We start from the raw sequence: 225,577 nt of genomic DNA, 5'->3' as shown, positions 1-225,577 counted from the left end.
CGGCCAGCTCGCCAGCACAATTGTCCGACGCAAGGTCTGCTGGGCGGCGGACGCTTACTGTCCAGGGCCAGGCCAGAAGGTTTTAGAAAATGCGGTTCAGTTGGAAGAGTTGTTCAGCTGCTGAAGCTCAAGTTGCTTGGCAGCACTGGCTTCGAGGTTTGCACGCTCTTCATCCAGATACCGATAAATGCTTTGGAAGTTGGCGATTTTCTGTCTGATTTCTGCCATCTTCTTTTCAATTAGCTTAGCGCCGTCAGCACAATCGATCAGCTTGTTCCGCTGTGCATCCAGAATCTCGCCTATTTCCCCGAGGGAAAACCCCATGCCTTGCGCGCGCTGGATAAAGTCCAGATCCTGCAGAGTTTGCGCTGTGTAAACGCGATAGTTGTTAGTACGCCGCAGCGGTGAGATCAGGCCGATTTGCTCGTAGTAACGCAGCGTATGGCGGCTGGCGCCGCTGCGGGCCTCGAGTTCGCCGATTTTCATGAAAACATCGCTTGACTATAGAGTAGGGTCGATAGTTTACGCTTGATTTCTTACCTTACCAAGGAGCAGGGAAATGAGCGTGGAGTGCTTTGTCACGGGGGGAACCGGCTTTATCGGTCAACATTTGGTGGCGCACCTGAGTACCAAAGGTCACACCATTCGGGTGTTGATGCGTCGCCCAGAGCGACTAGCTGCACTGCGGGAGCAAGTCGACAATTTGGGAGGGGACGCAACCCGGGTATTTGCCGTAGCTGGCGATCTGGAGCGGGACAACCTCGGGCTGAGTCTTGCTGACCGAGAAGTGCTAAAGCACGCCAGAGTCGTATTCCACCTGGGCGTCCACTTCGCTTGGGGGCTTTCATTGGAGCATTCACGTGCGGTGAATGTAGAAGGGGCAAAGCGCGTGGCGCTGTTGGCGGCTGAGCAAAAAAGCCGGTTAGTGATGATCGGCGGCTACATGCTGAAAAATCATGAACATCTGCAACGCATCGGAATTGATCCTCGTTATCCGGAGCTGACGGATTGGTCTGCCGTCTACCGGCATGTCGGTGGTTACGAGGGGAGCAAGCTGGAGGCGCATTTTGCGACCCTAGAGGTCATGTCGGCCAAGGGCGGGGAGATTACCGTTGTCCACCCCGCGACGGTTTGTGGCCACAGCCGCACGGGGCATATCCTTGACGGTCAGCCGCTGGTGGAGCTGATACGCAACCTTGTGCAGGGAAAGCTGACTGCAGTGCCCGGTACCGCCGAGCACTGGCTGCCACTGGTTACCGTGGATTACCTGGTTGAGCTGGTGGTGGTTTGTGCTTTTGATCCTGCCATGGTGGGCCAGGAACTGCTGGCGCTTGATGACCAAACTCCCAACTTGCGAGAACTCCTGGTACAGGTGGCACAACCCGTTGGCTTAAAGTCTCCCAAGCATTACATTTCGCTCCGATTGCTGAAGTTGCTACTGAGTATTCCTCGCGTCGCGCGGTTTTTGAATACAAACGCCGAAGCCTTGGACTTTATCCAGACCACTCGTTTTGACACAGCGGCGGTCGAGCAATTTGCCAACAGGCATGGAATAGCCAAACCGGATATACGTCAGTCTTTGCAGCACACTGCAACGTTCGTCAACTCATATTGCATAGCCAAGGGCAAGGCTCGCTGACTTCTCCCCAGGGGGCGACAAAACCCTTAGCCCCGATTAAATGGACTTTCCAGAGGCAAGTAATGCGGATTCATCAACTTAGAAGTGCAACCATCGTGCTTGAGATCGGCCCTTGTCGAGTCATTGTCGATCCTATGCTGGGAGAGCAGGGTGCATATCCGCCTCTAAAGGTCTTCAGCAACAGGCAGCGCAATCCAACGGTGCCGTTACCAGCGACTGCAAATGTGCTGCTCGAGTCGATCACGCACTGTTTGATAACGCACTGCCAGAAAGGCCACTTCGATCATCTGGATCGGGCCGCAATAAAATGGTTGCGTGAGAAACAAATCCCAGTGATCTGTACGCCGCATGACGCCAGGTACTTGATCCGGCGCGGATTGAACGTCGCATCATTGCCAGACAATCATCACTGTCCGCAGCCATTTCTCGGCGGCAAGATCAGGACTGTTACATGCACCCATGGGCGGGGGCTTGTCGGTCGACTCATGGAACATGGTGTCGGGTATTTCATCGAGATTGTGGGAGAGCCCACCCTATACCTGGCCGGCGATACGGTACTCACCGACCAGGTTCGACGGTTTGTGGCTCTCCATCAGCCTGCGGTTTCGGTCGTTCCTGCCGGTGGTGCGTGTCTGGATGTCGGTAGCGAAATAATCATGGGGGTTGAAGAAGTCATCGAGTTCACACGGTCGGTTGCTGGCAGGGTCATTGCAAACCATTTGGAGGCCCTTAATCATTGTCCGGTGTCCCGCGAAGAGCTAGCAATGGCGGCAGAGCGCGCGGAAGTCGCTAAGCGATTGCTCATCCCATGTGACGGTGAGGTATTGAATATCCGAACTGTAAGGAGCGGGAGTAGGTATCTGGAAAATGGTCAGTTCTGCTGAAATAGTTGGCATTCGGGTTCAAAAAGGCTTCGGATGGCAGTTACCTGGACTCAGGTGATTTGCCGGTGACTGCAATCGACCGGCTGCAGCCATTGAGATCTATTCGTTGTCGCTTTATGTTATTCGTTTTCATGGAGGAATCTGACTGATGGCACGCGTGGGCTTGATACTGACACCCGGTTTTGCGGACTGGGAATACGCTTTCATTGCAGGAACCGCATCCCCGTTTTACGGGATCGACGTCAGGTTTTTTGCCTCTGCTACGGGGCAGTTCCGCTCGCAGGGTGGATTGGCTGTAACGGTGGATAGCAACTTGCAACAATGCCTCGACTGGAAGCCGGACGTTGTTGTCGTCATCGGTGGAATGATCTGGGAGCGTGCAGAGGCACCGGATATTCGGGACTTTCTGCTTGCCAGTCGTTCAAGTGGAGCGACAATTGCCGGTATCTGTGGGGGAACGCTGGCACTTGCGAGGGCCGGGCTTCTCGACTCGGTTTCTCATACTTCGAACACCGCTGACTTCTTACAACAGAATGCCGTAGGTTATGAAGGCGCCGCGCTTTATCGAAGCAGTCAAGTAGCTGTGGTTGCCGACCGCATCATAACTGCTCCAGGCTTTGCACCCGTTAGCTTTACCAGCGCAGTGTTCGAAGCTGCCGGACTCTCTTCAGAGATCGTTTCGCAGTTCAGGTCATTATTGGCAGCGGAACACGGGTAACCGCTTCGCACTACAAAAATAGCCGATCAAGTGATGCGTTCGAGTGTCCGTTTCTGGCCAGGAAGCGGTCGCTGGAATCCATCCCGAGGGAGCTCTAACACTTCTGCGTGCGCCGAAGGATCCTTACTTTGCTATCTCGCTAAATAATTGCTGAGTGCTTAGTAAGATATCCATGGGCTCACTCCGGCAACCCAGCCAGCCTTAGTCCATCAGCAAACCGCGCAAAATCCTCGGAGCGTTGGATTGGCAGCCACTCCTTCAAGTTGGAAACGCGCAAGGACGGATCCAGCTCGTGCAAACGCTGCATCGCCTGCTTCGCTTTGTCCATACGTCCGCTGAGCGCATGACTGGCCGCGATCAGGGCAACCGATGCCAGGAGGCAGGGCAGGTTCCTCAGCGCCTTTTCCGCCCAGTCAGAAGCGGGATCGAAGCGCCCGGCGAAGAAGTGCGCGAGCGCCATCCCGACCTGCATTCGGCTAACCGTGATCGGCGCAGCCGCTCTGCTGGCATTTCTCGGCCAACAAGTGTTGGCCAAAGGGCAGGGGTTGTTCGACTTCACCCTATTCAAATCGAGCGATTTTTCCTTCGCCTTTATCGTCAGTCCTGATGATCATGGTTGCGATGTGGATGCTGTCCGGTTCGACCAGCGAAAGCGGCGCGGACGACATGATGGCAGCCATCCTGTTGCGCGGCCTGGGGCTTGGCTTCCTGTTTCTATCAATCACGCTGATCGCTTTCAGCCACCTCAACAGCCGAAACCTCGCGAGTGGAATAGGCCTTTTCAATACTGGTCGCCAACTAGGTGGCCTTATTGGAGTCGCAGGGCTCCAGACCCTGATCGACCATAACGTCGTCACCAATGCGGTGGTCCTCGGCGCCAACGTCACCCCTGGCGGCGCCGCAGTCATCGAGCGGATGACGACCACGACAGCCATGCTGAGCGCGAAAGGAATGGATGCAGTGGCCGCTGGCCGGGCAGCGACGAGCCTTCTGGCAAGTCAGTCCACGGTGATTGCCTTCGACACAGCGTTCATCGCCGTGGCCCTGCTTTTTGTAATCGCTGCCCCCATTCTGGTCGGCCTCAAGATCGGATTCGCGCGATACGAGAAAGTGCGCGCTTCGCGATCTGTTGCGTGAGACAGCTCACCTGCAAGCGATGGCGATGGGGGAGAGCACTCGGACCACCCCGGCTGTCAGGCGGCGGCGCCAGGAACATTTGTTCCCATGCCCGACGGCAGGAACGGTCGAATTTCGTCGATTTCCGCGGCGCTAAGGCGCAACGCCGAGGCTGCAATCAGTCCATCTACTTGTGCAGGGCGGCGGGCTCCGACAATGGCGCCCGTCACTACCGGTTGGCGAAGTACCCAGGCGATAGCGACCGCCGCAGCACTCACCCCGTGCCTTTCTCCAATGCGTGCCATGACGTCAACCAATGTCAGGTTCGCACTCAAACGGGGCTCCTGGAAATCAGCACTTCGAGCCTTGCGCCAATCGTCTTCGGGCAGTTGCGAGATGCGTTCGCGCGTCATGCTGCCGGACAGTAGCCCCGATTGAAGTGTGGAATAGGCAAGGACACCCAACCCGGCCTGCTCACAGAATGGCAGGACGTCTTTCTCGATGTCCCGCATCAAGGCGGAGTACGGCGGCTGGAGCGAAACGATCTCTGTCACCGCCTGCGCCCGCTTGAGTTGAGCCACATCGAAATTCGATACGCCGATAGCGCGAATTTTTCCTTGATCGCGCGCGGCTGCCAAAGCCGAAAGCGCCATTTCAATACCTTCACTGCTTGCGTCGGCAGGAAAGGCAGGCCAGTGGATCTGATACAGATCGATAGTCTCGACTTGGAGCCTGCGCAAGCTTGCGTCGATCTCGGCGAGCAAGGATTGGGGGACCAGGGAGTGCGAAATCTGCTTCGTGACCGGGTCCCAGACCAGGCTGCCTTTGGTGAACACCAAGGGACGCCGCGAGACCGGCACCCGACGCAGCAATTGCCCCACTAATTGCTCCGCGTGGCCCAAGCCATAAACCGCAGCGGTGTCAATCCAGTTCACGCCGCGTTCGACGGCATATTCAAGTGCGCTCAGGCTGTCCTTGTCATCCTGCGCTCCCCAACTGTACTCCCAACCTGTGCCAGCGATTGCCCACGTCCCCAGGCCAATAGGCGAAATCAGAAAATCCGATGATCCAAGACGATTCTTTTGCATAGCGACCTCTCCACAAATGATGTGAGAAGTATCCGGGAGAGATCTGATGGCGATAAGATGGGTAATCGTATTTGAACTACTGAACGTAATTCATGAGTAATCACCCCGATCTCTCTGAACTCGATGCCTTTGCCGCCGTCGCTCGCCATCGCAGCTTTCGCAAGGCCGCCGACGAGCGTGGCGTTTCGGCTTCCGCGTTGAGTCACGCGATGCGAGCGTTGGAGGCACGCCTGGGCATCAGGCTGCTGAACCGAACCACTCGTAGCGTGACCCCGACCGAGGCCGGCCAACAGCTATTGGCGACGCTGGTCCCGACCCTGCACCAGGTTGCCGATGTGTTGGCGCAATTGACCTCGATGCAGGAAGTTCCCGCAGGCAAACTCCGCCTCAACGTGGCGCGCCCGGCGGCTCGTATTGTGTTTGCGAAAGTGCTCGCGCCCTTCGTGGCCAGGTATCCACGTATTCAGTTGGACCTGATCACCGACGATGGATTGACCGATATCGTGAACGGCGGATTTGACGCTGGAGTCCGCTTTGGTGAAAGCCTGGCTGGCGACATGATCGCAGTCCCTGTCGGCGCCCCTCAATCGTTCGTGACCGTTGCTTCGGATGCCTATCTGGCCGCAAAGGGGATCGCGCACGCCCCTCGCGACTTGCTCGAGCATGCGTGCATTGCCAGGCGTTTTCCCAGTGGCAAACTTTACGCCTGGGAGTATCAAGCAGACGGTCAACCGATACGGTTATCCGTCACAGGCCCGCTCATTCTGGAAGACGATGCGCTGATGATCCAGGCGGCGAAAGATGGCGCTGGTATTGCCTATGTCTACGAGGAGCTGGCGCGCGACGAAATCCGCAACGGGCATCTCAGAGAAATACTCCAGGAATGGAAAGCACCGCCAAGCCGATTCTTTCTTTATTACCCCAGCCGGCGCCATGTGCCACCGGCCTTGAACGCGCTGATCGAATTCATCAGAGCGGGTGACTTGCGAACCTGATTCAGAACCATCGCGACCGGCAGTCTCGATGACTGCTCCGGGTTGAATCCACAGTCGAAAGCAGCCCTTCGGGTCGAACAGCAATCGGCCAGACGCAGCCACCCGCTTCCAGGTTCAACCCGTTTTACACGTCAACCAGGCACTCCAGAACAAGCTGCTGAAGAAACGGGTAGCGCCTCCGAACCCGGCGTCATGCAACAGTTTTTGAACCGCCGCCTCGGAATGTGGTGGGTCAGCGCCTTGAAGGATTTTCCCAAGTTTGACCTTCACTTCATCCGGGCTGGCTCCATGCTGCCGCCACCGTTGCGCCCAGGCAGCAAGCAGTAACGGCTGTCTGGCATAAGCATATTGATTCCCCGCGACAATCAGCGGCGCACCCGGCTTTAGATGAGCTCGAATGGATCGTAAAATTTCCCGCTTGGTATCATCGCCATCGAGATGATGGAGTACCCCGATCAAAGTGGCTGCGTCATATGAGGCGTCTGCAGCCAGGTCTTCAACATGCCCTAGATGCATGGCCGTCCTTTCAAGCAAATTGTTTGCCTCTAACTGCTGCTTCGCTGCCTCCAGCATCGGTTCGGATGGATCAACAGCAGTGAAGCGCCAACCCGGCTCAAGTTTGGCCATAGCAATAATTTCCTGTGCAGTACCGCCAGCGCCAACCACCAGTATTTTTGTCGAGCTTGAATTGCCGAGGCTTGCCGCCAGCATGCATGCAGTCAGGTCGTGGCAGGCGTCATATCCAGCTAGTGCGATACGGCTCTGTCGTCCGTACTCATTGGCTCGAGAGGTATCAAATTTTTCAGCAGCGTTGAGAGGGGATGAATTCAAGGCGGTTCTCCATGTCCTCACATCACGCTACGCCACACACAGTCATAATAAAAATTCATTAATTTTATATACTGCATTCCCATAAGGAATGTACGGCTCAAACAATCTCTCGCCTGTTCAGACTGATTCCGCTTTGTAGCGATAGTCAGTTTCGGGACGAAAGCACGGCATTCATTTTGCCCTTCTGCTGACTCTTTCAATCCCACCTTCAAGGACCGAACCTGTGATTGCATCCCCCGCCAAACTCCTCTTCCTGCCCGGAGCCTCAGGTAACACCCGGTTTTGGTATCCGGTTGCTGAGCGCCTGGCCCACCCGGCCCAGCAGGTCCATATCGGCTGGCCCGGCTTTGGAGACACTCCGTCCTTGCCCACCGTGACCGGCATGGATGATCTGGTGACTCGCGTGCTGGCCGAGATCGACCGGCCCACAGCGCTGGTGGCGCAGTCCATGGGCGGTATAGTCGCTGTGCTTGCAGCGCTTGAACGCCCTGAGCTGATCACGCACCTGACGCTGACCGTCACCTCTGGCGGGGTGGATATGTCTGCTCTGGACGCGCATGACTGGCGCCCGGATTTTGCTGCCGTCAACCCGACACTGCCGAGGTGGTTTCTCGACGACCGCACCGACCTTACGCTCCGGTTGGTCGAGTTGCGCATGCCAGTCCTGCTCCTCTGGGGAGATTCTGATCTTATCAGCCCCGTTCGCGTCGGCCAGCGCCTTGCTCAACTGTTACCCCGCGCGGAACTACACGTTTTCCCTGGCGCCGATCACAGTCTGGGCTTTACTCACGCAGCCGAGGTGGCGAGGTTGATCGAGAGACATCTGGCCTGCTGGTGAGCGGAACACTTGTTGCCACCGCGTCGGACTGATTGTGCGGCCCCGTGCGTTTCGAGACATCTCGGATAGCGGGCAGACAACCGGAAGCATATCGCTCCTAACCTCGCCGGATACTCAGCGCAAATCGCGTAGAGATGAAAAAAAATAAAGCGTAGCTAAAAGTGTACGAACCAACATTGAGTCTATGACATGTGATTTCGCACCTCGTTGACCACCTGCTACGGGGCGTTTTCTGCCGACTTTGACAGGCAGAAAACGGCCAGGAGCAGCCTCTTTGGCGCGCCCGAGCGCGGCCGAAAACAGTCAGTTCAATCAAGAACGGGACGAAGGAAACTGCGCTCGTAGCTCAGGATGAATTTTTGCTCGGTAGCCTGCGTCACCAATTGAACGCACTCAGGATCTACTCCGGCCTCCCTACGGTACTGCTCATAATCTGCCAGGCTGGAAAAGCTGAATAGACAGTAAGCGATGTTGTTGGCGCCTTCGGCTGGTAGAAAGTAGCCGTGGTGGTTCCCTCCCATACGGTTCACCACACGAATCCAATGGCGAGAATAGCTTTCGAAAGCCGGGATCTGGTAGGGATCGATTACATACCTGACGTGGCAAGTGATCACTGGATCATTCCTTTGAAAATGGGGAAACCGCTATTCTACACATGCCATAAGCTGAGTCGTCGATGGCAGCTTTGGGTCGAATGCAGCCCTTCGCGACGGGAAGTCGGCCAGAAACAGCCATTGGAATATTCTCTCCGCCATGAGACAAAGACCGAAGCCCCTTCGAGTCATCCGCACAATCGAGGAGAGTTGCACATCATGGACGAAGCCATTACTTACCGAACCGCAACGGTAGAAGACGCATTGAGCATGTGTGAGTTGGGACAATTGCTTAACGCGGTGCACCACGCTGCCCGTCCCGATATTTATGCGGCTGCCACCCAAGATTTTTCGCGCGACTTTCCTCACTGGTCAGGCCTTTTCGAGAAACCGGGGCATGTTGTATTCATCGCGAATGTCGGTCGCCAGGCCGCGGCTTTCATTACCGCCAGCCTTTCGGCAAGCTCCGGGTCGCTGATGCAACCGCTGAATGTTGTTCGTATCGGCTCAGTGTGTGTAGCCGAGCAATTTTGGGGAAAAGGCATTGGACGCAGGCTTATTCAACTCGTTAAAAACTGGGCAATCGAAAATGACGCCCAGGACTTGAGGTTGTCTGTCTGGCCGTTCAATGCACGTGCCGCGCGTATGTACACAGAGTTCGGGTTTGAGACTCGTGCCTTCGAGATGGGAATGCGTTTGTAAAAGTGAAGTCCGCCCGGCGGATGGGTTCAGCGGCATGCCTACCCGCCACCAACTACACTTCCTCCAGCCAATCTGGGCAACCGTCCGAGGGCACACTCCAGGAGGAATCATGACACGGAAAAATGTCTCCAGCCTCGAACCAACGGGTAGTTCGTGAATGGGAAGTGGCGGGTGCGATTGACAGGTAATGGCCGCACCATGGAACTAAACCGGGTAAACCGCCCCCTGGTGCGTTATCTGGGTGGCGGTGGGTCGCTGCCCAGCCGAGCCAATGTGCGCAAGGTCATCCATGAAAACCCGGTGTATGACAAAGCGCCCTACAACGCGGCGCAGTCTACCGGTGGTGCGCGCAACAGCATCGAGGGATGGGCGGGCGAAGAACGCATTCATAACAACGTCCATGTGTGGGTCGGTGGTGACATGGGATTGTCGTCCTCGCCGAACGATCCAGTGTTCTTTCTACATCATTGCAATGTCGACCGGCTCTGGGCTGCATGGCAAGCGAAGCATCCTGCCGCCGCATACGTACCGGCGGGAAATGCCTCGGACACGCTCAAGTTCCATCGGATTGATGACCCGATGTACAGCCCTTTCCCGGAAAAGGTGACACCTCGAGATGTGCTGAATTACAGCCAGTATTACAAGTACGACACCTTGGGTGACCTGCTTTAGACGGCATCAAACGGGGGCGCCTGCAGTGATACTGAACGCCTGCTCTTCCAGACGGGTTTGTATCAACGCAGCCAGTTGTCGGGTGGCAGGCGCCAGGTGTTCTGCTCCACGATAAAGCACATAGCCGAGGGTTGGCAGCGTGGGTAGACCCGCAATGACGGCGAGATGTCCTGGCAGTCCAATGCGGGTTCGCAACGTGACGCCAAAACCGGCAGCAACGGCCGCCCAGATTCCGCCAACGCTGGGGCTGGTCAGCGCGATTCGCCAGGGAATCTGCGCCTCATCCAGTGCCTGGGTTGCCGCGCTGCGCAACACGCAAGGGGCGTCGAACATGATCAATGGCAGGGGAGAATCTACAGAGCAGTTGAGCGATGGCGTGTCACGAGGTCCGATCCAGTGCATCTGCGTTTCACCCAGGCGCGTGGCATAAGGGGACTTGTGCCCTGTGTCCCAAGTCAGGGCCAGGTCCAGGCCACCGCTGTCGATCAACGCAAGCAGTTCGGTATTACGCGCGATCCTGACTTCGAGGCTCACCCTGGGGTACATCTTGACGTAGCGTCGCAGAATGTCGCTGAGGAAGTGTTCGCCAAAGTCTTCCTGCAGCCCCAGACGTACCGTTGCGGCGGTCTGGCTTTCGTGCAGGGTCTGGAAAATGCTGTCGTTCATTTCAAGCAGTCGGCGGGCATGGCTGAGCAGGGACTCACCCACTGGCGTCAACACCAGCCCTCGACCGGATTTGGACAGCACTGGCGCGCCTATCTGTTCCTCAAGCTTCTTGAGTTGTGCGCTCACGGCAGACGTCGAGCGATTGAGCCGATCCGCCGCTTTGGCAAAGCTGTTGAATTCCACACCGGTCACGAAAGTACGCAGCACATCAAGATCGAAGGTCGGACGGCGCATCGAATCATCCACTCATTCAGGACTATGGTCGCTATTAAATCGGATATTCGGAATTATCGCGACTTGATAGTTTTCTCCTGTCAGTGGGTTTTTCAGGAGTAGACCGTTATGCCATTTGCACGTATTTCATTGCACCGGGGAAAGTCGGCCGAGTATTTACAGGCCCTCTCACAGGGGCTGCACGACGCGTTGGTAGAAAGCTTCGAAGTGCCGATGGCCGACCGGTTCCAGGTCATTCACCAACATGAAGTGGGCGAACTGGTATTTGATCCCGGCTATCTGGGTGGTCCGCGCAGCCATGACTTTGTGCTGATCGCGATTACTGCCGGTCGCCCTCGAGACACCGAGACGAAACAGCGTTTCTATCGCACCTTGGTCGGGAGACTGAGTCGAGCGCCAGGCATCGACCCTGAGGACGTCATGGTGGTGATTACCACTACCGCGGCAGATGAATGGTCGTTTGGTGGCGGGCGGGGCAACTAGTTTTTCTATCAGCGATTTCGAAAATGCCAAGATCAAAAGATCGCAGCCAGCGGCAGCTCCCCCAGATACCGTGAGCGACACCGACCCCGTAGGAGCCAGGCTTGCCGGCGAAGGCGTTTTTCTCGGCGCTGCATTATGTGAGGCAGTCTTCGCTGGCAAGCCAGCTCCTACACTTGCTCGGTGAGACGGTGTCTACGCGGTCGGGGACTGTTCGGGGGCGTCGTGCTGATCCGTATTTTTCTTGGCTATCTGCATCTGTAATGGGATCAGCCTCCGGCTCACAATGACAGCACGGTCAGCAGCTGCGGTAGCCACTGCACCGCAACCTCATAACGTAGGAGGCCCAATGGGCAAGATGGCATTTTTCCTGGGTGGATTTCTGGTGTTGACCATTTTGATTGGTGCGCTCGCCACGATTTCTCCCGTTTAATCTTCCTGCGATCAGCAAAAAACACAACGCCTCCACACAGGGAGGCGTTGCGGGTTTTCAGCAGTACCGCTCATGTTACTTAAGATCAAACCGATCCAGATTCATCACCTTGTCCCAAGCCGCAACGAAGTCTTTCACAAACTTCTCCTTCGCATCGTCGCATGCATAGACCTCAGCCAATGCCCTCAACTGCGCATTCGAACCAAACACCAGATCGACACGCGTACCCGTCCATTTAAGGTCGCCGGTTTTCCGGTCGCGCCCTTCAAACTCTTCATTGGCCTCCGACACGGGTTTCCATTCCACGCTCATATCGAGCAGGTTTTTGAAGAAGTCGTTGGTCAGCGCTTCTGGCTGTTTGGTGAAGACGCCGTGTTGGGTTTGTCTGACGTTGGTGTTCAACACGCGCAGGCCACCGATGAGCGCGGTCATTTCTGGCGCGGTGAGTGTCAGCAGTTGCGCCTTGTCGATCAGTAAGGCCTCGGGCGGTACGCTGTAGCGGGATTTGAGGTAGTTACGGAAGCCATCGGCGGCGGGTTCGAGGAACCCGAAGGATTCGACGTCCGTTTGTTCTTGCGAGGCGTCCATCCGTCCCGGTGTGAAAGGCACCGTCACGGTATGGCCGGCATTTTTCGCTGCTTGTTCGACACCGGCACAACCGGCCAGCACGATCAGGTCTGCCAGCGAGATTTTCTTGCCGCCGCTGTTGAACTCGTTCTGGATGCTCTCGAGTTTCGCCAGTACGCTCGCCAGCTGCTCAGGCTGGTTGGCCTGCCAGAATTTCTGCGGGGCGAGGCGCAGGCGTCCGCCGTTGGCGCCGCCGCGTTTGTCGGAGCCGCGGAAGGTGGAAGCCGCCGCCCAAGCCGTTGATACAAGCTGCGAGACGGTCAGCCCCGAGGCCAGGAGTTTGCCTTTGAGTGCGGCGACGTCGCTGTCGTTGACCAGGGCATGGTCAACCTCTGGAATCGGGTCCTGCCACAGCAGTTCTTCGTTGGGCATTTCCGGGCCGAGGTAGCGGGAGAGGGGGCCCATGTCGCGGTGGAGCAACTTGAACCAGGCGCGTGCGAATGCGTCGGCCAACTGATCGGGGTTCGCAAGGAAGCGCCGCGAGATCGGTTCATAGATCGGATCGAATCGCAGGGCCAGGTCCGTGGTCAGCATCATCGGGTTACGCCGCTTCGACGGGTCGTGAGCATCCGGAATGATGCCAGCGCCGGCACCGTCTTTGGCTGTCCACTGGCTCGCACCCGCCGGGCTCTTGGTCAGTTCCCACTCGAAGCCGAACAGGTTCTCCAGGTAGTTGTTGCTCCATTTTGTAGGCGTGGTGGTCCAGGTCACTTCCAGGCCGCTGGTGATGGTGTCGCCGCCCTTGCCGCTGCCGAAGGTGCTCTTCCAGCCCAGGCCCTGAGCTTCGAGGCCAGCGGCTTCGGGCTCGGCACCGACGTTGTCGGCAGGGCCGGCGCCGTGGGTCTTGCCGAAGGCGTGGCCGCCGGCGATCAGTGCCACGGTTTCTTCGTCATTCATCGCCATGCGCCCGAAGGTCTCGCGGATGTCCACCGCCGCAGCGACCGGATCCGGGTTACCTTCCGGGCCTTCCGGGTTGACGTAGATCAGGCCCATTTGCACCGCAGCGAGCGGGTTTTCCAGGTTGCGTCCTCCCTCGGTGCGGCTGTCCTCATTTTCCCCCGGCTCAGCAACGAGTGGGCCTTCGCCGGGTTCTTGCATCGGTTCTTTTTTGTCTTTGTCGTAGCGGGTGTCACCGCCCAGCCACTTGTTTTCCGAGCCCCAGTAGACGGCCTCATCCGGTTCCCAGACGTCTGGTCGACCGCCGGAAAAACCGAAGGTCTTGAAGTCCATGGACTCCAGCGCGACGTTGCCGGTGAGCACGATCAGGTCGGCCCAGGAGATGTTGCGGCCATACTTCTGCTTGATCGGCCAAAGCAGTCGGCGTGCCTTGTCGAGGCTGACGTTGTCCGGCCAACTGTTGAGCGGCGCGAAACGTTGCTGGCCGGAACCAGCCCCTCCACGACCGTCACCGGTGCGGTAGGTACCGGCGCTGTGCCAGGCCATGCGAATAAACAGTGGCCCATAGTGGCCGAAGTCTGCCGGCCACCAGTCTTGCGAATCGGTCATCAGTGCGCGCAAGTCTTGCTTGAGCGCCTGAAAGTCCAGGCTCTTGAATGCTTCGACGTAGTTGAAGTCTTCGCCCATGGGGTCGGACAAGGACGAGTGCTGTTGCAGGATCTTCAGATTCAGTTGGTTCGGCCACCAATCGCGGTTCGTCGTGCCACCGCCAGCGGCGGCGTGATTGAACGGGCATTTCGATTCATTTGCCATGTGTGCGCTACCTTTGGTCGTATTCATCCGGCTATCCGGCCCGGGGTGGGCGCGCAATAGCGACGAGCGAAATCAATGACATAGGCTGCAGCCGTTCGATCAACCGATCGTCGTGGTCACACGGGAAATCTGGAGAACAGCAATCGAGTTGCCAGCACGGTGGCCCACGGCAAGCCTAGTACGCTTCTGACTCATTCGTATCTTTTATCAAGTCTCAATCGGCCGGCTGACGCCAGCGCTGCATTAAGGTTAGACGCCTATAAAGCAGTCAGCTAATAGGGGGAGTATTGGGGGGTGATAGGCATTTTCTTTTATCTGAACCGTCAAGATGGAGCCGATCAAAAGATCGCAGCCTTCGGCAGCTCCTACAGAGCATGTGTCGTTTACATGATCGTTTCCAACACAAAACCTGTGGGAGCGTGGCTTGCCCGCGAAGACGGCAGCACAGAAGCAGCAAATCTCGGATCAGCCCGAATTCATGTCTGCTCCACCGTTCTTCACTGAACGGTTTCGTATGATGAACCCTTTCCACCGACGCCCACCCAAGGACCCTTACCCGATGTCTTTAAGCAAACGCGATCAGGCCCACATCGAACGTCGCCTGGTCGCCACCCTGACCGAGGCGTGTGAAACCGCCAAAGCGGAAATAGTCGGGTTCTGCTGGCTGACCCACGAAATCGATTACGCGATCTTTCCTTCCAGCCTGCGGGTGATCTGGGTCTTCGATACGCAGGCCAATAAAGACCAGGCACTGGCGAGCGGGCAGGGCGAGCGCATGGTCGAACTGACGGCCGTGGCGTTAAGTGAAGCGGACGTTCTCGTCAGCCCGGTAGCGGCCCATGTGCAGTTCGATTCTGAAGAACAATGTCAGCGCGCCAATGCCGGCAACTGGCAGCAACGCCTGGCGCCCAAGCGCTCGACGCGGGGTTGAAGAGTGGCCAAGGATATCGAAAATCCGTGTGTTTCCATTTGCCAGCTGAGTGGCGAGCTGTGTGTCAGTTGTGGCCGCACCAAGGACGACATCAGAAAATGGAAGCGCATGAAGCGTCCGGAAAAAATGGCGGCGGTGCAACGGGCGAATTTGCGGTTGAAGGGGCTGCAGAAAAGATGAAGCGCTTGGAATTCTAGGACTGCGCGCACACCGCCCGAACGCAATCACGCAGCCATCGATGTGCAGAGTCGGCATCCATTCGTGGGTGCCAGAGCATCGAAATGGTGATCGGCGGCAGGTCGAACGGAAGGTCAAAACTGTGCAGGCCGGCACGCAGGTTTCGGGTGTGTTGCGCGGGCACGGTGGCGATCAGGTCCGAGGCGCGAGCCAGCGCCAGCGCGGCCGAGAAACCGCCGACGATGGTGGTGATCTCGCGCTCCAGTCCCAGCACTTCCAAGGCTTCATCCATCGGTCCCTTATCGAGCCCGCGACGTGAGACCAGGATGTGCCTGCCAGCGGCATAACGAGAGGCGCTGACCTCACCCTGGCTCAGCGGATGTCCCGTGCGCACGACGCCGATAAAGCGATCCTCGAACAACGCACGGGTGCGCACTTCCGGGCTCGTTGTGCCGCCGACCACGCCGGTTTCCAGGTCGACGGAACCGTCGCGAAGCGCAGCGCTGTCCTTGTTCAGCTTCTGCATAAAGTGCAAGCGTACGCCGGGTGCTTGTTCGTTGACGCGGGCAATCAGCGCCGGGCCGAAGTTTTCGACGAAACCGTCGCTGGTGCGCAGCGTGAATGTACGCACCAGTTGCTTGAGGTCGAGCTGTTCGGCGGGGCGTAAAACGGCTTCGGCGTCTTGCACCAATCGACTGACGTGTTCGCGCAGTTCGAGCGCCCGGGGCGTCGGCACCAGCCCGCGTCCGGCCCGAACCAGCAGCGGGTCGCCCGTGGTTTCGCGCAATCGCGCCAGCGCCCGGCTCATGGCCGAAGGGCTCAGGCGCAGTCGTTGGGCGGCGCGTGCGACGCTACCTTCGGCGAGCAGCACATCCAGGGTAATCAGCAAATTCAGGTCGGGAGTCGTCATGCCTCAACGTTAGCACAGCGTGGGGATGACATGGCGTCAAACGCACCTATCAAGTGCAAGTCATGCGTCTTCCGCCTTGTCACGCACGGGCATACGCTGCTGATCTACCTTTCAAAACGTGGCCAGACAATGAAGCTCATCACCCAATCAGGCTCGGTTCGCTGGGCGCTCGCGAGCCTTTCTCTGTCGATGTTGATGCCCTCACTCGACACCAGCATCGCCAACGCGGGTTTGCCGACGCTGGCCCAGGCGTTCGATGCGTCCTTTCAGCAAGTGCAGTGGATTGTTCTGGCGTATCTGCTGGCGATCACCACGCTGATTGTCAGCGTCGGACGACTCGGTGACCTCGTCGGCCGTCGACGCTTGCTGCTGACGGGCATCGGCATTTTTACCCTGTCATCGCTGGCGTGTGGTGTCGCGCCGTCGCTTTGGTGGCTGGTTGGCGCCCGAGCGGTGCAGGGGCTCGGGGCGGCGATCATGCTGGCGCTGACCGTGGCGTTTGTCGGTGAGACGGTGCCGAAAGCGCAGACCGGCAGCGCCATGGGATTGCTCGGCACGATGTCGGCGGTCGGTACCACGCTGGGGCCGTCGTTGGGTGGGATGTTGATTTCCGGCTTTGGTTGGCAGGCGATTTTTCTGCTCAACGTGCCGCTGGGTGTTCTGAATATTTGGCTCGCGTATCGCTATTTGCCGGCGGATGCACAGCGGTCGAAAGCGGAGCGGGTGGGTTTCGACAAGGCAGGCACGTTGCTGCTGGCGTTGACGCTCGGGGCGTATGCGCTAGCGATGACGATCGGGCGCGGTGAGCTGGGGCCTCTCAACATTGCGCTGCTGCTGACGGCTGTTTTCGGCGTTGGGGTTTTCATAGTCGTGGAGGCCAGAGTCGCATCGCCGTTGATTAAATTGGCGCTGTTCCGGGAGCCGGGATTGAGCGCAAGCCTGGCCATGAGCACGCTCGTTTCGACGGTGATGATGGCGACGCTGGTGGTCGGGCCGTTTTATCTTTCGGGTGCGCTTGGCCTCGGCACGGTGCTTGTCGGGCTTGCCTTGTCGGTCGGCCCGCTGGTGGCTGCGCTGACGGGTGTGCCGGCCGGTCGTCTGGTGGACCGTTTTGGTACTCGGCGCATGACCCTTGTCGGGCTTGCTGCAATGGCGCTCGGCACGGGTGCTTTATCGATGATGCCGGCGGGTTTCGGCATCCTCGGTTACCTCGCGCCCATCGCGGTGATCACTGCCAGTTATGCGTTATTCCAGGCGGCCAATAACACCGCGATCATGACCGACATCCACCCGGACCAGCGCGGTGTGATTGCCGGCCTGCTCAGCCTGTCGCGCAATCTTGGCCTGATCACCGGCGCCTCGGCCATGGGCGCTGTGTTTGCCTTAGCCTCGGCGACGACAGACATCAGCACAGCATCTCCCGCAGCCATCGCCAACGGTATGCGAATAACGTTTGCTGTCGCTGCGCTGTTAATCGTTCTGGCCCTCGCTATTGCGCTGACGCTGCGAGTTTTACACTGCTGCACTGTGTGCAGTAATGAACTGCAGTAAAGCTGTATTGTTCACCTGAAATCGAATGCCGATACTTCCCGCACATCGCGCAGATGGGCTGCGCTGAAGTGAAGGAGTCAGGCAATGGTTTCTGTCGTTCGTATCGCACACACCGGCGCACCTGAGGTGATGACCATCGAGCAAGTGCCGGCGCGTGAGCCGGGGCCGGGTGAAGTCTGGCTGGAGCAGGAGGCGATTGGCGTCAACTTCCTCGATGTAAGTCAGCGCAAGGGTGTCGTACCGCTGCCATTGCCGTCGGGTCTTGGCCTTGAAGGGGCGGGCCGGGTTGCCGCCATCGGCGCGGGGGTGAGCAACGTCAAGGTGGGTGATCGGGTGGCCTACGCAACAGGGCCTATTGGCGCTTACGTCAGCGCGCGCCTGTTTCCGGCCGAGCGGCTGGTGCCGATTCCCGACGCGTTGACGGCTGAAGAGGCCGCCGCGGTATTGTTCAAAGGCATTACCGCGCAGTACCTGCTGAAGACGACTTATCCAGTCGGCCCCGGCACCACCCTGGTGCTGTATGGCGTAGCGGGCGGCCTCGGGCAGATCATGGCGACGTGGGCCAAACACCTGGGGGCTTTTGTCATCGGCATTGTGTCCCGGGCCGAGAGTGTCGAGACAGCCAAGGCGCTGGGTTGCGATGCGGTGCTGGTGTTCAACGCCCAGACACTGGCCGCGGACGTCGCGCAGATCACCCACGGCAAGAAAGCCGATGTGGTCTACGATCCCATCGGGCGGGTGTCGTTCGAAGCGTCGCTGGACTGCTTGCGGCCGCGTGGGTTGATGGTGTCTTTCGGGGCATCCTCCGGCGCGCCGGCAGCGGTCGAAGTGGCCACGCTCAATGCCAAGGGCTCGTTGTTCCTGACCCGTCCTTCACTCGCCGCGCACACCACGGATATCGCCGAATACCGGCAACGGGCCGAGGATGTACTGACCGCGGTCGAGGCGGGCATAATCAAGCCCGGCATCTGGGGCCGCTATGCATTGGCCGATGTGGCCAAGGCTCATGCCGATCTGGAAGGCGGCCAATCTCGCGGAGCGATCGTCCTCAAGCCCTGATCGTCTGTTACCTGAAAAAAGAGTGTTTTGTGAACCCACTGGACAGCCGCCATATCGATGAAATTGCAGCGCTTCTCGCGGTCGCCTCGGCGCATTCGTTCGTCGCCGCCGGACGGTTACTGCAACGCCATCCGACGGTGATTTCAAAGCGCCTGGCGGCCATGGAAAAGCGCTTGGGCGTGCGGCTGATGGAGCGTACGACGCGACAAGTGCGGTTGACCGATGCCGGCAACCGCCTCGTTGAACGTCTGCGCTCTGCCACTGGGTTGATCATCGAGGCCGAACAGGAAGCGTCACTCGGCGCGGCGCAGGTTCGTGGCGTTTTGCGCCTGGCTTTTCCTGCTGCGATGGGGCGCCTGTGGCTGGCGTCGATGTTGCCGGAATTTCTGGCGGCTCATCCGCTGGTCTCGGTCGAGGTGGATTACAGCGATCGCGTCGTCGACATTATTGGGGAAGGATTCGATGCGGCGATTCGTATCGGCGAATTGAACGACAACCGTTTGGTCGCGAAGAAACTCAGCGATCATCGCCGCATTCTCTGCGCTTCACCGAGTTACATAGAACAGCATGGTTTACCGGCCAGTCCGAAAGAACTGACCGAGCACAACTGCCTGGGCTTTACCGGCCTAGCGGCGTTTCCTGAATGGCGCTTGTCGAAGGGTGATCGGCAGGAGAGGGTCATCACCAAGGGAACCTTGACGTCGAACGACGGTGAAGCGTTGCTCGCTGCGGCCAAGGCCGGCGTTGGTATTTTGGGCGCTGGCGAGTGGTTGATGAGCCGGGACATCGCCAACGGCCAGATGGTGCGCGTTCTGCCCGAATGGGACCTGGATGCCCGGGGCGGGATTTATCTGGTGCGAGCATCCGCCGCGTTCACACCGGCGACGCTCATGGCCTTCAAGGGATGGCTGGAGGCCAGATTTGCGCAAGGGCCGCCTTGGCAAATGCCCGTCAGTTAAGCGCAATCCATGTGGGAGCGGCGGTGCGACGATTCGACTTGCTCGCGAAAGCGGTGTGTCAGGCGACATCAATGTTGACTGTGCCGCCGTCTTCGCGAGCAAGTCGAATCGTCGCACCGCCGCTCCCACAGGTATCGCATCTTAACTGACTGCCATTACTCCCTTACATCAAGGTATTTTGCGGCATCCCCAGCAGGCCGGTCAGGGTGTTGATAATCGCTTGTTGCCGCGCACGGTCTGTCTGGTGCACGGCTTCTGCGGCGGCGACATCGGCGTCACAGTGGGGGCAGGTCACCTCGTGCGCATGGATGTACTGCAAGCAACCGCGACACAGCGCCAGTTGCGGTGGAATACGTCCTTCGTCCGGCGATTTCTGGCCCTGGTTTGCCCAGGCCAGTTTGATCACCTGGCCGCTGTCGCTGACGCTGCTGACCTTCTCGCCGGTGTCGATGCGTTCGGTGATCAGGTCAAAACGTCCGACGGCAAAGGAGGTCTTTGCCGCGTCTTCGAGTTTGACGATGCGCTCGCGCAGCCCGCGTTTTTGCAGGTCCAGCGCGCGGTAATGGCAGTAGGGGTTGTTGCCGGGTTTGCCGAGCAGGGAGTGCGACGTCCAGGTGCAGCCGCCACGGCAGACATCGTTGTAGTAACAGCTTCGGCAGTAACCCCACAGGTCCTCGACGCCGCGCAGTCGGCCAAAGTGCATGCCTTCGCTGTAGTGCCAGATATCGTGCAGGCTCATGGTGCGTACGTTGCCACCCGAAAACCCCACCGTTGCCAATGACGGGCAACCCTTGACGGTGCCGTCGGCCTCCAGCGCCAGCACGGTCTGGCCGGCGGCGCAGCCGCTCCAGTGCACGCGGTCGTCGCCGAAGCCACGCCACATGTGTTCATAAGGACCGTAGTAACCAATGTTGTTGCCCACGTTCATCAGCAGGCCGCGATCGACGCCTTCGCGATACAGACGCGCCAGCAACGGCATCACTTCCAGCAGTTGCCAGGGCTGCAATAACAGCTCCGGGTGGTCTACGGCATTGCCCATGGCGACCGTCAGCTGGATCTGCCAGTGAGTGGCGCCGAGGCCGATGATCAGGTCCATCAACTCAGGCAAGTCGGGCAACGTGGCCGCGCCGATTTGGGTGTTGACGCTCACCGCAAGCCCGGACTGTTTGGCCCGTCGCAAGGTGTCTACCGCCTTGTCGAACGAGCCCGGAACATTGCGCACCGCGTCATGCAGCGGGGCCAATCCATCCAGTGAAACACCGACGCCATTGAGCCCGGCATCCACTGCTGCCTGCATTTTCGCCGGTGTCAGGTTGCGTCCACCGGTTTGTATGGCGCAGTACATGCCGTGATCGTGGATGGCCTGGATCAGTTGGGTCCAGTCCTTGCGCAAATAGGCTTCACCGCCAATCAGGGTGATTTCGCGAGTGCCGAGGGCGGCCAGGGAATCGATGACGTCCAGGCATTCCCGGGTGTTCAATTCGTCGGGACGTCGATGGCCGGCGCGGGAGCCGCAATGCAGGCATTTGAGATCGCAGGCCAGGGTGATCTCCCAGACCACATGCACCGGCACGTAGCGTTTGAGGTCGGTTTCACTGAGGTAGCGGGCAGGGCGACTGTCTGACATGGAAAATCCTTGCGCACTAGGCGTGCGCGGCACGAATCCATCGAAGTGTTCGCGCCTTCCTTGGGTCAGTGGCGCGACCGGATTTACCTTTTTGTTGATAGCGCTCAGGCTCTGGACGCGAACCCTGTGGGAGCGGGCTTGCTCGCGAAAGCGGTGTGTCAGGCGACATCAATATTGACTGTGCTGCCGCCTTCGCGAGCAAGTCGAATCGTCGCACCGCCGCTCCCACATGGATTGTGCTGCCTGACCGGCATTGCCGGGTGCGGGTTAGCGAGCCTCCAGCCGGGCGATTTCAACGTTTAACTGGTCCAGCGCGTTACGCAGCGCACCGCTGTGGGCCAGTTGCTGTTCACCCTGGCTGACCACGGCTTTCAGTTGCGCCAGGTCACCGCTGGTTTGCGCTTGCTGTACTGCGACGGCGTAGAGCGGCACCGCATGGTGCGGATGCTCTGGGCGCACAATAACGGGAGCCTGGCTGACAGCGGCGTGTTTCACGTAATGCCAATGGCCCTGTTCCTGGTACTTGTAGTCGGCATAACCGCTCGCCCAATCGCCGCCTAAAATGCCCTTCAAACCGAAGGTCTGGGCGATCTGGCTGAGAGGGCCGCTCGGGCTGCCAGCGAGGGTGAGGATGATGTGGTTCTCCGCCGTCGGCACCAGCTTGGCTTCGGAGTACTCACCCCATACACGTGCACGGAAGTTGAGCGGTGGGTAGGTGCTTTGGAAAATACTCGCAATCCCGCTGACTTTTTTCTTGGCGGTATCCACCAGCAGATCCAGGGTTAAAACCGGTGCGCCGAGCAGGTGATTGCTGACGTTTAGGCGGGTATGAAAAAGTCCGATTGACATGGTGCTACTCCCTTATTTGTATTCAAGACAAGTCGGGCATATTTCGTGGTCGAGTCAGCGGCGCTCCTGCCGGCTGATTTCTTCCTTGGCCGTTTCAAGCGCACTCTGCAGTTGGGGTTGCTGATCCAGTTGCTGCTGGGCCAGGCGCGACAGGTTTTTCATCTGGGCCAGGTCACCGCTGGCCATTGCACTTTGAATGGGTGCGGCGTACAGCGGCATGATTGGCGGATACGATGACTCCGGCGGAATCACCGGGCCGGGTTCCAACGGCAGCGGGGAAACGTGGGACGGCACGGCCTCAATGAGATGGGCGGGAGCATTGTTGACCTCGACCCACTGCTGACCATTCAAGTACGAATAGTTGGCGACGCCTTCTTTCCAGTCGGTGCCCACCACCAGTTGCAACTTGAAATTCACGATGGAGTTCGAGCCCAAGCCGCCGTGATTGCCTTGGGCGGTGATCAGGATTTTGCTGACGCCGGGTGACATGACGGTGAGGTAGGTGTATTCGCCCCATACATCGGAATGCACATCCAGCGGCGGGTTGGTCGCCTGAGTGATTGCAGCGGTGCCGTTTACAGTTTCATCAGGGGTAAAGACCAGAAGATTGAGTGCCAGACTTTGTGCACCCGGCATCGAAGTACCAATTCGGTAGCCGAGCGGGAACAAACCGACAGGTTGCTGATTAGAACCAGACATGGTTATTGCCTCCATTGCAATAAGGGGAGCGGAACAGCTGTTAGTGCTGTTCCAGGCGTGCGACTTCCTTGGCCAATTGCTCGTAAGCGTTACTTAGCTCTTTGTTTTCGGGTGTGGATGCATCGCGTTGTTTCAACAGCGTCTTCATTTGCGGCAGGTCGCCGGTCTTGATCGCGCTTTGGATGGCCACCCCATAGGGGGGCATGCTATGGCGAGTTGAACTGCTCATAACGATTCCTTTCGTGGTGTTTACGGGTACTGCTGTCATCAGCAGTTTGTGCAGTTAAGCAGGCGCGGATAAATATGCAATGGACAATGGAAGAGTAATTTTTAATATTATTTTATTAATCGCGATGGGTTAGGTGGCGATATGTTCAATATTAAGATTGGCGATGAAGGAAGACCGGTTCGGTTACTTTTTCATAAGCGTTAAGTTCCTTATCGCCATTGTTCGTATTTGATTAATCAAGCCAAGTAGCGCCGAAACCAGGCCAGTGTTCGGTCCCAGGCAAGCCTGGCGGCGGCATCATCGTATCGAGGTGTGGAGTCGTTATGGAAACCGTGGTTAACGCCTGGATAGATATAGGCTTCATACGTCTTGCCGGCCGCTTTCAACGCTTGCTCGTAGGCGGGCCATCCTTCATTGATGCGCGTATCCAGTTCGCCATAGTGGAGCAGCAGCGGAGCTTTGATTCTGGGGACATCTTCGGTCTTTGGCTGACGGCCATAAAAGGGCACGGCGGCCCCTAGCTCTGGATAGGCCACGGCCGCGGCATTGGCGACTCCACCGCCATAACAGAAGCCGGTGATGCCGACTTTTCCGCTGGTGGCGTCATGTTTCATCAGCCACTCGATGGCGGCGAAAAAGTCATTCATGAGTTTTTCCGGGTCGACGGTCTGCTGCAATTCCCGGCCTTTGTCATCGTTGCCGGGATAGCCGCCCACCGACGTCAGACCGTCTGGGGCGAGTGCGATGAACCCCGCTTTGGCGAGACGCCGGGCGACATCCTCGATGTACGGGTTGAGCCCACGGTTTTCATGCACGACCACCACCGCCGGCACCTTGCCAGTGGCTTTCGCAGGGCGCACCCAATAACCACGAACCTGCCCGTGACCCTTGGGCGAGGGGTAGGTGATGTACTCGGCGATGATGTCCGGGTCGGTAAATTGCACCTGTTCGGCCAGCGCATAATTCGGGCTCAGGGCGGCGAGGAGGGCCGAGGCCGTCAAGCCGCCCAGGGTGAACAGTGCTGCACGATCAAGAAACTCTCGACGGTTGATTTTGCCATGGGCGTAGTAGTCGTAGAGTTCGAGCAGTTCAGGGGCAAAGTCTTTCGCCGTGAGACGGTCCATCTGCGTGCTTCCTGTTGGTTGATTCGGATTGCGCCACTTCATAAAAAGCTGAGGGGCAGCGCCTAATGCCATTCAGTTAAGCATGCGAAACCTGTGGGAGCGGGCTTGCTCGCGAAAGCGGTGTGTCAGGCGACATTAATGTCGACTGACACGCCCTCTTCGCGAGCAAGCCCGCTCCCACATGGATTGCAGAACTGACTGGCATTAACGCTCAGCTTCCCGTCTGTTTATTCAACGCCTCTTCAGCCGCTGCGATTTCCGCCTGACGCTTGATGATCATCTCGCCCACGGGCGGGCCCTGGAAGCGTCGGGCTTCAAAGGCGAACCAGATGATTGCCGTCAGAATCAGGAAACCGAGGGTGATGTACAGCGCCCAATCGTTCGGTGGCTGGATGCCGATGACAAAGATCAGCACCATCGAAAGGATCGAGAGGATGGCGAACAACGAGTACAACCCGCGCCCCATGTTCCACGGTCCCATGGTCGGCCACTTCGCAGTCCCGTAGGTAAACAGGCCCAGCACGATGGGAATGATGAAAGAGAAGAACAGGAAGATCACCGTGCAGGAGACCACAATCGTGTAAACCGGCGTTTCGCCGATCGATACCAGGGACGATCCCCACACGAACAACACCGCGAGGGTGGCACCGGTCCAGATCGCCGCCACCGGGCTGCGATGGGTCGGTGAAACCGAGGCCAACGCTTTCGAGAAGGGCAGGCCGCCGTCACGGGAAAACGCGAAGATCATGCGTGAAACTGAGGTCACGGTCGCCAGCCCGCAGAGAACCTGCGAGATAAAAATGGCCACGTAAAGCGCCATTTTGATCGCCGGGTTCACCTGAGTGTCCATCGCCCAGAAGAACACATTCCAACCCTGCTTCGCCGCTTCGTCCATGCTCGGCAGCATCAGCACAAACGAGCAGAGCATCACCCAGCCAAACAGCAACGACCAGGCCACCGAGCTGACCATCCCCAGCGGCACCGACCAGGCTGCCTGGCGGGTTTCTTCGGAGGTATGCGCGGAGGCGTCATAGCCGGTGATGGTGTAGATCGGCAAGAGCAGGCCGAGCATGAAAATCCAGCCGTTCGAAACCTGTGGCCAGACGTTGCCGCCAGCCTCGCCGGAATAGTTGCCGAAGGTCATCAACCGGACGAACTCAAAGCTGGGTGCGGCGATCAGGCAGACGATGGTCAGCGCGATTGCGGTGGCGAAGATCAGGTAGCCCGAGAAGTCGGTGAGCCTTGCCGTCAGGCCGATGCCGAAGTGGTTACACAAGGCCTGGAGGCCGGTCAGGATCGCCAGGAAAGTGATCCGTGTGGTGATGGTGTCTTCCATTCCCAGGGCCGGTCCGAAGGCACCGAAAAAGAAGTAGTAAGTACCGACGTTGATCGCGCCGAGCACCGTGATCAGCCCCAGCAGATTGAACCAGGCCGTCAGCCAGCCGGTGAAGCGGTTACCGAGAATCGAGCCCCAGTGATAGAGGCCGCCGGCCGTTGGGTAGGCCGAGGAAATCTGTGCCATGGCCATGGCGAAAACCCCGGAGATCAGGCAGCCGAGTGGCCAGCCGATACCGATTGCCGCACCGCCCGCACCCGAGGTGCCCTGTGCGAGCGAGTTGATGCCACCCGAGAGGATGCAAATGATCGAAAAGGAAATGGCAAAGTTGGAGAAAACGCCCATGCGTCGCGAGAGTTGCTGGGCATAGCCCATGCTGTGCAACACCTTGAGGTCGTCATCTTGTGGCGCGGTGGCGCCGGGTTGGTTTACTGGACTCATCATGTGTGCCCTTGTCAGGTTTTGATCCACATCCATCCGCGTGGTGCGTGCCGAATGGGTTTGTCTTCAACCCCCTGTCGTACTGCTCCTGCCTCTAACGGTTGAAACCCATCCAGGTTCGTCGGCCATGCACAGACGATTGCTCTAGAGACGACCGTGGAAAGCCGCGTCGAAAATTTCTGCCGCGCCAGTTCGTGTCAATGGCAGCGGGTTGCCGCCGGCGCAGGGATCGACAATCGCCATGTCCGCGATCAGATCGGCCTGCTTGTCATCCACCCCCAGTTCAAACAGCGTATGGGGCACGCCGATGTCTTTGCGCAGCTTGAGGACGAAGGCCAGAAAGCTGTCGAAGCCCGGGGAGGGCAGGCGCAAATAAGCCGCCAGACGGGTGATGCGTTCTTCGATGGCCGGGCGATTGAACTTCAGCACGTAGGGCATGAAAGTGGCATTGGTCATGCCGTGGTGGGTGTCGTACAGGGCGCCCACCGGATGCGCGAGTGCGTGCATGCCACCCAACCCTTTCTGGAAAGCGGTGGCGCCCATTGCGGCAGCCGCCAGCATTTGCGCGCGAGCGTCGAGATCGGAGGGGGTGTGTACCGCTCGTACCAAGGCATTGGCCACCAGGCGCATGCCTTCTACCGCAATGCCTTCGGCCATCGGATGAAAGCCGGGAGCGCAGTACGATTCCAGGCAATGGGCAAACGCATCCATGCCGGTGCCAGCGGTGACTTTCGCCGGCATGCCGACGGTGAGGGCCGGGTCGCTGATGACTACGCGCGGCATCATTTTCGGGTGAAAAATGATGCGTTTGGTGTGCGTGCGCTCGTCGATGATCACCGCCGCACGGCCGACTTCGGAACCGGTCCCCGCGGTGGTCGGCACCGCAATGACCGGGGCAATGCTGCTTTCGTCGGCGCGTGTCCAGTAGTCGCCGATGTCTTCGAAATCCCAAACCGGTCGGGTCTGGCCGCTCATGAACGCGATGAGCTTGCCCATATCCAGGCCACTGCCACCGCCGAAGGCGACCACTCCATCATGTTTTCCTGCACGCCAGGCATCGAGCCCACCCGCCAGATTGGCTTCAATCGGATTGGGCTTGAGGTCGCAAAACAGCGCTACACCAAGGCCGGCAGCGCGCAAGGATTCCAGCGCCGCCGCGGTGATCGGGGCACGCGCCAGGCCGCTGTCGGTGACCAGCAGCGGTCGCTGGATCCCTTGGCTGCGGCAGACCTCGGCCAGTTCGGCGATGCGGCCGACGCCAAAGCGGATGCTCGTGGGGTAGTTCCAGTTTGCGGTCAGGCTCATGGCTCAGATCTCGTGGCGCAGATGGAAGGATTTCGCCCGGGTCAGGTGTTCATAGCCAAGGCGCGACAGCGTTACGCCGCGCCCGCTGTTTTTCACCCCGGTCCAGGCCAGGGCCGGGTCCAGATAATCGCAGCGGTTCATGAACACGGTGCCGGTGGCGATCTCGTCACCGATGCGTTCGGCGGCGGCGAGGTCTTGCGTCCAGATAGAAGCGCTGAGCCCGAACTCACTGTCGTTCATCAACGCGATGGCTTCGTCGTCGCTGGTCACCGGCATGATGCCGACCACCGGGCCAAAGCTTTCTTCGCGCATCACCGACATTTGGTGGGTGACGTCCACCAGTACCTGCGGCGCGAGGTAGGCGCTGCCCGGTGCATCGGCGGGAAAGTCCTTTGGATCGATCAACGCCCTGGCCCCTTGTGCCAGCGCATCGGCGATCTGCCCGCGAACGAATTCAGCGGCGCTCGGAGTGATCAGCGGGCCGAGGGTGGTGGCTTCGTCCAGTGGGTTGCCCAGCACGTATTGGCGGGTCAAGTTGACGAAGCGCTCGACAAAGGCCGGGTAGATTTTTTCATCGACATAGATACGTTCGACGGCGCAGCAACTCTGCCCGGAGTTGAAGAAGCTGCCGTCCACCAGGTTTTCCACCGCATGCTCAAGGTTGGCGTCTGCCCGGACGTAGGCGGGGTCTTTGCCGCCGAGCTCCAGGCCCACGCCGAGGAAACCTCCGACGGCCGCGTGTTCCATGGCCTCGCCGCCGCCGACAGAACCGGTGAAGTTCACCTGCTGCACCCGTCCAGAGGTAATGATCGCCGCGGCATAGACATGACTGAGCAGCAGGTTCTGGAACAATCCTTCGGGTAGATGGGCGCGGCGAAACGCTTCGGCGAAACGCTCGCCCACCAGCAGCGTTTGCGTGGCGTGTTTGAGGATCACGCTGTTGCCGGCCATCAGCGCCGGGATGATCGTATTCACCGCCGTCAGGTAGGGGTAATTCCACGGCGCGACGACCAGCACCGTCCCCAGCGGTTCACGTTTGATACAGCGCCGAAAACCGGCGACAGGCGCAGGTTCAATCGCTGCCAACGCTTCAGGCGCAATAGCGATCATGTGCCGCGCACGTTCTTCAAAACCGCGCAGCTCGCCGGCACCGAAGCGTACCGGGCGACCCATTTGCCAGGCCAGTTCCGGCACGATCTCGGCCTTCATCGCCAGCATCTCGTCCACGGCAGCGCTGCACAACGCGGCGCGTTCGCTCAGTGGTCGGCGTTTCCATTGCGCCTGGGCGGTTTCGGCGGCGATCAGGGCTTGCTCGATCTCCGCCGCATCGGCACGGCGGCGTTCGGCGTAAACCCGGCCATCGACCGGTGAGATGAGTTGAACGATCTCAGTCATGGTGTGTGCTCAATAGCGCTCGAAGCCGCGCTGCAGTTCCCAGTCGGTGATGCGCCGGTCGTACTCTTTCTGCTCCCACTCGGCGGTGTGCACGTAGTGGTCGATCACTTCATCACCGAACGCCTCGCGCAACATGCTCGACGCCTTGAGCGCGGCGCAGGCTTCGCGCAGGGTTTTCGACACTTCAGGCAAGTGCTCGTCGACGTAAGCATCACCCTCGAAGGGCGGTGTGAGGCTGAGCTTCTCGTCGATACCGGCCAGCCCGGCAGCGATCAAGGCAGCGAAGGCCAGATAGGGGTTGAGGTCGGCGCCACCGATACGGCATTCGATGCGGATGGCCTTGCTGCCTTCCGCGCACAAACGAAAGCCCGCGGTGCGATTGTCCCGACTCCAGACGGCCCGCGTCGGCGCGAAGGTGCCGGCCTGAAAGCGCTTGTACGAGTTGATGTAGGGCGCAAGAAAACAGGTGATGTCGTTGGCGTATTTGAGCTGCCCGGCCACCCACGAGCGCATCAGTTTCGACATGCCGAACTCGGCCTTGGGATCGAAGAAAAGTGATTTTTTGCCATTCTTGTCCCACAGCGAATTGTGGACATGGCTGCTGGAACCGGCGGCGTCATAGCGCCACTTGGCCATGAACGTGATCGCCTTGCCCTGCAGTTGCGCGATCTCTTTGCAGGCGTGTTTGATGATCACGTGATGGTCAGCCATGGTCAGGGCGTCGGCATAACGGATGTTGATCTCTTCCTGCCCCGGCCCCCATTCACCTTTGGAGTTTTCCACCGGAATGCCGGAGGCCTGCAGGTGTTTACGAATCGCCCGCAGTACCGGCTCCTCGCGGGTGGTCTGCAGGATGTTGTAATCCTCGATGTAATGGCCGGCCGTTTTCGGCTTGTGGTAGTTGCGCTCGTGGATCGCCTGGTAACTCTCGTCGAACAGATAGAACTCCAGCTCCGAGGCGAACATGCCGGTATAGCCGCGTTCGCGCAGGCGCTCGATCTGCTTTTTCAGGATCGCCCGCGGGCTGTGCGGCAGATCCCTTCTGTGGTGATGATCGAGCACGTCGCAGAGCACCAGCGCCGTGCATTCCAGCCAAGGCACGCGACGCAAGGTGGCCATGTCGGGTTTCAGGACAAAGTCGCCATAGCCTTTGCTCCAACTGGCCGCGGCATAACCCGGCACCGGTTCCATGTCGATGTCGTCGGCCAGAAGGTAATTGCAGCAGTGGGTTTCTTCATGACCGCTGTCGATGAAAAACTCGACCTGGAATCGCTTGCCGACCAGTCGTCCTTGCATGTCGACCATGCAGACCAACACGGTATCGATTTCGCCTGCGGCAGCGGCGCGCTTGAGTGCATCAAAGCTGAGGAGGGGCTCGGTCATCACGTCAATCCTGCGTGAAAAGTTTGGGCCTGTCTGAAATAGCTGTTGCAGACGCTCTCCAGAACAAACCAAAACCTGCAGAATCGAGCATCGTGAGCAATGAGCTGCTGAAAGCTTAGCCTACTGTTGCTATGCGCAAGTTTCGGCCTGAAATGAGCGGCGATTATCTGGTCTGAACCATGGCCCGGGTTGCGACTCCGAGCCATGGCTAACAGCAGTCGCCTCGGTTAATTACCGCCCACCACCCTATGGCTGAACGGCGCCACATACGCTTGCAGCGTTACCAGCTCGCCAGCTTCTGACGCTGCTTTCCAGGCGTTGAATACTATTCAGGCTTCGAGGCCGCTCCCGAGGCGTGCGCTCCTTTCGACCATTGCCACGATGGTTGCGAAAAGTTCGCCCTGTGCCTGCACTGGCGTGATCTCTCCGGTTGCGGCGGCATGGGACAGCGCCTCAGCTGCACCGAGCATCGCCCGAAGACTCGCTGGCGCGATTTCACCCGTTCCGGCGAAGGGGAGGAGGGCGTTGCGGCACTTGTCCATGAAGATCGCTTCGTACTCGCGCTTGATCTTTTCCAGCTCGGGCGAGCTGGTCAACGCGGCGATCACGCCGGGTATCTCGCGGCCCTGAAGAAGGACGCAATCAACATAAGACGAGGCGATGACCATTGCCTTGCTACCCAGCGTCGGTTCACTGGTTTGAAGCGCGGCGTCCATGAGTGCGGTCTGACGCGCGTCGAACTCCTGATAAAGCGCCGCCAGCAACCCGGGGCGGGTGGTGAAATGGTCGTAAACCACCGGTTTGGTAACCCCCGCCTGTTCGGCGAGCCGGCCCAGGGTCAACGCCTCCGTGCCTTCCTCTCGAACCAGCTGCCAGGCGACATCCAGCAACTGGCGCTGGCGGTCTTCCCGCGACATCCGGCGACGCGGTTGCGGGCTGGAATCCTGCTCAGGTGTTTCAGTGCTTGACATGTTTATATACCAAAAGTAGCTTACTGATCGTAACTTACCAAGAGTATATAAGGCTCGCTTCTAGCCCTCAATCCCTCATTCCGTAGCAGGAGGTTTCGACATGCACGCACTCATCGTTGTGGCTCACCATGATCCTCAGTCGCTCACCCATAGCCTCGCGAGGCAAATCGCCGAAGGTGTGTCCGCGGCTGATTCCGACAACTCTTTTGAAATCGCGGACCTTTGGGCGCAAGGGTTCGATCCGAGGTTCGGCGCGGCCGATCTCGCCGTCCATCACCGGGAAGCCCCACCCCCTGCCGATGTTGCCGCCGAGCAGGCGAGAATCGATCGCGCCGATGCGCTGGTGTTGGTGTATCCGGTTTATTGGTGGTCGATGCCGGCGCTGCTAAAAGGCTGGATCGATCGTGTGTTCGCCAATGGCTGGGCGTTCGATTTCAGTGCGGATGCCAAGTTGGAGAAGAAGCTTCGCCATCTGCGCGTTCACCTTGTGGGTGTGGGTGGCGCTGACGCGGGAACCTATGCGCGCCATGGTTATGCTGACGCCATGAAGACGCAGATCGACCATGGGATCTTCGATTATTGCGGTGCCAGCGTTGTGACTTCCGAGCTGCTGCTCGACTCGGAAATCCAGGCGCCGACGGTTCATCTGGAGGCTGCGCGGGTGATCGGTCGTGAACTTTTCGGTGCATCCAGATGCAGCGACGCGGCTGAGGATGTTCACCATTGTCGACCGGTCAGCGCCGATGCTTTTTGAAAGACAAAAAAAGAGCCTCGAAGCTCTTTGATGGGGAGGAAGTAGAGCCGGAGGCTCAAGATGCGCATGAAACAAGTGGTGAGCTTATTGGGGTTCAGTTCACTCACCACCTACGCAACGGCCTACACCTCCAACCGCTACGTATCAACATCGTAAGAAGCCGGGGGCTGGCACTCAAGTACCATTAGTCTAATCCCCCCGGCCAGCCTGCCTGGTGTTGGATCAACATCAAAAGATCGCAGCCTTCGGCAGCTCCTACAAAATTTGTGTTCGCCCGATATTTCACGGGTGTACGCGAGTCCGTAGGAGCTGCCGAAGGCTGCGATCTTTTGATCTTTTGATCTACCCCTGTCTGAACACCAACGCCTTCAACCCGCATTCAACATCGGCATCCGGAAACTCCGGCGGATTCTCCAACCGCTGCTCAAACCGCAGGCTCGGCGCTTCGCGGGTGACGCCGTCGATGAGAAAGTCCGCACCGAAAGCCGGATCGTTCATGCAGGCCAGCACCGTGCCCTGAGGGCTGAGCAACTCGGGCAGGCGGCGCAGCACGCGCTGATAATCCTTGGTCAACAGAAAGCTGCCTTTCTGAAAGGACGGCGGGTCGATGATCACCAGATCATAAGGGCCGCTATTGATGACTTTGCCCCAGGATTTGAACAGGTCATGGCCGAGAAAACTCACCTTGCTCAGGTCATGCCCGTTGAGCCGATGATTGTCGCGGCCACGGCTCAGGGCTGCGCGGGACATGTCCAGATTGACCACATGCGCAGCGCCTCCCGCGATGGCGGCCACGGAAAACCCACAGGTATAGGCGAACAGGTTCAATACCCGTTTGCCATCCGAGTTGGCCCGCACCCAATCGCGGCCATAGCGCATGTCGAGAAACAGACCGGTGTTCTGTTTGCGACCCAGGTCCACTCGATAATGCAGGCCGCCCTCGGTGATCGTCATCTCGTCGATCGGCTCCCCGAGCAGCCATTCGGTGGTGCTTTCCTGCAGGTATCGATGTTGCAGCAGCAAGGTATGCGCGCCGGATGTCGTCCCTGCAGGCGACTGCGTGATCGCCATCAGCCGCTGCTTCAAATCGTCCAGTTGCGACGCTTCCGGCTCCTTGAACACGCAGACCAGCACCACGCCCTGCAGCCAGTCGACAGTCAATTGCTCCAGCCCCGGCCAGCAGCGGCCACGGCCGTGGAACAGCCGACGGGTTTCTGCGGGCGCAGCCGCAAGCGCAGTCAGCAAATGGTCGTGGAGGACGGAGAGGGCATCTGGGTTCATCGGGCAAAGTCGGCCATGTAAAGGGGGCGGCATTTTAACCACAATTTGCGCTGACAAACGCCCGTGTTTGTCGGCCTGGACGGAGAATGTCCAAGTCGGGTGTATCAAAAATGAATTTCCACGAAGTCCGCTGCTCATACCTGTAGGTAGCGGATTTGAGCCCGCGCAAATCATTTACGTAATCAGGGAGTGGCACAGTCATGGGTCCAGTATCAGCGGCGGGCGCGCACTTGTCTGACGGTTTGATTCTTGTGGTTGAGGATGACCCGTTGATCCTGGAGTTTCTTTGCGAAATTCTTCAGGAGGAAGGCTTTGCGGTTGAACCACAGGTCAGCGCGGACGCCGCGTCGCAGTTTCTGGAGCAGCATGCGCCGGAAGTAGGACTATTGCTGACGGACATCACCATGCCGGGCAAGCTCAATGGCGCAGACCTGGCGAATCAGTTCGGCGACCGTTGGCCGGACAAACCGATCATGATCATGTCTGGCTTCGAAACCCCGAAAAGTTCTGGGGTCAAGCACCCGGTTACGTTCATCAAGAAACCTTGGGCGGTGGGCCAATTGCTCGATTGTGTGCAAAACGCCTTGCAGTCGAATCGAACCCTGTAGGAGCTGTCGCGGGTGATGTACATTGCTTGAAAATACTCGCCTGGTTCTTGCGAAAGGAAGTCCGCCCTTTGTCCGTTCAAGCATCCGTGTTCAACACGTCATACCGCGCCTTCCTGTTCGATATGGACGGAACCGTCCTCAACTCCATCGCTGCCGCCGAGCGGATCTGGACCACCTGGGCCCTACGTCACGGGATCGATGTCGATATCTTCCTGCCGACCATCCACGGCGTTCGCGCCATCGACACCATCACCCGTTTAGCCTTGCCCGGGGTAGACGCTGAAGCTGAGGCAGCGTGGATCACCGAGGCGGAAGTCGAGGATGTGGAAGGAATTGTCGAGGTGACCGGCGCGGCGAGTTTCCTCAAGTCGCTGCCCGCCAACCAATGGGCGATCGTCACCTCCGCGCCACGGGTGCTGGCCCTGCGCCGAATGGCGGCGGCAGGCATTCCCGAACCTGGGGTGATGGTCACCGCCGAAGACGTCAGCGCCGGCAAACCCGACCCAGCGGGGTATCGTCTGGCTGCCAGTCGGTTAGGGGTCGAACCCACCGATTGCCTGATTTTCGAAGATGCCGCCGTGGGGATTCGCGCAGGTGAAGCGGCGGGTGCCCACGTCATGGTCATCACCGCGACCCATGTTCATCCGCTCCAGACTCCGCACGCCACTTTGGCCAGTTATGACTCGGTCGAGGCACGAGTGGATCTCCACAGCCAAATCAGCCTGTACACACTTTAATGTGGGGGCGGGCTTGCTCGCGAAGGCGGTTCATCATTCAACATTGATGTCGACTGATACACCGCCTTCGCGAGCAAGCCCGCTCCCACAGTAGATTGTGGTGGGTTCAGTAAATCCCCGGAATCAAGCGCCAGCTACCGGCGCAGTAAGCCTCGAATTCACTGCCAAACTGCGCGCGTAACAGCGCTTCTTCGGAGCGAATGCGGGCAATCAGCGGGATCAACGTCAGCACTACCAGTAGCAATCCGACCCCGGAACGAAAGGCCAGCGCCCAGCCCACGCCATTGATCAGCAGCCCCAGATAGCTAGGGTTGCGCAGTTTCCGATATATCCCGTCGGTGACCAGACGGTGCCCCGGCTGAATCGCCACCAGTCCGCTGAAGCGTTTGCCCAGTATAAACACCGGCCACATCCGCAGTGCGCCGCCGCCGATGAACAGCAGCGCTCCCAGCCATCGCACGCCCTCGCCACCGAAGGTCCAGAAGTCGATCCGGTCGGTGTAGGCTGGCAGATACCCACTCAACAACCCGAGCACCCCGAAAACTGGCAGCACCCAGCGATTGGCCCGGTCTTCGCGCTCGCCGGAACTCAGGTTGCCTTCGCTAAACAAAGACACAATCGCCATCACCAAGGTTGCCAGTGCAATGACCACCAGCGGCGGGTGTGAGAAAAAGACCGCCAGCCCGCCCAGCCCGAACACCGCGAGCGCGAGGTAGGCAAGGGTACTAACGAGGGTAAAAAACGCGAGTTTGGCCGAGATTTTCATGACTGACATCGCAAGGGACATAAAACCAGTGTAGATACCGTACGCCGTTCCCGGTGTAGGAGCTGGCTTGCCAGCGAAGGCGGCCTCACGGCATGCAACGGCCCATGAAAACGCCTTCGCCGGCAAGCCGGCTTCCTACACGGGGCATCGTGTTATGGCCAGAACGGTAGCCGGAGGGTGGGTGAACTAAGCTTGGATAAGGATAAGTCTATCCGTTCATTTTTGGCTCATTGAAAGATCTCAGTGAGCCGGTGCTGCCACAAGGAGCACACGATGCTTCACATCAGAACGCCCCTGATTTTGCACCCGGGTCTGTCGACCCCGGCCCGGCGAATCTGGCTCAAGTTGGAAAACCTGCAACCCAGCGGCTCGTTCAAACTGCGCGGCATGGGTCTGCTGTGCAGCCAGGCAGCGGAGCAGGGCAAGCGCAAAGTGGTTTGTCCTTCCGGTGGTAACGCCGGGTTGGCCACCGCTGTGGCTGCCGCCAGCCTTGGGCTGAAAGCCTGCATCGTGGTGCCGAACACCACCCCGGAAACCACCCGCGCCAGGATCAGGAAAACCGGTGCCGAGGTGATCGTCCATGGCAAAGTCTGGGACGAAGCCAATCAACGGGCGAAAGAGCTCGCAAAGGGCGCGGACACCGAATACGTCCCAGCCTTCGATCATCCGGTGTTGTGGGAAGGGCACAGCACGATGGTCGATGAAATTATCGAGGACTGTCCTCAGGTCGATGTATTGGTGACGTCGGTGGGCGGCGGCGGTTTGCTGGCGGGCCTGCTCACTGGACTGATCCGTCATCAGCGCATGGATTGTCGGATCGTTGCTTGCGAAACCCGGGGCGCGGCGTCTTTCGCGGCCGCCGTCAGTGCCGGCCACCCGGTCAGGTTGCCGCGCATCGATACCGTCGCCACATCACTTGGCGCGGCACAAGTGGCGGCCTGGCCGGTGCAGCATATCCTCGACTTTGCGCACGAATGCGTGGTGCTCAGCGATGATGAGGCGATCATGGGCGTGGTTCGTTACGCCAACGACCTGCGTCAATTGGTCGAACCGGCGTGCGGGGTTTCATTGGCGGTGGCGTACCTGGACCATCCGGCGATTGCCAAGGCCCACGATGTGGTCATTGTGGTGTGCGGCGGCGTCAGCATCAGCGCACAGTTGGTAGCCGGCTGGGCGTGCCTGTCCGTCGGGGCACAAGCAACATAGGGCCCGAACACAATCCCGGTGTTGCGAGCCCCACTGCTGTTTTGCAGGTTTCAGCGACGGACTGGACCTTATTGAGCGAGGATCGCTTTGGCCAGGTCCTCGTCGCTTGCCTTGAGGTCGGGATGATTTTGTCGAATCTCCTTCAATACCGACTCCAGATAAACGCCGCGAATCGTACCGCCACTCGCCACGAAGCTAGAGGCGTCATCCCGTGCGGGAACCACGATTTTGTCATCCTTGAACGTCGAGTACAGCGATGCGGAGACCCCAGCCGAAGTGGCGACATCTTTTGCCTCCACATCGGCCATGGCCGAACCCACGGGCAAACAAAGCACTAGCGAAGATATAAGCAACAGATGGCGCATGACGGCGTCCTCCGAAAGCGTAAAGGAAGTAACACATAATTTAGGATGCTTGACGCTGCTCAGGAGTTCCCTGCTGTTTCGATATATGCATGGGCAGCCGCTCAGGACCGCAGGGTCGCGGTAAATACGAAGCCAGTGGGAGAGCTTACTTGCGATAGCGGTGTGTCACCCATTATCGACTGGCAGTCCGTATTCGCGAGCAAGCCCCCACATTGCGCCAGCTGCTACACAGGTCGCGTTGCGCGAAGTGCCGGTTATCAGCGTTTACGATGCTGCCAGCCGCGAGGGCTATTCTTGGCAATGCGCCCATCGTCATGGGAGACCTCTGATGATCAACGTACGCACTGCCCGCATGCTCGCCGATTACAGGCGCTGGGCCGATCAGCGACTCTTCGACAGCCTCATGGCGCTGCCACCGGAAGAGCTCAACCGCAAACGGGTGTCGGTGTTCAACAACATCATTGGCACCTTGAACCATATCTACGTGGTGGACTGCATCTGGCAAGCCCACCTGGAGGGCCGAGGGCACGACTTCAAAACCTCCCATGACCTGCTCCATACCGAGCTCCCTGAGCTGCGATTGGTGCAACAGGAGATCGACCAATGGTTCTGTGGATGGAGCTCGGCCCAGACCGACGATTCGCTGGATAAACCCATCGAATTCACCTCCGTCTCGGGGGAAAGCGGGGTCATGAGCGCTGGTGCGATGCTGCTGCATGTGGTCAACCACGCCAGTTATCACCGAGGCTGGGTGGTCCAGATGTACGTCGAGATTCCGGCCCTGCCGCCGATCACTGATTTGCCGGTGTTTCTGCGCGAGGTTCCGGGGTACTGAACCGAGTTTCCAGGCCCAAGCAAATCTAATGTGGGAGCGGCGGTGCGGCGATCCGACTTGCTCGCGAATGCGGACTGCCAGTCGACAATGATGTTGCCTGACACACCGCTTTCGCGAGCAAGTCGGATCGCCGCACCGCCGCTCCCACATGGGATCTTCTTTGTGGTGGAGATGGAGTCAGGCCTGAGGAATCAGGCTCTGCCGGCAATCGAGGACCAAGAGCGCGCCACCCAGTTCACTGCTGCCGACTTCCAGCGTAAACCCATGCAGGCTGACAATCGCCGCGACGATCGACAGGCCCAGCCCGAATCCGCTTTGCGGGTTACCGCCTTCGGCGATAGAAGCGCTGAAACACCGCCTCACGTTCGGCCAAGGCTATGCCGGGGCCGGAGTCGAGTACTTCGATTCGTGTATGCCCAGCGTCATTCACCCCACGCAAAATCACCTCGCCACCCGGCGGCGTGAACTTGATCGAGTTGCTCAGCAAGTTCGCCACGGCCTCGAACAGCAACGCCCGGTCGCCGTTGAGTTGGGGCAGTGATTCGGGCAATTGCAGTTCAAAGGTCAGTTCGCCTTCCTCGGCCAGCGGCAGATAAAAGTCATGCAGCTCTTGCAGCAACGGCACCGGGTCCAGTTGCACGAAACCCGAACGGCGCTGGCGATCCTCCAGCTCGGAAATCCTCAACAGTCCACGAAAACGCGCCATCAAGGTATCGGCCTCGCCGAGCACCGAATCCAGTTGCACGGCCAGCGTCGAACCGTCGTCGGCCTGCTGCTGAATCCGGTACAGCTGCGCCCGCAGGCGCGTCAGCGGTGTACGCAGGTCATGGGCGATGTTGTCGCACACGCCCTTGACCTCGTTCATCAAGCGCTCGATGCGTTCAAGCATGGCGTTGACGATGGCGGCGAGCATGTCTAGCTCGTCACGGCGGTTGGACAGCGGCAGGCGTCGGGTCAAGTCGCCGGCGACGATGGCTTCGGCGCTGGCCTGGATCGCCCGGATCCGCCGCAGCGGGCGTCGTCTCAATAAATGCCAGCCGGCGACGCCGGGCAGAATGGTCAGCGACACGCCCCACAGCAGCGCATGCAGAATGATTCGGGTCACGGCAAACAGCGAACCGTTGTCCCGCACCAGTACCAGCCAGCGCCCGTCCAGGGTCCGGGTCGCCGAGGCATCGCAACTGTCGGCGGGCAGGGTCGGGTCGTCGGCGTCGACGCAGTCGCTGAGGATGTGAATCTTGCCGTCCAGCGGCAGGCCTTGGGGGATCTGGCGCAAGGGGCCGATGAGGTAGCGCTGCTGGTCATCGAACAGGCCATAGGCATCGATGCCGCGAATGTCGAAGGTCACACTGGCGGCGAGGGCGTCCTCCAGTTGCTCGCCCGAAAAGCGTGAAAACAGATGCTGGCGTTGCATCAGCGAATGCTTGGCCAGGGTGTCCAGGTAGCTGGACACCTCGTAATACATGACCCCCATGAGAATCCCGCTCCAGGCCACGAACAGCGAACTGTAGAGCGCCAGCAAGCGGCTGCTGGAGGAACGCCAGCCTTTAGAGGGGTTCAGCAATGACATAACCCGAGCCTCGCACCGTCCGAATCAGTGGGACTTTGCCTGGCGGGTCGATCTTTTTGCGCAGACGGCCGATGTGCACGTCGATCAGGTTGGTGCCGGGGTCGAAGTGATAACCCCAGACCTCTTCGAAAATCATCATCCGCGACAGAATCTGCCCGGTGTTGCGCATCAGAAATTCCAGCAACTTGTACTCGGTGGGCAACAGCGTCAGCACCTGGCTGTCGCGGCTGGCCTCGTGGCTGATCAGGTTCAGCTCCAGATCGGCCACGCGCAATGTGGTGGCCTGGGCGGTCACGGTGTTTTGCCGGCGCAGCAAGACTTCGACCCGGGCGGCCATTTCATCGGTGGCGAACGGTTTGGTCAGGTAATCGTCGCCGCCGGCACGCAGGCCTCGAACCCGTTCATCGACGTCGGAGAGGGCGCTGATCATCAGGATCGGCGTGGCCACGCCCATGGTGCGCAGGGTGGTGACAATCGCCAGACCATCGAGCTCCGGCAGCATGCGGTCGAGGGTGATCAGGTCGTAGTCGCCGCTGACTGCACGCTCCAGGCCTTCGCGGCCATTGTCGACCCAATCCACGTCGAGGCCGTGACTACTCAGTTCGGCGACGATTTCCCGGGCGGTCACGGCGTCGTCTTCGATGGTCAAGATACGGGTCATAGGGCTTGCCTGATTAGGTGTTCAAGACGTTGCGCGACATTTTGCCCAGAAATGATCGATGGTTTTCTAAATAAAACTTCATGCAGGCGCCGTTTTAAGCAATGCATAAAACCCGCCGATATTGCCGATTCCTTGCAAACTGCACGAATGCGAAAAACGCATGGTTTTCAACTTATTGAAACAGGAAGATTTATTGAAATATCGGGACTGGCACGTTGACTGCAATTGCTCGTTTAACGAGTTGTATAACCTGCCTGGAGCATTACAACAATGAACAGATCCTCTGAGGGTTTTTATCCTGCCGCAGATGAGTTCAGCACGCTATCGGGCGTGTCCTGGGCCGCTATCTTCGCCGGGGCCGCGGCGGCTGCAGCGTTGTCGCTGATTCTCGTGCTGCTTGGTTTTGGTCTGGGTTTTTCGGCGATTTCGCCGTGGGCCCATGAAGGCGTCAGCGCCAAAGCCTTGGGTGTCTCGACGATTGTCTGGCTGGCCTTTACCCAAATTATGGCGTCCGGGCTCGGTGGTTACATCGCCGGTCGCCTGCGGGTGAGGTGGGCCTATATGCACGGCGATGAGGTCTATTTCCGCGACACGGCCCATGGCTTCCTGGCCTGGTGCGTGGCGACGCTGGTGACCGCGACCCTGGTGGTCGGTTCCGTCGGCAACATTCTCAGCGGCGGCGTACAGGCCGGGGCGACAGTGGCCGGCGGTGCCGCCAGCGCCATGACCCAGGTTGCCGGCAGCGCGGTCGGCAATACCGACAGTAATCCGTACGGCTACTTCATCGACAGCCTGTTTCGCGGTGATCAGCCGGTCGCCGTCAGTGATGATGCCGTCAATGGCACCGTCACCCGGATTTTCGCGCGCAGCCTGCGTAACGACGGTCAATTGGCGCCCGAGGATCGGACCTACCTGGCGCAATTGGTCGCCCAGCGGACCAACCTCACTCAAGCGGACGCCGAACGCCGTATCGATGAAGTCTATGCCCGCACCCAAAAAGCCGTCGCCGATGCCAAACTGGCGGCGCAACAAGCGGCTGACACCGCAGCCAAAGTCGCAGCCTGGACGGCGTTATGGATGTTCATCGCGCTGTTGGCCGGTGCGTTTTTCGCCAGCCTCGCCGCCACCTTCGGCGGTCGTCGTCGGGATGCCGTGGAGTATCTGGAAGCTGACGCGTACATGACCACCACTACAACCACGCTGCCACCTGTTCGCTAATCCAGGAGAGCTACCATGCGCTCATTACTGCTGTTCTTTCTCGGTATACCCATCCCGATCATCATTTTGATTGCCCTGTTTACATGACCCCTTTGGGGCACTTGCCTGCGCCGCTTCTACCCCAGGTAGAAGCGGCGTTTTGCTTATAGGGCCCGCAAGCGATGATGTTGCCTGTCATGCCGTCTTCGTGAAGAGGCTCGATCCAACATTATTCGCGGAGTTCAGAGGTTTTGTGCCCGCCCCATGACACCTGTGCGAGCCTGCTCGCGATGACTTGGGGACTGCCGCCGCATCTCTCAATCGATCGGCGTACCGACAAACACCTCCAGCCCCTCGGCATACTCTGTGAATGCGCTGATCCGCGCAAACTGCGCAGCCTGCACCTGATCCGGCACCACCAGGTTGGTAAAGCTCCAGGCGACCGCCAGGGTAATCCCGTCTTGCGCAATCGAACCATCGGTTTTCAGCGGCTGTTTTTCCAACTCCCGCTCCAGCGCCGAATACGCCGCGGCCAATTGCCCTTCTACCCGTTCCACCCACGGCGCGTACTGAATCTCCGCTGGCCGCAGGTTGCGTTCGTAGTAAAGCTGAACCGACTTTTCGCACGCCGCCAACGCCAGACCGATCAGACGCAGCGAGCGCAAGCGTTGCTCCAGATTGTTGGGTATCAGGCTTTTACCCGGTGCGGCCAGAGCCTCCAGATAGTCGATGATCAGCGTCGAATCCATCAACACCTCGCCATCATCCAGCACCAGGGTCGGCGCCTTCACCACGGGGTTGATCTGCTGGAACTGCTCGAAGTTTCTGAATACCGAAACCGACTCATGCTCCAGCGGTATGCCCAGACACTTGGCGGAAATGGCGACGCGCCGCACGTAGGGCGAATCCAGCATGCCGATCAGTTTCATTGAGCCTCTCCTTAAGACAGTCCATCGGGGATGGACAACCTTAGCTGAGGTTCAGCGACCTGCAAACGGCCTCGCGTTAATCCTCAAAGGCTAATCTTCGAAGGCTAATCTTCGAAGCCTACCTGCTCATGAATCTCATCGACCTTCAATTCCAGTCGATAAGCCACGGCAATAAACAACGCCTGGCACAGGCACAAGGTCGCACTCAACGAACGGAAGGCAAACGAACTGCCTTCGTTGACCAGCAGCACGGTGTTGGCGCGCTTGGCCAAAGGTGAAAGGTTGCTGTCGGTGATGATCAGGGTTTTCGCCTGATTGTGCTGGGCAATACGCAGGCAGTGCTGGGTTTCCTTGCCGTAGGGCGTGAAGCTGATGGCGATCACCAGGTCATTGGCGCGCACGCTGCGCATCTGCTCGCGGTAACTGCCGCCCAGACCCGACACCAGATGAATGCGCTTGTTGGTGTGTTGCAGGTTGTAGACCAGATAATCGGTCACCGCGAACGAGCGGCGCACCCCGACCACGTAGATGTTGTCGGCATTCACCACCAGGTCCACGGCGAAGCACAACGTCAAACGGGTGCTGGTTGATGCTTATATTCAAGACATCATCAAGGGGCTGATTATTGTGGTGGCGGTGGTTATCGACCAGTACCGCAACAAGCGCAAACTCAAGCGCTGAAGCCGGACAAAATGCAAAAAAGCGCCACGCCTGACCCGCGTGGCGCAGCCGTTTGTCTTCTATATACAGCCGCTCGACTGAATTTCTTGCTATAAACGCACTCCGATAAGCGGCTCAAAGCCTGCCGTAGCGCACTTTCAGGGCTTTGTCGGACAGATTTGCTGTCTTTTCAGTTGCTGAGGCCTCAAGTGGGCCTTAGACTGCCGCCCCTCGTAAATTGAGTGCCGGGTGGCGCTTGGAATAAACGGCGCCTTTCCAATGACCGCTTCAGGTTCAACGGATCGCTCCCTAATTCGCCTTAATGCACGTTTTTTTATAGAGATATCAATGACAAAGGACAAGTTGCTGGCCATGCCGGCGGATGACTACATGAATGCCGAGCAACATGCTTTTTTCTCTGAGCTGTTGCAGAACATGAAAGTCGAAACCCATGAGCGCATCGAACAGAATCGCATCGCCATCGAGAGCCTGGACACCCCGGCCGATCCGGCTGACGCGGCTTCCGTCGAAGAAGAGCGCACCTGGCTGGTGAATGCGATCGATCGCGACCAGCGCATGCTGCCTCAATTGGAACAGGCCCTGGAACGCATCAAGGAAGACAGCTTTGGCTGGTGCGATGACAGCGGCGAGGCCATCGGCCTGAAACGCCTGCTGATCAGCCCGACCACCAAGTACTGCATCGAAGCTCAAGAGCGTCACGAACAGATCGACAAGCACCAGCGTCAGGCCTGATTCAGTAGCGCCCCCATCGCGGGCAAGCCTCGCTCCTACGGATGTCTGTAGGAGCGAGGCTTGCCCGCGAAGCTTTTTGTCGCCCGAAAAATCCCGCGCACTTCTGTTGATCTGCTGCACCCCCCCCACTACTAATGGACCATAGATAATGGCTTTGTAGTGGCGTTTAATGCGATCACAACAATTAGAAGACGCGTGGGGTGACGAAGATGACGAGGGACGGATCTCTGGTTGGGGCAATGCCTGCACCAGTACTTTTGCCGAAAAACCTTTGGTTGACGCCGACCTTGCAGAGCATCGCCCTGATGCTGTTGCTGTGCGCCATGGCATTGGCTGGCTGGTCGCTTTACCTTGGCCTGCCATTGGCCATGCTGATTATCTGGCTGCCGCGCCTGCGCTCGCGCACTTTCCCTGAGGCGACCGCTGCGGACAGCACCAGCGCTATCGCCGGGTTGACTCGCGATCTTTCCTACACCACCAGTCACAACGCCTTGTCGGCCGCCGGCGTAGCCTTTTCGGTCAAGCAACTGGCGGACAAACTGCAATCGCAGCTCAACGCCGCGGCGCAGATTGTCAGCAGCGCCGAAGTGATGATCGCCACCGAACACGCTACGTCGAAGCTCAGTCGAGAAGCCTTGAGCGCGGCCAGTGAAGCTCATCAGAGCAGCGCGGCAGGGCGTACGGAGTTAGTCGAGTCCATTGCGCGCATGCATCAACTCAGTCAGCGTGCCAGCAGTAGCCGCGAGCTGATCGAAGCCCTGAGCCTGCGCAGCGACGATATCCAGCGGGTCACGCTGGTGATCCAGTCCATCGCCAGCCAGACCAATTTGTTGGCGCTGAACGCGGCTATCGAAGCCGCGCGGGCCGGCGAGCACGGTCGCGGCTTTGCGGTGGTGGCCGATGAGGTTCGCGGGCTGGCCGCGCGCACGGCGACGGCGACCGGTGAAGTCGGGGAGATGGTCGCCGACATTCAACAACGCACCGCGCAAGTGGTGGAACAGATTCGTCAACTGGCCAGCGATCTGAATACTGGCGTCGCGCAAGTCGAGCACACGGGGCAGCACTTGGAAAACATCGCGCGCCTGGCGGCCGGCGTCGAAAGCCAGGTCGGAGAAATCGCTCTGGGTGCGGACACCAATCGCGAACAGCTCGACAGTCTGTTCCATGCCATCGAACAGATGCGCAGCGATTTGGCGATCAGCGACCAGCAGACCCAGCGGCTCGCCCAGGCTGCGGTACAAATGGAAGGGCAGGCCGAAACCATCAGTGAACGCCTTGCTGCAGTCGGACTGGATGACTATCACCAACGGATTTACGACCTGGCCCGCGAAGGTGCGAGTCAGATTGCGGCGCGTTTTGAAGCGGATATCGATCAGGGCCGGATCAGCCTCGATGACTTGTTTGATCGCAATTACCAGGCGATTCCCAACACCTGTCCGGCCAAATACCAGACCCGCTTCGACCGCTACACCGATCAGGTCTTGCCGGTGATTCAGGAACCGTTGCTACCGCGCCATGAAGGTCTGGTGTTCGCCATCGCCTGCACGCAGCAGGGTTATGTACCGACCCACAACACCGTGTTCAGCCAGCCGCTGACCGGTGATGTGCAGGTCGATACCCTGCAAAACCGCACCAAGCGCAAATTCGCCGACCGCACCGGGATCCGCTGTGGCAGCCATCAACAGGCCGTGCTGTTGCAGACTTACACCCGCGACACCGGTGAACTGATGCACGACCTCTCGGTGCCAATCATGCTCAAGGGCCGGCATTGGGGTGGTTTGCGCTTGGGTTACAAACCAGAACGTCCTCGCTGAGAGACTAGTAGATCTGGTGCATGCGCAGCTTCATTGCAGAGAAGGGAGTCGCGCTTCAGGCGTTCGATAGCGATATTCAAAAGCAGGGATGAGCATAGACTGCAAATCCGATGATCAGGCTTTCAATGCCCCGTCATCGACGGCAAGCTTCAGGTTTTTCGCGGCTTCCTGAGCGGCGACGGCCGCGACATCCGCGGTCTTGAACCAGCGATCCTTTTCGACCTGGTGATACGTCACAGCGGTCAACGGCGGTTTGGCGCGCATGATAATGACTGCCTGGAATTCGCCTTCGACCTCTCTGGCTTCGCCCCGGATAAAAAATTCACCGATATCAAATTCCGTCACGTAGCAGTCTTCCTTTGGAAATAGTTGTTGTGTTGAACGCCGTCCGCCCTGGGTACGGGTTTCATTGTTCGGGCAGTATGGCAGTAGTTGCCTGCCGGCGGCTGAGTTAAGTCGCCGGCATGACGAAACGTCTATAGAAGTGAATGCGGCAGGTGCCTCAGCCGCGCGCCTCGAGTGAACGGGCAAGGGCGCAGGCTTCGTTATGATTGCCGCGGAAACCTCTTACACGTCCGGTGGATATTTCCCTGATGTGGAAAAAGGCGTTGCCGGCCAATACCACCTGAAAACGCGGGAGCAGACGCTCTTCAGGCAGGAAGTCCTGCTGGCGGAGCCCCATCGAATGCAGGGGTAACGAGCCGTTTGTGTACGGTGTGTGAGGCTGGGCAAAGTGAGTCAGTGTGCACATATGAAGTCCTTTTCGTGGTTTTGCCGACGTGTGTACGTTGTTATGGGTAGTCTCGGTGAGCATGGCTGCTCTAGAATTGCCATCAATGGTTGGCGATTGACGCTCATCTAAAGCAATTTTTTACTGGCGATATGTCGGAAAAGTGCTTTTTTTAAAGAGATTTTTCCCTAAAGTTGGTAATCCGGTTTTATCTGGCCGTCAGAAGGGCGTTTTCCTTCAACATCTGACGACCGCCAGGCAAGACGACGTGAGGGATGTTCCAGTAATCTTCTCGAACCTCGCGATGAATGGGGCCTCTGCTCATTCCAGGATTCGACCCGGGTCATTTGGCTACACCTCGGCATTGCCGCTTTTTTCTGCTGTGCGCGTTTCCGGTGCATGGCGTCATTTTCAGATGTGGGGATGTTTCCTTGGCAGTAAGTAATCTCGATATGCATGCTTTGTTCGTACTGGGTGATTTGCGCGCAAAGCTGGTTAAACAGTTTCAGTCACGTTTCGTCTACATCACCGAACAGAACGCTGAAGGCATTTACATTGCCGAGCTCGACACTGAATCAGCACTGGTGGTGGATGACAAACCAGGGCTTAAACTCAAGGTCGGCGATCATTTCAGCGCCTCCGTATTACCCAGCCGCGAAGGCGGCAAGCTGGACATCAAGTTCCGCGAAATCAAACTGACGGTATACGGGCTGGGGGATTACGCGTTCGTGACCACCGCAGACGGCCACGGCATTGTGTTCAAGGAAGGTCATAGCGTGGTGATGGTGTTCGCGGCCCACCAACAATTGCAGGAAGGCCTGACCAAAACCCTGAAAGCCGTGACCGCCAAGGCTGCCAAGTGGCGCAAGGGCGAACTGGTGACCTTCAAGGCCAGCGAGTAATGACCCTGACCCGCGCCGATTTCCACGAGCAGAACCAGGCCAGTGCCCACGCCGAGGCGCAGCGTCTGTTGGCTCAAAAGGCTGTTCTACAGGGAACCTGGCTGAGTTGGGTGGCGTCACAGATCTACCTGTTGCGTCCGGCGGCGTACGCCAGCATGGTCAGAAGAGAGCTTGCACGCTTGCAGGAACCTTCCGAAAATTAATCCTCGCCCCTCGAAAGCAGGAACCTCAACTACAGTCAGATGACTGAGTATTCAGAGGCTTGCGGTCTTCTTTGTCAGGCCATCCTGCTATTGCTGTGAACAGCACGAGGTGCAAAAGCATGAAGGGATTTCGACGGTTACTGGCCGCTACCCTGGCCACGTTCGGTTTGTTGGCTTCACCCGTTCCGGCGTTCGCTGCCCAGGCGCCGATCCACTTCGCCGACCTGAACTGGGAAAGCGGCAGCCTGATCACCGATATCCTGCGGATCATTGTCGAGAAGGGCTATGGCTTGCCGACCGACACTTTGCCGGGGACAACCATTACCCTGGAGACCGCACTGGCCAACAATGACATCCAGGTCATTGGCGAAGAATGGGCCGGTCGCAGCCCGGTCTGGGTCAAGGCTGAGGCCGAGGGCAAAGTCGCGGCCCTGGGCGATACGGTTAAGGGCGCCACCGAGGGCTGGTGGGTGCCGGAGTACGTGATCAAGGGCGACCCGGCCAAGGGCATTAAGCCGATGGCGCCGGGTCTGCGCAGTATCAGTGATCTGCCACGCTACAAAGACGTGTTCAAAGACCCGGAAACCCCGGGCAAGGGGCGTTTTCTCAACAGCCCGATCGGCTGGACGTCGGAAGTGGTCAACAAACAGAAGCTCAAGGCGTATGGTCTGGACGACAGCTATGTGAACTTTCGCAGTGGTTCGGGGGCGGCGCTGGACGCAGAGATCAGTTCGTCGATTCGTCGCGGTAAGCCGGTGCTGTTCTATTACTGGTCGCCGACGCCGTTGCTCGGTCGTTTCAAGCTGATTCAGCTGCAAGAACCGCCGTTCGACGCCGAAGCCTGGAAAACCCTGACAGACGCCGACAACCCCAATCCGAAACCGACACGTTCGTTGCCCTCGAAGCTGTCCATCGGCGTGTCCACGCCATTCCAGAAACAGTACCCGCAGATTGCCGAGTTCTTCTCCAAGGTCGATTTACCGATCGAAGCGTTGAACAAGGCCCTGGCTGACATGAGCGAAAAACACACCCCGCCACGTCAAGCGGCGGAGGCGTTCATGAAGGCGCACCCGGACGTGTGGCAGGCCTGGGTGCCCAAGGATGTGGCGGACAAAGTCTCTGCGGCCCTGAAATAAAACCGATTTATGTACACCCGGGAATTCTCGGGTGTACATAACCGCATTTGCAGCCAAGCTACCGTCGATAGCGAATACCCTTACAAATACGCGTAAGGAAGTTCATCCTGCTGCAACATTTCACGCTGGATGTCTGAATATGAGCCTTTTGGTCGCGCAATGGATTGCTGCAATCTTTTTGTTGATCAGCCTGGTACATCTGTACTGGGCGGCGGGTGGCAAGTGGGGCTGCGAGGCGGCGGTGCCACGCGTGCCCGTGGAGGGTGGCGAGGCATCAAGTCCCGCGTTCAAGCCGTCGGGCTTTGCCACGTTGCTGGTGGCGGTGGGTTTACTGCTGATCGCGATGCTGGTGTGCCTGCGGGTCGGGTTGTATCTGCCCACGGTGCATCACTGGTCTCTGCAATGGGTGATCAGCGCGATCGCGATGCTGATGTTCGCCCGGGCGATCGGTGATTCGAATTTGGTGGGGTTTTTCAAACAGGAGAAGGGTTCGAGGTTTGCCCGGCTGGATACGTGGGCGTATTCGCCGTTGTGTGTGGTGTTGGGGGCCGGGTTGTTGGCAGTGGCCTGGATTTAGGGTGACACGACTGTCGCCTTCGCGAGCAAGCCCGCTCCCACATTGGATCTGTGTCGTGTAGAGAATATGCGTACACAACAAATCTAATGTGGGAGCGGGCTTGCTCGCGAAGAGGCCCTATCAATCAACACAAAACCCGCGGATTTAACTCCCCGTTTCCGTCCGCCGACTACTCACCTCAGCCGGCACATCATCCCCCGCCATGCGCTTGCGAAACAGCGCCGCCCGAGCCAGCAGCAGCGTGGTCACGGGCACGGTGATCGACAGCAGAACCGGAATCAACCAGGCATGCAGCACCGGCGCCGAGTTAAGCGCCGAAAAGTAAATGATCGACGCCAGTGCCACGCACCATGCGCCCAAGGTCGAGGCCAGCGCCGGCGGGTGCATGCGCTGGAAATAATCCTTCATCCGCAGCAGCCCGACCGCACCGATCAGCGCAAACAGACTGCCGAGCACCAGCAGAATCGCCACTGCAATTTCCACCCACAAAGACAGTTCAGTGCTCATTCGATCACCTCGCCACGCAGCAGGAATTTGGCCAGGGCAAACGAGCCGACGAAGCCGAACAGAGCGATCAGCAGCGCCGCCTCGAAGTAAGTGTCACTGGCATAACGAATGCCCGGCGCGAGCATCATCAGCATGGCGATGATGTACAGGTAATCCAGGGCCAGAACCCGATCCTGAGCCGACGGGCCCTTGAACAGTCGGATCAGGGTCAGAATCATCGCCACCGAAAAGAGGAACAGGCTCAGCAGGATCGCGTTCGATAGCAATGCGCTCATTCGAAGATCTCCATCAAGGGGCGCTCGTAGGTCGTCTTGAAGTGCCGGATGAATTGGCTTTCGTCATCCAGATCGAAAACGTGCAGCAACAGAATGCTGCGATCCAGCGCCAGCTCCGACCAGACCGTGCCGGGGACCACCGTGCAGATCATCGACAACGCCGCCAGTCCGTTGGCATCGCGCAAGTCCAGCGGCACCTTGATGAACCGCGAGCGAGGCGCACGACGGCCCGCATTGAGTACGCCCCAGGCCACGGCGAGGTTGGACACCAGTACATCGCGCCCGACCAGCAAGAACAACCGCAGGATCACCCCAGGACGACGAATGCGGATCGGCAACGGTCGCAGCTTGCGCATCATCAAGGGGGCGCAGAACCCCAGCATGGCGCCCAGCAATAGATTGCCGGGGCTCATCGACAGGTTCAAAACCAGCCACAGCAGCCATAGCGCCAACGACAACCACGGTGCAGGAAACAGACGCTTCATGGTTGCACCTCCAGCAGCGCTGTCTTGGCTTGCGGGCCTGGAATCACACGGGTGCCGAGCACCGCCATCACATATTGCTGCGGGTTATTCAACGCTTGAGCGGCGGCCTGGGTGTAGCGCAGCAGCGGTTCAGCCTTGAACGTCAACGCAATGCTCAGCCCCAGCAGAATGACAATCGGCACGCATTCCAAGCGCCGCAGCAAGGGCGACGGGCGTTCTTGCGGGGTCCAGAAACGCTGGATGCCCAAACGCGCGAAAGCGATCAGTGAGGCCAGCCCGGACAGGATCAACAGGACGAGCAAACCCCACGCGCCGTTCGATACCGGTTCGTCGCTGCCATTGCCCAGACCCAGCGGGTTGAGCAGGGCGCTGAGCAGACTGAGTTTGCCGATGAACCCGGAAAGCGGCGGCATGCCGATGATCAGCAAGGCGCAGGCGATAAAGCTCAAACCGAGGAAAGCCATGGTCCAGGGAATCACCTGGCCGACCACGGCTTTCTGGTCGTCATCGAGGTTGATGCCTTTGGGCGGCTGCAAGGATTCCAGGGGCTGTGGAAGCAACTCTCCGTCATCGAACAGCGGCATTTCGTTGGCCGAACGCGAGCGCTCGATCAACTCCGCCAGTAGGAACAGTGCGCTCAAGGCCAGGGTCGAGCTGACGAGATAGAACAGCGCCGCGCCGATCAGGTTCGGTTGGGCGAAACCGATGGCCGACAACAGAATGCCGGCCGATACCAGAATGCTCAGGCTGGCCATACGCTCCAGGCGTTGCGCGGCGAGGATCGCCACGGCGGCGCAGACGATGGTCGCCATGCCGCCGTAGATCAGCCAGTCGCCACCGAAGTACGCGGATGCCCCGGCCTGCCCGGAGAACAGCAGCGTCCACAGGCGCAACAAGGTGTAGACGCCGACCTTGGTCATGATCGCGAACATTGCCGCCACTGGCGCGCTGGCCGCGGAATAGGCCGGCACCAGCCAGAAGTTCAGCGGCCACATCCCGGCTTTGGCCAGGAACGCCACCGCCAGAATTGCCGCGCCGGCATGCAGCAAGCCGCGATCGGCTTCCGGCACCAACGGGATTTTCAGCGCCAGATCGGCCATGTTCAGTGTGCCGGTGACACCGTAGATCAGCGCCGCGCCAATCAGAAATAGCGACGAGGCCAGCAGGTTGATCGAGATGTAATGCAGCCCCGACGACACCCGCGCCCGGCCCGAACCGTGCAGCATCAGCCCGTAAGAGGCGGCCAGCAGCACTTCGAAAAACACGAACAGGTTGAACAGGTCTGCCGTCAGGAAGGCGCCGTACAGGCCCATCAACTGAATCTGGAATAGCGCGTGGAAACTCGAACCGGCGCCGTCCCAGCGGGCCATGGCGAACAGCAGGGCGCTGACGCCGATGATCCCGGTCAGCACCAGCATCAGCGCCGACAGACGATCGACCACCAGCACAATCCCGAACGGTACCTGCCAGTTGCCCGGCAGGTACACACCGATGGAGCCGGGCACGTCGGTGGTTTGGGTCCATTGCAGCAGCATCACGGCAATGCCCAGCCCCAGCAGGCTGGAGAACAGATTGATTTTGGCTTTTAACGGGCGGTGTTTCTCGCCCAGCATCAGCATCACCGCGGCGGTCAGCAGCGGTAGCAGAATCGGTGCAGCGATCAGGTGCGCCATCGGATTCATTCTTTAGGCTCCCGGCCATCCACATGGTCGGTGCCGGTCAGCCCCCGGGAGGCGAGCAGCACCACCAGGAACAGCGCGGTCATGGCGAAGCTGATGACGATCGCGGTCAGCACCAACGCTTGCGGCAACGGGTCGGTGTAGTGCAGCAAATCCTGAGGTACGCCGTCCTTGATGTTCGGCTCCTTGCCGATGAACAGGCTGCCCATGCTGAAGATGAACAGGTTGACGCCATAGGACAGCAGACACAGGCCCATGACCACCTGGAACGTCCGTGGCCGCAGCACCAGCCATACGCCGGACGCGGCCAGCACGCCAATGGCGATTGCGATGACTTCTTCCATCAGATGGCTCCTTGCGTGGCAGCCGCTTTGGCCACGGGCTTGGGTTGCGCGCTGGTTTTATGACCGCGTACCGATTGGTGGGCGAGGGCGGTCAGGATCAACAGCGTCGAACCGACCACCACGGCGTACACACCGACGTCGAAGAACAGCGCGCTGGCGATGTGAATGTCGCCCAGTAGCGGCAATGTGAAATGCCAGGTGTGGGTGGTGAGGAATGGATAGCCAGCCGCCATCGCCCCGAGCCCGGTGACCGTGGCGAACAGCAGCCCGGTGCCCATCCAGCGCAGCGGCCGCAGGCTCATTTGCGCCTCGACCCACTGGGTGCCGGCGACCATGTATTGCAGGATGAACGCCACCGACATCACCAGACCGGCGACGAAACCGCCACCGGGTTGATTGTGCCCGCGCATGAACAGGTAAACCGACACCACAAACGCAATCGGCAGCAGCAGACGGACCAGCACCGCTGGGACCATCATGAAACCGAGCGCGGTGTCGCTGGCGTGACGCGGGTTGACCAGATCGGTGACCACGTCGGGTGCCAGCAAGCGCTGTTGGGCCGGCAGCTGCAGGCTTTCTTTCGGTGGGCGGAAGCGTCGCAGCAGGGCGAACACGGCCAGGGCCACGGCCACCAGCACGGTGATTTCGCCGAGGGTGTCGAAGCCACGGAAGTCCACCAGCATCACGTTGACCACGTTGCTGCCGCCGCCTTCGGGCAGGGCGCGACTGAGGTAGAACGAGGAAATGTCGTTGGGCGTCTGGCGAGTCAGCATTGCGTAGGACAGTAATGCCATGCCGCCACCGACCGCGATCGACAGCAGCAAGTCGCGGATACGGCGGATGCGTGCCTTGCGCAGGCTGCTCGGCAACGGCGAGACCTCTTCGATCCGTCGCGGCAGCCAGCGCAGACCGAGGAGGATCAACACCGTGGTGACTACTTCGACCACCAATTGCGTCAGGGCGAGGTCTGGCGCGGAGAACCAGACGAAGGTCACGCAGGTCATCAGACCGCAGACGCTGACCATGGTCAGGGCCGCGAGCCGGTGATACTTGGCTTGCCACGCCGCGCCGAGGGCACAGGCAATCGCCAGCAGCCAGAGAATCACGAACACGATCGAGCCCTGGATTTTCGGCCGGTCGCCCCAGCTCAGGTTGCTGTGCAACATCGGGATCAACCCGGCCAGTACTGCGGCGAGCACCACCAGGAACAATTGGGTTTGCAGGCGCCGGGTGTTGATCCGCCGCTCCAGACGACGGGCCAGGCGCATCATGATCACCAGGCTGCGCTCGAACAGACGCTTGCCATTGAACCGGCCAATGATTGGCGGATAGACGAAGCGCCCGCGCTTGAGCTGATTGCGCAGCAGCAGATAGAGGATGATGCCGCAGGACATGGCGATCAGACTCATGATCATCGGCGCGTTCCAGCCGTGCCAGATCGCCAGGCTGTACTCGGGCAGCGTGCCGCCCACCACCGGCAATGCCGCCGCCGCGAGCAACGGGCCGACCACTTGAGCGGGGAAAATCCCCACCACCAGACAGGTGAACACCAGCAATTCCACCGGCGCGCGCATCCAGCGTGGCGGCTCGTGTGGGGTGTGCGGCAGGTCGGTGGCGGTCGGGCCAAAGAACACGTCGACGGTGAAGCGCAGGGAATAGGCCACGCTGAACGTCCCGGCGATGGTCGCGACGATCGGCAGGGTCATCTCGATCCAGGCCGTCGCGTTGATGAACACGGTTTCGGCGAAGAACATCTCTTTTGACAGGAAACCGTTGAGCAGCGGTACGCCCGCCATGGACGCGCTGGCGACCATGGCCAGGGTGGCGGTGAACGGGATCAGTTTGATCAGGCCGCTGAGTTTGCGAATGTCCCGGGTGCCGCTTTCGTGGTCGATGATCCCGGCGGCCATGAACAGCGAGGCCTTGAACGTGGCGTGGTTGAGAATGTGGAACACCGCGGCCACGGCGGCCAACGGACTGTTCAGACCCAACAGCAAAGTGATCAGGCCCAGGTGGCTGATGGTCGAGTAGGCCAGCAGGCCCTTGAGGTCGTTCTGAAACATCGCGCAGTAAGCGCCGAGCAACAGGGTGCAGGCCCCGGCCCCGCTGACGATGTAGAACCATTCTTCACTGCCGGACAGCGACGGCCACAGGCGTGCGAGCAGGAAGACCCCGGCCTTGACCATGGTCGCCGAGTGCAGATAAGCCGAAACCGGTGTCGGCGCCGCCATGGCGTGGGGCAGCCAGAAGTGGAAGGGGAATTGCGCACTTTTGCTCAGGGCGCCGATCAGGATCAGGGGAAGCAGAATAGGGTAGAGGGCATGTGCGCGAATCAGCTCGCCGGCGGCCAGGACGTTGTCCAGGTCATAGCTGCCGACCACATGGCCGAGCAGCATGACCCCCGCCAGCAAACACAAACCGCCGGCGCCGGTGACCATCAATGCCATATAGGCGCCACGTCGTGCATCGGCGCGGTGGTGCCAGTAGCCGATCAGCAGGAATGAGAAGAGGCTGGTCAGCTCCCAGAAAAACACGATCTGGATCAGGTTGCCGGAGATCACCAACCCCAGCATGGCGCCCATGAACGCCAGGAAAAACGCGAAGAACCGCGGCACCGGATCGTCCGGTGACATGTAATAACGGGCGTACAGAGAAACCAGCGTGCCGATGCCCAGCACCAGCATCGAGAACAGCCAGGCGAAACCGTCCATGCGTAGAACGAAGTTCAAGCCCAGGCTCGGTAGCCAGAAGAACTCTTCGCGGATCACACCGCCATGGGCGATTTGCGGGTACAAGAGGGCGACCTGGACGGTGCCGATCAAGGCAACCAAGCCAGCTAACAGCGATTCGGTGTTACGCGCGTTGTGCGGCAGCAAGGCGGCCAGACAGCTGCCGATAAAAGGCAGAAGCAGTAGAACTATCAGAGACATAGGCTTCTAATCTGCGGAAGTTTGTGAAGCATCATACGTGCCAGCTCCCGGATCACCAAACGCCAAGCTGTCGCAGAATCCTACGAGGTAAACGGAAAATTCCTGTTTTTCCTTGTTTCGAAAGGCCGGTTTCAACCGTTCCGACCCCTTCGCGAGCAAGCCCGCTCCCACATTGGATTGCCGGTGTGCACGTAATTGCGACACACCACTGATCCCATGTGGGAGCGGGCTTGCTCGCGAAGGCTATCTGTCAATCACCGCAGACTTCACGCCTATCCCTGTGTTTCTTGTTCCAACTCTTCCTCAGTCACTACCGCCTTACCCTTAGTCTTCAACTCACTGACAATCACCGCCGCTACAATCAACCCCGCGCCCACCAACGCAATCGCCGGCAACCGCTCCCCGGCAATCCGCCCGACAATCCCGGCCCACACCGGCTCCCCGGCATAGATCAACGTCGCCCGCGTCGGCGACACACTCTTCTGCGCCCAGTTCATTGCCACCTGAATCGCCGCACTCGTCGCGCCCAGCCCCAATGCGCTGCACAACAACAACCAGGAGAACCCCGGAATCACTTCCCGAGTCGGCACCACCATCAGAAATGCCAGCACCGAAGTCACTGCCAGTTGCACCACCGTCACCCGACGCACGTCGACCTGGCCGGCATAGGTGCTGATCAGAATGATCTCCGCCGCAATCGCCACGGCGCTGATCAATGTGGCGATTTCACCGGGGCTGAAATTGAACGAAGCGCCGGCAGGTCCGGACAACAGCATGAGCCCGGTAAAGGCCAGCATGATCCCGATGCTCGGCATCAAGCCCGGCCGCCGCCCCAGCACCAGCCATTGCAGCAACGGCACGAACGGCACATACAGCGCGGTAATGAACGCCGACTGACTGCTGGGAATGCTCTGCAAACCCACGGTCTGCAAGCCGTAACCGAGCATGATCGCCACGCCGATGAACGACCCTGCCTTGAGTTCGAACAGGGTCAGTTCGCGCAGATGACGCCAGGAGAACAGGGCAACGATAATCGCTGCCGCAGCAAAACGCAGACCGACGAAAAACATCGGCCCGCTGACAGTCATCGCATGCTGCACCAGCAAAAAGGTCCCGCCCCAGAACATGGTGATCAGCACCAACACGCACTCAGCTTTGCTGAACCGTGAGAAACGGGGGGAAGCAGGGGAGGAGTTCACCGACGTCATGACCTTGCGCGCTACCTGAGGGAGACGCACAATGCGCCGGAAGTTGGGCAGTATACTGCGCAACACCACTCAGTGAGCAATATAGTGCACAAAGATTCCACCCAACGGGCGTCGGTTCTCCAGCACGTCAGCCAGAACGTTCGACGTCTGCGCCACGCCGCCGACATGAGCCAGACCGCTTTGGCCGAAAAGTCCGGGGTCAGCCGCCGGATGCTGGTGGCCATCGAGGCTGGCGAGAAGAATGTCAGCCTGACCACCCTTGACCGCGTGGCCGAAGCGCTGGATGTAGCCTTCAGCGACCTGATCCAGGCCCCCGACGCCCGCGACCCGAGCCGCATCAACGAACTGGCCTGGGCCGGTACCATCCCCGGCAGTAAAGCGGTGTTGCTGGCCAAAGCCATCGCCACCCGGGAAGTGGAACTCTGGGAATGGCGACTCGAACCGGGCGAACATTACCCCTCTGAGCCGGATGCCGAAGGCTATAGCGAACAGCTTTATGTATTTGAAGGTTGCTTGACCCTGATGCTCGGCGATCAGCCGCAGAAAATTGCTGCTGGCGAGTTCTTCATGTTCGCCAGCAACCAGCCGCATTCCTATCGCAATGATGGGGAAGTGGCGGCGCGGTTTGTGCGTAATGTGGTGATCTGACTGTTTACTAATAGGGTCCATGGATGAGAGACAAGCCAATGAGCGCCATGACTGACACCCCCAGCGGACAGGCGACCGACGCCAGCTGCCACGCGGACATCCTGATCATCGGCGGCGGCCTGAGTGGCGCGATGTTGGCGGCGCAATTGTTGCGTTTGCCGGGCAAACGTCAGGTGCTGGTGATCGAACCCCGGGCCGAACTCGGTCGAGGCGAGGCCTACAGCGCGGTGGAGTTGGGCCATACGCTCAACGGCAACGCGGCGCGGATGAGCGTCGATCCCGACAACGCTGATGATTTGACTCAATGGCTGACCGAATACATCGCGGCCGGTGGCTGGCCGGAGTCGGATCAGCAGCATGTGCCGATCAGCGAATTGTTTCCGCCGCGCGGGTTGTTCGGCGTCTATGTGCAGCAGCGTCTGGCCGAAGCGCAGGCGGTGGGCGCTCGGTACGGCTCTACGGTGGAGCATGTGCGCGCGGAAGTGGTCGATGTGCAGACTGATATCGATTCGGTGCGCTTGACCTTGAATGATGGCCGGCATTTGCAAGGTGCTTATGCGGTGTTGGCCACGGGAATGTTTGCAGCCGCGCGCACGCCGCAAGCCGAATCCAGTGGCTTGAACGCAGTGGCGCTTGATCCATGGGATGTGACCGCCATGCGTCAGCTCGATCCACAGTCGACAGTGCTGATCATCGGCTCGGGCCTGACCATGGTCGATGCCGTGGTGTCGCTGGAACAGGCCGGGCATCGCGGGCCGATCGAAGTGTTTTCCCGGCATGGGCTATTGCCTCATGTGCGTCGGCAGCCGCCGGTTTGGGCGGACTTTTTGGCCGAGGATCACAGCATTCGCACACCGCGTCAGTTGATGCGCGAACTGCGTCGGCATTGCCGCGACGCCATCGCCCAGGGCATTGACTGGCAAGCGCCGCTCGACACCGTGCGGGCGCACATCGGGCGGTTGTGGAGTCAGGCGACGGATGTGCAACGTCGGCAGTTTGTGCGGCATGTGCGGCCGTGGTGGGAAAGCCATCACCATCGCTCGCCGCCGTTGAGTGCCGAGTTGGTGGCTCGGCTGCATGGGGAAGGGCGGTTGCGGATTCAGGCTGCATCGTTCAAAGGGTTGGAGCCTTCATCGGCCGGCGGGGTGAATATCCGCATCCGTCGCCGTGGCGAGGCCGAAACCTGCGTGGTGCACGGTGCTGCGCTGATTAACTCCAGTGGCATCGAGTATGACTGGCGACGGGTTGCTCGACCGTTACCGCAGCAATTATTGGTGCGCGGGCTGGTACGGCCGGGGCCATTGGCGTTGGGCATTGCCGCCGCCGATGACGGCGCGGTATTAAGCGCGGATGGACAGGTCGCCAGCCGTTTGTTCGCCATGGGCCCACCGTTGCGCGGGATGTGGTGGGAGAGTACGGCAGTGACCGACGTGGCGAGCCAGGCCAAGTCTCTTGCGGCGCGATTGGCGGATTGACCGAAAGTTGGAGGGTGTTTTTTCGGGCCTCTTCGCGAGTTCAAGCCCGCTCCCACATTTGATCTCAGGAGTACACAGATAGTGTGTTCACCGAAGATCCTCTGTGGGAGCGGGCTTGCTCGCGAAGAGGCCGGCCCATCCACCACAAGACCCACCGTCAGACCACTAAACAAGCCCTGTTTAAACGACACTTCCAGATACTCACCCAGGCTACACAGCCTTGCGCCGTTGCCTACGACTGCGCCAGAATCCGCCGGCTTGTGCGCCTTGGGGGCGGGCTCTATCGTTTCCGGGTCGCTGACGAATCAGCGATCGGGTCTCGCAGCCCGTGTATCTCTAGACGCACAACATCCTCCTTTCGTGAACAGGTATGCCTGTCCTCATGTTATGGCGGCTGTACGTGGGAGACCTTCGGGTCTGCCGGTTCTAGAGTCCCGGTCTGCGACCTGCGTATAGCTGCCACCTCCTTTCGTCTCGCAGCGAACCGTGGCAGCTCCATGACTCTAGGAGCTTCATCGATGATCAAACCTACACCCAACCCGCCGGAAACCGATCCGACGTCCCCCTACGAATCCCTCGATTCAAAAAAACTCCACGAAGCCGCCGACCGCGCCCTCGATCACTACCTCAAGCCGCCCATCCCCAAAGACACCAAGCGCAAACCCAGCACCATTTACCATGTCGGCACCGAGGTCGATAACGAAACCCTGCTGGTCAACGCCTGCGAATCCCTGGCGTCAGCGAGCATGATGCTCAGTGAGTGCGCCGGGTTGATGGACATGCCACATCGCAACATGATGTTGGGGATTCAACAGGTGGTCATGCTTGGGGAGTTGGCAGTCAACCGGGTGCTGGATAACCTCGATCCACGAGGCTAGCGAGGATGATCGTTCCCACGCTCTGCGTGGGAATGCCTCAACGGACGCTCTGCGTTCGGCTCTGGAAGGGGCGCGGAACGTCCCGGGCTGCATTCCCACGCAGAGCGTGGGAACGATCAAAACCCCGCATCACGCGGGGTTTCTTGTCAAAGTGTGGGAGCGGGCTTGCTCGCGAAAGCTGCTTAACATTCAACAGAGATGTCGACTGTTACGCCGCCTTCGCGAGCAAGCCCGCTCCCACAGGGTTTTGCGTATTAAGCCACTACCCGATAACACGGCACATATTCCGCGCCGCCCGGCAGTTTCATCCGGTGCTGGGCGACGAAGGCTTTGAGCAGTTTGTCCAGCGGCTGCATGACGGCGGCATCGCCACGGATCTGGTACGGCCCGTGTTCTTCGATCAGGCGGATGCCCTTGTCCTTGACGTTGCCGGCGACGATGCCGGAGAACGCGCGGCGCAGGTTGGCGGCCAGTTCGTGGGAGGGCAGGTTGCGGCTCAGTTGCAGGTTGGCCATGTTGGCGTGGGTCGGGTCGAACGGGCGCTGGAAGCCTTCGTCGATCTTCAGCAGCCAGTTGAAATGGAACGCGTCGTTGCGCTCGCGACGGAACTGTTTGACCTCTTTGAGGCCCTGAGTCATTTGCCGCGCCACTTCAATCGGGTCGTCGATGATGATCTCGTAGTGCTGCTGCGCGGCTTCACCGAGGGTGGCACCGACGAAGGCGTGCAACTGCTCCAGGTACGGCGCGGCACTTTTCGGCCCGGTGAGAACCACGGGGAAGGGCAGGCCTTCGTTGTCCGGGTGCATCAGGATGCCGAGCAGGTACAGGAATTCTTCGGCCGTGCCCGCGCCACCGGGGAAAATGATGATGCCGTGGCCGACGCGGACGAAGGCTTCCAGACGTTTTTCGATGTCCGGCAGGATCACCAGTTCGTTGACGATCGGGTTCGGCGCTTCGGCGGCGATAATCCCGGGTTCAGTCAAGCCGAGGTAGCGGCCGCCGTGGATGCGCTGCTTGGCGTGGGCGATGGTCGCGCCTTTCATCGGGCCTTTCATCACGCCCGGGCCGCAACCGGTGCAGATGTCCAGGCTGCGCAAACCGAGTTCGTGGCCGACTTTCTTGGTGTATTTGTATTCTTCGGTGTTGATCGAGTGGCCGCCCCAGCACACCACGATTTTCGGTTCGACGCCGGGGCGCAGGGTGCGGGCGTTGCGCAGCAAGTGGAAGACGTAGTCGCTGATGCCTTGGGAGGTGCTCAGGTCGATGCTCAAGGCGTCGAGTTCGTTTTCGGTGTAGACGATGTCGCGCAGGGCGCTGAAGAGCATTTCGCGGGTGCTGGCGATCATTTCGCCGTCGACGAAAGCGTCGGCCGGAGCGTTCAGCAGCTCCAGGCGTACGCCACGGTCTTGCTGGTGAATGCGGATTTCGAAGTCTTTGTAGGCTTCCAGAATGGTCTTGGCGTTATCGACGTGGGCGCCGGTATTGAGGATGGCCAGGGCGCACTGGCGAAACAGGGTGTAGGTGATTCCGGATGAGGCTTCGCTCAGTTGCTGTACTTCACGTTGGGACAGTGTTTCCAGGCTGCCTTTAGGGCTGACCGAGGCGTTGATTACATGTCGTTGGGTCATTCAATGATCCTTAAAACGATGTCACCCGCCAGCAATGGCGCATGGCATCCGAATAGTGTGTATCCATGATGAAGATGGCACGAACCGCGCTGTATCGCCATGTCCCCGTTTGACGATGCAAAGATGAAAAGGAGCTCCAGCATAGCTAAATCCTTACGGGAGGCGATAATGCCTCGCACTCTTTTTGTTCTCACACCCAAGGAAGCCTGCCGCGATGTTCGAAATACAGCCGATGAATGCCCAGGTCTATCGACGCCAGACGCGGCGCAGCACGGTGATCATCGCCCTGATGTTCCTGGTGCTGGCGATGGTGCTGTCCACGGCAGCGGTGGCGCTGTTCGGTGAGCCCGGCGGTGACAATCTGCGTTTTAACGTGGGCGGCGTGTTTGCCGGGTTATTGCTGATGGCGGCGCTGATACGCGGCAAGTTCCGGACCCAGGAATGGATGGCGCCAGCGGTGTACGGTTGGCAGCTCAAACGCAGCCTGATGAGCATCACCAACGTCATGCACCAGGTGACGGCGGCGGTGGAGAAGGGCGATCCGAGCGCCATGAAGCTGCTGCGTTTTTATCACTTGGGACTTAGCCAGATGCACCAGTTGGACGGCAACTCCAGCGACCATAGCCAGCTGACCCGTGAGATGGACCAGCACAAGGCGCGGATGGAAATGCTGGGCATCGAGACTGAACAGACGCAATTGAATCCGGCCTGGCTTGAGGCGGTGAAACAGATACCGCTGTAACAGACAGGCATGATTCAATAAGCGTTTTCGTGCAAATCACCTATCGTATCGTTGTCGGGTTGTAATGACTTGAGCACCAGGCACGGCTGGCGGGTGCTAAAGGGCGAACGGGAAAATTCGCCATGTCATAAGGGATTAAGGGAGCGTCATGGGGCATCCGTCCGTCAGAGATCGTATTGAAAACACCCGGTTCGCCACGCCTTGGGTATCTGGGCAGGTTGAGTCGAGGCTCAAGGTTCGATACGCCGTCTTCCTGCTCATTGCGGTGTGCCTGTCCATGACGGCCATTGTGATCGGCGAAGGCTGGAACGCGCGTCAGTATCATTTGCGCGGCAGCGAAGTGGAGATGTCCAATCTGGCGCAAACCCTGGCCTCGCAGGCGCAGGCCTCGATCAAGCAGGCCGATACGCTGCTGTTTACCTTGGTGGACCGCCTCGAAAACGACGGCATGGAATCGGAGAAACTTCCCCGACTGCAACGTTTGCTTCACGCCCAGCGCAGTGAACTGGCGCAACTCCATGGACTGTTCGTTTATGACGAAGAAGGGCGTTGGCTCGCTAACTCCAATAATGCTGTGCTGCCCGATGCCAATAACTCTGACCGTGAATATTTCATCTACCACCGTGATCATCCCGACCGCGGTCCTCATATCGGTCCGTCGATAAGAAGTCGCTCTACCGGTGAGTGGGTCATGACTGTGTCACGCCGGATCAATCACGCCGATGGCCGATTTGCCGGCGTGGTGGCGGCTTCGATCTATCTCAACCATTTCCTGGACCTGTACAACAGCATCGACATGGGCAGTAACGGGGTGGTCAATTTGATCGCCGACGACGCCAGCATTGTCGTTCGCCGCCCGTTCAACGAAGCCGATATCGGTACCAACGTCGCCAAGGGGCCGCTGTTTACCCAGCTGTTGCCCAAGGGCAATTTCGGAACAGCCATCGTCAAATCCTATGTGGACGGGGTGGAACGGGTGGTGGGGTTTCGGCGGGTCGAGGGTTATCCCCTTATCGTTTTTGCCGCGCTCGACAAGGCTGAAGTCCTGGCTGGCTGGCGGCAGGAGTCGATACTCAGTGCGGGCATCGTCTCATTGCTGCTGGGGTTTCTGGGCGTTCTCGGCTATCGCCTGATCCGCGTCATGAAGCAGCAGAATCATATTCAGAGCGAATTGCTGGAGGCTCAGGAAAAACTCATTGAGGTCAACCAGAGCCTCAAGTTGCTGGCTCTGGAGGATGCCCTGACCGGGCTTTCCAACCGGCGTCAATTCGATTTGTTCATCCTGGCGGAAATGGGCCGTGCCAGGCGTACCCATACCAGCCTTGCGTTGCTGATGATCGATGTCGATCATTTCAAGAGTTTCAATGATCACTACGGACATCTGGCGGGCGATGAGTGTTTGCGCAAGCTCAGCACCATCATCACCGACAACATCCAGCGCCCCGGCGATCTTGCTGCCCGTTTCGGTGGCGAGGAGTTTACGGTGGTGCTGCCCGGCACCGATTATGTGGGGGCGTTTCTGGTGGCGGAAAAGATCCGGCGCGCGGTTCAGCAAATGGACATCAAGCATAGCGGCAGTCCCGAAGGCATCGTCACGGTCAGTCTTGGGGTCTGTGCCTACAACCAGACGGCGCAGAGCCAGCCCGAAGATTTGATCGGTGCAGCGGACAAGGCGCTGTACGTGGCCAAGGCCAGTGGCCGGAACATGAGCGTCATCGCCAACTGAATTCAACCAGACCGGTTACTGTCCTGAACGGGTCGGGTGCCGCAACTTCCATAAACGGATCAGCCGCAGATAGATCAGCACGTTGATCGCCAGCACCACGCTGCCCAACCCCAGCTGAATCGTGGGGGTGAGCCCGGCCGGATAGATAATCGGCCACACGTAATGTTCGATAAAACCGCCGCCGTAACCGGTTTGCCCGGCCGCTTGGCGCATGAGGTTTTCCCATTCGGTCAGTGGGCACGTCAGGTGGAAAACTTCCACGATCACTCCCCACGCAGCGGCGGGCAGGTGCCACCAGACCAAATGGTGCCATTTGAGCACCAGCAGCCCGCCGAACAGCACGAACAGAATGAACAGCAAGTGAGACAGCACCAGCCCGTCGGCAGCGATTCGGTAAAGCATGTCGATTCTCTGACGCGTTATGTGAATCACTCCATGGTACTCGGGCTGGGTACTTGTGCTCTATCGATTGCTGTTTTCAAGCAGGGCCAGTACTCCTTTCAAACGCACCGCCGTGGCTTCGCTGCTGCATTGCATCGGCGCGCGCAGTTCGTCGTGGATCAACCCCTCAAGGGCCAGGGCAGTTTTCACCGGGGCAGGATTGGGCTCGATGAACAGGCTGTGAATCAGTGGCAGCAACTGGAAGAAGGTCGTTCGGCCGGCCGCTAACTGGTTGTCGCGGATCTGTTGATACAACCTCACGAACAGCTCGGGATGAACATGGGCCGAGGCGGCAATCGCGCCTTTGGCACCCAGACACAAAGCGCCGAAGATCTGATTGTCTTCACCGCACAGCACGTCGACTTTGCCGCTGGAGAGCAGCGCAAGAGTGGTGGCGGGATTGCCGCCGCAGTCCTTGATCGCGACGATCCGCTCGTGGGCGACGATCCGCAGCAGGGTCGCCTGTTCGAAGGCTATGCCGGTGCGATAGGGAATGTCGTAGAGAATGACCGGGACGCTGGAAGCATCGGCGACGGTCTTGAAAAAAGCTTCGAGGCCGGCCTGGGAAGGGCGGATGTAGTACGGCGGTGGAACCAGCAAACCCGCCAGAGGACGTTTCAGAATCTCGCTCTGCAATTGCAGCAGCTCGGCGAGATTGTTGCCGGCCAGGCCCATGACCACACGTTCTGGCGCTACCTGTTCCAGCACCGCATCGAGCACTGCCAGTTGCTCATGTTTGCCCAGCGCCGCGGCTTCCCCGGTGGTGCCACAGACCACAATGCCATCGACGCCTTTTTCCAGCAGATGACTGACCAGCCGCCGCAATCCGTCGAAGTCGATCGCGCCATTGTGAAACGGCGTAACGATGGGAACCCAGATACCTTGAAACGATGACATGCACTTTCTCCTGAAGGTTGACCGATTTCGTCACCGTCAGAAGCGTAGAAGGAAGTCAGCAAGAGGAGGGAGTGTCCGCCGCGCTCAATGTCCTGTCAGCTCATCTGACGGGACAGCGCGCCCCGGTCACATGAGCGACTGTTTCTTCGATTTAAGGGCGTGCGCAACACAACCTTGCGCCTTGGCATTCAAGCCAATGACGACAGTGTTGAGGTTGAAGGTTGCGGACATGATTGCTTACACCCTGAATGAGGTGCTCAGTTTTAAAAGTCGGCGCGATGTTTGTCAATCTCGAAAATCAGCAGCGGTTGCGGGCAAGTGCGCAAGATTGTTCAAGCCATCCACCGCGACTGCTGGCACAGTCTGGGGGTCTTTCCCTGGTTGCAGAGCGTTATGTCCAACTCACTCATGCCGCGCAGTGCATTCCTTCGCGGTGCCGCGGCCATCATGCCGTTGTCCCTGGCGACCGCGCCTTGGGGGTTGCTGGCCGGATCCATGGCCATCGAGGCCAATCTCACACCGCTGCAAGGCCAGGGGCTGTCGAGCATCGTGTTTGCCGGCGCGGCGCAATTGGTCGCCATCGGCATGCTCAAGGGCGGTGCCGGGGTCTTTTCGATTCTGTTGACCACATTGTTGCTGACCTCCCTGCATCTGCTTTACGGGATGAGCATGCGTTCGGTAATTTCCCCGTTGCCGGGTCGCTGGCGTGTGGGCCTGGGCTTTTTGCTCACCGACGAGTTGTTCGCCCTGACCAGTCAGCATGACAAACAGCAGTTCAACCGCTGGTACGCCCTGGGCGTGGGCCTGACGTTTTATATCGCGTGGAACCTCTTCACCCTGGCGGGCATTGTGCTGGGCAGCAGCATTCCGGGCCTTGAACAGCTGGGGCTGGACTTCTCCATCGCGGCGACTTTTATCGCCTTGATCACGCCGGTGGTGCGCAACGTTCCCACGGTGGTCTGCGTGGCGGTCTCGCTGTTCTGTTCGGTGCTGTTCAGCTATTGGCAATGGGGCTCGGCGCTGGTGTTGGCGGGGTTGGCGGGCATGACTGCAGGCTTTCTCTGCAACAAACTCTATGTGGGGCGCACATGATGGTCTGGGCTGTGATTATCGGGATGGGCCTGCTGGTATTCCTGAACCGCTACGTATTTCTCGAGCCTCGACTGCCGGTGCGCTTGAGCAGCAATGCCCGACAGTTCCTCGGTTTCGCGGTGCCGGGCATGCTCACCGCGATCTGCGGGCCGATTGTGTTCATGCCGGACAAACAGTTGAACCTGCAGTGGGACAACCCCTACCTGATCAGTTCGCTGGTGGCCGTGGGCCTGGTGCTTTACACCCGCAACACCTTGCTCAGCATGTTATTGAGCATGGGGTTCTTCTTTTTGCTGCGGTGGTGGCTCTGAGTCGTCCCATCCGAAACTGTTCTACGCTTAATAGAGGGCTGATCCTTTGAGGACAGGAGGTGGACATGGTCACTGAACCAAAGCGTCCGGACCCGGATGAGGACATCGATGAACCGACTGAGGAGGAACTCGAGCGGCAGAGGCGTTCGAGGCCGGACTGGAAGCATCCTGACGACGGTAAAGAGCTGTCGGACCGCGACCAGGAGCGCCCGCTGAAACCCTGATCGGCTTGTAAATACCCAAAAGCCCCGCCATGGATAGCGGGGCTTTTGGGTTTCCAATGCCTGAAATGTAATCACCTGTGTGCGGGCTTGCTCGCGAAAGCGGTGTGTCAGTCAATATCAATTCTGAATGGCACACCGCATTCGCGAGCAAGCCCGCTCCCACAGGTAAGAGGGGACAATGCGCCTGCTGCATGCAGAAGGAATGTACCGAAAAAAACAGCAAGCCGCGGGAGCGGGCGCTGGAACCAAACACTGTGTACCCTTATCCAACCCCGGCTTGCAGTGATCTGCGGGCCGGTCGAGGGATGAATGGGCGAGGGGTTTTTGCCATTAAACGTGATGACCGAAAGGTCTGGTCCAAGACAAAACATGAAGCAGTTGGTCAAGGTTCTCTCCGCGTTCGCCATCGCAGTCGGCCTGTTTGGCTGCATCGCCGCGCCCATTGAAATGACGCCGCAGACGCAACAGGGTCTGCGCACACAAGCGCCGATCCGCTTTCTGCTGACCTTCGACGACGGGCCCAGCGCGTCCGGTTTCTACAACCCGACGGTCACCGTGCTCGACAGCCTCGCGCGTAATCCGCTGCAACCCGACATTAAAGCGGTGTTCTTCGTGCAGACCCGTGCCTCCCGCGCCGGTGGCAGTGATGCGGGCCGGCAGATCATGCGGCGCGAGCATGCCGAAGGTCACCTGTTGGGTTTCCATACGGCCACGCCCCGGCACACCAACCATCGCTCTCTGGACCCGGAAGAACTGGAGCAGTCGCTCGGCAATGGCAGCGCAGACATCGCCGCGATCACTGGCGCTTCGCCGACCTTGGTGCGTCCGCCATTCTGGAACTACGACAAGCGCACCTTCGCGGCCTATCAACAGCATGGCATGCACATACTGCTGACCGACCTTAGCGCCAATGACGGCAAGATCTGGGGCTTCAACGCAAGCTTTCGTCGACGGGCCAATCTGCTGCGGCAACTGTCCGAAGTCCGCGAGCGCATCGCCCTCGGTGAGTTGCCGACGGTGGATGGGGTGATTCCGGTGGTGGTGACCTTTCACGACTTGAATCGCTATACCGCCCGGCATACCCGCGAATATCTGCAAATCCTGCTCGACAGCGCCCGTGCTACGGGAATGACCACGGCACAGAAAGCGTTTTACGACGACACGGCAGCGCTGCAGCGGGCGGCCATGGCGCGTACTGTCCATGACAGTTCAGAGGCAGTTGAGTTACCAGGGATCTGGAACTGGTTATGGGACGGGGATAGCCACTGAACGATGCCGGACGATTGATTGTTCAATGTGAGAAGTAGCTAACACTAATTGTTAGCTCGCTTGCGCGGGATCATTGAAGTTGATCTACGCTGAGTGGATCCAATCGGAAAACCGTCCACGAGGGCGTCCGCCATGGTTCCACTTGCGCAGCTTTGCCAAATTGTCGAGTCCGGTTTCAAACCGCTGTCCTGCGAATGCACCGTAAATCGCGATGAAACATTGCGGATCAAGGTCTTTAATGGCACCACCGGGCGGATTGAGTTGTTGATCACCGGAGTATCGCCTGACGAGTTGACCAGTGTCCGTGATATTTCCAACCTGATCGGCGAACTTCGCACTGAAATGCGCGCCGGGCGCCGAGCCTTCGCGGGTGTAATGGCCTAGAGCCTGTCGCGCGGCAGCAGTTCATCGATCATCTGCAAACAATGATTCAACCCCGGCGATACATCGCCCACGCGCCTGCTTAGGATGATCGGCGAGGTGGCGTTGTCTTCCAGCACCGGGGTGAAGCCAATGTCGTCGCGGTGCAGCAACTGCACTGAGGCCGGCACCAACGTCACCCCGATTCCCGCACCCACCAGACCGATCGCTGTTTGCAGCTCATTGGTCCATTGCGCCACGTTGATGTGCACGCCATAGGATTCGAATAACGCGATCACGTGGTCGGCGTAGCTGGGTCGCGGGTTGCCGGGGTAGAGCACGAAGGGTTCTTTTGCCAGGTCACGAAGGCTGATCGGTCCGGCCAGTAATGGATGGCCGGCGGGGAGGGCGGCGACCAGCCGGTCTTCAGTCAAAACAGTCTGGATGATCGCCGGGTCGTCGATGCGGATTCGCCCGAAACCAATGTCGATGCGCCCGGCCTTGAGCGCCTGCACCTGTTGCAACGTAGTCATTTCCGAGAGCCCCAACTCAAGCGCCAGCGGCTCGCCGCTGCGCAGTCGGCGAATCAGTTCCGGCAGCACGCCATAGAGGGTCGATGGCGCAAAGCCTATGCCCAGCCAGGTCTTTTCGCCCAAACCAATCCGCCGTGTGTTGTCGCACACCTTGCCCAACTGTTCGAGCAGGGCGGTGGAATGTTCATGGAAAAACCGCCCGGCGTCAGTCAGCTTCAGCGGTCGGCCGCGTTCCAGCAGAAGCACCCCGAGCTCGTCTTCCAGCTGCTGAATCTGCCGGCTCAGCGGTGGTTGGGCGATGTGCAGCAGTTCGGCGGCGCGGGTGAAGTTGAGGGTTTGAGCCAGCACCTGAAAATACCGCAGGTGACGCAGTTCCATGAGGCCTCCGGACGTTGATCGGTTAAATACCTTTAAGGTATCGAGCCAGACCAATTCTATATTGGCCGCCCGGAAAAAGCCGTACGAGAATCCGTTCCAGAACTTTAAGAACCTGACGGGTATCGACATGCGTGCAACTGCCATTGAATCGATCGAGACGATCATCGTCGATCTGCCGACCATTCGCCCGCACAAGCTGGCGATGCATACGATGCAGAACCAGACACTGGTGATCATTCTTGTGCGCTGTGCCGACGGTATTGAAGGGGTCGGTGAATCGACCACCATTGGCGGTCTGGCCTATGGCAACGAAAGCCCGGACAGCATCAAGACCAACATCGACAAACACTTCGCGCCACTACTGCTTGGCCAGGACAGCGGCAATGTGAATGCCGCGATGTTGCGCCTGGAGCGCAGTATTCGTGGCAACACCTTCGCCAAATCGGGTATCGAAAGCGCCTTGCTCGACGCCCAGGGCAAGCGCCTCGGCCTGCCGGTCAGCGAACTGCTGGGCGGCCGCGTTCGCGATGCGCTGCCGGTAGCCTGGACCCTGGCCAGCGGCGACACTGCCAAGGACATCGCCGAAGCGGAAAAAATGCTCGACTTGCGCCGCCATCGGATCTTCAAGCTGAAAATCGGCGCAGGCGAGGTCAACCGCGACCTGGCCCACGTCATTGCGATCAAAAAGGCGCTGGGCGATCGCGCCAGCGTGCGGGTCGATGTCAATCAGGCCTGGGACGAAGCGGTCGCGTTGCGCGCCTGCCGGATTCTCGGCAGCAACGGCATCGACCTGATCGAACAACCGATTTCGCGCAATAACCGCGCCGGCATGGTTCGCCTGAATGCCATGAGCCCGGCGCCGATCATGGCCGATGAATCCATCGAGTGCGTAGAGGACGCCTTCAATCTCGCGCGCGAGGGCGCAGCTTCGGTGTTCGCCCTGAAAATCGCCAAGAACGGCGGCCCACGCGCCGTGCTGCGAACCGCCGCGATTGCCGAGGCGGCCGGTATCGGCCTGTACGGCGGCACCATGCTCGAAGGCGGTATCGGCACGCTGGCCTCGGCCCATGCCTTCATCACGCTCAACACACTGAGCTGGGATACCGAGTTGTTCGGCCCGCTGCTGCTGACCGAAGACATTCTCAGCGAGCCATTGGTCTATCGCGATTTCCAACTGCACGTCCCGCAAACACCGGGGCTGGGCCTGAGCCTGGATGAAGAGCGCCTGGCGTTTTTCCGTCGGGACAAAGTTTCTATTGCTATATCCACTACCGTTCATCAAGCCTGAGGAGGGCATCATGCTGTTTCACGTAAAAATGACTGTGAATTTACCGGTCGACATGAACCCGGAACGCGCCGCTCAACTCAAGGTCGACGAAAAAGCCCTGGCCCAGCGCCTGCAAGAGCAAGGCAAGTGGCGTCATCTGTGGCGCATCGCCGGGCTGTATGCCAATTACAGCGTGTTCGATGTCGACAGCGTTCAGGAACTGCACGACTTGCTGATGCAATTGCCGCTGTACCCGTACATGGCGATCGAAGTCACCGCGATGTGCCGGCATCCTTCTTCCATTCGCGAGGATGACCGCTGAACCCAGCCTGTTCAGTTCGCTACGCTAATAATTACAAGATGAGGAACCCACTAAAATGAACGTCAAGATTTCCCACACTGCCAGTGCCCAGAAGTTTCTCGAAGACGCCAGCGGTCTGCATAACGAAGCCGGCGATCCGCGGGTCAAGGCGCTGATTTACCGGATCCTGCGGGATTCGGTGAACATCATCGAAGACCTGGCCGTGACCCCGGAAGAGTTCTGGAAAGCCGTCAACTACCTCAACGTGCTGGGTGCGCGTCAAGAGGCCGGGTTGGTGGTGGCCGGGCTCGGTCTGGAGCATTACCTCGACCTGCTGATGGACGCCGAAGACGAGCAGGCCGGCAAGGCCGGCGGCACACCGCGGACCATCGAAGGCCCGCTGTACGTGGCGGGTGCGCCAATATCGGAAGGCGAAGCGCGGCTGGATGACGGCGTCGATCCGGGTGTGGTGCTGTTCATGCAAGGCCAAGTGCGCAACACCGCCGGCGAACCGTTGGCCGGCGCGGTGGTGGATGTCTGGCATGCCAACACCGGCGGCACCTATTCGTACTTCGATACCACTCAATCGGAATTCAACCTGCGTCGTCGTATCGTCACCGATGCCGAGGGCCGTTACCGTTTTCGCAGCATCGTGCCGTCCGGCTATGGTTGCCCGCCGGACGGTCCGACCCAGCAATTGCTCGACCAACTGGGCCGTCATGGTCAGCGGCCGGCGCACATCCACTTCTTCATTTCGGCAGTGGATCATCGTCACCTGACCACCCAGATCAACCTCGATGGCGATCAGTACCTGCATGACGATTTCGCCTATGCCACCCGTGATGAACTGATCGCCAAAATCACCTTCGGTGATGATCCGCAGCGTGCGGCGGCCCATGGCGTCAGCGGGCGTTTTGCCGAAATCGATTTTGACTTCACGCTGCAGTCGTCTGCCCAGCCTGAGGAGCAGCAACGCCACGAACGGGTTCGCGCGCTCGAGGACTGATACCCTCGATCAGCCGAACCGGGCCACGAGATAACCGACCGTTTATCTCGTGGCCCTGTGGGAGCGGGCTTGCTCGCGAAGAGGCCAGAACATCCAACATCTCAGTCTACTGACGCGGTTACGATCTAGAATGGCGGCGCCACCGATAACAACAATGAGAGTGATCCGATGATGCAAGCGCAATTGTTGAGTCATCGCAGCAGAGTCTTCGACCACGCCGACCCTTACGCGGTATCAGGCTACGTCAATCAGCACGTGGGCAATCATTGCCTCCAGATGCCCAGGGCCGGCCGACCGCTGGCCAGCCTCGATCATCGCAAATTCTCCAGCCTCGACCTGTGCCGCATCAGTTACGGCGCGAGCGTGCGGGTTATGTCCCATGCGCTGGACAGCATCTATCACTTGCAAGTGCTGCTGCGCGGCAACTGCCTGTGGCGTGGTCATGGTCAGGAACACTACTTCGCGCCTGGCGAGTTACTGCTGATCAACCCCGATGACCCGGTGGACCTGACGTACTCCGACGACTGCGAAAAATTCATCCTGAAAGTCCCCACCCGGTTGTTTGAGTCAGTGTGCGAGGAGCAGCGCTGGCGGTATCCGGGGCAGGGCATACGGTTTCTGGAGAACCGTTATCAGCTCAATGAGCTGGAAGGTTTCGTCGGTCTGCTGGCGATGATTTGCCAGGAGGCGGAAGCCACCGAGCAGATTCCCCGGGTGCAGGAGCACTATGCGCAAATCATTGTCAGCAAGATGCTTGGCCTGATGAAGACCAACGTCATGCGCACCGATCCCGGCTCACCCTCGGCCACGTTCGAGGCGCTGGTCGAATACATCGCGTGCAACCTCAAGCAGGATATCGACAGCGAAGAACTGGCACGCCAGGCGCGGATGAGCCTGCGTTCGCTGTATGGGTTGTTCGAGCGCAACGCGGGCGACACGCCGAAAAACTACATTCGGCAGAAAAAGCTCGAACGCATCCATGCCAACCTGAGCGACCCGACCTGCAACGTGCGCAACGTCACGGAAGTGGCCATGGATTACGGCTTTCTGCACCTGGGCCGGTTCTCCGACAGCTACCGCAAACAGTTCGGCGAATTGCCATCGGATACCCTCAAACGCCGCCACTGAGATCAATGAGTAACCTGTGGCGAGGGAGCTTGCTCCCGCTGGACTGCGCAGCAGTCCCATTCTTTTAAAAAGAGAGTGGGGCCGCTTCGCAGCCCAGCGGGAGCAAGCTCCCTCGCCACGTTGGCAAGCATCCACCACTGACCGCTCTGCACAAAACGGATACAGGTCTGCACCCCGCGGATAGTCCGCCCCATCCCCTCGTCCTAGCATGGCCCTGCCTGAATAAAAACAATGGAGGCGGCGGCCATGACCCTGCGACCCGAATACCTTCACTCCCTGCTTGAAGAAGACCCTGAGCAGGGCATCTATCGCTGCAAGCGCGAGATGTTCACCGATCCGCGGCTGTTCGACCTCGAGATGGAACACATCTTTGAAGGCAACTGGCTGTACCTGGCGCACGAAAGCCAGATCCCCAACAACAACGATTTCTACACCACCACCATGGGGCGTCAGTCGATCTTCATCGCGCGCAACAAGGACGGTGAACTGAACGCCTTTATCAACGCATGCAGCCACCGTGGCGCGATGCTCTGCCGGCACAAGACCGGCAACAAGAGCACGTACACCTGCCCCTTCCACGGCTGGACCTTCAACAACTCCGGCAAGCTGCTCAAGGTCAAGGACCCGGCGGCGGCTGGCTACCCGGCGAGCTTCAATTGCGAAGGCTCCCACGACCTGACCAAAGTCGCGCGTTTCGAATCCTATCGCGGCTTCCTGTTCGGCAGCCTCAAGGCCGATGTCGTGCCGTTGGTAGAGCATCTGGGCGAGTCGGCGAAGATCATCGACATGATCGTCGATCAGTCCGCCGATGGCCTGGAAGTGCTGCGCGGTTCCTCCAGCTACATCTACGAAGGCAACTGGAAACTCACCGCCGAAAACGGTGCCGACGGTTATCACGTCAGCTCGGTGCACTGGAACTACGCGGCGACCCAGAACCAGCGCAAGCAGCGCGAAGCCGGCGACTGCAATCCGACCATGAGCGCCGGCACCTGGGCCAAGCAGGGCGGTGGTTTCTATTCCTTCGACAAGGGCCACATGCTGCTCTGGACCCGTTGGTCCAACCCCGAAGACCGTCCGCTGTACGAGCGTCGCGACGAGTTGGCCCGGGACTTCGGCCAGGCTCGCGCCGACTGGATGATCGAGAATTCGCGCAACCTGTGCCTGTACCCGAACGTGTACCTGATGGACCAGTTCAGTTCGCAGATTCGCATCGCCCGGCCGATCTCGGTCAATCGCACGGAAATCACCATTTATTGCATCGCCCCCAAAGGTGAAAGCGACCACGCCCGCTCGAGCCGGATTCGTCAGTACGAGGATTTCTTCAACGTCAGCGGCATGGCGACCCCGGACGATCTGGAAGAGTTTCGCTCCTGCCAGACGGGTTACCAGGGCAGCGTCACCGCGTGGAACGACATGTCCCGTGGCGCCGAGCACTGGGTCGAAGGCGCCGATGACGCGGCTAAAGAGATCGACCTGCATCCGCTGCTCAGCGGCGTGCGCACCGAAGACGAAGGTTTGTTCGTGCTGCAACACAAGTATTGGCAGCAGACCATGCTCAAGGCGTTGGCCGCTGAACAATCCGAACTGATTGCAGTGGAGGCCGTGCAATGATCCTCACTTATGACAACCTGCGCGATTTTCTCTACCGCGAAGCACGCTACCTCGATGACAACCAATGGGACGACTGGCTGGAGTTGTATGCGCCGGACGCAACATTTTGGATGCCGTCCTGGGACGACAACGACGAGCTGACCGAAGACCCGCAGCGGGAAATTTCGCTGATCTGGTATGGCAACCGCACCGGCCTGGAAGACCGCATCTTCCGCATCAAGACCGAACGCTCCAGCGCCAGCGTGCCGGACACCCGTACCTCGCACAACCTCAGCAATATCGAGCTGATCGAACAGGCCGACGGCCTGTGCAAGGTGCGCTTCAACTGGCACACCCTGAGCTTTCGCTACAAGACCGTCGACAGCTATTTCGGCAGCAGTTTCTACACCCTGGATGTACGCGGTGAAAACCCGCTGATCAAGGCCAAGAAAGTGATCCTGAAGAACGACTACGTTCGCCAGGTCATCGATGTTTACCACCTCTGAGGCGGCCGTCATGACTCATTCCATTGCGTTCAATTTTGAAGACGGCGTCACTCGTTTCATCGACGCCAATGCCGGGGAAACCGTGGCCGATGCCGCGTACCGCCAGGGCATCAATATTCCACTGGATTGCCGCGACGGCGCTTGCGGAACCTGCAAGTGCTTCGCCGAGGCTGGCCGCTACGACTTGGGTGAGGACTACATCGAAGACGCCCTCAGCGCCGACGAAGCGCAACAGGGTTTTGTCCTGACCTGCCAGATGCGCGCGCAGAGCGATTGCGTGGTGCGGGTGCCGGTTTCATCGGATGTCTGCCGTACCCGTCAGGCCAGTTACGACGCGACCATCAGCGCCGTGCGTCAGTTGTCCGACAGCACCATCGCGCTGTCGATCAAGGGCGAAGCCCTGAGCAAACTGGCGTTCCTGCCGGGGCAGTATGTGAACCTCGGGGTTCCGGGCAGCGAGCAGACCCGCGCCTACTCGTTCAGCTCGTTGCAGCGTGACGGCGAAGTCAGCTTTTTGATTCGCAACGTGCCCGGCGGCTTGATGAGCAGCTTTCTGACCGGCATGGCCAAGGCCGGCGACAGCATGAGCCTGGCCGGGCCTTTGGGCAGCTTTTATCTACGCGACATCCGCCGTCCATTGTTGCTGCTGGCCGGTGGCACCGGTCTGGCGCCGTTCACCGCGATGCTGGAAAAAATCGCCGAACAGGGCAGCGAGCATCCGCTGCATTTGATCTACGGCGTGACCAACGATTTCGACCTGGTGGAACTCGATCGACTTGAAGCTTTCGCCGCACGCATTCCGAACTTCAGCTTCAGCGCCTGCGTGGCCAATCCCGACAGCCGGCACCCGCTCAAGGGCTACGTGACCCAACACATCGAGCCACGGCATTTGAACGATGGCGACGTCGACGTCTACCTGTGCGGCCCGCCGCCGATGGTCGAAGCGGTCAGCCAGTTCATCCGCGAGCAAGGCATTGCGCCGGTGAACTTCTACTACGAAAAATTTGCCGCCAGCGCGGCTTGAGCCGTGCAGTTGCGCGAGTGCGGCCTTACATCGATACCGTCCTCGGCAACGATTCAATGTGGGAGCGGGCTTGCTCGCGAAGAGGGCGGAAAATCCAACAGAGATCTCGACTGTGAGACCGCTTTCGCGAGCAAGCCCGCTCCCACAGGTCAGTGTTTTGTCTGGTATGCCCTAACTGAACGGCATCCTTCGTCACGAGGTACACATGAACAGATTCCACGAAAAAGTCGCGCTGATTACCGGTGCCGCTCAGGGCATCGGCCGGCGCGTGGCTGAACGCATGGCCGCTGAAGGTGCACGGTTGATTCTGGTCGACCGCTCCGATCTGGTGTTCGAACTCCAGAAGGCATTGGGGCAGAGCAGCCAGGTGCTCGCGCTGACTGCCGACCTTGAGCAATACAGCGAATGCAGCCGCGTGATGCGCACCGCTTTCGAACGTTTTGATCGCCTCGATGTGCTGGTCAACAACGTCGGCGGCACGATCTGGGCCAAGCCTTTCGAGCACTATGAAGAGGCGCAGATCGAGGCCGAAGTCCGTCGTTCATTGTTCCCTACATTGTGGTGTTGCCATGCTGCGCTGCCGTTCATGCTCGAACAAGGCAGCGGCGCCATCGTCAACGTTTCGTCCATTGCGACCCGCAGCGTCAATCGAGTGCCGTACGGCGCGGCGAAGGGCGGGGTCAATGCGCTGACCGCTTGCCTGGCGTTCGAAACGGCCGGTCGTGGCGTGCGGGTCAACGCGACTGCCCCCGGTGGCACCGAGGCGCCGCCGCGGCTTATCCCGCGCAACAGTGCGGAACAAAGCGCTCAGGAAAAGCTCTGGTATCAGCAGATTGTCGACCAGACCCTCGACAGCAGTTTGATGAAGCGCTATGGCACGCTGGATGAGCAAGCAGGCGCTATTCTGTTTCTGGCCAGCGACGAAGCCTCCTACATCACCGGCATGATCATGCCGGTCGGTGGCGGCGATCTGGGCTGAGCGGTTCGCAGTAGCGTCGGTTAAAGCCTGGATACCTGTGATCTACAAGCGACGCTGAAACGCTTTGACGATTCTGAGTGTGGCGTCGCTTGTGTTCAGGTTCTGTACCGCGTCCAGCGGATACCAGATGCAATCAAAGATTTCATTCTGTGGCCGAGCCGCTGCCAGGTTTACGACCGACGCCTCGTACACATGGTGCCGGGTGCTGGCCGTTTCCCATTCCATCAGGTAGAGCATGTCATCGACCTCAAGCCCTGTTTCTTCGTAGAGCTCTCGCATGGCCGCGCCCGCAGCGGCTTCGCCAGGCTCGACTTTTCCGCCTGGCAAGGTCCAGCGACACCTGGGTTTACGCACCAGGAGAATATGCCGATCCTGCTCGCAAATGACGGTTGCACGTACTTTCATGGGTTACCTGACTGCTGCCTGTCACAAAACAGTCATAAAAATGCAATATTCAGACCGAAATACGCAGAAGTGTCTGCTTCAAGGGTTGGAGTCGACAGGGCGGCTGAAAGTGCAATGAAATGCCGGAATCCTGACGCGATGTCTGGCTGGCACTTCAATGAAGGTCGGGTGTAAGGTAATTAAGTCGATCCAGGACTATCACTGCCGAAATGGAGGTGACTATGAGCGTTCCGATGCTGACCAAAATGCACATGAACGGCTATGACGTACTCAGCGTGAACAACGGCCCTTGGCGGGTGTGCACCAAAGGTGACCGGCTTGGCGCCTTTGGCAGCAGAGAGGAAGCACGCTTGAAGCCCCGGTACACCGGGGCTTTTGATAACCGTCGGTCATGGGTCAGTAACCGCTGCCGCCCATCCCGCCCGTGGAAGGGGAATAATATTCTCTGGCTTTTTGTTGGGCACGACTCCATTGCGCGCAGGTCATGAAACTTTTGTGGTCGACCTTGCCCTGGCTGTCGAAACTGACGTTATACGGCTGCTGATGGCCGGCCTGGGTCAGCTTGTAGTCAAAGCAGGTACCAGGTTCCACCGTGCGCTGCGTTATCGATACAGGCTGGCCGCCAATCTGCTGGACTTGTCCCTTGCTCATGCCGGTCTCGACCTTGGCGACCAGCGGTTGGTCTCGATAAACGTGTGATTCCGTGTTACAGCCACCTGACGCCGTCAGCACGGCGATCAGCGCGCATAGAGGCTTGTTCATGACAGCGCTCTCTAGTGAACTTTCGTTCGAGTGATGTTCTTTGCCTTCACTTCTTCAGCATAGCCCGCCAGTCGCTCTTCATCGCCCTGGAACAACGCGCACAGCCTTAGCGTTGCCTCTGCGTCCACATCATTGCCGGCCAGGCGCAACTGCTCTGCAATGCGCAAAAGCTCTACCGCCGACCACCTCAGATCCGAGGCTACACCTTGCAGGTCGCGCCGAAGTTGCTGTTCATATTCGTTAAGCCACATGATGACCTCCTGCAATTCCCCGCTACGAAATAGTAGTCCCATTTACCTGTATGGAGCGTTATGTTCGTCTGATCGCAAGAGAGTCGAAATCATGCAACAACCTGTCTACCAACTGCTGGAAGTCGCCAACGGCAAGCCGATCAAACTCTGGATCGAGGGTGTGCCGGTTGAAAGCGAAGCCCGGCAGCAATTGATCAATACCGCGAAGATGCCGTTCATCTTCAAGCACCTGGCAGTGATGCCGGATGTGCATCTGGGCAAAGGGTCCACCATCGGCAGCGTTATCCCCACCGTGGGCGCGATCATTCCGGCGGCCGTGGGGGTGGACATCGGCTGCGGCATGATTGCCGCGCGCACTTCACTGACCGCCGCCGACTTGCCGGACAACCTGCACGGCCTGCGCAGCGCCATCGAAAAGGCCGTGCCCCATGGCCGCACGTTGAGCCATGGCCGCCGCGATGAAGGCGCCTGGAATCACGTTCCACAGCAAGCCGATCAAGCCTGGGCTGCGCTGAGTTCACGGTTCAAGGCGATCACCGACAAGTACCCGAAACTTGCCAGTACCAACAACCGCCATCACCTGGGCACCCTCGGTACCGGTAATCACTTCATCGAGGTATGCCTGGACGAGGCCAACCGCGTCTGGTTCATGCTCCACAGCGGTTCCCGCGGCGTTGGCAATGCCATCGGGACCCTGTTCATTCAATTGGCCCAGGCGGATATGCGCCAGCACATCGCCAATCTGCCGGACCGCGATCTGGCCTATTTCAAGGAAGGCAGCCGGCATTTCGACGACTACGTCGAAGCGGTGGGCTGGGCTCAGGACTTCGCCCGACAGAACCGCGCGTTGATGATGCAGGCGGTGATTCAGGCAGCGCGGCAAGTGATTCGCAAACCTTTCGAGGTCGCGCTGGAGGCTGTGAACTGCCACCACAATTACGTGCAGAAAGAGCGGCATTTCGGTGAAGACGTCCTGGTTACCCGCAAGGGCGCGGTGTCGGCGAAGAAGGGCGAACTGGGGATCATTCCCGGCTCCATGGGCGCCAAAAGCTTCATCGTTCGCGGTCTCGGTAACGAGCAATCGTTCTGCTCGTGCAGCCACGGTGCCGGTCGGACCATGAGCCGCACCAAAGCCAAAAATACCTTCACCGTGGCAGACCAGATCCGCGCGACTGCTCATGTCGAGTGCCGCAAGGATGCGGCGGTCATCGATGAGATTCCGATGGCCTACAAGGACATCGACAAAGTGATGTACGCGCAGCGTGATCTGGTGGAAGTGCTGCACACCTTGCGTCAAGTAGTGTGCGTGAAAGGGTAGGGATGGAAGGTGCTTCCACTGGTCGGGAAAATTAACGAGAGTGAACGGCTCTGTTGTCGTATTGAGGTAGTGATTTATTCGCTAGGGAGGTCTCTCAAATGACGACTACCGATGATTTCAGACACCATGCGCATGAGCTGATCGTTGACCTGGATGCGGCGACCACGGAAATGATGAAACTGATCTCGGCCCATCAGTTGAGCGGCCCGGAATGGGAGCGGGTCACGAAATGGCAGCATGAAGCGTACGAGCGATGGATGACGTACCTGAATGCGAGGTCGTATCCCGATTCCGGCTCGGGGCCCGAGCCGGGGCAGGGCGAAGCCCCTCTATAGACGGTCGCTTCGTCGGTAGCGGAATAGTCAGTAGATGACTTAAAAATAGTGTGGATATTTAATGAGTTAGGAGATTTAGTAACTGGATAGTGAATCAGAATATCTTGTTACAAGTCGCGCGATTGGGTAATATCGCCCCGCGTTCACCACCACGGTTTATGCATTTTTAAAGCCCAGGCGTCCATCAGCTGCCTGGGCTTTTTTTTGTCTGGAATTTGGAATGGCTTATGAGCGCGCTGCCGGCAGAGAGCCAGCAGCGTCGATGATGGGCGTGATGGACAAACGTTATTGATGCCTGTCGTTACCCGGCCGGGTCAGCCTTGCGACGATCGCTGCCGGATGGGTTGCCAGTGTCAAGAAGCCTCCTCTCTACCAGGACATTTTGCAGAGCCTGGCGTGCCGAAGGGCTTAGCTGATGTTCTCTCTCCTTAAGTTCGAGCAAGATGGGGTTGGACCATCCACGATAGGTTTGCTCGGAAATTCGAGTAGATGTCATCTATCTCTCCTTTGTTGAGTCGCCCGACAACACAGTGGGCGAAGTCCTGTGCGCTAAAAATCCTAGTTGAGGAAACGACTTGTCGCCAGTGAGAGGATTGCAATGAGGTGCCGGTCATCCTTCGCGACGCGGGTAGTCCACGATTCGGGCGTAAACTTAAGAGGCTACCTCATCAAAAGGAGCCGCATATGATCGCCGACCAAATGAATAGACAGGAGTCGGAGCAAAGCGCTGTTTGGGATCAATACTTCTGTGCCGCGTTGATTGCGGAAAGCAATCTGACGGCACCGGTGGTTGGAGAAGCCACCCACGAAGACAGGCAGAATCTGTTAATCCAAAGGGCCAAAGCACTCGCCGATAAGATGCTGGAAAACAGAAGATAACCCGAGCCCAGCCATTGCGCTGGGCTCTTCACTTTTTGATGTTCTTATCTTTCTTCCAAGTGAACGCTCCTTGGTCGCGGATCGTCTACAGTTGGTAATTCAAGGATAGGGAGATCGAACATGAAGTGCTTAATCTGTCAGGCTGCCTCTAACACTGTTGATGCGGCTGGAGACTGGTCAGAGATCGCCTGCTCGGCCGGATGTGGACGCTACAGAGTCTCGGCGAACCTTGTTGCAAAAATGAAGTTCAGGAACGAGTTCTTTGACATCGAACGCACAAGACGATGGCTTAAGATGTCGCGCAATGACGATCCGGTACCGTTGATATCTACCTACGATTACAACGTTTCCTTATTGCATCGCGACACTGAAGAGAGGTCGGTCATTGCGCCGCGTCGCGCCAGGCAGTCGTTGAATTCGGATTAGAATCCGTCAGTCCTGGCTGTAACACCGCGCACCCGCAGGAACTGTGAACGACACCGAACCCGGAGCCGGCTTGCCGGCGAAGGCGTGTTCATGGGCGGTGCAGGACGTGAGGCCGCTTTCGCTGGCAAGGCAGCTCCATCGACCGTGTGCAACCGCGATGTAACGGATGTACCCGACTGTAGGAGCTGGCGAAGCCTGCGATTTTTTTGTGGCTAACACCTAATCAGAAACGTTCAAACCCAGTGCTGCAAAACACTCATCAATCGACCGCCGCTGCGTCTCGGTATATAGCGCCAACTCATCAATCGTCGACCTTCCCAAGGCCTTTTCGAACGCTTGCTGGTTCGAATGCACGCCATAGTGGGTTTGCGCCGCATCCCCCAGGTTGGACTGAAAAATCCCCGCCGCACTGACCGGCAAAAAGTCTTCGTACACCAGTGGTTCAACCCGCACATAGCCGCCTTTGAGCAAATCCTCCAGCGATGCGCCTTGCAGTTCATCCGCCGCCAGGCCTTTTTCCGTTACGAAGTAGCGAAAGTACGCCAATTCCTGTTGGCGCATGGCCTCGACGGTGTCAGGGAATTCGCCGAAGTGCTGCGTCATCAGCGCGTTGTAGCGTGCGGCGTTGGCTTCATTGGGGAAGTCCTTCAGTTCATCCCGGGCAGCGTTGAGCAAACGGTCGTAAAGCGCTCGGCCTTTGGGGGTAAGCGCCGCGCCGCGTTGCTCGATTTCACCGAAGCGGGCGCTATGGCTGCCGCGGGTTTCGGCTTGATCGGTAAACGCAATCGGCTCGTCCAGTGCCTTGAAGCTGGTTTGGCGCAGCAGAATCGGGCATTGGCGGCGGGGAGGGCCTTCGATCACCGCTTTGGGGGTGATGCCATGGGCGGGCATTTGCGCCTGCACGATGTCGATGTCCAGGGTGCGTGGCGTCAGGTGGTTGATGTGCGGGCCTTTGAACGCCACCACGTCGGCAATCAGTCGATGCTGGGCGCTGAGTTGCTGGTATTGCTCGGCGGTGACGGTGGCGCTGTGATGCCAGCGAAAGGTTTCCAGGGCTTGTGAAACGAAATCCTGCGCCTCGTATTCGGTCAGACCGCCCTGGGTTTCGGCGCGTTCGATGAGGGCCAATGCGGCCGGGGTGAAGATCGAGCGCGTATCCAGCACCGACTGGGCAAAGACCCGCAGTTCGGTGTCTTCGATCAGCTCCAGGCGCAGCAGCGAGGTGAACACCCGGAACGGGCTGACTTGCAACGCCGCCTCATGCACGGCGCGGAATGCGGTGGAGTGCACCGGCACGCCGGCCGGGGTCAGATCGTAATAGCCCACCGGTTGCATGCCCATCACCGCAAACAGGCGGGCGAGGGTCGCCAGTTCAGCGGCGGTGCCGACGCGGATCGCACCGTGGCGCTCCAGGTCCAGCCGCTGGATTTCGCCGGTGCTGTTCAACTGTCGGGCGATCTGCGGATCGCTGTCCAGCACCTGGCGGTTGGTCTGTTCCACCAATTCCATCAGCGCGCCGTACAGCGGCACTTCTTCGCGGTACATGTCGGACATCGCTTTGGAGAAGCGTTGGCGGATCAGGTCAGGGCTGACGAAGTTCGGATGGCTCATGAAAAAGTTCCTGGCGCAGTGACGTAACGGATGCCGGAAAAGATCGCAGCCTTCGGCGGCGCCGACAAACGAAGTTTCTGACGAACTTCATTCTGCCAAGGACTGTTCTTGCAACGCGGGCTGTTCGGTTAACGCAGCACTTGGTCCACCAGTTCGATCCAGTGCCTGACCGGCGTTCGTCGGGCGCTGTTGAGGTGGCTCTGGCAACCGATGTTGGCGGTGGCGATGACCTCGGGCTGGCCGCTTTCCAGGGCGTTGAGTTTGTTGTCTCTCAGTTGCCGGGCCAGTTCCGGTTGGGTGATCGAGTAGGTGCCCGCCGAGCCGCAACACAAATGACTGTCGGGCACTGCCGTGAGATTGAAGCCCAACCGCGTCAGCACGGCTTCTACCGCGTCGCCGAGTTTCTGTGCGTGCTGCAACGTGCAGGGGCAGTGGAAGGCGATTCGTCGATCAGTGGCAGCACAGACCCGTTCCAAAGGTTCATCGGCCAACACTTGCACCAGGTCCAATGCCAGTTCGCTGACCCGCCGGGCCTTGGCCGCATAGACCGGGTCGCGCTCCAGCAGATGCCCGTAATCCTTGATGAACGCGCCGCAGCCGCTGGCAGTTTGCACGATGGCTTCGGCGCCGTTTTCCAGGTGCGGCCACCATGCGTCGATGTTGCGTCGGGCGCGGTCCAGGCCCATGGCTTGGGCGTCGAGGTGATAGTCCAGTGCGCCACAACAGCCGGCTTCCGGTGCCGGAATTACGCTGATCCCCAGCCGATCCAGCACCCGCGCGGTCGCGGCATTGGTGTTGGGCGATAGACCAGGTTGCACGCAACCTTCAAGCATCAGCACCCGGCGAGCATGCCGAGGGGCAGGGCGCTCGCCCGTGGCGGGGAGGTCGTGGGGCAATTTTGCCTCTATGCCCCGTGGCAGCAACGGCCTGAATGTGGTGCCGATCTGTAGCAAGGTCTTGAACAGATTAGGGTTCGGCGCCAGTGCCCGCAGGCTCTGACGCAACAACCGCTGACCGGTCGGGCGTGGCACCGCTTGATCGATCACGGCGCGGCCAATGTCCAGCAGGTTGTGATAATCCACCCCGGACGGGCAGGTGGTTTCGCAGTTGCGGCACGTCAGGCAGCGATCCAGGTGCAACTGGGCTTTGGCCGTGGCGGGGGCGCCTTCGAGCACTTGCTTGATCAGGTAGATGCGCCCGCGCGGCCCGTCCAGTTCGTCGCCCAGCAGTTGGTAGGTCGGGCAGGTGGCGTTGCAAAACCCGCAATGCACGCAGGTGCGCAGAATCTTGTCCGCTTCTTCGGCGCGGGGCAGTAGTTTGGACTGTTCGCTGAGATTGGTTTGCATTGAGAGCGCCCCCTAAAGCTCCGCGTACATCCGGCCAGGGTTGAACAGCCCTTGCGGGTCCAGTTGCGCCTTGAGTTGCCGGTGATAGCGCAGCAGCGCCGGGGCCAGCGGCTGGAATGGCGTTTCGCTGACGCCATGGCTGAAACAGGTGGCGTGGCCGCCGAGTTCAAGGGCCCGCGACTGAATGTTGTCGGCCGCGGATTTCAACCAGCGTTGTGCGCCGCCCCAGTCGATCAGTTGCTCACCGGGCAAGTCCAGAGGCCCGAGGTTGTTGGGCAATGACAAGCGCCACAGCGCCAGCCCCTCATTAAAAAATTCTAGTCGTTGTTCGTTCAGGTCGGCCCAATAACCGGAGTCCAACGGTTCGCCGCCGAGCCGTTGATGGGCGGCGGTCACCGAACCTTCGCCGCCTTCCAGCCGCAGATACAGACGTTGGCCATCGTGGCTGGCAGCGCTGATGGGCAACGGTTGCTGACCCCATTGCGCCAGATTGGCCAAGGCGTGGGCACAGTCGATGTCCAGGCTGATGCTCAAGCATTGCCGGGGTTTTGGCAGCACTTTGAGCGAGACTTCGGTCAGCACGCCGAGGCAGCCATAACTGCCCACCATCAGGCGTGACAGGTCATAACCGGCAACGTTTTTCATCACTTCTCCGCCGAAACGCAGGTGGGTGCCAAGGCCGCTGATCACCCGCGTCCCCAGGACAAAGTCCCGCACCGAACCGGACCACGGGCGACGCGGCCCGGACAGCCCCGCCGCGATCATCCCGCCGACGGTGGCGCCTTCGCCGAACGACGGCGGTTCGCAGGGCAACATTTGTCCCGCTGCATCCAGTGCGGCAAACAGTTCGCTCAGCGGCGTGCCGGCGCGAACGCTGATCACCAGCTCCGTCGGATCGTAGCTGACGATGCCGCGATGGGCGCGGGTGTCGAGTATTTCTCCGGCCACTTCGCGCCCGAGGAACACCTTGGTGTTACCGCCCTGAATGCGCAGCGGCGTGGCGTTCTCCCGCGCCTGTTTGACCTGCTCGAGCAGGGCTTCACTGGCATCGAAGTCCGGCATCAGAACCGCTCCAGCTCAGGAAACGGCAGTTGCCCGGCGTGGATGTGCATCGCGCCGAATTCCGCGCAGCGATGCAGCGTCGGGATGTTCTTGCCGGGGTTGAGCAGGCCTTTTGGGTCGAACGCGGCTTTCACTGCATGAAACAGGGTCAATTCGTCACTGTTGAACTGCGCGCACATTTGATTGATTTTCTCGCGGCCGACGCCATGTTCGCCGGTGATGCTGCCGCCCACTTTCACGCACAGTTCGAGGATCTTGCCGCCGAGGGCTTCGGCCCGTTCCAGTTCGCCGGGCTGGTTGGCGTCGAACAGGATCAGAGGGTGCATATTGCCGTCACCGGCATGGAAAACGTTGGCTACGCGCAAACCATATTCTTGCGCCAGGCTGGCGATGCCCTTGAGCACACCGGGCAATTCGCGGCGGGGGATGGTGCCGTCCATGCAGTAGTAATCCGGCGAGAGGCGGCCGATCGCCGGGAAGGCGTTCTTGCGCCCGGCCCAGAACCGCACGCGTTCGGCTTCGTCCCGGGCTTGGCGCACTTCACTGGCGCCAGCCTGTTGCAGCACTTCGCGGACCCGCTCGCAGTCGTCGTGGACATCGGCTTCGACACCGTCCAGTTCGCACAGCAGAATCGCCTCGGCGTCCACCGGGTAACCGGCGTGAATGAAATCTTCAGCGGCACGGATCGCCAGGTTGTCCATCATCTCCAGGCCTGCGGGGATGATCCCGGCGGCGATGATCTCGGCCACCGCGCGGCCGGCCTTTTCCACTGAGTCGAAACTCGCCAGCAGGACTTTGGCGACCTGGGGTTTGGGCAGCAGTTTGACTGTGACTTCGGTGATGACCCCCAGCAAGCCTTCGGAACCGGTGAACAGCGCCAGCAGGTCGAACCCCGGCGCGTCCAGCGAATCGGCACCGAGGGTCAGGTGTTCGCCTTCAAGGGTCAATACGTCGAGTTTCAGCAGGTTGTGCACGGTCAGACCGTATTTGAGGCAATGCACGCCACCGGCGTTTTCCGCGACGTTGCCGCCGATGGAGCAGGCGATTTGCGAGGACGGGTCCGGCGCGTAATACAAACCGAAGGGCGCCGCGGCCTGGGAAATCGCCAGGTTACGCACTCCCGGTTGAACCCCTGCGGTACGCGCGGCAGGGTCGATGTGCAGGATGTTGTTGAACCGCACCATCACCAGCAGCACGCCTTTGTCCAACGGCAACGCACCGCCGGACAACCCGGTGCCGGCCCCACGCGCCACCACTGGCACGTTGCGGGCATGACAGAGCCTGAGCAGCGCCTGCACCTGTTCCAGCTGTCGGGGCAGGGCGACCAGCATCGGCGTGGTGCGATAGGCCGAGAGACCGTCGCATTCGTAGGGTTTGAGTTCTTCTTCGCGCCAGAGAATGTCCAGGTCCGGCACCTCCTGCTGCAAGGCCTTGAGCAGCGCTGCTTTGTCTACGTTCGGCAGAACACCGTCGATGCGTTCGTCGTAAAGAATGTTCATCGCGCGAACCTCAATGGCGAGGGAACTTGCCCTGTGGGAGCGGGCTTGCTCGCGAAGGCAGTGTGTCAGTCGACATCAATGCTGGATGTGCCGCCGTCTTCGCGAGCAAGCCCGCTCCCACAGGGATTGTGATCAGGGCTTGTCACAGGGATTTCATCAGTTTTTACTTCCTAAAAAATCTCGGTACAACCGTGCCGTGTTGGCCGGTTGCTCAACCATCGGCATATGGCCGACACCGTCCCAGATTTCTACCCGCAGATCGGCGATGCCCTTGCTCCAGACCGGTACGCTGCTGACGTCGATCAAGCGGTCCTTGCGCCCCCACAGCAGCAGCGCCGGACACTTGATGTCGGGCAGTTTCGGCTCCATCGGCGGGCTGGCGTGGAAGTCCCTGAAGATTTCTTCCAGCTCGTCGCGCTGTTGTTCATAGCGCTGGGCGACGGCGTCCAGCACGATCCCCGGCACCCAGGGCGGTGAAGCCATGGTCATGGCGTAGAAGTACTGGAATTCTTCACGGGAATGAATCAAAAACGGGTTGTGCCCGCGAGCCAGGTGTCGCTCCATGTCGCTGGCCTCCGGGGCGGTGACGCCGGCCGGGTCGAGCAGCGCCAGCGAGATAATGCGCTCGGGGTAAGTGGCCGCCAGCCACGCCGCGATGTAGCCGCCCATGGAGTTGCCGATCACGTGCACCTTCTCGACTCCACAGATATCGAGCAACTGGATCAACCGTTTGGCCTGGACCGGAATGTCGTAGCCACCGCCGGCCTTGAAGCCGGTTTCGCCATGCCCCGCGAGGTCAGGAATAATCACCCGGTAGTCGTTGACAAAGTGTCGGGCGAAGCGCAGCCAGATGTTCTTGTCGGCGCTGTAGCCGTGCAGCATCAGCACACTGCTGGAGGCTTCGTAAGGCCCCCCTTGCCAGGTCGAGACGGTCATTTCGGCGATCGGCACGACGATCTTGTGTAACCGATACAGCCGGGCCTCCAGCGCCATGTTCAAGTCATAGAGCCAATAACCAATGGCCGGGTAGCTCAACCAGCTCCAGGCCACGAAGACGGCGATAGTGACAACCAACAAAAGCATCAGGCTATTCCTTTGCAGTGATCAGGACAGGTTGTTTATCGATCCCTCCCTTCATGTATAGACAAACATTGGACACTCGCCTCATGGCGATGCCATGTAATTCAGACCGCTAACCGGTGATGGCTATTTGCCGTTGCCCTGATAGACTTCAAACACACTTTTCAACCCGTATGTTGTCAGGCTCCGTTCAGCAGTACAGAGGCCTCTATGGAAAAAAAGGGAGGAAAGGGACTTTCATTGGCCAGGAGGCTGTATACGTCGCGAGTTCTGGGGCTGGCCCTTGGGTTATTGTGCGTCGGCGCAGGGATGTACCCACTCGACCCGGCACCCTGGGTCTGGGGGGGGATGCTGCTCAACGGGCTGCTCTGGCCGCATGTGGCCTATCAATGGGCGCGCCGGGCGAAAATTCCTTACCACGCCGAGCACCGCAACATCCTGGTGGACGCGTTTCTCGGCGGTTTCTGGGTGGCGGCCATGCAGTTCAATCCGCTGCCCAGCGCGGTAACGCTGTCGATGATGGCGATGCACAACGTGGCCATCGGCGGTTTGCGTTTTCTGTTGGTGGGCGCCGTCGCGCAGATACTCGGGATCGGCGTGGGGTTGCTGGTGTTCATGCCGGCTTTTGTCCCGCTAACCAGTCCGTTTCAGCTGTACGCCTGCTTGCCTTTGCTGTCGATTTATCTGCTGTCCCTGGGCTGGATCTGCTTCCGTCAGGCCGATACCCTCGGCCGGCACAAGCGCGAACTGCTGGCCCTGAGCCGCACCGACAGCCTTACCGGCCTGCTGAATCACGGTGCCTGGAAAGATCAGCTGGAAATCGAGTTTCAGCGTTGCCAACGCCAGCAGCAGGGCGGGGCGATTGCGCTGATCGACATCGATCATTTCAAAATCATCAACGACACCTACGGCCATGTCGCCGGGGACATTGTCCTGCGTCAGCTGAGCAAAATGCTCAAGCAGAACCTGCGCGCAGCGGACGTCGCCGGGCGCTATGGCGGCGACGAATTTTGTGTGCTGCTGCCGGACCTGCCGCTGGACCGCGCCGCCGTAGCGATGGATGCGCTGCGTGATCGTTTCGCCACGTTGGGTTACGAGCAGAACCCGGCACTGAAAGTCAGTTTGAGCATTGGCCTGGCGGCCTTCAACCCGGCCCACGACGACGCGACCCTGTGGCTCAACGACGCCGACCAGGCGCTCTACGAAGCCAAGACCACCGGCCGCAACCGCGTCATCTGCCACAGCGACGGCAAGCCGCACAAGGCGTTGCTCGATTCAGTGTAACCACCCCCTTGTAGGAGCGAGCTTCGCTCGCGAAGACGGAGTGTCAGTCGGCATCATCGTTGTCTGATACACCCCTATGGCGGCATGGGTATCTACACAACTTTCCGAGTTTGATGGTGGACATATCCGTTTCTGCGGTCACGGCCGCTGGCGGTTTCGCTTTTACAGCGAGTCACTTGTGCGCCCATGCTGGGCGCACAAGTGACCCGCCGTCAGGGCGGAACCCTAAGCGGCCGTTACCGCAGAAATGGATATGTACACCCAACCCCCAACCCCGGCAGTGAATCTGTAGCTCAAGAGATGTGAGATACCCATGGCTATCGCGGGCAAGTCGGATCGCCTCCCCGCCGCCCCACAGGGATTTGTGAGTTGCCCACGATTGCAGTCACATCACCCCTGTGGGAGCGGCGGTGCGGCGATCCGACTTGTCCGCGATGGAGCCCTGAAGGCACCGATCAATCCCGGTAAAACACCTGCACCAGGTGATACCCGAACTTGCTCTTGATCGGCCCATGCACCACCCGCAGCGGTTTTTTGAAGATTACCGCATCGATCACCCCGACCATCTGCCCGGGCCGCACTTCGCCCAGGTCGCCGCCGCGTTTGCCGGACGGGCACGTGGAGTATTTCTTGGCCAGCACATCGAAGGCTTCGCCCTTGGCGATGCGTTGTTTGAGCTGTTCGGCTTCTTCCGAGGTTTTCACCAGAATATGGCGGGCTTGGGCTTTCATTGGCAGTACCTTGCAACGGTGGTGGCTATGTTGGTGCCAGCGTGGGGCGCGCGATTATGCCTTAACTCAGTCCGCTTGGCCGATCATCGTGCGAATCTTGTGGGCCAACAGGTCAATGGAAAAGGGTTTGGCCACCATGTCCATGCCTTCCTCCAGGAAACCCTGGCGTTCGGCGGCGTTCTGCGCATAACCGGTCATGAACAGCACCTTGAGATCCGGACGGTGCTGACGGGCGATTTCCGCCAGTTGTCGACCGTTCATGCCCGGCAGACCGACATCGGTCACCAGCAGATCGACCCGCAGGTCGGATTCCAGCAAGGGCAAGGCGGCCTTGGCGTCTTCGGCTTCATGGGCGTGATAACCCAGTTCATTGAGCAGGTCGAGCACCAGCATGCGCACCGCCGGATCGTCTTCCACCAACACCACGGTCTCACCGGCAATGGCTGCCGGTGTTTCGCCGGTGGCCGGCAGCAAAGTGTGCTCTGGCAGCGCGACGTGCAACCGTGGCAAATACAGGCGAACGCAGGTGCCTTGGTCCGGCAGGCTGTGAAGGCTGACATGCCCGCCCGACTGCTGGGCGAAACCATAAATCATCGACAGTCCAAGGCCGGTGCCCTGGCCGATGGGTTTGGTGGTGAAGAACGGATCGAAGGCCTTGGCCAACACTGACGGGGTCATGCCGGCACCGTTGTCGCTGACCGCAATCATCAGGTAATCCCCGGCCCTGACCGGTTCCAGGGGGGTGATGTCGCTACCGTCGAGGTGAACATTGGCGGTTTCGATCAGCAACTCGCCGCCTTCGGGCATCGCATCCCGGGCATTGATGACGAGGTTGAGCAGGGCGTTTTCCAGTTGACTGACGTCAGTGCTGACCGGCCAGACTTCGTCGGCCAGTTGCAGCCGCAGCTCGATGTGATCGCCCTTGGTCCGCCTGAACAAATCTTCCAGAGAATGCACCAGCTGGTTGGCATTCAGCGGCTTGCGATCCAGCGACTGACGCCGGGAGAACGCCAGCAGGCGATGGGTCAGGGCGGCGGCGCGGTGGGCCGAAGACACCGCGGCGTCGGTAAAACGACCGATCTCGTCAGCGCGACCATTGGCAATGTAGCGCTGCATCAAATCAAGACTGCCGATGATCCCGGTGAGCATGTTGTTGAAGTCATGGGCGATGCCGCCCGTGAGCTGTCCGACCGCTTCCATTTTCTGTGCATGCCGCAAGGCGTCTTCGGCGCGCTCGCGTTCAAACATCTCGTTTTGCAGCCGCTGGTTGGTTTCGGCCAATTGTTGAGTGCGGGCGCTCACCCGTTCTTCAAGGGTTTCGTTGAGGTAGCGCAGGGCTTCTTCGGTCTGTTTGCGCTCAGTTTCGTCGATCACGAAGATGTAAAAACCATTCACCGCGCCGTCCGGGCCATGACGGGGCAGGTAGTTCATCAAGGCCTGACGGTTGCTGCCATCGCGGTGCGCGGCGCTGATACTGAAACTGCAGGCTTTGCCTTTCAACGCCTCGGCGATGTATTCGGCGCGCAGGGCATAGGCTTCGTCGCCCAGCACTTCACGGACGGTACGGCCGTAAAGCTCCTGGGGCGTCAGACCGTACCATTCCAGATAGGCGGCATTGTTCAGGCGAAAGCGCTCCTCGCTGTCGACGTAACTGATCAGGATTGGCATGGCGTTGATGATCAGTTGCAGCTCGGTCTGGCTCTGGCGCAAGGCCTGCTCGATGTGTTTGCGTTCGGTCAGGTCGAGTGCCGCGCCAAGGAAACGGATCGGCCGACCATGATGGTCCTTGTAGCAGCGGCCTCGGGCAAACACCCAGCGCAGTTGGCCGTCAGATTGCAGCAAGCGATACTCCTCCGCGTACTCGCTGCCATGGGTGATGCAATACTTGATGCTGCGGGCAATCATGGCGCGATCTTCCGGGTGCACGCCGTGGAGGTATTCGCTGATGGGCAACTGGCTGGCCATGGCCGGGTTGATTCCATGCAGTTGGGCGAAGTGGGCATCAGCGATGAAACGGTCTTCGCCGATGTCCCAGTCCCAGGTGCCGACGGCATCGGTGGCGGCTAGCGCCAGTTGCAGGCGCTGCTCGGTTTCTTGCTGGGCCTTGAGGCTGGCGGCGGAGCGTTGTTCGAGCTCCAGAGCGATGCGCCGGCGTTCGTTGGTTTCGATGGCGGTGACCAGAATCCCGGCAACCTCGGCGCTTTCATTGCGAATGGGGCTGTAGGTCAAGTCCAGCCAGAAGTCGGAATCCCGACCGTCGCGCTGCAAGGTGAAGCGCTGTTCGCTGTAGGTTCGCACCTGTCCCTGTAGGACGGCGCTGTAAATCGGGTCGGTGAAGTCTTTCAGTTCTGGCCAGATCAGGTGCGTCGGTTGTCCGAAAGCGTCAGGGTGTTTGCTGCCAGCGAGGAGGGCGAAGCCGTCGTTGTAGATCTGCGTGAGCTGCGGACCCCACAGCAACAGCATCGGCATCGGCGAGTGAATCACAATGTCCACGGCGGTGCGCAGGCTCTGCGGCCAGTGATCGGCGGCGCCCAGCGGGTTGTTTGTCCAGTCCAGTCGGGCAATCAGGGCCTGGGCATCGCTGGCGGTCGGTGGTGCGTTCATTACAATGTCCTGCGCGTCAGTCGGTGTGGCGGCGTCTACTATCCTTGCATGGCGGTAGACGCTGGATGACCCGTTTTGGGTCATTCTTTTCAATTGAATGCTTCGCGGGTGCTTTTTGCCATGGAAATCGATGCTCTGTTGCAGATTCTCGCCAGCCGCAATGGCTCCGATCTTTACCTGTCCACCGGCGCGCCACCCAGCGCGAAATTTGACGGTGTGCTCAAACCCCTGACCGATCAACCGTTCAAGCCGGGGGAAGTGGCAGCCATTGCTGCGTCCATCATGGACGCCGAACAGCGCCTGGAGTTCGATAGGGAACTGGAAATGAACCTGGCGCTTTCCTTGGCCGGAGTCGGGCGCTTTCGGCTCAATATTTTCAAGCAGCGTAACGATGTGTCTATCGTGGCGCGCAACATCAAACTCGACATTCCACGCTTCGAAGACCTCAAGTTGCCGCCGGTGCTGCTCGAAACCGTGATGCTCAAACAAGGGCTGATACTGTTCGTCGGCTCGACCGGCTCGGGCAAGTCGACCTCGCTGGCGGCGCTGATCGATTACCGCAACCGTCACAGCAGTGGCCATATCATCACCATCGAAGACCCGGTCGAGTTTATCCATCGGCACAAGAAATCAATCATCAACCAGCGTGAGGTCGGCGTCGATACCCGCAGTTTCCACGCCGCGCTGAAAAACACCCTGCGCCAGGCACCGGACGTGGTGCTGATCGGCGAGATCCGCGACCGCGAGACCATGGAGCACGCGCTGGCGTTTGCCGATACCGGTCATCTGGTGATTTCCACTTTGCATGCGCACAACGCCAATCAGGCGCTGGACCGCGTGATCAACTTCTTTCCCGAAGAGCGCCGGACGCAACTGCTCCATGACCTGGGCAATAACCTCAAGGCCTTTGTTTCCCAGCGTTTGGTGCGGACCCGGGATGGGCAGCGCCGGGCGGCGGTGGAAATAATACTGGGAACGCCGACCATCGGCGACCTGATCCGGCGCAATGAGCTTTCCGAACTCAAGGGGATGATGGAGAAGTCTTCAGAGGCAGGGATGCAGACGTTTGATGGGGCGCTGTTCGAGCTGTTTGCCGAGGGCGCTATTGATGAGGCAGAGGCGCTGAAACATGCGGACTCGGTGAACAACTTGCGACTGCGGTTGAAAATGCACGCCGAGGCTACGCCCGGGCCCCATACACCGCCGGGGGAATGGGGATTAGTGGACTAGCGCTGACAACGACGATCAAATGTGGGAGCGGGCTTGCTCGCGAAGACGATTTCACATTCAACATTAATGCTGGCTGATAGACCGCTTTCGCGAGCAAGCCCGCTCCCACAGTGGATCTACGTTTCAATCATTCAATTCAGAGCGGTCGCGAAACTGCTCCAGCGCCTCGGGATTGGCCAGTGCATCGGTGTTCTTCACCTTCTGGCCATGCACCACATTCCTCACCGCCAGCTCGACCACCTTGCCGCTGATGGTGCGCGGTATGTCGGTGACCGCGACAATCTTCGCTGGCACATGCCGTGGTGTGGTGTTGGCGCGGATGACCTGGCGGATCCGTTGTTGCAGTGCGTCGTCCAGTTCCACACCGTCGCGCAACTTCACGAACAGCACCACCCGCACGTCATCTTGCCATTGCTGACCGATGGCGACGCTGTCCAGCACCTGCGTGATTTTCTCCACCTGACGATAGATTTCTGCTGTGCCGATGCGTACACCGCCGGGGTTGAGTACCGCATCGGAACGCCCATGGATCAGCATGCCGCCGTGGGGCAGTTGTTCGGCGTAATCGCCTTGGGCCCAGATGCCGGGGAACAGGCTGAAATAGGACTTTCGCAGCTTCTCGCCGTCAGGGTCGTTCCACAGACCGATGGGCATCGCCGGAAAATGTCGGGTGCACACCAGTTCGCCTTTTTCTCCGATAACCGGCTGCCCTGCGTCGTTCCAGACTTCCACCGCCATGCCCAGGCTCTTGCACTGCATTTCGCCACGGCGCACCGGCAGGACCGGATTGCCGATAACAAAACACGACACGATGTCGGTGCCGCCAGACATCGAGGACAGGCACAGGTCGGACTTGAGCGCGCGGTAGACGTAATCGAAGCTTTGCGGAGACAGCGCGGAGCCGGTGGACAGCACGGTTTTGAGGCTGCTCAAGTCATGACTTTCGCACGGCTTCACACCGTTGCTTTCCAGCGAGGTGAGGAACTTGGGGCTGGTGCCGAAGACGTTGATGCGTTCGTCGTCGATCAGGTCGATCAAGCGCTCCGGACCTGGATGAAATGGCGAGCCGTCGTAAAGCACCACGGCGCTGCCGACGGCGAGGGCCGAAACCAGCCAGTTCCACATCATCCAGCCGCAGGTGGTGTAGTAGAACAAGCGGTCGCCGGGGCCGAGATCGGTGTGCAGGCCATGCTCCTTGACGTGTTGCAGCAGCACGCCGCCGGTGCTGTGAACAATGCACTTCGGCACGCCGGTGGTGCCGCTGGAATAGAGGATGTACAGCGGATGGGCGAAGGGCACGGGAACGAATTGCGGCTCGCCGCCCGGGTCGTAGAAATCGTCCCACAGCGTCACGTTGGCCTGGCTGCGGAAGTCTTCGATGCGCGCCTGGGGGCGCGCGTAAGGCACAACGATCAACTGCTGCAAGGACGGCAGTTGCCCGAGGATTTCGTTGACCTTGGTCGTCTGGTCGATGTCCTTGCCAGCGTAACGGTAACCGGCGCAGGTGATCAGCACTTTCGGCTCGATCTGGCCGAAACGGTCGATCACCCCATGGGTGCCGAAGTCGGGCGAGGAACACGACCAGATCGCGCCCAGACTGGTGGTGGCAAGCATCGCCACCAGGGTTTGCCAAGTGTTCGGCATGCACGCGGCCACTCGGTCGCCAAGGCCGACACCGGCGGCTTTCAGGCCGTTTTGAAAACCGGCGACATGGCTCGCCAGCTCGGCCCAGGTCAGTTGTTCCCGTTGGCCGTTTTCGCCGATGGCCACCACTGCCACGGCATCGTCGCGACGGCGCAACAGGTGTTCGGCGAAATTCAGCGTGGCGCCGGGGAACCACTGGGCGCTGGGCATTTGCGTGCCCTCTATCAGCACCGCGTCTGGCTGATCGTGAAAACGAATGTCGAAGAAATCGATGATGGCCTGCCAGAAAGCTGCCCGCTGATCGATGCTCCACTGGTGCAGGGCAAGGTAGTCGGCGATCTCAAGGGTATGTCGCTGATTGACGAAGCGCCGGAAGGCCTCCATGCGGGTCTTGCCGATGCGCTCGGTGCCGGGTTGCCAGAGGATGTCGGACATGGCTTGGCCTCTCTCATTCCCACGCTCTGCGTGGGAATGCCTCAATGGACGCTCCGCGTCCGCTTTGGGACGCGGAGCGTCCCGGGCTGCATTCCCACGCAGAGCGTGGGAACGATCAGTGTCTGGGGGGGCGACTGGTTACTGCGCCAACCACCCACCATCAATATTCCATGCCGCGCCACGCACCTGGCTACCGGCTTCGCTGCATAAAAACAGCACCAACTCGCCCAGTTGCGGCGGTGTCACGAATTCCAGGGACGGCTGCTTCTCGGCCAGCAAGTCGTGTTGCGCCTGCTGCGGGTCGATCCCGGTCGCGGCGCGATCATCGATCTGCTTTTGCACCAGCGGCGTCAGCACCCAGCCCGGGCAGATGGCGTTGCAGGTGACGTTCGTCGTAGCGGTTTCCAGACCGACCACCTTGGTCAGGCCGATCACGCCATGCTTGGCCGCGACGTACGCCGCCTTGCCCACCGAACCGACCTGGCCATGCACCGAAGCGATGTTGATGATCCGTCCCCAGCCCTTGGTGCGCATCCCCGGCAAACTCAAACGGGTGCTGTGAAACACCGACGACAGGTTGATCGCAATGATCGAGTCCCAGCGCTCCACCGGAAAATCTTCCACCGACGCCACGTGCTGGATGCCCGCATTGTTGACCAGGATATCCACGCCGCCGAACTCACGCTCGGCGTATTCGATCATGTCGGCGATCTGCGCCGGGTCGCTGACGTCGGCCGGGTGATGGCCGACCTTGCTGCCGTATTGCTCGACTTCGGCAATCACTTTGGACGCATCGCCGAAACCGTTGAGGATCAGGTTGGCGCCAGCCTTGGCCAGGCTCAGGGCGATCCCCAGACCGATGCCGCTGGTGGAGCCGGTGACCAGTGCGGTCTTGCCCGAAAGAGTCGTCATGAATACCTCACACAATGCCAGTGGCGTAGTAAGTACCGATCACCACAAAAACAGCGAGTGTCTTGATCAGCGTAATACAGAAAATGTCTTTGTAGGCCTCGCGGTGGGTCAAACCGGTGACCGCCAGCAAAGTAATCACTGCGCCGTTGTGCGGCAAAGTGTCCATGCCGCCACTGGCCATCGCGGCGACCCGGTGCAGCACTTCCAGCGGAATATTGGCGGCATGGGCTGCGCTGATGAACGTCTCGGACATCGCCGCCAGGGCAATGCTCATGCCGCCCGACGCCGAACCGGTGATACCGGCCAGCAGCGTCACGGTAATCGCTTCGTTGACCAGGGGATTGGGAATGCTTTTGAGCCAGCCGGACAGCACCAAAAAACCTGGCAACGACGCGATCACTGCACCGAAACCGTATTCCGACGCGGTGTTCATCGCCGCCAACAGCGCGCCGCTGACCGCACTTCTACTGCCTTCGGCCAACTTGCCACGAATCGCCTGAAAGCCGAACACCAGCACCATGACGATGCCTACCAGCAAGGCTGCCTGGACCGCCCAGATCGCTGTCAGTTTGGCGATGTCGGTGGTCACCGGTGCGGCCATGCCTGGCAACGAGAGGCTGTGAGTCTTGCCGTACCACAGCGGAATCCAGCGGGTGAACAGCAGGTTCATCAGGCCCACCATCAACAGCGGCGACAGCGCGATCCATGGGTTGGGCAGCTTGATATCCGGCGCAGTTTCCGGCTCGTTGCGCAGCGCCGAACCATAGCCTTCACCGCTGCGCTGGGCCTTGTTGCGCTGGCTCTGAAGGAACAGCATGCCGGCGCAGAACACGAAAATCGTGCCGATCACACCCAGCCACGGCGCGGCCCAGGCGGTGGTGTTGAAGAAGGTGCTGGGGATGATGTTCTGGATCTGCGGCGTGCCGGGCAGGGCGTCCATGGTGAACGAGAATGCGCCGAGGGCGATGGTCGCCGGGATCAGGCGCTTGGGGATATTGCTCTGACGGAACATCTCGGCGGCAAACGGGTAGACCGCAAACACCACCACAAACAGCGATACGCCGCCATAAGTGAGCAGGGCGCAGACCAATACGATCACCAGCATGGCCTGGCGAGTGCCAAGCAAGCGAATGGCCGCTGCGACGATGGAGCGGGAGAAGCCCGACAACTCGATCAGCTTGCCGAATACGGCCCCGAGCAGGAACACCGGGAAATACAGTTTGACGAAGCCGACCATTTTTTCCATGAACACCCCGGTGAAGACTGGGGCAACGGCGGAAGGGTCGGTGAGCAGGACGGCGCCGAGGGCGGCGATCGGGGCAAAGAGGATAACGCTGTAGCCACGGTACGCAGCCACCATCAGCAGCGTGAGAGCTGCCAAGGCAATGATCACACTCATGGTGTGTCTCCTGGATTGTTATTTTTGTAGGGTGAAGCTTTGTGGGAAGGGCTATAGCGAGTTTCGTGCCAGTTGCTTAACACATTGAAATATAAAGAGATTATTTATTTTGTACGTTGAGTTTGATTTATTTATCTCTATTTTGAGACTTCTATTAACGGGTCTGGCCCTTTCGCGAGCAAGCCCGCTCCCACAGTTTGACCGAGTCGCTCAGAGGAATGCGGTCGAATGTGGGAGCGGGCTTGCTCGCGAAGAGCGCGCAGCGCTCAGGAGGCCATGTCTAATAACGGAGATCCATGTCTCTTTATGGAGACTCCGCAATCCCCAACGCCACCATCTTCTTGTACAACGTCGACCGCCCCAGCCCCAACCGCGCCGCCGCTTCGATAACCTTTCCGCCGCATTGCGCGAGGGCGGATTCAATCAACTGCCGATCAAACCGTTCGCGAGCCTCACTGAAGGTTTCATGGGCGATTGGTTCAAGGGGCGGAGGCGTCACACGCTGCACCGGCATAAGACTGCCAATTGCCGCGCGGATATCCGCTGCATTCAGCATCAAATCATCACTGAGCAACGCTGCACGTTCCAGCACGTTGCGCAGTTCGCGAATGTTCCCCGGCCAGGCGTGTTGACCCAACAAATCCAAGGCTTCGCGGTTCAGTTCGTGCTGACTGCGCAGCTCCTCAAGGATCGCTTCACTGAGGGCCGGCAGGTCGTCGAGACGATCACGCAGGGGCGGGACCTGAATTGGCAGCACGTTGAGGCGGTAATACAAATCGGCACGAAACTCGCCGCGTTTGATCGCCGCCTCCAGATCGGTGGAGGTGGCCGCGATCACCCGCACATCACTCTGGATCACTTCGTTGGAACCCACTGGTTCGAATTCCTTTTCCTGCAACACTCGCAGCAACTTGCTTTGCAGCGGCAGCGGCATGTCGCCGATCTCATCGAGAAACAGCGTGCCGCCCTGAGCGATCTGCAACTTGCCGGTGCGGCCTTTGCGATCGGCGCCGGTGAATGCGCCGGGGGCGGTGCCAAAGAACTCGGCTTCCAGCAGCGCTTCGGGAATCGCTGCGCTGTTGATGCTGACGAAGGCTTTGTGCGCCCGAGGGGAGGCGCCGTGAATTGCCTGGGCCAGCAACTCCTTGCCGGTGCCGGTTTCGCCCAGCAACAACACCGGAGACTCGGCACTGGCGCTGCGCCGGGCGCGGCGTTTGACTTCGAGGCTGGCGGCGCTGGTGCCGATGAAATGGGCGAAGTTGTACTTGGTCTGCCGTGCCCGCAGCAGCGAGCGGGTCGATGCCAGTTCTTCCTGCATGCTCAGGTAGCGCTTGAGCATCGGCGACAGGCTGCGCAATTCATCGAACAGGGCAAAACCGATGGCGCCGATTACCGCGCCGGCATCGTCGTGAATCGGCAGGCGCATCACCACCAGCGGTTCCTTGGGGGTGTCCTGCATGTCCAGCAGAATTGGCCGCCCGGTGCGCACCACCTCGCGCAACAGGCTGCCGGGGATCACGCTTTCACAGGCCCTGCCGATCGCACCTGCGGCCGACTCCAGACCGAAACGCCGGGCATAACGCTCGTTCATCCAGACGATGTTCGCGTCGCGGTCGACAATCACCGTGCCCTCGCTCGATTGCTCGATGATCTCGAACAGCGAACGGATCGCCAGGGTGCGAACGCGCTGGTAGTCCTTGAGGCTTTCGGTGGTGTTCATCGGGCTTCATTGTCCAGGATGTGTGGTGTTGTTATGGGCGTCTTCGCGAGCAAGCCCGCTCCCACATTTGAATTGCGGTGTTAATGCGATCCAATGTGGGAGCGGGCTTGCTCGCGAAGGCCGCGACACGGTCCAACTGCATGACGCAGATTATGCCCACCCCGGATGCGCCGCCGCCAACAGCTCTTTGGTATACGGATGCTGCGGCGAGTCGAACACGGCGTGGCTGGCGCCGCTTTCCACCACTTTGCCGTCCTTGATCACGATCATGTCGTGGGCCAGGGCGCGCACCACCGCCAGGTCGTGGCTGATGAACAGATAGGTCAGGCCATGTTTTTCCTGCAGCTGACGGAGCAGGGCGACCACTTGTTTTTGCACCGTGCGATCCAGCGCCGAGGTCGGTTCGTCGAGCAGGATCAGCGCCGGTTTCAGCACCAGTGCCCGGGCGATGGCGATGCGTTGGCGTTGGCCGCCGGAAAACTCGTGCGGATAGCGATGACGACTTTGCGGGTCGAGGCCGACTTCTTCCAGCACCCGGATCACTTGCGCTTCGCATTCGTCCGGGGTGGACTGGCTGTGAACCTCAAGACCTTCACTGATGATCTGCGCCACCGACATCCGCGGGCTGAGGCTGCCGAAGGGATCCTGAAATACCACCTGCATCTTCTTGCGCCACGGTCGCAGCTGCTTTTGCGTCAAGCCATCCAGGGCCTCACCCTGAAAGCGAATGCTGCCCTGCGAGTCGAGCAAGCGCAGGATCGCCTGACCGAGGGTGGACTTGCCCGAACCGGACTCGCCGACGATGCCCAACGTCTTGCCACGCTGGACGTTCAGGCTGATGCCATCCACCGCGCGCAGGTAAGTTTTACGCTGAAACAGGCCTCCACCGATGACGAACTGCACCTGCAAATTATCCACTTCCAACACCTTTTCACGCTCGTCCCGGGACAGGGCTTCACCTTCCGGTTCGGCGTTCAGCAGTAGGCAGCTGTAAGGATGTTTCGGTTCGGTGAACAGTGTTTCGCAGGGTGCCTGCTCGACGATTTCCCCAGCGTGCATCACACACACTCGCTGAGCAATGCTGCGCACCAGATTGAGGTCGTGGCTGATCAGCAACAGTGACATTCCAAGCCGCTGTTGCAGGGACTTGAGCAGCAGCAGGATCTTGCGCTGCACCGTCACATCCAGCGCGGTGGTCGGCTCATCGGCGATCAGCAATTCCGGCTCGCAGGCCAGGGCCATGGCGATCATCACCCGTTGTCGCTGGCCGCCGGACAGTTGATGGGGGTAGGCCTTGAGCCGCTCTTCGGGTTTCTGGATGCCCACCAGTTGCAGCAACTCAAGAATCCGCGCTTGCGCCGCTTTACCGCCCAGCCCTTTATGCAGCAGCAGGGTTTCGCCGATCTGCTTTTCAATGCTGTGCAGCGGGTTGAGGGAGGTCATCGGCTCCTGAAAGATCATCGCGATCCGATTGCCGCGCAGTTCGCGCAAGACCTTGATGTCGGTGCCGATCAATTCCTGGCCTCGATAGCGAATGCTACCGGTGGTTTCAGTGCCGGTCTCGGGCAGCAGTTGCAGGATCGAGTGGGCGGTCACCGATTTGCCGGAGCCCGACTCGCCGACCAGCGCCAGGCATTCGCCGGGGCGGATGTCCAGGCACAGGTTGCGCACCACGGTCTGGCCGCTGAAGGCCACGTTGAGGTCACGGATTTCGATCAGGTTGTCAGTCATATCAACAGTCCGCCTCATGGTTGTCGATCAAGAGCATGGATCAAGATCGTGGATCAAGATCGTGGATCAAAGGCATCACGCAACGCCTCGCCAATGAATACCAATAAAGAAAGAATCAGCGCCAAGGTGAAAAACGCCGTCAGCCCCAGCCACGGCGCTTGCAGGTTCTGCTTGCCTTGACCGATCAATTCGCCCAGGGATGCACTGCCGGCGGGCATGCCGAAGCCGAGAAAATCCAGCGCCGTGAGGGTGGAAATCGCCCCGGTCAGGATGAACGGCAGATAACTCAGGGTGGCGTTCATCGCATTGGGCAGAATGTGCCGCACGATCACCTTGCGGTCGGTCAGGCCCAACGCACGGGCGGCCTTGACGTATTCCAGGTTGCGCCCGCGCAGGAATTCGGCGCGCACCACGTCCACCAGCGCCAGCCAGGAAAACAGCGCCATGATCCCCAGCAGCCACCAGAAATTCGGCTCGACGAACCCCGACAGAATGATCAGCAGGTACAGCACCGGTAGCCCCGACCAGACTTCCAGCAAGCGCTGACCGAGCAGGTCGACCCAGCCACCGTAATAGCCTTGCAGCGCACCGGCGGCGATGCCGATCAGCGCGCTGATAAACGTCAGCGCCAACGCAAACAAAATCGACACCCGCGCGCCGAAAATCACCCGGGCCAGCACGTCGCGGGCCTGATCGTCGGTGCCGAGCCAGTTGACCTTCGACGGCGGACTCGGCGCTGGTTGATTGAGGTCGTAATTGGGCGTGTCGTCGCTGAACGGGATCGGTGGGAACAATATCCAGCCGCCATCCTTGTGAATCAGCTTCTGCACGTAATCGCTGCGGTAATCGGCCTGGAACGGCAGTTGCCCGCCAAATTCCTGTTCGGTGTGGCGTTTGAATGCCGGGAAATACAGCGAGCCCTGATAACTGACCATCAGCGGTTTGTCGTTGGCGATCAACTCGCCGCCCAGGGTCAACAGGAACAGGCCGATAAACAACCATAGCGACCACCAGCCCCGACGGTTTTTCTTGAAACGCTCGAAACGGCGACGGCCCAGCGGCGAGAGCTTGAACATCAGGCGTTCCTCGCCGCGAAGTCGATACGTGGATCGACCAGGGTGTAGCAAAGGTCGCCGATGAGTTTTATCAGCAGGCCGAACAAGGTGAAGATGAACAGTGAACCGAAGACCACCGGGTAATCCCGTGAAACCGCAGCTTCGTAACTCATGCGACCCAGGCCATCGAGGGAAAAAATCACTTCGATCAGCAGCGAACCGGCGAAAAATACACTGATGAAAGCCTGCGGAATCCCCGACACTACCAGCAGCATCGCGTTACGAAACACATGGCCGTAAAGCACCCGGCGTTCGCTCAAGCCCTTGGCCCGGGCGGTGACCACATACTGGCGAGTGATTTCATTGAGGAAGGAGTTTTTGGTGAGGATGGTCAGGGCCGCGAAACCGCCGACCACCAGTGCCGTTACCGGCAGCACCAGGTGCCAGAAGTAATCGGCGATTTTGCCGACAGTCGACAGCGACTCAAAATTGTCCGAGACCAGGCCGCGCACCGGGAACCAGTTCAACGAAGTACCGCCGGCGAAGACCACGATCAGGAACATCGCGAACAGGAACGCCGGCATGGCGTAACCGATGATGATCGCGGTGCTGCTCCAGATATCGAAATGGCTGCCATGGTGCACGGCCTTGCGTATGCCCAGAGGGATCGACACCAGATAGGTGATCAACGTGGCCCAGAGCCCGAGGGAAATGGTCACCGGCATTTTTTCCAGGATCAGGTCGGTGACGGTAGCGCCGCGGAAAAAGCTCTTGCCGAAGTCGAGGCGGGCGTAGCTCTTGAGCATCAGCCACAGGCGTTCCGGGGCCGGCTTATCGAAGCCGTATTGCTTTTCGATCTCCTTGATCAACTGCGGGTCGAGCCCACGACTGGCACGCGAACTGCCCTGCACGGCGTCGCTGGAACCGCCGCCGACACTTGCGCCGCCGATGCCTTGCAGGCGCGCGATGGCTTGTTCCACCGGGCCGCCGGGCGCGGCCTGGACGATCACGAAATTGACCAGAAGAATGATCACCAGTGTCGGAATGATCAGTAGCAATCGCCGCAGTACGTAAGCCCACATCAGTGCGGCCCTCCGGGTTTGCCGCGTTTGATGAGCTCGGCAGTCATCTGTTGGTTGGTCAGCGGGGTGGAGCTCACTTCCCACCAACTCTCGATGGCTTCTTCATTGCTCGCTTGCACAGAGGGAATGCCGAAACGGTTCCACCACACGGTCGAGCTGCCTGGCGGGTAATAATTGGGAATCCAATAGAAGTTCCATTGCAGGACACGGTCCAGGGCATGGGCGTAGCGCAGCATGTCAGCCTGAGTGGTGGCGCGAACCAGGCCGTTGACCAGCGTATCGACCGCCGGGTTCTTCAGCACCATGTAGTTGTTGGAACCGGGATCGTTGGCCGCCGCCGAGCCGAAATAGTTGTACAACTCGTTGCCCGGCGAGGTGGAGACCGGGTAGCCGGTGACGATCATGTCGTAATCCCGGGACATCAGGCGGTTAATGTACTGGGAGGCGTCGATGCGGCGAATATTCAGGTCGATGCCGATTTGTTTCAAGGTGCGCTTATAAGGCAGCAGCAATCGGTCCATGCCGTTCTGGCTGATCAGGAAGGTGAAGCTCAGCGGTTGACCTTGGGCATTGACCAGTTGATCGCCATCGGGTTTCCAGCCCGCCTGTTCGAGCAGTTTCAGGGCTTGCAACTGTTTGTCGCGAATCACGCCGCTGCCGTCGGTTTTCGGTGCTTCGAAGACCTCGGTGAAGACTTCGTCGGGGATTTGCCCGCGCAGCGGTTCGAGAATCGCCCGCTCACCGGCGTCGGGCAATTGCCGGGCTGCAAGGTCGGTATTGGAAAAGTAGCTCTGCTGACGGATGTACAGCTCACGCATCATCTGCCGGTTGCTCCACTCGAAATCCCAGAGCATGGCCAGGGCCTGGCGCACTCGGCGGTCCTGGAACATCGGGTTTTGCAGGTTGAACACAAAGCCCTGAGCCGATTGCGGTGCCTCTTTGGCCAAATGGGCTTTTTGCAGGCGACCGTCGCTCAGGGCCGGGCTGTCGTAGCCGATGGAGTAGGCTGTGGCGGAGAACTCGCGGTTGTAATCGTAGGCGCCGCCACGCAGCACCTGACGGGCAACGTCGGTGTCGCCGAAGTACTCGATGCTGAAGTGATCGAAGTTGTAGAGGCCGCGACTGACCGGTAAATCCTTGCCCCACCAGTCGGCATTACGCTCGAAGGTGATGCTGCGCCCGGAGTCGACCTTGCTCACGCGGTACGGCCCGCTGCCCAGCGGCGGCTCGTAACCGCCGCCGTTGGCAAAGTCTCGGGTTTTCCACCAGTGCTCGGGAAATACCGGCAAGGTTGCGAGGTCCAGGGGCAGGGTACGGTTTTCGTTGCTCTTGAAGTCGAACCGAACGGTGGTTGGTGACTCTACTTCGATGCCTTTGACGTCGGCGAATTGCGTGCGATAGCGCAGGCTGCCCTGGGTCATCAGCAGGTTGAAAGTGTAGCGCACGTCTTCGGCGGTGATCGGCTTGCCGTCGGCGAAACGGGCCTTCGGATTCAGGTAGAAACGCAGAGACAGTCCATCGTCGGAACGCTCCATCTGTTGGGCCACCAAGCCGTAGACGGTATAGGGCTCGTCCAGCGAGCGCTGGGCCAGGGGCGAGTAGATCAAGCCGTCGATCTGCGTGACACCTGTGCCCTTGTCAATGTACGGGAGCATATGGTCGAAATGACCGATTTCCATCGCCGAGCGACGCATCGTGCCGCCCTTGGGCGCTTGCGGGTTGGTGTAGGCGAAATGGCTGAAGCCCGCGGGATACTTCGCCGGTTCACCGTACACAGTCAACGCATGTTGCGGTGCAGCGTTCACACCGACGGCGCCCAATAACAGGGCCGCGGCAGTGAACAACAAAGTGGGGAAAGCCAGTCGCATTGTCAGCCTTGGAGCCGGGTGGTCGATAACCACAATTTGTACGCTAGCGGCGCGTCCCTCGCCAGCCGTATCACGTAACGAAAGCACAACGGCCCACCAAAAGGCGGGCCGTTGTGTAAAAAGCTCAAGGGTTGATCAGTCCTGACGGCTGGTCACTTCCAGCAGGTGGTAACCGAACTGGGTCTTGACCGGGCCTTGTACCACGTTGATCGGTGCGCTGAAGACCACGGTGTCGAATTCCTTGACCATCTGGCCTGGACCGAACGAACCCAGATCACCGCCCTGGCGGCTGGACGGGCAGCTAGAGTTGGCTTTAGCGACTTCGGCGAAGTCGGCACCGGCCTCGATCTGGGCTTTGAGTTCATTGCACTTTTCTTCGCTGGAAACCAGGATGTGACGGGCAGTGGCTTTGGCCATAGGAAAATACTCCATTCAATGTTCAATAAAGTGCGGAGCCTACCGGATTCAGTGGGCTATTTCTCTCTCAAAGTTCCATCAATGTCAGTTCCGTCTATCTTGCGTGGCATCATGGCATTGCCTAAAGGCCAGCATTTCTCAAACGTTCGGCATGCTGGACATACAGGGCGATCGGGTCGATGCCTTTACGGACTTGACCGGTTGTCTGGCCGAGGCTGTCTAGGTGATCCAGCGGATAGTCTGAACGGATCACTTTCCCCAAATGGGCACTGAATCGGCCGACCATGCCGTCATTCTGCTCGGCTTCGGTGGTGAAATAGTGGGAGAAGGCCCGGAGGAACCCGTGCAGCGGATTGAGTGCATGGAGCCCCTCATCGGGAATGTTTCCCTGCAGGGTGCCGCTCCAGGAATAGTAGCGCACGCCGTTCACCAATTCGCGACCCTTGCCGCCCCAGGTTTTCGGTAAGCCTTGAGGGTACTTGTCGTTGAATGCGCCAACGCCTTCGGTGGTCAGTGCATTGAGCGCGGCGATGGCGTTCTGCGGCAGGTGCCGGTTGCCACTGAGCAACGACAGGAAGTCGGCAAACAGGGTGGCCACCGCTCCGGCGATATGCTCCGGCAGGCGCCCGGGCGTCAGCGCCTTGCGCAGGAAGTCGGCCAGTTCCGAACCATGGTTCGGCCCGCTGACCGATGTCACCGAGGCGACTGCCTCCGGCGCCAGAGCTCCGGCATACCGTGCAGCCAATGCGCCCTGACTATGACCGATCAGGTTGACTTTGCTTGCACCGGTTCCTTGCAATACCCGGTCGATCTGCGCCAGCAGTTGTTCGCCGCGGGTTTCATTGCTGTGGGTAGCTGACAGATGTGGGATGAAAACCCTCGCGCCGGCACTTCTCAGGGCCAGCTTGACGTCATGGAACAGTTCCAGATTGCCGATGCGATCGAAGCCGAAGAGCCCGTGGGCCAGCAGGATGGGATACTGAGTGGTTGCATTCCGTAGCATGTAGATTCCTTTTTCGCAGTAGGTCAGGTGTGTACTCAAGGGGCACTCTAAAGCACACCAGCCGCTCGGCGATGTATGAAAAAGCCGCTGCAACCTGATGAAAACGGAATAGAAACGGTACGAAAGTTCGGATGAACATGAGGTCTTGGTCGGAATATCGGGACATCTTTTTAACGAAGGCTGAACTCTTCTCCGTAATGACCTACTTCTGAAATGTCCTTTTACCGTGCAAGCCGACGCGATTGTCCGGCAGCGCGGATCGGCACCGCGGGTTTCAATAGGCTTCGTTCGATGCCGACCTTCAAGGCGGCATTTATTCCAAGGACTGGAGCGTATGAATTGACTACTTGTGAAGCAGATAGCCTGAATGTCGTAGAGCAATATAGGGTGGCGCCACAGCTGGACCAGGCGATTAACGCTACGCTCGATCCATCCGAAAAAAAGGTCATCGTCACCGTCGCGGCTTACCCCGACATGGTCTGTGGAGACAAGCTGGACATGCTCTGGTCAGGTATCGACTCAGAGGGTGTTGCGTATTGGCATGAGGTGTCGCGTTTTGTCAGCGAAGCTCAGGTGGGCAGGGCGATTGTCTTTGGCGTATCGGGTGTACACATCGCCGCACTGGACGGTGGGTCACTCGAGGTTTACTACATCCTCTACACTGCGCGCCTTCGTGAACCTGTGGAGTCCGGGCGTTTATACCTGAGCGTCGGTGATGCCCGGCCAGATTTGTTGCCTGTGATGGTGGACGATGCGGTGGGCGGCACGCTCGATCCGGACAGAGTCACGGAGGGCGCGCGCGTAACGATCAGGCCGTATGCCCGGATGGCGGCTGGAGATCGGGTCTTGCTGTCCTGGGCAGGTGTTACGCCACAAGCGAGCTTCAATGACACATTGAAAGTCGAAGCCTTTGCAGTCGGCGGCGAACTATCGTTTTGGGTACATCCCGACTGTATTGCACCCAATCTCGGGGCAGTCGTTACGATCAGCTATTGCGTCGAGCAGAAGGGGCAAGTGTCACGCTTCTCGGAGCCCGCACGGCTATTGATCGGCCCGCTGGAGCGAGGACCGCTTTTGCCACCTACCGTGCTGGAAGCCGATGAGGGTTGGCTGGATCTGCAAGATGCGATCGATGGTGTCACGATTGTGATCGACGATGCCCAGGCCGAAGAGGGGGAACTGGTCTATCTGAAATGTGACGGGGAGCATTTCAGTCATCGCGATGATCGTGAAGTTTCCAGGGAAATGGCCGGTCAGCCGCTGGTATTTATCGTTCCTTACAGGTTCTGGCGCGAGCATCGGGATCTGACAGTCCGGGTAGCCTATTCGGTCGAGCGTCTCGACGATGTGAGCCAGCAGTCCGAAGCCACGTTGGTGCAAGTGCACTCGTAACCTGTTTCAACGTAATCCGCCTTCCGGTATTCGATTGAAAACCGGAAGGCGGGAATGGGGCACTTTGGCTATTGAGTATGACGTTGCGTACGAAGTCGCTCGGCTGCCTGCAGCAACAATTGTTCCGTCCCGGTCCAGCCAAGGCAGCCGTCCGTTACCGACACACCGTAACGCAGCGACGGGCTCAATGGCTGGCAGCCTTCGAACAGATGGCTCTCAAGCATCATGCCGACCAGCGAGCGATCACCTTGCAGGCGTTGTTCAAGCACGTCGTTGAACACGGCTGGCTGACGCAATGGATCTTTACCGCTGTTGGCATGGCTGCAGTCGACCATGATCCGTGCCGGAATCTTGAGTCTGGTCAAATCGCTGTGCACCTGGGCGATGCTGTCGCGGTCGTAGTTCGGCCCGCGATGGCCGCCACGCAGTACCAGGTGGGTGTCGGGGTTGCCCGGCGTCTGAATGATTGCAGGGTGCCCTTGGCTATCGACGCCGAAATGGCGATGCGGATGGGCGGCCGAGCGCATGGCGTCGCTGGCGATAGCCACACCGCCATCGGTACCGTTCTTGAACCCTACCGGCATGCTCAGGCCGCTGGCCATTTCCCGGTGGATCTGTGATTCGGTGGTACGGGCGCCAATCGCGACCCAGCTCAGCAGGTCATCGAAGTAGCCGGCGGCCATCGGTTGCAGCAGCTCGGTAGCAACGGGTAAGCCCAGTTGGAGCATTTCGCGCATCAATTCACGGGACAGCGTCAAACCGCCCGCCATGTCATCGCTGCCATCCAGATGCGGGTCGTAGGCGAGGCCTTTCCAGCCGATCGTGGTGCGGGGTTTTTCGACGTAGGCGCGCATCACCAGCAGCATTTCATCGCTGACTTGCACGGACAGACGGGCCAGGTTGGCGGCGTATTCGAGGGCTGAACGGGGATCGTGAATCGAGCAGGGGCCGACGATGACCAGCAGACGGGAGTCTTCACCGTTGAGGATCGCGCGAACCGCCTGACGGTGAGCGGCGACTTGCCGGGTCAGGGCATTGCTGAGGGGTAATTGTTGTTTGAGCTGCAATGAGCTGGGCAGACGCAAAGTCAGCGTTTCATTGGCAGGGCTCAGCGTGGACAGTGGCAGAGCAGAGACGGACGAGTTCATATTCGGGCTTCCTGGGCTGGCGGCGCGTTCGTTCCCGCGCGCTCGGCCCTACTGGGGTGTTCGACAATTGGCCGGATTGGCTGCGTGTGTGTGCTTGCCACCTGTGGGTGACCGATCGGAGGCGGCAGGCTGTCCCGAGCGGAGGCTGGTAAATCGCCAGGCGGTAAAACTGTCGTAACGGTAATAAGTGGCGTAGTTCATGTTCAAAACTCCTGGATGTCTGGTGTGACGCTAAAGATGTTCAGGGCTGAAAAAACAAAACCCCCGGTCGGGGAGCCGACCGGGGGTTGAGAATTCTCTGGTGGCGACCCGTTTTAAAGTGGGCGCCGTGTGGGTATCAGGCGCGCCAGTGGCTAAACCAATACCCAAAATAAAAGCTGACCGAAGCACAAACGTCATTCGCCCGGGCAGCCACAACCGAGCGCGAGGCGCTGGCGGTATGAAGCTGTGAGAGGGCGTTGAGCATGGTCTGTCTCCGATGAATGCGCCGAGCTTACTAGAGGCCGGTACGCGGATTCAATCAGAAAATGCTATCGATGATCACGGGCTTTTCTATCGCTTGAGTACATAGAGGGTTGTGACACACTTTGCGCTGCGCCCAACAACCATAACGTCACAAGGACGAACCATGACGACACTGAGCATCGCCGCCGCTCAATCGATCTCCATCGCTGGTGATCTTGCCGCCAATATTTCCTGGCACCAGCGTTTCATGCAGGTTGCCGCGGAGCAGGGCGTGCAATTGCTGGTGTTTCCGGAGTTATCGCTGACCGGGTATGAGCGTAGCCGGGCGGCGGAGTTGGCCATAACGCCTGACGCCGGGGTGTTGCAGCCGCTGCGCGATTTCGCACGGGAAGTCGGTGTGACCAGTATCGTCGGGATGCCGATTCGTCTGTCGGACGATTCACCGGTATTGATCGGTGCTCTGGTCTTGGGCGCCGATGGTTCGCTCGGGGTTTACAGCAAACAGCATCTGCATCCGGGCGAGGAGGTGGCGTTTGCTCCTGGAACGGGCGGTTCGACATTGAAAATCGGTACCGACACCGTCGCACTGGCGGTATGCGCCGATTTTTCTCACACCAGTCACGCGGCAGCCGCGGCACGACAGGGCGCTGATCTTTACGCTGCGGGCGTGTTGATCACAGAAAACGGCTACGCTCCAGATATCGCACTATTGCAAGGTTATGCCCGAACCCATGCGATGGCGGTGCTGATGGCCAACCATGGCGGCGCAACGGGTGGCTGGGAATCGGCAGGACGCAGTGCAATCTGGGCGGCGGACGGGACGTTGATTGTGGCGGCACCGGGCACGGGGAACCTTATGGTTGTTGCTCGCCGCAATGCCGACGGCTGGAAGGGGCAAATCGTGGCTGTGGCGGAGGCTTGAATGGGGTTCGAATTACGTCCGGCAACATCTCGGGACCTGGACTTCGCTCGTAACCTGACTTGTCGAAACATGCTTCGTTACTACATTCAACATGAACTGTTATGGCTGGACGAGGCCTTCGATGTCGCTTGGGAGGGGCGCGAAAACTGGCTGATTGTGGGTGATGAAGCGCTGATGGGTTATATCAGCCTGAGCCGTGATGCCAGGGCCTTGTATATCCGCGAATTGCATTTACTTGAAGCGTACCAGGGCCAGGGCGCAGGTTCCTGGGCGATCGATCACGTATTCGCCATGGCATGCAAGGAGCGCCGCTCGGCATTGCGTCTGACCGTTTTTGAAAATAACCCGGCAAAAATGCTCTACGAGAGAAAGGGTCTGAAGGTGGTCGGCAAAGACGACTGTTTCCTGAGAATGCAGCGTGATATCAATGAACTGCTTCGCTGAAACACTCTGGTGGCAAGCCTTGCAAGAAGAATTGACACTTTTTATATGCTGCTTTCCGCTAGGTCTGCCAGTTGCTTTTTGCTAAGGTGTTCGGCAACCCAATAAGACCAAATCGCGAGGTGTCTGCTTGATTAGGGTGCTAGTAGTCGATGACCATGATCTCGTTCGTACAGGCATTACACGAATGCTGGCTGACATCGATGGCCTGCAAGTAGTCGGCCAGGCTGAGTCAGGGGAGGAATCCCTGCTTAAAGCGCGAGAGTTGAAACCCGATGTGGTGCTGATGGACGTCAAGATGCCCGGGATCGGTGGTCTTGAAGCCACGCGCAAATTATTGCGCAGTCATCCAGACATCAAAGTCGTCGCAGTCACCGTATGCGAAGAAGATCCGTTTCCTACCCGGCTGTTGCAGGCAGGTGCCGCAGGTTATCTCACCAAGGGCGCCGGATTGCCTGAAATGGTCCAGGCCATTCGCCTGGTGTTTGCCGGGCAACGCTATATCAGCCCGCAGATTGCCCAGCAACTGGCGATCAAGTCGTTCCAGCCAACCAATGATTCGCCCTTCGATGCCTTGTCGGAGCGGGAAATCCAGATTGCGTTGATGATTGTCGGCTGTCAGAAGGTGCAGATCATTTCTGACAAGCTGTGCCTGTCGCCAAAAACAGTGAATACCTACCGTTACCGAATTTTCGAGAAGCTTTCGATCAGCAGCGATGTCGAGTTGACGCTGTTGGCGGTTCGTCACGGCATGGTTGATGCCAGCCTCTGAAAATGACTGACACCTTCGATCCAAGTGCTTTTCTGTCGACGGTCAGTGGGCGGCCGGGCGTCTATCGCATGTTCGACATCGATGCGCGTCTGCTGTATGTCGGCAAAGCCAAAAATCTCAAGAAGCGTTTGGCGAGCTACTTCCGCAAAGCGGGTCTCGCCCCCAAGACCGCTGCGCTGGTAGGCCGTATCGCCCAGGTCGAAACCACTATCACGGCCAACGAAACCGAAGCCTTGCTGCTTGAGCAGACGCTGATCAAGGAATGGCGCCCGCCATACAACATTCTGCTGCGCGACGACAAATCCTACCCTTATGTCTTTCTCTCGGATGGTCAATTCCCGCGCTTGAGCATTCATCGGGGGGCGAAAAAGGCCAAGGGCAAATATTTCGGCCCTTATCCCAGCGCCGGTGCGATTCGCGAAAGCCTGAGTCTGCTGCAAAAGGCTTTTTTTGTTCGTCAGTGTGAAGACAGCTTTTACAAGAACCGCGCCCGCCCTTGTCTGCAATACCAGATCAAGCGCTGCAAGGCGCCGTGTGTGGGACTGGTGGAACCCCAGGTGTATGCCGAAGATGTACGCCACTCGGTGATGTTTCTTGAAGGACGCAGCAACGCCCTGGCGGACGAGTTGTCTGCGGCCATGGAGGAGGCGGCGGTCAACCTCGAGTTCGAGCGCGCCGCCGAACTGCGAGACCAGATCTCATTGCTGCGTCGGGTCCAGGACCAGCAGAGCATGGAAGGCGGGACGGGCGATGTCGATGTGATTGCGGCGTTCGTCAATCCAGGTGGCGCCTGCGTGCACTTGATCAGCGTGCGCGGTGGCCGGGTATTGGGAAGCAAGAACTTCTTTCCGCAGGTGGGTATTGAGGAAGACGTTTCCGAAGTCATGGCCGCGTTTCTCGGCCAATATTACATCAGCAGTCCCGAACGCGACTTGCCGAGCGAGCTGATCGTCAACGTGGTTCACGAAGACTTTCCGACCCTGATCGCAGCCATCGAAGAGCTGCGCGGTCGTGAGTTGACCATCAGCCATCGAGTACGCGGCACCCGAGCGCGCTGGCAGCAATTGGCGGTCACCAATGCCGAGCAAGCGTTGGGCGCACGTCTGGCGAACCGGCAACACGTTGCGGCACGTTTCGATGCTCTGGCTGACGTGCTGAGCCTGGATGAGCCGCCGCAACGTCTTGAGTGTTATGACATCAGTCATTCCAGCGGCGAGGCCACTGTGGCGTCCTGTGTGGTGTTCGGCCCGGAAGGCCCGATCAAATCCGACTATCGCCGCTACAACATTGAAGGCGTTACGCCGGGCGATGACTATGCCGCGATGCATCAGGCCTTGAGCCGACGCTTCAGCAAATTGAAGGACGGCGAGGGCAAGTTACCGGACATTTTGCTGGTCGACGGCGGTAAAGGTCAGCTGTCGATGGCGCGTGACGTGCTTAACGAGCTAGCCGTGCCAGACCTGATTCTCTTGGGTGTGGCCAAGGGCGCGACGCGCAAGGCCGGTTTCGAAACCCTGTACCTCAACGATGCGGCCCATGAATTCACCCTGCGCGGCGATTCCCCCGCGCTGCATTTAATTCAGCAGATCCGCGACGAAGCCCACCGTTTCGCCATTACCGGGCACCGCGCACGTCGTGGAAAAACTCGCCGCACGTCTACGCTTGAGGGCGTTGCCGGCGTCGGACCGACACGTCGACGCGATTTGTTGAAACATTTTGGTGGATTGCAGGAGCTGTCTCGTGCCAGCATCGAAGAGATCGCCAAAGCACCCGGAATCAGCAAAAAGCTCGCAGAGTTGATTTATGCAAACCTGCACAGCGAGTAGAATGCCCAACTCACCTCGTAGCCAGTTGTGCCGATGAATATCCCTAATCTGATTACCGTTCTACGCGTCCTGCTCATCCCGATCTTCATTTTGCTGTTTTACTTGCCTTACCACTGGAGCTATTTGGCGTCCGCCTCGGTCTTTGCATTTGCCGCCGCGACCGACTGGCTCGACGGGTATCTAGCCCGTCGTCTGGAACAAAGCACACCGTTCGGGGCCTTCCTCGATCCTGTTGCGGACAAGTTGATGGTCGCCGTTGCCCTGGTTCTGCTGGTGCAAGAGCATGGTAACCTGTGGCTAACGCTGCCGGCTGCCGTGATCATCGGTCGTGAAATTGTCGTTTCGGCACTGCGCGAGTGGATGGCCGAACTCGGTGCCCGTGCTCATGTGGCGGTGTCGAACCTGGGCAAATGGAAAACCGCCGCGCAAATGCTGGCGCTGGTGATCCTGCTGGCCAATCCGTCGAGTTTCAGCTTCTGGGTCCTGATGGGCTACGCCTTGCTGCTGGTGTCCGCAGGCCTGACGTTGTGGTCCATGGTCCAATACTTGCGAGCCGCCTGGCCACATCTGAAGACGGACGTGGAAAAGAAATAAAACTTTTTTGAATCAAGGGGTTGACGGAGCATCTGGATTCTATAGAATGCGCCTCACCAAGACGCGGGAATAGCTCAGTTGGTAGAGCACGACCTTGCCAAGGTCGGGGTCGCGAGTTCGAGTCTCGTTTCCCGCTCCAAACATTAAAAAATGGATCTCTGAAAAGAGATCCATTTTTTTTCGCCCAAAGAAAAGTCTTTCTTTGACTTTTGCCGCGCCCCCCTGAAAACACTCAGATCCAGCCCCAATGGGCACATTTTCCACTACATCAATCCGGTGCTCGGCAGATTGGTTTTCTCATGGCGTGTGCGATGGCGCTCACCAAGACCGCGGTCCGACACGCCAAGCCCGGAGCCAAGGATTACACCCTCCCTGACTTCAACGGCCTCGCGAAAGGCGCCAAGTGCTGGCACTTCCGCTTTTCCTGGGCGGATAAGCAACCCCGTATTTCTCTCGGTACCTATCCTGAAATTAGCTTACGAGATGCTCTCGCTCTGCGTGATGAAGCGAGGGCACTGGTCGCCAGGGGCATCGATCCGCATGTCCATCGGCAGCTGGAGCGTAATGCCAGGCGCCAGGCCTCGGAAAAACGCCTAAGAAGCGCTTGTTCAGCATTGGCCTCCCGCTTCAATTGGCCGCCGAGTCGGCTGACAGCGAGGGCGCTCAGGTTGCGATGTAGAGGCGGGCGCCTTTCCTTAACCACAAGGCCCGCAGATCCGAGTTGAAATCCCCATCAGCGCGCCACCCGCGAAGACTGATCCCGCCGACCTGCTAAAGCTCTATCTCTACGGCCATTTCCAGCGGTTTCGCTCTTCGCGTCGACTTGAAGCCGAGTGTCAGCGCAACATCGAGGTCATGTGGCTGATCAACCGACTCAAGCCAGACCTCAAGACCATCGCTGACTTTCGCAAAAACAACAAACCCGCCTTTGTTGCGACTTGCCGTGCCTTCGTCCGGTTTTGCCGCACGGCCGGCCTGATAGCAGGCGAGTTGGTGGCCATCGATGGCAGTAAGTTTCAGGCCGTCGCTTCCTCGCGGCGTCAGCGCCTGTCAGCGTAAGGCGCTATGGGTTCGACCGGCAACGGCAGGTTGCCTTGCCAGGGGTCGAAGGTGTAACGCAGGTAGAGCAAGGCCCGGCTCGGTGCGTAGCCCTCGCTGTGCTGCCAGGTGATGCCGGAGCCCAGGACCAGGTTGTCCGATAGCCTGCGTTCGAACAGGCCTTGCAGGCGGACGTTAACCCCGCTGCTACTGCTGCCGGCGTTGACCTGGCTGGCATCTTCGGCGAATACGTGGCCAGCCTGTTCGACCAGCTCGCGCAACTTGTCGGCCCCATGAACAGGGTAAAGATCGCTATCGCTGGTCTTGGCATAGGACCAGCCCACCGAGCTTTCCAGCAGCACTGACCAGTCGGCATTTCGCCAGGCATAGTTGAGCGGTACGCCGATGGAATAGTACTGCTGTGGGCTGTAGTAACCGCCCTGGCCCAGGCTGTATTCGCTCAGGTCCTTGTCGTAGCCCCAGTACATGAGGGTCAGACCGGTGCGAAGACGCTCGTCGGCGCGGTCGATCAGGCGGTAGTAATAGCCGGCCATGGCCGACCGGCGCTGGTTGTCGGCGACGTTCTTGCCCCGCAACCAGTGTGCGCCGAGGCTGGCCCAGACGCCGTCGACCCCCCCTTCGTCATGACTGAGCCCCAGGGTGACGCCATTGGCGGTGACGCCCCCCCAGGTGATTCCGGTGATCGGGTCGACCGCGCCGGCATAGGACACCAGAGAGTTGCTCAGCGGCCGTCGCGAGGCCGTAAGGGACCAGCCAAGGGACCGCCAGTCACTGCTGTAGGTGACCCCGCCGAGCCAGTTCGGAACCTTGAAGCCTTCTGGCGAATGTCCCAGATCCAGCGCCCAGCGCTCATTTTTCCAACCCATCGCCAAGCCTGTGCCGCTGGTACTTTCCGAGGTATCCGGGCAACCGCTGGTGACCAGTGCGCAGGTACCGAACTGCTCGCGGTGCAGGCCGTTGGCATCGGTGGCGAAACTGCCGACATCCAGCTCCACCCGCTCGGCCTGGAGGAAGCCCTGACCTTCGGCAATCGGCGCATCCAGGCGCAGGATGGTGGTCTGTGTGGTCAGGTCGGAAATTCCCGACGACGAGTTGTCCGTACGCCAGGCGAAGTCATGGGAGAGGTGCACAGTCGGGTTCTGCGCCTGGTACAGGGTGTCCACGTCACTGCGCAGGCTGCGCGGCAGCCACTCGTCGGCGTCCTTCGCCCGGCTGGCCAGGGTCATGGCGCGATCGTCGCGGGGGTTGGCCTGCGCGGGATCGATCAAGCTGGCGGCGGCCATGCTGCGGGCATAGTTGTCCAGCGCCTGCCGGGGCTGCTGGCGGGACATCAGCCGCGCCGCGTCTCGATACAGCAACGGATCGCTCTGTGGCGTCTCGAGCAAGCGGGCGTACAGCGCGCGCGCCTTGTCCGGCTGGTTCACCCCGGTCCAGGCATTGGCCAGGCGCCGCTGGTAGGCCGCCGGCGCGTTCGCTGGCACCGCCAGTTCTTCCAGGGCGCGCTGCGCCGACGCAAGCTGGCCGCGGGCAATCAGGGTTTCGATCAGGCCCAGCTGCGCCTCGGCGTTGTGCCGCTCGCGCTGCAGGACTTGCCGATAGTAGGCTTCGGCTTGCAGCTGATCGCCGCGCTGGTAGGCCCAGTCTGCCAGGGTCACCAGATCGTCGGTGCTCGGGGCGCGCAGCAGCAGGGCGATCGCCTGCGGCTCGTGACCGGCATCACGCAGGGCCTGGGCCCGTGCCAACAGCTGGCGGCGTTCGACCCGGCTGGACAGGTCACGCATATTGTCGTCCCACTGCGCCGCGGGAATGGCGGCCAGGGTGGCGAGAGTCTCGCTGTCGCGCCCGATCGAGGCCAGGTACAAGCCGTGGGCGTAACGGGCCTGGGCATTGCTGCCCTGGCGCCGGATCAACTGGCGGAAGCTGTCTTCGGCCGCGCTGTCCTTCCCCTGTTCATGCTGGGCATTGGCCAGGCGATAGGTCAGCCAGGGATCGTCAGGGGCCAGTGGCCGGGCCTTGAGCAGCACCCGCGAAACCGTCGGCCAGTCGGCGCGCTGGGTCGCGGCATCTGCTTCGAGGTTAAGGCGGTCGAGCTCCAGGCTTCGGCGCAAGGCCGCAAATTCGCGCTGGGTGACCGCCGGCAAGGTGTCGAGGTAGGCCTGGGCCTTTTCCGGCGCTTGCGTCTGGTACAGACGAACCAGGGCGCGCACCGCCTTGCCGTTGTCGGGCTGCAGCTTGCGCGCCTGCAGCAGCAGGGCCTCGGCCTGAATGTCTTCGCCTTCGGCCAGGGCGACATTGGCCAGGCCCACCAGCCAGTCGGCTTCGTCGGGTTTGACCTGGTGCGCCTGTTGATAGGCTTTGCGGGCCGCCGCCAGGTCTTTGCGCTCCAGGGCTTCGTCACCCTGCTGCAGCAGCATCCAGTTGCGGTTGGCCAGCTGCAGGTCTTTCCACTTGCTGATCCAGGAAGTGTCCTGTTCCTTGCCCAAGGCCTCGGTGAACGCCTTATAGGCCTGGTCATGCTTGTTCTGATGCATCAATGCGATGCCTAGGGAGCCGATCAGGCTGGCATCATCCGGGTAGCTGCGCGAAGCGCGGCGCAAGAGCTTTTCGGCGCCGACATTGTCGTTGGCCTCCAGCAGCTCCTTGCCTTTGACGCCGGCCTGCCAGGCCGGGTCGCCGAGCAACTGGCGCTGATGCTGCAGCTGCTTGGCTGCTTGGTTCTTGAAGGTCGAAAAGGGGTAATGCCGCTGGAAGTCTTCCCAGGCGCGAGCGGTTTCGCTGCTGACCGGCAGCTTGCTCAGGTAGTTGTATTCGCGCTCGGAGGCGAGGTTGCTGGCCTGGGGATCGCTGGCCAGCTGGTGCAGAATCGCCAAGGCTTCGGCATCGCGCTGTTCGGCGAACAGCAGGCCGGCGAGCATCTGGCGCAGCCCCGCGTTACCCGGGTACTGGCTATCGAGGTTTTGCAACTGCTGGATCACAGCAGGGCGCTGGCCGCTGATGCCACCCCGCACAGCCCAGTATTCCAGCGCGCTGGAGAAGTCCGGCGGCTCGCTGCTGAACAGCTCCTGGTACTGTGCGGCGGCCTCTTCGGCCCGTCCGGCAGCTGCCAGCAGGCGGGCTTGCTGCAACAGATGCTGACCGTCCTTGCTCTGCAGCTTGATCAGGGCCTGGGCCTGGTGCAGCGCCGGCGAACCCGGGGCCTGGCGGCGCAATTGCTGCAGGCGTTGCTCGACCAGCGGCTGGTTATGTTGCAGCAGGGCCTGGCGAATCCCGCCGACCAAGACCTGCGGATGTTCTGGAGCAATCGACTCCAGGCGCGCCAGCGAGTCGCGCACCAGGTCCTCGCGATACATCGCCTCGCCCAGGCGTACCTGTCCGAGCAGCCACTGTTGCTGGTCCTGGGGGGTAACCGGCTGAGCCAGCGCGGTGCCCGACAAGCAGCTCAACACCAACGTCCATTGCGACACGACTTTGCGCATGAGCACTACTTGCATGATGAAGTCCACGCCGGCAGCAGCCGGCCGTCCTTGTCGAAACGATAACGCTGTTGGTCCCAGCCTTGGCCGAACATCAGCAGTGATTGGTTGTAATAGGCGTCCGCCGGAGGCGGGTTCTGGCGTAGGCGTTCGCGTTGGGCCGCCAACGCCGCATCGCCTTCGGCTGCGCTGGCCAGCAGCGGCAACAGCGCCGCCGAGAAGCCAACCGGGCCGACGCCCTCTGCGGTGCCTTGGGCGATATCCACACGCTCCGGCGGATGGCCGAGCCGCGCCGTCAGCGCCACCATGGGTTGCATCTGCGCGAGCAACTCGGTCCTGCCCGGGGCTTGGGGATCGAGCATGCCCAGCCAGAGGTAGACGCGGATCGCGTCATAGCTGCCGATAGCGCCCTTGGCATCCGCTGCCCAGCCTTGCCCTGCCTTCCAGGCCACCCAGTCGGCGACTTGGCCCTTGGGCGAGCTTTCCAGCAGCAGGCGCCGGGCACTGTTTGCCACGTCGCCCCACACGGGAGCGACCAGGGCAAAACGCGCCAGCAGTTGTGGCGGCAGGTAGCTGGGGTTGAGCCGCCAGCCATCGGCGGATTCGAAGCCGACATCCCCCGGTAACAGCATCAGGCCCAGTCCGGGCAGCGGGCGCAGGGTTTGCGCGGCGCTGCGCCAGAGCATGTTGCGGCCAAGGGTTTCATAATCCGGTCGCTTCCAGAGGCGACCGGCCTCCAGCAGGCTGTAGGCCATCCACAGGTCGGCATCGCTGGCGTTGTTCGGATCCAGCACCTGCCAGCGACCCTCCTTGCTCAGGCCCCACTGCCAGGCGGGCAGCTGGTGGTTCAGGTCGCCGCCGGCGAGGTTGTCCCGGGTCCAGTTCAGCAGCTTGGCGAAGCTGTCACGGTCGTTGCCCAGCAGGGCAAAGAACATCCCGTAGCTCTGGCCTTCCGAGGTGGTGATCTGCTGCTGCAACGAGTGATCGATCACCCGTCCATCGGGGCTCACCATCGCCTTCTTGTAGCTCTCCCAGGCCGGCCAAGTGCACTCGGCGGCAGTCGCCAGACCCGGCAGGCTCAGGGCCAACGCCCATGCGATGGCGGCTTTCATCCCTTACTCCTCGTTCGCCAACCGACGACGCGCAGCCCAGCGCAAGGCGCGCCACAGCAGGAAGGCGGTCAGCAGCACGCTCAGGACCGCCATGCCAGCCAGCAGTACCGGATGTTCCGAGAGCTGGAACCAGAGCATCAGCCACCAGGGCAAGTAGCCGACAAAGTACTGCTCGCCGACCAGCTGGCTGTTCACGCCGCTGCTGCGGATCATCGCCACGGAACCGGACACGGCATCGATTTTCCCGTTATCGCTCAGGGTTTCGCGCAGCATCTGGTAGTCGGGGGTATCGGTGGCCAGCAGCGCGACAATGCTGCGCTGGCCATGGAAGGGCGACTGCATACCGACGATCGCTGCCATCGGGGCCTTGGCCGACACTTCGACCCGGTTGGCTCCCAGGTTGCGCTCATCGTTGATCTGCCCGGCCCGGGGCGAAGACTGACCGGCGGCGGCATTCGACGCCTGCATCAGGGAGTCGCGGGTGTGGTCGAGCCACAGGTTGAGGTCCGGCTGGTCCCGCAGGTCCGCGGGCAGGGCGCCCAGCACAAGCAGGTCGACGTCGGCTTTCCTGGCGTCATCCCAGTTGTCGCTCAGGTTCAGGGCCAGCGCCGGGAAGCCGGTTTGCGAGGAGATTTTGGCGACCGCCTCAAACAAGGTGCTGAGCTGGGTGGCGGTCGGATTGGCCGGCACCACCACCAGGGTCTCCGACAGGTCGGCCATGCGGCTGAACGGAAAGCCGCTGCGGGCGAAAGCGCGCAGGTCCGGCATGGCGATGTAATGGTGATAGCCCGACAAGTCGATGGTCGACTCATCGTCGATCAGGGCCCGAGTGTCCACCGGTAGGGAGGTCTGGCAACGGTCGCGCTGGGAGCTGCCGAAAGTGCTGGCGAAACTGAAATCGAAGCGGATGCTGTTGCGATCGCCGATTTTCAGCGCCGGTACCAAGAGGTGGTCACTGGCGTTTGCCGACTCGTTGGACAGCACCGCCAGGCGCAGTTCTTCCAGACGGCTGTTGGTGTTGCGCAGCAGCGGCAGGCTGGTGATGAACTGGTTGTTGAGGCTGATATTCAGGCGCGACTCGTCGTTGGTCGACGGCGGCGTGTAGCGGTACTTGGTCTGCAGCGGGATGCCCTGGTTCCGCCAGACGAACAGGTCGGGCGGCAAGTTGATGTCGAGGATGATCGGCCGCGGCAGAAGGCCGCTGACCTGCAACTGCTCAGGGTACTTGAGCAGTTCGGCGAAGCGCACCGGGCGATCGGTACGCATCCAGTTGGGGGCGTCGTAGGGCTTGCGCGGCTGCAACTGCTGGACGTTTTCCACCGTCACCCGCGAGCTGCGGAACAGGTCACCGCCCAAGGCCAGGGCGCGGGCGGCCACCGCCAGGTCGGCGTCATTGCGCCCCATCACCAGCAGCACTTTGCTGTAGCGGTCGTTGGGGTTGTCGATCAGCTGCACCACCGGCGCCTGCACCAGCGGAAACTTCTCCAGGTCCGCGAGGAACTGTGGCCGATGATCGTTGGTGGCGAACACCACCGAAGGGTTGAGGGTGTCCTGGTCCTGGTCCTGGTCCTGGTCCTGGCTCGTCGGCAGCTGATCGAACAGCACCGGGAACCGGGCGCCGCGCCAACCCGCCAGGCTGCCGAAGTAAGAGGCGAGGATGCCGGCGGCGCGCTGTTCGCCTACGGTCGGGGAGGCGGCGAACAGCAGGTTGATGACCGGCTTGCCATAGCCCAGTGCGTCGAAGAATGGCCTGGGGAAGAACGCCAGATCGTTTTTGGTCGCCAGTGCCTGTTCCTGCAGGGAAACCTGGCTGGCGCGGCTGACGTTAACCCACAAGGCGCTGTTGGCGGGGTCTTCGCACATGTCGGTGTAATGGCCGACGAATTCCAGACGGACGCGGTTGAAATCGGTGACCAGCCGGGGATCCAGGGCGATCTGCTGCGTGGTCTTGCGCCCCAGTTGTTCTTTCTCGATGGGCACCACGCTCATCAGGGTATCATTCAGGTAGACCCGCATATGCGAGAGCGTCGGCAGCAGCGCCGGAGACGGGGTGTATTCCAGCTTAAGCCTTGCATCGCTGGCGATACGGTCGCGCCGCAGGGTGAACTCGATCTGATCGCTGTTGTGGATCCCCAGCAACAGGCTGTCGGCCGAACGCCCCAGCTGTTCGAAGGTGCGCGTGGTGGCCCAGCTCGGGGCTTGCTGCTCCTGCGCCAGCGGGGGAGTGACAGGCGCCGGGGCGGCCTGCGCGCAGGCGACGGCCAGGAGCGCCAGGCTGGCAAATAGAGATTTGCTGAAATAGCGGCTCATGATGCGTTCACCGTTATAGAAGAAGAGGAGGGGGAAGACGCCAGGGGCATACGCGGCAGGTAACTGCCCAGCAAGGCCAGCAGGCGCAGGAACGGACCGATCACCACGCGGGCCCAGGCTGGCAGGTATTCGTAGAGCCGGTAGTAACCCTTGGCGCCCAGCTTGAGAATGTCCAGGAAACTGTGCAGCGGCCGGTCCTGGGCGAAGTCTTCGCGCCAGTTAAGCCAGGCGTCCGCCCGGGCGAAGGTGCACTGCACGAAATCGATCTTTTGTTGCTCCGTGAGCTGGGTGAAGCTGATGCCCACGAAGTTCTTGTGGCTACGGCAGACCACGCCGGGAAACAGGAACTCGCGCTGCCCACGCTGCATCAGCAGAGAAACGCGACTGCCCGCCGGCAGCGACAGCGGCACATCCACCTGGAACCCGGCGCCGCCGTCGGAGTAATCCACCAGCATGCCGGAGTAGAAGCGACCGTTATCCAGACGCACGGCCGCCGGCAGCTTGGACTGCACCCTGTGGGTCTGGCGCACCTGCCGCACTTCAGCGGCAATCGCCACTGCGGCACCGATGATCAGCAGGTTGTAGATCACCCAGAGAGTGCTCACCAGCACCGTGCCGATCTCGGTCGCGGGGCCCGTGAACAAGCGCCAGAAGGCGAAGCCCAGGCCCGCTATGTTCAGGGCCGAGAGCACCAGATAGGGCTGGGCGATTTTCCAGTCGAACTGGTTGTGCTCCATCAGGCCGCCTTTGGCCGTGACGTTGAACTTGCCTTTCCTGGGGTTGAACAGCGCCACGGTGGTGGGTCGGGCGATGTACCAGGCCAGCACCGTTTCGTAGACCTCACCCCAGAATGTCTGGCGAAAACTGCCCTGCATCCGCGAGTTGGTCAGGCTGGCATGGATCATGTGGGGCAGCACATACAACAGGATCATCAACGCCGGGGCGTAGATGATGTAGGCGTGCAGAAACAGGAAGGCCAGCGGCGCGGTGAGAAACACCAGCCGCGGCAGCCCGGCCAGGAAGTGCATCATCGCGTTGGCATAACAGACCCGCTGGAAGATCGTCAGGCCCTTGCCCAGCAAGGGGTTGTCGGTGCGGAAAATCTGCGCCATGCCGCGGGCCCAGCGAATCCTCTGACCGATGTGCGCCGACAGGCTTTCGGTCGCCAGCCCGGCAGCCTGGGGAATGCGCACGTAGGCCGAGTTCCAGCCGCGCCGGTGCAGGCGCAGCGCGGTATGGGCGTCCTCTGTCACGGTTTCGACCGCGAAGCCGCCGATCTCGTCCAGCGCGGCGCGGCGCAATACCGCACAGGAACCGCAGAAGAACGCCGCGTTCCACATATCGTTGCCGTCCTGCACCAGGCCGTAGAACAGTTCGCCCTCGTTGGGCCGGCGACGGAACATGTTCAGGTTGCGCTCAAACGGGTCGGGAGACAGGAAGTGATGCGGGGTCTGCACCAGGGCCAGCTTCGGATCGCGCAAGAACCAGCCCACAGTGAGCTGCAAGAAGGAGCGCACAGGGATGTGGTCGCAGTCGAAAATCGCCACCAGCTCGCCATCGATACGGCTCAACGCATGGTTGAGGTTGCCGGCCTTGGCATGCCGGTTATCGGCGCGAGTGATGTAGCCGACGCCGACGTCGACAGCGAACTGGCGGAAGTTCTCGCGCTTGCCGTCATCGAGAATATAGATGCGCAGCTTGTCCTGCGGCCAGTCGATGCCCAGGGCGGCGTAGACCGTGCCGCGGACCACCGAGAGGTCCTCGTTGTAGGTCGGGATCAGCAGATCGACGGTGGGCCACAACCGGGTATCGCGAGGCATCTGCGCCGGCTGGCGCTCCAGCGGCCAGCAGGTCTGGATATAGCCCAGGATCAACACCACCCAAGCGTAGGTTTCGGCCGCTAGCAGCAACAGGCCGATGGTCAGGTCCAGCGGGTTGTTCCAGTTCAGGGTCGAGGTGTAGCGCCACCACAGGTAACGGCAGGACACGATGGTCGACAGGACGATCATCAACAGCGTCGGGAAGCGCCCCGGGATACGCCGCACCAGTATTGCCAGCGCCCAGAGCAGAATCACGAACACCAGTTGGGCGATGTAGCCGAAGGGTTCGGTGATGCACACCAACATCAGCACCACCGCTACCACGCCCACACCGATGTTCAGCCAGCGCTGACAGCGAGGCTCCAGGCCTTTCCACCAGATCTGGCTCTGCCGTACTCGCCGACTTTGCTGGACATGGCGCGGCAAGGCTTCGAGCAAGCGGCCCAAGCGCACGCCGAGCAGGCGTTGCCGCAGCCGCGCGGGGCGCGTCCAGCGCGGCCAGCTCAGCGGGCGGCGTGGCCGCAGCGGCTGCACCAGCAGCAACCAGACGCTTTGCACCAGGAAACGCAGCGGATCACCCAGGCTCGGCGGCTTGTTCGCCAACTGCGGATACCAGCGCTGGCGCTGCTCGCGCAACTGCTGCCAGCCCGGCGCCTCCAGGCGCAGGAACAGCCAGGCCAGAGCATTGAGCGAGGCCAGCCAGAGCCCGGTCAGAGGGGGGGTATCGTACTCGCGACGCAGGTAGGTGTAGGGAAACCAGCGGGCAATCATGCCACCTCCCGGCGGCGGGCCAGGCACCAGGTCGCCAGGCTCAGCACGTCCTGGGCCGCCAGACTGCCCGGCGCATACAGCCCGATCGGGGTCTTGAACGCGAGCGACTCGCGCATCGTCTCATCGTTGTGCACGGTCAGGGACAGCAACCGATCGGCGTGTTTCTTGCGCCAGATAAGCATCAAGTCGCGCTGCAACTGGCTACCGGGATCGAAACGATTGACCAGCAGCGGACCGCTTACCGTCTCTTGCTGTTGCAGCAGCACATGGCAAGCCGCGTCCGCTTCGGCGATCTGGATAGGGAAATGGCAGGGGCCGGTGTTGCCGTGCCCGACCAGGCGCTGCGGCACATCGAACAGTACCCAGTCGTAGTGTTCGGCCAGGCTGGCCTGACGCTTGGCCCACAGGGTGTGGTCCATCGCCAGGCGGTGTTCCATTTCAAGTTGTTCGTCACGGTCGAGGCGGCCATAGGGCAGCAAACTCAGATTTGGCGCCAGGCTCCAGGCCTGGTTGTACCAATTCTCGCCATCGAGCATGCCGCGGGCCCAGCCGCCGCTTTCCACGGTCGCCAGATTGAAGTACAGGCGCAGCAGGTTTTCCGGACACATGTCCACCACCAGCACCCGCTCGCCCAGGCTGTGCAGGGCGTAGCCTATCCCCGCCAGCAGGGAACTGCTGCCGACGCCTCCACGCAACCCGCGCAGACTCAGCGATCTCACGTCCTCACCTCCTGTGGGGCCTTCAGTTGTGTTTCCAGCTGCAGTGCCTCTTCGAGCTCGGCCAATAGCGGCCAGCGCTGCAAGGCGCGGCGCAGTTCCAGTTCGGCGGAAATGTCCAGGTACTCGAGGTCCGGCAGATCCAGCTCAAGCTTCAGTCGGGCGATGTCATCGGCCCGCCCGTTACGGGCATGCGCCAAGGCACTCATTTGAAGCGCTGAGGGTAAGGTAGCCATGCACCTTTCTCCTTGATCCGGACATAGGGCTTGCCGGCGTAGTCGAGCACCACGGTGCCGGAGTTCTCGGACACCGCAGGGGTCTGCGGCAGATCGCTCAACAGCGCCTGCCAGTCCAGCCCCTGGCCGTCGGCCTGAGGAGCGGCGGCATACAAACGGGCGATGATTTCGGACAAGGCCAGGTAACTGGTGGGTGCGCTGACATGCAGCGGGGCTGAGTTCGCCGCGGAACCCATGCCGATCAGCTTGATGCCCACCGGCACGTGAGTGATCGACGGGCTCGGAATCTCGCGCATGCCGGGGATCTGCATGCGATCGCCATGTAACGCCGCGCCGTGCTCGGGCACTATCACCACGGCCACGCGTCGACCGCTGCGCTCGAGTTTCTTGATAAAGGCCGCCAGGTCGTCGATCAGGGCCTGGGCACGAGGTTTGTACTCGGCGCTCTTGGTGCCGCCGTCGGCGGTCAGCGCTCGGTTGCCGTCGTGCAGCGTGGTGGTGTTGTAGAACAGCGCCACGCGCGGATCCTGGTTGTTCTCGCGGTGCTGCCACCACTTGTCCAGGACTTCCCGGTCGCGCCAGATCGGTGAGCCGTCGAAGCCCACCAGCGCCCGCGACAGGTTCGAGGCGCTCACCGCCGGATTGGGCAGAGCCCCCTGGCTGCGGACTTCATCGAGGAAGCCTTCGAACTGCCCGGTGTGGTTGAGCATTACTTCGCTGGCAAACCCGAGCTTGCGCAGGTCGTCCATCAGCAGGCATTGCTCCGGCGCCACGCCGTAGAGCTTGTGGTGCGGTTGCTGGCCACAGCTGGCGCGCAATAGACGTATCGCCGCCGGGCCGCTGTAAGCGGTGGCCGAGTTGAAGTTGTCGAACACCACATCCATCTGCTGCAACAGCGGGTTGTCCCGCAGGCCCACGGAGTCCAGGTCGTCCCAGGCCATGGAGCAGATATTGATCAACAGCAGATCGAACGGCTGGGCCGCCGAGGTCGAGGGTTTGAACTCGACGCGCCGGCCGGCCTCGGTGTCATAGAACTTCTGCAGGTAGTCGTCCAGCGTCGCGCTGTCGGGCTCTGCGTTGTTGACCACGGCGCTGGCAGAAGCCGTGCCGGGGTTCGCAGCCTGTTGCGCGGGTGCTTGCAAAGCCAGCAGGTTGGCGCTGCCCAGCAACGCCAGCCAGCCCAGGGTCAGGGTGGTCAGGCGCAGCCACTGGCTGACGAACAGGTAGGCCACCACCACGATCAGCAGCAGCCCGCAGAGGTTCCAGTCGATGAAACGACCGGCCAGCTCCAGTAGGTATTCACCGGTGAAGTTCAGTACGCCGGGTTGGTCGAGCAGGCGGCTGAACGGCGGCAACCAGGAGTCCTGATAGAACAGCGCCACCCCCAGCGGCACGGCGATCAGCCAACGCAGAAGGCTCGCATGGCGATTGCGCAACGGCACCAGCAAGACGGCAGCGAACACCAGATTGGGCAGGATCTGCAGGTTAAGGTAACCGCCCCAGAACAACAGCAACTTGATCAGGAAGTACAGGTTCCACAGGCCCAGACCCGGCCAGCTCCACGCAGGTTGCGCGATGACAGGGATTTCAAGACGGCTCATGGGGCTCACTCTGGGCAGGTTGCGGGGTCGTACGCCGACGTACGCCACGGGATTTCAAGTAACGCGGGCGCAAGTAGCGCTCAAGCCCGTGCCTGATACGTTGACTGAAACGGCTCAGCAACAGCGCCAGCGCCAGCGTCAGCAGACTGCTGGCGGCAATCACCTGCAGCAACTCGGAATACATCATGCGCAAGGTTCCGTGAGCGAAAGGGTGATGCGGTGCGGCGTAAAGCCGGTCAACCCGACGGGCGGCAACAGGTTGTCGATGACCCGCTCATCCGCCAGCCGGAAGGTCTCGGGCAATTCGGTCGCCTCGATAAAGTCCTTACGCGGCAAGTGGTCCACCGACGACAACGACTCGCAGGCGCTGAAAATATCGGCCCATGGCAGGCGGCATATATTGCCCAGGGCCGGCTCCAGGCCATCGGCGCGGCAGGCGAACAGAAACAGATAGAAGGTGCCGTCCAGCACGCAAGCGATGTCGCCATAACGGCGCAGGCTGATCTGACTCAGGTATTGCTCGATCTCGAGCCCGCCACGTGACTGCAGTTTCAGCAACTGGTGGCTGATCTCGCCCGAGGCGCCGCTGTACACCTGGTCCAGGGTTGCGATGAACTTGCTCGGTGTCAGCAGCCCGCGAACATGAGGGGGGTGCATGCGGTCGTACAGGGTCTGGAAATCAATGTCGCTGCGGTAATGCCAGAGCTGCCCCTGCACGCTATCGGTCAGGCTTAGAAAGTGCGCCAGCGAGGCCTTCAGCGGCACGATCAGATTGGCGCCGCAGGCCAGCAGCAGACGCTCGTCGCGGTAGCGCAGGCAAGGCTCCATTTCGCGAACGATGATTTTCAGTGCCGTTCCGCACTGATTGCGCAATTTGTGCAACTGACGGGCGAGGTCTTCGATCTGGTCGTTGCCTTCGATGGCCACGATCACGCTAGCGGCTCGCATCTTGAGGGCGTGCAGCAGCAACTCGTCGCGCCCCTCGAACAGTCGCCATTGCTGGGACAGCGGCGGTGCGCCTTCGAGTACGCTAAGCTGGGTCAGGTAGACGCGCTGGTCATCGGTGCGGATGGCTTGCGGGCTGCCACGTTGCGCCCGGCTCAGGCCAAGAACGCCGTCGGCCTGCTCCAGTTCGAACTCTCGGGCGGTACACACGCCCAGTTCGTTGTGCCAGAAGTGCAGCTGATAACGGATGCTGCCATCACGCCGATACAACTGCGCCAACCCCGACAACTCTTCGTTGAGGCCCACCAGTTCGGCATGCACCGCCGGTTCCTGACCGTGGCACAGTACCACCAGGGTGCAGCGACGCTGGCGCAACCACTGGCGCACTTCTTCACACCATTGCTGCAGATGCCGGGCGTCAAAACGCCGCCAAGCCAGGGCCGGTAATAGCAGGAGGATTTGACTGCCTGGGGTCCTGACGCTGCGATGCAACTCGGACACCCAGGATTTCAGGGCCATCCCGAGATCATCGTCGGCTACCTCGAAGAGCCGCAGACGCTCCGGGCCAGACTCGCCGTCGAGGTTTTCCAGCAGGGTCCGGGGATCGCATCCGCCGCATACCAGTGTGGTTGGCTGGGCTTGCGACAAGGCGCTCAGGAACTGAAGCGCAAGCGTCTCGGCATCGCTGTTCAGGTCAACGGATACCCAGTACAGGCCGCCTTGACGCAATAACACTTGCTCATCCTGCAAATGCCGGATGCCTAAGCTGACATGACTCAAACTGACCTCTGCGTAACAGAAAAATGCCTTAAACCAACCGGGCCGCGAGCCCAATGCAACAATCGATCCTCAACCGTTTTCTTACCCTGTGAACCGGGTGTGCAACGGCCGCTGCAAAGGAGCTGCCATCTGGCCGGAATACCTCGAAAAAACGTTCAGGATGAACCCTGCGCCTGACATGATCTGAATCATCCTTGCTGCTAGACGGGGCAGACCCGTTCATGTGCCAGTTGCCATATCGGATGCGAAAACAATCCGCGGCGCTCCGTGTCTGGCTCGTGTGACTTCTTGAACCATCCACGGCAGCGCCTCGGGATCCCGTAAAGCCGGGACTCGCGGCGTGCAATCATCGAGTGTTTTTTCGAGTAATGGATAACGTCCTTGTCATCTTGCAGCGAACCTTTCCTTGGTTATCAAGACTTTACGACAGTGATCGGTGAGCTTCGCGCTCAGGGCCGAGGGCGCTGTCAACGCGGCACCTCGTTGGCGTGGCGGGATTCCATGCAACTTGAACCAGCCCTGTCGTCACCAATCACTCAGTCGAGTGTCTTGTCTGAATACTTCTGTCTTCACCACGGTGCACGGCAAATCAAGCTGCTGGACTGTGCATTTTGATCCGAGCCCTGTAGGCAATTGCCACAGGCAAGTGCAACCACGGTTTCGAAGCTTATCCGCTGCTTGTCATGTCGGTTAAGCAAGTCGACAGCAGGGTTGATATTAAAATGATACCGCCAATTTTTTGAATTGTCCAATAGTTGATTTGGGAATTGTCAGTTGAAACTCCAAATGGCGCCATAAAAATGGCGGTATGCGCTTGGCCATCGTCACAGCCCATTCGAGAACGCAAAAAACTCAGCGGGTTTGGGGTTGCCTTGGAATGGACAGCTGATGGGGGGTTGAACACCACACCCCAGGCCCCGGATTCTACCATCCGACATCTTCCCGATACCAATCACCTTCTGATGAAACGACGTAGCAGGGGGAGCGGATGGAAGGGGTAGCAAAGGTTGGGCGCCATCACAGGCAGTCCCACTGTCATCGTTGAGCATTCGAACAGAGTTCCTTCTCCGAGAATCAATGCATGCCGATGTTTTTCTTCGAGGCTGGCATCAGATGCTGAGGAGAGTTCAACTTCCTTTAGCGGCACCGACGATCATGGCCGGTTTGGGCATTGGTTCAGGCCTACCAACAGCGTGGGTGCGGCAGTCGGCAGTTCAATTTTGAACAGAATGTCTTTAGGTGAAGCACCGGATGCCTGGCCCACCTCAAGGAGATCCTTTGGCAGCTGCTTGAAGGCCATGCCGTCGAAGCTTCCGACTTTCACCGGCGCCTCAACTTTTCCTTCGTAAATCGTGCCGATCAGACTTTCAAGTCGGTAAACGTCGCCGACGTTTAGGCGCCCCTTTCCATAGAGCTGAGCCATCCGCGCAGAAGGCCAGGTACCCGATGGTTTGACACTCCGTAAGCCGCATCCAGCCATTAAAAAAAACACCCCTTACTCCCGGATATCATGATTTTTCACAAACATGAGCCTTCCTTATAGTCTTCCCAAGCCCACTTGGAACACGGTTGTGTTTCCCTTGATGCGAGACATTGTTATGGAAAATAAGAAACGCGCCGTCCAGGCTTCAGAGGTTGGGATGGGGACTCGAGTCGTATGGGGAGGAGAGCAAGTTCAACATCCCTACAATGCGACCCAGACGCCCATCGTGGTCAGTGCCGCCTATGGTTACGACGATATCGATAAATGGTATGACGTGGCATTGGGAAAGGAGCCCGGCTTCATTTACAGCCGGATGAGCAATCCCACTGTCTCTGTCTTGGAAGATAAACTTTGTGAGCTCGAAAACGCAGAGTCGGCTGTAGCTTTCAGTACCGGAATGGCTGCAATCAGCGGTGTACTACACACCTTCCTTTCCTATGGGCAGCGTGTGATATCTACACGTGACAGCTACGGTGGTACGAACAAAATTTTTGAGGAGTTTCTTCCCCGCATGGGCGTGGAGGTAACCCTTTGCGATACGCTCGACACTATGGTTCTTGAGCAGGAGATTGCTAAAGGCTGCAGCGTCCTGTACCTGGAAACACCCACCAATCCAACGCTGAAAATCGTTGATATTCGGCGCCTTGTGGCAGCTGCGAAGCGAGTGGGCGCTTTGGTTGTTGCGGACAATACATTCGCGACGCCTCTGAATCAGAATCCGCTCGCTTTAGGCGTTGATGTGGTTGTGCACAGCGCGACCAAATTCCTGTCCGGTCATGGTGATGTACTCGGCGGTGTGGTTTGCGGAGCCGAGTGTTTGATGTCTCAAGTTCGCCATTACCGCGAAATAAATGGGGCCTCGCTGGATCCTTTTTCGGCGTATCTAATCATCCGAGGCATCAAGACTCTGGCTCTGCGTCTTCGCCAGCAACAGGCGAGCGCGCAACTTTTGGCCGAGTACCTCTGTACCGAGCCCCTCGTCGAGTCTGTGAACTATCCGGGATTGCCTCAACATCCTGGCCATGACATCGCTCGTTCGCAAATGAACGGATTCGGAGCCATCGTCAGCTTCGTACTGAAAGGAGGCATGGACACAGTGACCCGTTTGCTACCTCTGCTCAGATATGCGCATCGGGCGGGTAATTTGGGAGCAGTCGAGACCATCTATGGGCCGGCTCGGACGACCAGTCATGTGGAAAATACCTTGGAAGAACGTCAGGCACTTGGTATTTCCGAAGGTTTGGTTCGAGTATCCGTAGGTATTGAGGAATCAGCAGATTTATTGGCTGATCTAAAACAAGCCTTCGCTTTAGTGCGAACTAAACAAGGTGATGCAAGCTTTCACGCTGACAGTGCCCAACGTTTCATTGAGGTAGGAGCCTAAACACAGGCAGGACTTTAAACACTCATCTTAAGCCCTTCATGAAGAATGAAAATAATAAAATCCAGCGACAAAAAAATTGTACTGCCCAAAAGCCAGTTACAAGGTGCTTGTCCGAACATTTCATGAGAAAACAACTATGACCACACAGATAGAAAGTAACCAGTCCGACCCAAATTCGCGTTTCAAAAAGGAAATGCAAACTCGCCACATCGTTATGTTGGCACTGGGCGGTGTGATCGGTACGGGGTTATTCCTTACCTCCGGTTACACGGTTAATCAGGCAGGGCCCCTCGGTGCAGTGATCGCTTACATCATCGGTGCAGTGATGGTGTATTTAGTCATGGTCTGTCTCGGTGAGTTGGCTGTACAGATGCCAGAAACCGGATCTTTCAGTAGCTACGCAACGCGATACCTTGGCCCAGGCACAGGCTATACAGTGGCTTGGCTTTATTGGCTCACTTGGGCAGTCGCCATCGGTTCAGAATTTACAGCTGCGGGCATACTGATGGTTCGGTGGTTTCCTGATACGCCGGTCTGGATTTGGAGTGCGTTGTTTGCCATTGCAGTCTTCTTAAGCAATGTTGTCTCTGTTCGGTTGTTTGCGGAGACTGAATTTTGGCTTTCGCTGATTAAGGTTCTGACCGTTATCACGTTCATTGTGATCGGCGGAGCGGCAATTTTCGGTCTTTTTCAAGTACAGAATTTGCAGGGTGCCGGACTTTCCAACTTCACCCGTGAAGGGCTTTTTCCCACCGGGTTCTTACCCATTGCAATGACCCTCCTGGCTGTTTCCTTCGCATTTTCCGGAACCGAGCTCATCGGGATTGCCGCAGGTGAAGCGCAAGATCCACAAACTAGCGTTCCCAAGGCAATTCGCACGACAGTGGTACGTTTGGCGCTGTTCTTCGTGGGGACAATTTTCGTCCTTGCGACGTTACTGCCACGAGAGCAAGCGGGGCTCGTAGAAAGTCCGTTCGTCATGGTTTTTGAGTTGATTGGCATCCCATACTCTGCCGACATTATGAACTTCGTCATTCTCACGGCGCTGATTTCCGCCGCTAATTCGGGCCTGTATGCAGCGTCGCGCATGTTGTGGACACTGAGCGATCAAGGACATATGCCTAAGCGCTACGCCAAGCTCTCCAGTCGGGGCACACCGGTGAACGCCATCGTTCTCAGTATGGCGGGTGCAGTGGCTTCTCTGCTCAGCAGTGTGCTTGCCCCTGATACGGTTTATTTAGCCTTGGTGTCCATTTCCGGTCTAGCGGTCGTAGTCGTGTGGATGAGCATTGCTGCAAGCCAGATCGCGTTCCGTCGCCAATACGTCGCTAATGGCGGACGAGTTGAAGACCTGCATTTCCGTGTGCGTGGCTATCCATGGGTGCCTATCGGTGCACTGTTGTGTTGTCTGCTGGCCTGTGTGGGTATCGCTTTTGATCCTGAGCAGCGAGTGGCGCTTTACTTCGGCCTCCCCTTTATCGCGTGGTGTTATTTCGTTTACTGGATCACTCGAAACAAGAGAGCAGAGCGGTTGGCTTTAGCCGCAGCTGTTCATTCCTCTAGCACCGCGTGAATTTCTCAGGCAATGATTAAGCATAGATAAAGTCCTGATGAGGTTGCGCCGATGAGTCAAAAGTCACTACCACCCTTGAACTGGTTGAGGGCATTCGAAGTATCGGCGCGTTATTTGAACTTTACCCATGCGGCGGAAGAACTCCATTTGACTCAAGGGGCTGTGAGTCAGCAGATCCGTCAATTAGAAAGCCACCTCGGTGTGGCGCTGTTCAAGCGCTTACCTCGAGGGCTTGGCTTGACCGAGGAAGGGCAGTCATACCTGCCTGTCGTACAAGACGCGATCAGTCGACTTGCAGTCGGCACAAACGAGATTTTCGGCCAGCGCAATCGAAGACATTTGAAGGTGCGTGGCAGCCTTTCCTTTCTTCACTATTGGTTGGCCCCCCGGCTCGCAGATTTTTGTCGGGAGTATCCGCAGATCGATATTCGGTATATCAGCAATATTTGGGTGAAAGAACCAGACGGCGAGGACGACCTGGAGATTCGCTGGGGATGCGGTGAGTGGTCGGGCTTGCACGCTCAGCGATTGACTTGGGACATCCTTCAGCCGGTTTGCTCCCCAACGCTCATGGCCAGCTCACCCATACATGAGCCTCGCGACTTGATGAACCATTCTCTACTTCACGTGTTGGGTTACGAAGAAGGTTGGGGTTACTGGTTGAAGCGAGTTGGAGCAGACGACGTCGACTATTCCCGTGGCCTTCAGTTTGACACGCTGATCTCCACGATCCGCATGGCCGAACTGGGGCAGGGCGTTGCGCTGGCACGATCTTCCGTGGTCGAGGATTTGCTCAAGAGTGGGCAATTGGTTGCGCCATTCAGTATCCGAATCGAGGCCAGCGAGTCTTTTTATCTGGTACACGAACAGACTGAAGCGCTATCGCCAGATGCCGCAAATTTTTCTACCTGGCTGGTGGCTCAAGCCCATCGCCTTCTGTAATACCGATTGGGAGTGGTCATGGATTATGTAAGCACACGCGGCGGTGACACGCGGGCGGATTTTCGCAGTGTGGTTTTGTCGGGGCTCGCCGAAAATGGAGGTCTGTATGTCCCGACCCGTTTGCCGGTATTCACTGAGAAACAAATTACCAGTTGGTCATGGCTGCCGTTTGATGAGTTGGTATGGCGGATAATTTCGCCCTTTGTTGGCTCGTCCATGGACGAAAGCACCCTGCGTGACTTGCTCAGTGATAGCTATCAACAATTCAAGCATCGCGCTATTACGCCGCTTGAGCAGATCGGGCATAACGAGTGGATACTCCAGCTGTTTCATGGCCCGACCCGTTCTTCCAAAGATTTCGCCGCGCAATTGCAGGCGCGCCTGGTCAAGCATTTTCTGACGGAGGTCGGGAAACAAGCATGGGTGGTCGGTGCAACTAACGGTGATACGGGCCTCGCGGCGCTTGAAGCCTTTGCTGACTGCCCGGCCGCTCGCCTGGCGATACTGTATCCGCGCGACGGGCTTGCGCCTGAGCAACTCAGTGCCTTGCAGGCAGCCGACCCGCAGCGCGTTCAGCTGTTTGCGGTTGATGGAAATTTCGATGATTGCCAGACACTGGTCTCCCGACTCTTGCGTGAGTGGCCGTTGGACGGAGTGATGCCGGTCTGTTTCAACTCGACCAATTGGATCGGCGTTCTGGCCCAGATTGTTTTTTACTTCCATGCGGCCTTGCAACTGGGCGGTGGCTCGCGTCCCGTTGGCTTCAGCGTTCCAGCTGCCAGCTCGGCCGAGATCTACGCCGGTTACATTGCGCAGAAAATGGGGTTACCTATCAACCAAGTGATCATTTCCACCAACAGCAATGATGCCCTGCACCAGTTTTTTCATTGCAATCGCTACTCCACCCGGATGACTGATCGAACAGTGTCGCCGGCGATGGACTTCTCATTGTTTTCCAACCTGGAGCGGTTTATCTGGGAGATTTACGAGCACGATGGCTGCTCAACAAAAGGACTGATGGAGCATTTTGAAAGTTACGGGGAAATGAGCATCGGCAACCAACAATGGCTGCGTGCTCGAGTACTCTTCGATTCCTATGCCGTAGATGAATCTCAGGTGCGCGATGAGGTAGTCGAGCTGTTCCGGGAAACAGGCTCGGCCATCGATCCCCACACCGCTGTCGGAGTACTGGCCGGCAGGCTTCATCGACGCAGCCTGGGCGCACCGATGGTCACTTTCGGGCAAATTGCGCCGGCCAAGTCAGCGGCGCTGTTGGCCGAGCTGGGCGTCTGGCAAGCAAGCGTTCCGGGCACTGTCGAGGTGCGCGCGCAACCACCGTACCTGGCCAGGGACGATCTGGGCGGTCTGTGTCAGGTTCTTCGTCTTGCGCAGCAGAGGCTTGCATGAAGCGCATTCTGGATCCGCTGGACGAACGCATACTGGCCGAGCTCACCGCCAATGCGCGAATAGCCCATATCGAACTGGGCGCCAAGATCAACTTGTCGCGCAATGCTGTGCGCCAGCGCATCGAACGTCTTGAGCGCGACGGTGCGATTCAGGGCTATACGGTACTTCTCGGTGAGTCGCGGCGGCCTACGTCGCTTATCAGCGCGGTGATCTTTGTCTACCGCTACGACCGCATGCGTGGCGAAGAAGTACTGGCTGCGCTGCGCTCCATTCCCGAAGTCGTGCAGTGTGAAGTACTCAGTGGTGAGTTCGATTTAATGCTGCGCGTGAATGCAGCCACACCTGAACGTGTCCATCTCGTGTGGAAGGAAATCGCGGCCATGCCGGGGGTGGAAAACACCGTGACATCGTTCGTCCTTTCAGCAGTGTTTTAAAAATCGTGCTTGGGCAAAATGCCCAACTAATACAGCAGACTGCCATATTCAACTGCCAAAGCCCGACTCTTAGCATGTTCCTATCGAACAACATCAATAAAGGAACAGCTTTTATGACTGAGTACAAAATCGCCTTGGTAGGGTTTGGTGGCGTGAACCGTGGCTTCGCCCAGTTGGTCGCCGATCGTAATGCCGAGTGGAAAGAGTCCCTGGGCTTCACTATCAAAATTGTCGGTGTCACCGATCTGTTCCTCGGCTCCATCGTTGCTAAAGACGGTCTGGATGCAAAGCAGTTGGTCGCGCTGCCCGTTGAGAAAGGCGTGTTCGCTCAACTGCCCGGTGGCAATGCTGAGGCCTTCAACGAAACCGTGATCAAGCATTCCGGTGCAGACATCATCGCTGAGGCCACTTTCACCAATCCGGTGGATGGCGAGCCCGCAACTACCTTTTGCCGCTGGGCATTGGAAAGTGGCATTCATGTAGTGACCACCAATAAGGGGCCCATTGCGCTGCACGGTGCCGAGCTCAAGGTGTTGGCCCATCGCAACCAGGTGACTTTCGAATACGAGGGAGCGGTGATGAGTGGCACTCCGGTGATTCGTCTGGCCAGGCAGGCCTTGGCGGGTGCCAACGTACAAGGTTTCGAAGGCATCCTGAATGGTACTTCCAACTACGTGCTCACCCAAATGAAAGACGGCCTGACGTTCAACGATGCCGTCGTACAAGCGCAACAGCTCGGCTACGCCGAGGCAGATCCAACCGCCGATGTGGAAGGGTTTGACGTGCGTCTCAAGGTGGTCATCCTGGCCAACGAACTGCTCAATGCACATTTGAATGTCAGCGATGTGGTGTGTTCGGGTATCAGCAATATCAGCGCGCAAGATATTGCCCAGGCAAGTGCCAATGGGGCGAGCTGGAAACTGATTGGCTCAGCCGATCGTGAGGCAGATGGCTCGGTTCGAGCGAGAGTGGAGGCCCGGCTGCTGCCGAACTCGCATCCTCTGGCAGGTATTGTCGGCGCCACGAATGCAGTGTCATTCAATACCGAACTGCTAGGCGCTGTCACGGTGTCCGGGCCAGGGGCAGGGCGTATCGAGACGGCCTTCGCATTGCTGTCGGACATCGTCGCCATCCACACCGCCCACGGCAAATAACAGGAGATAGTCATGAGCGTATCCAGCAGAGCCAGTATCCAGCTTGTTGAAGCCAAACAGATTGATGTGTTCAGTCCATTCGATGGTCACTTGGTAGGGAGCGTCCCTTGCCTCGATGCTGCCGCAGTTCCTGGCTTGCTGGAACGCGCGCGAATCGGCGTGCGCGAGAGTGCGGCAATGCCTCGTCACTTGCGTGCGCGCATTCTTGAGAACGCCGCCCGGTGTGTGGAGCTTGAGTCTGATGCATTTGCCAAGCTGATCGTTGCAGAGGCGGGAAAAACGCTGCGACAAGCAGAGAAGGAAGTGAAGCGTTGCGTGAACACGTTGAAGCTATCGGCGGAAGAGGCGCGTCGTAACGCCGGGGAAGTGATTCCATTTGGGGCTTATGAAGGATCGGAATCGCGTCAAGGTTGGTTCACGCGGGAACCGTTGGGGCTTATCGTCGCGATCACTCCCTACAACGATCCGCTGAATCTGGTCGCCCATAAACTCGGCCCTGCAATCGCCGGTGGCAATGCCGTGATTTTGAAACCCTCGGAACTCGCGCCGTTGTCTGCTCTCAAGCTCGTTGAGTGCCTGGTGAAAGCGGGTCTTCCACCCTCTGTGATTACTCCGGCTACAGGTGGCGTCGACTTGGGTAAAGCATTGGTAGAGGTTCGCGAAGTTCGGATGATTTCCTTTACGGGTGGCTTTGCCACGGGAGAGGCCATTGCTCGTAGTGCTGGTTTGAAAAAGTTGGCAATGGATCTGGGAGGAAATGCCCCGGTTCTTGTGCTTGAAGATTGTGATATTGAATCGACCGTGGAGTCCTGCGTGTCTGGTGCCTTTTGGGCCGCAGGGCAGAATTGCATCGGCACACAGCGCATCCTTGTTCATCGTTCAATTTATGAGGACTTCCGTGAGCGTTTTGTAAGCCAAACGCGTGCATTGGTGGTGGGCGATCCTGACCAGCGAGCAACAGATGTAGGCCCGATGATCACGGAACAGGCGGCGCGTCGTACCGAACAATTGGTAAATGATGCGCTGGCCGAGGGTGCCGTTCTTCTGTGTGGGCACCATCGCCAAGGGGGAAGTTATGCGCCGACCGTGCTTGAGCACGTAAGGCATAGTAGTACGATTTGGCAGCAGGAGGTCTTCGCGCCGGTGGTTATCCTGGAGCCTTTTGACCATCTGGATGATGCTGTTGCTCTGGCTAACGCAACAGAGTACAGCTTGCATGCAGGTCTATTCACACGTGATATCGCCAAGGCTTTAAAACTCGCGCGTCAGATTGAGGCGGGTGGCGTGATGATCAATGATTCTTCCGATTATCGTTTCGATGCCATGCCTTTCGGAGGTTTCAAGTACGGAAGTCTGGGGCGCGAAGGTGTTCGATTTGCGTATGAGGACATGACGCAGCCTAAAGTGGTTTGCATCAACGAGTTGGATTAAACCTAGGAAGTGAATTGCCGTCGACGTGCATCGGGTGGACACTTTTTCCCAACGCCCGATCCACTTAACTCGTTGTCCCGCTCGTTCCTGTAATATGCCAGCCCTCACCACCACGAGCTTTGAAAATGGATTCTCACTCGATTCTGACTTTTACCCTGGTCGCCGCGATTGCCATCGCCAGCCCAGGGCCTGCGACCTTGATGGCGATCAACAATAGCCTGGCCCATGGGCAGCGCAGCGCCATGTGGTCATCGCTCGGCAACGCCAGTGGCCTGTTCTGCCTGTCGTCCGCTGCCATGCTGGGGCTGGGGGCGCTGCTTGCCAGTTCCGAATGGCTGTTCAACGCGGTGAAGTTCATCGGTGCCGGTTATTTGTTCTATCTGGGCATCAGACAATTGTTCAAAAAGGGCCCGATGCTCCCGGACGGGATTCAGGACGACTTGAAGAAAAGCCGGCCGACTCGTTCCAAACTGTACAAATCGGCCTTCCTGACGGCGGTGACCAACCCCAAGGCGACGATGTTCTTCACCGCGCTGTTCCCGCAGTTCATCGATCAGAGCACGGCATTGCTGCCGCAATTTCTGATCCTCACCTCGATCTTCATGGCATTGTCGGTGTCATCCCTGAGCCTCTATGCCGCGCTCGCCTCGCGGGCCAAGGGTGTGCTGACCCGGCCTGCGCTGTCCCGTTGGGTCAGTCGGGTGGTGGGGTCGACATTCATCGGTTTCGGTGCTGCCATTCTGACCATGCGGCGGCAGGCGGCGTAAGGGGAGTCGGGTTTGTAACTCCGGTAACAGGAAGGCCGGGGACTGTGAAAGTCTGTACGGACCTATCCAGTAAGCGCTTCAAGGAAGATTAAACGGCGCATCATGAGGGGAAGCCTTTTACCGGAAAGTATCACCAATGGATTTGGAAATGTCCGCTCCTGGCTGATAGCTGCCTGCCACGACGGGCAGCAAGCGACCCAACTCGGACATTCAACACTGAGTCTGTAACTGCCGAAGACGACGTCCTGCCACGATACGACGGTGTGTGCGGACGCAGCCGGCGGTAGGGGCACCAACCGCAGCAGATCATTCACCGTGACGCTTCAGCTTTCCAGGCGTCTATGACTTTTATAGCCAGTGTTGGCTCTCTACATTTTGGAAGAGGGAGATCTTTTATGATCATCAAACCGCGCGTTCGCGGCTTTGTCTGTGTGACTACTCACCCCACTGGCTGCGAAGCCAACGTCAAGAATCAGATCGACTACGTTACCGCAGAAGGATTGATCTCCGGGGGGCCAAAGAACGTGCTGGTGATTGGTGCATCGACCGGATACGGACTTGCTGCGCGGATAACGGCAGCTTTTGGTTGTGGCGCCAGCACTCTCGGTGTGTTTTTCGAACGTGAAGGCGATGAGGGCAAGCTCGGCACCGCCGGCTGGTACAACACAGCGGCCTTTCACACGTTTGCCGAGTCCGACGGCCTCTACGCCAAGAGCATCAACGGCGATGCTTTTTCCGACGAGATCAAACAGAAGACTATCGACGTTATCAAGCGCGACTTCGGGAAGGTCGACCTGGTTGTTTACAGTCTTGCCGCACCGCGCCGGACACACCCCAAGACGGGTGAAATATTCAGTTCTACTCTCAAGCCGCTCGACAAGGCCGTGACCTTGCGGGGCCTGGATACGGATAAGGAAGTGGTCAAGGACACCACGCTACAACCCGCGACCCAAAGCGAAATCGATGGCACGGTGGCCGTGATGGGCGGCGAAGACTGGCAGATGTGGATCGATGCCCTGCACGAAGCGGGTGTTTTGGCTGATGGGGCGAAAACGACCGCGTTCACTTACCTGGGCGAAAAGCTGACTCATGACATCTATTGGAATGGCTCCATTGGTGCGGCCAAGAAGGACCTGGATCAGAAAGTCCTTGGTATCCGTGAACGGTTGGCTGTTCTGGGGGGCGACGCGCGGGTCTCGGTATTGAAAGCGGTGGTTACCCAGGCAAGTTCAGCTATCCCGATCATGCCGCTGTATCTGTCATTGTTGTTCAAAGTCATGAAGGAGCAGGGCACACACGAGGGATGCATCGAGCAGGTCTACGCGCTCTACAAAGACAGCTTGTACGGCCATTCTCCAGTTATGGATCAAGAGGGTCGCCTGCGCGCGGACTACAAGGAGCTGGCTCCCGAAGTCCAGGACCGGGTCAAGCAACTCTGGGATCAGGTCAGCAATGACAACCTTTATGAACTTACTGATTTTGTCGGTTACAAGGCGGAGTTCCTGCGTCTCTTCGGTTTCGGGATCGAAGGGGTGGACTACGAGGCTGACGTCGATCCGGACGTCAAGATCTCCAACCTGACCCAGGCTTAGGTAGCAAGTGTGGAAAGCTGCCTCGACACCCAATGCAAGAGCTAGCTGCTGCCGTGGAGGGGCTGTAACTGGATGCCTGCCTTTGGCCGGAAGCGGTCTGTCGTCAGTAGCCCCTTTCCTGTAAGCCGCGAGGGAGCGAAAGAGAGTAACGTTCGCAGAACCTCGCGGCTGACCTCGATCGTTTTCAGAATCGGCGCAGAGCAAGCCTTTCTAATAGCGGTGAGGTCGGGGCATCACGGCACGCCTCACTCAGAAGCGAGCGCGGCGTCCCTCATCACCTGTTGAGTGTCGACTGCCGTCTGGCGACCCACCTTGAACCATGCGGCGTACAACGCCGGGACGAAGAAGATCGTCAGTAGCGTCGCCACGGTAAGGCCGCCCATGATCGCAATTGCCATCGGCCCCCAGAACACACTGCGCGTTAACGGGATCATTGCAAGCACGGTGGCCAGCGCCGTCAGCATCACGGGACGGGCCCGGTGAATGGCGGCATCCAGCACCGCATTCCACGGGTCGCGTCCTTCGGCGATCTCGGTTTGTACCTGATCGATCAGGATCACCGAGTTGCGCATGATCATGCCACCCAGTGCGATGATGCCCAGGATCGCGACGAAGCCCAGCGGCGACTGGAACACCAGCAGCGCCGGCACCACACCGATCAGGCCCAGCGGTGCGGTCAGCACCACCATCCACATGCGAGAGAAGCTCTGCAGTTGCAGCATAAGCAACAGCAGGATGCTGATCAGCATCAGCGGAGCCACCGCCAGCAGTGCCTTGTTGGCTTTGTCACTTTCCTCCACCGCGCCGCCCACGTCGATGCGGTAGCCCGACGGCAGTTTCGCTTCGATATCCTTGAGCAACGGCTGGATCTCCTGCGTCACCGATACACCTTGCTCGCCATCCTTCACGTCGGCCCGCACCGTGATCGCCATATCGCGGTTGCGGCGCCACAACACCGGCTGTTCCAGCTCAGAGCGCACCTGTGCGACTTGCGACAGTGGCACCACCGTGCCCTGGCGCGTGTAAATGTTGATGTCTTTGAGTGTATCGAGGCTCAAGCGCTCCTCAGGTACGGCACGGGCCACGATGTCGATCAGGTCCTCGCGCTCACGCAGCTGCGACAGGGTTGCGCCGTTCATCACGACCAATGAATGGCGGCGACGGATACGCATCGGCCGGCACCGTTGCGGTTGCCGGTGGCATCGAAGGTGCAGGGGAGGGCGCGGCGATGAAGCGATAGCCGCGCCGCGACACAGTCTCGATGAAGCGGGGCTGCCTGGGGTCGTCGCCCAGCACCTTGCGCAGATCGGACCTCATCCCGGTGCGGTAATGATCAAAAAATTGTAATGACGAAAATATCAATATTGAAATATGTCTCAATTTTACATACCTTCACCTTGCCTGACGATGAGATCTCCACGTCTCACGACTTCAATCACAACAAGGGCTCGAGATGAACAACAACAAGAAAGGTACCGAACTGCCTCCCACCGCCGTCGATGTGTTGGTCGTCGGTAACGGTCCGGTAGGGGCGACAATCGCGGCGCTGCTCGGCCGCTATGGGGTAAAGACACTGGTATTGGACAAGACCCATGAGGTCCTGCTAATGCCCCGTGCTATCGCTCTGGACAACGAGGCGCTTCGCATCCTGCAACTCGCCGGATTGTCGGAAGACGCTTTCGAGAAGATCGTTATCCCTGAAGTGAAGATGCACTCTCCGGTCCTCGGGCAATTCAGTCGGGCCAATACCGCCGGGTGCATCGACGGCCACCCCAAACTGGTGACGTTCTATCAACCCGACCTCGAACACGCGATGCGTAAACAGGTCTCTGGGCTGAAGTCAGTGGCCAGCCTGGGTGGGTTCGAGCTCGAGAATCTGGTCGAGGAATCGGATTGTGTCGTCGCCTCCGTGCGGGACCAGGATGGCCATCTGCATTTCATTCGCGCCCGATATCTGGTCGGTGCGGATGGTGCAAGCTCCAGGGTCAGGGCCTTGATTGGCCAGGAATTCGAAGGACAAACCTATGCAGAGGATTGGCTGATTGTCGATGCCAAAAACCGGCATAAGTCAGCCATTGATCACGTTGAGTTTCTCTGTGATCCACGCCGCCCAACACCGCACATGCCTGCGCCCGGCGGAAGGGAACGTTGGGAGTTCATGCTCCACCCGGGGGAATCCCGGGAAGAGCTGGAAAGCCCGGAAAGCATCGCCCGGCTGATCGCGCCATGGGTCAATCCGCAGGAACTGGAAATCGAGCGCAAGGCGATTTATCGATTCCACGCGCGTTGCTGCAACAGATTCAGCAAGGGACGAACTTTTCTTGTCGGGGATGCAGCCCACATCACCCCGCCCTTTGTCGGGCAAGGTCTCGTAGCGGGACTTCGAGATGGTGCCAACCTTGCCTGGAAACTGGCTTGGGTCCTTCACGGCCAGGCCGCGCCTTCAGTACTCGATAGCTATGACGTAGAGCGCCGCCCCCATGCCCAGGCGATGATCAATCTGGCAAAACTCATGGGCCGTCTGGTGATGCCCAGAAACAAGATCGCAGCTTTCTTCGTCCACGGCCTGATGCGCACGCTGGCGTTGACTCCCGCTACAAGAAGGTACTTCGAGCAACTGGACATCAAGCCGAAGAACATCTTCAAAGACGGTCTGTTCGTGCAGCATCGTCGTGGCGACAAGCTGGTTCGTGGCAGTCTGTTTCCCCAGGCCTGGATTCGCAACAGGCAACAGGAGATCCTGCTGAGCGACGATGCTCTTGGACACAACCTGACCCTGGTCGGATTCGGTGTTGACCCGTTGTCACTGCTGAGCGCTGCTGAGGTCTTTTCCTGGATAAAGATGGGAGGTCACTTCTTGCAGATCGGACCTTGCGGTCAGCGCTGCGACAGCGCTTGCGACTTCATCGAAGACCTGAACCATGACATCCTGCCGCTGGCTGCCAAAGGCACGCTCGTCGCGATCCGCCCCGACCGTATCATCATGCACCACGCTCCCGGCTTCGATGCAGGCAGTCTGGTTCGAGACTGCCTGATGCTGATGGGTAGCGCCGATTCCACTGCCGACAGCGTTTCCATTACCATCAACGAGCCTCCTCGATTAAGAGCGTGAAGATGCCTTCCCCCCCTTTTCCTTCAGAAGCAACTGAGCAAGAGCCTCTTACTCGGGGCCACAAGAAGCGTGAACGCACCCGTCGCGGCCTGGTGGATGCGGCATTGCGGCTTGTCGCACGTAAGGAGGTGGGGGAGATTGCACTGCTCGATGTCGCCTCGGAGGCCGCGGTATCCAATGGCACCATCTACAACTATTTTCGAACGCGCGACGAAGTACTCGAGGCGGTTGGCATCGCCATGGCGAGCGAGTTCTCCGATGCCATTTCCGCCCTGAGCTCGGACGTGCACTGCGGTGCACAGCGGCTTTCGATTGGTGTGCGCATGTTCGTATGCCGGGCCGCCTACGATCATCAGTGGGCCAACGCACTGCTGCGCATCATTCATTCCGATCAGGCCATGCGCTCGCGCCTGGCTGCTCATGTGCTGGGCGATCTGCGTGAAGGTTTGAGCGCGGGCACTTTCGCTTACGAGGACGAAGGGATCGCCCTGGACATGGTCGTATCGTGCACAACCGGCGCCATGCGCTCGGTTGTCGAGGGGCGTACGGTGGCGGAGCACGACCAGCGGGTCGCCGAGATGATTCTCAAGGCTCTGGGCGTAACACCTGCCAGAGCCAAGAAAATCGCCGGTAAGCCGCTACCCTAGTCCTGATGTCATTCTTGGCCGGCTAAGCCCTAATGCCAGTCAGTTAAGGTGCGATACCTGTGGGAGCGGGCTTGCTCGCGAAAGCGGTGTGTCAGGCGACATCAATGTTGACTATGCCGCCGTCTTCGCGAGCAAGCCCGCTCCCACATGGATTGCGCTTAACTGACTGGCATTAGGCTAAGCCCGGCCAACCCATTGCCGATAGTTCTTCGCCTGGCGACGAGATTTCAGCTGATTGCCGATCAATGCCATGAGTGGCGACGTCCTGGGTTTTGTCTGTTTGCCTTGGCTCAACACGCCGAGTTGCTTCTTGATCACCGAGGCCACTGCAAGCGATGCCAGCGCCTTATTCTTCCAGCGGACGACGATGGGCTCCACTTCGGTATCCTGACCTGCCATCCACTGGCTTGGCAGGGCCGGCTCGATTGCCAACGCAGTCGCAAGCCCCACCATCGACACCGAGCCGCTCACCACTCGCTCCGCGACCTCCTTTCTGCGCACGCCGCCGGTGACCATCAGCGGCATGCGCGCTATTTCTCCTATTCTTTCCGCGCACTCGAGAAAATACGCTTCTCGAGCCAGGCGGCTGCCATCGCGGGTTTGCCCCTGCATCGCCGGGCTTTCATAACTGCCACCGGACAATTCGACCAGGTCGACCGCCTTGGCGTTGAGCATTTCCACCACGCGAGCCGCATCCTCGGCATCGAAGCCACCGCGCTGAAAGTCCGCGGAATTGAGCTTCACAGCGACGCAAAAAATCGGTGCCACTCGCAGGCGTATTGCGTCGATGGTTCGCAGGAGAATGTGCGCACGATTTTCCAGGCTGCCACCCCAGCGGTCGCTACGCCGGTTGGTCAAGGGCGAAAGGAATTGGCTGAACAGGTAACCATGTGCTACATGAATCTCCACGCCAGTGAATCCGGCACGCTCAGCCAGCACTGCAGCCTGGGTATAGCGCTCAATCAGCTCTTCGATCTCCTGCTCATTCAAGGCTCTGGGCGGTACAAAAGCCTTGGATAGTCCGGGAATGTCGACAGCCACCGCGGAGGGGCCCCGTGCCGATTGCCCCATGGAAGCCAATAGCTGCCGTCCGGGATGATTGATTTGCATCCAGGCCTGGGCTCCGCGACTGCGGCAAGCATCGGCCCATAGCCTGAATTCGCCCAGGTTCCGATCGTCCTCAAGCACCACACCAGCCGGTCCGGTCAAGGCGTGGCGATCAACCATGACGTTGCCAGTGATGATCAGGCCGGCTCCACCGTCCGCCCAACGCCGATAAAGCTTAACCAGCGCTTCCCCTGGAGCGTGATCCTCATTGGCAAGATTTTCCTCCATGGCAGCCTTGGCGATTCGGTTTGGAATCACCGTGCCGTTAGGCAAACGAAGCGGTTTGAAGAGCTTTGAGCCGGTCATGTTCTGTCCTTCAGCTGATGAAAATTCGGCCAGCCATCGCTAAGGGTCATACCGTTTGAGCACCGTCTGCACAGTGCTTGCTCAGGTTGTTGAGGTCCTGGTTTGCATCGATGGGCCGGCTTGATGGCCTGCCGGGACGGCGAGCCAGAAACACGACATAGCTGAACACGCGTGTTCAGTTGTGTCAATGTGTAGAACCCTTCAACGATCCTGCCATATTCCCTCTATCCACCCGGATTTTTACGCCATAGAAAGGATCTCATTGAGAAAAACGTATTTAATTCAAAAAACGTTGTTGACGGCAACTGAACACAAGTGTTCAATCGGGCCATAAGGTAATCCTGGAGAGAGAACCGTGGAATCCCTAAATCCAACACAGCGCCGCATTCATCAAGCCGCCTTTCGCCTGTTCGCTGAAAGAGGCACCTCACAAGTGAACATTCTCGACCTCGCACAAGAGGCAGGCGTGGCGCGCGGAACGGTCTATAGCAACATCGACAGCATGGAGAGCCTGTTCGAAGCGGTCGCCAGCCATCTCGCGAAGGAGATGCATGAGCGCGTCAACAAGAGCTTCAATTCCCTCTCTGATCCGGCTCAGCGCCTTGCCAATGGCATTCGATTGTTCATTCGTCGAGCGCACGAGGACTCCCAGTGGGGGGCGTTCATACATAAATTCGCCATGAGCAATGCTTCGTTGCGCGAAATGTTCAGCAGCCAAGCGACGACGGATCTTCTGAGCGGACTGTCCAGTGGGCGGTACACGTTTGAAAAGGAGCAATTGCTCTCTGTACTGACGCTGATATCGAGCAGCGTCCTGGGCTCGATTTTCCTGGTGCTGGAAGGGCACAGAACGTGGCGCGAATCGGGCTCTGACACCGCCGAGCTGGTGCTGCGGGCATTGGGTGTGTCACCAGAGGAGGCGCGTGCGCTGGCGACCACAGAGTTGCCGGTACTTCCTTCTCTCGACTGAGTTAGTTGACCGACTCAACCAGACATCCCTGGATTTTCAGGGGTGCGGGGACGGCTTTACCTTAAAAACCCGGAAAACAACAACAATGACGCACAAAAATGAAATGCCCCGGTTAGCGACACCACAACCTGCCCGGCATCCGCAGCCGACGGTGAAGGCTCAGGATCTGACTCACCTGATCTTTCAACGGCCAGACTTGAACGAGGCGGGGCGGTTCCTGACTGACTTTGGCCTGACGGTCAGTCAGCAGGACGCCGATACGCTTTACCTGCGCGCCGCCGACCCTGCTTCATACTGTTACCGCGTCCATCGTGCAGAACAGGCACGTTTTGTGGGGTTCGGACTGGCAGTCCAGTCGCTCAAGGATCTGGAAAAACTGACGCGAATTCCGGGCGCGTCACTGGTCGAGAAATCGGAACATCCTGGTGGCGGGTATTACGTCAGGCTGACCGATCCTTCCGGTTTCATTGTGGAGGCTGTTTGCGACCAGACTGCAGGTATAACGCTGGGACACAGAGCTCCTCTTCCCTGGAATCTGGCGCAGGAGCAACAGCGAATCAACGCCACGCAGCGTCCGCCGATTGCTCCGTCTGAAGTACTCAAATTGGGCCACATCGTCATCGAAGTGGCTGATTACCAGGCGACCTGTGCCTGGTATACGAAGCATTTGGGGTTGATTCCAAGCGATGTGCAGGTACTCCCTGATGGCACACCTATCGTCACCTTCATGCGCCTTGATCTCGGTGACATTCCCGCGGATCACCATACGCTCGCGATAGCGCAAGGGTTCATGGCGACCTATAGCCATAGCGCCTACGAGGTCGTCGATGCAGACGCTGTGGGCATGGGGCAACGCGTCCTGCGCGAGCGCGGTTGGGTGCACTCATGGGGCATCGGCCGACACATTCTGGGCAGTCAGATCTTCGATTACTGGCAAGACCCTTGGGGCGATAAGCACGAGCATTACTGCGACGGGGATATTTTCACGGCCACACGGCCTATGGGCATTCATCCCGTGAGCCCCGAGGCAATGGCGCAGTGGGGGCAGCGCATGCCCAAGCGTTTTACAAAACCGAAGATGAGCTTGGCCAATCTGCGTGCCCTGTTCCGCAACCTGCGACGCAGTCCGGACTTGAGCATTCGCAAGTTGATAACACTCATGCGGATGTTCGGGTAGAGCCGTCATGTCGGGCAATGCAACCAGGTATGGCCGTCGGGATGTGCTCAAAGCCGGCGCCTTGATCGTCGGCGGCTCGTTGGTCTACAGCGTTGCCAGCCCCCCTTCAGAACAACACCACAGTTCTCGCGCCACTGAGCGCGGGACAAACACTGCTCCAGGAGTACCTTCAATGTCTGCTGTACACGTAGTCCGCTTTGAATTTGAGAACGGTATCCACTGGGGCGTGCTACGCCAGGGCCGTATCACGGTTGTCCCCGGTGTTTTTGAAACCACCGGTGATTTCATTCGCGAGAACAGTATCGACGACCTCGCTCAATTGAAAGGTACGGAGTTGGAAGAGGGCGAAGTGAAACTGCTGTCGCCGGTGACCCGTAACCAGCAGTTCGTCTGCCAGGGCGCCAATTACCGTCAGCACATGATCGAGTCGGGCATGGACCCTGATGCGAAGAAATTCAACATGATCTTCACCAAGGCGACGAGTTGCCTGGTGGCGGCTGACAGCGACCTGATCAAGCCGCGCACCGTGCGCTTCCTTGACTACGAGATCGAACTGGGGCTGGTGATGAAACGCGCGATCACCGGCGCTGTTGCTGTCACCGACGCCAATCTGCATGAATTCATCGCAGGCGTCGTCATCGTCAATGACTACTCGGCTCGTGACATTCAGATTCCCCAGATGCAGTTCTACAAGGGCAAAAGCTTCCGCACTTTCGGCCCGGTCGGCCCGTACCTCTGCCTTCTGGATGCCACGAACATTCGTTACCTGAAAGAGCTGCAGCTGCGCCTGACCGTCAACGACCAGGTGCGACAGAACGACAGCACGGCCAACCTGGTTTATGGCCCCGCTGAAACCCTTACCGAACTTTCCGCCCTGCAAGATTTCGCCGCTGGAGACCTGATTGCCACCGGTACGCCTGCCGGCTGTGCGCTAACGATACCTTCGCCTGCCAAACAGCGCATTGCGGCCCTGATGCCAGAAGCCACCAAATGGAAGCTATTCCTCAAGGCGCAGGAAGGTCGGACGCAATATCTCAAGCCAGGTGACGTAGTCGAGGCGCGCATTCGCAGCGCCGATGGTGTGATCGACCTCGGCGTGCAACGCAACCGAGTCGTGGAGGAAGGCTGATGGTTGTGCAGACCCTGAGTGACATCGAAAGTCTCGAACAAGTCCCCCTGTCGGAGCGTGGCCTGGCTTGCAGCACTTATGAAGCGCTGCGACAGGCGGCCCGGTGCTCCCCCCAGGCACCGGCGCTTAGCTTCTTCGCCGATGCTGCGGATTTCAGGCGCACCTACAAGTGGAACTACTCCCAGCTCTTCGGGGATATCACCCGCGCGGCGAATGCTTTCCATGACTTGGGTATAAAACCTGGCGAGGTGATTGCCTTCATCCTGCCGAATCTGCCGGAAACCCACTTCACTATTTGGGGCGGGGAGGCGGCGGGCATCGTCATGGCGATCAATCCGCTGCTCGAGGCCAAGCAGATGGCTGGCTTGCTGAATGCCGCGAAGGCATCCGTGGTGGTGACGCTCGCGCCGACGGCGGGCAGCGATCTGTGGCCCAAACTGGCTTCGCAGCTGGATCAGTTACCCGCGGTCAGGTCTGTCGTTTGGGTCAGCATGGAGCCCTATGTCGCCGAACCAGTGCGTGGGGCACTGAAAGCAGCGGCACTGAAGGAACGAGACTTACACCGCGATATCGCGATCCACGATTGGCAATCGCTGATGAGTACTCAGCCGCACACACACCTGAAGAGTGGTCGGCAAATCCGCCAGGATGAGTGCTCCTCCTACATCTGTACGGGCGGCACCACCGGGCTCCCCAAGATCGCTGCGCGTAGCCATGGCTCGGAAGTATTCAATGCATGGGCCATGGCTGCTCATATGCAGCCACGCAGCGGTGGCCAGGTTATCTTTTGTGGCCTGCCGCTGTTTCATGTCAATGGACAACTGGTGACGGGGCTGATGCCTTGGACTCAAGGCGACCATGTGATTCTCGGGACGCCTCATGGGTATCGTGGCGAGGGGGTGATCCCGCGATTCTGGGAGATGGTCGAGCACTTCGGTATCAACTTCTTTTCCGGTGTGCCAACGGTCTATGCCGCACTGCTGCAAAATGAATGCGAGGGCCGCGACCTGTCCAGCCTTCGCTATGCAATGTGTGGCGCCGCACCCATGCCGGCTGAGTTGTTTCGGGAGTTCGAGCGCCGGACCGGGCTAAAGATCCTTGAAGGTTACGGTCTTACCGAGGGCGCCTGCGTTTCCTCGGTCAATCCGCCCCATGGCGAGCGCCGTATCGGCTCCATCGGGATACGGATCGCCTACCAGAATATGCGCGCGGTCGTGCTCAATGATTCTGGAGAGTACCTGCGCGACGCTAACGTGGATGAGATCGGCCTCATCACGATCAGTGGTCCGAACCTCTTTGATGGCTATCTGGAGGAGCGTCATAACCAGGGCCTTTGGATCGATATCGACGGTCAGCGCTGGTTGAGTACGGGCGATCTGGGTCGTCAGGATGCGCAGGGTTACTTCTGGCTGACCGGACGCAAGAAGGAGTTGATCATCCGCGGCGGTCACAACATCGATCCCAAACAAATCGAGGAGGCTCTGCAGGCGCATCCCGCCGTCGCCTTGGCCGCTGCAATCGGCAGCCCCAATGCCTACTCGGGCGAGGTGCCAGTTGCCTACGTTCAACTGCGTCCCGGACAAGCCTGCAACGCCGAAGAACTTGAGGCATTCGCTCATCTCAATATCAGCGAGCGGGCAGCAGTTCCCAAGCGCATTGAAATCCTCGATGCGTTGCCACTGACTGCCGTGGGCAAGATATTCAAGCCCGCTTTGCAACAGCGGGAGATTGCCAAAGTAGTCCAGGAGGAAGTGGAGCGCCTGGGGCTTTTGGATATTGCTGTTGAGGTCGTGCAGGACAATCGCCGTGGGCATGTCGCCTGCATCAGGGCCGGAACGGGCCAAGAAGTCCTGGCTCCGCTCTTGGGGCGCTATAGCTTTCAAGTCGAGTGGCTTAATTGAGTTTCTGATTCACATCTGTAAGTCCAGCAGTCGTGCCCTGGCGCTGTTCGGCCAGGGCGTTTAACACAACTTCGATCAACTCCAACCGGCACTGAAAAGTGCACAGGAAGGCGAAGCCTTGCCTGCGTGCAATCAACAAAAACAATAATCAAGAGGTGGAAAATGAAACTGAATAGCCGTGTGATCCCGTGTCTCGCTGCTCAGCGAAAGTGTGCTGCCTGGATTAAGTTCACCAGTGCCATGGCACTACTCAGCGCCTCTACTATTGCAGGTGCCAATGGCATTGCTCTAAACGAACAAAGTGCAAGCAGTGCGGGAACTGCTTATGCGGGAAGGTCGTCATCCGCGCTGGACGCCAGCACCATCTTTGGAAATCCTGCAGGCTTGACCAAGTTGAAGCGTAGTGAGATTTCCGGCGGCGCCGGGATCATCTCGGCGAGCGACGACATTAGTGATGCGCAGAGCAGTGTCCCAGGAACGAATGAAGGGGACTCGGTACCGTTGGCGGCCGTGCCCTTCGCCTATATGTCGACGCCGCATGACGATCGTTTTTCGATGGGGCTGGGCCTCTATGCTCCGAGTGGTCTGATCAATGATTACGAGGGCTCTTTTCAGGGCCGCTACCATGGTTCCTATAGCACGACCAAGGAAATAACCCTGCAGCCCACCATTGCCTGGCGAATCAATGATTACGTGTCCATTGGTGGCGGACCGACCATAAACCATTTCAGTGCAAAGCTTCAGAATTACCTGGCCACCGGCGCCCTGAACAACGGTCAGGACACACTGGTCACCATCAAAGGCGATGACACGGCGATTGGCTACAACGTCGGCCTCTTGGTTGACTTGAGTGATGCGACCCGTTGGGGGATTAACTATCACTCGAAGGTGAGCTATGAACTCGAAGGGCATACTGAGGTTACCGGCTCCCCGAGCGTTATTCCGCTGGACGGAAAGTATGACAACAAGATAGACCTGACTATGCCCGAATCAGTGGATACGTCCATCACCCATCATTTCAATAGTCGCTGGACGGGATACCTGGGGGCCACCTGGACACGTTGGAGCCGGATCCAGAAGGTCGAGGCAGTCAACAGCGGTCTTTCCCCGCTGGGTCAGACGGCTGGCCTGGGACGTGTGACCGAAGAAATGAACTGGCGCGACACTTGGGCCGCCGCAGTTGGCGCATCCTGGCAATTGAACCAACAATGGCTGCTGCGCGCAGGCTACGCCTATGATCCGTCGCCCATTAGAAATGCCGATCGCAGCGTGCGCGTTCCGGTCGGGAATCGCCAGGCCGTGACCTTGGGCGGCGCTTACTCACCGAATTCCGATCTGACGATAGACTTTGCTTATGGTTATCTCTGGGATTCCAAAGTCTCGGTAAAGCAGTCGAACAACTCCGGTCTTCAACCGGAATACAGTGCCAACTACGAAAATAGTGCACATGGAATTGCAGTGCAGGCAACCTATCGGTACTGATCGACACGTCTTCCACCTTTAATCGATAAGCAACTATCCCAATGGGGCGTGATGCAGTTCTGCCGAGACGGTGACCGAGCTGGCTGGGCACATTCGGGAAGTCAGCAAGGTGTTGGACGTGATCCGCAGCATCGCCGAACAGACCAACCTGCTGGCGCTCAACGCTGCCATCGAAGCTGTCCGTGCTGGCGAACAGGGGCGCGGGTTTGCGGTGGTGGCCGATGAAGTGCGCGCGCTCGCCCACCGCACCCAAGCCTCGACCGTAGAAATCGAAGGCATGATCAGCACTGTCCAAGCGGGCGCTAATGGGGCTGTGATTGCCATGGGCAAAAGCCTGTCGCTGGCTACCAGCACCCAGGAACTGGCCCAAAGCGCCGGGGTGGCGCTGGAGAAAATTACAGACAGAGTGGTCACCATCAACGAACGCAATCTGGTGATCGCTTCGGCGTCCGAAGAACAGGCTCAAGTCGCCCGTGAGGTGGACCGTAATCTGCTGAACATTCAGGACCTCTCGACCCAGACCGCTGCGGGTGCCAACCAGACCAGTGCCTCCAGCCAGGAACTGTCGCGGCTGGCCGTCTCTTTCAATGCCCTGGTAGCGCAGTTCAAGCTTTAAGGTCCTGAGCACGGCTTCACGTCGTCGGCCACCGGCCCATGGGCGTCACCAGAGGCTATCCCTGGCAATGCAGCCGGCCAGATGCGCTCGGCTATTTGTCCAGCAGAGGTGCCAGCAGTGCACACATGCTGCGCCAGTGCGAGCCCTCCCAGTAAACCCGTTGGCAGGCGTCGCAGCGCAGGAAGTGCGAATAGAGGGCACCAACGCGTGGCGGCACCTGCGACCGGGCCAGTTCCGGGCTGATCTCGTGCAGCGGCAGGTTGCAATGAAGGCACAGGCTGAATGGCCGCGCGCTACGCGCCAAGTCGAGGCGCTCGTACAATTCGCGCAGCTGCAGCGACGGTTTCAGGGCATGCACATAACAGCCGTGGCTGATGATCCGCCGCTTGAGCAGTTCGCGGTCGCGGGTCAGCACGATGCGTCCTTGCTGCGCAGCGATCTCGGCGATCTCGCCATCCTCGAAGCCATTGTCATAGAGGGTGTCGAAGCCGCTCATGCGCAGCAGATTGGCCAGCCCGCCAAGGTGCGCATCAGCGACGAAACGCAGCACCCGTAAAGGTTGCGCACGAACCTTGAGCAGCGGGCTGATGTCCAGCGCTTCGAACTTGGGATACACCGCCAGCCGGTCACTGTCGAAGATCACTCGCTCGAAGCCCACCGACTCGCCGTTGAGCAGCACCAGCTCGACCTCAGTGTGCGGTATCCCGAGCGCCTCGATCATGTGCTTGACCGTCGCCCCTCGCGCGCACTCGCAGGTGAAGGACTGCCGCCGCCGTTCGGCCGGCAGGAAATCGTTGAGCTCCTCGTAGAAGCGGAAGGTTGCACTGGTCATGCTGAACAGTATGGCAGGGGTTGACTGCCCCCCTGCGTATTCAGGAGATATCCAACTCACCTTCGAGAAAAATTTTGCGGCGTTTCTTATGGCTGAACTTGTTGTGCTTGCTCACCGTGTAAATCCGCGCAAACGCAGCGCTATCGATGTCCACGCAATCACGCAGGAAGTCGGCGACTAAACCGTCGTACAACGCTTCGTCGATGAAATGGTGCATTTCTTTGCGATAGAGAAAACCCAACTGAAAACCCAGGGTTTCAGAGGTGAAAGCCGATGGGTGGGTGAAAACATTCTCCATATCGATGACCCGCAGAGTACTCCACTGCTTTTCAGGCACCATTACGTTCGCCACCCATAGGTCGAGGTGAATCAGACCGCGCTTGCGCATGTCGATAATGAGGTTCATGCACCCTTTGATGAACTCAACCACCCGCTCAGGGTGCTTCTGCAGCCATTGCAAACCATTCAAGTGTCCCTCGAGGAATTCTGTCAACAACACGAACTCCTGGATAATACCGAACCTCGGCTTGACCACCCCGAAGCCCACAATGCGGGCAGTCTCAACGCCGCGTTCTGCGGCTATGATCGTGTTCAACAGTTCCTCAAGAGGCCAGTCGAACCTGCCTGAGCGCTTTGGGCGTCCCAGTGTTATGCGGAATTTCTTTGGCAGCGTCTCGACACGTTGAACCTTCATGAAGAGCTTGCATTCGTCATGACCCACGAATTCTCTGATGCGTTTGGGGCGGTCCAGGTAATGCGGTTCTATCAACTTACCGATGGAATCGAGGACCGCTACGCTCGGGGGGCGCGAGAAATTCAAGGTCGCCTTAGCGATTTGATGGCAGAAAGGAAAAGCTAACCTGACGGTTTTAAGCGACTGCACAGGATATCCTGCCTTCTTTTGAAACGGCGCATAGTGCCAAAATTCTGGCAATTGTATCAAGATTTTTATCTAGACTAATCCTCCATTGGGGCTGCGCCTCCCAGTTTGATGGGCTATGTGAAAATTGCTGCGCAGCACTCAAGCAGAAATCTCTAGATAAGGCTTGAGCTATGACATCCGCGAAGATGATGGTGGCCCACAAGCGAGTACAGAGGTTTAGAGCAAGCTGACCAAGTGGTTAAGCAGCCGTTGGAAGCGATGAATGCAGCATTGCGCGATGATGTCGCACTGCGAGGTCTCAGGCGCGCTTTGGCAGCTTTAAAATCCGCTTTTCACCCTTGGATCTGCGACGGCCGTTGCAGCAGGAACTTCAGGGTATTGGCCAGGTCAATAACGGCCCTGTTCGGAAATGCCGAGCAGCGCTGTGGTCTGTTTTACGGCAGTGCCGTCCGAGTTCAGTCGAGTCCGCCCCCTGATGCCAACCAAGAGTTTTCTGCCGGGCCTCATCCTGGTGTTCTGCGCCGTCGCGTCGTTTTGTTCTGTCGCTGCCGAGCGAAGAGCCCCCGCGCAAAGCAACAGCGCATCAACCGCCCTGATCGAAACAGCCTCGCGGCAGTATGAAAATGGCCAACTGGACCAGGCCGCCGCCACGCTGGAGCGTGCCCTGCATATCCAGCCGAACAATCCCGCGACTCTGCATTACCTCGGTGTGTTGCGTCTTCAGCAGGGGCAGTACCAGCAGGCTGAAACCTTGGCGGTGCGCTCGAACATGGGGGTTGGTCGCAACGTCGAGTTGCGCAACCGCAACTTCCAATTGATCCAGGCGGCGCAGCAGGCCCAGTCTTCGGGGACCCCACCCAATGCCAAAGAGGATCTGGTCGCAGTCCAGAAGGGGCTGGAAGAGGAGACCCAAAGGCGCCGCACTCCGGACCCTGGGCGCGACGCTGGCAACTTCGCTAGCGCAGAGACAGATCGGGTTTCGGATGCACCGACGGCTGGCAGGGCCGGGCCCGAAGGAAAGTTGCAAATGGCTAATGTCGAGCCAGAGCGGGCGTACGCTGAGGTTGAGATTCCCCGCAGCCATATGCCGCCTCCGGGCAAATGCCGAATTTGGTTTCCTGATCGTCCTCCGGGGCATCAGCCTGCACCTGGCAAATGCAAGAAGCTGCGATATCGGGTTCCCTCAGGAGCCTACCTGGTGCGCGGTTTCTGAATACCTGTACGCCGAACGGATGGGATCAGGCGGTCACTGGCCATGCGGTATGCGGTTGTATGGCTGACACCGAGCATGCCCGCGCTCGCTCAACTGAAATAAGGCTCATGGAATTCGCCGCGCAATAGGGGCAATTCGCGGTATTTGCAGGGTTCGTTGGGACATCAGACGAAAGGCTTACTGAGTCATTCAAATGAATTATGGCTGGGTATTTACCGCGAATTAGACTTACACCGTCAAAATGCCATTAACTCTAGAGGGGTTTGCTCATGGCCACTGTAAATGGCAATGATAATGCCAATATCCTGACGGGTAATGCCACCAATGACACCCTCAATGGCCTGGGCGGTAACGACACACTCTACGGCAACGGTGGTGACGATACGCTGGACGGCGGCACCGGCAATGACCGGCTCGTGGGTGGACGCGGCAGCGATACCTATCGGTTCGGCTTGGGCTATGGCTTCGATGTGATCGACAATTCCGGTGGCGCCAACAACGACGTCGACACCCTCCTGCTGACCAACCTCAACGCCAACCAGATCCGCTTGACCCGCATCGGCAACGATCTGGTGCTCAGCGTTCTGGCGAGTGGTGAGACCCTCACCGTGAGCCAGAACTTTCTCGATGCGGATCACGCGATCGACTGAATCCAGTTCGCTGACGGCAGCCGTTGGAACGCCAGCGTGATGCTGGCCAATCTCTATTACCCGCCCGTCGTGCCGACTGATGGCGCCAACGTGATCAACGGTAATCCCGACGATGACAGTCTCCTCGGCCTGGGTGGCGACGATACGCTGTATGGCAACGGCGGTAATGACATGCTCGACGGCGGCAGCGGCAACGACCGCATGGCTCATGGCCGTCCTTCCTGCAATGCCGGTGGTCGGGAAAAACCTTCTGCGCTCAGGCCAAACGTGACGCGTTGCTAGCAACACTTGCCCAGCGGCCTTGGCTGCAAAGCCGGCTTTTCCGATGGATGGCCGCTGGTGGATGCTGCTGAAACCGATTGGCGCCGTCTGTAGATCAACGCGTGACCATGTGCTCCATCCAGGAGAAAGCTCAAAGCGATCCCAGCTTGAGCGGGTACTCGATAACCACATAAGTCCGGTCGATGTCATCGCCGGCCTGAGCGTTATTGGCTCGATGTGTCACATGGGACAGCTGCACGGACAAGCCCTTGGCCCGGCCCGACCGCACGGTGTAGCGTAGGTCTATATCGCGTTCCCAATGCCGGCCGCCATCCCCTTGTTGGGGTTGGTAATCGCCGGTGGCCGGGTCGAACGGGTTATACGCACCGCCCTTGGGTGCCTGGGTGCCATCGATGCCACGCCCGGTTACGTAGCGGGTCATGAACTTCAAGCCGGGCAGGCCGAAAGTGCCGAGGTCGAAGTCGTAGCGCACCTGCCAGGAACGTTCATGGGGGCCGTTGAAATCAGCGTACTTGATCGAGTTGGCCAGGTAGATGGAATCACCACCGACGAAGTCGAAGGGTGTGTCGCCGTTGATTTTCTGATAAGCGAGGGTGAAGGCTTGGGCACCGGTGGTGTATTTGCCCGACAGGCTGTAGGCGGTGTTATCGATCGCCCCTGTCGCGGCCTCGCCGTAGTCCTGGGTGCGGTAAAGATTGCCGTCGAGGAAAAAACCGGACTGTTTCAGGTGCAGGTTGGCGTAGTACTGACGCCAGGTGTCGCTCAGTTCAGACGCATAAAGGGCACCGCCCACTAGGCGATCTTCGAACAGGTTGACCCCGATAAAATCGATGCCGCCCGTACCGGTGCTCACACCGTAACCGGAGAAGTCGCCCTTGCGGGTGGACGCATCCTGATTCTTGAAAGCGGTGAAGTGACCGGCCAACAGATGCACATCATCGATGTCACGGCTGTCGATCAACAGACCCGTGGCGTATTCCGGTTGCAGGCGTTTGTCCGCCGTGTCGAACACCGGGGTTTGCACAGTCATTTCACCGAACGCCAGGGTGGTGCGGGAGGCTCGCAGCTTCAGGGCTCCACCACCGCTGGAGTAGCTGTCTTCGCTGCGACCGTCATGATCCAGAGGTAACAATCCTGTCCCGGAATGTCCCTTGCCGCCGTCCAGTTTCAAACCGAGAAATCCATGGGCATCGATACCCACTCCAATCATGCCGGGAGTGAACCCGGATTCGAACGAGGTGATGAAACCCTGAGCCCATTCCTGTTTGTAACTCTTGTCTGTCGGCGAGGGCGATCGATAGTCATTGTTGAGGTAGAAGTTTCGGCTGAGCACCTCAAGCGTCGACCCTGCCAGCAAACCTTGTGCGGTTTGTACGGGCTCGGCGGCTATTGCGGTTCCGGCTGTGCTCGTGAGCAACATGCACAACCAGAAGGGCATCAGGGGGGCGGTCGCGTTGCCCGGGCCTTGAATTGCAATAAGGTCTTTGGATGCATACATCATATTCATTCACCGCGCGAGAAGTGGCTGCGCAGCCAGCGAGTCGGGCGCCAGCGGCCCGGCACCTTCACCGCTGAGAAGGTTCCCCGCAGTGAAGTTGGCTTAAGTCCGGGGTTGTGATCACTGGATCAGCGGGACATTTTTCGGTCGCTGGTAAGGGCCGTATTCGACGGGCACCCAGGCGAAGGCTTTTTTGCGATTGCTGATATGCCCGATACCAGGGAAGGGCAAGTGAGCACCGGCAACCCAGGTGCGGTCATGAGCGACCTGTTTGAACAGTTTTTCGCGAGTCTCGACGGCCTGTTTGCCCTGGACATCGAAGCCGATGCTCACTTCCGGATGCTGGAACTGCACGGCGAAACTGTGGATCAGGTCACCCATGAACAGAATGCTCTGGCCGTTGGAGTTGAACGTGTAGCCGCTGCTGCCGGGTGTGTGGCCGGGCAGGCTGACCGGGGTGACGTCAGGCACCAGCGACTGCTCGGGGGTGAAGGTTCTAAAGCGGTTGGCGGCGACATAGGGAGCCACCGATTTACGGGCAATCTCGAAGTAGCCACGGGCATCTGCAGGGGCCTTGTCCAGGTTTGCCTGGCTGAGCCAGTAATCGGCTTCCAGTTTGGCGGCATACACCGTGGCATTGGCGAACACTGGTTCACCCTTGGTGTTGATCAGGCCGCAGACGTGATCGACATGCATATGGGTGAGCAACACGGTATCCACTTGCTCAGGCTGGTAACCGGCAGCGCGGATATTGTCGGGCAGCCAGCCGGCGGTTTCACCGAAACAGGCACCGGCACCGGCATCCACCAGCACCAGGTTTTTGCCGGTGTTGATCAGGAATGCGTTGAACGCGGTCGGCATGCCTTGGGTAAAAATGAACTTGCGTTCGAGCATGGCGCGAATGTCTTTCTGCGAAAGGCCTTTGAGCAGCGTTGGCCCGAGGTCGCTGTAGCCATCGAACAACGCGGTGACTTCATATTCACCCACAGCCAGGCGCTGATAGCCAGGGACTTGAGTTTGTACTTGCGGCGGTGGCGCCGCCTGAACCTGACTGGCTGCAAACGTGAGACTGAGGGCCATCAGTGAGCCCTTGAAGTAGGCGGGGAGGTGTTTGAGAAGGCTCATGGCTTGCTTCCTGGTTGCAATAAAAAAGGCGTGAGGAAGCGGCTACGCATGTGCGCAGCCGCTGTCGTCGCTCAATGGCCTTCAGAGGCGTGGAACATGGTTTTGGCGTAGATCAGACCCAGGCCGTAGGCGCCGCCATTGGCGATCGAGGTCTTGACGGTTTCCTCGTAGGTTTCAGTACGAGCCCAGTCACGTTGCAGCTCCAGCAGGTATTGCAACGCCGTCATCGGGCGGGCGCCGATCTGGATCATGCGTTGCACGGCCATTTCATGGGCTTCGATGGAGACATCGCCGCAGGCATCGGCGATGAAGTAGACCTCAAAGCCTTGGTCGATAGCTGACAGCGCCGGGCCGACGATGCACACGGAGGTCCACAGACCGGCGAGGACGATTTTCTGTTTGCCGAAGGCGTTCACTTCGACGGCGATGCGTTCGTCTTCCCAGGTGTTCATGCTGGTGCGGTCGATCACTTTGTGGTCCGGAAACACTGACTTGATTTCGTCGAAGATCGGGCCGGAGAAGCTTTTTTCGGCAACGGTGGTGAGGATGGTCGATACCTCGAAGCCCCGGGCGGCCTTGGCTACCAGCGCGGCGTTGTTACGCAGGGTGACGGCATCGATCGACTTGGTCGCGAAGGACATCTGCGACTGATGGTCGATCATGATCAGGGTGTGGTCAGTTGGGGTAAGAAGGGTTTTGCCTGGAGCTGCTTTTGCGAGAGCCATGATGTTTTTCCTTACGTATTGACTGAGGGTTACTTGGGTTGCTCGACGACGTGTGCCGTTGATTGATGAAAAAAGTCATCGAGTCTTTCGTGGAATCAGTAGCTAAGGTTTTGCGGCAGACGAGCAACTGCACCTGACCCGCGCCGCCGTCCGCAAGACGATGGGCTGGAGGAGCCGTCGCCTCATTGGTCAAGTCGAGGAAATAGTCACGCATTCCACATAGCGGGGATTGAACGGTTGTGCTGCATTTTTGGATGTTTGTGCGATAGCGTGCGGTTTTTTCGATAGGGCAGCGGTCTGACGCCAGTTCATGGCGTCACTTGATGATTGCCGGGGAGGGAAAATGATTCGACCAGGTCGCGTCGCCATCTACGCCGATCGCCTTGATAGTTCGTTCAGCCAGCGCCCGCAACAGCCAGCCTTCGCCACAGCCCAAGTCAAGCGCTCGGGCTGACGGATTACACCGCCAGAAGGATTGCCTGATCGGTGACGCTTTACCTGCGTCTGGTCGAAATGCTGGCAACCAGGATCCTGTAAGCATGTGCTTGTCTGGATTACTTGATTGACGTCAACCGCATGTGTCGGCCGGCTCTGTATTCTGCGCTGAAACCGACTGTTGGTAGCGCAAGGCTTATTGCTTATGACTGAATTGATGTTGACTCACCTCGACTCACTGGGACGCGCACGAATGGTCGATGTTACGGATAAATGCGTGACGTCCCGAGAAGCAGTGGCTGAGGCATGGGTTCATATGCTTGCCGAGACCCGACAACTGATTGCCAGCGGTGTTCACCCTAAAGGTGATGTATTTGCGGTAGCGCGGATCGCTGGCATTCAGGCGGCCAAACGCACGAGCGAGTTGATTCCGCTCTGTCATCCGCTGCTTCTGAGCAGTGTTAACGTTGAGTTGAGTTTTGAAGGTGACCAACGCGTACGCATTGTTTCTCGGTGCAAGTTGTCCGGACAGACCGGCGTCGAGATGGAGGCACTGACCGCCGCCAGTGTGGCGGCCTTGACCCTGTATGACATGTGCAAGGCCATGGACCGAGGCATGAGTATCGAATCGGTGCGGCTGTTGGAAAAACGGGGTGGTAAAAGCGGTTGGTATCAGGCGCAGAAACAATGAAGCTGAATGTTTTGTATTTCTCGCGGTACCGCGAAACGCTTGGCCTTGACGGTGAAACGATTGAAGGTGATTTCACTTCTGTCAATCAGTTGCGTCAGCACCTGATACATCGTTCTGGTGTCTGGCGGGTGCTGGCCGAACAGAACCTCATGTGTGCCCGCAATCAGGACATGTGTGGGCTCGATGAGCCGTTGATAGACGGTGATGAAGTGGGTTTTTTCCCAACCGTAACGGGAGGGTGATTCGATGATTCGAGTCCAGACAGACCGCTTCGACCCCAACACCGAAATCAACACCCTGCAGGCTTTGAGCCTGAATGTCGGCGCTGTGGTGAGTTTTGTCGGGTATGTACGTGACACCAACGCCGGACAAGAAGTCGCCGGGATGTTTCTTGAGCATTACCCCGGTATGACCGAAAAGGTCCTGGGCAAGATCGCCGACGAAGCTCGGCAGCGCTGGCCGTTGCTCGGACTGGTGTTGATCCATCGAATCGGCGTGCTGCAACCGGGAGAGCCCATTGTCTTTGTCGGTATCAGCAGCAGTCATCGTCAAGCGGCTTTTGATGCCTGTGCGTTTGTAATGGATTACCTGAAAACCCGCGCGCCATTCTGGAAGAAAGAGCAGGTGGCCGAGAGTTCCCATTGGGTCCAGGCTCGCGACAGTGATCGCGGGGCGGCGCAACGATGGGAGTGACGTTTCCCTCAGGGCGAGTGAATCGTGTTCAGCTGTATTGAGAGCGAGAATCCCATGCTCTATCCGCTGTTTCTGATGTTGCATCTGTTTGCCGCGCTGATTTTCATCGGCACGGTGTTCTTCGAAGTCCTGTTCCTTGAAAGTATCCGCAAACAGCTGCCCGTCAAGGTTATGTTGCTGGTCGAGCAGGGTATCGGTCGACGCGCGCGCACCTTGATTCCATGGGTCTTGCTGGTGTTGTTCGGTGCCGGGTTGGGGATGGTCTGGCTGCGCTATTTGCCGGCCCTTGCCACACCAATGGCCTCATCGTTTGGCACATTGCTGATGGTGAAAATCGTGGTGGCCGTCAGCGTACTGCTGCATTTCCTGGTCGCCATGTTTTTGTTCAAAAGTGGCCGGATGAGTGCTCGATACTTGCATTTCATCCATGGCAGCCTGTTCTGCCACATGGTTGTCATCGTGCTATTGGCCAAGTGGATGTTCTACCTGACGTGGTGACTGGGCTTGCCTTAATGCCAGTCAGTTAAGCGCAATCCATGTGGGAGCGGGCTTGCTCGCGAAGACGGCGGCATAGTCAACATTGATGTCGCCTGACACACCGCTTTCGCGAGCAAGCCCGCTCCCACAGGTATCGCACCTTAACTGACTGGCATTAGGGCTTGCCTGGTGTCTATTGCGCGACAAGCACTTTGCTCGCGCTTGATGCAAATCAAGGAGCATTGATCGCCAAACTCCGACACTGGCGGTCCGCAGCCAGTCTCGGAGACCCGTTATGCTCAATTTATTTCACAGCCCCGGTGAGCCGAACGTCCGGCGCGATCAAGGCGTGCTCGACCCCAACTGCCATGTCGACACTGAAAAATTTCATGGCGGCATCGGCTCTCTGGATTTGCTTCGTGCATTGCGCGTCAGCCGTCAGAAGTGCCGTCCGCTATCGCTGAACGTGCAACTGCCTTCTAACCTTAAGCCTGCCTTGTGGTCCCCGCGCGAAACTTCATGTGAGCACAGTGTTGTCGAACACTATGTTCAGCGTCTGCAACATGAGATCGACCTTGTCGGTTGTCATCTGGGAACCGGGCAGCGGGTCGAGCAGTTCCATCTAGGGGGGGGAACACCCGCCATCGCCCACCTGAGACGGCTGATGAATCACCTTCGTGGCCGATTCAACTTTCTTGGACATGAGTGCGGTGACTACAGCATACAAGTGGACCTTCACCATACGGATTGGTCGACCATGGGTATGCTACGTGACCTGGAGTTCAACCATGTCAGCATCGGCGTTCCGGACATCGGTGCCGACAGTGCGATGTCGCTGACCTGCTACCAGAACCCGGCACCGATCCATTCGCTTATCGATGCCGCTCGTACCTTCGGCTATCGATCCATCAATGTCGATCTGGGTTATGGCCATACCTGGCAGACGCCAGAAAGTTTTGCGCTGAAACTGGCAACCATCATCGAACTGGAGCCGGACCGGCTGCTGGTGTTTGATTATGCCCGGCCACCTCAACGCTATCGGCCAAAGGCCGCAGACAAAATCAGGGCGTTTTGCAGCGAGGAAGATAGAGGCGCCATGCGCCGGATCTGCTTTGAACAGTTGATCGGCGCTGGTTATCACTACATTGGCCTGGGGCAGTTTGTCCGGCCCGATGACGATTTGGCGATTGCTCAGGAGCGCGGCCGATTACGTCGCAATTGTGAGGGGTTTACCCGTCACGGACATTGCGACCATATCGGGTTCGGTTTGGGCGCTATCAGTCAGATCGACGGTATGTATGCGCAAAACACCGACGAACTGGAACGGTACCAGCAGCAACTGGACATGGACCAATTGCCGACGAGTCGTGGCTGGCGCTGTGAGGCAGGGAATCAGGTCAGGCTCATGGTCATAGAACGCCTGGCCTGTGATCTGGAACTGGATATCCAGGCAATCGAGACGCGTCATGGCCTCATTTTTCACCAGTACTTTTTCACCGCCTGGCCTGTGCTGGAGCAATTGAGCCGTGACGGGTTGATCGAACTGTCTAACCGTTTCATTAGTATTCTTCCGGCCGGTCGGCCCCACGTGGATGCCATCTGCAACCTGTTTGAAAAGGATTCGGGCGGTGCGGGGCATGAACCCCATTGCGAATGGATTGATCATGACAACTTCATTTGATTTCAATCGCGCCCTGGTCGAAAAGTATGACCTGCCGGGGCCGCGCTATACCTCTTACCCGACCGCGCCGCAGTTTCATCAGGCGTTCGCCGTTGATGACTATAAGCGTGCGGCCTCGGACAGCAACCTGGCGGCGGTGCCCAAGCCGTTGTCGGTGTACATCCACATCCCGTTCTGCAAGAGCCTTTGTTACTACTGTGCCTGCAACAAAATCATTACCCGGAAAACCCATCGGGCGGTTGAATACCTGACGTACCTCAAACGTGAAATCGTGATGCAGGCCGCCTTGTTCGACCGCACCCGAAAACTCACGCAATTGCACTTGGGCGGGGGCACGCCGACGTATTTGACCAGTGAACAGCTGGCAGACCTGATGGACTGCCTGCACCAGGCATTCGACATGGATGACAGCGATGATCACGAGTTTTCCATCGAGGTCGATCCGCGCACCATCAGCACCGAGCAGATCCAGTCGCTGCGCCAACTGGGGTTCAATCGTCTGAGCTTCGGCGTGCAGGACTTCGATCCCGACGTCCAGGCGGCGGTCAATCGCCAGCAAAGCGAAGAACAGATCTATGCGCTGGTCGCGGCCGCGCGAGAGGCGAAATTCAAGTCGATCAGCGTCGATCTGATTTACGGACTGCCACTGCAAACTGTGCAGAGTTTCGACGTCACCCTCGGCAAGATCATCGCCCTGCGTCCTGACCGGATTGCCGCCTACAGCTACGCGCATTTACCGGAGCAGGTGCGCGCGCAACGGCTGATTCGCCCCGCGGACATGCCGCCACCGGAGCGCAAGCTGGAGTTGCTGGAGCTGACCATCCGCCGCCTGACCGAGGCCGGTTATGTCTATATCGGCATGGATCATTTCGCTTTGCCGGACGACGAGCTAGCGCTGGCCCGCACCCAGGGCACCCTGCAACGCAATTTTCAGGGCTACTCGACCCATGCCGACTGCGATTTGATCGGTCTTGGGGTGTCTTCGATCGGTAAGGTCGGTGACAGCTACAGCCAGAGCGTCAAGGAGCTTTCGCAGTACTACGCCCGTATCGATCAAGGTTTGTTGCCGGTACATCGTGGTTATCGCTTGAGCGCCGATGATTTGCTGCGCCGCGAAGTGATCAGCGACCTGATGTGCCACGGCAGGATCGATTTCGCCAAGTTCGAAGCGGGTCATGGCATTTGCTTCACCGAGTATTTTGCCGATGCGCTGGCGCAACTGGGCGAGCAGGTGCGTGACGGGCTCTTGGAGATTCACAGCGACGAATTGGTGCTGTTGCAGCAAGGGCATTTGATGATGCGCAGTGCGGCGATGGCATTTGACGCCTATTTGGGAGGCGAACAAAAAGGTCAGTTTTCCCGCACCGTTTGAGGCTTCTGGACGCTCTAGGTGCAAGGAGTTCTATTGAGTTGATTTCAATCAAGGGCAGGGCGCACAACGCTGCCTAACATGGCCGCAAGCCCCTTTGAAATCAGCGACTTCATGACAATCCATCAGCCTTCGACACATGGCAACCTGCGCATCTTGAGCGTCGGGCTGGTGGTGATGGTCTTGCTGATGATCGCAGCGTTCGCGACGGTGCAGGCCAAGTCATACGGCGACATCGAGCAGCAGCGCATCGAGAAGGTTTTCCCGCAAACCGATTCGGTGTCCGCAGCCGAAGGCAAGTTCAAGGTGCGCACGCTGTCGGCGGCCGGCAAGGTTATCGGGTATGTGTTCCAGAGCCTGGATGTGGTGGATATTCCGGCCTACTCGGGCAAACCCATCAACACCCAGGTGATCCTCGACACCGCCGGCGTGATTCAGGACGCCTATGTGCTAGAGCACCACGAACCGATTCTGCTGATCGGCATCCCCGAAGAAAAACTCCACGGTTTCAGTGCCCGATACAAAGGGATCAAGGTCAGCCAGCGGGTGGTGGTCGGCCATTCCAGCGACCCGAGCGCGGTCACCGTGGATGCCATCGCCGGCGCAACCGTCACCGCCATGGTGGTCAATGAGGTCATCATGCGTGCCGCCCATGAAGTGGCCGTATCGCTGAAGCTGATCGAGGACCGGGGTGGGGTGGTGAACAAGCCCGCCATCGTGCGCCAGGACTTTTTCGAGCCCGCCACCTGGGAGCAACTGACCGGTAACGGCGCCATTCGCCGGTTGAACCTGACCCGTGGACAGGTCGATGCCGCCTTCAAGGGCACCGAAGCCGAAGGCGTCGACAACGCCGGCCCGGATCAAGTCGATGACACCTTTATCGAGCTGTACACCGCCGACTTGAACCCGCCGACCATTGGCCGCGCGCTACTGGGCGACAATCAATATCGCTTCCTCATGCAGGAACTCAAACCCGGCGAGCAGGCCATCGTGGTGCTGGGGCGTGGGCTGTTTTCCTATAAAGGCTCGGGTTATGTGCGCGGCGGGATTTTCGATCGGGTGCAATTGCGCCAGTTCGGCAACATCATCAGCTTTCGCGACATGGACCATCAGCGGCTCTCCGACGTGTTTGCCAAGGGCATGCCCGAGTTCACTGAAATGTCGGTGTTCATTGTGCGCAAACCGGCGGGGTTCGACCCGGGATCGCCCTGGTCCCTGGAGCTCCTGGTGCGGCGTCAGACGGGACCGGTCAGCGGCACCTTCAGCAGCTTCGAACTGCCTTATCAACTGCCCGAGCCCTACCTTGAGCGACCCGCGCCCAGTGCCGAAGAACAGGCAGCCATCGAGGAAGCCAGCCGGCCGATGTGGCTGACCATCTGGTACCAGAAACACTTCCAGATCGCCGTACTCGCGAGCGCGTTGTTGCTGCTGACGGCCATTCTGTTCCTGCAAGACAAACTCACCCGCCGGCCACGCTTTCTGCACTGGCTGCGTCGTGGTTACTTGCTTTTTACCGTGGTCTTTCTGGGCTGGTATGCCTTGGGGCAATTGTCGGTGGTCAATGTCCTGACCTTTGTGCATGCGCTGTTCGAGCAATTTCGCTGGGAGCTGTTTCTCACCGATCCGCTGATCTTCATGCTCTGGGTCTTCACCGCCGCGAGCATCCTGCTGTGGGGCCGTGGCGTGTTCTGCGGCTGGCTGTGCCCGTTTGGCGCCTTGCAAGAGTTGATCAACGAAGCCGCGCGCACGTTGAAAATTCCCCAGTACGAATTGCCCTTTGCGGTGCATGAGCGGCTATGGGCGATCAAATACATCATCTTGCTGCTGCTTTTCGGCATCTCCCTGGAATCGATGTCCACCGCCGAGCTGTTCGCCGAGGTGGAACCCTTCAAAACCGCCATCACCCTCAAGTTCGACCGCCAGTGGTGGTTCGTGCTCTACGCGGTAGCGCTGCTGGTCATCAATATTTTTACGCGCAAAGTCTATTGCCGCTACATCTGCCCCTTGGGTGCGGCGCTGGCGATCCCGACCAAATTGCGCCTGTTCGACTGGCTCAAGCGCCGCAAGGAATGCGGCAGCCCCTGCCAGTTGTGCGCCAAGGAATGCGAGATCCAGGCGATTCATCCAGATGGCCGGATCAATGCCAACGAGTGCCACTACTGCCTCGACTGCCAGATGACCTACCACAACGAAGACAAATGCCCGCCGCTGATCAACAAGCGCAAGAAGCGCGGAAAACCGGCACCCGTGGCGGTGCAACTGATACCTGTCGTGGAAGTGCCGGCTGCTGAATGAAGTTCGCGAGCGCACGTCCGCAGTGACCGTTTTATCTCTTCAAGGAGTACGCGACATGACTGACACAGAATCCACAAAACCGGTGCAGGAAGACGAACAGACGGGGCTCAGCCGTCGCGGTTTTCTGGGCAGCAGCGCCGTCACCGGTGCGGTGCTGGCGGGTGCCACGACGTTGGGCGGCGCAGTGTTCAGCCGCGAGTCCTGGGCCGCGGCGGTCAAGGATGCGCAGGCGAAAATCCACGTCGGCCCCGGTGAGCTGGACGAATACTACGGCTTCTGGAGCGGTGGCCATCAGGGCGAAGTGCGAGTGCTGGGTGTGCCGTCGATGCGTGAGTTGATGCGTATTCCGGTGTTCAACGTCGACTCGGCCACCGGCTGGGGCCTGACCAACGAAAGCAAGCGGATCCTGGGCGACAGTGCAAAGTTTCAGAATGGCGATTGCCATCACCCGCATATCTCCATGACCGATGGCAAGTACGACGGCAAGTACCTGTTCATCAACGACAAGGCCAACTCCCGGGTCGCGCGCATCCGCCTGGACATCATGAAGTGCGACAAGATCCTCACGGTGCCGAACGTGCAAGCTATCCACGGCCTGCGTTTGCAAAAAGTGCCCTACACCAAGTACGTGTTCGCCAATGCCGAATTCGTCATCCCGCACCCCAATGACGGCAGCACCTTCGACCTGCAAGACAAGAACAGCTTCACCATGTTTAACGCCATCGATGCCGAAAAAATGGAAATGGCTTTCCAGGTGATTGTCGACGGCAACCTGGACAACTCCGACGCCGATTACACCGGCAAGTACGCCGCATCCACCTGCTACAACTCGGAGAAGGCTTACGACCTTGGCGGCATGATGCGCAACGAGCGCGACTGGGTCGTGGTGTTCAACATCCCGCGCATCGAGGCTGCGATCAAGGCCGGCAAGTTCATCACCCTGGAAGACTCGAAAGTGCCGGTGGTCGACGGTCGTAAAACCGATGGCAAGGACTCCGAATTCACTCGCTATATCCCGGTGCCGAAGAACCCCCACGGCCTCAACACCTCATCCGATGGCAAGTACTTCATTGCCAACGGCAAGCTGTCGCCAACGGTCTCGATGATCGCCATCGACCGGCTGGACGACTTGTTCGCCGATAAATTCAAGGACCCGCGCGAGGTCATCGTCGCCGAGCCGGAACTGGGCCTGGGGCCTTTGCACACCACCTTCGACGGTCGCGGCAACGCCTACACCACGCTGTTCATCGACAGTCAGGTGGTGAAGTGGAACATGGAGGAGGCGATACGCGCCTACAAGGGCGAGAAGGTCAATTACATCAAGCAGAAGCTCGACGTGCAGTACCAGCCTGGCCATAACCATGCCTCGCTGACCGAAACCAGTGAAGCGGATGGCAAGTGGCTGGTGGTGTTGTGCAAATTCTCCAAGGACCGCTTCCTGCCGACCGGGCCGCTGCACCCGGAAAATGACCAACTGATTGATATTTCCGGCGAAGAGATGAAGCTGGTGCATGACGGCCCTGCGTTTGCCGAACCTCACGATTGCATCCTCGCGCGCCGGGACCAGATCAAGACCCAAAAGATCTGGAACCGCAACGACCCATTCTTCGCCGCCACCGTGGAGCTGGCCAAGAAAGACGGGATCAACCTGGAGACCGACAACAAGGTCATCCGCGACGGCAATCATGTGCGGGTCTACATGACCTCCATGGCCCCGGCCTATGGTCTGACCGAGTTCACCGTCAAGCAGGGCAACGAAGTGACCGTGATCATCACCAACATCGACCAGATTGAAGACGTGACTCACGGTTTCGTCATGACCAACCATGGCGCCAGCATGGAGATCAGCCCGCAGCAAACTTCGTCCATCACCTTTACCGCCGACAAGGCCGGCCTGCATTGGTACTACTGCAGCTGGTTCTGCCATGCGCTGCACATGGAAATGGTCGGCCGCATGAAGGTCGAGCGAGCCTGACGGTTGGCATTCGACGGGAGCGGGCCGATGACCGAAATCAAGGAAAGTCCGGTGAAGGCCATTGCCCTTGTGCTCCTGTTGATGTCAGGCGGGGCACTAGCGGCGGTCCAACCCATCACCACGTTGCCGTTGCGGATTGACGCTGAACAACGCTGGCACCTGCCGGCGGGGGAGTACCGTGGCTCGTTCAGCGTCGATCAACCGATGCAGATTGTTTGCGAGCCCGGCGCGGTGTTTCAGGCGCAAGGGCAGGGCAACGGCGTGATCGTCAGCGCGCCCGATGTCCGGATCGAGGGCTGCACCTTTCTGGACTGGGGGCACGACCTCACGGCCATGAATGCGGCGGTGTTCCTCCAGCCACAGGCCCGTGGCGCGGTGATCAAAGGCAATCGCCTGCAAGGCCAGGGTTTCGGTATCTGGGTCGACGGGACGCAGGATGCGAGCCTGATCGACAACCGCATCCAAGGGGATCCGACGCTACGCTCCCAGGATCGCGGCAACGGCATTCATCTGTATGCGGTGCATGGCGCCCGGGTCATCGGCAACCAGGTGCGCGACACCCGCGATGGTATCTACATCGACACCTCCAACGGCAACCTGCTGCAGGGCAATACCCTGGAAGACCTGCGTTACGGCGTGCATTACATGTTCGCCAACGACAACCGGCTGATCGGCAACACCACCCGCCGCACCCGCACCGGCTACGCCTTGATGCAAAGCCGCAAGCTCACGGTGATCGGCAACCGCTCCGAACAGGATCAGAACTACGGCATCCTGATGAACTACATCACCTATTCAACCTTGCGCGACAACGTCGTCACGGACGTGCGAGACGGCTCGACCGGCGACAGCATGATCAGCGGCGCCGAGGGCAAGGCGTTGTTCATCTACAACTCGTTGTTCAACAGCATCGAACACAACCACTTCGAGCACAGCGCCGTGGGCATTCACCTCACCGCCGGCTCCGAAGACAACCGCATCGCCGACAACGCCTTTGTCGGCAACCAACGGCAGGTCAAATACGTCGCCACCCGTTTGCAGGAATGGTCGGCGGATGGCCGGGGCAATTACTGGAGCGATTACCTGGGCTGGGATCGCAACAACGATGGCCTGGGCGATATCGCCTACGAACCCAACGACAACGTCGACCGCTTGCTGTGGCTGTACCCGCAAGTGCGGCTGTTGATGAACAGCCCCGGGATCGAATTGCTGCGCTGGGTGCAACGGGCCTTTCCGGTGATGAAATCGCCGGGCGTCCTGGACAGCCATCCACTGATGAATCCCACCACACGACCCCTGACCCAGGAGCCCACCGCATGAACGTCATCGACATGGAAGGCGTCAGCCAGCGCTATGGGTACACCACCGTGTTGCATCAGTTGAACCTGAGCCTGGGCGAAGGTGAAGTGCTCGGCTTGTTCGGGCACAACGGCGCGGGCAAGACCACCAGCATGAAACTGGTGCTCGGTCTGCTTCAGGCCAGTGAAGGGCAGGTCAGGGTGTTCGGCCGATTACCCAGTGATCCGCACGTTCGGCGTTTGCTCGGCTATTTGCCGGAGAACGTGACCTTCTATCCGCAGATGAGCGGCCTGGAGACCTTGCGTCATTTCGCCCGACTCAAAGGCGCAGCGTTCGCGCAGGTGGATATGCTGCTGGAGGAAGTTGGCCTGGCGGGCGCGGCGCATCGACGGGTCAAGACCTACTCCAAGGGCATGCGCCAACGCCTGGGACTGGCGCAAGCCTTGCTCGGCGAGCCGCGTTTGTTACTGCTCGACGAGCCGACCGTTGGCCTCGATCCCATCGCCACTCAAGACCTCTATCGGTTGCTCGACCGGCTGCGCAGCCAGGGCACCAGCATCATTCTTTGCTCCCACGTGTTGCCGGGGGTCGAGGCGCATATCACCCGTGCAGCGATTCTGACCCAGGGGCGCCTGCTGGCCCTCGGCAGTCTGCGCAGTTTGCGCGAGGAAGCCGGGCTGCCGACGCTGATTCGCGCCAACGGGCTCAAGCACGCCGGGCCTTTGCAGCAAACCTGGAACAACGCCGGGCACGTCACCCAGCGCTGGGGTGTGGAGGGCCTTGAAGTGGCTGCGCTTAATGGCAACAAATTGGACCTGTTGCGCCAATTGCTCAATGAACACGAGCCGGCCGATGTGGAAATCGACCCACCGTCCCTGGAGGACATCTACCGCTATTACATGGGCCGGGCCGGTGCGACCCCCAGTGGAGAGACTGTATGAACCCGATCTGGAACATGGCCCGCAAGGAATTCAATGACGGTTTGCGCAACCGCTGGTTGTTGGCGATCAGCCTGCTGTTCGCAGTGTTGGCGACCGGCATCGCCTGGTTGGGTGCGGCGGCTTCCGGGCAATTGGGCTTCACCTCGGTGCCCGCGACCATCGCCAGCCTCGCCAGCCTGGCGACATTTCTAATGCCGCTGATTGCCTTGCTGCTGGCCTATGACGCCATCGTCGGCGAAGACGAAAGCGGCACGTTGTTGCTGTTGCTGACCTATCCGCTGGGGCGCGGGCACATCCTGCTCGGAAAATTCGTCGGCCACGGATTGATCCTGGCGCTGGCGACCCTCATCGGTTTCGGCTGCGCGATGCTCGCGATTGCGGTGCTGGTGGAGGACGTCGAACTGAACCTGCTGCTCTGGGCGTTTGGACGATTCATGCTGTCGTCGACGTTACTGGGCTGGGGCTTTCTTGGGCTGGCCTATGTGCTGAGCAGTGTGTCTGCCGAGAAATCCACGGCCGCCGGGCTGGCGCTGGGGGTGTGGTTCTTCTTCGTGCTGGTGTTCGACCTTGCGCTGCTGGCATTGCTGGTGCTCAGCGAAGGGCAGTTCAACCCGAAAGTATTGCCCTGGTTACTGCTGCTCAACCCCGCCGACATCTATCGCCTGATCAATCTTTCCGGTTTCGAGCCCGGCGCCGGTAGTGCTGGTGTGCTGACGCTGGGCAGCGATTTGCCTGTGCCGGGCTCGATGCTCTGGTTGTGCCTGTTGCTGTGGGTGGCGGTGCCTTTGGGCTTGGCCTGGTTGCTGTTCCGTCGACGGGCGACATGAATTCACACCTTGGTTTTTGGAGCATCTGACGATGAGTAATCTTTATTCGACGACGGTACGCGCCGTGGCGGGCCTGATGGTCTGTCTGCTGCTGGCGGCTTGTGACAAACCGGTGCAAGCCACCTACAGCGACGCCGCCGCTGCTTTTCATCCCAGTGATGAATGCCATGTTTGCGGCATGATCATCGACGGCTTCCCCGGGCCCAAAGGCGAAGTGGTCGAGCGTAGCGGCATCAAGAAATTCTGCTCCACGGCGGAGATGATCGGTTGGTGGTTACAACCGGAAAATCATCATGGCGAGGCCAGGTTGTATGTCCACGACATGGGCCGCAGTCCGTGGAATGCACCCAATGATTCCCATCTGATCGATGCCAAGGATGCGTTTTACGTGGTTGGCACCCAGCTCAAGGGGGCAATGGGTGTGGTATTGGCGTCTTTCTCCAGCCAGCAGGCTGCGGAAAAACTGGCCACCGACCAGGGCGGTCGTGTGCTGCGGTTCAGCGATATCGATCAGGCGGTGCTTCAGCAGCAGCCAGCGATGTCGCACTCGACTCATTGATCGGCGAGCCATCGAGAAAAGTGATCGCCGTCAAGTCGGTATTTTTGCGTCTGTTCAAAGATAGGGGCTCACAACGTCCCCAGTGCTTGGCATTAACGATGCCCAGGAGAACATGATGCAAACCGAGTTTCAGGATCGTCTGGCGGTGATCACCGGTGCCAGCTCCGGGATTGGCCTGGCGTTGTGCGCCGCGCTGTTGCCTCGTGGGGCCAAGGTGCTGGCGATGTCACGCACCGTCGGTGAATTGCCGGCCTTGCAACAGATCTACGGTGAACGGCTGCAATGGTGCGTCGGGGACGTCACCTGCCAGGACGACCTTTACGAATTGGCCCGCCGGGCTGCGGCGTTGGGGCCGGTGGATTATCTGGTGCCCAACGCGGGCATTGCCGAAATGGCCGACAGCCTGGACATGCCGGCCTTTCAGCGCCAATGGGCGGTCAACGGTGCCGGGGCGTTGAACACCCTGGCGGCGTTGCGCGGTGAGTTGGCGAACCCTGCTTCGGTGGTGTTTGTCGGTAGTTTTCTGACCGGTTCGAGCTTTCCCGGTTTGGCCGCCTGCATCGCCAGCAAGGCCGCGCTGGCGGCTCAGGCACGCACATTGGCGGTGGAGTTCGCGCGTTACGATGTGCGCATCAACCTTGTTTCGCCGGGGCCGACCGCGACTTCGATGTGGGACAACCTGGGGTTGAGCGATGGTGAACTCGATGATGTCGCTGATACCTTGGGTAAACGTCTGTTGCCCGGTCATTTCCTTGATGCGTCAGCGGTGGCCAATGTGATTATTTTTCAACTGTCCCAGGGGGCCCGGGGTGTCTATGGGCAGGACTGGAAGGTCGATAATGGATACACGTTGGGCTGACGGGTGAAGCCTGCTTGCAAAGGCGGGCGGTGGTTTTGTTGATCGAGTACATATCCATTTCTACGGTAACAGCGGCTTAGGGTTCCGCCCTTACGGCGGGTTACTTGGAAAAGCGCCAAGTAACCAAGCGCTTTCGCCCCTGACGTACGGTGGCTCGCCCAGGCTCGCCATACCCTCGCTCCGGTCCTGCTCCGTGGGCCCGCCGCCATCGGCCATCCATGGCCGGGGGCGGCTAACCCGGCATCCATGCCGGGTTGCCCACTGCGCAGAACCTGCGTTCGGCCTTCCGACGGGGCAGGTCAAGATCAAGATCAAAAGCCAAAGCCAAGCCAAAGCCAAAGCGAGGCGGCCTGATAGCCGACCTGATGTTGGTTCGGTCAAGTCTGTACCCGAATACCATGCCTGACAAAATTTCAACTAGATGTGGGAGCGGGCTTGCTCGCGAAGAGGCCGTGTCAGTCGACATAAATGTTGAATGTAAGTCCGCCTTCGCGAGCAAGCCCGCTCCCACAATTAATCAGGGTTGCTTCCAGAGGATGTGAACGATCAAGTCAGCGAAGCGCGCCCGCTTGATGCCCAGGTCGGCCCGCAGGCCGCCTCGCAGTGCTGTTGCGGTGCACGCCCCCTCGAGAGGCCGAGTGGAGGTTCTGCGCAGTGGGCACCGCGGCAGGGATGCCGCGGTAGCCGCCCCCGGCCATGGATGGCCGATGGCGGCGGGCCCACGGAGCAGGACCGGAGCGAGGGCATGGCGAGCCTAAGCGAGCCACCGAACGAAAGGGGCAAAAGCGCTTTGGTTACTTTCGCGCTTTTCGAAAGTGACTCGCTGTAAAAGCGAAACCAATAGCAGCCGTTACCGCAGAAACGGATATACACGCAAGCCCAAGCCCTAATGCGAAGTCCCCTCCACAAACTCAATCTTGTTACCGACATTATATTTTCCCGACGGCTTGTTCATCGGCAGTCGCTTGATCTCCTTAAGGGTATTACTGTCATACACAATCAGCGCGCCATCGGTGGCCCAGATGCTCAGCAACAAGTAGCGGCCATCGCGGGTGAACTCGACATGGGCGGCCGTCTTGCCGGGCATCGGGCGCAAGGTGTGGGCGATTTCCAGAGTCTGTTTGTCAATCAGGTGGATCGCATCGTTATCAGGCCCGAAGAACACATCGGTCCAGGCATACCGCGAGTTGACGTGACTGCGCATGAAGAAACCCGGCCCCAGGGTCGGAATTTCCTTGATCAGTTTCCAGGTCTTGAAGTCGATGACCGAGATCAGTCCCTTGCTGATGTTCGGCGTGGCGAACACCCACTCACCGTTGCGTTTCCAGTAGGTCCCGGACCCCAGGTGCGGCATGCCCGGCAGCGGTATGTCGGTGACCACCTTGCCACTGTCGAGGTCGATCACCTGACCGCCCTTGGCCTTGCGCGACGTGGCCAGCAGTTGCTTGTAGTCCGGTGAAAAGGAAAAGTCGTCCAGCATATCCTCGGCATGGATGCGTCGTGGTTCGAAGTCCGGTGTGCCGACGCTCGACAACTCCCAGACTTCCTTCACATCCTTGAGCGCCACGATGAAACTGTCCCGTGGCGGCGCGGTATAGACCGCGCTGACCCGTGACGCGGTTCCGTCCTGGCCGATTGCGGGGATGGTTTTGACCAGTGACAGATCGCGGGCATCGAGTATTACCAGGTTGCCCGGCAGATAGTTGCCCACCAGCACCCAGCGGCCATCCTTGCTAACCGCCAGGTTGCGGGTATTGAGCCCGGCGCGGACCTCGGCGATCAGCTTCAGGTTGTGCAGGTCATACAGGCTGACCCAGCCATCGCGTGAGGCGACGTAGACGAAGCGCCCATCCGGCGAAAACTTCGGCCCGCCATGCACCGCAAAGTGTGAAGCAAACCGCGCCAGCACTTCGAAACGATCGCCGTCGAGGATGTTGATGTGATGGTCGCCGGCTTCCACCACCACAAACAGGTTCAGCGGATCGGCGCCATGTTGGGGCGTGGTCGGCAGCTTGCTGACGTCCGCGAGGATCGAGTGACTGCCACGAATGTCGTCGTTGCTCCAGATCGGCGGGGTGGTGGGCGGTTGCTGGAGATAGCTCACCAACGCGTCGATTTGCGCCGGGTTGAACACGTTAGCAAACCCGGCCATCTGGCTCGCGGGTCGACCGTTCTGGATCACGCTGCGGATTTCGTCGGATTTGATCCGGCTCAGACTCTCCGGCAGCAACGCCGGCCCCGTACCGCCGAAACGGTTGGCGCCATGGCAGCTCTGACAATGCTGCTGGTAATTGTCCGCGGCTTGTTCCAGCAGCGGAACAGCCGCGCCAGCATGGGCGACACCGATCCATAAAAAGGGGATGAGCACCCTGCATTTCATATCGCCACCTTGCCGTGGCGTTGTAACGCTTGCGCGGGGTAAAAGCGCGCCGGGTATTCCTGCTGTTGGGTCGCGAACAGATCGACCACTTTGCCGATCACCGTCAGCGTCGGAATGCCCGGTGGACAATCCAGCGCCAGGGTCGGCAGGTGGTGCAGCATGCCTCGGGCGACGTGCTGGTCGGGACGTGTGCCATTGCTGATCAGCGCCGCCGGTGTGTCGGCGGCCATTCCGGCTTCGATCAAGCGCTGGGCGATAATCCCGAGGTTCGATAACCCCATGTAAAACACCAGAGTCTGGCTGCTGTCGGCGAGGCTGCTCCAGGGTAATTGCAACTCAGCATCACGCTGCAAATGCCCGGTGATGAATCGACAGGAGTTGACCAGATCCCGGTGGGTCAGCGGAATGCCCGCATAAGCGCTGCACCCGGAAGCGGCGGTGATGCCCGGGACTACCTGGCAGTCAATGTTGCGTTGCAGCAGATACTCCAGCTCCTCGGCGCCACGGCCGAATATGAACGGGTCACCACCCTTGAGCCGGACCACACGCTGCCCCAGATCGGCGAGGTCGGCGAGCAGTTCGTTGATCTGTTCCTGGGGCAGGCTATGGCAGCCGCTGGCCTTGCCGACGTAATGCCGGGTGCAGGTGAGGGGGATCAACGTCAGCAGCTCGGGGCTGATCAGGCGGTCGTAAACCACGGCGTCGGCCTGCATCAACAGGCTCCAGGCACGCAGGGTCAGCAAGCTTGGATCGCCGGGGCCGGCGCCGACCAGAGCGACTTCGCCCGGTCTGAACGGAGACGCAAGTGCGGCCGGTAAAACAATCGATGGGTGCATGGGACGTCCTTGGTTCTTCATCAGGTGGGCGGGCTCTATTCTTTGCCAGATACCTCGCCAGGCGGGTGCTTCAGTGCATGACGCAAGGGATGGTCATGAATGGCGGCATACCGATTTCTTCATCGCTGAGGTGGCAACCGGGGTCCTGGCCCCAGAGGTCGCCTTCGGCCCAGGCGCGGGTGCGGGTATTGCCATTGCAGATGTTCAACCAGCGGCATTGGCCACAACGGCCACCGACGGCGCGCGGATGCACACGCAGCTGCTGCAACAAGGCGTCCGGGCGGTCCAGCCAGAGCGTGCGAAACGGCGTGTGCCGGACATTGCCCACCGAGTGCTGCCACCAATAGGTGTCGGGGTGTACCTCGCCGGTGTTGTCGATGTTGGCGATGCCGCTGCCCGAGGCGTTGCCGCCCCAGGCGCGGAGCATGTGTTCCAGGCGCGGGTAATGTTCGGGTAGATGCAGGCCCACCCATTGCAGCAAGAGAATCGCGTCGGCATCGTTGTTGCCGCTGACAAAATCGCTGTCGCGACCCTGCTCGATGTCTTCCCAGGCCCGCTCGAAAATCAGTGTCATCGCCTCGCGGCTCATCTGCTGCCGGGCGTCGAGTTTGCGGCTGCGTTTGCCGCGACCGCTGTAGTTGAGGTGCGACAGATAAAATTTTTGCACGTCGTACTCGCGCATCAGCGCCAGTAATTGGGGCAGTTGTTGATGGTTCTCTTGGGTCAGGGTGGTGCGCAGGCCGACGCGAATGCCTTGGTCACGACAGAGGCGGATCGCCCGCATGGAACTGGCGAAACTGCCCTTGAGTTGGCGGAACGCATCATGGGTGGCTTCCAGGCCATCGATGCTGATCCCGACATAGTCGAAATTCGCCGCGCGGATTTGTGTGATGTTCTGCTCAGTGATCAGCGTGCCATTGGTGGACAACGCCACAAAAAAGCCCTTGGTACGGGCGTAGGCGCTGAGCTCAAACAGATCGTCACGCAGCAGGGGTTCACCACCGGAAAGAATCAATACCTTCACGCCAGCGTCGTGCAGATCGTCGATCACGGTCAGCGCGGCAGGGGTATCCAGCTCGTCGCGAAAGACACTGTCGGTGGACGTGGCGTAGCAGTGTTTGCAGGTCAGGTTGCAGCGCCTGAGCAGGTTCCAGATCACCACCGGCGGCCGGTAGCTGCCCGGTGGGCTGGTTCTGGGGGCAAGCGTCTGGCCGGTCAGGGCGCGCAGGTATTGGCTGATCCTCAACATGCAAATCTCCTTGAACAAGCGCGTGTTCAGCGTGGCACTGGCGGTAGCCGCAAACCGGTTTTCTTCAGGATGCGACTGCTCACCAGCATCTCGTCGGCGGCGCAGGCGTCGCCCAGCAAGTCGCGCAGGTGTTCGCGGTAGTTGTCGATTTCCTCGCGGCTGCGGCCGTGGACCATGGCGAACAGGTTGTAGCGCCACGCGGTTCGTCGCGGGCGTCGATAACAGTGGCTGACGAAGGGCTGCGCACCGATCAGCGCGCCGAGGCGCGGCATGTCCGTGTCGCGCACATCCCAGACCGTCATGCCGTTGTAGCGATAGCCCAGGCGATAGTGGTTGGGGACGGCGGCGATGCGCCGGATGGCGCCCTCGGCCTGCAAACGCTTGAGCAAGTCCAGGGTGGATTCGATGCTCAGCTCCAGCTGTTCGGCGAGCCAGGCCCAAGGGTCGTCCAGCAGCGGCAGGCCGGCCTGGGTCAACTCGATCAAACGGTGGGCCAGGGTGTCTTCAGGCCGGGAAGTACAGACCGACATGGTAGGTCTCCTCTTTGGGCAAGTTGAGCAGCGGCAGGCCGGTCAGGGTTTCGATGTGTTGCAGGGTCTCGGCGATACCTTGTTCGGTCGGGCAGCCGAGCACGAACCACATGTTCCAGGCGTGTTCGCGTCGGTAGTTGTGCGCCACTTCAGGCAGGGCCTGCAGTTGCTCGGCGACGTCTTCGAATCGCTCTTCCGGCACCGCCAGCGCAGCGAGGGTGAAGGCGCCGCCCAGGCGTTCGATGTCGAACATCGGGCCGAAGCGCGTGAGCATGCCGTCTTCCAGCAGTTCATGAAGGCGATCGAGCAATTCGTTGCTGCTGCTGTCCAGTTCGGCGGCCAGTGCCTGCCACGGGTGGCGCACCAGCGGCAGGCCCAGTTGCAGGCGGTTGATCAGCCGACGGTCGAGGTCATCCATGGGTGGGGGCTCCTGTTGGCGAGGGTGCGAAGCGTCCGCCGCACTGTTTGAACGCGTGAGTGCTGAACAGCAGTTGATGGGGCAGGTCGCTCAGCAGGTGTTCTTCCAGCAACGCCTGGATCTGCGCCTCGACCTGCGCACGTTGGCGCCCATGAACCATGCAAAAGAGGTTGTAGCGCCACTGCGGCAGACGCCGCGGCCGTTGATAACAGAGGGTGATGCCGTGCGCCCGGCCCAGGCGCTGGCCGACTTCGTCGATCAGCGCGTCCGGAACATCCAGCACCAGCATGGCGTTGGCGGTAAAACCCAGCGCGCGATGGTTGAGCACCAGGCCGACCCGACGAAACAGCCCTTGCTCGTGCCACTGGTGCATTTGCGCAAGCACCAGGTTTTCGTCGGCGTCTATCCGTTCGGCGAGGGCCTGATAGGGGCGCGATACCCGCGGTAATCCGCCTTCCAGATGCCGACGCAGCGCCAGTGACTGGTTGGAACTCAACCCCGGCATCATGAGCTTTCTCCCAGGGCAAAACCGAGGTCGATGCGGTAAGCGGTCAACATCGGCAGATCCAGCGGCATGAGGCCGGTGTCTTTCTCAAGTTGTTCGAGAACGCGTTCGATGTGTTGCCGATCAGGGCCGGTCAGCACAAACCACAGGTTGTAGAAATGCTCCCGCGCATAGTTATGGTTGACCTCGGGATACTGGCTGACCTGCTCGGCAACCTGTTGCAAGCGTTCGGCGGGCACGGCGAGGGCGGCGAGGGTGCTGGCCCCGGCGCGACTGTGTTCGAACACCGGGCCGATCCGCGAGAGGGTGCCGGCCTGATCCATTTCTTCCAGGCAAGCCATCACCTGGGCCACGCGACAACCGAGAATCCGCGCCATCTCCTTGTAAGGTTCCGCGCACAGCGGCATGCCGTGCTGGAAACGGTCGATCAGTTGGCGGCTGAGCAGGTCGAGGTTCATTTCAATAACCCATTTTTTGCGCGCGACTGCTGAAGAAAATGCCGCTCGGCGCGGTGGCGGGAAGGGTGCTCAGCTGCTTCAGGCTGTACGGGTCCCAGACCTGAACCTGATCGCCATCGCGTAACGACAGCCACAACTGATCGCCGCGGGCGGTGAATTCCATGTGCAGCACCGCCGGCCCTGGCCGCAGATCGGCGACCACGGCATGGGTTTCAGTGTCGATGACCTGTACCCGATCGTTGTCCGGGTAGGCAAAATTGACCCACAGCTGCCGACCGTCCGGCCGCGACGTGACGAACACCGGTTGGCCGGCAACGGGGATGGCAGCAGTCTGCTTCCACGTGCGCGAATCCATCACCAGCACCTGATGACGGCCGACGGCGGGCACGAAGGCCTGGTGATCGGCGACGGCCCAGCCTTCCAGGTGCGGCATCTTGTAGACGGGCAATTTCGCCTGGCCACGACCGTAATCACCGAGTACCCGCTGTACACCACGTTCCGGATGCCAGAGGTCGAGTTGCGCCATACCGTCTTCGCCGAACAGTCCAGCCATGTAAAAGCGACCATCCGGGGTAACCAACGCGTCGTAGGGTTGCTGGCCGATGTCGGTGAAACGGCTGATCTGCGGCGTGTTGCCCTGACTGAAATCGGCGGTCCAGATCTCGCCGGTATCGAACAGGCTGAACACAAAACGCTGACCGGGCGCGTCGACCAGGCCGACCACCCGTGAGCGCTTGCTGCCGTCGGCCAGGGGCGTGGCCGGAATATCGGCCACCAGTTGCAGGGTTTCGGCATCGAACACCTTGACCCCGCCGGGCACGTAGTTGGACACGGCGATGAGTTTGCCGTCCTGACTGATCGCGCCGCCGATGCTGTTGCCGCCCTGTATCACCCGTTGATCGATGCGTTGGGTCAGCAGGTCGATTTTGCTCAGCCCGCCGTCGCGACCGAATACATAGGCATAACGCTGGTCGCGGGAAAACACTACCGAGGCATGGGACAGATCGCCGAAGCCTTCGAGTCGGGCCAGTGCCGTGCGGGTGTCGCTTTCGATGATTTGCACGCTGCCGGTGGCGCGTTCCACCACCACGCCCAGATCGCCGGTACCACGCAACGGTGGCTGAACACACGCGGACAACAACAGCCCGGTCGCCGCTAAAAGCAGGGTTGAACGGATCATGGTGCGGGATATCCCTGGAGAAGAAGATCGACCAGCCAACGGATGTCATCCGGGCTGAGCAGCGAGGCCCAACCGGGCATCGCGGTGCCGGGCCGGCCTTGGCTGACGGTGGCTATCAGGTTGTCCCTGGACTTGCCCGCCAACGTTGCGCGGGTCAGGTCGGGACCCAGCCCGCCGGTCATGTGCAGGCCATGGCAGGCGCCGCAGTCCTGGGCCAGCAGGTGTTCGAGTTGTGCCTGACGCTTGGCGTCGGGCGCGGCAACCGAGGTTGCGCAAATGAGGAGGAGGGCCGCCAGAATCGCAGCGTGTCGATAAACCTTCATGACGCCCTCCAGTTGGCTATTTGAGACTCAGGACCCAGGTTGCAAGTGTCTTCGCTTCTTCATCCGTCACCGGGTTGGCCGGCATTGGCATCGGGCCCCAGTTGCCTTGCGTACCGTTCTTGATGTGGCTGGCCAAGGTGTCCACAGCCCCGGGCACGCCAGCGTTCTTGGCCGCGACATCCTTGAGCGCCGGGCCGACCAGCTTGGTGTCGATGGAATGGCAGGCGGCGCAGGGTTTGCTCTTGAACAGCTCCTGGCCGTCTTGGGCCATGGCCGGCTGCACACTCAGCGCAGCGGTCAGGGCGAACAGTGAAAACAGAATATTTTTCATGGGGATTCCTTGCATTGATGGAGCTCAATAGATGTCGTGTTGGGTGTTGTAGACGTTGAATTTTCCGGTGGGTGTGATCAGCCGTTTATCCTTTATGACTGATTTGAGCTTCAGCGTTTTGTCGTCGATCACTACCAGCGCCGATTCCTCTGACTGACCGCTCCACACGGAGAACCAGACTTCATCGCCGGCCTTGTTGTATTCCGGTTGTACCACCCGCATGGCGCCTTGCTTGATGCCGGCGTACTCGGCGATGGGCAGCACGGTGTAGCCGGCGTCGAGTTTGTCGATGTTGAACACCGCCACCGACTGGCTCAGCTTGGCGTCGGGGTTGAGGGTGGTGTCGACATACAGGTGACGGGAGTCAGGGTGGGTTTTGATGAACAGCGATCCGCCGCCCTGGCCCTTGAGTGAGGCGACCTGTTTCCAGGCGTATTGCGGGTATTTGACCGGGTCGGTACCGATCAGGGAAATGCCGTCATCGCCCAGGTGGCTGGTGGCCCAGACCGGGCCGTAGGTCGGGTGGTTGAAGTTGGCGCCGCGCCCCGGGTGAGGGGTTTTGCCGACCTCCACCAAAGCTGCCAACTTGCGATCTTTGGAGTCGATCACAGCAACTTTGTTGGAGTTGTTGGCGGCGGTCATGAAGTAGCGGTGGGTGCTGTCCCAACCGCCGTCATGCAGGAAGGGCGCGGCATCGATGTAAGTGATGGTGAGGTTTTTGATGTCCTGGTAATTGACCAGCATGACCTTGCCGGTTTCCTTGACGTTGACGATGAACTCCGGCCATTCGTGGGAGGCGATGATCGCCGCGACCCGGGGTTCGGGGTGGTATTCCTGTTTGTCGACGGTCATGCCGCGGGTCGAGACGATCTGTTTCGGCTCCAGGGTTTCGCCATCCATGATGGTGAATTGCGGTGGCCAATAGGAGCCGGCGACGGTGTATTTGTCTTCGTAGCCCTTGAACTTGGAGGTCTCCACCGAGCGCGCCTCGATGCCCACTTTGACTTCGGCGACTTTGGTCGGCTCCACCGGCCACAGGTCGATCATGTCGATCCGCGCGTCTCGACCAATCACCAGCAGGTAACGACCGGAGGCAGAAATGCGCGAGATGTGCACCGCATAACCGGTCTCGATCAGCTTGACGATTTTCTTGCTGTCACCGTCGATCAGGGCAATCTTGCCGTCATCGCGCAAGGTCACCGAAAACAGGTTCGGCAGGTTGAGTTTGCTCAGTTGCTTCTTCGGACGATCCTCAGGCTTGACCAGTACTTTCCAGGTTTTCAGCGTCTCGGCCATGCCCCATTCCGGCGGCGTCGGCGGCGCGTGCTGAATGAACTTGGCCATTGAGGTGATCTGATCCTTGGTCAGCGCATTCGACGTTCCCCAGTTCGGCATGCCCGCCGGTGAACCGTAGGTAATCAACGCCTCCAGAAACGGTTGCCCGCGGGACTGGGTGATGTCCGGTGTCAGTGGTTTGCCGGTGGCGCCTTTGCGCAGAACGCCGTGGCAGCCGGCGCAACGCTGAAAGTAAATTTCCTTGGAAGAGTCGAACTCGGCCTGACTCATGTCGGGCGCTCCGGCGGATTTGACCATCAGCGGGCTGGCCGCAGCGGCAGCGGGCTCGTTGGCCCGGGCCGCATGAGTCACCGCAAGGGCCAGCGCCGAACACAATGTGGCGACAGTCAGAGCAAACGTTTTTCTATTGCTGATCAGCATTCCATTTCTCCTCAGGCAAGACCTTTGCGATGTGCTGAAACGGCAGCGCAGAACGCAGGTTCTTAGTGCCGTGCAAGGCTATGCCCGAGCAGGCCAATGCTCGCTTGACCGCGATCAAGTTTGCCGGCCATGTCACTTGCCAGGTTGTCGCAGGGGCCCGTAGCGTGTTGCTTGAATCCGCTTTTGGAACAGGCAGCCCATGGACCGAATCCAGTCTTGTGAACCCTTCTATCAACCGCTCAATAATGAGGAGGTGCTGTTCGAGCAAGCCTGGCGACACGGCATGCCGGTGCTGATCAAAGGCCCGACCGGGTGCGGCAAGACCCGCTTCGTTCAGCACATGGCCCATCGACTGAAACTGCCGCTGTACACCGTGGCTTGCCATGACGATCTGAGCGCTGCCGACTTGATTGGCCGTCATTTGATCGGTGCCCAGGGCACCTGGTGGCAGGACGGACCGCTGACCCGCGCGGTACGTGAAGGCGGCATCTGTTATCTGGACGAAGTGGTCGAGGCGCGCCAGGACACCGTGGTCGTACTGCATCCACTGGCTGATGATCGTCGCGAGTTGTTCCTGGAACGCACCGGCGAAGTGCTGCAGGCGCCGTCGTCATTCATGTTGGTGGTGTCGTACAACCCCGGCTACCAGAACCTGCTCAAAGGCATGAAACCCAGCACCCGACAACGCTTCGTGGCGATGCGTTTCGGCTATCCGCCGGTGGCCGATGAAGAGCGCATTGTCGCCCGGGAAGCGCAGGTGGACAGCGCGTTGGCGGCGCAAGTGGTCCGGCTGGGACAGGCACTGCGCCGGCTGGATCAACATGATCTGGAGGAGGTCGCCTCGACGCGGTTGCTGATTTTCACCGCGCGAATGATCCGCTCCGGCATGAGCCCGCGTGAGGCGTGCATGGCCTGTCTGGCCGAGCCTCTGAGTGATGATCCGCTGACGGTTGCGGCGTTGATGGACGTGGTTGATGTCCACTTCGGCTGAGGTCAGACGCGTTGCGCCGGGTCACTTGCCGGGCGATCTGGCGATGTGGTTTTTCATTCTGGCCGAGCTGTCGGTGTTCGCTATCCTGATTCTGACGTTCGCCGTGACCCAGGCACTCAAGCCGCAACTGTTCAGCGAAAGCCGTCAGTTGCTCAACACCTCTACCGGCCTGGCGATGACCCTGAGCCTGCTCACCGCCGGGCTGTTCGCCGCGATGGCTCAAGAGCAAGTCAAGCGTTCTCGGTCTCGCCCCGGCGCTGTCTATCTGCTGGCAGCGTTGCTCGCCGGCAGTGTCTACGTGGTGTTGAAGATCACGGAATACCGACACTTGCTGGCCTCGGGGCTGGGCATGGAGCACAACACGTTTTTCACCCTCTACTGGATCCTCACCGGTTTTCATTTTCTCCATGTACTGCTCGGCATGGTCATTCTCGGATGGCTGGCCGAGCGTTGCCGTCGTGGCCTGTACAACGCCGCCAACCGCAGCGGGCTTGAATCGGGTGTGCTGTATTGGCACATGGTCGATCTGATCTGGGTCGTGCTGTTTCCGCTGGTCTACGTTCTGAATTGACGGAGGTTCTGATGTCGGCTTCCAGGTTTTTACTCGTCTGCTGGGCCGCGCTGGCCACATTAAGCGTGTGCACGGTGGTGCTGGCACAGATGGGTGCGACGTGGCTGCTGTCGGTGGCCATTTTGCTGGTGGCGGTTGGCAAGGCCTGGCTGATTGCCGATGGCTTTATGGAGATGCGCCATGCCCCGCGATTGTGGCGCCGGTTGATGGTGGGCTGGGCGTTGGTGTTGGCCGCCGTTGTAGGGCTGACGCTGGTGTCGTTTCGCTGAATGAATACAAGTCTATAAAACAGCGAGAATTTAATGTGGGAGCGGGCTTGCTCGCGAAGGGGCCGGCACATTCAGCATCCATGTTGACTGACACTCCGCCTTCGCGAGCAAGCCCGCTCCCACATTCGATCTCTGTCAGCCATACGATCTATACCCGACCCAAACCATCTGCCTTTCTTGATCGCCATCAAGCAGGTTTCAACCCTTCGCTTTCTATCATGGGCACGCCAAGCAAAGAGGAAGCGACCATGTCAGAGACCTTCACCAAAGGCATGGCCAGGAATATCTACTTCGGGGGAAGCATCTTCTTCTTCCTGATATTCCTGGCCTTGACCTATCACACGGAACAGACCTTTCCGGTGCGCAGCAACGAAGCGCAGTTAACCGAATCAGTGATTCGCGGCAAGACGGTCTGGGAGCAAAACAACTGCATCGGCTGCCACACGCTGCTGGGCGAGGGCGCCTACTTTGCGCCGGAGCTGGGCAACGTGTTTCAGCGGCGCGGCGGGGAGGCGGGCTTCAAACCCTTTCTGCATGCCTGGATGAAAATGCAGCCGCTGGGTGTACCGGGTCGGCGAGCGATGCCGCAGTTCAAGTTGAGTGAGCAAGAGGTGGATGACATCGCCGAGTTCCTCAAATGGAGCTCGAACATCAACACCAATGGCTGGCCGCCAAACAAGGAGGGCTAAGAGATGAGCATTGCTAATCCGCATCTGAAATTCGCCTCGCAAGCCGTGGCCAAACCGTACTTCGTGTTCGCCCTGATGCTGTTTCTCGGTCAGGTGCTGTTCGGTTTGATCATGGGTGTGCAATACGTGGTGGGAGACTTCCTGTTCCCGATCATTCCCTTCAACGTGGCGCGGATGGTGCACACCAACCTGCTGATCGTCTGGCTGCTGTTCGGCTTCATGGGCGCTGCCTACTACCTGATTCCGGAAGAGGCCGACCGCGAACTGCACAGTCCGAAGTTGGCGATCATCCTGTTCTGGGTATTCGCCGCCGCGGGCGTGCTGACGATCCTCGGCTATCTGCTGGTGCCTTATGCGGGTCTGGCCAAACTGACCCACAACGAGTTGCTGCCAACCATGGGCCGGGAGTTCCTGGAGCAGCCGACCATCACCAAGATGGGCATTGTGGTGGTGTGCCTGGGCTTTCTCTACAACATCGGCATGACCCTGCTCAAAGGTCGCAAGACCACCGTCAGCATGGTGATGATGACCGGGTTGATCGGCCTTGCAGTGTTCTTCCTGTTCTCCTTCTATAACCCCGGCAACCTGGCCCGCGACAAGTTCTACTGGTGGTGGGTGGTGCATCTTTGGGTAGAAGGCGTGTGGGAACTGATCATGGGTTCGATGCTCGCTTTTGTCCTGATCAAGATCACCGGGGTCGACCGGGAAGTGGTGGAGAAATGGCTGTACGTGATCATCGCCATGGCGCTGATTACCGGGATCATCGGCACCGGTCACCACTTCTTCTGGATCGGTGCGCCTGAGGTCTGGTTGTGGGTCGGTTCAATCTTCTCGGCACTCGAACCACTACCGTTCCTGGCCATGGTGATCTTCGCCTTCAGCATGGTGAAGAATCGTCGTCGGCAACACCCGAACCGCGCCGCCACACTGTGGGCCAAGGGCACTACGGTCACCGCGTTCTTCGGTGCGGGTGTCTGGGGTTTTCTGCACACCCTGGCGCCGGTCAACTTCTACACCCATGGTTCGCAACTGACGGCAGCGCACGGTCACCTGGCCTTTTATGGCGCTTACGCGATGATCGTGATGACCTTGATCAGCTACGCCATGCCGCGATTGCGCGGGTTGGGTGAAGCCGCTGATGAGCGTTCGCAGACCTACGAAATCTGGGGGTTCTGGTTGATGACCCTGTCGATGGTGATGATCACGCTGTTCCTCACCGCTGCCGGTGTCGTCCAGGTTTACCTGCAACGCTGGCAGGCCGACGGGATTGCGTTGCCATTCATGGCCACGGTCGAACATCTGCAGGTGCTGTTCTGGGCGCGTCTGGGCGCCGGTCTCGGGTTCTTCGCCGGGCTCGCGTGTTACCTGTTCAGCTTCAAGCAGCGTAGCCGCGCCGCCTTGCGCGCCCCGGCTGCGGTGGTTCCTTCATGAGCCGGTGTAACGGCTAGAAAAGGTCGGCCCGGCTGATACAGCGGGCCGTTTTTTTGGTTTCCAGGAAGGGCAAGCATCATGGCGTTTACCGTCGAACTGGAAGAGTGGGTAGGCAGTGTCTGGCATCGTTTCATCACCCGGCGCGCCAGCCCGGACTTCCCTGAAGCACGGGTTGAACTGGCCAGCCAGCAACGCCCGCTGGCGCTGTTGTTTCGTGCCATGGGTGGCGCCAATGGCGTCGGTGTGGAAGCCGCCAGCGACCGCGATCTGCTGCTGCGCCGAAACGTGTTGCAGCAGATCGCCGGCACCTGCAAACAAGTGCCGTTGGCGTGGTGCGATGAGGCTAACCTCCGGTTACCGTCGAGCCTCGCGGTGTTTCCTGAAGTCGTACTGAACGAGGAGCTCTATCGCTGGCTCGCGTTGCTGGCGGCACAGGCCGGGCAGATGCGCCACTGGGGGCGGGACAATCAACGCTGGACGCAACAGCTGTTGCGACGCTATCCCGCGTTGCGTGCTCGGTACAAACGTTTGGTCGATGCCCATCTGCAATTACGCCCGGATCCGGCAACATTGAACCCCGGCGAAGCGGCCTTGGAACGGGCGTTATGCCAGGCATTGCGCGAGCCGGGCAGTGTCGAACATTTCCCCCGCAGCGAACGGGCCGCCTGGCCGCTGCCGCTGTGGTTGTACCCGCCGCAAAACCTCGCCAGTCCACAGGCTGCGGATCTGGGCGATGAATCCGAAGAGTCTTTGACCACGCCGGCCGGCGAACAGAAAGGCGGGCGTAAACGCGCGACGCGGATCGATGAAGGCAGCCGCGACGGCGGGTTGTTAATCGTGCGTCTGGAGAACCTGTTCAGCTGGACCGAACACGTCGACCTGGATCGCTGGTCAGACGACAGCGAAGACCCGGACGCCGCCCGAGTCGCCGACGACCTGGACGAATTGACCCTATCGCGCACCCGTCTGCGCAAGGGCGGCGGTCTCAAACTGCACCTGGATTTGCCTCCGGCCGATGTCGACGACATTCCCCTCGGCGAGGGCATTAAGTTGCCGGAGTGGGACTACCGCAAACAACAAATGCAGGACAGCTTCGTCAATCTGCAAATGATGGTGCCCCGCGACTGTGAGGCACAGCCGTTGCCATTACGGCTGAAGGCCTCGGCGCACCGCTTGCGGCGCCAGTTCGAGCACCTGCGTAATGACCGTCAGTGGTTACGCCAGCAGCCTCAAGGGTCTGAACTGGACATGCAAGCCTGGCTGGACTTTCACGTTGAACGCGAGCATGGCCAGTGTGCCGAACGCGGTCTGTTCATGGAGCAACGGCAGACCCGCCGCGACCTGGCGTGCCTGTTGCTGGCCGACGTGTCGATGTCCACCGACGCCCACCTGAACGATGAGCACCGCGTCATCGATGTCATCCGCGACAGCCTGCTGCTGTTCGGCGAAACCTTGTCGGTGCTGGGTGATGATTTCGCCCTGTACGGGTTTTCCTCGCTGCGCCGTCAGCAAGTGCGCATGCAGGAACTCAAGGCGTTCACCCAGCGTTATGACGACAACACTCGAGGTCGTATTCAAGGGCTCAAACCGGGGTATTACACACGCATGGGCGCCGCCATTCGCCAGGCCACGCAACTATTGGGCACGAGCAAGCGGCGCAGCAAACTGTTGCTGCTGCTCACGGACGGCAAACCGAATGATCTGGATCTGTATGAAGGACGCTACGGTGTTGAAGACACCCGCGAGGCGGTGCTGGAGGCACGGCGTCAGGGGCTGACGCCGTTCTGCATCACGATCGATCGCGAGGCCGGGGATTACCTGCCGTACATGTTCGGCGCCAATGGCTACACCTTGATCCGTCAGCCCGAGCAGCTACCTCTGCGCTTGCCGCAGTTGTATCGCCAGCTGACCCAGCCTTGAACCCGGGTTTAAGCGCAAAACCTGTGGGAGCGGGCTTGCTCGCGAAGACAGCGGCACAGTCAACATGGATGTCTCCTGACACACCGCTTTCGCGAGCAAGCCCGCTCCCACAGGTTTTGCACCTTAACTGACTGGCCTCAGGGTTTGAATATGCAGCCTCAGCTGATGCTGCGCGGCAGCCAGAAAAACATCACCACGCAGAAGATCGTCAGGCCAACGCAGAACCACATGAATCGACGCTGCCGACGTTCTCCGGCGCGTTCGGCCAGTGCCGGCAGGGGCATGCCGCATTGGCGGCACTCGATTTCTTGTGGTGGGTTGGCGTGTTGGCAATACAGGCAGACGGGCATGGCACTCACTCGAACTGTTCCAGGCGCAGGCGATCGAGAATGGCGATCTGACGGCCGTCCTGAGTGATGATGTTTTCATCGATCAAGCGGCGGATGATCCGCGAAAAGGTTTCTGGCTGGATCGACAGATGCCCGGCAATCAGTTGCTTGGCCATCGGCAGCTCGAATTGGCTGTCAACGGCTTGCTGGCGCACCAGTTGCGTCAGCAAATAACGCACGACCCGGTGGGTGGCGTTTTTCAGTGACAGGGTTTCGATTTCGTTGACCCGTTGATGCAAGCGAACGCAGAGCTTGCCCAGCAGTGCAAAGGTCAGCCGACTATTGCTCTGCAGCAGGCGCATGTAAGTGCTGTTGGACAACCGGTAGAGCTGGGTGGGGCAGATCGCTTCGGCCGAGGCCACATAGTTCGGGGTGTCCATCAGCATCATCGCCTCGGCGAAAGTTTGCCGATCGCTGATGACCTCGAACACTTTCTCCTGCCCATCGGGTGTCAGCCGGTAGATCTTCACCGCGCCGGCAATGATGAAATAGAACGAATCTGCCGGCTCACCCTGACGAAACAACGGCTCGCCTTTGTCGATGCTCAGCAAGTGGCTGGTACTCATCAGTTCATCCAGCTGTTCTTCGTTCAACGGCTCAAACAAATGATGACTGCGCAGAATCTGGTGATGGACGCGATGAAGCACCATGAGAATTCATCCTGAAGATAGAGAAGGGAGGATCAGGTCAGACGAGACCCAGGGAGACGCCGCTGGCAAGGGCCAGGATTGAGGTCAACACAACAAACCAGGCCAGTGGCTGGATGACTTTTTTCATGACGACTCCGAGTAATCGAGAGGGATCCAGGATTTCTAAAAGGTTGCCCATGCAGAGCAAGACGCGGGCCAGGCTTGGAGGGCCTTGTTTATTGGGGGTGTCAGCGATCAGGGTAAAAAATACCGTGATCTTTAGGGTTTAAATGACCATCAAAGGGTCATTTGTACCCTGATCGGGAGCACCTTGTGGCGAGGGAGCTTGCTCCCGCTGGAGTGCGAAGCACTCCCAAACATCGGCCATCGCTATCCTCCAGATACAACGCGTCAGCCGGTTTACGGCTGCTGCGCACCCGAGCGGGAGCAAGCTCCCTCGCCACAAAGGGCGCGCGCTCGGCATCGGGGCACGCCCCTTGCACACTTGATCTGCGACAAAGGCAATGGATCGGTAATCCACGATGATTGCCCCTGGATTTACCTCGGCGCGTGCGGGTTGGCGCCAGGTCAGCAAACAGGTAGAGGAGTGGCTTTATGCAAGTGCTTGACCGCCGTAAAGCGATGGCAATCGCGCCGCTGTTACGGCTGGCCTTTCGGCCGTTTTTCCTCGCTGGCTGCCTGTTGGCGGTGCTGGCCATTCCGCTGTGGCTGGCGGCTTTTGGTGGTTCGATGTCCGATTGGCAGCCGGCAGGTGGTTGGCTGGGCTGGCATCGGCATGAATTGCTGTTCGGGTTCGGGTTGGCGATTATCGCGGGCTTTCTGCTGACGGCCGTGCAGACCTGGACCGGTCGCCCCGGCCTCAGCGGCAAACCGTTGGCCGCTCTGGCGCTGCTGTGGTTATTGGCGCGAGTGGCCTGGCTGGTCAATGTGCCGTGGCCGTTGCTCGCGGCGCTGGAAATGGCGTTCCCGTTGGCGGTGGCGGTGCTCATGGGCTTCACCTTGTGGAAGGTGCGGCAGAAACGTAACTACCCGATTGTGGTGGTTCTGCTGCTGTTGGCTGTGGCCGACGGGTTGTCCCTGTACGGTCTGGTCGAGGGGCATGAAGGCTGGCAGCGCCAGAGCGTGCTGACCGGCATCTGGCTGGTGGCAGCGATGATGGGGTTGATCGGCGGGCGAGTGATTCCGTTCTTCACCCAGCGTGGTCTCGGCAAGGTCGATGGCGTTGCCCCTTGGCCCTGGCTGGATTGGCTGCTGCTGATTGGCTCGCCCCTCATGGCGTTGTTATATGCCGCCGGACCTGCGCTTGTCCCCAATCTCTGGGTGGGCCTGTTGTTCGCCGTGTTGGCCGCAGGGCATCTGGTTCGCCTGGTTCGCTGGCATGATCGCGCCATTTGGCACGTGCCGTTGCTGTGGTCGTTGCACCTGGCCTATGGCTGGTTGGCGGTGGCTTGTTTGGGGATGGCGCTATGGCATTTCGGCGTGCCGATCAATCCGAGTCTGGCGGTGCATTGCCTGACCATTGGTGCCATGGGCGGCCTGGTGCTGGCGATGATTGCGCGGGTCAGCCTCGGGCATACCGGTCGTGCGCTGGAGCCGCCGTCGGGCATGACCCTGGCGTTCATCTTGCTCAACCTGGCGTGCCTGAGCCGGGTCGTGTTGATCGAGTTCTTTCCCTTGCCGGCATTGTGGCTTGCCGGTCTGTGCTGGGCGCTGGCGTTTGCGCTGTATGCCTGGCGTTATGGGCCGATGCTGCTGCGGGGCCGGGTTGACGGTCATCCGGGATGAGCACGCGAACTGACAGAGGCTGGCGCTGATGTATCCCTTTTTACTGGTCACGCATTTGCTGGCAGCGATTGCCTTCATCGGCACGCTGTTTTTCGAGGTGGTCATCTGGCATCGCGCGCGCCAGCCGTTGACGGATATTGCGCAAGCGACGGCGGATCAGGCGATTGCACTGCTTTCGCGTAAGGTCCTGCACGGCGTGGTGTTGCTGTTGTATGGCGCCGGTATCGGCTTGGCGTGGCAGTACCGGGGCGCATTGAGTCAGCCGCTGGCCAGCAGCTTTGGTACGTTGCTGAGCCTGAAGATCATCCTGGCCCTGAGCATCATCGGTCATTACTTGCTGTTGGCCTATTGGCTGACCCATGCGCGCCTGACCGCGACTCGCGCCACCTGGATTCGCCGCAGCATCCTCGGGCACATGGTGTTGATCGTGATCCTGGCCAAGGCGATGTTCTATTGGCACGGTTGATCAAAAGCAGTCCCGGATAAACAAAACCCGCGTCAACCGATGGGCTGCCGCGGGTTGGGTGTGACTCGCGATCGATCAATGGCGAGGGTTCAGGGCGTTGATGAACAGCACGTTGTTTTCCAGATGGATGTGTTGCATCAGGTCGTCTTTGAATTCCAGCAGCCCGCGATAGAGGGCGCGCCAAGTGTTACAGGCATCGGCAGGCGGGATGATGTGATTGGTCAGGGCGAGCATTTTCTCCAGTGCTTCGCCATGTTGATCATGTTCGAAGCGCAGCACCTGAATTGGCGGAGCAGCCTGAGGACCGATGCCTTGTTGCAGCATCGGGAACAGCACCTGTTCTTCCTTGAGCATGTGGCCTTCGAGTTCTTGTTGCATGTCGGTCAGAAGATCGGCCAGGCCGTTGGGGCAACTGCTGCGTGCGCCATGGACCTGTTCGACGCGGCGGGCCAGGCGGATCAGTTCCGGCAGTTGCTCGCGGTGGCGGGCGTGGTAGCGCGCCAGGAGATGGGCGATCAGCAGTTCCGACGGTTCGTTGCGCCAGTCGTGCTGGGTTTCGCCGGCGTCTTGCAGAATCTGCAGCGCGTCGGCAATGAGGACCGGATCGAGGTTTTTGCCAAGGGCCGCTTCACGCAGGCTTTTATGCCCGCCGCAACAGAAGTCCAGTTTGAAGCTGTGAAAGATCCGGGTGGCACCGGGAATGTCGCAGGCCAGTTGGCCGAGGCTTTGTTCCAATAGGGGCTGGCTCATCAGGGTTCCTTGTTTAGGTTTCAACAGGTTCCCCAGACCCATTGCATCCGGCATGCCATTTTCAACTGATTGAAAACCATGGATTAATTTTTAGTTGTGGTGATAGGCACCCTGACGCTTTAGGGTGAATCCAACCATAGAGGGTGATTACTACCATGCTGCGAGAAAGCCTGGCAGCCGACCTGATCGTCGAGTTGCCCAATGCCGTACGGTTGCAACGACTGGTCCAGACCTTGCGCGAATACTTCAACAGTGGCGCCGTGGGCTTGTTGCGTCTGGATGACGATAGCCTCAGGCCCGTTGCGACGGTGGGGCTGGTTCATGAAGCGTTGGGGCGCCGGTTCGTCATTGCCCAGCATCCTCGGCTGGCGGCAATCATGGCGTCGCGCGAGCCGACCTGGTTCGAGCCCGACAGTCGCCTGCCGGACCCCTACGACGGCTTGCTCGACAACCACGTCGGCGAACCGCTGCCGGTGCATGACTGCATGGGCGTGAGCCTCTATGTCGAGGGTCGGATCTGGGGCGCGATCACCCTCGATGCGCTGCACGCCGGGACCTTCGACAGCCGGGCGCGGGAAGAACTCAAGCGCTGCACCTTGCAGATCGAAGCCGCCGTGCGGGTCACCCGTCTGGAACAGGAAAATCGCAGTTTGCGTTTGTCCCGTAGCGACCCCCAGGACCTGCGAATGCCCGTCGAGGAGGGCGAGATCCTCGGGCAGAGTGAGGTGTTGCATCAGTTGCTCAATGAGCTGGATGTACTGGCCGATTCCGATCTGCCGGTATTGCTGTTGGGCGAGACCGGCGTCGGCAAAGAGCTGTTCGCCCGGCGCTTGCATCGTCTTTCAAGGCGCCACCACAAACCGCTGATACACGTTAACTGCGCCGCTTTGCCGGAGTCGCTGGCCGAGAGTGAGTTGTTCGGGCATGTCAAAGGTGCCTTTTCCGGCGCCACCAGTGACCGTGCCGGACGTTTCGATGCCGCCAACGGTGGCACGCTGTTTCTCGATGAAGTCGGGGAGTTGCCCTTGAGCGTGCAAGCGAAATTGCTGCGCACCCTGCAAAACGGCGAGATCCAGCGCCTGGGCGCCGACAAGCCGCTGCACGTGGATGTGCGCATCATCGCCGCCACCAACCGACACCTGCCGGACAGCATCCGCGATGGCTTGTTTCGCGCCGATCTGTATCACCGGCTCTCGGTGTACCCGGTGCCGATTCCGGCCCTGCGCGAGCGTGGTCACGATGTATTGATGCTGGCCGGGCATTTCCTTGAGCTCAATCGGGCGCGGCTTGGCCTGCGCGGCTTGCGCCTGTCGCCAGCGGCCGAACGCGCGCTGCTGCTTTATACCTGGCCGGGCAATGTGCGCGAACTGGAACACGTGATCAGTCGGGCTGCGTTGAAGCAGCTCAGTCGTGGGACGAGTCGCGCGTTGATCATGACGCTGGAGCCTGAAATTCTCGATCTCGACAGCGCGATGGCGGCATCGGGGACGGTGGTCGAGCCATCCCCGGACGTTACGGCTGATCTGCCATTCCAGCCCTTGGGCGAAGCCGTCGACGATTACCAGCGCAAGAAAATCCTCCAGGCCCTGAGCCTGTCCGGGGAAAACTGGGCCAACGCCGCGCGGATTCTGGAAGTCGATCCCAGCAACCTGCACAAACTGGCACGGCGTCTGCGTCTCAAGTAAGCGACAGTGTTGATGGCGGTCAAGGTGGTATCGCGCAGTGCCTCGCACACTGCGTAAAACCTTCCGGAGATCACCGTCATGCCGCTTTCCCTGGCTCAGATGCGCCGTAACTACACCCTCAATGGCCTGCAAGATGAGGCGGCGCTGGACGATCCGCTGGCGATGTTCCGGCAATGGCTGCAACAGGCCCGCGACACCGAGTGCGCACCTGTCGAGGCTAATAGCATGGTGCTGGCGACGGTCGACCCTGAAGGACGGCCGCACTGCCGGGTTCTGCTGCTCAAGGGGTTGAGCGATGAAGGTTTTACGTTTTTCGGCAATTACCAGAGCGACAAAGGTCAGCAACTGGCCGCCAATCCCTATGCCGCGATGACGTTTTTCTGGCCGGGACTGGAGCGTCAGGTGCGTATCGAGGGGCAGGTGTCGAGGCTCGATCCGGCGTTGTCGGATGCGTACTTCGATTCTCGTTCCATGGCCAGTCGCCTGGGGGCCTGGGCTTCACCGCAAAGCCGTCCGCTGGCCAGTCGCGCAGCGCTGGAATCCATGCTGGCTGAAACCATCAAGCGTTTCGTTGGCCAGACCGTCTCGCGCCCCGAACATTGGGGCGGCTACTGCCTGCACCCTGAACGTCTGGAGTTCTGGCAGGGACGGGCTGACCGCTTGCATGATCGTCTTGATTACCGGTTGCGCGATGGTCTGTGGAAACGAAGCCGGTTGGCGCCTTGAGCCCCATTGCGCAGAACCTGTAGCGACGGAGGAACAATGTGGGAGCGGGCTTGCTCGCGAATGCGGTGTGTCAGTCGACATTAATGTTGTTTGACACACCGCATTCGCGAGCAAGTCGAATCGTCGCACCGCCGCTCCCACAGGTTTTGTGCCCGGCACATCTCTCTATGTCCCCGACGAGGTACCTCCTTGGAGGAATAGGCTCGCTCACCATTCCGGTTCAGGCTTTGGGCCATACCCTCATCTACGGGAAGACCTGGATATGGCCCATCTGGCGCAACGCACTTTCGAACCCCTGAACATCGCCGTACTGACCATCAGCGATACGCGCACCTTTGACACCGACACTTCGGGACAGACCCTGACGGATTTGCTGCAAACAGCCGGGCATGTGCTGATCGATCGCGATCTGGTCAAGGACGATATTTATCAGATCCGCGCCACCGTTTCTCGGTGGATCGCCGACCCCAAGGTGCAAGTGGTCTTGATGACCGGCGGCACCGGTTTCACCGCTCGCGACAACACACCGCAAGCGGTCTTGCCATTGCTGGACAAACATGTGGAAGGCTTCGGCGAACTGTTCCGCCAGGTGTCTCTGGAGGAAATCGGCATGTCCAGCCTGCAGTCCCGGGCACTGGCCGGCATGAGTAATGGCGTGCTGGTGTGCTGCGTTCCAGGCTCGCCGGGTGCCTGCCGGACTGCCTGGAACAAGATCCTGCTCGAACAACTGGACAGTCGCACCGGCCCGTGCAATTTCGCCCCGCACTTGAAACCGCAAGCGCAGCGGGTCATCGACGCCTGTGGGACGCGCACATGACTGGCCGGGTGTGCGACATCGGCAACCTGATGCCCGTGGACGAGGCCATCAGCCGTCTGCTGGACCAGGCACCGCCGCCGCCCCTGGGGCAAATGGTTCGTCTGGATCAAGCCATGGGGCGGGTGCTGGCGGCGGACATTCATTCCCCGGTGAACCTGCCGGCCTGGGACAACAGTGCCATGGACGGCTATGCCCTCAGGGCGGCTGATCTGCCCCAGGCGGGTGGCTGTTTATCGATTGGCGGGCGAATTGCGGCGGGGGATCAAGCGTGCTCGCCCTTGCTCGCGCAGCAGGCGGTGCAGATCTTTACCGGCGCGCCATTGCCACCGGGCGCCGATACCGTCGTGCCGCAAGAGCGCTGTCGGGTCGAGGGCGAGCGCGTCTGGTTCCCGTCTGTATCCGTTGGTGATCATGTGCGCAAGGAGGGTGAGGAAGTTCGCCGCGGGGATCTGTTGCTCAAGGCCGGTAAACGCCTGCGCGCACAAGAACTGGGGTTGCTGGCTGGCGCTGGTATCGCGCGGGTCGAGGTCTATCGGCCGTTGCAGGTGTGCCTGCTCAGCAGCGGTAATGAACTGCGTGAGCCGGGCGATCCGTTGGCGCCGGGGAAGATTTACAACAGCAACCGGTATTGCCTCGCCGCGTTGTTGCGCGGCTGGGGCGTTGAGGTGCACGACTATGGCGTCATGGTCGATGAGTTGGCGGCCAGCCAGCATGCCTTGAGCCTGGCGTCTTCGGAGTGCGACTTACTGTTGAGCTCCGGTGGCGTGTCGGTCGGCGAGGAAGATCACCTCAAACAGGCGATCGAGGAACTGGGCAACGTCGATTTCTGGCGGCTGGCCATCCAGCCGGGCAAGCCACTGGCCTTTGGCGAAGTGGCCGGCAAACCGTGGATCGGCATGCCGGGAAATCCGTCGGCGGCGCTGATCACCGCGTTGGTGGTGGTGCGTCCGTTCCTGCTCAGGGCCCAAGGCGTGACTGACGTGCTGCCGGTGCCATTGGCCGTGCCCGCCGGGTTCGACTGGTTGCAGCGTAACAAGCGTCGGCAGTATCTGCGGGCTAGATTGACGCCCGGCGCCGACGGCCAGTTGAGCGTGGAACTGCACCCTCAGCAAAGCTCGGCCATGTTGACCGCCGCGTGCTGGGCCGATGGGCTGGCGGTGATCGAGTGCGAGCAGCAAGTGCTCAAGCACGACAACGTGATGTTCCTGTCCTTCGCCGACCTGATGCATTGATGGCAATTGATTGCCGTCAAGGCTGTGCCTGCCGGTCTCGCTAGACTGTGTGGCGAGGGAGCTTGCTCCCGCTGGATCGCGAAGCGGCCCTGTTATTTAGGCCTGCTGCGCAGTCCAGCGTCGGAACGCCGCCCGGAGCAAGCTCGCTCGCCACAAGCGCACTCCAACCATGACTGATTAGGCCCCGAACTGCGTTTTTTCATGAGGATTACCCATGCAACTGGTCTGCCCGGCAGGGAATCTGCCTGCGCTTAAAGCGGCGGTGCGCCAAGGCGCCGATGCCGTCTATGTCGGCTTTCGCGATGACACCAATGCCCGGCATTTCGCGGGGTTGAACATGGACGACAAACAGTTCGACGCAGCGGTCGCCCACATTCGTCAGCATCAACGCAAACTCTATGTCGCGGTCAACACGTACCCGCAGCCCAAGGGCTGGGAGCGCTGGCAGCGGGCGGTGGATCGTGCCGCCGATTTCGGTGTCGATGCGCTGATTGCCGCCGACCCCGGGGTGCTCAACTACGCCAGTCAGCGTCACCCGCAACTGGCGTTGCACCTGTCGGTCCAGGGCTCGGCGACCCATGCCGCCGCGCTGGAGTTTTATGCGCAGCGCTATGGCATTCGACGCGCGGTGCTGCCGCGGGTGTTGTCGTTGGCGCAAGTACGCCAGGTCGCTGCCAGCAGCCCGGTGCCCATCGAAGTCTTTGGCTTCGGCAGCTTGTGCATCATGGCCGAAGGGCGCTGCCATCTGTCTTCCTACATTACCGGCGAGTCGCCGAACCTGTGCGGTGTCTGTTCGCCAGCCAAGGCCGTGCGCTGGAGCGAGGACGCCGAAGGCTTGAGCGCGCGCCTCAGCGAAGTGCTGATCGATCGCTACACCCCTGACGAGCCGGCCGGTTACCCGACCTTGTGCAAGGGCCGCTTCCTGGTCGGCGGCAAGCGCTTTCATGCGCTGGAAGAACCCACCAGCCTCGACACCCTGGACTTGCTGCCGGAACTGACGGCCATCGGCGTCGAAGCGGTGAAGATCGAGGGCCGCCAACGCAGCCCGGCCTATGTCGAACAAGTCACCCGTGTCTGGCGCGCGGCACTGGACGCCCATCGTGGCGCGCCGGGCAGCTTTCGGGTCAAGGATGAATGGCGTCAGGTACTGGCCGGTTTGTCCGAAGGCAGCCAGACCACCCTGGGTGCTTATCATCGATCATGGCAATGAGGGGTTCGACATGAAACTCAGCCTGGGACCGGTCCTGTTTTATTGGGACAAAGAGCAACTCAGCCACTTTTACGCCGAGATGTCGGCGTTGCCCCTGGACGTGATTTATCTGGGGGAAACCGTGTGCTCGAAACGTCGGGCATTTTCGCTGGATCAATGGCTGGGTTTGGGCCGTGAGTTGCAGGAGTGCAGCCAGGCGCAACTGGTGCTTTCCAGCCTGACGCTGATCGAAGCGGCGTCCGAACTCTCTAGCCTGCGCCGGCTTTGCGACAACGGCCAATTGCTGGTGGAAGCCAACGACATGGGCACGGTGCAGTTCCTGGCCGAGCGCAAGTTGCCGTTCGTGGGCGGCCCGGCCCTCAATCTGTACAACGGTCACTCATTGGCGCAATTGCTTGACAGCGGCATGACCCGCTGGGTGCCGCCCGTGGAATGTTCGGCGGCGCTGATTGGTGATGTGATCGGGCAGGTGCGCGAACTGGGCCGTGCAGTGCCGGAAGTTGAAATCTTTGCCTATGGGCATTTGCCGTTGGCCTATTCCGCCCGCTGCTTTACGGCTCGGGCGGAAAACCGGCCCAAGGATGACTGCCAGTTTTGTTGCATCAGCTACCCCGACGGCCTGGCGCTGACCAGTCAGGAAGGGCAGGCGCTATTCACCATCAACGGTATTCAAACGATGTCGGCCGAGGTGACCAATTTGCTGGCCGATTACTCCGGGCTGGTGGCCTGCGGTGCCGATCTGTTGCGCTTGAGCCCTCGGGCTCAGGGCATGGCCGAAGTGGTCGAGGCGTATCAACGGGTTCGTCTGGGCGAGACACCGCCGCTGTTCGTCGAAGGGTGCAATGGTTATTGGCATGGCCAGGCCGGCATGCTGCGCGTCGAGGAGGTCGGCCTGTGTTGAATCGAAAAAAGTGGCTATTGAAAGGTGCCGACCGGTTGTTGCCGTTGGTGCGCCGGGTGCCCTTTGCGGTGCAGCGCCTGGCGTTGCAGCAGGCGCTGAATCGCTGCCTCGCCGGGCCGTTGCGCGATGGTGAGTTCGAAGTGCTGCGAGGGCGTTGGTTGTGCTTGCGGATTCCGGACTTGGGGTTGTCCTGGTATCTGACCCTCAGCGGTAAAGGGTTGCGGATTGCCGAACATGCCACGGCGCATGTGACCATCAGCGGTAACTGGCGCGAGTTTTTATTGCTGGCGAGCCGTCAGGAAGATCCGGATACGCTGTTTTTTCGTCGGCGTTTGGTGATTGAGGGTGATACGGAGTTGGGGTTGGCGTTGAAGAATCTGATCGACAGTCTGGATCCTGATGTGTTGCCTGTGTGGTTGTGGCGCAATTTGGAACGGGCGGGGAAGGGGTTGGCGGCGGGGTAATCGACATTGCTTGATGCCGAGCGCGAAAAAATTGGGCTCTGGCGCGAGGTAGGGTTTGAGTTTTTTGCGTCTGGTGCAAGAGAATTGCGAAAACGGAATATAGGGTTTGGGCAGCGGATGTTCAAGGTCACGCCCAACCCGCCGGACATCGATCCGGTCTCCCCGTATGAACCCGATTCAAAGAAGCTCAATGAGGCCGCCGAGCGGGCTCTGAACTTCCACTTCCCGTCGAATGCCGACATCAAAGCTACCGCGCGTACACGCAGCACCCTGTTTTCCGTCGACCCTGGGGCCACTGCCGAAACCTTGGCGGTTTTTTTGGTCGAGACGCTTGCCTCTGTCGATGTAATGGTCCATCAGTTGGTGGATCATTTGGAGGGTGAGTCGCGCTACGCGCTGCTGGGTATTTCAAACAGCATTATGGTGGCTGAGATCACTGCAAACCGGGTGCTGGATAAAATTGAGCCTGCGTAGGTGCGGTCTGCTGTGGTGAGTGGATGACTGACGTTGGGCTGTGCTGCTGTTCCTTTTTTGGGGCTACTGAGCAGCCCAGCGGGAGCAAGCTCCCTCGCCACGGGTTTCTCGGGCTGGAAAAGAAAAAACCCGCCGAAGCGGGTTTTTTAATCAGACTCGTTTAGTCGCAGAATCGTAGACCTCTTCGTCTCGGCGAGCACCAACGCACAAAACTAAAACGATTTCAGTACCGTTCACGCGATAAACGATGCGCACATCACCTGTCCTTATCCGGCGGTATCCGGCCAAGGCTCCCCGAAGGGGTTTACCAATCTTGTCGGGCTCTCCTGAAACGATGCGCTCCCGAATGACTTTCAGAATGCGTTTCGCTTCGGCGCTTCCGAGCTGTTTGAGATCATCTTCTACAGCAGGGTGAAACCGAACATTCCAATTCATCTGCACTTTGCCTAACTAAAGCGAGCCTCCATGTCTTCAAGGCTCACTGTGACTGTATTGTCGAGGCTGGACAGGCGTTCGATGGCTAGTAGTTCTGAGCGCAGATCTTCAAGTTCGTCCTGCAGCGCTTGGTAGGCGTTTACGCCCACTAAAACCGCTGCTGGTTCGTTGTCCTTGAATATCACCAGGTGGGTTACCTCCCCGCTGGCGATGTCCTTCAATCGCGCTCCAAAACTACGTGCCATAGCCGTGGCAGACACTGCCTGCTCAGCTCGGTCTAGGAGTGCACTCATGTCATTTATCTCGTCAGTTCAGTTGTCAGTTCAGTCGTCAGTTCAGTTGTCAATTCGTCGTCAGGAAGCGTGGAGTGCCGCTACCTGCGAAGTATTGCGTATGATCATGCGTAAGACAATGCGTTTTTTATTGCGCACTGACCAGCGGTTGCCACGGCCAACGGGTGTCCTTTTAAAGCGCAGCTAAATATCTTTATCGAACATCCTCGCGATGGCTTCCGGGTGGGCTAACGCTAAGTCGAGGATGGCCTTTTCCGCTTCAGGCTACAGATTCCTTCGGCATCCATGGGCAAGTGTCGTCGGCAGGTCGATATGTTTGCCCCGTCAGTTGATGACTCAGCGGAGCGTTTTCTATTGCGTGGGTTGCAACCCTATTGCACAGGGTGTCCCAATTTTTGTCAGCCTATCCTGGAATGGGCCGGATTTATCTCGCTTACTCATTGGGATTTACCTCAGGTCCGCAGTTGCTCAACTGTGGGCGCCGACAAGCCCGCTCCTACAGGGTTTTTGTTGTTCTTCAGGCCATCGTTTCCTGGCGGTATACATGCTGCCGAGCATCACTGGCAATCAACTGCCTGATCCCTTCAAACAACTCATCACTCTGCGCCTGGGTGCAATCCTCACCATGGCGTTTACGCAGCCCATAGTGGCTGAGAATCAGATGCACATCAGCATGCAGCCCATGCTGCTTGAGGCAGTTTTCAACACATTGCAGCGGGCAGCCATCCAGCGCGAAGATCCGGCGCCCCGAGCGTGCTTTGTTGACCAGCGCCGCCACATGCCCGCCGACACCGACGATGCAGGACATTTCAGCCAGGCCGCTGCGGTCCAGTCGCACGGCCAGGGTGTTGGCCAGTTGGGCGACGTTGGAGCAACCTGAGCAGGAGTAAACCAAAGGCAGGGTTGAACGGGGCATTTGCACTCTCCGTGGATGGACTCTGTCAGTGTGCAAGGTGCGTGGCATCGCGCCTTGATGGCGGTCAATTTCGGCTATTGGAAAGCCGCCAGCTCCTCTTCAGCGAGGATGCTGATATGGCGTCGTTCCATGGCAATCAGGCCGCTTTCCACCAGGCGATGCAGTATCCGCGAGAAGGTTTCCGGTTGAATCCCAAGCTTCGACGCCACCAGACGTTTGGATACCTGCAAGACAATCTGGCCGGTCACCGGGTGGCGTTCCTGGAACAGAAAATTGATCACCCGACGGGTCGCACTGGCCATGGTCAAGGTATCGATGTCACGCAGGCGCAGGTGCAGGTGAACGCTCATGCTCGCGAGGATCGCCAGACAGACTTTTGGCTGGTCCTCCAGGGCATTGCGGTAATGGTTGCCGTCGATGCTCACCAGCACACTGTCCTTCAGCGCGGAGGCACTCACCGGGTAGAGCCGGGCCTGGCTGAACAGCAAGGCTTCGGCAAAGGTCTGGCCGGGCTGGATGATCTCCACCAGGTTTTCCTGGCCTTCGCCGGTGAGCCGGTACAACTTGACCTGGCCGCTGACCAGCAGGAAAAAACGCCTGGCCGGATCCCCTTGATGCATGAGCGTGCTGTGACAACTCAGGCGTTTGAGCATGGCCAGGCTGCAGACTTCCTCGAAGACTTTCTCCGGCAGTTGGCTGAACAGATGATGACGGCGCAGCGTTAAAACGATGGAAGGGTGAGTCAGCATGGCGTACCTCCGCTGACCGTCATAGTAGAGAGCGCAGGCTCGATGACCTATGCCTCTACAGGCCTACCTCCAAAGAGGAAGGCTCGTCAGCCCGCACTGCGCAGATGCTCCATGGCCCACACCGCCGCCTCTACCCGCGAACGCAAGCCGAGTTTGTGCAGCAGATTCTTGACGTGAACCTTGACCGTCCCTTCGGTGATGCCCAGCTTGTGCCCGATGACCTTGTTGCTGAAGCCGCTGGCGATGGTTTTCAGCACCTGACGCTCACGCTCGGTCAGTTCCACCACGGCTTGACGCGCAGGAGCGCGCAGCGCTTGCGCCATGACTTGGGTCAGTCCCGGGCTGATCACCAGCGCGCCGTTCAGCGCATCCCGGATGTACTGAATCAACAGTTCCGGTTCCATGTCCTTGAGCAGATAGCCGTCGGCATCCAGGCGCAGTGCATCACGAATATCGTCTTCGGCGTCCGATACCGTAAACAGCAGCACTTTGCCGGTGTAGTGCATGGCCCGTAGTCGGCGCAGGGTTTCGATGCCATTCATTTGCGGCATGTTGTTGTCGAGCAAGACCAGATCCGGTCGAAGCGGCTCAATCAGGCCGAGTGCTTCTTCACCCTGGCTCGCTTCGCCGACGATCAGGAAATCATCTTCGAGTTCGAGCATCTGACGAATGCCGTGACGCATCATCGGGTGATCGTCTACCAGCAGGATTTTGTGTTGTGGGGACGGGTTCATGTGGCGCTACCTTCTGTTTGCTGCCCGAGAAACTCCGGGTGGAATTCCAGCTGGACACGGGTGCCTTGGGGCTCCCTGGAAAATATCTGCAGTTGGCCGCGCAAGCTGCGAGCGCGCTCATCCATGATGTTCAGGCCGTGGTGTTCGCGCTGGTCGACGTTGCCGCTGAAGCCGCGACCGTCGTCTTCGACCGACAACCTGACCGTCTCGCCGTCCTGGCGCAGTTGCAGCCAGGCGTTTTGCGCATGGGCGTGGCGCAGGCAGTTGGAGAGCGCTTCGCGCGTAATCTGCAAAATGTGGATTTGTTCGCTGGCCGATAGCTGAAAGGCCAGCGTGTCGACGTGCAGGTGCACCTGAAATTCTCCGCGACGGGAAAATTCCTCGGCCGTGTCCTTGAGTTCCTGTACCAGTCCCGCGTCGTGAATCTGCAAGCGAAAAGTCGTTAGTAACTCGCGTAACTGGCGATAGGCGTTGTTCAGTCCCTCGCGCAATTCGGCGGTGACGGTTTCCAGGGTCTGGACCGGTTCGCCGCGGCGCATCAGGGTCTGCATGCGGCTGACTTGCAGCTTCATGTAGGACAGGGCCTGGGCCAGTGAATCATGCAGCTCGCGGGCGATGATCGTGCGTTCTTCGAGCAGTAGCAGGCGATGATCCTGTTCCCGTTGGCGCTTGAGCGAGAGCGAGGTGCCGATCAGATTGGCCAGGGCCTGGATCAGCTGGGTTTCCCAGGCTTGCATGGGATGACCGTCGACAAAGTGCGCCTTGAGTTCACCCAGTTCACTGCCCTGGTTGCTGATGCTGAAGATTTGCGGGTTAGTTTTAGGGTGCCGCTGGCACGTGGCGCAGTCGCTACTGGCGCAGACTTCCCGGATGTTCGCGCCATGCAGGGCGAGCAACTGCTGGGCCGGTGCCTGCAGTTGGCCTTGCAGACACAGCGACAGGCGCAAGCCGGGCAGGCGTTGCTGGAAGCGGCGGATCAATTCATCCAGGCCTTCGGCATTGGCCAGGCGTGTGGCCAGGCTTCGGCTGGTTTGATACAGAAGCTCCAGGGCGGCATTGGCTTGTTGCAGGTTCAGGGTTTTCTGCCGGACCTGACTTTCCAGAGTGCGATGCGACTCTTCGATCGTTTCGGCCATGGTGTTGAAACTCGTGGCCAACTGACCCAGTTCATCCCGGGACTGATGGTTGACCCGCACTTTGAAATCGCCGCGACGAAAGCGCTGGGTTGCGTCCACCAACTCCTTCAAAGGGGTGACGACGCCGTACTGCAACTCATATAACCCGATCAGCAGGACGATCATGGTGGTGAACAGGGCCATGCCCTGGATCGCCTGTTGCCAGCCTTGCTTTTGTTCGCTCTGGCGCTGCAACAGATTGACGAATTGGTTCAGTTGCTCAACGAAGGAGTGGGTCTGGACCTGAAAGGCCGCAGCATCGCCGCGCTCAAGTGCCGGGCGTAAATCCTCGTTCCATTGTTGCTGGATTTGCCCATAGCTGACTTGCAGGGCGGTGGTCGGGCCATCTTCCAGCACGGCCTTGAGTGACTGGCTGGTGAGACGGGTTTGCAGGCTGTCGGTGATGGCGGCGATTTCTGAGGGCGTTGCACCCGCGGCGAGTTTCCAGCTCAGGTGGTAGGTCTCCATGCGCACCGAGCCTGCGGTGTTGATGGCGGCGGCATCGCCTTGGCTGAACCAGGCGATCAGCCCGGCGCTCAATGAACTGGCGAGCGCCAGCACGGCGATCAGGATCACCGCCAGCCCCGCGCGAGCGGGCAGGGAGCTGCGCAACCAGCGCATCATCAGCGCAGGCCTCGGAAGAAATAAGGAAAACAGAGCATGTGCAGCACCAAAGTGGGGTTTTGCCGCCGATCCCGGGCGCGCTACCTCTAAAGAGTTGCCGACGGTTCCTTGTCAGCAAAAGCATCGGTTAAAACCCTTAACAAGCTGATAAATAAAGGGTTTTAAGGTTGTCTCGAACTACCTCCTTAGAGGTAGACCGCACAAGCATAGGCCTATGCCCCCATGGGCTTCGTTGACATGGATCAAGTTTTTGCGGGGTTGCCCTCTCTAGTCTGCCGGCATGGCTAACTGACTGGAGAGCATTGTGAACCCACCGCGTGTACGACAAGGCTTGGTGCTGGGCATGAGCACGCTGGCCTTCACCGTGTGCTTCATGGTCTGGATGATGTTTGCCGTGCTCGGGGTGCCGATCAAGGAACTGCTCCAGCTCAACGAAACCCAGTTCGGCCTGCTGGCCGCGACCCCGGTGCTGACCGGCTCGCTGGTGCGTTTGCCGCTGGGTCTGCTGACCGACCGCTTTGGCGGGCGCAGCGTGTTCTTCCTGCTGATGCTGGCCTGCGTCGCACCGCTGTATTTGATCAGTCACGCCACCGCCTACTGGCAGTTCCTGGTGCTGGGTTTGTTCGTCGGCCTGGCCGGCGGCTCGTTCTCGGTCGGGATTGCCTACGTCGCCAAATGGTTCGACAAGGAGAATCAAGGCTTCGCCATGGGCATCTTCGGCGCCGGTAACGCCGGGGCTGCGGTGACCAAGTTTCTCGCCCCGGCACTGATCGCTGCTGGCAGCTGGCAACTGGTGCCGAAAGTCTTCAGCGCGATCCTCTTCATTACCGCGCTGTTGTTCTGGTTCCTCAGTGCCGAAAACAAGGACCACCACAGTGCCACCGGCGCTACCTTGCGTGAGCAACTGCGCTCGCTGAAAGACCCTGCGGTGTGGCGCTACTGCCAGTACTACTCGATTGTCTTCGGTGGCTACGTGGCCCTGGCGCTGTGGATGACCAAGTACTACGTGCAGGAATACGGTTTCAGCCTGCAAAGCGCGGCGCTGCTGGCGGCCTGTTTTTCCCTGCCCGGTGGCGTGCTGCGCGCCGTCGGCGGCTGGATGTCGGATCGCTGGGGTGCGCAAAGCGTGACCTGGTGGGTGTTGTGGGTCAGCTGGATCTGCCTGTTCCTGCTCTCGTATCCCCAGACCCAGCTGCAAGTGCAGACCATCAACGGTCCGTTGGATTTCCACATCGGCCTGAGCCCCGCGCTGTTCACCGTGCTGCTGTTCGTCATGGGCATCGCCTTCGCGTTCGGCAAGGCCTCGGTTTTCAAATACATCGCCAATGACTACCCGAAAAACATGGGCGCGGTGTCCGGCATCGTCGGTCTGGCGGGTGGCCTGGGCGGTTTTGTGCTGCCGATCCTGTTTGGCGCCCTGGTGGACCTCACCGGCGTGCGCTCTTCCTGCTTCATGTTGATGTACGGCGTGGTCTGGGTCTCCCTCACCTGGATGTACTTCAGCGAAATACGCAAAAGCCCGGTGCTGGGTAAAGCGCCGCTGCTGACCCCGTCCCCGATTTCCAGCATTGCCCTAGGAGAAGAACATGTCCGTTCTGCAAAAGCCTGACAAAGGCCCGGTCATTCATGACTGGCGCCCCGAGGACCCCGCGTTCTGGGGAAGTAGCGGCAAACAGACCGCCACTCGCAACTTGTGGATTTCCATTCCTGCGCTGCTGTTGGCCTTTGCGGTGTGGATGGTCTGGAGCACGGTGATTGTGCGTTTGAACGCCATCGGCTTCAGCTTCACCACTGACCAGCTGTTCTGGCTGGCGGCGTTGCCGGGGTTGTCCGGCGCGACCTTGCGCGTCTTCTATTCCTTCATGGTGCCGATCTTCGGCGGCCGTCGCTGGACCGCCCTGAGCACCGCGTCGCTGTTGCTGCCATCAATCTGGATGGGCTTCGCCGTGCAGGACCCGAGCACCTCCTACAGCGTGTTCGTGTTGATTGCCTTGCTCTGCGGTTTTGGTGGCGGCAACTTTGCCTCAAGCATGTCCAACATCAGCTTCTTCTATCCCAAGTCGCAGCAGGGCACGGCCCTTGGCCTCAACGCCGGGCTGGGTAACCTGGGCGTCTCGGTGATGCAGTTCTGCGTGCCGCTGGTGATTACCTTCGGTGTGTTCGGCTTCATGGGCGGCTCGCCGCAAGCGTTGCCGGACGGTGGTCAGTTGTGGTTGCAGAACGCCGGCTTCATCTGGGTGCCGTTTATTGTCCTGGTGACGGTGCTGGCCTGGTTCTGCATGAATGACTTATCCAGTGCCCGCGCTTCCTTTAGCGAGCAGGCCGTCATCTTCAAACGCAAACACAACTGGCTGATGTGCTGGTTGTACCTGGCGACCTTCGGTTCATTCATCGGTTTTTCCGCCGCGTTTCCGCTGCTGATCAAAACCTCCTTTCCTGACGTCATCGCCTTGAAGTTCGCCTTCCTTGGCCCGTTAGTGGGTGCGCTGGTCCGTCCATTGGGCGGCTGGCTGGCTGACAAACTCGGCGGCGCAACGGTGACCTTGTGGAACTTCGTCGCGATGATCGTGATGGTCTTCGGCGTCATGCACTTCCTGCCGCAGAACGGTGAGCCCGGCAACTTCTACGGCTATCTCGGCATGTTCATGCTGCTGTTCATTACCACTGGCATCGGCAACGGTTCCACCTTCCGGATGATCCCGGTGATCTTCCGCACCCAACACGAAAAAGCCTCGGCCGGAAAACCACCCGCCGTGCGCGAACAGGCGCTGAAAAATGCCGGTAAAGAGTCAGCCGCCGTCCTGGGCTTCAGTTCGGCCATGGGCGCCTTCGGTGCGTTCTTCATTCCCAAATCCTTCGGCACTTCGATGGCCCAGACCGGCGGCCCGGAGATGGCCTTCTACATGTTCGTCGTCTTTTACCTGAGCTGCATCGTGGTGACCTGGTGGTGGTACGCGCGCAAAGGCGCCGCGACACCCTGCTGAGACGACCCGAATTCAACCATTGCGTGGGCGGGGCACAGACTCCGCGACAAAGCCTGAGAGGACTACACCGTGAGTCATTTACTGGATCAATTGCGGTTTTTCAACCGTAAGCAAAACGAGTTTTCCGACGGTCATGGCGAGACCCACAAAGAGTCGCGCGACTGGGAAAACATCTACCGTTCTCGCTGGCAGTACGACAAGATCGTGCGTTCCACCCACGGAGTGAACTGCACCGGCTCCTGCTCGTGGAAAATCTACGTCAAGAACGGCCTGATCACCTGGGAAACCCAGCAGACCGACTACCCGCGTACCCGCAACGATCTGCCTAACCATGAGCCCCGTGGCTGCCCGCGTGGTGCCAGTTACAGCTGGTACATCTACAGCGCCAACCGGCTCAAGTACCCGAAAATCCGCAAGCCGTTGCTCAAGCTCTGGCGCGATGCGCGGCAGAGCATGGCGCCGGTGGAAGCCTGGGCCAGCATCGTCGAGGACAAGGCCAAGGCCGACTCCTATAAAAGCAAGCGCGGCATGGGTGGCTTCATTCGTTCCAACTGGGAGGAAGTCAACGAGATCATTGCGGCGGCCAACGTCTACACCATCAAGCAATACGGCCCGGACCGGATCGTCGGCTTCTCGCCGATTCCGGCCATGTCGATGGTCAGCTATGCGGCCGGTTCGCGTTACCTGTCGCTGATCGGCGGCGCGTGCCTGAGTTTCTACGACTGGTACTGCGACTTGCCACCGGCCTCGCCGATGGTTTGGGGCGAGCAGACCGACGTGCCGGAATCGGCCGACTGGTACAACTCCAACTACATCATTGCCTGGGGCTCCAACGTCCCGCAGACCCGCACCCCTGACGCGCACTTCTTTACCGAAGTCCGTTACAAGGGCACCAAGACTGTCGCGATCACCCCGGACTACTCGGAAGTCGCCAAGCTCACCGACCTGTGGCTGAACCCTAAGCAAGGCACCGACGCGGCGCTGGCGCAGGCGTTCAACCATGTGATCTTCAAAGAATTCCACCTGGACAAACCGAGCGCCTATTTCACTGACTACGCCAAGCGCTTCACCGATTTGCCGGTGCTGGTGCTGCTCAAGCAAATGGTCGATGTGGCGCCGGGCGCCGGTTACCAGCCCGACCGCTTCCTGCGCGCCTCGGACCTGACCGACAACCTCGGCCAGGAAAACAATCCGGAATGGAAAACCATCGCGCTGGATGTCAGCGGTGAACTGGTTTCCCCTCAGGGCTCTATCGGTTATCGCTGGGGCGAGAAGGGCAAGTGGAACATCCTGCCTCGTGAAGGTGGCGAAGGCCGTGAGATCGATCTGAAGCTGAGCCTGATCGGTGATGACGTTGCCGAAGTGGCGTTCCCGTATTTTGCCGGTGAATCACACGAACACTTCCAGCACGTGGCCGGCGATGCCGTGCAATACCGTCGCGTGCCGGTGCATAACGTGGTGCTGGCGGACGGTAGCGTGGCCAAAGTCGCCACCGTGTTCGACCTGTCGGCCGCCAACCTGGCGATCGATCGTGGCCTGGGTGGCGCTAACGTTGCCAAGGATTACAACGACGCCTCGGTGCCGGGAACTCCAGCCTGGCAGGAGCAAATCACAGGCGTCAGCCGCGAGAAAGCGATCCAGATCGCCCGCGAGTTCGCTGACAACGCCGACAAGACCCGTGGCCGCTCGATGATCATCGTCGGCGCGGCGATGAACCACTGGTACCACATGGACATGAACTACCGCGGGCTGATCAACATGCTCATGCTCTGCGGGTGTGTCGGCCAGACCGGTGGCGGTTGGGCGCACTACGTCGGCCAGGAAAAACTCCGCCCGCAATGCGGCTGGCTGCCCCTGGCATTCGGCCTGGACTGGAACCGTCCGCCTCGCCAAATGAATGGCACCAGCTTCTTCTACGCCCACAGTTCGCAGTGGCGCCACGAGAAGATGAGCATGCACGACGTGCTCTCGCCACTGGCCGATAAATCACAATTTCCCGAGCATGCCCTGGACTACAACATCCGCGCCGAACGCGCCGGCTGGTTGCCTAGTGCACCGCAACTCAACACCAACCCTTTGCACATTTGCCGTGATGCGGCTGCGGCCGGCATGGACCCGAAAGACTACGTGGTCAAGTCGCTGCAGGACGGTTCGCTGCGCTTCTCCTGCGAACAGCCGGACAGCCCGGTCAACTTCCCGCGCAACATGTTCATCTGGCGTTCCAACCTGCTGGGCTCCTCGGGCAAAGGCCACGAGTACATGCTCAAGTACCTGCTGGGCACCAAAAACGGGGTGATGAACGAAGACATCGGCCAGGTCGGCGACTGCAAACCCGAAGAAGCCGAATGGGTGGACGAGGGCGCCATCGGCAAGCTCGATCTGGTCACCACGCTGGACTTCCGCATGTCCTCGACCTGCGTCTATTCCGACATCGTGTTGCCGACCGCAACCTGGTACGAAAAAGACGACATGAACACCTCGGACATGCACCCGTTCATTCACCCACTGTCGGCAGCGATCGACCCGGCGTGGGAATCGCGTTCCGACTGGGAAATCTACAAAGGCATCGCCAAGGCCTTTTCCAGCATGGCCGAAGGGCATCTGGGCGTTGAAAAGGACCTGGTGACCATCCCGTTGATGCACGACAGCGTTGGCGAACTGGCTCAACCTTTTGGCGGCACCGACTGGAAGAGTGCCGGCGTGGCCCCGGAGCCAGGCAAGAACGCGCCGAACCTGCATGTGGTGGAACGTGACTACCCGAATATTTACAAGCAGTTTTCCTCACTGGGGCCATTGCTGGAAAAACACGGTAACGGTGGCAAGGGCATCAACTGGAACACCGACGCCGAAGTGAAATTCCTCGGTGCGCTCAATCACCGCGAAGGAGCTGCCGGGATCAGCCAGGGTCGGCCGAAAATCGACACGGCGATCGATGCTGCTGAAGTGATTCTGTCCCTGGCACCGGAAACCAATGGCCATGTCGCCGTCAAGGCCTGGGCTGCGTTGTCGGAATTTACCGGCATCGATCACAGCCACCTGGCGTTATCCAAGGAACACGAGGCGATTCGATTCCGCGATATTCAGGCACAACCGCGCAAGATCATTTCCAGCCCGACCTGGTCGGGGCTCGAAGACGATCACGTCAGCTACAACGCCGGCTACACCAACGTTCACGAAGGGATCCCATGGCGCACCATTACCGGTCGCCAGCAGTTCTACCAGGATCACCCGTGGATGCAGGCGTTCGGCGAGCAACTGATGAGTTATCGCCCGCCCGTCAACACCCGCACCATCGAAGGGGTGAAAGGCAAGCGCAGCAACGGCCACAAGGAAATCGTCCTGAACTGGATCACCCCGCACCAGAAATGGGGCATCCACAGCACCTACAGCGACAACTTGCTGATGCTGACCCTCAGCCGCGGGGGGCCGATTGTCTGGCTCTCGGAGAACGACGCGAAAAGCGCTGGCATCGAGGACAACGACTGGATCGAATGCTTCAACGTCAACGGTGCACTGACCGCCCGGGCGGTGGTCAGCCAGCGCGTCAAGGATGGCATGGTGATGATGTACCACGCACAGGAACGGATCGTGAACATACCAGGGTCGGAAACCACCAAGACCCGTGGCGGCCACCACAACTCGGTCACCCGCGTCGTGCTCAAACCGACCCACATGATCGGCGGCTATGCCCAGCAGGCCTACGGTTTCAACTATTACGGCACGGTCGGTTGCAACCGCGATGAATTCGTCGTGGTGCGCAAAATGTCCAAAGTCGACTGGCTCGATGGTTCAAGTGGCGATGACTTGCCACGTCCGCTGCCGACCGATATCGAGGAGAACTGAGATGAAGATTCGCTCACAAATCGGCATGGTTCTGAACCTGGACAAGTGCATCGGTTGCCACACCTGTTCGATCACCTGCAAAAACGTCTGGACCAGCCGCGAAGGCATGGAATACGCCTGGTTCAACAACGTCGAATCGAAACCCGGGATCGGCTACCCGAAAGAATGGGAGAACCAGGACAAGTGGAAGGGCGGCTGGATCCGCAATGCCAACGGCACGATCAACCCGCGCATCGGCGGTAAATTCCGCGTGTTGGCGAACATTTTTGCCAACCCGGATCTGCCGAGTCTCGACGATTACTACGAACCGTTCGACTTCGATTACCAGCACCTGCACACCGCGCCGCTGGGCGAGCATCAGCCCACTGCGCGCCCGCGCTCGCTGATCTCCGGCAAGCGCATGGAAAAAATCGAGTGGGGCCCGAACTGGGAAGAAATCCTCGGCACCGAATTCGCCAAGCGTCGCAAGGACAAGAACTTCGACAAGATTCAGGCGGACATTTACGGCGAATACGAAAACACTTTCATGATGTATTTGCCGCGCCTGTGCGAGCACTGCCTCAATCCGGCGTGCGCGGCGTCGTGCCCGAGCGGGGCGATCTACAAGCGCGAAGAAGACGGCATTGTGCTGATCGACCAGGAAAAATGCCGTGGCTGGCGGATGTGCATCAGCGGCTGCCCGTACAAGAAGATCTATTTCAACTGGAAGAGCGGCAAGTCCGAGAAATGCATCTTCTGCTACCCCCGGATCGAAGCCGGGATGCCGACTGTTTGCGCGGAAACCTGCGTCGGGCGCATTCGTTACCTCGGTGTGCTGCTGTATGACGCCGACCGCATCAGCGAAGTGGCGAGCACCGCCAATGAGCAGGACCTGTACGAGAAACAACTGGAGATTTTCCTCGACCCGAATGACCCAGCGGTGATTCGTCAGGCCCTGGAAGACGGTGTACCGCAATCGGTAATTGATTCAGCCCAGCGTTCGCCGGTCTACAAAATGGCCGTGGACTGGAAACTGGCACTGCCGCTGCACCCGGAATACCGCACTTTGCCGATGGTTTGGTACGTACCGCCGCTGTCGCCGATCCAGAACGCCGCTACCGCCGGCACCGTGGGCATGAACGGGGTGATCCCGGATGTCGACAGCCTGCGTATTCCACTGAAGTACCTGGCGAACCTGCTGACAGCGGGCGATGAAAAACCGGTCAAGCGTGCGCTTAAACGCTTGCTGGCGATGCGCGCCTACAAACGTTCCGAACAAGTCGATGGCGTTCAGGACCTGCAAGTGCTCAAGGATGTCGGCTTGAGCGTGGCGCAGGTCGAGGAGATGTATCGCTACCTGGCGATCGCCAACTATGAAGACCGCTTTGTGGTACCGAGCGCGCACCGTGAAGACGCCATGAGCGATGCCTTTGCCGAGCGCTCCGGGTGCGGCTTCAGTTTCGGCAGCGGCTGCAGCGGCAGCTCCGACACCAACATGTTCGGTGCGAAGAAAGCCAACCGCCGCGACGTCCTGAAAACCGTCCAGTTGTGGGAGGAATGAGCATGCAAATTCTCAAAGTGATTTCGTTGCTGCTCGACTATCCGACCGAGACGCTGATTGGCGGGCGCGACGAACTGGAGCAGGCGATTATCCAGTCACGGGAAATCAGCCCGAAACAACGCGGTGCGTTGTTCGATTTGCTGGAGCTGATCTGCGCCAATGACCTGATGGACGGGCAGGAGCACTACGGTGCGCTGTTCGGCCGGGGTCGCTCGCTGTCGCTGCTGCTGTTCGAGCACGTGCACGGCGAATCCCGCGACCGTGGTCAGGCGATGGTCGACATGATGGCGCAATACGAAGCCGCCGGTTTTGCCATCGGCGTCAAAGAGCTGCCGGACTATATCCCGCTGTACCTGGAGTTCCTGTCCACCCGCGAAGACCTCGAGGCCCGCGAGGGGCTGGCGGATGTTTCGCACTTGCTGGCCTTGCTCGCGGCGCGTCTGGAGGAGCGCGAGAGCGCCTATGCCAGTTGCTTCCGGGCGCTGCTGCAGATTGCCGGGGCCGAGCCGCATCAAGCGATCGCCGACCTGCGGGCGCAGGTGGCTGCGGAACCGCGCGACGACTCTCTCGAAGCCCTCGACAAGATCTGGGAAGAGGAGGCCGTGGACTTTCTCCAGGCCGAACAGCAGGACCGTTGCAGTTCGTTGCCAAGCGCACCGGGCAAGGCCCGGGAAGAAAGTGCGGTGCCGTTGCACTGGGTGGATTTTCAGCATGAAGGGCTGGCCGCCGCGCCAGCCCAGGAGGTGGGCAATGTCTAAATGGAACCTGTTGTTGTTCGGGGTCTATCCCTATGTGGCCCTGATGATTTGCCTGATTGGCAGTTGGGCACGCTTCGATCTGTCGCAGTACACCTGGAAGGCTGGCTCCAGCCAGATGCTCAACCAGCGCGGCATGCGCATGGCGAGCAACTTCTTCCACATTGGTGTGCTGTTCGTGTTGGCCGGGCATTTCGTCGGCCTGCTGACGCCAGCGTCGGTTTATCACCATGTGATCAGCACCGAGAACAAGCAGTTGCTGGCGATGGTGTCCGGCGGGTTCTTCGGCCTGTTGTGCCTGATCGGTCTGCTGATGCTGGTCAAGCGGCGCCTGACCGATCCACGGGTACGTGCCACCTCCAGCACTTCGGACATCGTGATTCTGCTGGTGCTGTTGGCGCAGTTGCTGCTGGGTTTGCTGACGATCGTCGCCTCCACCGGCCACATGGACGGCTCGGTGATGGTGATGCTCGCCGACTGGGCGCAGAACACCGTGCTGTTGCGACCAATGGAAGCGGCGGCGGCTATCGCGCCGGTCGGGCTGATCTACAAGCTGCACGTGTTTCTCGGTTTGACCCTGTTCGTGCTGTTCCCCTTCACCCGTCTCGTACACATGGTCAGTGCACCGATCGGGTACGTGGGACGCCGTTATCAAATCGTTCGGCAGAAAATCTGAGGAGGCAATCATGTCAGGTGGATGTGGATGTGGCGGCGGTAACGGCGGCAGCGGTGGCTGCGGTTCTTCCAAACAAGCAGAGCCTTCGGTGCCAGACGTTGTGGACATCGCGCAGTTTGAAGCACTCCCGACTGAGCCGGCGGCTTTCGAGGACGCCCCGGCGCAGTTGATCGCCAGCAGCGAGCAGGAGTGGCCCATCATCAGCGTCAACGAGGTGTCGATCACCCCGGAGGCAATGGCTCAGGAGCTGCAATATCATCCGGCCGAGAGCCGCGAGGAAGCGGTGTACCTGGCCGCGAGAGCATTGGTGATCCGCGAGTTGTTGCAGCAGCGCATTGCCGAACTCGGCCTGTCGCTGGAGATCGGCGCCGGCGAGAACGAAGAAGAAGCGGCCACTCGCTTGTTGCTCGAGCGGGAGGTGCAAGTGCCTCAGTGCGACGAGGAAACCAGTCTGCGCTACTACGAAAACAATCGCGGACGCTTTCACAGCGCGCCGTTGCTGGCGGTACGGCACATCCTGCTCGAATGTGCGCCGGATGATGTCGAGGCGCGTGCCGTTGCGCATGATCAGGCGGAAGTTCTGCTGCAACGTCTGGAAGACTTTCCCGGCAGTTTCGCTGAGCTGGCCGTGAAGTATTCGGCCTGTCCGTCGAAGGCTCAGGGCGGTTCTCTGGGGCAAATCAGCAAGGGCCAGACCGTGCCCGAACTGGAACGTCAGCTGTTCACCCTGGCGCCGGGCCTGGCCAGCAAACCGCTGGAAAGTCGCTACGGCTGGCATGTGGTCAGTGTCGATCAGCGGATCGAAGGCATGCCGTTGCCCTATGAAGTGGTGTCGACGGCGATTCGCACGCAGTTGCAGCAAGGCGTCTGGCAAAAAGCCCTGGTGCAGTACCTGCAAACCCTGATCGGTGCGGCGGATATTCGGGGCATCCACTTACAGGGCGCCGATTCACCGCTGGTGCAGTGACCCATGGCAAACCGGGAGATGTGATGAACGCTGTGATGCAGGATGGTTTTGGGCGGCAGATCGATTATCTGCGGATGTCGGTGACGGACCGGTGTGATTTTCGCTGTGTGTATTGCATGGCGAAAAACATGACCTTCCTGCCGCGTCAGCAGGTCCTCACGCTGGAAGAGTTGCAGCGTCTGGCAACGCTGTTCGTCGGGTTGGGCGTACGCAAAATTCGCCTCACCGGCGGCGAGCCGCTGATTCGTCCGGGCATTGTCGAACTGTGCCGCAACATCGCCGCGCTGCCCGGTTTGCGTGAACTGGTGATGACCAGCAACGGCTCGCAACTGAGCCGCCTGGCCCGGCCATTGGCGGAGGCGGGGGTCAAGCGAATGAACATCAGCCTCGATAGCCTGGACGGGCAGAAATTTCGCGCGATCACCCGCATCGGCGATCTCGATCAGGTGCTCAACGGCATCGAAGCGGCGCGGGACGCGGGGTTTGAACGGATCAAACTCAACTGCGTGGTGATGAAAGGGCGCAACTTCGATGAAGTCCCGGCATTGGTGCAATACGCCATCGATCAGCGCATCGATATCAGTTTCATCGAAGAAATGCCCTTGGGCGATGTCGGGCGTTCCCGGGGCGAATCGTTTTGTTCCAGCGACGAGGTACGGGCACTGATCGCCAATAGTCACCGGTTACTCGACAGCACTGAAAACAGCGGCGGACCGGCGCGCTACGTTCGTCTGGAACGCCATCCCGACACCCGGATCGGTTTCATTTCACCCAACAGTCACAATTTCTGTGGCAGCTGTAATCGGGTGCGGATGACTGTTGAAGGGAAGCTGTTGCTTTGTCTGGGGCAGGAGGACGCGCTGGATTTAAGAGGATTGTTGCGGCGTTATCCGCTGGATGATCAGCCCGTGATCAATGCGGTGCAGAAGGCCTTGCGCGGTAAGCCGTTGCGCCACGATTTCAGTCCGGAAGGGGAGGTGCAGATTGTGCGGTTCATGAACATGAGCGGTGGTTGAATTACCTGCACGGTTCATAAAACACCGGAAACCTAATGTGGGAGCAGGCTTGCTCGCGAAGGCGGAGTGTCAGTCTAAATTAATGTCGACTGACACTCCGCCTTCGCGAGCAAGCCCGCTCCCACATTGGATTTTCTTTTGCCGTCATCGGGCGGTTTTTCACCGGCAAATCTTGATATCGATCAATTGCAGATCAGTCCTTTGTCCGTAGTCTTCACTGCATGTTGTGTTTGTTTGTCTATAAACATCTATATGTAGTATCTGGAGGCCGAATGCAGAGCACGCTGATCTCAGTAGGATGTAACCGCTTGCACAAGCGCGATGGCAGTCTGGTCGCCTTTGATGCGGACAAGATCCGTCAGGCGTTGATCGCCGCCGGCAAGGCAACCGGGGAGTACGCCGAGGTTGAGGTTGAAGGTTTGCTTCAGGCGGTACTCGCTCGGCTGGACGGACTGCCAAGGCTGCATGTCGAGCAGATCCAGGATCGTGTTGAACGGGTGTTGATGGACGCCGGTTTTTTCTTCGCCATGCGCGCCTACATCGTCTACCGCGAACAACACGGGCGTTTGCGCCGTGATCGCCGGACCATGGTCGAAGTGGCGACCTCAATGAACGAGTACCTGGACCGTGAAGACTGGCGAGTACAGGCCAACGCCAATCAGGGCTATTCCCTGGGTGGGCTGGTGTTGAACGTGTCGGGCAAGGTCACCGCCAACTACTGGCTGGACGAGGTGTACAGCGAGGCCATCGGCCAGGCCCACCGCGAGGCGGATTTGCATGTACACGACCTGGACATGCTCGCCGGCTACTGCGCCGGGTGGTCGCTGCGCACCCTGTTGCACGAGGGGCTCAACGGTGTGCCGGGGCGTGTCGAAGCCGGTCCGCCAAAGCACTTGAGCAGCGCGCTGGGGCAAATGGTGAATTTCCTCGGCACCCTGCAAAACGAATGGGCCGGTGCTCAGGCATTCAGCTCGTTCGACACCTACCTGGCACCCTATGTGCGCAAGGGCCAGCTGAGTTATCAAGAGGTGCGCCAGGCGATCCAGGAGTTCATCTACAACCTCAATGTGCCGTCACGCTGGGGCACTCAGACGCCATTCACCAACCTGACCTTCGACTGGGTTTGCCCGCAGGATTTGCGTGAGCAGATACCCGTCATCGGCGGGGAGGAAATGCCGTTTGCCTATGGCGACCTGCAAGTCGAAATGGACCTGCTCAACCGCGCGTACATCGAGGTGATGCAGGCTGGCGATGCGAAAGGGCGAGTGTTCACCTTTCCAATCCCGACCTACAACATCACCCATGACTTTCCGTGGGACAGTGAAAACGCCGACCGTCTGTTCGAGATGACGGCGCGTTACGGCCTGCCGTACTTCCAGAACTTCCTCAATTCGGATCTGCAACCCAATCAGGTGCGTTCGATGTGCTGCCGGTTGCAGCTCGATGTCCGCGAGTTGCTCAAACGTGGCGGCGGTTTGTTCGGCTCGGCGGAGCAGACCGGATCACTCGGTGTGGTGACGATCAACTGCGCGCGTCTGGGCTATGTGTTCAAGGGCAACACCAGTGGTTTGTTGCAGCGCCTGGACACGCTGATGGAACTGGCAATGGAGAGCCTGGAGGTCAAGCGCAAGGTCATTCAGCACCACATGGATGCCGGTTTGTACCCTTACACCAAGCGTTACCTGGGCACCTTGCGCAACCATTTTTCCACCATCGGCCTCAACGGCTTGCATGAAATGCTGCGCAATTTCACTGGCGACGAGGAGGGCATGCACACCGAACATGGTCGGCAGTTTGCCCTGAATCTGCTGGACCATGTGCGCGCCACATTGCTGCGCTTTCAGGAAGAAACCGGTCATCTCTACAACCTGGAAGCAACACCGGCGGAGGGCACCACCTACCGCTTCGCCAAGGAAGACCTCAAGCGCTATCCGGACATTCTCCAGGCGGGCAGTGCACAAGCGCCGTATTACACCAACTCCTCGCAACTGCCCGTGGGCTACACCGAAGACCCCTTCGAGGCGCTGGAACTTCAAGACGAACTGCAATGTAAATACACCGGCGGCACGGTCCTGCACTTGTACATGGCCGAGCGAATTTCCTCGACCGAGGCCTGCAAGCAACTGGTACGAAAAGCCCTTGGCCGCTTCCGCCTGCCGTACCTGACCGTGACCCCGACGTTCTCCATCTGCCCGGTGCACGGCTACCTCGATGGCGAGCATGAGTTCTGCCCCAAATGCGACGAGGTTCTGCTGCTACAAGAGCAGAAAGCCGCCGCTGTTCATTGATTTCGATCCACTCAACCGCAAGGAACTTCACCATGACTGCATCGCAAACACTGCCCCAGGCTCAACGTCAACGCTGCGAAGTCTGGACCCGGGTGATGGGCTATCACCGTCCTGTGTCGGCGTTCAATCCGGGTAAACAGTCGGAGCACCGTGAGCGGATGCACTTCACTGAAAGCGCGGCACTGGCCGGGCGCCAATGAGTCGAATGCTTCGGGTCGGGGGCATGGTGCCCCTGACCACTATCGACTATCCGGGACAGCTCGCCTGCGTGCTGTTTTGCCAGGGTTGCGCCTGGCGTTGTCGTTATTGTCATAACCCGCAGCTGATTCCCCCTCGTGGCAGTGAGGAAGTGGATTGGCGGCGGGTGTTGGCGTTTCTGCAACGTCGTCAGGACTTGCTCGATGCTGTGGTGTTCAGCGGCGGTGAGCCGACCCTGCAGGACGGCTTGCTCGGCGCCATGGACGAAGTGCGGGACATGGGATTTCGCATCGGCTTGCACAGCGCCGGGATCAAGCCGGCCGCGTTCGCCAAGGCATTGACCGGGGCGGATTGGGTCGGTTTCGACGTCAAGGCGTTGCCTGAAGATTGCGAGGCCATCACTCGGGTCGAGGGCAGTGGGACTGCCAATTGGCGCAGCCTCGAGCATCTGCTGGCCAGTGGTGTCGACTACGAATGTCGCACCACCGTGCATTGGCATCTGTTCGAACCGGCGCGTCTGCTGATCCTGGCCAAACGCTTGAATGCACTCGGCGTCAAACGCTTCGCCGTGCAACTGGTTCGCACCGAGCGGATGTTCGATCCAATGCTGCCAAGCGTTTCGGCTCAAGCGTTGCAACCAGAGTTGTGGGAGGCCATGCGCGAGTTGTTTCCAGCCTTCGTGTTGCGGGGGTAACGGGGGGTGGGAGAACTCAAGCCCAGCCCCAGAATTGCAACCACCAGCCAAATCCCACCATGCCTTCGGCCAGTAGCAGGCAAGCAATGGCAGACCCGCGTCGCACCCGGGAAAGATTTTCGCGACTCAGCCGTTTCCAACCCAGTAGCAGGCTCCAGCCCATCGCGGCCAATAACAGACAGGCCCTGGCCGGTTGTACCCACTCCAGCAGCAGACCTTCATAACGCAGTAATTTGACGGTGGTGGCCGACAGCCCGAGAAACAGTCCGGCACCCCCCAGGGGCGTGAGTGTCAGCGCCAGAGGCCAATACAGTGCGCGATCTCGCGCCAGTCGGGCCGTCAGTCGCAGGAGCAGCATCAACGCTGTGCCGAGCACGATTGAACTTAAACTCAAGTAAGCGACGATGCTGAAGCCGTCGAGCCAACTGAAGCTGTCGTTGAGTTGCGGGTAATGGGTTAGCAACCACCAGGGGGCGTTGTCCCGTAAGGCCCAGAGCTGATTGTGTTCCACCAGCCACTGGGCCAGGTTTTGTTTGAGGGTGATAAACCATGGGCTGACCGTCCACTGAAATGCGCCCATGGCCAAGCCGATCACGCCGAACAGCAGCAAGCGTGCGTCCCAAGGGGATAGCGTCTGCGCCGTCGCGTGAAGAATCTCCTGATTGCTGGAGCGGGCGATCAGCTGAACGGCACCGCGTTGCCCGCTGCAGCGTCCGCAGGCGTGGCAATCACTGGCGCCTTGCAGGCGGCGGATATCGAGCAGGGGAGCGCAGTTGGGCGGCGGCAGGCGTGGTGCGGCGTTTTCTAGCCAACGTTGTTCATCGACCTGAAAGTGCACAGGGGCCAGCCTTGCGAGCAGGGCGAAGACGCCGCTGACCGGGCACAGGTAACGGCACCAGACCCGCTTGCCCCGGGCGAACAACAACCCGACGATGACCGCTGCGACGGTTGAACCGCCCAGAATCAACAGCGCGGCCTGGGCGTAGTCATAGACGCTGATCAACTGGCCGTAGAGGGTCGTCAGGCAGAACGCCAATGTAGGCCAGCCGCCCCAGCGCAACCAGCGCGGCACACCCAGGCCTTTACCGTAATGGCTGGCCCATTCGCTGAGCGAACCTTCCGGGCACAGAACGCCGCACCAGAGTCGGCCGAAGAACACCATCGACAGCAATACGAACGGCCACCAGATCCCCCAGAATAAAAACTGCGCGAGCAAAGTCAGGTTGTCGAGTATCCGTGCCTGGCTGTCCGGCAGTGGCAACAGCGCCGGGGTCACCAACAGCACCGCGTAAAACACTACAACAGCCCACTGCACCGCACGGATGACGGGCGCATGGCGACGCATCCCGTTGCCCAGTCGTTGGAGCCATCGATCGCGTCGGCTCAGGTCGGGCATGGCAGGTTTTCCGCAGTCCGTTGCCGTAGCCAGCCGCCGATGGCCAGCCAATAACCGATCCACACCAACAAGGTCAGGCCACTGGGGCTTGCCCGATAACCGGCGAACCCTGCAAGAAAGCCACCCAATCCATGGCTGTCGCTCAGCAACGTGCTGCTGTCCCAAAGCGCTTCGCCAATGAGGTTGTAAACCACGTCCGGCACATCCAGGGCGAGCAATTGGCCGCCGATTCGCTCGGTGCCGCTGACCAGCAAGGCCGCGCCGAGCATGAGCAAGATGACTTCGCTGATGGCAAAAAATCGTTGCCATGAAATGAATCGGCGACTGCTGTGCAGCAGCGTAATGGTCAGCGCTGACAGCACCAGCCCCAATACGCCGCCGACGGCAAACAAACCGAGCTGCGGACCTCGCAAACGGGCACCGGCGCCATAGAGAAAAACCACCGTTTCGCTGCCTTCGCGGCTGATCGCGAGCATGGCCAGCAGTAACAGACCTGCGCCACCTTGCCGGGCCAGATGGCTATCGGCGTGTCGTCGCAAATCGTGGTTGAGGGTGCGCCCGTGGCGATGCATCCAGCCCACCATCTGCACCATCAACAGGCTGGCAACCAGCGCGAGTGCGGCCTGGAACCATTCGCTGGCCGACCCGCTCATGGCCTCACCGGCAAACAGAATCAACACCGCCAGCAGGCCCGAGAGCATCAACCCCAGCACTACTCCCGCCCAGAGGTATTTGACCAGACGATTACGTTGGGCTTGCTGGCTGGCCCAGGCCTGGAGAATACCGATCACCAGCAACGCCTCGACGCTTTCGCGCCAGACGATGAACATTGATTGATTCATGAAAACTCCGTGCGCTAACAGTTAATTCGCGAGGATGCCGCCCTCGGGCAATTGCGGATTGAACTCGTCGAAAAAGGGATAGCGGCCGGGCCTGAGCGGGTGAATGACGACGAAGGTTGTCACGCCCGGCGACAGTACTTTTTCAACCCGCAACGGCGTGCTCTCGAACTCGGCCGGCCCCTGACCGCTATTTTTCAGGACGATCTTGAAGCGCTGTCCGGCCGGGACCTCGAGCAAGGCAGGGGAGAAGTGGCCATCGCGCAGGGTCAGTTCGTAGCTCGGCAACTCGGCATGGGCCGTCAACGGCGCAACTGTTCCGGCCACAATCAGCCAGGCAAGATGCAGGCGCTTCATTCAATAGCCGCCTTTTTTGCCGATGCCGGCGTAGATGAATTCGTAGTGCAGTTCGCAGCGTTCGAACCAGGGCGCTACACCGGTTTCCTTATCGGTATGACGCCCGAGGGAGTCGTGACCGGTGGGTGGCAGCACGGTGAAGGTCAGCCGATATTTGCCCGGCCCCAGCAGCTTCACATTGTCGCCATAGTGCGGGCCGTCATTGGCGACCATGGCATGGAAGTCGCCTTTGATCTCGGGGTCGCTGCCGTGTTTTTTCAGGTTGAATGAGACGTTCAGGTAGGGCACGAAACTGCCTTCCTGAAAGCCCTGTCGATTGTCCGCCGTGGCCCGAATGTCAGCTTCCAGGTGGACGTCGGAATCCGCGGTCGCGCGCATCATCCCCGCAGGTGCCATTTCTATCGGCTGCAAATACACCGCCCCGACTTCCAGCCCGGGACACAACTGTGGTGCCCCGATCGGGTATTCCTTTGCGTGAGCCAGCGGTACGAGCAAGAGCAGAGCGAGTGAGAGGTGGGTACGCATAATGTCTTCCTGAGCACTGACGAGTAAGAACCCGAGTCTAGGAAGCTTTGCTGCGAACAATAATGATTATTATCAAGTTTCGAGCAATTAAACCGATGGCTCGGGCTTGATATCCATCAAGGATGGTTTTGCACAAAGGCTGTAG

At 59.5% G+C, this 225,577-nt stretch carries 213 protein-coding genes, 1 tRNA gene and 9 pseudogenes; 120 read left to right on the top strand and 103 right to left on the bottom strand.

All coding sequences use genetic code 11. The features are described from left to right. Positions 1-96: 96 nt before the first annotated feature. Positions 97-486 carry a MerR family transcriptional regulator gene (locus tag IC37_RS02965; RefSeq protein ID WP_030129899.1) on the bottom strand — a complete coding sequence of 130 codons (390 nt, stop codon included), beginning with the start codon at positions 484-486 and terminating at the stop codon, positions 97-99. Positions 487-559: 73 nt separating this feature from the next. Between IC37_RS02965 and IC37_RS02960 the strand changes: the two genes are divergently transcribed. From IC37_RS02960 to IC37_RS02950, 3 genes are all read left to right on the top strand, one after another. Beyond that, positions 560-1,639: an SDR family oxidoreductase gene (locus tag IC37_RS02960; protein WP_030129898.1), complete on the top strand. Its 1,080-nt coding sequence runs from the start codon at positions 560-562 to the stop codon at positions 1,637-1,639. Between the two features lie 62 nt (positions 1,640-1,701). After that, positions 1,702-2,523: an MBL fold metallo-hydrolase gene (locus IC37_RS02955; RefSeq protein WP_030129897.1), complete on the top strand. Its 822-nt coding sequence runs from the start codon at positions 1,702-1,704 to the stop codon at positions 2,521-2,523. A 148-nt stretch (positions 2,524-2,671) separates the two neighbouring features. Beyond that, a complete protein-coding gene (locus IC37_RS02950; protein ID WP_030129896.1) occupies positions 2,672-3,241 on the top strand; it encodes a DJ-1/PfpI family protein in 570 nt (189 codons plus the stop codon). A 178-nt stretch (positions 3,242-3,419) separates the two neighbouring features. On the opposite strand, the pseudogene IC37_RS02945 reads toward IC37_RS02950, so the two are convergent. Beyond that, positions 3,420-3,716: pseudogene (locus tag IC37_RS02945) on the bottom strand (CadC-family transcriptional regulator); the annotation flags it as partial. On the opposite strand from IC37_RS02945, the pseudogene IC37_RS02940 reads away from it, so the two are divergent. Further along, positions 3,703-4,378, top strand: a pseudogene (locus tag IC37_RS02940) (MFS transporter); the annotation flags it as partial. The pseudogenes IC37_RS02945 and IC37_RS02940 sit on opposite strands and share 14 nt — an antisense overlap. A gap of 56 nt (positions 4,379-4,434) precedes the next feature. Here IC37_RS02940 and IC37_RS02935 read toward each other — a convergent pair. After that, positions 4,435-5,445, bottom strand: a complete 1,011-nt coding sequence (locus IC37_RS02935) for an aldo/keto reductase (protein WP_030129894.1) — start codon at positions 5,443-5,445, stop codon at positions 4,435-4,437. Positions 5,446-5,537: 92 nt separating this feature from the next. Here IC37_RS02935 and IC37_RS02930 point away from each other — a divergent pair, with 92 nt between their 5' ends. Beyond that, positions 5,538-6,440: a LysR family transcriptional regulator gene (locus IC37_RS02930; RefSeq protein ID WP_030129893.1), complete on the top strand. Its 903-nt coding sequence runs from the start codon at positions 5,538-5,540 to the stop codon at positions 6,438-6,440. A gap of 114 nt (positions 6,441-6,554) precedes the next feature. On the opposite strand, the gene IC37_RS02925 is transcribed toward IC37_RS02930, so the two are convergent. After that, complete coding sequence (locus IC37_RS02925) at positions 6,555-7,271, bottom strand: class I SAM-dependent methyltransferase (RefSeq protein WP_030129892.1); 717 nt, start codon at positions 7,269-7,271, stop codon at positions 6,555-6,557. Between the two features lie 223 nt (positions 7,272-7,494). On the opposite strand from IC37_RS02925, the gene IC37_RS02920 reads away from it, so the two are divergent. Then, positions 7,495-8,109 carry an alpha/beta fold hydrolase gene (locus IC37_RS02920; protein ID WP_030129891.1) on the top strand — a complete coding sequence of 205 codons (615 nt, stop codon included), beginning with the start codon at positions 7,495-7,497 and terminating at the stop codon, positions 8,107-8,109. A gap of 308 nt (positions 8,110-8,417) precedes the next feature. On the opposite strand, the gene IC37_RS02915 is transcribed toward IC37_RS02920, so the two are convergent. Next, positions 8,418-8,723 (bottom strand): NIPSNAP family protein, encoded by a 306-nt coding sequence (locus IC37_RS02915; RefSeq protein WP_030129890.1) that lies wholly within the window; start codon positions 8,721-8,723, stop codon positions 8,418-8,420. Positions 8,724-8,921: 198 nt separating this feature from the next. Between IC37_RS02915 and IC37_RS02910 the strand changes: the two genes are divergently transcribed. Further along, complete coding sequence (locus tag IC37_RS02910; protein WP_030129889.1) at positions 8,922-9,404, top strand: GNAT family N-acetyltransferase; 483 nt, start codon at positions 8,922-8,924, stop codon at positions 9,402-9,404. A 198-nt stretch (positions 9,405-9,602) separates the two neighbouring features. Further along, positions 9,603-10,076: a tyrosinase family protein gene (locus IC37_RS02905; RefSeq protein WP_256580624.1), complete on the top strand. Its 474-nt coding sequence runs from the start codon at positions 9,603-9,605 to the stop codon at positions 10,074-10,076. Between the two features lie 6 nt (positions 10,077-10,082). Here IC37_RS02905 and IC37_RS02900 read toward each other — a convergent pair whose 3' ends face one another. Then, positions 10,083-10,976, bottom strand: coding sequence for a LysR substrate-binding domain-containing protein (locus tag IC37_RS02900; protein ID WP_030129888.1), 894 nt, complete (start codon positions 10,974-10,976; stop codon positions 10,083-10,085). Positions 10,977-11,084: 108 nt separating this feature from the next. Here IC37_RS02900 and IC37_RS02895 point away from each other — a divergent pair, with 108 nt between their 5' ends. Beyond that, positions 11,085-11,459: a tautomerase family protein gene (locus tag IC37_RS02895; RefSeq protein WP_030129887.1), complete on the top strand. Its 375-nt coding sequence runs from the start codon at positions 11,085-11,087 to the stop codon at positions 11,457-11,459. Positions 11,460-11,964: 505 nt separating this feature from the next. On the opposite strand, the gene katG is transcribed toward IC37_RS02895, so the two are convergent. After that, positions 11,965-14,253, bottom strand: coding sequence for a catalase/peroxidase HPI (gene katG / locus IC37_RS02890; protein WP_030129886.1), 2,289 nt, complete (start codon positions 14,251-14,253; stop codon positions 11,965-11,967). A gap of 532 nt (positions 14,254-14,785) precedes the next feature. Between katG and IC37_RS02885 the strand changes: the two genes are divergently transcribed. Beyond that, positions 14,786-15,157 carry a hypothetical protein gene (locus IC37_RS02885; RefSeq protein ID WP_030129885.1) on the top strand — a complete coding sequence of 124 codons (372 nt, stop codon included), beginning with the start codon at positions 14,786-14,788 and terminating at the stop codon, positions 15,155-15,157. 3 nt (positions 15,158-15,160) lie between these two features. Beyond that, the gene (locus IC37_RS02880; RefSeq protein WP_081729323.1) at positions 15,161-15,337 is read left to right on the top strand and encodes a DUF1289 domain-containing protein; all 177 of its coding nucleotides are present in this window, start codon (positions 15,161-15,163) and stop codon (positions 15,335-15,337) included. Between the two features lie 13 nt (positions 15,338-15,350). Here IC37_RS02880 and IC37_RS02875 read toward each other — a convergent pair whose 3' ends face one another. Continuing rightward, positions 15,351-16,244: a LysR family transcriptional regulator gene (locus tag IC37_RS02875; protein WP_030129884.1), complete on the bottom strand. Its 894-nt coding sequence runs from the start codon at positions 16,242-16,244 to the stop codon at positions 15,351-15,353. A 129-nt stretch (positions 16,245-16,373) separates the two neighbouring features. On the opposite strand from IC37_RS02875, the gene IC37_RS02870 reads away from it, so the two are divergent. The 3 genes from IC37_RS02870 (at position 16,374) to IC37_RS02860 (ending at position 19,813) form a co-directional block, all read left to right on the top strand. After that, positions 16,374-17,795: an MFS transporter gene (locus tag IC37_RS02870; protein WP_030129883.1), complete on the top strand. Its 1,422-nt coding sequence runs from the start codon at positions 16,374-16,376 to the stop codon at positions 17,793-17,795. Between the two features lie 84 nt (positions 17,796-17,879). Further along, positions 17,880-18,854, top strand: a complete 975-nt coding sequence (locus IC37_RS02865; protein ID WP_030129882.1) for a quinone oxidoreductase — start codon at positions 17,880-17,882, stop codon at positions 18,852-18,854. Between the two features lie 29 nt (positions 18,855-18,883). Continuing rightward, a complete protein-coding gene (locus IC37_RS02860; protein WP_030129881.1) occupies positions 18,884-19,813 on the top strand; it encodes a LysR family transcriptional regulator in 930 nt (309 codons plus the stop codon). 163 nt (positions 19,814-19,976) lie between these two features. On the opposite strand, the gene IC37_RS02850 is transcribed toward IC37_RS02860, so the two are convergent. The 10 genes from IC37_RS02850 to IC37_RS02800 all read right to left on the bottom strand — a co-directional run bounded on the left by IC37_RS02850 (position 19,977) and on the right by IC37_RS02800 (position 31,172). Next, complete coding sequence (locus IC37_RS02850; protein ID WP_030130566.1) at positions 19,977-21,440, bottom strand: GDL motif peptide-associated radical SAM/SPASM maturase; 1,464 nt, start codon at positions 21,438-21,440, stop codon at positions 19,977-19,979. Between the two features lie 267 nt (positions 21,441-21,707). Then, positions 21,708-22,289 carry a DUF1842 domain-containing protein gene (locus IC37_RS02840; RefSeq protein WP_030130567.1) on the bottom strand — a complete coding sequence of 194 codons (582 nt, stop codon included), beginning with the start codon at positions 22,287-22,289 and terminating at the stop codon, positions 21,708-21,710. Positions 22,290-22,343: 54 nt separating this feature from the next. Continuing rightward, entirely contained in the window at positions 22,344-22,988 is a 645-nt protein-coding gene (locus IC37_RS02835) for a DUF1842 domain-containing protein (protein ID WP_030130568.1), read from the bottom strand. A 40-nt stretch (positions 22,989-23,028) separates the two neighbouring features. After that, positions 23,029-23,217 carry a DUF1843 domain-containing protein gene (locus IC37_RS02830; protein ID WP_030130569.1) on the bottom strand — a complete coding sequence of 63 codons (189 nt, stop codon included), beginning with the start codon at positions 23,215-23,217 and terminating at the stop codon, positions 23,029-23,031. Positions 23,218-23,453: 236 nt separating this feature from the next. Next, complete coding sequence (yghX, locus tag IC37_RS02825; protein WP_030130570.1) at positions 23,454-24,341, bottom strand: YghX family hydrolase; 888 nt, start codon at positions 24,339-24,341, stop codon at positions 23,454-23,456. 211 nt (positions 24,342-24,552) lie between these two features. Continuing rightward, positions 24,553-26,118: an amino acid permease gene (locus IC37_RS02820; RefSeq protein WP_030130571.1), complete on the bottom strand. Its 1,566-nt coding sequence runs from the start codon at positions 26,116-26,118 to the stop codon at positions 24,553-24,555. A 144-nt stretch (positions 26,119-26,262) separates the two neighbouring features. Beyond that, a complete protein-coding gene (locus IC37_RS02815) occupies positions 26,263-27,423 on the bottom strand; it encodes an iron-containing alcohol dehydrogenase (protein ID WP_030130572.1) in 1,161 nt (386 codons plus the stop codon). 3 nt (positions 27,424-27,426) lie between these two features. Beyond that, positions 27,427-28,818, bottom strand: a complete 1,392-nt coding sequence (locus IC37_RS02810; RefSeq protein WP_030130573.1) for an aldehyde dehydrogenase family protein — start codon at positions 28,816-28,818, stop codon at positions 27,427-27,429. Between the two features lie 9 nt (positions 28,819-28,827). Continuing rightward, entirely contained in the window at positions 28,828-30,201 is a 1,374-nt protein-coding gene (locus IC37_RS02805) for a glutamine synthetase family protein (RefSeq protein ID WP_030130574.1), read from the bottom strand. 329 nt (positions 30,202-30,530) lie between these two features. Continuing rightward, a complete protein-coding gene (locus IC37_RS02800) occupies positions 30,531-31,172 on the bottom strand; it encodes a TetR/AcrR family transcriptional regulator (RefSeq protein WP_030130575.1) in 642 nt (213 codons plus the stop codon). 100 nt (positions 31,173-31,272) lie between these two features. Between IC37_RS02800 and IC37_RS02795 the strand changes: the two genes are divergently transcribed. Next, entirely contained in the window at positions 31,273-31,926 is a 654-nt protein-coding gene (locus IC37_RS02795) for an NAD(P)H-dependent oxidoreductase (RefSeq protein WP_030130576.1), read from the top strand. Between the two features lie 342 nt (positions 31,927-32,268). Here the strand turns inward: IC37_RS02795 and IC37_RS02790 are convergent, their stop codons facing one another. Further along, the gene (locus IC37_RS02790) at positions 32,269-33,207 is read right to left on the bottom strand and encodes a class I SAM-dependent methyltransferase (RefSeq protein WP_030130577.1); all 939 of its coding nucleotides are present in this window, start codon (positions 33,205-33,207) and stop codon (positions 32,269-32,271) included. Positions 33,208-33,407: 200 nt separating this feature from the next. Between IC37_RS02790 and IC37_RS02785 the strand changes: the two genes are divergently transcribed. Then, entirely contained in the window at positions 33,408-33,815 is a 408-nt protein-coding gene (locus IC37_RS02785) for a response regulator (RefSeq protein WP_030130578.1), read from the top strand. Positions 33,816-33,883: 68 nt separating this feature from the next. Beyond that, entirely contained in the window at positions 33,884-34,552 is a 669-nt protein-coding gene (locus tag IC37_RS02780) for an HAD family hydrolase (protein ID WP_030130579.1), read from the top strand. Between the two features lie 106 nt (positions 34,553-34,658). Here IC37_RS02780 and IC37_RS02775 read toward each other — a convergent pair whose 3' ends face one another. After that, positions 34,659-35,318 (bottom strand): isoprenylcysteine carboxylmethyltransferase family protein, encoded by a 660-nt coding sequence (locus tag IC37_RS02775; RefSeq protein WP_030130580.1) that lies wholly within the window; start codon positions 35,316-35,318, stop codon positions 34,659-34,661. A gap of 273 nt (positions 35,319-35,591) precedes the next feature. Here IC37_RS02775 and IC37_RS02770 point away from each other — a divergent pair, with 273 nt between their 5' ends. Then, positions 35,592-36,524, top strand: a complete 933-nt coding sequence (locus IC37_RS02770; RefSeq protein ID WP_030130581.1) for a pyridoxal-phosphate dependent enzyme — start codon at positions 35,592-35,594, stop codon at positions 36,522-36,524. A gap of 68 nt (positions 36,525-36,592) precedes the next feature. Here the strand turns inward: IC37_RS02770 and IC37_RS02765 are convergent, their stop codons facing one another. Continuing rightward, positions 36,593-36,889 carry a DUF2388 domain-containing protein gene (locus IC37_RS02765; RefSeq protein WP_030130582.1) on the bottom strand — a complete coding sequence of 99 codons (297 nt, stop codon included), beginning with the start codon at positions 36,887-36,889 and terminating at the stop codon, positions 36,593-36,595. A gap of 328 nt (positions 36,890-37,217) precedes the next feature. On the opposite strand from IC37_RS02765, the gene IC37_RS02760 reads away from it, so the two are divergent. Then, positions 37,218-37,724 carry a DinB family protein gene (locus IC37_RS02760; RefSeq protein ID WP_030130583.1) on the top strand — a complete coding sequence of 169 codons (507 nt, stop codon included), beginning with the start codon at positions 37,218-37,220 and terminating at the stop codon, positions 37,722-37,724. Between the two features lie 177 nt (positions 37,725-37,901). Here the strand turns inward: IC37_RS02760 and IC37_RS02750 are convergent. Next, positions 37,902-39,294, bottom strand: a pseudogene (locus IC37_RS02750) (sensor histidine kinase). Further along, on the bottom strand, positions 39,272-39,955 hold the full coding sequence (locus IC37_RS02745) for a response regulator transcription factor (RefSeq protein WP_030130584.1): 684 nt from the start codon (positions 39,953-39,955) through the stop codon (positions 39,272-39,274). Before IC37_RS02745 ends, IC37_RS02750 begins: the two are co-directional and overlap by 23 nt. A 270-nt stretch (positions 39,956-40,225) precedes the next feature. Between IC37_RS02745 and IC37_RS02740 the strand changes: the two genes are divergently transcribed. Beyond that, a complete protein-coding gene (locus tag IC37_RS02740; protein ID WP_030130585.1) occupies positions 40,226-41,173 on the top strand; it encodes a membrane protein in 948 nt (315 codons plus the stop codon). Between the two features lie 296 nt (positions 41,174-41,469). On the opposite strand, the gene IC37_RS02735 is transcribed toward IC37_RS02740, so the two are convergent. Together IC37_RS02735 and IC37_RS02730 are read right to left on the bottom strand one after the other, a co-directional pair. Continuing rightward, positions 41,470-42,081 carry a glutathione S-transferase gene (locus IC37_RS02735; RefSeq protein ID WP_030130586.1) on the bottom strand — a complete coding sequence of 204 codons (612 nt, stop codon included), beginning with the start codon at positions 42,079-42,081 and terminating at the stop codon, positions 41,470-41,472. Positions 42,082-42,185: 104 nt separating this feature from the next. Further along, a pseudogene (locus tag IC37_RS02730) lies at positions 42,186-42,641 on the bottom strand (MurR/RpiR family transcriptional regulator); the annotation flags it as partial. Here IC37_RS02730 and IC37_RS30045 point away from each other — a divergent pair. The 3 genes from IC37_RS30045 (at position 42,610) to IC37_RS02720 (ending at position 45,308) form a co-directional block, all read left to right on the top strand. Beyond that, positions 42,610-42,762: a hypothetical protein gene (locus tag IC37_RS30045; RefSeq protein WP_177409365.1), complete on the top strand. Its 153-nt coding sequence runs from the start codon at positions 42,610-42,612 to the stop codon at positions 42,760-42,762. The pseudogene IC37_RS02730 and the gene IC37_RS30045 sit on opposite strands and share 32 nt — an antisense overlap. A gap of 327 nt (positions 42,763-43,089) precedes the next feature. After that, entirely contained in the window at positions 43,090-43,494 is a 405-nt protein-coding gene (locus IC37_RS02725) for a TraR/DksA family transcriptional regulator (protein ID WP_007907888.1), read from the top strand. Positions 43,495-43,703: 209 nt separating this feature from the next. Beyond that, positions 43,704-45,308 (top strand): methyl-accepting chemotaxis protein, encoded by a 1,605-nt coding sequence (locus tag IC37_RS02720; protein ID WP_030130588.1) that lies wholly within the window; start codon positions 43,704-43,706, stop codon positions 45,306-45,308. A gap of 114 nt (positions 45,309-45,422) precedes the next feature. Here the strand turns inward: IC37_RS02720 and IC37_RS02715 are convergent, their stop codons facing one another. Next, positions 45,423-45,653: a hypothetical protein gene (locus IC37_RS02715; RefSeq protein WP_030130589.1), complete on the bottom strand. Its 231-nt coding sequence runs from the start codon at positions 45,651-45,653 to the stop codon at positions 45,423-45,425. Positions 45,654-45,810: 157 nt separating this feature from the next. After that, positions 45,811-46,059, bottom strand: a complete 249-nt coding sequence (locus tag IC37_RS02710) for a hypothetical protein (RefSeq protein ID WP_081729350.1) — start codon at positions 46,057-46,059, stop codon at positions 45,811-45,813. Positions 46,060-46,469: 410 nt separating this feature from the next. On the opposite strand from IC37_RS02710, the gene IC37_RS02705 reads away from it, so the two are divergent. The 4 genes from IC37_RS02705 to IC37_RS02690 all read left to right on the top strand — a co-directional run bounded on the left by IC37_RS02705 (position 46,470) and on the right by IC37_RS02690 (position 48,856). Continuing rightward, on the top strand, positions 46,470-46,940 hold the full coding sequence (locus IC37_RS02705; protein ID WP_007907879.1) for a hypothetical protein: 471 nt from the start codon (positions 46,470-46,472) through the stop codon (positions 46,938-46,940). Next, positions 46,940-47,143 carry a hypothetical protein gene (locus IC37_RS02700; protein WP_030130591.1) on the top strand — a complete coding sequence of 68 codons (204 nt, stop codon included), beginning with the start codon at positions 46,940-46,942 and terminating at the stop codon, positions 47,141-47,143. Before IC37_RS02705 ends, IC37_RS02700 begins: the two co-directional genes overlap by 1 nt. Before the next feature lie 119 nt (positions 47,144-47,262). After that, positions 47,263-48,279: an ABC transporter substrate-binding protein gene (locus IC37_RS02695; RefSeq protein ID WP_030130592.1), complete on the top strand. Its 1,017-nt coding sequence runs from the start codon at positions 47,263-47,265 to the stop codon at positions 48,277-48,279. A 139-nt stretch (positions 48,280-48,418) separates the two neighbouring features. Beyond that, a complete protein-coding gene (locus IC37_RS02690; RefSeq protein WP_030130593.1) occupies positions 48,419-48,856 on the top strand; it encodes a DUF3995 domain-containing protein in 438 nt (145 codons plus the stop codon). 144 nt (positions 48,857-49,000) lie between these two features. Here the strand turns inward: IC37_RS02690 and IC37_RS02685 are convergent, their stop codons facing one another. From IC37_RS02685 to IC37_RS02655, 7 genes are all read right to left on the bottom strand, one after another. Continuing rightward, entirely contained in the window at positions 49,001-49,363 is a 363-nt protein-coding gene (locus IC37_RS02685) for a Na+/H+ antiporter subunit G (RefSeq protein ID WP_030130594.1), read from the bottom strand. Further along, positions 49,360-49,638, bottom strand: a complete 279-nt coding sequence (locus IC37_RS02680; RefSeq protein WP_030130595.1) for a K+/H+ antiporter subunit F — start codon at positions 49,636-49,638, stop codon at positions 49,360-49,362. Before IC37_RS02680 ends, IC37_RS02685 begins: the two co-directional genes overlap by 4 nt. Next, positions 49,635-50,123, bottom strand: coding sequence for a Na+/H+ antiporter subunit E (locus IC37_RS02675; protein WP_030130596.1), 489 nt, complete (start codon positions 50,121-50,123; stop codon positions 49,635-49,637). The genes IC37_RS02680 and IC37_RS02675 overlap by 4 nt, the downstream gene beginning before the upstream one ends. Further along, positions 50,120-51,805: a monovalent cation/H+ antiporter subunit D gene (locus tag IC37_RS02670; RefSeq protein WP_030130597.1), complete on the bottom strand. Its 1,686-nt coding sequence runs from the start codon at positions 51,803-51,805 to the stop codon at positions 50,120-50,122. The genes IC37_RS02675 and IC37_RS02670 overlap by 4 nt, the downstream gene beginning before the upstream one ends. Then, positions 51,802-52,146, bottom strand: coding sequence for a Na+/H+ antiporter subunit C (locus IC37_RS02665; RefSeq protein ID WP_008029186.1), 345 nt, complete (start codon positions 52,144-52,146; stop codon positions 51,802-51,804). Before IC37_RS02665 ends, IC37_RS02670 begins: the two co-directional genes overlap by 4 nt. Beyond that, positions 52,146-55,076 (bottom strand): monovalent cation/H+ antiporter subunit A, encoded by a 2,931-nt coding sequence (locus IC37_RS02660; RefSeq protein WP_030130598.1) that lies wholly within the window; start codon positions 55,074-55,076, stop codon positions 52,146-52,148. Before IC37_RS02660 ends, IC37_RS02665 begins: the two co-directional genes overlap by 1 nt. Positions 55,077-55,348: 272 nt before the next feature. Next, positions 55,349-56,353 carry a DMT family transporter gene (locus tag IC37_RS02655; protein ID WP_081729351.1) on the bottom strand — a complete coding sequence of 335 codons (1,005 nt, stop codon included), beginning with the start codon at positions 56,351-56,353 and terminating at the stop codon, positions 55,349-55,351. 15 nt (positions 56,354-56,368) lie between these two features. Here IC37_RS02655 and IC37_RS02650 point away from each other — a divergent pair, with 15 nt between their 5' ends. The 3 genes from IC37_RS02650 (at position 56,369) to IC37_RS02640 (ending at position 59,285) form a co-directional block, all read left to right on the top strand. After that, on the top strand, positions 56,369-56,932 hold the full coding sequence (locus IC37_RS02650; protein ID WP_030130600.1) for a helix-turn-helix domain-containing protein: 564 nt from the start codon (positions 56,369-56,371) through the stop codon (positions 56,930-56,932). Between the two features lie 47 nt (positions 56,933-56,979). After that, entirely contained in the window at positions 56,980-58,407 is a 1,428-nt protein-coding gene (locus IC37_RS02645) for an FAD/NAD(P)-binding protein (RefSeq protein ID WP_030130601.1), read from the top strand. Between the two features lie 518 nt (positions 58,408-58,925). Beyond that, on the top strand, positions 58,926-59,285 hold the full coding sequence (locus IC37_RS02640) for a DUF6124 family protein (protein WP_030130602.1): 360 nt from the start codon (positions 58,926-58,928) through the stop codon (positions 59,283-59,285). A 254-nt stretch (positions 59,286-59,539) separates the two neighbouring features. On the opposite strand, the gene ppnN is transcribed toward IC37_RS02640, so the two are convergent. Beyond that, positions 59,540-60,913 carry a nucleotide 5'-monophosphate nucleosidase PpnN gene (ppnN, locus tag IC37_RS02635; RefSeq protein ID WP_030130603.1) on the bottom strand — a complete coding sequence of 458 codons (1,374 nt, stop codon included), beginning with the start codon at positions 60,911-60,913 and terminating at the stop codon, positions 59,540-59,542. A gap of 214 nt (positions 60,914-61,127) precedes the next feature. Between ppnN and IC37_RS02630 the strand changes: the two genes are divergently transcribed. Next, positions 61,128-61,655: a DUF3087 domain-containing protein gene (locus tag IC37_RS02630; RefSeq protein ID WP_030130604.1), complete on the top strand. Its 528-nt coding sequence runs from the start codon at positions 61,128-61,130 to the stop codon at positions 61,653-61,655. Between the two features lie 148 nt (positions 61,656-61,803). After that, on the top strand, positions 61,804-63,381 hold the full coding sequence (locus IC37_RS02625) for a sensor domain-containing diguanylate cyclase (protein WP_030130605.1): 1,578 nt from the start codon (positions 61,804-61,806) through the stop codon (positions 63,379-63,381). A 15-nt stretch (positions 63,382-63,396) separates the two neighbouring features. On the opposite strand, the gene IC37_RS02620 is transcribed toward IC37_RS02625, so the two are convergent. Both IC37_RS02620 and dapA read right to left on the bottom strand, forming a co-directional pair. Continuing rightward, the gene (locus tag IC37_RS02620) at positions 63,397-63,783 is read right to left on the bottom strand and encodes a DUF2784 domain-containing protein (RefSeq protein WP_030130606.1); all 387 of its coding nucleotides are present in this window, start codon (positions 63,781-63,783) and stop codon (positions 63,397-63,399) included. Positions 63,784-63,843: 60 nt separating this feature from the next. Then, complete coding sequence (gene dapA / locus IC37_RS02615; RefSeq protein ID WP_030130607.1) at positions 63,844-64,719, bottom strand: 4-hydroxy-tetrahydrodipicolinate synthase; 876 nt, start codon at positions 64,717-64,719, stop codon at positions 63,844-63,846. A gap of 393 nt (positions 64,720-65,112) precedes the next feature. On the opposite strand from dapA, the gene IC37_RS02610 reads away from it, so the two are divergent. The 5 genes from IC37_RS02610 to IC37_RS02595 all read left to right on the top strand — a co-directional run bounded on the left by IC37_RS02610 (position 65,113) and on the right by IC37_RS02595 (position 67,999). Then, a complete protein-coding gene (locus tag IC37_RS02610; protein WP_030130608.1) occupies positions 65,113-65,811 on the top strand; it encodes an AzlC family ABC transporter permease in 699 nt (232 codons plus the stop codon). Beyond that, positions 65,811-66,122 (top strand): AzlD domain-containing protein, encoded by a 312-nt coding sequence (locus tag IC37_RS02605; protein WP_162830927.1) that lies wholly within the window; start codon positions 65,811-65,813, stop codon positions 66,120-66,122. Before IC37_RS02610 ends, IC37_RS02605 begins: the two co-directional genes overlap by 1 nt. Before the next feature lie 65 nt (positions 66,123-66,187). Further along, on the top strand, positions 66,188-66,346 hold the full coding sequence (locus IC37_RS30040; RefSeq protein ID WP_177409368.1) for a hypothetical protein: 159 nt from the start codon (positions 66,188-66,190) through the stop codon (positions 66,344-66,346). 369 nt (positions 66,347-66,715) lie between these two features. Further along, positions 66,716-67,615 carry a polysaccharide deacetylase family protein gene (locus IC37_RS02600; RefSeq protein WP_030130609.1) on the top strand — a complete coding sequence of 300 codons (900 nt, stop codon included), beginning with the start codon at positions 66,716-66,718 and terminating at the stop codon, positions 67,613-67,615. A gap of 132 nt (positions 67,616-67,747) precedes the next feature. Continuing rightward, a complete protein-coding gene (locus tag IC37_RS02595; protein ID WP_030130610.1) occupies positions 67,748-67,999 on the top strand; it encodes a DUF1652 domain-containing protein in 252 nt (83 codons plus the stop codon). Here the strand turns inward: IC37_RS02595 and IC37_RS02590 are convergent. After that, positions 67,996-68,886 carry a LysR family transcriptional regulator gene (locus tag IC37_RS02590; RefSeq protein ID WP_030130611.1) on the bottom strand — a complete coding sequence of 297 codons (891 nt, stop codon included), beginning with the start codon at positions 68,884-68,886 and terminating at the stop codon, positions 67,996-67,998. The genes IC37_RS02595 and IC37_RS02590 overlap by 4 nt on opposite strands. 127 nt (positions 68,887-69,013) lie before the next feature. On the opposite strand from IC37_RS02590, the gene IC37_RS02585 reads away from it, so the two are divergent. The 8 genes from IC37_RS02585 (at position 69,014) to IC37_RS02545 (ending at position 76,687) form a co-directional block, all read left to right on the top strand. Continuing rightward, a complete protein-coding gene (locus tag IC37_RS02585) occupies positions 69,014-70,174 on the top strand; it encodes a muconate cycloisomerase family protein (protein ID WP_177409367.1) in 1,161 nt (386 codons plus the stop codon). Between the two features lie 10 nt (positions 70,175-70,184). Then, positions 70,185-70,475, top strand: coding sequence for a muconolactone Delta-isomerase (catC, locus tag IC37_RS02580; protein ID WP_030130613.1), 291 nt, complete (start codon positions 70,185-70,187; stop codon positions 70,473-70,475). Between the two features lie 55 nt (positions 70,476-70,530). Beyond that, complete coding sequence (gene catA, locus IC37_RS02575; RefSeq protein ID WP_030130614.1) at positions 70,531-71,460, top strand: catechol 1,2-dioxygenase; 930 nt, start codon at positions 70,531-70,533, stop codon at positions 71,458-71,460. Positions 71,461-71,628: 168 nt separating this feature from the next. Then, positions 71,629-72,588: an AraC family transcriptional regulator gene (locus IC37_RS02570; RefSeq protein ID WP_030130615.1), complete on the top strand. Its 960-nt coding sequence runs from the start codon at positions 71,629-71,631 to the stop codon at positions 72,586-72,588. Positions 72,589-72,834: 246 nt separating this feature from the next. Next, positions 72,835-74,199, top strand: a complete 1,365-nt coding sequence (benA, locus tag IC37_RS02560) for a benzoate 1,2-dioxygenase large subunit (protein ID WP_030130617.1) — start codon at positions 72,835-72,837, stop codon at positions 74,197-74,199. Next, positions 74,196-74,684, top strand: coding sequence for a benzoate 1,2-dioxygenase small subunit (gene benB, locus IC37_RS02555; RefSeq protein WP_030130618.1), 489 nt, complete (start codon positions 74,196-74,198; stop codon positions 74,682-74,684). Before benA ends, benB begins: the two co-directional genes overlap by 4 nt. 10 nt (positions 74,685-74,694) lie before the next feature. Beyond that, positions 74,695-75,708 carry a benzoate 1,2-dioxygenase electron transfer component BenC gene (gene benC / locus IC37_RS02550; protein WP_007895558.1) on the top strand — a complete coding sequence of 338 codons (1,014 nt, stop codon included), beginning with the start codon at positions 74,695-74,697 and terminating at the stop codon, positions 75,706-75,708. 205 nt (positions 75,709-75,913) lie between these two features. Beyond that, a complete protein-coding gene (locus tag IC37_RS02545; protein ID WP_030130619.1) occupies positions 75,914-76,687 on the top strand; it encodes a 1,6-dihydroxycyclohexa-2,4-diene-1-carboxylate dehydrogenase in 774 nt (257 codons plus the stop codon). Between the two features lie 42 nt (positions 76,688-76,729). On the opposite strand, the gene IC37_RS02540 is transcribed toward IC37_RS02545, so the two are convergent. Further along, entirely contained in the window at positions 76,730-77,092 is a 363-nt protein-coding gene (locus IC37_RS02540) for an NUDIX hydrolase (RefSeq protein WP_030130620.1), read from the bottom strand. A 221-nt stretch (positions 77,093-77,313) separates the two neighbouring features. Here IC37_RS02540 and IC37_RS30315 point away from each other — a divergent pair. Next, a pseudogene (locus IC37_RS30315) lies at positions 77,314-77,439 on the top strand (DUF2188 domain-containing protein); the annotation flags it as partial. Between the two features lie 49 nt (positions 77,440-77,488). On the opposite strand, the gene osmE reads toward IC37_RS30315, so the two are convergent. Together osmE and IC37_RS02525 are read right to left on the bottom strand one after the other, a co-directional pair. Next, positions 77,489-77,854, bottom strand: coding sequence for an osmotically-inducible lipoprotein OsmE (osmE, locus tag IC37_RS02530; protein WP_030130621.1), 366 nt, complete (start codon positions 77,852-77,854; stop codon positions 77,489-77,491). Positions 77,855-77,865: 11 nt separating this feature from the next. Next, positions 77,866-78,105 (bottom strand): hypothetical protein, encoded by a 240-nt coding sequence (locus IC37_RS02525; protein ID WP_030130622.1) that lies wholly within the window; start codon positions 78,103-78,105, stop codon positions 77,866-77,868. 91 nt (positions 78,106-78,196) lie between these two features. Between IC37_RS02525 and IC37_RS02520 the strand changes: the two genes are divergently transcribed. After that, positions 78,197-79,423, top strand: a complete 1,227-nt coding sequence (locus tag IC37_RS02520) for an RtcB family protein (protein WP_030130623.1) — start codon at positions 78,197-78,199, stop codon at positions 79,421-79,423. Positions 79,424-79,521: 98 nt separating this feature from the next. Next, on the top strand, positions 79,522-79,758 hold the full coding sequence (locus tag IC37_RS02515; protein WP_030130624.1) for a hypothetical protein: 237 nt from the start codon (positions 79,522-79,524) through the stop codon (positions 79,756-79,758). A gap of 301 nt (positions 79,759-80,059) precedes the next feature. On the opposite strand, the gene IC37_RS30310 is transcribed toward IC37_RS02515, so the two are convergent. After that, on the bottom strand, positions 80,060-80,254 hold the full coding sequence (locus tag IC37_RS30310) for a hypothetical protein (RefSeq protein WP_008074997.1): 195 nt from the start codon (positions 80,252-80,254) through the stop codon (positions 80,060-80,062). 188 nt (positions 80,255-80,442) lie between these two features. Between IC37_RS30310 and IC37_RS02505 the strand changes: the two genes are divergently transcribed. Beyond that, positions 80,443-80,637 (top strand): hypothetical protein, encoded by a 195-nt coding sequence (locus IC37_RS02505; protein WP_030130625.1) that lies wholly within the window; start codon positions 80,443-80,445, stop codon positions 80,635-80,637. Between the two features lie 645 nt (positions 80,638-81,282). On the opposite strand, the gene IC37_RS02495 is transcribed toward IC37_RS02505, so the two are convergent. The 5 genes from IC37_RS02495 to IC37_RS02475 all read right to left on the bottom strand — a co-directional run bounded on the left by IC37_RS02495 (position 81,283) and on the right by IC37_RS02475 (position 87,664). Next, the gene (locus IC37_RS02495) at positions 81,283-82,674 is read right to left on the bottom strand and encodes a VOC family protein (RefSeq protein ID WP_030130627.1); all 1,392 of its coding nucleotides are present in this window, start codon (positions 82,672-82,674) and stop codon (positions 81,283-81,285) included. Positions 82,675-82,802: 128 nt separating this feature from the next. Further along, complete coding sequence (gene glcF / locus IC37_RS02490; RefSeq protein ID WP_030130628.1) at positions 82,803-84,020, bottom strand: glycolate oxidase subunit GlcF; 1,218 nt, start codon at positions 84,018-84,020, stop codon at positions 82,803-82,805. A 12-nt stretch (positions 84,021-84,032) separates the two neighbouring features. After that, the gene (glcE, locus tag IC37_RS02485; protein ID WP_030130629.1) at positions 84,033-85,082 is read right to left on the bottom strand and encodes a glycolate oxidase subunit GlcE; all 1,050 of its coding nucleotides are present in this window, start codon (positions 85,080-85,082) and stop codon (positions 84,033-84,035) included. Continuing rightward, the gene (glcD, locus tag IC37_RS02480; protein WP_030130630.1) at positions 85,082-86,581 is read right to left on the bottom strand and encodes a glycolate oxidase subunit GlcD; all 1,500 of its coding nucleotides are present in this window, start codon (positions 86,579-86,581) and stop codon (positions 85,082-85,084) included. Before glcD ends, glcE begins: the two co-directional genes overlap by 1 nt. A 156-nt stretch (positions 86,582-86,737) precedes the next feature. Then, entirely contained in the window at positions 86,738-87,664 is a 927-nt protein-coding gene (locus tag IC37_RS02475) for an alpha/beta fold hydrolase (RefSeq protein WP_030130631.1), read from the bottom strand. A 207-nt stretch (positions 87,665-87,871) separates the two neighbouring features. On the opposite strand from IC37_RS02475, the gene IC37_RS02470 reads away from it, so the two are divergent. Beyond that, positions 87,872-88,945, top strand: a complete 1,074-nt coding sequence (locus IC37_RS02470; protein ID WP_030130632.1) for a diguanylate cyclase — start codon at positions 87,872-87,874, stop codon at positions 88,943-88,945. A gap of 455 nt (positions 88,946-89,400) precedes the next feature. Here the strand turns inward: IC37_RS02470 and IC37_RS02465 are convergent, their stop codons facing one another. After that, positions 89,401-89,676: a peptidylprolyl isomerase gene (locus IC37_RS02465; protein ID WP_007898282.1), complete on the bottom strand. Its 276-nt coding sequence runs from the start codon at positions 89,674-89,676 to the stop codon at positions 89,401-89,403. 66 nt (positions 89,677-89,742) lie between these two features. Next, a complete protein-coding gene (locus IC37_RS02460) occupies positions 89,743-92,280 on the bottom strand; it encodes a PAS domain S-box protein (RefSeq protein WP_030130633.1) in 2,538 nt (845 codons plus the stop codon). A gap of 120 nt (positions 92,281-92,400) precedes the next feature. Here IC37_RS02460 and IC37_RS02455 point away from each other — a divergent pair, with 120 nt between their 5' ends. Further along, positions 92,401-93,510, top strand: coding sequence for a PilT/PilU family type 4a pilus ATPase (locus IC37_RS02455; protein WP_030130634.1), 1,110 nt, complete (start codon positions 92,401-92,403; stop codon positions 93,508-93,510). 123 nt (positions 93,511-93,633) lie between these two features. Here IC37_RS02455 and IC37_RS02450 read toward each other — a convergent pair whose 3' ends face one another. The 10 genes from IC37_RS02450 to IC37_RS02405 form a co-directional block, all read right to left on the bottom strand. After that, positions 93,634-95,589, bottom strand: a complete 1,956-nt coding sequence (locus IC37_RS02450; RefSeq protein ID WP_030130635.1) for an acetoacetate--CoA ligase — start codon at positions 95,587-95,589, stop codon at positions 93,634-93,636. Between the two features lie 138 nt (positions 95,590-95,727). Further along, entirely contained in the window at positions 95,728-96,501 is a 774-nt protein-coding gene (gene hbdH / locus IC37_RS02445) for a 3-hydroxybutyrate dehydrogenase (protein ID WP_030130636.1), read from the bottom strand. Positions 96,502-96,508: 7 nt separating this feature from the next. Continuing rightward, on the bottom strand, positions 96,509-97,900 hold the full coding sequence (locus IC37_RS02440; protein ID WP_030130637.1) for a GntP family permease: 1,392 nt from the start codon (positions 97,898-97,900) through the stop codon (positions 96,509-96,511). Between the two features lie 304 nt (positions 97,901-98,204). After that, the gene (locus tag IC37_RS02435) at positions 98,205-99,620 is read right to left on the bottom strand and encodes a sigma-54-dependent Fis family transcriptional regulator (RefSeq protein WP_030130638.1); all 1,416 of its coding nucleotides are present in this window, start codon (positions 99,618-99,620) and stop codon (positions 98,205-98,207) included. A 150-nt stretch (positions 99,621-99,770) separates the two neighbouring features. Next, entirely contained in the window at positions 99,771-101,351 is a 1,581-nt protein-coding gene (locus IC37_RS02430; protein WP_030130639.1) for an ABC transporter ATP-binding protein, read from the bottom strand. Between the two features lie 53 nt (positions 101,352-101,404). After that, positions 101,405-102,427: an ABC transporter permease gene (locus IC37_RS02425; protein ID WP_030130640.1), complete on the bottom strand. Its 1,023-nt coding sequence runs from the start codon at positions 102,425-102,427 to the stop codon at positions 101,405-101,407. Next, positions 102,427-103,488 carry a microcin C ABC transporter permease YejB gene (locus IC37_RS02420; RefSeq protein WP_030130641.1) on the bottom strand — a complete coding sequence of 354 codons (1,062 nt, stop codon included), beginning with the start codon at positions 103,486-103,488 and terminating at the stop codon, positions 102,427-102,429. Before IC37_RS02420 ends, IC37_RS02425 begins: the two co-directional genes overlap by 1 nt. After that, positions 103,488-105,356 (bottom strand): extracellular solute-binding protein, encoded by a 1,869-nt coding sequence (locus IC37_RS02415; RefSeq protein WP_030130642.1) that lies wholly within the window; start codon positions 105,354-105,356, stop codon positions 103,488-103,490. The genes IC37_RS02420 and IC37_RS02415 overlap by 1 nt, the downstream gene beginning before the upstream one ends. A 135-nt stretch (positions 105,357-105,491) precedes the next feature. Then, complete coding sequence (locus IC37_RS02410) at positions 105,492-105,773, bottom strand: peptidylprolyl isomerase (RefSeq protein WP_007898306.1); 282 nt, start codon at positions 105,771-105,773, stop codon at positions 105,492-105,494. Between the two features lie 121 nt (positions 105,774-105,894). Then, on the bottom strand, positions 105,895-106,776 hold the full coding sequence (locus tag IC37_RS02405; RefSeq protein ID WP_030130643.1) for a triacylglycerol lipase: 882 nt from the start codon (positions 106,774-106,776) through the stop codon (positions 105,895-105,897). 339 nt (positions 106,777-107,115) lie between these two features. Between IC37_RS02405 and IC37_RS02400 the strand changes: the two genes are divergently transcribed. Beyond that, the gene (locus IC37_RS02400; protein WP_030130644.1) at positions 107,116-108,168 is read left to right on the top strand and encodes a hypothetical protein; all 1,053 of its coding nucleotides are present in this window, start codon (positions 107,116-107,118) and stop codon (positions 108,166-108,168) included. Between the two features lie 68 nt (positions 108,169-108,236). Here IC37_RS02400 and IC37_RS02395 read toward each other — a convergent pair whose 3' ends face one another. Continuing rightward, the gene (locus IC37_RS02395) at positions 108,237-109,316 is read right to left on the bottom strand and encodes a 3-deoxy-7-phosphoheptulonate synthase (RefSeq protein WP_030130645.1); all 1,080 of its coding nucleotides are present in this window, start codon (positions 109,314-109,316) and stop codon (positions 108,237-108,239) included. 628 nt (positions 109,317-109,944) lie between these two features. Between IC37_RS02395 and IC37_RS02390 the strand changes: the two genes are divergently transcribed. From IC37_RS02390 to IC37_RS02355, 8 genes and pseudogenes are all read left to right on the top strand, one after another. Further along, a complete protein-coding gene (locus tag IC37_RS02390) occupies positions 109,945-110,703 on the top strand; it encodes a carbon-nitrogen hydrolase family protein (RefSeq protein WP_030130646.1) in 759 nt (252 codons plus the stop codon). Next, the gene (locus tag IC37_RS02385) at positions 110,704-111,147 is read left to right on the top strand and encodes a GNAT family N-acetyltransferase (protein ID WP_030130647.1); all 444 of its coding nucleotides are present in this window, start codon (positions 110,704-110,706) and stop codon (positions 111,145-111,147) included. Between the two features lie 127 nt (positions 111,148-111,274). Beyond that, complete coding sequence (gene uvrY, locus IC37_RS02380; protein ID WP_008015884.1) at positions 111,275-111,916, top strand: UvrY/SirA/GacA family response regulator transcription factor; 642 nt, start codon at positions 111,275-111,277, stop codon at positions 111,914-111,916. Positions 111,917-111,918: 2 nt separating this feature from the next. Beyond that, positions 111,919-113,742 (top strand): excinuclease ABC subunit UvrC, encoded by a 1,824-nt coding sequence (gene uvrC, locus IC37_RS02375; protein ID WP_030130648.1) that lies wholly within the window; start codon positions 111,919-111,921, stop codon positions 113,740-113,742. Between the two features lie 33 nt (positions 113,743-113,775). Continuing rightward, positions 113,776-114,336 (top strand): CDP-diacylglycerol--glycerol-3-phosphate 3-phosphatidyltransferase, encoded by a 561-nt coding sequence (pgsA, locus tag IC37_RS02370; RefSeq protein WP_007896267.1) that lies wholly within the window; start codon positions 113,776-113,778, stop codon positions 114,334-114,336. 63 nt (positions 114,337-114,399) lie between these two features. After that, positions 114,400-114,475, top strand: a tRNA-Gly gene (locus tag IC37_RS02365). A 160-nt stretch (positions 114,476-114,635) separates the two neighbouring features. After that, a complete protein-coding gene (locus IC37_RS02360) occupies positions 114,636-115,061 on the top strand; it encodes an Arm DNA-binding domain-containing protein (RefSeq protein ID WP_371916303.1) in 426 nt (141 codons plus the stop codon). A 31-nt stretch (positions 115,062-115,092) separates the two neighbouring features. Continuing rightward, positions 115,093-115,377, top strand: a pseudogene (locus IC37_RS02355) (transposase); the annotation flags it as partial. Here IC37_RS02355 and bcsC read toward each other — a convergent pair. The 11 genes and pseudogenes from bcsC to IC37_RS02300 form a co-directional block, all read right to left on the bottom strand. Further along, positions 115,377-118,886, bottom strand: coding sequence for a cellulose synthase complex outer membrane protein BcsC (gene bcsC, locus IC37_RS02350; protein ID WP_371916302.1), 3,510 nt, complete (start codon positions 118,884-118,886; stop codon positions 115,377-115,379). The pseudogene IC37_RS02355 and the gene bcsC sit on opposite strands and share 1 nt — an antisense overlap. Further along, positions 118,877-119,980, bottom strand: a complete 1,104-nt coding sequence (gene bcsZ / locus IC37_RS02345) for a cellulose synthase complex periplasmic endoglucanase BcsZ (protein ID WP_030130651.1) — start codon at positions 119,978-119,980, stop codon at positions 118,877-118,879. The genes bcsC and bcsZ overlap by 10 nt, the downstream gene beginning before the upstream one ends. Before the next feature lie 3 nt (positions 119,981-119,983). Further along, on the bottom strand, positions 119,984-122,290 hold the full coding sequence (bcsB, locus tag IC37_RS02340; RefSeq protein ID WP_030130652.1) for a cellulose biosynthesis cyclic di-GMP-binding regulatory protein BcsB: 2,307 nt from the start codon (positions 122,288-122,290) through the stop codon (positions 119,984-119,986). Further along, positions 122,287-124,881 (bottom strand): UDP-forming cellulose synthase catalytic subunit, encoded by a 2,595-nt coding sequence (gene bcsA, locus IC37_RS02335; protein ID WP_030130653.1) that lies wholly within the window; start codon positions 124,879-124,881, stop codon positions 122,287-122,289. The genes bcsB and bcsA overlap by 4 nt, the downstream gene beginning before the upstream one ends. Continuing rightward, a complete protein-coding gene (gene bcsQ / locus IC37_RS02330; RefSeq protein ID WP_030130654.1) occupies positions 124,878-125,600 on the bottom strand; it encodes a cellulose biosynthesis protein BcsQ in 723 nt (240 codons plus the stop codon). The genes bcsA and bcsQ overlap by 4 nt, the downstream gene beginning before the upstream one ends. Next, a complete protein-coding gene (gene bcsR / locus IC37_RS02325) occupies positions 125,597-125,833 on the bottom strand; it encodes a cellulose biosynthesis protein BcsR (protein WP_030130655.1) in 237 nt (78 codons plus the stop codon). Before bcsR ends, bcsQ begins: the two co-directional genes overlap by 4 nt. Continuing rightward, positions 125,803-127,434 (bottom strand): cellulose biosynthesis protein BcsG, encoded by a 1,632-nt coding sequence (gene bcsG, locus IC37_RS02320; protein ID WP_095920331.1) that lies wholly within the window; start codon positions 127,432-127,434, stop codon positions 125,803-125,805. Before bcsG ends, bcsR begins: the two co-directional genes overlap by 31 nt. Beyond that, the gene (bcsF, locus tag IC37_RS02315; protein WP_030130657.1) at positions 127,421-127,621 is read right to left on the bottom strand and encodes a cellulose biosynthesis protein BcsF; all 201 of its coding nucleotides are present in this window, start codon (positions 127,619-127,621) and stop codon (positions 127,421-127,423) included. Before bcsF ends, bcsG begins: the two co-directional genes overlap by 14 nt. Beyond that, positions 127,618-129,159, bottom strand: a complete 1,542-nt coding sequence (bcsE, locus tag IC37_RS02310) for a cellulose biosynthesis protein BcsE (protein ID WP_030130658.1) — start codon at positions 129,157-129,159, stop codon at positions 127,618-127,620. The genes bcsF and bcsE overlap by 4 nt, the downstream gene beginning before the upstream one ends. Positions 129,160-130,111: 952 nt before the next feature. After that, a complete protein-coding gene (locus IC37_RS30815; RefSeq protein ID WP_081729353.1) occupies positions 130,112-130,306 on the bottom strand; it encodes a dimethylsulfonioproprionate lyase family protein in 195 nt (64 codons plus the stop codon). Between the two features lie 21 nt (positions 130,307-130,327). Further along, a pseudogene (locus IC37_RS02300) lies at positions 130,328-130,609 on the bottom strand (proline racemase family protein); the annotation flags it as partial. Positions 130,610-130,757: 148 nt separating this feature from the next. On the opposite strand from IC37_RS02300, the gene IC37_RS02295 reads away from it, so the two are divergent. From IC37_RS02295 to fabV, 9 genes are all read left to right on the top strand, one after another. Further along, the gene (locus IC37_RS02295; RefSeq protein ID WP_030130660.1) at positions 130,758-132,026 is read left to right on the top strand and encodes a cystathionine gamma-synthase family protein; all 1,269 of its coding nucleotides are present in this window, start codon (positions 130,758-130,760) and stop codon (positions 132,024-132,026) included. Positions 132,027-132,162: 136 nt separating this feature from the next. After that, positions 132,163-133,599: an amino acid permease gene (locus IC37_RS02290; RefSeq protein WP_030130661.1), complete on the top strand. Its 1,437-nt coding sequence runs from the start codon at positions 132,163-132,165 to the stop codon at positions 133,597-133,599. A 51-nt stretch (positions 133,600-133,650) separates the two neighbouring features. Continuing rightward, positions 133,651-134,541: a LysR substrate-binding domain-containing protein gene (locus tag IC37_RS02285; protein ID WP_030130662.1), complete on the top strand. Its 891-nt coding sequence runs from the start codon at positions 133,651-133,653 to the stop codon at positions 134,539-134,541. An 18-nt stretch (positions 134,542-134,559) separates the two neighbouring features. Next, entirely contained in the window at positions 134,560-135,948 is a 1,389-nt protein-coding gene (gene thrC, locus IC37_RS02280) for a threonine synthase (RefSeq protein WP_030130663.1), read from the top strand. Continuing rightward, complete coding sequence (locus tag IC37_RS02275; RefSeq protein WP_030130664.1) at positions 135,945-136,382, top strand: Lrp/AsnC family transcriptional regulator; 438 nt, start codon at positions 135,945-135,947, stop codon at positions 136,380-136,382. The genes thrC and IC37_RS02275 overlap by 4 nt, the downstream gene beginning before the upstream one ends. A 113-nt stretch (positions 136,383-136,495) precedes the next feature. Next, positions 136,496-137,536, top strand: coding sequence for a homoserine dehydrogenase (locus IC37_RS02270; RefSeq protein ID WP_030130665.1), 1,041 nt, complete (start codon positions 136,496-136,498; stop codon positions 137,534-137,536). 12 nt (positions 137,537-137,548) lie between these two features. Beyond that, positions 137,549-138,967: an aldehyde dehydrogenase family protein gene (locus IC37_RS02265; RefSeq protein ID WP_030130666.1), complete on the top strand. Its 1,419-nt coding sequence runs from the start codon at positions 137,549-137,551 to the stop codon at positions 138,965-138,967. 125 nt (positions 138,968-139,092) lie between these two features. After that, positions 139,093-139,734, top strand: a complete 642-nt coding sequence (locus tag IC37_RS02260) for a LysE family translocator (protein ID WP_030130667.1) — start codon at positions 139,093-139,095, stop codon at positions 139,732-139,734. Positions 139,735-140,129: 395 nt separating this feature from the next. Then, on the top strand, positions 140,130-141,326 hold the full coding sequence (gene fabV, locus IC37_RS02255) for an enoyl-ACP reductase FabV (RefSeq protein WP_030130668.1): 1,197 nt from the start codon (positions 140,130-140,132) through the stop codon (positions 141,324-141,326). A 245-nt stretch (positions 141,327-141,571) separates the two neighbouring features. Here fabV and IC37_RS02250 read toward each other — a convergent pair whose 3' ends face one another. After that, positions 141,572-142,498, bottom strand: coding sequence for an efflux RND transporter permease subunit (locus IC37_RS02250; protein ID WP_030130669.1), 927 nt, complete (start codon positions 142,496-142,498; stop codon positions 141,572-141,574). 281 nt (positions 142,499-142,779) lie between these two features. On the opposite strand from IC37_RS02250, the gene IC37_RS02240 reads away from it, so the two are divergent. Together IC37_RS02240 and IC37_RS02235 are read left to right on the top strand one after the other, a co-directional pair. Next, positions 142,780-144,438, top strand: coding sequence for a bifunctional 3-(3-hydroxy-phenyl)propionate/3-hydroxycinnamic acid hydroxylase (locus IC37_RS02240; RefSeq protein ID WP_030130670.1), 1,659 nt, complete (start codon positions 142,780-142,782; stop codon positions 144,436-144,438). A gap of 2 nt (positions 144,439-144,440) precedes the next feature. Continuing rightward, positions 144,441-145,085 carry a TetR/AcrR family transcriptional regulator gene (locus IC37_RS02235; protein ID WP_030130671.1) on the top strand — a complete coding sequence of 215 codons (645 nt, stop codon included), beginning with the start codon at positions 144,441-144,443 and terminating at the stop codon, positions 145,083-145,085. Between the two features lie 177 nt (positions 145,086-145,262). Here IC37_RS02235 and IC37_RS02230 read toward each other — a convergent pair whose 3' ends face one another. Then, positions 145,263-146,498, bottom strand: coding sequence for an NADH:flavin oxidoreductase/NADH oxidase family protein (locus IC37_RS02230; RefSeq protein WP_030130672.1), 1,236 nt, complete (start codon positions 146,496-146,498; stop codon positions 145,263-145,265). A 355-nt stretch (positions 146,499-146,853) separates the two neighbouring features. Here IC37_RS02230 and IC37_RS02225 point away from each other — a divergent pair, with 355 nt between their 5' ends. The 6 genes and pseudogenes from IC37_RS02225 to IC37_RS02200 form a co-directional block, all read left to right on the top strand. Beyond that, positions 146,854-147,468: a TetR/AcrR family transcriptional regulator gene (locus IC37_RS02225; RefSeq protein ID WP_030130673.1), complete on the top strand. Its 615-nt coding sequence runs from the start codon at positions 146,854-146,856 to the stop codon at positions 147,466-147,468. Between the two features lie 85 nt (positions 147,469-147,553). Then, positions 147,554-148,645: a VOC family protein gene (locus IC37_RS02220; protein WP_030130674.1), complete on the top strand. Its 1,092-nt coding sequence runs from the start codon at positions 147,554-147,556 to the stop codon at positions 148,643-148,645. A 172-nt stretch (positions 148,646-148,817) separates the two neighbouring features. Next, complete coding sequence (locus IC37_RS02215) at positions 148,818-149,774, top strand: fumarylacetoacetate hydrolase family protein (protein WP_030130675.1); 957 nt, start codon at positions 148,818-148,820, stop codon at positions 149,772-149,774. Then, positions 149,774-151,675, top strand: coding sequence for an acyl-CoA synthetase (locus tag IC37_RS02210; protein WP_030130676.1), 1,902 nt, complete (start codon positions 149,774-149,776; stop codon positions 151,673-151,675). Before IC37_RS02215 ends, IC37_RS02210 begins: the two co-directional genes overlap by 1 nt. Before the next feature lie 162 nt (positions 151,676-151,837). Then, positions 151,838-153,157 carry an outer membrane protein transport protein gene (locus IC37_RS02205; protein WP_030130677.1) on the top strand — a complete coding sequence of 440 codons (1,320 nt, stop codon included), beginning with the start codon at positions 151,838-151,840 and terminating at the stop codon, positions 153,155-153,157. A gap of 121 nt (positions 153,158-153,278) precedes the next feature. Beyond that, positions 153,279-153,773 (top strand): annotated as a pseudogene (locus tag IC37_RS02200) (methyl-accepting chemotaxis protein); the annotation flags it as partial. A gap of 91 nt (positions 153,774-153,864) precedes the next feature. Here IC37_RS02200 and IC37_RS02195 read toward each other — a convergent pair. Together IC37_RS02195 and IC37_RS02190 are read right to left on the bottom strand one after the other, a co-directional pair. Then, positions 153,865-154,605: a Mut7-C RNAse domain-containing protein gene (locus IC37_RS02195; protein WP_030130679.1), complete on the bottom strand. Its 741-nt coding sequence runs from the start codon at positions 154,603-154,605 to the stop codon at positions 153,865-153,867. 40 nt (positions 154,606-154,645) lie between these two features. After that, on the bottom strand, positions 154,646-155,488 hold the full coding sequence (locus IC37_RS02190; RefSeq protein WP_051414832.1) for a lipopolysaccharide kinase InaA family protein: 843 nt from the start codon (positions 155,486-155,488) through the stop codon (positions 154,646-154,648). 475 nt (positions 155,489-155,963) lie between these two features. Here IC37_RS02190 and IC37_RS02185 point away from each other — a divergent pair, with 475 nt between their 5' ends. The 3 genes from IC37_RS02185 (at position 155,964) to IC37_RS02175 (ending at position 157,633) form a co-directional block, all read left to right on the top strand. Next, a complete protein-coding gene (locus IC37_RS02185) occupies positions 155,964-156,701 on the top strand; it encodes a tetratricopeptide repeat protein (protein WP_030130681.1) in 738 nt (245 codons plus the stop codon). Positions 156,702-156,970: 269 nt separating this feature from the next. After that, positions 156,971-157,351, top strand: a complete 381-nt coding sequence (locus IC37_RS30785; RefSeq protein ID WP_030130682.1) for a calcium-binding protein — start codon at positions 156,971-156,973, stop codon at positions 157,349-157,351. A 39-nt stretch (positions 157,352-157,390) separates the two neighbouring features. Next, positions 157,391-157,633: a hypothetical protein gene (locus IC37_RS02175; RefSeq protein ID WP_030130683.1), complete on the top strand. Its 243-nt coding sequence runs from the start codon at positions 157,391-157,393 to the stop codon at positions 157,631-157,633. 130 nt (positions 157,634-157,763) lie between these two features. On the opposite strand, the gene IC37_RS02170 is transcribed toward IC37_RS02175, so the two are convergent. The 4 genes and pseudogenes from IC37_RS02170 to IC37_RS02155 form a co-directional block, all read right to left on the bottom strand. Beyond that, complete coding sequence (locus IC37_RS02170) at positions 157,764-159,134, bottom strand: OprD family porin (RefSeq protein WP_030130684.1); 1,371 nt, start codon at positions 159,132-159,134, stop codon at positions 157,764-157,766. 117 nt (positions 159,135-159,251) lie between these two features. Then, entirely contained in the window at positions 159,252-160,256 is a 1,005-nt protein-coding gene (locus IC37_RS02165; RefSeq protein ID WP_030130685.1) for an MBL fold metallo-hydrolase, read from the bottom strand. 71 nt (positions 160,257-160,327) lie between these two features. Beyond that, positions 160,328-160,981 carry a hydrolase gene (locus tag IC37_RS02160; protein WP_030130686.1) on the bottom strand — a complete coding sequence of 218 codons (654 nt, stop codon included), beginning with the start codon at positions 160,979-160,981 and terminating at the stop codon, positions 160,328-160,330. 355 nt (positions 160,982-161,336) lie between these two features. Further along, positions 161,337-161,472, bottom strand: a pseudogene (locus IC37_RS02155) (methionine biosynthesis protein MetW); the annotation flags it as partial. 161 nt (positions 161,473-161,633) lie between these two features. Between IC37_RS02155 and moaC the strand changes: the two are divergent. The 13 genes from moaC to IC37_RS02090 all read left to right on the top strand — a co-directional run bounded on the left by moaC (position 161,634) and on the right by IC37_RS02090 (position 175,082). Then, complete coding sequence (gene moaC, locus IC37_RS02150; protein WP_030130687.1) at positions 161,634-162,107, top strand: cyclic pyranopterin monophosphate synthase MoaC; 474 nt, start codon at positions 161,634-161,636, stop codon at positions 162,105-162,107. Further along, positions 162,104-162,349 (top strand): MoaD/ThiS family protein, encoded by a 246-nt coding sequence (locus tag IC37_RS02145; protein ID WP_030130688.1) that lies wholly within the window; start codon positions 162,104-162,106, stop codon positions 162,347-162,349. The genes moaC and IC37_RS02145 overlap by 4 nt, the downstream gene beginning before the upstream one ends. Before the next feature lie 4 nt (positions 162,350-162,353). Continuing rightward, on the top strand, positions 162,354-162,800 hold the full coding sequence (moaE, locus tag IC37_RS02140) for a molybdopterin synthase catalytic subunit MoaE (protein ID WP_030130689.1): 447 nt from the start codon (positions 162,354-162,356) through the stop codon (positions 162,798-162,800). A 54-nt stretch (positions 162,801-162,854) separates the two neighbouring features. Continuing rightward, entirely contained in the window at positions 162,855-163,298 is a 444-nt protein-coding gene (locus IC37_RS02135; protein WP_030130690.1) for a CopD family copper resistance protein, read from the top strand. Between the two features lie 274 nt (positions 163,299-163,572). Then, the gene (locus IC37_RS02130) at positions 163,573-164,958 is read left to right on the top strand and encodes a coproporphyrinogen III oxidase (RefSeq protein WP_030130691.1); all 1,386 of its coding nucleotides are present in this window, start codon (positions 163,573-163,575) and stop codon (positions 164,956-164,958) included. Continuing rightward, positions 164,942-166,330, top strand: a complete 1,389-nt coding sequence (gene hemN / locus IC37_RS02125; protein WP_030130692.1) for an oxygen-independent coproporphyrinogen III oxidase — start codon at positions 164,942-164,944, stop codon at positions 166,328-166,330. The genes IC37_RS02130 and hemN overlap by 17 nt, the downstream gene beginning before the upstream one ends. Before the next feature lie 78 nt (positions 166,331-166,408). Further along, positions 166,409-168,622: a transcriptional regulator NosR gene (gene nosR / locus IC37_RS02120; RefSeq protein ID WP_030130693.1), complete on the top strand. Its 2,214-nt coding sequence runs from the start codon at positions 166,409-166,411 to the stop codon at positions 168,620-168,622. Positions 168,623-168,677: 55 nt separating this feature from the next. Then, positions 168,678-170,597, top strand: a complete 1,920-nt coding sequence (gene nosZ, locus IC37_RS02115) for a TAT-dependent nitrous-oxide reductase (RefSeq protein ID WP_030130694.1) — start codon at positions 168,678-168,680, stop codon at positions 170,595-170,597. A gap of 27 nt (positions 170,598-170,624) precedes the next feature. Then, complete coding sequence (locus tag IC37_RS02110; protein ID WP_030130695.1) at positions 170,625-171,917, top strand: nitrous oxide reductase family maturation protein NosD; 1,293 nt, start codon at positions 170,625-170,627, stop codon at positions 171,915-171,917. Then, positions 171,914-172,837, top strand: coding sequence for an ABC transporter ATP-binding protein (locus IC37_RS02105; RefSeq protein WP_030130696.1), 924 nt, complete (start codon positions 171,914-171,916; stop codon positions 172,835-172,837). The genes IC37_RS02110 and IC37_RS02105 overlap by 4 nt, the downstream gene beginning before the upstream one ends. Continuing rightward, positions 172,834-173,664, top strand: a complete 831-nt coding sequence (locus IC37_RS02100) for an ABC transporter permease (protein ID WP_030130697.1) — start codon at positions 172,834-172,836, stop codon at positions 173,662-173,664. The genes IC37_RS02105 and IC37_RS02100 overlap by 4 nt, the downstream gene beginning before the upstream one ends. Before the next feature lie 31 nt (positions 173,665-173,695). After that, the gene (locus IC37_RS02095) at positions 173,696-174,223 is read left to right on the top strand and encodes a nitrous oxide reductase accessory protein NosL (protein WP_030130698.1); all 528 of its coding nucleotides are present in this window, start codon (positions 173,696-173,698) and stop codon (positions 174,221-174,223) included. Between the two features lie 115 nt (positions 174,224-174,338). Further along, positions 174,339-175,082: an SDR family NAD(P)-dependent oxidoreductase gene (locus IC37_RS02090; RefSeq protein ID WP_030130699.1), complete on the top strand. Its 744-nt coding sequence runs from the start codon at positions 174,339-174,341 to the stop codon at positions 175,080-175,082. A gap of 886 nt (positions 175,083-175,968) precedes the next feature. On the opposite strand, the gene IC37_RS02080 is transcribed toward IC37_RS02090, so the two are convergent. The 11 genes from IC37_RS02080 to IC37_RS02030 all read right to left on the bottom strand — a co-directional run bounded on the left by IC37_RS02080 (position 175,969) and on the right by IC37_RS02030 (position 185,008). Next, positions 175,969-177,462: a nitrite reductase gene (locus IC37_RS02080; protein WP_030130700.1), complete on the bottom strand. Its 1,494-nt coding sequence runs from the start codon at positions 177,460-177,462 to the stop codon at positions 175,969-175,971. Then, positions 177,459-178,298: a uroporphyrinogen-III C-methyltransferase gene (gene cobA / locus IC37_RS02075; RefSeq protein ID WP_030130701.1), complete on the bottom strand. Its 840-nt coding sequence runs from the start codon at positions 178,296-178,298 to the stop codon at positions 177,459-177,461. The genes IC37_RS02080 and cobA overlap by 4 nt, the downstream gene beginning before the upstream one ends. 70 nt (positions 178,299-178,368) lie before the next feature. Further along, positions 178,369-179,547: a heme d1 biosynthesis radical SAM protein NirJ gene (gene nirJ, locus IC37_RS02070; protein ID WP_030130702.1), complete on the bottom strand. Its 1,179-nt coding sequence runs from the start codon at positions 179,545-179,547 to the stop codon at positions 178,369-178,371. 26 nt (positions 179,548-179,573) lie between these two features. After that, positions 179,574-180,077: an Lrp/AsnC family transcriptional regulator gene (locus tag IC37_RS02065; RefSeq protein WP_030130703.1), complete on the bottom strand. Its 504-nt coding sequence runs from the start codon at positions 180,075-180,077 to the stop codon at positions 179,574-179,576. Continuing rightward, a complete protein-coding gene (locus tag IC37_RS02060; protein WP_030130704.1) occupies positions 180,052-180,495 on the bottom strand; it encodes an Lrp/AsnC family transcriptional regulator in 444 nt (147 codons plus the stop codon). The genes IC37_RS02065 and IC37_RS02060 overlap by 26 nt, the downstream gene beginning before the upstream one ends. Continuing rightward, positions 180,488-181,003 carry an Lrp/AsnC family transcriptional regulator gene (locus IC37_RS02055; RefSeq protein WP_030130705.1) on the bottom strand — a complete coding sequence of 172 codons (516 nt, stop codon included), beginning with the start codon at positions 181,001-181,003 and terminating at the stop codon, positions 180,488-180,490. Before IC37_RS02055 ends, IC37_RS02060 begins: the two co-directional genes overlap by 8 nt. Beyond that, a complete protein-coding gene (locus IC37_RS02050) occupies positions 181,000-181,458 on the bottom strand; it encodes an Lrp/AsnC family transcriptional regulator (RefSeq protein WP_030130706.1) in 459 nt (152 codons plus the stop codon). The genes IC37_RS02055 and IC37_RS02050 overlap by 4 nt, the downstream gene beginning before the upstream one ends. 1 nt (position 181,459) lies before the next feature. Continuing rightward, the gene (locus IC37_RS02045) at positions 181,460-182,638 is read right to left on the bottom strand and encodes a cytochrome D1 domain-containing protein (RefSeq protein ID WP_030130707.1); all 1,179 of its coding nucleotides are present in this window, start codon (positions 182,636-182,638) and stop codon (positions 181,460-181,462) included. After that, a complete protein-coding gene (locus tag IC37_RS02040) occupies positions 182,635-182,961 on the bottom strand; it encodes a cytochrome c (protein WP_030130708.1) in 327 nt (108 codons plus the stop codon). Before IC37_RS02040 ends, IC37_RS02045 begins: the two co-directional genes overlap by 4 nt. Positions 182,962-182,977: 16 nt before the next feature. Beyond that, the gene (locus tag IC37_RS02035) at positions 182,978-183,292 is read right to left on the bottom strand and encodes a c-type cytochrome (RefSeq protein WP_030130709.1); all 315 of its coding nucleotides are present in this window, start codon (positions 183,290-183,292) and stop codon (positions 182,978-182,980) included. A gap of 24 nt (positions 183,293-183,316) precedes the next feature. Beyond that, the gene (locus tag IC37_RS02030; RefSeq protein WP_030130710.1) at positions 183,317-185,008 is read right to left on the bottom strand and encodes a nitrite reductase; all 1,692 of its coding nucleotides are present in this window, start codon (positions 185,006-185,008) and stop codon (positions 183,317-183,319) included. Between the two features lie 199 nt (positions 185,009-185,207). Between IC37_RS02030 and IC37_RS02025 the strand changes: the two genes are divergently transcribed. From IC37_RS02025 to IC37_RS02000, 6 genes are all read left to right on the top strand, one after another. Then, positions 185,208-185,999, top strand: coding sequence for a CbbQ/NirQ/NorQ/GpvN family protein (locus IC37_RS02025; RefSeq protein ID WP_030130711.1), 792 nt, complete (start codon positions 185,208-185,210; stop codon positions 185,997-185,999). Next, positions 185,983-186,570 carry a cytochrome c oxidase subunit 3 family protein gene (locus IC37_RS02020; protein ID WP_030130712.1) on the top strand — a complete coding sequence of 196 codons (588 nt, stop codon included), beginning with the start codon at positions 185,983-185,985 and terminating at the stop codon, positions 186,568-186,570. Before IC37_RS02025 ends, IC37_RS02020 begins: the two co-directional genes overlap by 17 nt. A gap of 11 nt (positions 186,571-186,581) precedes the next feature. Further along, a complete protein-coding gene (locus IC37_RS02015; protein WP_030130713.1) occupies positions 186,582-186,839 on the top strand; it encodes a cytochrome C oxidase subunit IV family protein in 258 nt (85 codons plus the stop codon). Between the two features lie 248 nt (positions 186,840-187,087). After that, entirely contained in the window at positions 187,088-187,528 is a 441-nt protein-coding gene (locus tag IC37_RS02010) for a cytochrome c (RefSeq protein WP_030130714.1), read from the top strand. A gap of 3 nt (positions 187,529-187,531) precedes the next feature. Continuing rightward, positions 187,532-188,959, top strand: coding sequence for a cbb3-type cytochrome c oxidase subunit I (locus IC37_RS02005; RefSeq protein ID WP_030130715.1), 1,428 nt, complete (start codon positions 187,532-187,534; stop codon positions 188,957-188,959). Positions 188,960-189,037: 78 nt separating this feature from the next. After that, positions 189,038-190,879, top strand: coding sequence for a nitric oxide reductase activation protein NorD (locus IC37_RS02000; RefSeq protein ID WP_030130716.1), 1,842 nt, complete (start codon positions 189,038-189,040; stop codon positions 190,877-190,879). Positions 190,880-191,037: 158 nt separating this feature from the next. On the opposite strand, the gene IC37_RS01995 is transcribed toward IC37_RS02000, so the two are convergent. Both IC37_RS01995 and IC37_RS01990 read right to left on the bottom strand, forming a co-directional pair. Continuing rightward, positions 191,038-191,229, bottom strand: coding sequence for a hypothetical protein (locus IC37_RS01995; protein WP_051414835.1), 192 nt, complete (start codon positions 191,227-191,229; stop codon positions 191,038-191,040). A 5-nt stretch (positions 191,230-191,234) separates the two neighbouring features. Then, complete coding sequence (locus IC37_RS01990) at positions 191,235-191,918, bottom strand: Crp/Fnr family transcriptional regulator (RefSeq protein ID WP_030130718.1); 684 nt, start codon at positions 191,916-191,918, stop codon at positions 191,235-191,237. Positions 191,919-192,512: 594 nt separating this feature from the next. Here IC37_RS01990 and IC37_RS01985 point away from each other — a divergent pair. Continuing rightward, a complete protein-coding gene (locus IC37_RS01985) occupies positions 192,513-193,703 on the top strand; it encodes an NnrS family protein (RefSeq protein WP_030130719.1) in 1,191 nt (396 codons plus the stop codon). A gap of 28 nt (positions 193,704-193,731) precedes the next feature. Beyond that, entirely contained in the window at positions 193,732-194,169 is a 438-nt protein-coding gene (locus tag IC37_RS01980; protein ID WP_030130720.1) for a membrane protein, read from the top strand. Between the two features lie 75 nt (positions 194,170-194,244). Here IC37_RS01980 and ytfE read toward each other — a convergent pair whose 3' ends face one another. After that, the gene (ytfE, locus tag IC37_RS01975; RefSeq protein ID WP_030130721.1) at positions 194,245-194,919 is read right to left on the bottom strand and encodes an iron-sulfur cluster repair protein YtfE; all 675 of its coding nucleotides are present in this window, start codon (positions 194,917-194,919) and stop codon (positions 194,245-194,247) included. A 155-nt stretch (positions 194,920-195,074) separates the two neighbouring features. Here ytfE and norR point away from each other — a divergent pair, with 155 nt between their 5' ends. The 8 genes from norR (at position 195,075) to IC37_RS01930 (ending at position 202,428) form a co-directional block, all read left to right on the top strand. Further along, positions 195,075-196,604 carry a nitric oxide reductase transcriptional regulator NorR gene (norR, locus tag IC37_RS01970; protein ID WP_030130722.1) on the top strand — a complete coding sequence of 510 codons (1,530 nt, stop codon included), beginning with the start codon at positions 195,075-195,077 and terminating at the stop codon, positions 196,602-196,604. Between the two features lie 78 nt (positions 196,605-196,682). Further along, a complete protein-coding gene (gene pdxH / locus IC37_RS01965) occupies positions 196,683-197,330 on the top strand; it encodes a pyridoxamine 5'-phosphate oxidase (RefSeq protein ID WP_030130723.1) in 648 nt (215 codons plus the stop codon). Between the two features lie 262 nt (positions 197,331-197,592). Further along, a complete protein-coding gene (moaB, locus tag IC37_RS01955) occupies positions 197,593-198,147 on the top strand; it encodes a molybdenum cofactor biosynthesis protein B (RefSeq protein ID WP_030130724.1) in 555 nt (184 codons plus the stop codon). Then, positions 198,144-199,379, top strand: a complete 1,236-nt coding sequence (gene glp / locus IC37_RS01950; RefSeq protein ID WP_030130725.1) for a gephyrin-like molybdotransferase Glp — start codon at positions 198,144-198,146, stop codon at positions 199,377-199,379. The genes moaB and glp overlap by 4 nt, the downstream gene beginning before the upstream one ends. Before the next feature lie 214 nt (positions 199,380-199,593). Beyond that, complete coding sequence (locus tag IC37_RS01945) at positions 199,594-200,589, top strand: peptidase U32 family protein (protein WP_030130726.1); 996 nt, start codon at positions 199,594-199,596, stop codon at positions 200,587-200,589. A gap of 10 nt (positions 200,590-200,599) precedes the next feature. Beyond that, positions 200,600-201,490 (top strand): U32 family peptidase, encoded by an 891-nt coding sequence (locus IC37_RS01940; RefSeq protein WP_030130727.1) that lies wholly within the window; start codon positions 200,600-200,602, stop codon positions 201,488-201,490. Continuing rightward, positions 201,484-201,954, top strand: a complete 471-nt coding sequence (locus IC37_RS01935; RefSeq protein WP_030130728.1) for an SCP2 domain-containing protein — start codon at positions 201,484-201,486, stop codon at positions 201,952-201,954. Before IC37_RS01940 ends, IC37_RS01935 begins: the two co-directional genes overlap by 7 nt. Positions 201,955-202,071: 117 nt before the next feature. Next, positions 202,072-202,428 (top strand): DUF6124 family protein, encoded by a 357-nt coding sequence (locus IC37_RS01930; RefSeq protein ID WP_030130729.1) that lies wholly within the window; start codon positions 202,072-202,074, stop codon positions 202,426-202,428. 150 nt (positions 202,429-202,578) lie between these two features. Here IC37_RS01930 and IC37_RS01925 read toward each other — a convergent pair whose 3' ends face one another. The 6 genes from IC37_RS01925 to IC37_RS01900 all read right to left on the bottom strand — a co-directional run bounded on the left by IC37_RS01925 (position 202,579) and on the right by IC37_RS01900 (position 207,354). Then, a complete protein-coding gene (locus IC37_RS01925) occupies positions 202,579-202,863 on the bottom strand; it encodes a type II toxin-antitoxin system RelE/ParE family toxin (protein ID WP_030130730.1) in 285 nt (94 codons plus the stop codon). Between the two features lie 11 nt (positions 202,864-202,874). After that, entirely contained in the window at positions 202,875-203,108 is a 234-nt protein-coding gene (locus IC37_RS01920; protein WP_030130731.1) for a type II toxin-antitoxin system Phd/YefM family antitoxin, read from the bottom strand. A 565-nt stretch (positions 203,109-203,673) separates the two neighbouring features. Further along, positions 203,674-204,072 (bottom strand): putative zinc-binding protein, encoded by a 399-nt coding sequence (locus IC37_RS01915; RefSeq protein WP_030130732.1) that lies wholly within the window; start codon positions 204,070-204,072, stop codon positions 203,674-203,676. Positions 204,073-204,146: 74 nt separating this feature from the next. Further along, the gene (locus tag IC37_RS01910) at positions 204,147-204,821 is read right to left on the bottom strand and encodes a Crp/Fnr family transcriptional regulator (protein WP_030130733.1); all 675 of its coding nucleotides are present in this window, start codon (positions 204,819-204,821) and stop codon (positions 204,147-204,149) included. A gap of 86 nt (positions 204,822-204,907) precedes the next feature. Next, positions 204,908-205,555, bottom strand: a complete 648-nt coding sequence (gene narL, locus IC37_RS01905; RefSeq protein ID WP_030130734.1) for a two-component system response regulator NarL — start codon at positions 205,553-205,555, stop codon at positions 204,908-204,910. Further along, a complete protein-coding gene (locus tag IC37_RS01900; RefSeq protein ID WP_030130735.1) occupies positions 205,552-207,354 on the bottom strand; it encodes a HAMP domain-containing protein in 1,803 nt (600 codons plus the stop codon). Before IC37_RS01900 ends, narL begins: the two co-directional genes overlap by 4 nt. A gap of 304 nt (positions 207,355-207,658) precedes the next feature. On the opposite strand from IC37_RS01900, the gene IC37_RS01895 reads away from it, so the two are divergent. The 11 genes from IC37_RS01895 to IC37_RS01845 all read left to right on the top strand — a co-directional run bounded on the left by IC37_RS01895 (position 207,659) and on the right by IC37_RS01845 (position 222,315). Next, positions 207,659-208,963: a nitrate/nitrite transporter gene (locus IC37_RS01895; RefSeq protein ID WP_030130736.1), complete on the top strand. Its 1,305-nt coding sequence runs from the start codon at positions 207,659-207,661 to the stop codon at positions 208,961-208,963. Then, entirely contained in the window at positions 208,941-210,338 is a 1,398-nt protein-coding gene (locus IC37_RS01890; protein ID WP_030130737.1) for a NarK family nitrate/nitrite MFS transporter, read from the top strand. The genes IC37_RS01895 and IC37_RS01890 overlap by 23 nt, the downstream gene beginning before the upstream one ends. 69 nt (positions 210,339-210,407) lie before the next feature. Beyond that, complete coding sequence (locus IC37_RS01885; RefSeq protein ID WP_030130738.1) at positions 210,408-214,181, top strand: nitrate reductase subunit alpha; 3,774 nt, start codon at positions 210,408-210,410, stop codon at positions 214,179-214,181. Between the two features lies 1 nt (position 214,182). Beyond that, entirely contained in the window at positions 214,183-215,721 is a 1,539-nt protein-coding gene (gene narH / locus IC37_RS01880; RefSeq protein ID WP_030130739.1) for a nitrate reductase subunit beta, read from the top strand. Between the two features lie 2 nt (positions 215,722-215,723). Then, the gene (gene narJ, locus IC37_RS01875) at positions 215,724-216,479 is read left to right on the top strand and encodes a nitrate reductase molybdenum cofactor assembly chaperone (protein WP_030130740.1); all 756 of its coding nucleotides are present in this window, start codon (positions 215,724-215,726) and stop codon (positions 216,477-216,479) included. Further along, the gene (gene narI / locus IC37_RS01870; RefSeq protein ID WP_030130741.1) at positions 216,472-217,152 is read left to right on the top strand and encodes a respiratory nitrate reductase subunit gamma; all 681 of its coding nucleotides are present in this window, start codon (positions 216,472-216,474) and stop codon (positions 217,150-217,152) included. Before narJ ends, narI begins: the two co-directional genes overlap by 8 nt. A 10-nt stretch (positions 217,153-217,162) precedes the next feature. Then, complete coding sequence (locus tag IC37_RS01865; protein WP_030130742.1) at positions 217,163-218,119, top strand: peptidylprolyl isomerase; 957 nt, start codon at positions 217,163-217,165, stop codon at positions 218,117-218,119. Between the two features lie 23 nt (positions 218,120-218,142). Then, entirely contained in the window at positions 218,143-219,135 is a 993-nt protein-coding gene (gene moaA, locus IC37_RS01860) for a GTP 3',8-cyclase MoaA (protein ID WP_030130743.1), read from the top strand. 272 nt (positions 219,136-219,407) lie between these two features. Continuing rightward, positions 219,408-221,423: a ribonucleoside triphosphate reductase gene (locus IC37_RS01855; RefSeq protein ID WP_030130744.1), complete on the top strand. Its 2,016-nt coding sequence runs from the start codon at positions 219,408-219,410 to the stop codon at positions 221,421-221,423. Positions 221,424-221,455: 32 nt separating this feature from the next. Next, entirely contained in the window at positions 221,456-221,623 is a 168-nt protein-coding gene (gene nrdD / locus IC37_RS01850) for an anaerobic ribonucleoside-triphosphate reductase (RefSeq protein WP_030130745.1), read from the top strand. Further along, entirely contained in the window at positions 221,620-222,315 is a 696-nt protein-coding gene (locus tag IC37_RS01845) for an anaerobic ribonucleoside-triphosphate reductase activating protein (protein ID WP_030130746.1), read from the top strand. Before nrdD ends, IC37_RS01845 begins: the two co-directional genes overlap by 4 nt. Before the next feature lie 16 nt (positions 222,316-222,331). Here the strand turns inward: IC37_RS01845 and IC37_RS01840 are convergent, their stop codons facing one another. From IC37_RS01840 to IC37_RS01825, 4 genes are read right to left on the bottom strand one after another with little or no spacing between them, the layout of a single operon-like run. Continuing rightward, complete coding sequence (locus IC37_RS01840) at positions 222,332-223,711, bottom strand: 4Fe-4S binding protein (protein WP_030130747.1); 1,380 nt, start codon at positions 223,709-223,711, stop codon at positions 222,332-222,334. Further along, on the bottom strand, positions 223,699-224,553 hold the full coding sequence (locus IC37_RS01835; RefSeq protein ID WP_030130748.1) for an FTR1 family protein: 855 nt from the start codon (positions 224,551-224,553) through the stop codon (positions 223,699-223,701). Before IC37_RS01835 ends, IC37_RS01840 begins: the two co-directional genes overlap by 13 nt. A 21-nt stretch (positions 224,554-224,574) precedes the next feature. Then, positions 224,575-224,907, bottom strand: a complete 333-nt coding sequence (locus IC37_RS01830; RefSeq protein ID WP_030130749.1) for a cupredoxin domain-containing protein — start codon at positions 224,905-224,907, stop codon at positions 224,575-224,577. After that, a complete protein-coding gene (locus IC37_RS01825; RefSeq protein WP_030130750.1) occupies positions 224,908-225,432 on the bottom strand; it encodes an iron transporter in 525 nt (174 codons plus the stop codon). Between the last annotated feature and the right edge of the window lie 145 nt (positions 225,433-225,577).

This window comes from Pseudomonas sp. QTF5 (assembly GCF_000512695.2).
Lineage (GTDB): Bacteria > Pseudomonadota > Gammaproteobacteria > Pseudomonadales > Pseudomonadaceae > Aquipseudomonas.
Note: the sequence above shows the minus strand (reverse complement) of the source record. Positions and strands in the feature narration are given on the sequence as shown.

What these genes read in the sequence shown, in the direction of transcription:
- IC37_RS02235 (WP_030130671.1), top strand. Translation starts at nt 144,441, where the DNA reads ATGCCTTCCCCCCCTTTTCCTTCAGAAGCAACTGAGCAAGAGCCTCTT.
- IC37_RS02710 (WP_081729350.1), bottom strand. Translation starts at nt 46,059, where the DNA reads ATGTGCACACTGACTCACTTTGCCCAGCCTCACACACCGTACACAAAC.
- IC37_RS30785 (WP_030130682.1), top strand. Translation starts at nt 156,971, where the DNA reads ATGGCCACTGTAAATGGCAATGATAATGCCAATATCCTGACGGGTAAT.
- IC37_RS02170 (WP_030130684.1), bottom strand. Translation starts at nt 159,134, where the DNA reads ATGATGTATGCATCCAAAGACCTTATTGCAATTCAAGGCCCGGGCAAC.
- moaB (WP_030130724.1), top strand. Translation starts at nt 197,593, where the DNA reads ATGGCCCATCTGGCGCAACGCACTTTCGAACCCCTGAACATCGCCGTA.
- catA (WP_030130614.1), top strand. Translation starts at nt 70,531, where the DNA reads ATGAACGTCAAGATTTCCCACACTGCCAGTGCCCAGAAGTTTCTCGAA.
- IC37_RS02610 (WP_030130608.1), top strand. Translation starts at nt 65,113, where the DNA reads ATGTCCAACTCACTCATGCCGCGCAGTGCATTCCTTCGCGGTGCCGCG.
- IC37_RS02765 (WP_030130582.1), bottom strand. Translation starts at nt 36,889, where the DNA reads ATGCGCCATCTGTTGCTTATATCTTCGCTAGTGCTTTGTTTGCCCGTG.
- IC37_RS02440 (WP_030130637.1), bottom strand. Translation starts at nt 97,900, where the DNA reads ATGAGTGTGATCATTGCCTTGGCAGCTCTCACGCTGCTGATGGTGGCT.
- IC37_RS02360 (WP_371916303.1), top strand. Translation starts at nt 114,636, where the DNA reads ATGGCGTGTGCGATGGCGCTCACCAAGACCGCGGTCCGACACGCCAAG.
- IC37_RS01980 (WP_030130720.1), top strand. Translation starts at nt 193,732, where the DNA reads ATGTATCCCTTTTTACTGGTCACGCATTTGCTGGCAGCGATTGCCTTC.
- osmE (WP_030130621.1), bottom strand. Translation starts at nt 77,854, where the DNA reads ATGAACAAGCCTCTATGCGCGCTGATCGCCGTGCTGACGGCGTCAGGT.
- IC37_RS02045 (WP_030130707.1), bottom strand. Translation starts at nt 182,638, where the DNA reads ATGATCCGTTCAACCCTGCTTTTAGCGGCGACCGGGCTGTTGTTGTCC.
- IC37_RS02695 (WP_030130592.1), top strand. Translation starts at nt 47,263, where the DNA reads ATGAAGGGATTTCGACGGTTACTGGCCGCTACCCTGGCCACGTTCGGT.
- IC37_RS02135 (WP_030130690.1), top strand. Translation starts at nt 162,855, where the DNA reads ATGCTCTATCCGCTGTTTCTGATGTTGCATCTGTTTGCCGCGCTGATT.
- IC37_RS02760 (WP_030130583.1), top strand. Translation starts at nt 37,218, where the DNA reads ATGATCAACGTACGCACTGCCCGCATGCTCGCCGATTACAGGCGCTGG.
- glp (WP_030130725.1), top strand. Translation starts at nt 198,144, where the DNA reads ATGACTGGCCGGGTGTGCGACATCGGCAACCTGATGCCCGTGGACGAG.
- IC37_RS02585 (WP_177409367.1), top strand. Translation starts at nt 69,014, where the DNA reads ATGCGTGCAACTGCCATTGAATCGATCGAGACGATCATCGTCGATCTG.
- IC37_RS02285 (WP_030130662.1), top strand. Translation starts at nt 133,651, where the DNA reads ATGAGTCAAAAGTCACTACCACCCTTGAACTGGTTGAGGGCATTCGAA.
- IC37_RS01995 (WP_051414835.1), bottom strand. Translation starts at nt 191,229, where the DNA reads ATGCCCGTCTGCCTGTATTGCCAACACGCCAACCCACCACAAGAAATC.
- IC37_RS02250 (WP_030130669.1), bottom strand. Translation starts at nt 142,498, where the DNA reads ATGCGTATCCGTCGCCGCCATTCATTGGTCGTGATGAACGGCGCAACC.
- IC37_RS02110 (WP_030130695.1), top strand. Translation starts at nt 170,625, where the DNA reads ATGACCGAAATCAAGGAAAGTCCGGTGAAGGCCATTGCCCTTGTGCTC.
- IC37_RS02010 (WP_030130714.1), top strand. Translation starts at nt 187,088, where the DNA reads ATGTCAGAGACCTTCACCAAAGGCATGGCCAGGAATATCTACTTCGGG.
- thrC (WP_030130663.1), top strand. Translation starts at nt 134,560, where the DNA reads ATGGATTATGTAAGCACACGCGGCGGTGACACGCGGGCGGATTTTCGC.
- bcsR (WP_030130655.1), bottom strand. Translation starts at nt 125,833, where the DNA reads ATGGCTACCTTACCCTCAGCGCTTCAAATGAGTGCCTTGGCGCATGCC.
- IC37_RS02680 (WP_030130595.1), bottom strand. Translation starts at nt 49,638, where the DNA reads ATGAGCGCATTGCTATCGAACGCGATCCTGCTGAGCCTGTTCCTCTTT.
- IC37_RS02240 (WP_030130670.1), top strand. Translation starts at nt 142,780, where the DNA reads ATGAACAACAACAAGAAAGGTACCGAACTGCCTCCCACCGCCGTCGAT.
- IC37_RS02430 (WP_030130639.1), bottom strand. Translation starts at nt 101,351, where the DNA reads ATGACTGACAACCTGATCGAAATCCGTGACCTCAACGTGGCCTTCAGC.
- bcsZ (WP_030130651.1), bottom strand. Translation starts at nt 119,980, where the DNA reads ATGAAAGCCGCCATCGCATGGGCGTTGGCCCTGAGCCTGCCGGGTCTG.
- pdxH (WP_030130723.1), top strand. Translation starts at nt 196,683, where the DNA reads ATGCCGCTTTCCCTGGCTCAGATGCGCCGTAACTACACCCTCAATGGC.
- IC37_RS30045 (WP_177409365.1), top strand. Translation starts at nt 42,610, where the DNA reads ATGTTGTCGGCATTCACCACCAGGTCCACGGCGAAGCACAACGTCAAA.
- glcE (WP_030130629.1), bottom strand. Translation starts at nt 85,082, where the DNA reads ATGCCGGACTTCGATGCCAGTGAAGCCCTGCTCGAGCAGGTCAAACAG.
- IC37_RS02820 (WP_030130571.1), bottom strand. Translation starts at nt 26,118, where the DNA reads ATGAGTCCAGTAAACCAACCCGGCGCCACCGCGCCACAAGATGACGAC.
- IC37_RS02130 (WP_030130691.1), top strand. Translation starts at nt 163,573, where the DNA reads ATGCTCAATTTATTTCACAGCCCCGGTGAGCCGAACGTCCGGCGCGAT.
- IC37_RS02670 (WP_030130597.1), bottom strand. Translation starts at nt 51,805, where the DNA reads ATGAATCCGATGGCGCACCTGATCGCTGCACCGATTCTGCTACCGCTG.
- IC37_RS02595 (WP_030130610.1), top strand. Translation starts at nt 67,748, where the DNA reads ATGGTTCCACTTGCGCAGCTTTGCCAAATTGTCGAGTCCGGTTTCAAA.
- IC37_RS02775 (WP_030130580.1), bottom strand. Translation starts at nt 35,318, where the DNA reads ATGAAAATCTCGGCCAAACTCGCGTTTTTTACCCTCGTTAGTACCCTT.
- IC37_RS02405 (WP_030130643.1), bottom strand. Translation starts at nt 106,776, where the DNA reads ATGCTACGGAATGCAACCACTCAGTATCCCATCCTGCTGGCCCACGGG.
- IC37_RS02905 (WP_256580624.1), top strand. Translation starts at nt 9,603, where the DNA reads ATGGAACTAAACCGGGTAAACCGCCCCCTGGTGCGTTATCTGGGTGGC.
- katG (WP_030129886.1), bottom strand. Translation starts at nt 14,253, where the DNA reads ATGAATACGACCAAAGGTAGCGCACACATGGCAAATGAATCGAAATGC.
- IC37_RS02805 (WP_030130574.1), bottom strand. Translation starts at nt 30,201, where the DNA reads ATGACCGAGCCCCTCCTCAGCTTTGATGCACTCAAGCGCGCCGCTGCC.
- glcF (WP_030130628.1), bottom strand. Translation starts at nt 84,020, where the DNA reads ATGCAAACCAATCTCAGCGAACAGTCCAAACTACTGCCCCGCGCCGAA.
- IC37_RS02415 (WP_030130642.1), bottom strand. Translation starts at nt 105,356, where the DNA reads ATGCGACTGGCTTTCCCCACTTTGTTGTTCACTGCCGCGGCCCTGTTA.
- IC37_RS02410 (WP_007898306.1), bottom strand. Translation starts at nt 105,773, where the DNA reads ATGGCCAAAGCCACTGCCCGTCACATCCTGGTTTCCAGCGAAGAAAAG.
- dapA (WP_030130607.1), bottom strand. Translation starts at nt 64,719, where the DNA reads ATGTCATCGTTTCAAGGTATCTGGGTTCCCATCGTTACGCCGTTTCAC.
- IC37_RS01835 (WP_030130748.1), bottom strand. Translation starts at nt 224,553, where the DNA reads ATGAATCAATCAATGTTCATCGTCTGGCGCGAAAGCGTCGAGGCGTTG.
- IC37_RS02930 (WP_030129893.1), top strand. Translation starts at nt 5,538, where the DNA reads ATGAGTAATCACCCCGATCTCTCTGAACTCGATGCCTTTGCCGCCGTC.
- IC37_RS02725 (WP_007907888.1), top strand. Translation starts at nt 43,090, where the DNA reads ATGACAAAGGACAAGTTGCTGGCCATGCCGGCGGATGACTACATGAAT.
- nirJ (WP_030130702.1), bottom strand. Translation starts at nt 179,547, where the DNA reads ATGTTGAGGATCAGCCAATACCTGCGCGCCCTGACCGGCCAGACGCTT.
- IC37_RS02035 (WP_030130709.1), bottom strand. Translation starts at nt 183,292, where the DNA reads ATGAAAAATATTCTGTTTTCACTGTTCGCCCTGACCGCTGCGCTGAGT.
- IC37_RS02090 (WP_030130699.1), top strand. Translation starts at nt 174,339, where the DNA reads ATGCAAACCGAGTTTCAGGATCGTCTGGCGGTGATCACCGGTGCCAGC.
- IC37_RS02435 (WP_030130638.1), bottom strand. Translation starts at nt 99,620, where the DNA reads ATGAACACCACCGAAAGCCTCAAGGACTACCAGCGCGTTCGCACCCTG.
- IC37_RS02425 (WP_030130640.1), bottom strand. Translation starts at nt 102,427, where the DNA reads ATGTTCAAGCTCTCGCCGCTGGGCCGTCGCCGTTTCGAGCGTTTCAAG.
- IC37_RS02600 (WP_030130609.1), top strand. Translation starts at nt 66,716, where the DNA reads ATGAAGCAGTTGGTCAAGGTTCTCTCCGCGTTCGCCATCGCAGTCGGC.
- IC37_RS02195 (WP_030130679.1), bottom strand. Translation starts at nt 154,605, where the DNA reads ATGACCAGTGCAACCTTCCGCTTCTACGAGGAGCTCAACGATTTCCTG.
- IC37_RS30310 (WP_008074997.1), bottom strand. Translation starts at nt 80,254, where the DNA reads ATGACATCTACTCGAATTTCCGAGCAAACCTATCGTGGATGGTCCAAC.
- IC37_RS02295 (WP_030130660.1), top strand. Translation starts at nt 130,758, where the DNA reads ATGGAAAATAAGAAACGCGCCGTCCAGGCTTCAGAGGTTGGGATGGGG.
- IC37_RS02220 (WP_030130674.1), top strand. Translation starts at nt 147,554, where the DNA reads ATGACGCACAAAAATGAAATGCCCCGGTTAGCGACACCACAACCTGCC.
- IC37_RS01890 (WP_030130737.1), top strand. Translation starts at nt 208,941, where the DNA reads ATGTCCGTTCTGCAAAAGCCTGACAAAGGCCCGGTCATTCATGACTGG.
- IC37_RS02030 (WP_030130710.1), bottom strand. Translation starts at nt 185,008, where the DNA reads ATGCTGATCAGCAATAGAAAAACGTTTGCTCTGACTGTCGCCACATTG.
- IC37_RS02675 (WP_030130596.1), bottom strand. Translation starts at nt 50,123, where the DNA reads ATGAAGCGTCTGTTTCCTGCACCGTGGTTGTCGTTGGCGCTATGGCTG.
- IC37_RS02785 (WP_030130578.1), top strand. Translation starts at nt 33,408, where the DNA reads ATGGGTCCAGTATCAGCGGCGGGCGCGCACTTGTCTGACGGTTTGATT.
- IC37_RS02950 (WP_030129896.1), top strand. Translation starts at nt 2,672, where the DNA reads ATGGCACGCGTGGGCTTGATACTGACACCCGGTTTTGCGGACTGGGAA.
- IC37_RS02395 (WP_030130645.1), bottom strand. Translation starts at nt 109,316, where the DNA reads ATGAACTCGTCCGTCTCTGCTCTGCCACTGTCCACGCTGAGCCCTGCC.
- IC37_RS02545 (WP_030130619.1), top strand. Translation starts at nt 75,914, where the DNA reads ATGAACAGATTCCACGAAAAAGTCGCGCTGATTACCGGTGCCGCTCAG.
- IC37_RS02185 (WP_030130681.1), top strand. Translation starts at nt 155,964, where the DNA reads ATGCCAACCAAGAGTTTTCTGCCGGGCCTCATCCTGGTGTTCTGCGCC.
- IC37_RS02215 (WP_030130675.1), top strand. Translation starts at nt 148,818, where the DNA reads ATGTCTGCTGTACACGTAGTCCGCTTTGAATTTGAGAACGGTATCCAC.
- IC37_RS02910 (WP_030129889.1), top strand. Translation starts at nt 8,922, where the DNA reads ATGGACGAAGCCATTACTTACCGAACCGCAACGGTAGAAGACGCATTG.
- IC37_RS02570 (WP_030130615.1), top strand. Translation starts at nt 71,629, where the DNA reads ATGATGCAAGCGCAATTGTTGAGTCATCGCAGCAGAGTCTTCGACCAC.
- IC37_RS02590 (WP_030130611.1), bottom strand. Translation starts at nt 68,886, where the DNA reads ATGGAACTGCGTCACCTGCGGTATTTTCAGGTGCTGGCTCAAACCCTC.
- IC37_RS02795 (WP_030130576.1), top strand. Translation starts at nt 31,273, where the DNA reads ATGCACGCACTCATCGTTGTGGCTCACCATGATCCTCAGTCGCTCACC.
- cobA (WP_030130701.1), bottom strand. Translation starts at nt 178,298, where the DNA reads ATGCACCCATCGATTGTTTTACCGGCCGCACTTGCGTCTCCGTTCAGA.
- IC37_RS02960 (WP_030129898.1), top strand. Translation starts at nt 560, where the DNA reads ATGAGCGTGGAGTGCTTTGTCACGGGGGGAACCGGCTTTATCGGTCAA.
- IC37_RS02275 (WP_030130664.1), top strand. Translation starts at nt 135,945, where the DNA reads ATGAAGCGCATTCTGGATCCGCTGGACGAACGCATACTGGCCGAGCTC.
- IC37_RS02205 (WP_030130677.1), top strand. Translation starts at nt 151,838, where the DNA reads ATGAAACTGAATAGCCGTGTGATCCCGTGTCTCGCTGCTCAGCGAAAG.
- IC37_RS02390 (WP_030130646.1), top strand. Translation starts at nt 109,945, where the DNA reads ATGACGACACTGAGCATCGCCGCCGCTCAATCGATCTCCATCGCTGGT.
- IC37_RS02840 (WP_030130567.1), bottom strand. Translation starts at nt 22,289, where the DNA reads ATGTCAATCGGACTTTTTCATACCCGCCTAAACGTCAGCAATCACCTG.
- IC37_RS02290 (WP_030130661.1), top strand. Translation starts at nt 132,163, where the DNA reads ATGACCACACAGATAGAAAGTAACCAGTCCGACCCAAATTCGCGTTTC.
- IC37_RS02505 (WP_030130625.1), top strand. Translation starts at nt 80,443, where the DNA reads ATGATCGCCGACCAAATGAATAGACAGGAGTCGGAGCAAAGCGCTGTT.
- IC37_RS02165 (WP_030130685.1), bottom strand. Translation starts at nt 160,256, where the DNA reads ATGAGCCTTCTCAAACACCTCCCCGCCTACTTCAAGGGCTCACTGATG.
- IC37_RS02040 (WP_030130708.1), bottom strand. Translation starts at nt 182,961, where the DNA reads ATGAAGGTTTATCGACACGCTGCGATTCTGGCGGCCCTCCTCCTCATT.
- moaC (WP_030130687.1), top strand. Translation starts at nt 161,634, where the DNA reads ATGTTGACTCACCTCGACTCACTGGGACGCGCACGAATGGTCGATGTT.
- IC37_RS02000 (WP_030130716.1), top strand. Translation starts at nt 189,038, where the DNA reads ATGGCGTTTACCGTCGAACTGGAAGAGTGGGTAGGCAGTGTCTGGCAT.
- IC37_RS02835 (WP_030130568.1), bottom strand. Translation starts at nt 22,988, where the DNA reads ATGTCTGGTTCTAATCAGCAACCTGTCGGTTTGTTCCCGCTCGGCTAC.
- IC37_RS02025 (WP_030130711.1), top strand. Translation starts at nt 185,208, where the DNA reads ATGGACCGAATCCAGTCTTGTGAACCCTTCTATCAACCGCTCAATAAT.
- IC37_RS02050 (WP_030130706.1), bottom strand. Translation starts at nt 181,458, where the DNA reads ATGAACCTCGACCTGCTCAGCCGCCAACTGATCGACCGTTTCCAGCAC.
- IC37_RS02450 (WP_030130635.1), bottom strand. Translation starts at nt 95,589, where the DNA reads ATGTCCGACATCCTCTGGCAACCCGGCACCGAGCGCATCGGCAAGACC.
- IC37_RS02965 (WP_030129899.1), bottom strand. Translation starts at nt 486, where the DNA reads ATGAAAATCGGCGAACTCGAGGCCCGCAGCGGCGCCAGCCGCCATACG.
- IC37_RS02455 (WP_030130634.1), top strand. Translation starts at nt 92,401, where the DNA reads ATGGAAATCGATGCTCTGTTGCAGATTCTCGCCAGCCGCAATGGCTCC.
- bcsG (WP_095920331.1), bottom strand. Translation starts at nt 127,434, where the DNA reads ATGAGCCGTCTTGAAATCCCTGTCATCGCGCAACCTGCGTGGAGCTGG.
- IC37_RS02015 (WP_030130713.1), top strand. Translation starts at nt 186,582, where the DNA reads ATGTCGGCTTCCAGGTTTTTACTCGTCTGCTGGGCCGCGCTGGCCACA.
- moaE (WP_030130689.1), top strand. Translation starts at nt 162,354, where the DNA reads ATGATTCGAGTCCAGACAGACCGCTTCGACCCCAACACCGAAATCAAC.
- IC37_RS01915 (WP_030130732.1), bottom strand. Translation starts at nt 204,072, where the DNA reads ATGCCCCGTTCAACCCTGCCTTTGGTTTACTCCTGCTCAGGTTGCTCC.
- IC37_RS02735 (WP_030130586.1), bottom strand. Translation starts at nt 42,081, where the DNA reads ATGAAACTGATCGGCATGCTGGATTCGCCCTACGTGCGGCGCGTCGCC.
- IC37_RS02065 (WP_030130703.1), bottom strand. Translation starts at nt 180,077, where the DNA reads ATGTCGGTCTGTACTTCCCGGCCTGAAGACACCCTGGCCCACCGTTTG.
- IC37_RS01825 (WP_030130750.1), bottom strand. Translation starts at nt 225,432, where the DNA reads ATGCGTACCCACCTCTCACTCGCTCTGCTCTTGCTCGTACCGCTGGCT.
- IC37_RS02160 (WP_030130686.1), bottom strand. Translation starts at nt 160,981, where the DNA reads ATGGCTCTCGCAAAAGCAGCTCCAGGCAAAACCCTTCTTACCCCAACT.
- IC37_RS02895 (WP_030129887.1), top strand. Translation starts at nt 11,085, where the DNA reads ATGCCATTTGCACGTATTTCATTGCACCGGGGAAAGTCGGCCGAGTAT.
- hbdH (WP_030130636.1), bottom strand. Translation starts at nt 96,501, where the DNA reads ATGACGACTCTTTCGGGCAAGACCGCACTGGTCACCGGCTCCACCAGC.
- IC37_RS02540 (WP_030130620.1), bottom strand. Translation starts at nt 77,092, where the DNA reads ATGAAAGTACGTGCAACCGTCATTTGCGAGCAGGATCGGCATATTCTC.
- bcsB (WP_030130652.1), bottom strand. Translation starts at nt 122,290, where the DNA reads ATGAGCCGCTATTTCAGCAAATCTCTATTTGCCAGCCTGGCGCTCCTG.
- IC37_RS02260 (WP_030130667.1), top strand. Translation starts at nt 139,093, where the DNA reads ATGGATTCTCACTCGATTCTGACTTTTACCCTGGTCGCCGCGATTGCC.
- IC37_RS02685 (WP_030130594.1), bottom strand. Translation starts at nt 49,363, where the DNA reads ATGAGCACTGAACTGTCTTTGTGGGTGGAAATTGCAGTGGCGATTCTG.
- catC (WP_030130613.1), top strand. Translation starts at nt 70,185, where the DNA reads ATGCTGTTTCACGTAAAAATGACTGTGAATTTACCGGTCGACATGAAC.
- hemN (WP_030130692.1), top strand. Translation starts at nt 164,942, where the DNA reads ATGACAACTTCATTTGATTTCAATCGCGCCCTGGTCGAAAAGTATGAC.
- IC37_RS02470 (WP_030130632.1), top strand. Translation starts at nt 87,872, where the DNA reads ATGGAAAAAAAGGGAGGAAAGGGACTTTCATTGGCCAGGAGGCTGTAT.
- nrdD (WP_030130745.1), top strand. Translation starts at nt 221,456, where the DNA reads ATGACTGCATCGCAAACACTGCCCCAGGCTCAACGTCAACGCTGCGAA.
- IC37_RS02515 (WP_030130624.1), top strand. Translation starts at nt 79,522, where the DNA reads ATGACGACTACCGATGATTTCAGACACCATGCGCATGAGCTGATCGTT.
- uvrC (WP_030130648.1), top strand. Translation starts at nt 111,919, where the DNA reads ATGACTGACACCTTCGATCCAAGTGCTTTTCTGTCGACGGTCAGTGGG.
- IC37_RS02690 (WP_030130593.1), top strand. Translation starts at nt 48,419, where the DNA reads ATGAGCCTTTTGGTCGCGCAATGGATTGCTGCAATCTTTTTGTTGATC.
- pgsA (WP_007896267.1), top strand. Translation starts at nt 113,776, where the DNA reads ATGAATATCCCTAATCTGATTACCGTTCTACGCGTCCTGCTCATCCCG.
- IC37_RS02885 (WP_030129885.1), top strand. Translation starts at nt 14,786, where the DNA reads ATGTCTTTAAGCAAACGCGATCAGGCCCACATCGAACGTCGCCTGGTC.
- IC37_RS02665 (WP_008029186.1), bottom strand. Translation starts at nt 52,146, where the DNA reads ATGGAAGAAGTCATCGCAATCGCCATTGGCGTGCTGGCCGCGTCCGGC.
- IC37_RS02460 (WP_030130633.1), bottom strand. Translation starts at nt 92,280, where the DNA reads ATGAACGCACCACCGACCGCCAGCGATGCCCAGGCCCTGATTGCCCGA.
- IC37_RS02660 (WP_030130598.1), bottom strand. Translation starts at nt 55,076, where the DNA reads ATGTCTCTGATAGTTCTACTGCTTCTGCCTTTTATCGGCAGCTGTCTG.
- narL (WP_030130734.1), bottom strand. Translation starts at nt 205,555, where the DNA reads ATGAACCCGTCCCCACAACACAAAATCCTGCTGGTAGACGATCACCCG.
- IC37_RS01945 (WP_030130726.1), top strand. Translation starts at nt 199,594, where the DNA reads ATGCAACTGGTCTGCCCGGCAGGGAATCTGCCTGCGCTTAAAGCGGCG.
- narH (WP_030130739.1), top strand. Translation starts at nt 214,183, where the DNA reads ATGAAGATTCGCTCACAAATCGGCATGGTTCTGAACCTGGACAAGTGC.
- IC37_RS02870 (WP_030129883.1), top strand. Translation starts at nt 16,374, where the DNA reads ATGAAGCTCATCACCCAATCAGGCTCGGTTCGCTGGGCGCTCGCGAGC.
- IC37_RS02810 (WP_030130573.1), bottom strand. Translation starts at nt 28,818, where the DNA reads ATGACTGAGATCGTTCAACTCATCTCACCGGTCGATGGCCGGGTTTAC.
- benC (WP_007895558.1), top strand. Translation starts at nt 74,695, where the DNA reads ATGACTCATTCCATTGCGTTCAATTTTGAAGACGGCGTCACTCGTTTC.
- IC37_RS02055 (WP_030130705.1), bottom strand. Translation starts at nt 181,003, where the DNA reads ATGATGCCGGGGTTGAGTTCCAACCAGTCACTGGCGCTGCGTCGGCAT.
- bcsF (WP_030130657.1), bottom strand. Translation starts at nt 127,621, where the DNA reads ATGATGTATTCCGAGTTGCTGCAGGTGATTGCCGCCAGCAGTCTGCTG.
- nosR (WP_030130693.1), top strand. Translation starts at nt 166,409, where the DNA reads ATGGCCGCAAGCCCCTTTGAAATCAGCGACTTCATGACAATCCATCAG.
- IC37_RS02105 (WP_030130696.1), top strand. Translation starts at nt 171,914, where the DNA reads ATGAACGTCATCGACATGGAAGGCGTCAGCCAGCGCTATGGGTACACC.
- IC37_RS02605 (WP_162830927.1), top strand. Translation starts at nt 65,811, where the DNA reads ATGGTCTGGGCTGTGATTATCGGGATGGGCCTGCTGGTATTCCTGAAC.
- IC37_RS02475 (WP_030130631.1), bottom strand. Translation starts at nt 87,664, where the DNA reads ATGCTTTTGTTGGTTGTCACTATCGCCGTCTTCGTGGCCTGGAGCTGG.
- IC37_RS02640 (WP_030130602.1), top strand. Translation starts at nt 58,926, where the DNA reads ATGATCAAACCTACACCCAACCCGCCGGAAACCGATCCGACGTCCCCC.
- IC37_RS02800 (WP_030130575.1), bottom strand. Translation starts at nt 31,172, where the DNA reads ATGTCAAGCACTGAAACACCTGAGCAGGATTCCAGCCCGCAACCGCGT.
- benA (WP_030130617.1), top strand. Translation starts at nt 72,835, where the DNA reads ATGACCCTGCGACCCGAATACCTTCACTCCCTGCTTGAAGAAGACCCT.
- IC37_RS01930 (WP_030130729.1), top strand. Translation starts at nt 202,072, where the DNA reads ATGTTCAAGGTCACGCCCAACCCGCCGGACATCGATCCGGTCTCCCCG.
- IC37_RS02865 (WP_030129882.1), top strand. Translation starts at nt 17,880, where the DNA reads ATGGTTTCTGTCGTTCGTATCGCACACACCGGCGCACCTGAGGTGATG.
- IC37_RS02770 (WP_030130581.1), top strand. Translation starts at nt 35,592, where the DNA reads ATGCTTCACATCAGAACGCCCCTGATTTTGCACCCGGGTCTGTCGACC.
- IC37_RS01900 (WP_030130735.1), bottom strand. Translation starts at nt 207,354, where the DNA reads ATGATGCGCTGGTTGCGCAGCTCCCTGCCCGCTCGCGCGGGGCTGGCG.
- IC37_RS02060 (WP_030130704.1), bottom strand. Translation starts at nt 180,495, where the DNA reads ATGGATGACCTCGACCGTCGGCTGATCAACCGCCTGCAACTGGGCCTG.
- IC37_RS02740 (WP_030130585.1), top strand. Translation starts at nt 40,226, where the DNA reads ATGAACAGATCCTCTGAGGGTTTTTATCCTGCCGCAGATGAGTTCAGC.
- IC37_RS02495 (WP_030130627.1), bottom strand. Translation starts at nt 82,674, where the DNA reads ATGAGCCATCCGAACTTCGTCAGCCCTGACCTGATCCGCCAACGCTTC.
- IC37_RS02005 (WP_030130715.1), top strand. Translation starts at nt 187,532, where the DNA reads ATGAGCATTGCTAATCCGCATCTGAAATTCGCCTCGCAAGCCGTGGCC.
- IC37_RS01865 (WP_030130742.1), top strand. Translation starts at nt 217,163, where the DNA reads ATGTCAGGTGGATGTGGATGTGGCGGCGGTAACGGCGGCAGCGGTGGC.
- ppnN (WP_030130603.1), bottom strand. Translation starts at nt 60,913, where the DNA reads ATGACCCAACGACATGTAATCAACGCCTCGGTCAGCCCTAAAGGCAGC.
- IC37_RS02145 (WP_030130688.1), top strand. Translation starts at nt 162,104, where the DNA reads ATGAAGCTGAATGTTTTGTATTTCTCGCGGTACCGCGAAACGCTTGGC.
- moaA (WP_030130743.1), top strand. Translation starts at nt 218,143, where the DNA reads ATGAACGCTGTGATGCAGGATGGTTTTGGGCGGCAGATCGATTATCTG.
- IC37_RS02265 (WP_030130666.1), top strand. Translation starts at nt 137,549, where the DNA reads ATGAGCGTATCCAGCAGAGCCAGTATCCAGCTTGTTGAAGCCAAACAG.
- IC37_RS02935 (WP_030129894.1), bottom strand. Translation starts at nt 5,445, where the DNA reads ATGCAAAAGAATCGTCTTGGATCATCGGATTTTCTGATTTCGCCTATT.
- IC37_RS02815 (WP_030130572.1), bottom strand. Translation starts at nt 27,423, where the DNA reads ATGAGCCTGACCGCAAACTGGAACTACCCCACGAGCATCCGCTTTGGC.
- IC37_RS02020 (WP_030130712.1), top strand. Translation starts at nt 185,983, where the DNA reads ATGTCCACTTCGGCTGAGGTCAGACGCGTTGCGCCGGGTCACTTGCCG.
- IC37_RS01845 (WP_030130746.1), top strand. Translation starts at nt 221,620, where the DNA reads ATGAGTCGAATGCTTCGGGTCGGGGGCATGGTGCCCCTGACCACTATC.
- IC37_RS01990 (WP_030130718.1), bottom strand. Translation starts at nt 191,918, where the DNA reads ATGGTGCTTCATCGCGTCCATCACCAGATTCTGCGCAGTCATCATTTG.
- yghX (WP_030130570.1), bottom strand. Translation starts at nt 24,341, where the DNA reads ATGGACCGTCTCACGGCGAAAGACTTTGCCCCTGAACTGCTCGAACTC.
- IC37_RS02080 (WP_030130700.1), bottom strand. Translation starts at nt 177,462, where the DNA reads ATGAAATGCAGGGTGCTCATCCCCTTTTTATGGATCGGTGTCGCCCAT.
- IC37_RS02620 (WP_030130606.1), bottom strand. Translation starts at nt 63,783, where the DNA reads ATGCTTTACCGAATCGCTGCCGACGGGCTGGTGCTGTCTCACTTGCTG.
- fabV (WP_030130668.1), top strand. Translation starts at nt 140,130, where the DNA reads ATGATCATCAAACCGCGCGTTCGCGGCTTTGTCTGTGTGACTACTCAC.
- IC37_RS02955 (WP_030129897.1), top strand. Translation starts at nt 1,702, where the DNA reads ATGCGGATTCATCAACTTAGAAGTGCAACCATCGTGCTTGAGATCGGC.
- IC37_RS02210 (WP_030130676.1), top strand. Translation starts at nt 149,774, where the DNA reads ATGGTTGTGCAGACCCTGAGTGACATCGAAAGTCTCGAACAAGTCCCC.
- nosZ (WP_030130694.1), top strand. Translation starts at nt 168,678, where the DNA reads ATGACTGACACAGAATCCACAAAACCGGTGCAGGAAGACGAACAGACG.
- IC37_RS02420 (WP_030130641.1), bottom strand. Translation starts at nt 103,488, where the DNA reads ATGTGGGCTTACGTACTGCGGCGATTGCTACTGATCATTCCGACACTG.
- IC37_RS01985 (WP_030130719.1), top strand. Translation starts at nt 192,513, where the DNA reads ATGCAAGTGCTTGACCGCCGTAAAGCGATGGCAATCGCGCCGCTGTTA.
- IC37_RS02630 (WP_030130604.1), top strand. Translation starts at nt 61,128, where the DNA reads ATGTTCGAAATACAGCCGATGAATGCCCAGGTCTATCGACGCCAGACG.
- norR (WP_030130722.1), top strand. Translation starts at nt 195,075, where the DNA reads ATGCTGCGAGAAAGCCTGGCAGCCGACCTGATCGTCGAGTTGCCCAAT.
- IC37_RS02700 (WP_030130591.1), top strand. Translation starts at nt 46,940, where the DNA reads ATGACCCTGACCCGCGCCGATTTCCACGAGCAGAACCAGGCCAGTGCC.
- IC37_RS01855 (WP_030130744.1), top strand. Translation starts at nt 219,408, where the DNA reads ATGCAGAGCACGCTGATCTCAGTAGGATGTAACCGCTTGCACAAGCGC.
- IC37_RS01925 (WP_030130730.1), bottom strand. Translation starts at nt 202,863, where the DNA reads ATGAATTGGAATGTTCGGTTTCACCCTGCTGTAGAAGATGATCTCAAA.
- IC37_RS02875 (WP_030129884.1), bottom strand. Translation starts at nt 16,244, where the DNA reads ATGACGACTCCCGACCTGAATTTGCTGATTACCCTGGATGTGCTGCTC.
- IC37_RS02095 (WP_030130698.1), top strand. Translation starts at nt 173,696, where the DNA reads ATGAGTAATCTTTATTCGACGACGGTACGCGCCGTGGCGGGCCTGATG.
- narI (WP_030130741.1), top strand. Translation starts at nt 216,472, where the DNA reads ATGTCTAAATGGAACCTGTTGTTGTTCGGGGTCTATCCCTATGTGGCC.
- IC37_RS02385 (WP_030130647.1), top strand. Translation starts at nt 110,704, where the DNA reads ATGGGGTTCGAATTACGTCCGGCAACATCTCGGGACCTGGACTTCGCT.
- IC37_RS02520 (WP_030130623.1), top strand. Translation starts at nt 78,197, where the DNA reads ATGCAACAACCTGTCTACCAACTGCTGGAAGTCGCCAACGGCAAGCCG.
- IC37_RS01840 (WP_030130747.1), bottom strand. Translation starts at nt 223,711, where the DNA reads ATGCCCGACCTGAGCCGACGCGATCGATGGCTCCAACGACTGGGCAAC.
- IC37_RS30040 (WP_177409368.1), top strand. Translation starts at nt 66,188, where the DNA reads ATGGTCACTGAACCAAAGCGTCCGGACCCGGATGAGGACATCGATGAA.
- IC37_RS01830 (WP_030130749.1), bottom strand. Translation starts at nt 224,907, where the DNA reads ATGAAGCGCCTGCATCTTGCCTGGCTGATTGTGGCCGGAACAGTTGCG.
- IC37_RS02230 (WP_030130672.1), bottom strand. Translation starts at nt 146,498, where the DNA reads ATGACCGGCTCAAAGCTCTTCAAACCGCTTCGTTTGCCTAACGGCACG.
- bcsA (WP_030130653.1), bottom strand. Translation starts at nt 124,881, where the DNA reads ATGATTGCCCGCTGGTTTCCCTACACCTACCTGCGTCGCGAGTACGAT.
- IC37_RS02100 (WP_030130697.1), top strand. Translation starts at nt 172,834, where the DNA reads ATGAACCCGATCTGGAACATGGCCCGCAAGGAATTCAATGACGGTTTG.
- glcD (WP_030130630.1), bottom strand. Translation starts at nt 86,581, where the DNA reads ATGAACATTCTTTACGACGAACGCATCGACGGTGTTCTGCCGAACGTA.
- IC37_RS02900 (WP_030129888.1), bottom strand. Translation starts at nt 10,976, where the DNA reads ATGCGCCGTCCGACCTTCGATCTTGATGTGCTGCGTACTTTCGTGACC.
- ytfE (WP_030130721.1), bottom strand. Translation starts at nt 194,919, where the DNA reads ATGAGCCAGCCCCTATTGGAACAAAGCCTCGGCCAACTGGCCTGCGAC.
- IC37_RS02625 (WP_030130605.1), top strand. Translation starts at nt 61,804, where the DNA reads ATGGGGCATCCGTCCGTCAGAGATCGTATTGAAAACACCCGGTTCGCC.
- IC37_RS02790 (WP_030130577.1), bottom strand. Translation starts at nt 33,207, where the DNA reads ATGAACCCAGATGCCCTCTCCGTCCTCCACGACCATTTGCTGACTGCG.
- IC37_RS02175 (WP_030130683.1), top strand. Translation starts at nt 157,391, where the DNA reads ATGCTGGCCAATCTCTATTACCCGCCCGTCGTGCCGACTGATGGCGCC.
- IC37_RS02745 (WP_030130584.1), bottom strand. Translation starts at nt 39,955, where the DNA reads ATGACCCGTATCTTGACCATCGAAGACGACGCCGTGACCGCCCGGGAA.
- benB (WP_030130618.1), top strand. Translation starts at nt 74,196, where the DNA reads ATGATCCTCACTTATGACAACCTGCGCGATTTTCTCTACCGCGAAGCA.
- IC37_RS02830 (WP_030130569.1), bottom strand. Translation starts at nt 23,217, where the DNA reads ATGAGCAGTTCAACTCGCCATAGCATGCCCCCCTATGGGGTGGCCATC.
- bcsC (WP_371916302.1), bottom strand. Translation starts at nt 118,886, where the DNA reads ATGCAAGTAGTGCTCATGCGCAAAGTCGTGTCGCAATGGACGTTGGTG.
- IC37_RS01920 (WP_030130731.1), bottom strand. Translation starts at nt 203,108, where the DNA reads ATGGCACGTAGTTTTGGAGCGCGATTGAAGGACATCGCCAGCGGGGAG.
- IC37_RS02720 (WP_030130588.1), top strand. Translation starts at nt 43,704, where the DNA reads ATGACGAGGGACGGATCTCTGGTTGGGGCAATGCCTGCACCAGTACTT.
- IC37_RS02270 (WP_030130665.1), top strand. Translation starts at nt 136,496, where the DNA reads ATGACTGAGTACAAAATCGCCTTGGTAGGGTTTGGTGGCGTGAACCGT.
- IC37_RS02465 (WP_007898282.1), bottom strand. Translation starts at nt 89,676, where the DNA reads ATGAAAGCCCAAGCCCGCCATATTCTGGTGAAAACCTCGGAAGAAGCC.
- IC37_RS02645 (WP_030130601.1), top strand. Translation starts at nt 56,980, where the DNA reads ATGACTGACACCCCCAGCGGACAGGCGACCGACGCCAGCTGCCACGCG.
- narJ (WP_030130740.1), top strand. Translation starts at nt 215,724, where the DNA reads ATGCAAATTCTCAAAGTGATTTCGTTGCTGCTCGACTATCCGACCGAG.
- IC37_RS02525 (WP_030130622.1), bottom strand. Translation starts at nt 78,105, where the DNA reads ATGTGGCTTAACGAATATGAACAGCAACTTCGGCGCGACCTGCAAGGT.
- IC37_RS01940 (WP_030130727.1), top strand. Translation starts at nt 200,600, where the DNA reads ATGAAACTCAGCCTGGGACCGGTCCTGTTTTATTGGGACAAAGAGCAA.
- IC37_RS01910 (WP_030130733.1), bottom strand. Translation starts at nt 204,821, where the DNA reads ATGCTGACTCACCCTTCCATCGTTTTAACGCTGCGCCGTCATCATCTG.
- IC37_RS02850 (WP_030130566.1), bottom strand. Translation starts at nt 21,440, where the DNA reads ATGTCAGACAGTCGCCCTGCCCGCTACCTCAGTGAAACCGACCTCAAA.